217 protein-coding genes, 1 tRNA gene and 2 pseudogenes are annotated in these 226,917 nt (G+C 66.8%); 112 read left to right on the top strand and 108 right to left on the bottom strand.

Translation table 11 applies throughout. The features are described 5' to 3' along the window. From ACLJRL_RS28385 to ACLJRL_RS28395, 3 genes are all read right to left on the bottom strand, one after another. Positions 1-201, bottom strand: a 201-nt coding sequence (locus ACLJRL_RS28385; RefSeq protein WP_410659361.1) for a transposase, incomplete at its 3' end; no start/stop codon positions are given. A 62-nt stretch (positions 202-263) separates the two neighbouring features. Beyond that, positions 264-1,301, bottom strand: coding sequence for a DUF222 domain-containing protein (locus ACLJRL_RS28390; RefSeq protein ID WP_410659362.1), 1,038 nt, complete (start codon positions 1,299-1,301; stop codon positions 264-266). 376 nt (positions 1,302-1,677) lie between these two features. Then, positions 1,678-2,202 carry a GNAT family N-acetyltransferase gene (locus ACLJRL_RS28395; RefSeq protein ID WP_410659363.1) on the bottom strand — a complete coding sequence of 175 codons (525 nt, stop codon included), beginning with the start codon at positions 2,200-2,202 and terminating at the stop codon, positions 1,678-1,680. Positions 2,203-2,284: 82 nt separating this feature from the next. On the opposite strand from ACLJRL_RS28395, the gene ACLJRL_RS28400 reads away from it, so the two are divergent. The 3 genes from ACLJRL_RS28400 (at position 2,285) to ACLJRL_RS28410 (ending at position 4,143) form a co-directional block, all read left to right on the top strand. Beyond that, on the top strand, positions 2,285-2,650 hold the full coding sequence (locus ACLJRL_RS28400; RefSeq protein ID WP_410659364.1) for a winged helix-turn-helix transcriptional regulator: 366 nt from the start codon (positions 2,285-2,287) through the stop codon (positions 2,648-2,650). Between the two features lie 102 nt (positions 2,651-2,752). After that, positions 2,753-3,349 carry a TetR/AcrR family transcriptional regulator gene (locus ACLJRL_RS28405; RefSeq protein ID WP_410659365.1) on the top strand — a complete coding sequence of 199 codons (597 nt, stop codon included), beginning with the start codon at positions 2,753-2,755 and terminating at the stop codon, positions 3,347-3,349. 32 nt (positions 3,350-3,381) lie between these two features. Further along, the gene (locus tag ACLJRL_RS28410) at positions 3,382-4,143 is read left to right on the top strand and encodes a glucose 1-dehydrogenase (RefSeq protein ID WP_410659366.1); all 762 of its coding nucleotides are present in this window, start codon (positions 3,382-3,384) and stop codon (positions 4,141-4,143) included. Between the two features lie 33 nt (positions 4,144-4,176). On the opposite strand, the gene ACLJRL_RS28415 is transcribed toward ACLJRL_RS28410, so the two are convergent. Genes ACLJRL_RS28415 through ACLJRL_RS28435 form a run of 5 tightly spaced genes read right to left on the bottom strand, consistent with a single transcriptional unit; the run spans position 4,177 to position 8,291 of the window. After that, positions 4,177-5,967 (bottom strand): thiamine pyrophosphate-requiring protein, encoded by a 1,791-nt coding sequence (locus ACLJRL_RS28415; RefSeq protein WP_410659367.1) that lies wholly within the window; start codon positions 5,965-5,967, stop codon positions 4,177-4,179. A 36-nt stretch (positions 5,968-6,003) separates the two neighbouring features. Then, positions 6,004-7,299: an NAD(P)/FAD-dependent oxidoreductase gene (locus ACLJRL_RS28420; RefSeq protein WP_410659368.1), complete on the bottom strand. Its 1,296-nt coding sequence runs from the start codon at positions 7,297-7,299 to the stop codon at positions 6,004-6,006. Positions 7,300-7,315: 16 nt separating this feature from the next. Beyond that, positions 7,316-7,582: a DUF4235 domain-containing protein gene (locus ACLJRL_RS28425; RefSeq protein WP_410659369.1), complete on the bottom strand. Its 267-nt coding sequence runs from the start codon at positions 7,580-7,582 to the stop codon at positions 7,316-7,318. Then, positions 7,579-7,881, bottom strand: a complete 303-nt coding sequence (locus tag ACLJRL_RS28430; protein WP_410659370.1) for a DUF3618 domain-containing protein — start codon at positions 7,879-7,881, stop codon at positions 7,579-7,581. The genes ACLJRL_RS28425 and ACLJRL_RS28430 overlap by 4 nt, the downstream gene beginning before the upstream one ends. Then, on the bottom strand, positions 7,878-8,291 hold the full coding sequence (locus tag ACLJRL_RS28435; protein ID WP_410659371.1) for a phage holin family protein: 414 nt from the start codon (positions 8,289-8,291) through the stop codon (positions 7,878-7,880). Before ACLJRL_RS28435 ends, ACLJRL_RS28430 begins: the two co-directional genes overlap by 4 nt. A 138-nt stretch (positions 8,292-8,429) precedes the next feature. Between ACLJRL_RS28435 and ACLJRL_RS28440 the strand changes: the two genes are divergently transcribed. Continuing rightward, positions 8,430-8,891 (top strand): SRPBCC family protein, encoded by a 462-nt coding sequence (locus tag ACLJRL_RS28440; RefSeq protein ID WP_410659372.1) that lies wholly within the window; start codon positions 8,430-8,432, stop codon positions 8,889-8,891. Positions 8,892-8,988: 97 nt separating this feature from the next. Further along, a complete protein-coding gene (locus ACLJRL_RS28445) occupies positions 8,989-9,453 on the top strand; it encodes a hypothetical protein (protein WP_410659373.1) in 465 nt (154 codons plus the stop codon). A gap of 88 nt (positions 9,454-9,541) precedes the next feature. Here ACLJRL_RS28445 and ACLJRL_RS28450 read toward each other — a convergent pair whose 3' ends face one another. From ACLJRL_RS28450 to ACLJRL_RS28460, 3 genes are all read right to left on the bottom strand, one after another. Beyond that, on the bottom strand, positions 9,542-10,327 hold the full coding sequence (locus tag ACLJRL_RS28450) for a SigB/SigF/SigG family RNA polymerase sigma factor (protein WP_410659374.1): 786 nt from the start codon (positions 10,325-10,327) through the stop codon (positions 9,542-9,544). Beyond that, a complete protein-coding gene (locus ACLJRL_RS28455) occupies positions 10,324-10,776 on the bottom strand; it encodes an anti-sigma factor (RefSeq protein ID WP_410659375.1) in 453 nt (150 codons plus the stop codon). The genes ACLJRL_RS28450 and ACLJRL_RS28455 overlap by 4 nt, the downstream gene beginning before the upstream one ends. A gap of 64 nt (positions 10,777-10,840) precedes the next feature. Continuing rightward, on the bottom strand, positions 10,841-11,173 hold the full coding sequence (locus ACLJRL_RS28460) for a plasmid stabilization protein (protein WP_410659376.1): 333 nt from the start codon (positions 11,171-11,173) through the stop codon (positions 10,841-10,843). Between the two features lie 113 nt (positions 11,174-11,286). On the opposite strand from ACLJRL_RS28460, the gene ACLJRL_RS28465 reads away from it, so the two are divergent. Together ACLJRL_RS28465 and ACLJRL_RS28470 are read left to right on the top strand one after the other, a co-directional pair. After that, on the top strand, positions 11,287-12,249 hold the full coding sequence (locus ACLJRL_RS28465) for a TIGR03557 family F420-dependent LLM class oxidoreductase (RefSeq protein ID WP_410659377.1): 963 nt from the start codon (positions 11,287-11,289) through the stop codon (positions 12,247-12,249). 112 nt (positions 12,250-12,361) lie between these two features. After that, positions 12,362-12,562, top strand: coding sequence for a hypothetical protein (locus tag ACLJRL_RS28470; protein WP_410659378.1), 201 nt, complete (start codon positions 12,362-12,364; stop codon positions 12,560-12,562). 1 nt (position 12,563) lies between these two features. Here ACLJRL_RS28470 and ACLJRL_RS28475 read toward each other — a convergent pair whose 3' ends face one another. Next, positions 12,564-12,776, bottom strand: coding sequence for a helix-turn-helix domain-containing protein (locus ACLJRL_RS28475; protein WP_410659379.1), 213 nt, complete (start codon positions 12,774-12,776; stop codon positions 12,564-12,566). Then, positions 12,776-13,255 carry a DUF2975 domain-containing protein gene (locus ACLJRL_RS28480; RefSeq protein WP_410659380.1) on the bottom strand — a complete coding sequence of 160 codons (480 nt, stop codon included), beginning with the start codon at positions 13,253-13,255 and terminating at the stop codon, positions 12,776-12,778. Before ACLJRL_RS28480 ends, ACLJRL_RS28475 begins: the two co-directional genes overlap by 1 nt. A gap of 289 nt (positions 13,256-13,544) precedes the next feature. Between ACLJRL_RS28480 and ACLJRL_RS28485 the strand changes: the two genes are divergently transcribed. The 16 genes from ACLJRL_RS28485 to ACLJRL_RS28560 all read left to right on the top strand — a co-directional run bounded on the left by ACLJRL_RS28485 (position 13,545) and on the right by ACLJRL_RS28560 (position 29,207). After that, positions 13,545-13,952: a VOC family protein gene (locus ACLJRL_RS28485; RefSeq protein ID WP_410659381.1), complete on the top strand. Its 408-nt coding sequence runs from the start codon at positions 13,545-13,547 to the stop codon at positions 13,950-13,952. 147 nt (positions 13,953-14,099) lie between these two features. Continuing rightward, the gene (locus ACLJRL_RS28490) at positions 14,100-14,459 is read left to right on the top strand and encodes a hypothetical protein (RefSeq protein ID WP_410659382.1); all 360 of its coding nucleotides are present in this window, start codon (positions 14,100-14,102) and stop codon (positions 14,457-14,459) included. A gap of 58 nt (positions 14,460-14,517) precedes the next feature. Next, complete coding sequence (locus ACLJRL_RS28495) at positions 14,518-15,006, top strand: nuclear transport factor 2 family protein (RefSeq protein ID WP_410659383.1); 489 nt, start codon at positions 14,518-14,520, stop codon at positions 15,004-15,006. After that, the gene (locus tag ACLJRL_RS28500) at positions 15,003-15,749 is read left to right on the top strand and encodes a MerR family transcriptional regulator (RefSeq protein WP_410659384.1); all 747 of its coding nucleotides are present in this window, start codon (positions 15,003-15,005) and stop codon (positions 15,747-15,749) included. Before ACLJRL_RS28495 ends, ACLJRL_RS28500 begins: the two co-directional genes overlap by 4 nt. A gap of 137 nt (positions 15,750-15,886) precedes the next feature. Then, a complete protein-coding gene (locus ACLJRL_RS28505) occupies positions 15,887-17,143 on the top strand; it encodes an ATP-grasp domain-containing protein (protein ID WP_410659385.1) in 1,257 nt (418 codons plus the stop codon). Between the two features lie 59 nt (positions 17,144-17,202). After that, positions 17,203-18,522, top strand: a complete 1,320-nt coding sequence (locus ACLJRL_RS28510) for a lysine N(6)-hydroxylase/L-ornithine N(5)-oxygenase family protein (protein ID WP_410659386.1) — start codon at positions 17,203-17,205, stop codon at positions 18,520-18,522. Positions 18,523-18,543: 21 nt separating this feature from the next. Next, positions 18,544-18,915: a cupin domain-containing protein gene (locus ACLJRL_RS28515; RefSeq protein WP_410659387.1), complete on the top strand. Its 372-nt coding sequence runs from the start codon at positions 18,544-18,546 to the stop codon at positions 18,913-18,915. Continuing rightward, positions 18,912-20,534, top strand: a complete 1,623-nt coding sequence (locus ACLJRL_RS28520) for a class I tRNA ligase family protein (protein WP_410659388.1) — start codon at positions 18,912-18,914, stop codon at positions 20,532-20,534. The genes ACLJRL_RS28515 and ACLJRL_RS28520 overlap by 4 nt, the downstream gene beginning before the upstream one ends. Positions 20,535-20,540: 6 nt before the next feature. Then, on the top strand, positions 20,541-21,800 hold the full coding sequence (locus ACLJRL_RS28525) for an MFS transporter (protein ID WP_410659389.1): 1,260 nt from the start codon (positions 20,541-20,543) through the stop codon (positions 21,798-21,800). A 30-nt stretch (positions 21,801-21,830) separates the two neighbouring features. Further along, positions 21,831-23,594 (top strand): ABC transporter substrate-binding protein, encoded by a 1,764-nt coding sequence (locus tag ACLJRL_RS28530; protein WP_410659390.1) that lies wholly within the window; start codon positions 21,831-21,833, stop codon positions 23,592-23,594. Beyond that, positions 23,591-24,871: an ATP-grasp domain-containing protein gene (locus tag ACLJRL_RS28535; RefSeq protein WP_410659391.1), complete on the top strand. Its 1,281-nt coding sequence runs from the start codon at positions 23,591-23,593 to the stop codon at positions 24,869-24,871. The genes ACLJRL_RS28530 and ACLJRL_RS28535 overlap by 4 nt, the downstream gene beginning before the upstream one ends. Further along, positions 24,868-25,329 carry a cobalamin B12-binding domain-containing protein gene (locus ACLJRL_RS28540; protein WP_410659392.1) on the top strand — a complete coding sequence of 154 codons (462 nt, stop codon included), beginning with the start codon at positions 24,868-24,870 and terminating at the stop codon, positions 25,327-25,329. Before ACLJRL_RS28535 ends, ACLJRL_RS28540 begins: the two co-directional genes overlap by 4 nt. Continuing rightward, positions 25,326-26,648: a methylaspartate mutase gene (locus ACLJRL_RS28545; RefSeq protein ID WP_410659393.1), complete on the top strand. Its 1,323-nt coding sequence runs from the start codon at positions 25,326-25,328 to the stop codon at positions 26,646-26,648. The genes ACLJRL_RS28540 and ACLJRL_RS28545 overlap by 4 nt, the downstream gene beginning before the upstream one ends. After that, the gene (locus tag ACLJRL_RS28550) at positions 26,645-27,640 is read left to right on the top strand and encodes an asparagine synthetase A (protein WP_410659394.1); all 996 of its coding nucleotides are present in this window, start codon (positions 26,645-26,647) and stop codon (positions 27,638-27,640) included. The genes ACLJRL_RS28545 and ACLJRL_RS28550 overlap by 4 nt, the downstream gene beginning before the upstream one ends. Further along, positions 27,637-28,881: a glutamate synthase-related protein gene (locus ACLJRL_RS28555; protein ID WP_410659395.1), complete on the top strand. Its 1,245-nt coding sequence runs from the start codon at positions 27,637-27,639 to the stop codon at positions 28,879-28,881. The genes ACLJRL_RS28550 and ACLJRL_RS28555 overlap by 4 nt, the downstream gene beginning before the upstream one ends. Beyond that, a complete protein-coding gene (locus ACLJRL_RS28560; protein WP_410659396.1) occupies positions 28,878-29,207 on the top strand; it encodes a hypothetical protein in 330 nt (109 codons plus the stop codon). The genes ACLJRL_RS28555 and ACLJRL_RS28560 overlap by 4 nt, the downstream gene beginning before the upstream one ends. A gap of 154 nt (positions 29,208-29,361) precedes the next feature. Here the strand turns inward: ACLJRL_RS28560 and ACLJRL_RS28565 are convergent, their stop codons facing one another. Both ACLJRL_RS28565 and ACLJRL_RS28570 read right to left on the bottom strand, forming a co-directional pair. Then, positions 29,362-29,712: an MmcQ/YjbR family DNA-binding protein gene (locus ACLJRL_RS28565; protein ID WP_410659397.1), complete on the bottom strand. Its 351-nt coding sequence runs from the start codon at positions 29,710-29,712 to the stop codon at positions 29,362-29,364. Next, on the bottom strand, positions 29,696-30,403 hold the full coding sequence (locus ACLJRL_RS28570) for a hypothetical protein (protein WP_410659398.1): 708 nt from the start codon (positions 30,401-30,403) through the stop codon (positions 29,696-29,698). Before ACLJRL_RS28570 ends, ACLJRL_RS28565 begins: the two co-directional genes overlap by 17 nt. A 187-nt stretch (positions 30,404-30,590) precedes the next feature. Here ACLJRL_RS28570 and ACLJRL_RS28575 point away from each other — a divergent pair, with 187 nt between their 5' ends. From ACLJRL_RS28575 to ACLJRL_RS28625, 11 genes are all read left to right on the top strand, one after another. Then, complete coding sequence (locus tag ACLJRL_RS28575; protein ID WP_410659399.1) at positions 30,591-32,060, top strand: NB-ARC domain-containing protein; 1,470 nt, start codon at positions 30,591-30,593, stop codon at positions 32,058-32,060. Positions 32,061-32,147: 87 nt separating this feature from the next. Next, the gene (locus tag ACLJRL_RS28580) at positions 32,148-33,716 is read left to right on the top strand and encodes a carbamoyltransferase C-terminal domain-containing protein (protein WP_410659400.1); all 1,569 of its coding nucleotides are present in this window, start codon (positions 32,148-32,150) and stop codon (positions 33,714-33,716) included. 114 nt (positions 33,717-33,830) lie between these two features. Beyond that, positions 33,831-34,988 carry an NAD(P)/FAD-dependent oxidoreductase gene (locus ACLJRL_RS28585; RefSeq protein WP_410659401.1) on the top strand — a complete coding sequence of 386 codons (1,158 nt, stop codon included), beginning with the start codon at positions 33,831-33,833 and terminating at the stop codon, positions 34,986-34,988. Continuing rightward, entirely contained in the window at positions 34,985-36,238 is a 1,254-nt protein-coding gene (locus ACLJRL_RS28590) for an ATP-grasp domain-containing protein (protein ID WP_410659402.1), read from the top strand. Before ACLJRL_RS28585 ends, ACLJRL_RS28590 begins: the two co-directional genes overlap by 4 nt. 44 nt (positions 36,239-36,282) lie before the next feature. Continuing rightward, positions 36,283-37,131: a dimethylargininase gene (gene ddaH / locus ACLJRL_RS28595; protein WP_410659403.1), complete on the top strand. Its 849-nt coding sequence runs from the start codon at positions 36,283-36,285 to the stop codon at positions 37,129-37,131. Positions 37,132-37,140: 9 nt separating this feature from the next. Next, positions 37,141-38,562, top strand: a complete 1,422-nt coding sequence (locus tag ACLJRL_RS28600) for a cation:proton antiporter (RefSeq protein ID WP_410659404.1) — start codon at positions 37,141-37,143, stop codon at positions 38,560-38,562. 7 nt (positions 38,563-38,569) lie between these two features. Beyond that, entirely contained in the window at positions 38,570-39,583 is a 1,014-nt protein-coding gene (locus ACLJRL_RS28605) for a TauD/TfdA family dioxygenase (RefSeq protein ID WP_410659405.1), read from the top strand. Between the two features lie 164 nt (positions 39,584-39,747). Next, positions 39,748-40,602 (top strand): SDR family oxidoreductase, encoded by an 855-nt coding sequence (locus ACLJRL_RS28610; RefSeq protein WP_410659406.1) that lies wholly within the window; start codon positions 39,748-39,750, stop codon positions 40,600-40,602. A gap of 86 nt (positions 40,603-40,688) precedes the next feature. Then, a complete protein-coding gene (locus tag ACLJRL_RS28615; protein WP_410659407.1) occupies positions 40,689-41,171 on the top strand; it encodes a hypothetical protein in 483 nt (160 codons plus the stop codon). An 88-nt stretch (positions 41,172-41,259) separates the two neighbouring features. Next, the gene (locus ACLJRL_RS28620) at positions 41,260-42,309 is read left to right on the top strand and encodes an FUSC family protein (RefSeq protein ID WP_410659408.1); all 1,050 of its coding nucleotides are present in this window, start codon (positions 41,260-41,262) and stop codon (positions 42,307-42,309) included. Positions 42,310-42,355: 46 nt separating this feature from the next. Continuing rightward, entirely contained in the window at positions 42,356-43,027 is a 672-nt protein-coding gene (locus ACLJRL_RS28625; protein ID WP_410659409.1) for a phosphate signaling complex PhoU family protein, read from the top strand. On the opposite strand, the gene ACLJRL_RS28630 is transcribed toward ACLJRL_RS28625, so the two are convergent. Beyond that, positions 43,022-43,633: a flavodoxin family protein gene (locus tag ACLJRL_RS28630; RefSeq protein WP_410659410.1), complete on the bottom strand. Its 612-nt coding sequence runs from the start codon at positions 43,631-43,633 to the stop codon at positions 43,022-43,024. The genes ACLJRL_RS28625 and ACLJRL_RS28630 overlap by 6 nt on opposite strands. Before the next feature lie 147 nt (positions 43,634-43,780). On the opposite strand from ACLJRL_RS28630, the gene ACLJRL_RS28635 reads away from it, so the two are divergent. Further along, positions 43,781-44,668 (top strand): polysaccharide pyruvyl transferase family protein, encoded by an 888-nt coding sequence (locus ACLJRL_RS28635; RefSeq protein WP_410659411.1) that lies wholly within the window; start codon positions 43,781-43,783, stop codon positions 44,666-44,668. A 236-nt stretch (positions 44,669-44,904) separates the two neighbouring features. On the opposite strand, the gene ACLJRL_RS28640 is transcribed toward ACLJRL_RS28635, so the two are convergent. After that, a complete protein-coding gene (locus ACLJRL_RS28640) occupies positions 44,905-45,942 on the bottom strand; it encodes a DUF222 domain-containing protein (protein WP_410659632.1) in 1,038 nt (345 codons plus the stop codon). A 341-nt stretch (positions 45,943-46,283) separates the two neighbouring features. Here ACLJRL_RS28640 and ACLJRL_RS28645 point away from each other — a divergent pair, with 341 nt between their 5' ends. After that, positions 46,284-46,523, top strand: a complete 240-nt coding sequence (locus tag ACLJRL_RS28645) for a CDGSH iron-sulfur domain-containing protein (RefSeq protein ID WP_410659412.1) — start codon at positions 46,284-46,286, stop codon at positions 46,521-46,523. Here ACLJRL_RS28645 and ACLJRL_RS28650 read toward each other — a convergent pair. Next, complete coding sequence (locus ACLJRL_RS28650; RefSeq protein WP_410659413.1) at positions 46,491-47,501, bottom strand: iron-containing redox enzyme family protein; 1,011 nt, start codon at positions 47,499-47,501, stop codon at positions 46,491-46,493. The two genes, ACLJRL_RS28645 and ACLJRL_RS28650, sit on opposite strands and share 33 nt — an antisense overlap. A gap of 18 nt (positions 47,502-47,519) precedes the next feature. Continuing rightward, the gene (locus ACLJRL_RS28655) at positions 47,520-49,040 is read right to left on the bottom strand and encodes an FAD-dependent oxidoreductase (RefSeq protein ID WP_410659414.1); all 1,521 of its coding nucleotides are present in this window, start codon (positions 49,038-49,040) and stop codon (positions 47,520-47,522) included. 82 nt (positions 49,041-49,122) lie between these two features. Between ACLJRL_RS28655 and ACLJRL_RS28660 the strand changes: the two genes are divergently transcribed. Both ACLJRL_RS28660 and ACLJRL_RS28665 read left to right on the top strand, forming a co-directional pair. Further along, positions 49,123-50,421, top strand: a complete 1,299-nt coding sequence (locus ACLJRL_RS28660; RefSeq protein ID WP_410659415.1) for an acetyl-CoA carboxylase biotin carboxylase subunit family protein — start codon at positions 49,123-49,125, stop codon at positions 50,419-50,421. Between the two features lie 3 nt (positions 50,422-50,424). Continuing rightward, complete coding sequence (locus ACLJRL_RS28665) at positions 50,425-52,449, top strand: CocE/NonD family hydrolase (RefSeq protein WP_410659416.1); 2,025 nt, start codon at positions 50,425-50,427, stop codon at positions 52,447-52,449. Between the two features lie 176 nt (positions 52,450-52,625). Here ACLJRL_RS28665 and ACLJRL_RS28670 read toward each other — a convergent pair whose 3' ends face one another. Beyond that, on the bottom strand, positions 52,626-53,702 hold the full coding sequence (locus tag ACLJRL_RS28670; RefSeq protein WP_410659417.1) for a glutamate--cysteine ligase: 1,077 nt from the start codon (positions 53,700-53,702) through the stop codon (positions 52,626-52,628). Positions 53,703-53,773: 71 nt separating this feature from the next. On the opposite strand from ACLJRL_RS28670, the gene ACLJRL_RS28675 reads away from it, so the two are divergent. After that, positions 53,774-54,142: a hypothetical protein gene (locus ACLJRL_RS28675; protein ID WP_410659418.1), complete on the top strand. Its 369-nt coding sequence runs from the start codon at positions 53,774-53,776 to the stop codon at positions 54,140-54,142. A gap of 9 nt (positions 54,143-54,151) precedes the next feature. Here the strand turns inward: ACLJRL_RS28675 and ACLJRL_RS28680 are convergent, their stop codons facing one another. Next, entirely contained in the window at positions 54,152-55,081 is a 930-nt protein-coding gene (locus tag ACLJRL_RS28680; RefSeq protein WP_410659419.1) for a universal stress protein, read from the bottom strand. A 146-nt stretch (positions 55,082-55,227) separates the two neighbouring features. Here ACLJRL_RS28680 and ACLJRL_RS28685 point away from each other — a divergent pair, with 146 nt between their 5' ends. Together ACLJRL_RS28685 and ACLJRL_RS28690 are read left to right on the top strand one after the other, a co-directional pair. After that, entirely contained in the window at positions 55,228-55,575 is a 348-nt protein-coding gene (locus ACLJRL_RS28685) for an STAS domain-containing protein (protein WP_410659420.1), read from the top strand. A gap of 185 nt (positions 55,576-55,760) precedes the next feature. Beyond that, positions 55,761-56,606, top strand: a complete 846-nt coding sequence (locus tag ACLJRL_RS28690) for an SGNH/GDSL hydrolase family protein (protein WP_410659421.1) — start codon at positions 55,761-55,763, stop codon at positions 56,604-56,606. A gap of 3 nt (positions 56,607-56,609) precedes the next feature. On the opposite strand, the gene ACLJRL_RS28695 is transcribed toward ACLJRL_RS28690, so the two are convergent. Both ACLJRL_RS28695 and ACLJRL_RS28700 read right to left on the bottom strand, forming a co-directional pair. After that, a complete protein-coding gene (locus ACLJRL_RS28695) occupies positions 56,610-57,851 on the bottom strand; it encodes a PucR family transcriptional regulator (protein ID WP_410659422.1) in 1,242 nt (413 codons plus the stop codon). Positions 57,852-57,927: 76 nt separating this feature from the next. Further along, positions 57,928-58,593, bottom strand: coding sequence for a winged helix-turn-helix transcriptional regulator (locus ACLJRL_RS28700; protein WP_410659423.1), 666 nt, complete (start codon positions 58,591-58,593; stop codon positions 57,928-57,930). A 118-nt stretch (positions 58,594-58,711) separates the two neighbouring features. On the opposite strand from ACLJRL_RS28700, the gene ACLJRL_RS28705 reads away from it, so the two are divergent. Then, the gene (locus tag ACLJRL_RS28705; protein WP_410659424.1) at positions 58,712-59,911 is read left to right on the top strand and encodes an acyl-CoA dehydrogenase family protein; all 1,200 of its coding nucleotides are present in this window, start codon (positions 58,712-58,714) and stop codon (positions 59,909-59,911) included. Here the strand turns inward: ACLJRL_RS28705 and ACLJRL_RS28710 are convergent. The 4 genes from ACLJRL_RS28710 to ACLJRL_RS28725 form a co-directional block, all read right to left on the bottom strand. Next, positions 59,901-60,248, bottom strand: a complete 348-nt coding sequence (locus tag ACLJRL_RS28710; RefSeq protein WP_410659425.1) for an STAS domain-containing protein — start codon at positions 60,246-60,248, stop codon at positions 59,901-59,903. The two genes, ACLJRL_RS28705 and ACLJRL_RS28710, sit on opposite strands and share 11 nt — an antisense overlap. Before the next feature lie 272 nt (positions 60,249-60,520). Beyond that, complete coding sequence (locus ACLJRL_RS28715) at positions 60,521-61,519, bottom strand: SEFIR domain-containing protein (RefSeq protein ID WP_410659426.1); 999 nt, start codon at positions 61,517-61,519, stop codon at positions 60,521-60,523. 81 nt (positions 61,520-61,600) lie between these two features. Then, complete coding sequence (locus tag ACLJRL_RS28720) at positions 61,601-63,793, bottom strand: tetratricopeptide repeat protein (protein ID WP_410659427.1); 2,193 nt, start codon at positions 63,791-63,793, stop codon at positions 61,601-61,603. Between the two features lie 201 nt (positions 63,794-63,994). Further along, positions 63,995-64,153 carry a hypothetical protein gene (locus tag ACLJRL_RS28725; RefSeq protein ID WP_410659428.1) on the bottom strand — a complete coding sequence of 53 codons (159 nt, stop codon included), beginning with the start codon at positions 64,151-64,153 and terminating at the stop codon, positions 63,995-63,997. A gap of 263 nt (positions 64,154-64,416) precedes the next feature. Between ACLJRL_RS28725 and ACLJRL_RS28730 the strand changes: the two genes are divergently transcribed. Next, entirely contained in the window at positions 64,417-65,406 is a 990-nt protein-coding gene (locus ACLJRL_RS28730; RefSeq protein WP_410659429.1) for a hypothetical protein, read from the top strand. 22 nt (positions 65,407-65,428) lie between these two features. Here the strand turns inward: ACLJRL_RS28730 and ACLJRL_RS28735 are convergent, their stop codons facing one another. Genes ACLJRL_RS28735 through ACLJRL_RS28745 form a run of 3 tightly spaced genes read right to left on the bottom strand, consistent with a single transcriptional unit; the run spans position 65,429 to position 70,133 of the window. Then, complete coding sequence (locus tag ACLJRL_RS28735; RefSeq protein ID WP_410659430.1) at positions 65,429-67,018, bottom strand: protein kinase domain-containing protein; 1,590 nt, start codon at positions 67,016-67,018, stop codon at positions 65,429-65,431. Between the two features lie 3 nt (positions 67,019-67,021). Beyond that, positions 67,022-69,838, bottom strand: coding sequence for a TIR domain-containing protein (locus ACLJRL_RS28740; RefSeq protein ID WP_410659431.1), 2,817 nt, complete (start codon positions 69,836-69,838; stop codon positions 67,022-67,024). A gap of 28 nt (positions 69,839-69,866) precedes the next feature. Next, the gene (locus ACLJRL_RS28745) at positions 69,867-70,133 is read right to left on the bottom strand and encodes a hypothetical protein (RefSeq protein WP_410659432.1); all 267 of its coding nucleotides are present in this window, start codon (positions 70,131-70,133) and stop codon (positions 69,867-69,869) included. Here ACLJRL_RS28745 and ACLJRL_RS28750 point away from each other — a divergent pair. Together ACLJRL_RS28750 and shbA are read left to right on the top strand one after the other, a co-directional pair. Continuing rightward, positions 70,132-70,566, top strand: coding sequence for a hypothetical protein (locus ACLJRL_RS28750; RefSeq protein ID WP_410659433.1), 435 nt, complete (start codon positions 70,132-70,134; stop codon positions 70,564-70,566). The two genes, ACLJRL_RS28745 and ACLJRL_RS28750, sit on opposite strands and share 2 nt — an antisense overlap. A 4-nt stretch (positions 70,567-70,570) precedes the next feature. After that, positions 70,571-71,218, top strand: a complete 648-nt coding sequence (shbA, locus tag ACLJRL_RS28755) for an RNA polymerase sigma factor ShbA (protein ID WP_410659434.1) — start codon at positions 70,571-70,573, stop codon at positions 71,216-71,218. Positions 71,219-71,222: 4 nt separating this feature from the next. On the opposite strand, the gene ACLJRL_RS28760 is transcribed toward shbA, so the two are convergent. Next, a complete protein-coding gene (locus tag ACLJRL_RS28760) occupies positions 71,223-72,158 on the bottom strand; it encodes an SEFIR domain-containing protein (protein WP_410659435.1) in 936 nt (311 codons plus the stop codon). A 242-nt stretch (positions 72,159-72,400) separates the two neighbouring features. Here ACLJRL_RS28760 and ACLJRL_RS28765 point away from each other — a divergent pair, with 242 nt between their 5' ends. From ACLJRL_RS28765 to ACLJRL_RS28800, 8 genes are all read left to right on the top strand, one after another. Next, complete coding sequence (locus tag ACLJRL_RS28765; protein ID WP_410659436.1) at positions 72,401-72,994, top strand: TIR domain-containing protein; 594 nt, start codon at positions 72,401-72,403, stop codon at positions 72,992-72,994. A gap of 3 nt (positions 72,995-72,997) precedes the next feature. After that, a complete protein-coding gene (locus ACLJRL_RS28770; RefSeq protein WP_410659437.1) occupies positions 72,998-74,635 on the top strand; it encodes a KGGVGR-motif variant AAA ATPase in 1,638 nt (545 codons plus the stop codon). Between the two features lie 24 nt (positions 74,636-74,659). Continuing rightward, positions 74,660-75,286: a hypothetical protein gene (locus ACLJRL_RS28775; protein ID WP_410659438.1), complete on the top strand. Its 627-nt coding sequence runs from the start codon at positions 74,660-74,662 to the stop codon at positions 75,284-75,286. Further along, the gene (locus ACLJRL_RS28780; protein WP_410659439.1) at positions 75,286-78,381 is read left to right on the top strand and encodes an ATP-binding protein; all 3,096 of its coding nucleotides are present in this window, start codon (positions 75,286-75,288) and stop codon (positions 78,379-78,381) included. The genes ACLJRL_RS28775 and ACLJRL_RS28780 overlap by 1 nt, the downstream gene beginning before the upstream one ends. Before the next feature lie 49 nt (positions 78,382-78,430). Next, positions 78,431-81,856 carry a hypothetical protein gene (locus ACLJRL_RS28785; protein ID WP_410659440.1) on the top strand — a complete coding sequence of 1,142 codons (3,426 nt, stop codon included), beginning with the start codon at positions 78,431-78,433 and terminating at the stop codon, positions 81,854-81,856. Between the two features lie 250 nt (positions 81,857-82,106). Continuing rightward, positions 82,107-82,190 (top strand) — tRNA-Leu (locus tag ACLJRL_RS28790). A 143-nt stretch (positions 82,191-82,333) separates the two neighbouring features. Further along, the gene (locus ACLJRL_RS28795) at positions 82,334-82,801 is read left to right on the top strand and encodes a hypothetical protein (RefSeq protein WP_410659441.1); all 468 of its coding nucleotides are present in this window, start codon (positions 82,334-82,336) and stop codon (positions 82,799-82,801) included. Then, complete coding sequence (locus ACLJRL_RS28800; protein WP_410659442.1) at positions 82,798-83,877, top strand: tyrosine-type recombinase/integrase; 1,080 nt, start codon at positions 82,798-82,800, stop codon at positions 83,875-83,877. Before ACLJRL_RS28795 ends, ACLJRL_RS28800 begins: the two co-directional genes overlap by 4 nt. Before the next feature lie 148 nt (positions 83,878-84,025). Here the strand turns inward: ACLJRL_RS28800 and ACLJRL_RS28805 are convergent, their stop codons facing one another. The 7 genes from ACLJRL_RS28805 to ACLJRL_RS28835 all read right to left on the bottom strand — a co-directional run bounded on the left by ACLJRL_RS28805 (position 84,026) and on the right by ACLJRL_RS28835 (position 90,784). Further along, the gene (locus tag ACLJRL_RS28805) at positions 84,026-84,592 is read right to left on the bottom strand and encodes a hypothetical protein (RefSeq protein ID WP_410659443.1); all 567 of its coding nucleotides are present in this window, start codon (positions 84,590-84,592) and stop codon (positions 84,026-84,028) included. Between the two features lie 368 nt (positions 84,593-84,960). Beyond that, a complete protein-coding gene (locus tag ACLJRL_RS28810; protein WP_410659444.1) occupies positions 84,961-85,608 on the bottom strand; it encodes a pentapeptide repeat-containing protein in 648 nt (215 codons plus the stop codon). A 234-nt stretch (positions 85,609-85,842) separates the two neighbouring features. Further along, on the bottom strand, positions 85,843-86,127 hold the full coding sequence (locus ACLJRL_RS28815; RefSeq protein ID WP_410659445.1) for a hypothetical protein: 285 nt from the start codon (positions 86,125-86,127) through the stop codon (positions 85,843-85,845). Between the two features lie 1,677 nt (positions 86,128-87,804). Further along, positions 87,805-88,941, bottom strand: a complete 1,137-nt coding sequence (locus ACLJRL_RS28820; RefSeq protein ID WP_410659446.1) for a 3-oxoacyl-[acyl-carrier-protein] synthase III C-terminal domain-containing protein — start codon at positions 88,939-88,941, stop codon at positions 87,805-87,807. Further along, positions 88,928-89,149 carry a hypothetical protein gene (locus tag ACLJRL_RS28825; RefSeq protein WP_410659447.1) on the bottom strand — a complete coding sequence of 74 codons (222 nt, stop codon included), beginning with the start codon at positions 89,147-89,149 and terminating at the stop codon, positions 88,928-88,930. The genes ACLJRL_RS28820 and ACLJRL_RS28825 overlap by 14 nt, the downstream gene beginning before the upstream one ends. A gap of 32 nt (positions 89,150-89,181) precedes the next feature. After that, a complete protein-coding gene (locus ACLJRL_RS28830; protein ID WP_410659448.1) occupies positions 89,182-89,670 on the bottom strand; it encodes a hypothetical protein in 489 nt (162 codons plus the stop codon). A 22-nt stretch (positions 89,671-89,692) separates the two neighbouring features. After that, complete coding sequence (locus ACLJRL_RS28835; RefSeq protein ID WP_410659449.1) at positions 89,693-90,784, bottom strand: hypothetical protein; 1,092 nt, start codon at positions 90,782-90,784, stop codon at positions 89,693-89,695. A gap of 1,740 nt (positions 90,785-92,524) precedes the next feature. Between ACLJRL_RS28835 and ACLJRL_RS28840 the strand changes: the two genes are divergently transcribed. Further along, on the top strand, positions 92,525-93,013 hold the full coding sequence (locus ACLJRL_RS28840; RefSeq protein WP_410659450.1) for a hypothetical protein: 489 nt from the start codon (positions 92,525-92,527) through the stop codon (positions 93,011-93,013). Further along, positions 93,006-94,220: a hypothetical protein gene (locus ACLJRL_RS28845; protein WP_410659451.1), complete on the top strand. Its 1,215-nt coding sequence runs from the start codon at positions 93,006-93,008 to the stop codon at positions 94,218-94,220. The genes ACLJRL_RS28840 and ACLJRL_RS28845 overlap by 8 nt, the downstream gene beginning before the upstream one ends. A gap of 5 nt (positions 94,221-94,225) precedes the next feature. Here the strand turns inward: ACLJRL_RS28845 and ACLJRL_RS28850 are convergent, their stop codons facing one another. Next, on the bottom strand, positions 94,226-94,897 hold the full coding sequence (locus tag ACLJRL_RS28850; RefSeq protein WP_410659452.1) for a hypothetical protein: 672 nt from the start codon (positions 94,895-94,897) through the stop codon (positions 94,226-94,228). A 360-nt stretch (positions 94,898-95,257) separates the two neighbouring features. On the opposite strand from ACLJRL_RS28850, the gene ACLJRL_RS28855 reads away from it, so the two are divergent. From ACLJRL_RS28855 to ACLJRL_RS28915, 13 genes are all read left to right on the top strand, one after another. After that, entirely contained in the window at positions 95,258-96,124 is an 867-nt protein-coding gene (locus ACLJRL_RS28855) for a hypothetical protein (protein ID WP_410659453.1), read from the top strand. Next, positions 96,066-96,386, top strand: coding sequence for a hypothetical protein (locus ACLJRL_RS28860; protein WP_410659454.1), 321 nt, complete (start codon positions 96,066-96,068; stop codon positions 96,384-96,386). Before ACLJRL_RS28855 ends, ACLJRL_RS28860 begins: the two co-directional genes overlap by 59 nt. 5 nt (positions 96,387-96,391) lie before the next feature. Further along, complete coding sequence (locus ACLJRL_RS28865; protein ID WP_410659455.1) at positions 96,392-97,234, top strand: hypothetical protein; 843 nt, start codon at positions 96,392-96,394, stop codon at positions 97,232-97,234. Further along, a complete protein-coding gene (locus tag ACLJRL_RS28870; protein ID WP_410659456.1) occupies positions 97,231-98,589 on the top strand; it encodes a hypothetical protein in 1,359 nt (452 codons plus the stop codon). Before ACLJRL_RS28865 ends, ACLJRL_RS28870 begins: the two co-directional genes overlap by 4 nt. After that, the gene (locus ACLJRL_RS28875) at positions 98,586-100,088 is read left to right on the top strand and encodes an SCO6880 family protein (RefSeq protein ID WP_410659457.1); all 1,503 of its coding nucleotides are present in this window, start codon (positions 98,586-98,588) and stop codon (positions 100,086-100,088) included. The genes ACLJRL_RS28870 and ACLJRL_RS28875 overlap by 4 nt, the downstream gene beginning before the upstream one ends. Beyond that, positions 100,082-101,599, top strand: coding sequence for an ATP-binding protein (locus ACLJRL_RS28880; protein WP_410659458.1), 1,518 nt, complete (start codon positions 100,082-100,084; stop codon positions 101,597-101,599). The genes ACLJRL_RS28875 and ACLJRL_RS28880 overlap by 7 nt, the downstream gene beginning before the upstream one ends. A 6-nt stretch (positions 101,600-101,605) precedes the next feature. Next, positions 101,606-102,724 (top strand): C40 family peptidase, encoded by a 1,119-nt coding sequence (locus ACLJRL_RS28885; RefSeq protein WP_410659459.1) that lies wholly within the window; start codon positions 101,606-101,608, stop codon positions 102,722-102,724. A 51-nt stretch (positions 102,725-102,775) separates the two neighbouring features. Further along, on the top strand, positions 102,776-104,662 hold the full coding sequence (locus ACLJRL_RS28890; protein WP_410659460.1) for a type IV secretory system conjugative DNA transfer family protein: 1,887 nt from the start codon (positions 102,776-102,778) through the stop codon (positions 104,660-104,662). Further along, on the top strand, positions 104,659-105,348 hold the full coding sequence (locus tag ACLJRL_RS28895) for a hypothetical protein (protein ID WP_410659461.1): 690 nt from the start codon (positions 104,659-104,661) through the stop codon (positions 105,346-105,348). Before ACLJRL_RS28890 ends, ACLJRL_RS28895 begins: the two co-directional genes overlap by 4 nt. 640 nt (positions 105,349-105,988) lie before the next feature. Then, a complete protein-coding gene (locus ACLJRL_RS28900) occupies positions 105,989-106,723 on the top strand; it encodes a hypothetical protein (RefSeq protein ID WP_410659462.1) in 735 nt (244 codons plus the stop codon). A gap of 292 nt (positions 106,724-107,015) precedes the next feature. Then, positions 107,016-108,575: a caspase family protein gene (locus tag ACLJRL_RS28905; RefSeq protein WP_410659463.1), complete on the top strand. Its 1,560-nt coding sequence runs from the start codon at positions 107,016-107,018 to the stop codon at positions 108,573-108,575. Beyond that, on the top strand, positions 108,514-112,116 hold the full coding sequence (locus ACLJRL_RS28910; protein WP_410659464.1) for a hypothetical protein: 3,603 nt from the start codon (positions 108,514-108,516) through the stop codon (positions 112,114-112,116). The genes ACLJRL_RS28905 and ACLJRL_RS28910 overlap by 62 nt, the downstream gene beginning before the upstream one ends. 149 nt (positions 112,117-112,265) lie before the next feature. Next, on the top strand, positions 112,266-112,934 hold the full coding sequence (locus tag ACLJRL_RS28915; RefSeq protein WP_410659465.1) for a hypothetical protein: 669 nt from the start codon (positions 112,266-112,268) through the stop codon (positions 112,932-112,934). A 503-nt stretch (positions 112,935-113,437) separates the two neighbouring features. Here the strand turns inward: ACLJRL_RS28915 and mobF are convergent. From mobF to ACLJRL_RS28930, 3 genes are all read right to left on the bottom strand, one after another. Continuing rightward, positions 113,438-118,543 carry a MobF family relaxase gene (gene mobF, locus ACLJRL_RS28920; RefSeq protein WP_410659466.1) on the bottom strand — a complete coding sequence of 1,702 codons (5,106 nt, stop codon included), beginning with the start codon at positions 118,541-118,543 and terminating at the stop codon, positions 113,438-113,440. Positions 118,544-118,879: 336 nt separating this feature from the next. Then, the gene (locus ACLJRL_RS28925; protein ID WP_410659467.1) at positions 118,880-119,092 is read right to left on the bottom strand and encodes a hypothetical protein; all 213 of its coding nucleotides are present in this window, start codon (positions 119,090-119,092) and stop codon (positions 118,880-118,882) included. Positions 119,093-119,148: 56 nt separating this feature from the next. After that, positions 119,149-120,441, bottom strand: coding sequence for a hypothetical protein (locus ACLJRL_RS28930; protein ID WP_410659468.1), 1,293 nt, complete (start codon positions 120,439-120,441; stop codon positions 119,149-119,151). A gap of 813 nt (positions 120,442-121,254) precedes the next feature. Here ACLJRL_RS28930 and ACLJRL_RS28935 point away from each other — a divergent pair. Beyond that, positions 121,255-121,938 carry a hypothetical protein gene (locus tag ACLJRL_RS28935; protein WP_410659469.1) on the top strand — a complete coding sequence of 228 codons (684 nt, stop codon included), beginning with the start codon at positions 121,255-121,257 and terminating at the stop codon, positions 121,936-121,938. Between the two features lie 65 nt (positions 121,939-122,003). Here the strand turns inward: ACLJRL_RS28935 and ACLJRL_RS28940 are convergent, their stop codons facing one another. From ACLJRL_RS28940 to ACLJRL_RS28950, 3 genes are all read right to left on the bottom strand, one after another. Continuing rightward, positions 122,004-122,462: a hypothetical protein gene (locus ACLJRL_RS28940; RefSeq protein WP_410659470.1), complete on the bottom strand. Its 459-nt coding sequence runs from the start codon at positions 122,460-122,462 to the stop codon at positions 122,004-122,006. Between the two features lie 111 nt (positions 122,463-122,573). Further along, positions 122,574-122,939 (bottom strand): hypothetical protein, encoded by a 366-nt coding sequence (locus ACLJRL_RS28945; RefSeq protein ID WP_410659471.1) that lies wholly within the window; start codon positions 122,937-122,939, stop codon positions 122,574-122,576. A 230-nt stretch (positions 122,940-123,169) separates the two neighbouring features. Continuing rightward, a complete protein-coding gene (locus ACLJRL_RS28950) occupies positions 123,170-123,676 on the bottom strand; it encodes a single-stranded DNA-binding protein (RefSeq protein WP_410659472.1) in 507 nt (168 codons plus the stop codon). Positions 123,677-124,342: 666 nt separating this feature from the next. On the opposite strand from ACLJRL_RS28950, the gene ACLJRL_RS28955 reads away from it, so the two are divergent. Then, complete coding sequence (locus ACLJRL_RS28955) at positions 124,343-124,726, top strand: hypothetical protein (RefSeq protein ID WP_410659473.1); 384 nt, start codon at positions 124,343-124,345, stop codon at positions 124,724-124,726. Positions 124,727-125,286: 560 nt separating this feature from the next. Here ACLJRL_RS28955 and ACLJRL_RS28960 read toward each other — a convergent pair. The 7 genes from ACLJRL_RS28960 to ACLJRL_RS28990 all read right to left on the bottom strand — a co-directional run bounded on the left by ACLJRL_RS28960 (position 125,287) and on the right by ACLJRL_RS28990 (position 130,191). Next, positions 125,287-126,357: a DUF4192 domain-containing protein gene (locus ACLJRL_RS28960; protein ID WP_410659474.1), complete on the bottom strand. Its 1,071-nt coding sequence runs from the start codon at positions 126,355-126,357 to the stop codon at positions 125,287-125,289. Positions 126,358-126,919: 562 nt separating this feature from the next. Continuing rightward, entirely contained in the window at positions 126,920-127,507 is a 588-nt protein-coding gene (locus tag ACLJRL_RS28965) for a hypothetical protein (protein WP_410659475.1), read from the bottom strand. A 263-nt stretch (positions 127,508-127,770) separates the two neighbouring features. Further along, positions 127,771-128,175 (bottom strand): hypothetical protein, encoded by a 405-nt coding sequence (locus ACLJRL_RS28970; RefSeq protein WP_410659476.1) that lies wholly within the window; start codon positions 128,173-128,175, stop codon positions 127,771-127,773. Positions 128,176-128,265: 90 nt separating this feature from the next. Next, complete coding sequence (locus ACLJRL_RS28975; RefSeq protein ID WP_410659477.1) at positions 128,266-128,454, bottom strand: hypothetical protein; 189 nt, start codon at positions 128,452-128,454, stop codon at positions 128,266-128,268. Between the two features lie 31 nt (positions 128,455-128,485). Continuing rightward, on the bottom strand, positions 128,486-128,932 hold the full coding sequence (locus tag ACLJRL_RS28980) for a hypothetical protein (protein ID WP_410659478.1): 447 nt from the start codon (positions 128,930-128,932) through the stop codon (positions 128,486-128,488). Positions 128,933-129,265: 333 nt separating this feature from the next. Further along, positions 129,266-130,009, bottom strand: coding sequence for a hypothetical protein (locus ACLJRL_RS28985; protein ID WP_410659479.1), 744 nt, complete (start codon positions 130,007-130,009; stop codon positions 129,266-129,268). After that, complete coding sequence (locus tag ACLJRL_RS28990) at positions 130,009-130,191, bottom strand: hypothetical protein (RefSeq protein WP_410659480.1); 183 nt, start codon at positions 130,189-130,191, stop codon at positions 130,009-130,011. The genes ACLJRL_RS28985 and ACLJRL_RS28990 overlap by 1 nt, the downstream gene beginning before the upstream one ends. A gap of 498 nt (positions 130,192-130,689) precedes the next feature. Here ACLJRL_RS28990 and ACLJRL_RS28995 point away from each other — a divergent pair, with 498 nt between their 5' ends. The 4 genes from ACLJRL_RS28995 (at position 130,690) to ACLJRL_RS29010 (ending at position 134,313) form a co-directional block, all read left to right on the top strand. Then, positions 130,690-131,064 (top strand): hypothetical protein, encoded by a 375-nt coding sequence (locus tag ACLJRL_RS28995; protein WP_410659481.1) that lies wholly within the window; start codon positions 130,690-130,692, stop codon positions 131,062-131,064. A gap of 2 nt (positions 131,065-131,066) precedes the next feature. Continuing rightward, on the top strand, positions 131,067-131,702 hold the full coding sequence (locus tag ACLJRL_RS29000; protein ID WP_410659482.1) for a hypothetical protein: 636 nt from the start codon (positions 131,067-131,069) through the stop codon (positions 131,700-131,702). After that, positions 131,699-132,280, top strand: coding sequence for a hypothetical protein (locus tag ACLJRL_RS29005; RefSeq protein WP_410659483.1), 582 nt, complete (start codon positions 131,699-131,701; stop codon positions 132,278-132,280). The genes ACLJRL_RS29000 and ACLJRL_RS29005 overlap by 4 nt, the downstream gene beginning before the upstream one ends. A gap of 707 nt (positions 132,281-132,987) precedes the next feature. After that, complete coding sequence (locus ACLJRL_RS29010; protein ID WP_410659484.1) at positions 132,988-134,313, top strand: pentapeptide repeat-containing protein; 1,326 nt, start codon at positions 132,988-132,990, stop codon at positions 134,311-134,313. A gap of 300 nt (positions 134,314-134,613) precedes the next feature. Here the strand turns inward: ACLJRL_RS29010 and ACLJRL_RS29015 are convergent, their stop codons facing one another. The 7 genes from ACLJRL_RS29015 to ACLJRL_RS29045 all read right to left on the bottom strand — a co-directional run bounded on the left by ACLJRL_RS29015 (position 134,614) and on the right by ACLJRL_RS29045 (position 143,753). Continuing rightward, positions 134,614-135,552, bottom strand: coding sequence for a bifunctional DNA primase/polymerase (locus ACLJRL_RS29015; RefSeq protein ID WP_410659485.1), 939 nt, complete (start codon positions 135,550-135,552; stop codon positions 134,614-134,616). Between the two features lie 208 nt (positions 135,553-135,760). Then, entirely contained in the window at positions 135,761-136,939 is a 1,179-nt protein-coding gene (locus ACLJRL_RS29020; RefSeq protein WP_410659486.1) for a hypothetical protein, read from the bottom strand. Between the two features lie 227 nt (positions 136,940-137,166). Further along, a complete protein-coding gene (locus tag ACLJRL_RS29025; RefSeq protein WP_410659487.1) occupies positions 137,167-139,056 on the bottom strand; it encodes a hypothetical protein in 1,890 nt (629 codons plus the stop codon). A 465-nt stretch (positions 139,057-139,521) separates the two neighbouring features. After that, positions 139,522-140,529 (bottom strand): DUF932 domain-containing protein, encoded by a 1,008-nt coding sequence (locus ACLJRL_RS29030; RefSeq protein WP_410659488.1) that lies wholly within the window; start codon positions 140,527-140,529, stop codon positions 139,522-139,524. Between the two features lie 133 nt (positions 140,530-140,662). Further along, complete coding sequence (locus ACLJRL_RS29035) at positions 140,663-141,613, bottom strand: DNA-processing protein DprA (RefSeq protein ID WP_410659489.1); 951 nt, start codon at positions 141,611-141,613, stop codon at positions 140,663-140,665. A 636-nt stretch (positions 141,614-142,249) separates the two neighbouring features. Continuing rightward, positions 142,250-143,062: a GP88 family protein gene (locus ACLJRL_RS29040; RefSeq protein WP_410659490.1), complete on the bottom strand. Its 813-nt coding sequence runs from the start codon at positions 143,060-143,062 to the stop codon at positions 142,250-142,252. A 376-nt stretch (positions 143,063-143,438) separates the two neighbouring features. Further along, positions 143,439-143,753, bottom strand: a complete 315-nt coding sequence (locus tag ACLJRL_RS29045; RefSeq protein WP_410659491.1) for a response regulator transcription factor — start codon at positions 143,751-143,753, stop codon at positions 143,439-143,441. 2,184 nt (positions 143,754-145,937) lie between these two features. Between ACLJRL_RS29045 and ACLJRL_RS29050 the strand changes: the two genes are divergently transcribed. Together ACLJRL_RS29050 and ACLJRL_RS29055 are read left to right on the top strand one after the other, a co-directional pair. Continuing rightward, positions 145,938-146,114 (top strand): hypothetical protein, encoded by a 177-nt coding sequence (locus tag ACLJRL_RS29050; RefSeq protein WP_410659492.1) that lies wholly within the window; start codon positions 145,938-145,940, stop codon positions 146,112-146,114. Positions 146,115-146,485: 371 nt separating this feature from the next. Next, on the top strand, positions 146,486-146,689 hold the full coding sequence (locus ACLJRL_RS29055; protein ID WP_410659493.1) for a hypothetical protein: 204 nt from the start codon (positions 146,486-146,488) through the stop codon (positions 146,687-146,689). A 10-nt stretch (positions 146,690-146,699) separates the two neighbouring features. On the opposite strand, the gene ACLJRL_RS29060 is transcribed toward ACLJRL_RS29055, so the two are convergent. The 3 genes from ACLJRL_RS29060 to ACLJRL_RS29070 all read right to left on the bottom strand — a co-directional run bounded on the left by ACLJRL_RS29060 (position 146,700) and on the right by ACLJRL_RS29070 (position 147,941). Continuing rightward, positions 146,700-146,939 (bottom strand): hypothetical protein, encoded by a 240-nt coding sequence (locus ACLJRL_RS29060; RefSeq protein ID WP_410659494.1) that lies wholly within the window; start codon positions 146,937-146,939, stop codon positions 146,700-146,702. A 491-nt stretch (positions 146,940-147,430) separates the two neighbouring features. After that, positions 147,431-147,673, bottom strand: coding sequence for a hypothetical protein (locus tag ACLJRL_RS29065; protein ID WP_410659495.1), 243 nt, complete (start codon positions 147,671-147,673; stop codon positions 147,431-147,433). Beyond that, entirely contained in the window at positions 147,660-147,941 is a 282-nt protein-coding gene (locus tag ACLJRL_RS29070; protein ID WP_410659496.1) for a hypothetical protein, read from the bottom strand. The genes ACLJRL_RS29065 and ACLJRL_RS29070 overlap by 14 nt, the downstream gene beginning before the upstream one ends. Before the next feature lie 279 nt (positions 147,942-148,220). Between ACLJRL_RS29070 and ACLJRL_RS29075 the strand changes: the two genes are divergently transcribed. Continuing rightward, positions 148,221-149,282 carry a helix-turn-helix domain-containing protein gene (locus ACLJRL_RS29075; RefSeq protein WP_410659497.1) on the top strand — a complete coding sequence of 354 codons (1,062 nt, stop codon included), beginning with the start codon at positions 148,221-148,223 and terminating at the stop codon, positions 149,280-149,282. A 12-nt stretch (positions 149,283-149,294) separates the two neighbouring features. Further along, positions 149,295-149,858, top strand: coding sequence for an HD domain-containing protein (locus tag ACLJRL_RS29080; protein WP_410659498.1), 564 nt, complete (start codon positions 149,295-149,297; stop codon positions 149,856-149,858). Between the two features lie 21 nt (positions 149,859-149,879). On the opposite strand, the gene ACLJRL_RS29085 is transcribed toward ACLJRL_RS29080, so the two are convergent. Beyond that, positions 149,880-150,230, bottom strand: coding sequence for a hypothetical protein (locus ACLJRL_RS29085; protein ID WP_410659499.1), 351 nt, complete (start codon positions 150,228-150,230; stop codon positions 149,880-149,882). A gap of 325 nt (positions 150,231-150,555) precedes the next feature. Here ACLJRL_RS29085 and ACLJRL_RS29090 point away from each other — a divergent pair, with 325 nt between their 5' ends. Together ACLJRL_RS29090 and ACLJRL_RS29095 are read left to right on the top strand one after the other, a co-directional pair. Then, entirely contained in the window at positions 150,556-151,176 is a 621-nt protein-coding gene (locus ACLJRL_RS29090) for a hypothetical protein (protein WP_410659500.1), read from the top strand. 59 nt (positions 151,177-151,235) lie between these two features. Further along, positions 151,236-153,320 (top strand): tetratricopeptide repeat protein, encoded by a 2,085-nt coding sequence (locus ACLJRL_RS29095; protein ID WP_410659501.1) that lies wholly within the window; start codon positions 151,236-151,238, stop codon positions 153,318-153,320. 805 nt (positions 153,321-154,125) lie between these two features. Here the strand turns inward: ACLJRL_RS29095 and ACLJRL_RS29100 are convergent. Next, positions 154,126-154,617: a hypothetical protein gene (locus ACLJRL_RS29100; RefSeq protein WP_410659502.1), complete on the bottom strand. Its 492-nt coding sequence runs from the start codon at positions 154,615-154,617 to the stop codon at positions 154,126-154,128. Positions 154,618-154,741: 124 nt separating this feature from the next. Between ACLJRL_RS29100 and ACLJRL_RS29105 the strand changes: the two genes are divergently transcribed. Beyond that, positions 154,742-155,386, top strand: coding sequence for a class I SAM-dependent DNA methyltransferase (locus ACLJRL_RS29105; protein ID WP_410659503.1), 645 nt, complete (start codon positions 154,742-154,744; stop codon positions 155,384-155,386). Positions 155,387-156,057: 671 nt separating this feature from the next. Here the strand turns inward: ACLJRL_RS29105 and ACLJRL_RS29110 are convergent. The 7 genes from ACLJRL_RS29110 to ACLJRL_RS29140 form a co-directional block, all read right to left on the bottom strand. After that, the gene (locus ACLJRL_RS29110) at positions 156,058-156,405 is read right to left on the bottom strand and encodes a hypothetical protein (protein WP_410659504.1); all 348 of its coding nucleotides are present in this window, start codon (positions 156,403-156,405) and stop codon (positions 156,058-156,060) included. A gap of 225 nt (positions 156,406-156,630) precedes the next feature. Then, positions 156,631-157,353: a Crp/Fnr family transcriptional regulator gene (locus ACLJRL_RS29115; RefSeq protein WP_410659505.1), complete on the bottom strand. Its 723-nt coding sequence runs from the start codon at positions 157,351-157,353 to the stop codon at positions 156,631-156,633. A gap of 150 nt (positions 157,354-157,503) precedes the next feature. Continuing rightward, positions 157,504-157,758 (bottom strand): hypothetical protein, encoded by a 255-nt coding sequence (locus ACLJRL_RS29120; RefSeq protein ID WP_410659506.1) that lies wholly within the window; start codon positions 157,756-157,758, stop codon positions 157,504-157,506. 5 nt (positions 157,759-157,763) lie between these two features. Next, positions 157,764-158,066: a hypothetical protein gene (locus ACLJRL_RS29125; protein ID WP_410659507.1), complete on the bottom strand. Its 303-nt coding sequence runs from the start codon at positions 158,064-158,066 to the stop codon at positions 157,764-157,766. 424 nt (positions 158,067-158,490) lie between these two features. Then, positions 158,491-158,913, bottom strand: a complete 423-nt coding sequence (locus tag ACLJRL_RS29130) for a hypothetical protein (protein ID WP_410659508.1) — start codon at positions 158,911-158,913, stop codon at positions 158,491-158,493. Then, positions 158,892-159,242: a hypothetical protein gene (locus ACLJRL_RS29135; RefSeq protein ID WP_410659509.1), complete on the bottom strand. Its 351-nt coding sequence runs from the start codon at positions 159,240-159,242 to the stop codon at positions 158,892-158,894. The genes ACLJRL_RS29130 and ACLJRL_RS29135 overlap by 22 nt, the downstream gene beginning before the upstream one ends. Positions 159,243-159,655: 413 nt before the next feature. Next, the gene (locus ACLJRL_RS29140; protein ID WP_410659510.1) at positions 159,656-160,366 is read right to left on the bottom strand and encodes a Crp/Fnr family transcriptional regulator; all 711 of its coding nucleotides are present in this window, start codon (positions 160,364-160,366) and stop codon (positions 159,656-159,658) included. 652 nt (positions 160,367-161,018) lie between these two features. Here ACLJRL_RS29140 and ACLJRL_RS29145 point away from each other — a divergent pair. Next, positions 161,019-161,444: a hypothetical protein gene (locus tag ACLJRL_RS29145; protein ID WP_410659511.1), complete on the top strand. Its 426-nt coding sequence runs from the start codon at positions 161,019-161,021 to the stop codon at positions 161,442-161,444. A gap of 231 nt (positions 161,445-161,675) precedes the next feature. Here the strand turns inward: ACLJRL_RS29145 and ACLJRL_RS29150 are convergent, their stop codons facing one another. After that, entirely contained in the window at positions 161,676-162,599 is a 924-nt protein-coding gene (locus ACLJRL_RS29150; protein ID WP_410659512.1) for a hypothetical protein, read from the bottom strand. Between the two features lie 285 nt (positions 162,600-162,884). Between ACLJRL_RS29150 and ACLJRL_RS29155 the strand changes: the two genes are divergently transcribed. Both ACLJRL_RS29155 and ACLJRL_RS29160 read left to right on the top strand, forming a co-directional pair. Continuing rightward, positions 162,885-163,115, top strand: a complete 231-nt coding sequence (locus ACLJRL_RS29155) for a hypothetical protein (RefSeq protein WP_410659513.1) — start codon at positions 162,885-162,887, stop codon at positions 163,113-163,115. A 56-nt stretch (positions 163,116-163,171) separates the two neighbouring features. Further along, positions 163,172-163,507 carry a DUF4158 domain-containing protein gene (locus ACLJRL_RS29160; RefSeq protein ID WP_410659514.1) on the top strand — a complete coding sequence of 112 codons (336 nt, stop codon included), beginning with the start codon at positions 163,172-163,174 and terminating at the stop codon, positions 163,505-163,507. 235 nt (positions 163,508-163,742) lie between these two features. Here ACLJRL_RS29160 and ACLJRL_RS29165 read toward each other — a convergent pair whose 3' ends face one another. Next, positions 163,743-164,267: a MarR family winged helix-turn-helix transcriptional regulator gene (locus ACLJRL_RS29165; protein ID WP_410659515.1), complete on the bottom strand. Its 525-nt coding sequence runs from the start codon at positions 164,265-164,267 to the stop codon at positions 163,743-163,745. 91 nt (positions 164,268-164,358) lie between these two features. On the opposite strand from ACLJRL_RS29165, the gene ACLJRL_RS29170 reads away from it, so the two are divergent. Continuing rightward, positions 164,359-164,817: an SgcJ/EcaC family oxidoreductase gene (locus tag ACLJRL_RS29170; protein ID WP_410659516.1), complete on the top strand. Its 459-nt coding sequence runs from the start codon at positions 164,359-164,361 to the stop codon at positions 164,815-164,817. A gap of 20 nt (positions 164,818-164,837) precedes the next feature. Continuing rightward, entirely contained in the window at positions 164,838-165,599 is a 762-nt protein-coding gene (locus tag ACLJRL_RS29175) for an SDR family NAD(P)-dependent oxidoreductase (protein ID WP_410659517.1), read from the top strand. A 175-nt stretch (positions 165,600-165,774) separates the two neighbouring features. Here the strand turns inward: ACLJRL_RS29175 and ACLJRL_RS29180 are convergent, their stop codons facing one another. From ACLJRL_RS29180 to ACLJRL_RS29190, 3 genes are all read right to left on the bottom strand, one after another. Then, the gene (locus tag ACLJRL_RS29180) at positions 165,775-166,197 is read right to left on the bottom strand and encodes a hypothetical protein (RefSeq protein ID WP_410659518.1); all 423 of its coding nucleotides are present in this window, start codon (positions 166,195-166,197) and stop codon (positions 165,775-165,777) included. 239 nt (positions 166,198-166,436) lie between these two features. Next, positions 166,437-170,207 (bottom strand): hypothetical protein, encoded by a 3,771-nt coding sequence (locus ACLJRL_RS29185; protein ID WP_410659519.1) that lies wholly within the window; start codon positions 170,205-170,207, stop codon positions 166,437-166,439. Beyond that, positions 170,204-171,532 (bottom strand): lipase/acyltransferase domain-containing protein, encoded by a 1,329-nt coding sequence (locus ACLJRL_RS29190; protein WP_410659520.1) that lies wholly within the window; start codon positions 171,530-171,532, stop codon positions 170,204-170,206. The genes ACLJRL_RS29185 and ACLJRL_RS29190 overlap by 4 nt, the downstream gene beginning before the upstream one ends. Before the next feature lie 428 nt (positions 171,533-171,960). On the opposite strand from ACLJRL_RS29190, the gene ACLJRL_RS29195 reads away from it, so the two are divergent. Beyond that, positions 171,961-172,152 (top strand): hypothetical protein, encoded by a 192-nt coding sequence (locus ACLJRL_RS29195; RefSeq protein ID WP_410659521.1) that lies wholly within the window; start codon positions 171,961-171,963, stop codon positions 172,150-172,152. 132 nt (positions 172,153-172,284) lie between these two features. Here the strand turns inward: ACLJRL_RS29195 and ACLJRL_RS29200 are convergent, their stop codons facing one another. Together ACLJRL_RS29200 and ACLJRL_RS29205 are read right to left on the bottom strand one after the other, a co-directional pair. Then, positions 172,285-173,439 (bottom strand): hypothetical protein, encoded by a 1,155-nt coding sequence (locus tag ACLJRL_RS29200; protein ID WP_410659522.1) that lies wholly within the window; start codon positions 173,437-173,439, stop codon positions 172,285-172,287. Beyond that, complete coding sequence (locus ACLJRL_RS29205; protein ID WP_410659523.1) at positions 173,429-173,758, bottom strand: hypothetical protein; 330 nt, start codon at positions 173,756-173,758, stop codon at positions 173,429-173,431. Before ACLJRL_RS29205 ends, ACLJRL_RS29200 begins: the two co-directional genes overlap by 11 nt. Positions 173,759-173,834: 76 nt before the next feature. On the opposite strand from ACLJRL_RS29205, the gene ACLJRL_RS29210 reads away from it, so the two are divergent. Both ACLJRL_RS29210 and ACLJRL_RS29215 read left to right on the top strand, forming a co-directional pair. Then, the gene (locus ACLJRL_RS29210) at positions 173,835-174,104 is read left to right on the top strand and encodes a hypothetical protein (RefSeq protein WP_410659524.1); all 270 of its coding nucleotides are present in this window, start codon (positions 173,835-173,837) and stop codon (positions 174,102-174,104) included. 245 nt (positions 174,105-174,349) lie between these two features. Then, on the top strand, positions 174,350-174,646 hold the full coding sequence (locus ACLJRL_RS29215; protein WP_410659525.1) for a hypothetical protein: 297 nt from the start codon (positions 174,350-174,352) through the stop codon (positions 174,644-174,646). Between the two features lie 457 nt (positions 174,647-175,103). On the opposite strand, the gene ACLJRL_RS29220 is transcribed toward ACLJRL_RS29215, so the two are convergent. Next, entirely contained in the window at positions 175,104-175,946 is an 843-nt protein-coding gene (locus tag ACLJRL_RS29220) for a hypothetical protein (RefSeq protein WP_410659526.1), read from the bottom strand. Positions 175,947-176,134: 188 nt separating this feature from the next. On the opposite strand from ACLJRL_RS29220, the gene ACLJRL_RS29225 reads away from it, so the two are divergent. The 5 genes from ACLJRL_RS29225 to ACLJRL_RS29245 all read left to right on the top strand — a co-directional run bounded on the left by ACLJRL_RS29225 (position 176,135) and on the right by ACLJRL_RS29245 (position 179,252). Then, positions 176,135-176,278, top strand: coding sequence for a hypothetical protein (locus tag ACLJRL_RS29225; RefSeq protein WP_410659527.1), 144 nt, complete (start codon positions 176,135-176,137; stop codon positions 176,276-176,278). A gap of 5 nt (positions 176,279-176,283) precedes the next feature. After that, the gene (locus ACLJRL_RS29230; RefSeq protein ID WP_410659528.1) at positions 176,284-177,573 is read left to right on the top strand and encodes a helix-turn-helix domain-containing protein; all 1,290 of its coding nucleotides are present in this window, start codon (positions 176,284-176,286) and stop codon (positions 177,571-177,573) included. A gap of 241 nt (positions 177,574-177,814) precedes the next feature. Then, the gene (locus ACLJRL_RS29235; protein WP_410659529.1) at positions 177,815-178,255 is read left to right on the top strand and encodes a DUF6283 family protein; all 441 of its coding nucleotides are present in this window, start codon (positions 177,815-177,817) and stop codon (positions 178,253-178,255) included. Between the two features lie 212 nt (positions 178,256-178,467). Then, on the top strand, positions 178,468-178,947 hold the full coding sequence (locus ACLJRL_RS29240) for a hypothetical protein (RefSeq protein ID WP_410659530.1): 480 nt from the start codon (positions 178,468-178,470) through the stop codon (positions 178,945-178,947). 29 nt (positions 178,948-178,976) lie between these two features. Then, entirely contained in the window at positions 178,977-179,252 is a 276-nt protein-coding gene (locus ACLJRL_RS29245) for a hypothetical protein (RefSeq protein ID WP_410659531.1), read from the top strand. A gap of 1 nt (position 179,253) precedes the next feature. On the opposite strand, the gene ligD is transcribed toward ACLJRL_RS29245, so the two are convergent. Beyond that, positions 179,254-181,242 (bottom strand): DNA ligase D, encoded by a 1,989-nt coding sequence (gene ligD, locus ACLJRL_RS29250; protein WP_410659532.1) that lies wholly within the window; start codon positions 181,240-181,242, stop codon positions 179,254-179,256. Between the two features lie 335 nt (positions 181,243-181,577). On the opposite strand from ligD, the gene ACLJRL_RS29255 reads away from it, so the two are divergent. Then, complete coding sequence (locus tag ACLJRL_RS29255) at positions 181,578-182,147, top strand: MepB family protein (protein ID WP_410659533.1); 570 nt, start codon at positions 181,578-181,580, stop codon at positions 182,145-182,147. 296 nt (positions 182,148-182,443) lie between these two features. After that, on the top strand, positions 182,444-182,623 hold the full coding sequence (locus ACLJRL_RS29260) for a hypothetical protein (protein WP_410659534.1): 180 nt from the start codon (positions 182,444-182,446) through the stop codon (positions 182,621-182,623). A gap of 93 nt (positions 182,624-182,716) precedes the next feature. Here ACLJRL_RS29260 and ACLJRL_RS29265 read toward each other — a convergent pair whose 3' ends face one another. After that, positions 182,717-183,034 carry a hypothetical protein gene (locus ACLJRL_RS29265; RefSeq protein ID WP_410659535.1) on the bottom strand — a complete coding sequence of 106 codons (318 nt, stop codon included), beginning with the start codon at positions 183,032-183,034 and terminating at the stop codon, positions 182,717-182,719. Positions 183,035-184,127: 1,093 nt separating this feature from the next. On the opposite strand from ACLJRL_RS29265, the gene ACLJRL_RS29270 reads away from it, so the two are divergent. Then, positions 184,128-184,445 carry a hypothetical protein gene (locus tag ACLJRL_RS29270; protein ID WP_410659536.1) on the top strand — a complete coding sequence of 106 codons (318 nt, stop codon included), beginning with the start codon at positions 184,128-184,130 and terminating at the stop codon, positions 184,443-184,445. Positions 184,446-184,656: 211 nt separating this feature from the next. Next, entirely contained in the window at positions 184,657-184,914 is a 258-nt protein-coding gene (locus tag ACLJRL_RS29275; protein ID WP_410659537.1) for a hypothetical protein, read from the top strand. Positions 184,915-185,148: 234 nt separating this feature from the next. Here ACLJRL_RS29275 and ACLJRL_RS29280 read toward each other — a convergent pair whose 3' ends face one another. From ACLJRL_RS29280 to ACLJRL_RS29360, 17 genes and pseudogenes are all read right to left on the bottom strand, one after another. After that, a complete protein-coding gene (locus ACLJRL_RS29280) occupies positions 185,149-185,415 on the bottom strand; it encodes a hypothetical protein (RefSeq protein ID WP_410659538.1) in 267 nt (88 codons plus the stop codon). Continuing rightward, a complete protein-coding gene (locus tag ACLJRL_RS29285; RefSeq protein ID WP_410659539.1) occupies positions 185,388-185,894 on the bottom strand; it encodes a hypothetical protein in 507 nt (168 codons plus the stop codon). Before ACLJRL_RS29285 ends, ACLJRL_RS29280 begins: the two co-directional genes overlap by 28 nt. Positions 185,895-186,162: 268 nt before the next feature. Next, the gene (locus tag ACLJRL_RS29290) at positions 186,163-186,954 is read right to left on the bottom strand and encodes a hypothetical protein (RefSeq protein WP_410659540.1); all 792 of its coding nucleotides are present in this window, start codon (positions 186,952-186,954) and stop codon (positions 186,163-186,165) included. Between the two features lie 98 nt (positions 186,955-187,052). After that, positions 187,053-187,571 carry a hypothetical protein gene (locus ACLJRL_RS29295; RefSeq protein ID WP_410659541.1) on the bottom strand — a complete coding sequence of 173 codons (519 nt, stop codon included), beginning with the start codon at positions 187,569-187,571 and terminating at the stop codon, positions 187,053-187,055. A gap of 294 nt (positions 187,572-187,865) precedes the next feature. Next, positions 187,866-189,503 (bottom strand): SAM-dependent methyltransferase, encoded by a 1,638-nt coding sequence (locus ACLJRL_RS29300; RefSeq protein ID WP_410659542.1) that lies wholly within the window; start codon positions 189,501-189,503, stop codon positions 187,866-187,868. A 50-nt stretch (positions 189,504-189,553) separates the two neighbouring features. After that, positions 189,554-190,315 carry a DUF5753 domain-containing protein gene (locus tag ACLJRL_RS29305; RefSeq protein WP_410659543.1) on the bottom strand — a complete coding sequence of 254 codons (762 nt, stop codon included), beginning with the start codon at positions 190,313-190,315 and terminating at the stop codon, positions 189,554-189,556. Between the two features lie 307 nt (positions 190,316-190,622). Beyond that, positions 190,623-191,684 (bottom strand): S1 family peptidase, encoded by a 1,062-nt coding sequence (locus ACLJRL_RS29310; protein ID WP_410659544.1) that lies wholly within the window; start codon positions 191,682-191,684, stop codon positions 190,623-190,625. A 301-nt stretch (positions 191,685-191,985) separates the two neighbouring features. Next, positions 191,986-192,408: a hypothetical protein gene (locus tag ACLJRL_RS29315; protein ID WP_410659545.1), complete on the bottom strand. Its 423-nt coding sequence runs from the start codon at positions 192,406-192,408 to the stop codon at positions 191,986-191,988. After that, the gene (locus ACLJRL_RS29320; RefSeq protein ID WP_410659546.1) at positions 192,405-194,222 is read right to left on the bottom strand and encodes an SAM-dependent methyltransferase; all 1,818 of its coding nucleotides are present in this window, start codon (positions 194,220-194,222) and stop codon (positions 192,405-192,407) included. The genes ACLJRL_RS29315 and ACLJRL_RS29320 overlap by 4 nt, the downstream gene beginning before the upstream one ends. A gap of 87 nt (positions 194,223-194,309) precedes the next feature. Continuing rightward, entirely contained in the window at positions 194,310-195,311 is a 1,002-nt protein-coding gene (locus tag ACLJRL_RS29325; RefSeq protein WP_410659547.1) for an ABC transporter substrate-binding protein, read from the bottom strand. Positions 195,312-195,394: 83 nt separating this feature from the next. Next, complete coding sequence (locus ACLJRL_RS29330; protein ID WP_410659548.1) at positions 195,395-196,033, bottom strand: hypothetical protein; 639 nt, start codon at positions 196,031-196,033, stop codon at positions 195,395-195,397. Positions 196,034-196,092: 59 nt separating this feature from the next. Continuing rightward, complete coding sequence (locus tag ACLJRL_RS29335; RefSeq protein WP_410659549.1) at positions 196,093-197,010, bottom strand: SAM-dependent methyltransferase; 918 nt, start codon at positions 197,008-197,010, stop codon at positions 196,093-196,095. A 218-nt stretch (positions 197,011-197,228) separates the two neighbouring features. Beyond that, the gene (locus ACLJRL_RS29340; RefSeq protein ID WP_410659550.1) at positions 197,229-198,056 is read right to left on the bottom strand and encodes a phosphotransferase; all 828 of its coding nucleotides are present in this window, start codon (positions 198,054-198,056) and stop codon (positions 197,229-197,231) included. A gap of 72 nt (positions 198,057-198,128) precedes the next feature. Continuing rightward, the gene (locus ACLJRL_RS29345; RefSeq protein WP_410659551.1) at positions 198,129-199,358 is read right to left on the bottom strand and encodes a helix-turn-helix transcriptional regulator; all 1,230 of its coding nucleotides are present in this window, start codon (positions 199,356-199,358) and stop codon (positions 198,129-198,131) included. A 438-nt stretch (positions 199,359-199,796) separates the two neighbouring features. Continuing rightward, positions 199,797-200,300: an NUDIX domain-containing protein gene (locus ACLJRL_RS29350; protein WP_410659552.1), complete on the bottom strand. Its 504-nt coding sequence runs from the start codon at positions 200,298-200,300 to the stop codon at positions 199,797-199,799. Continuing rightward, positions 200,288-201,178 (bottom strand): hypothetical protein, encoded by an 891-nt coding sequence (locus tag ACLJRL_RS29355; RefSeq protein WP_410659637.1) that lies wholly within the window; start codon positions 201,176-201,178, stop codon positions 200,288-200,290. Before ACLJRL_RS29355 ends, ACLJRL_RS29350 begins: the two co-directional genes overlap by 13 nt. 237 nt (positions 201,179-201,415) lie before the next feature. Beyond that, a pseudogene (locus ACLJRL_RS29360) lies at positions 201,416-201,595 on the bottom strand (helix-turn-helix transcriptional regulator); the annotation flags it as partial. 1,375 nt (positions 201,596-202,970) lie between these two features. On the opposite strand from ACLJRL_RS29360, the gene ACLJRL_RS29365 reads away from it, so the two are divergent. The 4 genes from ACLJRL_RS29365 to ACLJRL_RS29380 all read left to right on the top strand — a co-directional run bounded on the left by ACLJRL_RS29365 (position 202,971) and on the right by ACLJRL_RS29380 (position 206,829). Further along, positions 202,971-203,891 carry a hypothetical protein gene (locus ACLJRL_RS29365; RefSeq protein WP_410659553.1) on the top strand — a complete coding sequence of 307 codons (921 nt, stop codon included), beginning with the start codon at positions 202,971-202,973 and terminating at the stop codon, positions 203,889-203,891. Then, positions 203,888-204,514 carry a DUF3558 family protein gene (locus ACLJRL_RS29370; protein WP_410659554.1) on the top strand — a complete coding sequence of 209 codons (627 nt, stop codon included), beginning with the start codon at positions 203,888-203,890 and terminating at the stop codon, positions 204,512-204,514. The genes ACLJRL_RS29365 and ACLJRL_RS29370 overlap by 4 nt, the downstream gene beginning before the upstream one ends. A 301-nt stretch (positions 204,515-204,815) precedes the next feature. Further along, positions 204,816-205,802, top strand: coding sequence for an endonuclease/exonuclease/phosphatase family protein (locus ACLJRL_RS29375; protein WP_410659555.1), 987 nt, complete (start codon positions 204,816-204,818; stop codon positions 205,800-205,802). A 352-nt stretch (positions 205,803-206,154) separates the two neighbouring features. Then, on the top strand, positions 206,155-206,829 hold the full coding sequence (locus tag ACLJRL_RS29380) for a Scr1 family TA system antitoxin-like transcriptional regulator (protein ID WP_410659556.1): 675 nt from the start codon (positions 206,155-206,157) through the stop codon (positions 206,827-206,829). On the opposite strand, the gene ACLJRL_RS29385 is transcribed toward ACLJRL_RS29380, so the two are convergent. The 6 genes from ACLJRL_RS29385 to ACLJRL_RS29410 form a co-directional block, all read right to left on the bottom strand. Further along, the gene (locus ACLJRL_RS29385) at positions 206,819-207,142 is read right to left on the bottom strand and encodes a hypothetical protein (protein ID WP_410659557.1); all 324 of its coding nucleotides are present in this window, start codon (positions 207,140-207,142) and stop codon (positions 206,819-206,821) included. The genes ACLJRL_RS29380 and ACLJRL_RS29385 overlap by 11 nt on opposite strands. Further along, positions 207,139-207,540, bottom strand: coding sequence for a hypothetical protein (locus tag ACLJRL_RS29390; RefSeq protein WP_410659558.1), 402 nt, complete (start codon positions 207,538-207,540; stop codon positions 207,139-207,141). Before ACLJRL_RS29390 ends, ACLJRL_RS29385 begins: the two co-directional genes overlap by 4 nt. Beyond that, entirely contained in the window at positions 207,537-208,040 is a 504-nt protein-coding gene (locus ACLJRL_RS29395; protein ID WP_410659559.1) for a hypothetical protein, read from the bottom strand. Before ACLJRL_RS29395 ends, ACLJRL_RS29390 begins: the two co-directional genes overlap by 4 nt. An 11-nt stretch (positions 208,041-208,051) precedes the next feature. Beyond that, a complete protein-coding gene (locus ACLJRL_RS29400) occupies positions 208,052-208,246 on the bottom strand; it encodes a hypothetical protein (RefSeq protein WP_410659560.1) in 195 nt (64 codons plus the stop codon). Next, on the bottom strand, positions 208,243-208,437 hold the full coding sequence (locus ACLJRL_RS29405; RefSeq protein ID WP_410659561.1) for a hypothetical protein: 195 nt from the start codon (positions 208,435-208,437) through the stop codon (positions 208,243-208,245). The genes ACLJRL_RS29400 and ACLJRL_RS29405 overlap by 4 nt, the downstream gene beginning before the upstream one ends. Before the next feature lie 210 nt (positions 208,438-208,647). Further along, positions 208,648-209,112, bottom strand: a complete 465-nt coding sequence (locus tag ACLJRL_RS29410; RefSeq protein ID WP_410659562.1) for a hypothetical protein — start codon at positions 209,110-209,112, stop codon at positions 208,648-208,650. A 245-nt stretch (positions 209,113-209,357) separates the two neighbouring features. On the opposite strand from ACLJRL_RS29410, the gene ACLJRL_RS29415 reads away from it, so the two are divergent. Together ACLJRL_RS29415 and ACLJRL_RS29420 are read left to right on the top strand one after the other, a co-directional pair. Next, complete coding sequence (locus tag ACLJRL_RS29415) at positions 209,358-210,656, top strand: hypothetical protein (protein WP_410659563.1); 1,299 nt, start codon at positions 209,358-209,360, stop codon at positions 210,654-210,656. Continuing rightward, positions 210,649-211,527: a phosphotransferase enzyme family protein gene (locus ACLJRL_RS29420; protein ID WP_410659564.1), complete on the top strand. Its 879-nt coding sequence runs from the start codon at positions 210,649-210,651 to the stop codon at positions 211,525-211,527. The genes ACLJRL_RS29415 and ACLJRL_RS29420 overlap by 8 nt, the downstream gene beginning before the upstream one ends. A gap of 294 nt (positions 211,528-211,821) precedes the next feature. On the opposite strand, the gene ACLJRL_RS29425 is transcribed toward ACLJRL_RS29420, so the two are convergent. Next, positions 211,822-213,351 carry a peptide deformylase gene (locus ACLJRL_RS29425; protein ID WP_410659565.1) on the bottom strand — a complete coding sequence of 510 codons (1,530 nt, stop codon included), beginning with the start codon at positions 213,349-213,351 and terminating at the stop codon, positions 211,822-211,824. Between the two features lie 535 nt (positions 213,352-213,886). Here ACLJRL_RS29425 and tgmA point away from each other — a divergent pair. From tgmA to ACLJRL_RS29440, 3 genes are read left to right on the top strand one after another with little or no spacing between them, the layout of a single operon-like run. Beyond that, positions 213,887-214,210: a putative ATP-grasp-modified RiPP gene (gene tgmA / locus ACLJRL_RS29430; RefSeq protein WP_410659566.1), complete on the top strand. Its 324-nt coding sequence runs from the start codon at positions 213,887-213,889 to the stop codon at positions 214,208-214,210. Beyond that, positions 214,210-215,166: an ATP-grasp ribosomal peptide maturase gene (tgmB, locus tag ACLJRL_RS29435; RefSeq protein WP_410659567.1), complete on the top strand. Its 957-nt coding sequence runs from the start codon at positions 214,210-214,212 to the stop codon at positions 215,164-215,166. The genes tgmA and tgmB overlap by 1 nt, the downstream gene beginning before the upstream one ends. Then, a complete protein-coding gene (locus tag ACLJRL_RS29440) occupies positions 215,163-216,326 on the top strand; it encodes a methyltransferase domain-containing protein (protein WP_410659568.1) in 1,164 nt (387 codons plus the stop codon). Before tgmB ends, ACLJRL_RS29440 begins: the two co-directional genes overlap by 4 nt. On the opposite strand, the gene ACLJRL_RS29445 is transcribed toward ACLJRL_RS29440, so the two are convergent. Together ACLJRL_RS29445 and ACLJRL_RS29450 are read right to left on the bottom strand one after the other, a co-directional pair. Then, positions 216,327-217,046: a hypothetical protein gene (locus ACLJRL_RS29445; RefSeq protein ID WP_410659569.1), complete on the bottom strand. Its 720-nt coding sequence runs from the start codon at positions 217,044-217,046 to the stop codon at positions 216,327-216,329. It lies immediately after the preceding gene. A gap of 378 nt (positions 217,047-217,424) precedes the next feature. Beyond that, a complete protein-coding gene (locus tag ACLJRL_RS29450) occupies positions 217,425-217,625 on the bottom strand; it encodes a hypothetical protein (RefSeq protein WP_410659570.1) in 201 nt (66 codons plus the stop codon). Between the two features lie 255 nt (positions 217,626-217,880). On the opposite strand from ACLJRL_RS29450, the gene ACLJRL_RS29455 reads away from it, so the two are divergent. The 4 genes and pseudogenes from ACLJRL_RS29455 (at position 217,881) to ACLJRL_RS29470 (ending at position 223,524) form a co-directional block, all read left to right on the top strand. Then, a complete protein-coding gene (locus tag ACLJRL_RS29455) occupies positions 217,881-220,382 on the top strand; it encodes a hypothetical protein (RefSeq protein ID WP_410659571.1) in 2,502 nt (833 codons plus the stop codon). 439 nt (positions 220,383-220,821) lie between these two features. Then, positions 220,822-222,363, top strand: a complete 1,542-nt coding sequence (locus ACLJRL_RS29460) for a hypothetical protein (protein WP_410659572.1) — start codon at positions 220,822-220,824, stop codon at positions 222,361-222,363. A 680-nt stretch (positions 222,364-223,043) separates the two neighbouring features. Next, positions 223,044-223,184: pseudogene (locus ACLJRL_RS29465) on the top strand (NUDIX domain-containing protein); the annotation flags it as partial. 70 nt (positions 223,185-223,254) lie between these two features. Further along, complete coding sequence (locus ACLJRL_RS29470; protein ID WP_410659638.1) at positions 223,255-223,524, top strand: hypothetical protein; 270 nt, start codon at positions 223,255-223,257, stop codon at positions 223,522-223,524. Positions 223,525-223,657: 133 nt separating this feature from the next. Here the strand turns inward: ACLJRL_RS29470 and ACLJRL_RS29475 are convergent, their stop codons facing one another. Continuing rightward, complete coding sequence (locus tag ACLJRL_RS29475) at positions 223,658-224,953, bottom strand: hypothetical protein (RefSeq protein ID WP_410659573.1); 1,296 nt, start codon at positions 224,951-224,953, stop codon at positions 223,658-223,660. Between the two features lie 858 nt (positions 224,954-225,811). Between ACLJRL_RS29475 and ACLJRL_RS29480 the strand changes: the two genes are divergently transcribed. Next, positions 225,812-226,066 carry a hypothetical protein gene (locus tag ACLJRL_RS29480; RefSeq protein WP_410659574.1) on the top strand — a complete coding sequence of 85 codons (255 nt, stop codon included), beginning with the start codon at positions 225,812-225,814 and terminating at the stop codon, positions 226,064-226,066. Positions 226,067-226,917: the final 851 nt, after the last annotated feature.

Here is a 226,917-nt window from a genome sequence, read left to right on the forward strand (position 1 = left end):
CAACCGCTCATGCGCGGTCTTCCACGGCCCATACCGTTCAGGCAGATCACGCCACGGCGCACCTGTGCGCTCATGCCACAGAATCGCGTTGATCACCTGCCGGTGACTACGCCACCGCCCACCCCGCCGGCCCGTCTCCGCAGGCAACAACGGCGCGATCACCGCCCACGCCTTATCCGTCAGCTCACCACGACCAACCACAACCCATCATCTGCACACGATCATGAGAAAGATTCGCAGGACACGCCCTAGAGCGGAACGCCTCAGAAGGGCGGTGGCTCTTCGTCGGGTTCGGGTCGTGGGTCGTGCAGCGGTTCGGGTGTTGCGTCGTAGGTGTGGCCGCTGGGAGTCGTGATCGTCATCCCGCCGTTCCCAGTGGGCTCTGCCGACCAACCGGGCTCATTGCGAAGCAGGTTGTGGATCTTGCAATAGCCGTGACAGTTGTGGTGATTGGTCTTGCCGTTCTGCGCCCACGTGACGATGTGGTCGATCTCGGAGAACTCCGCCGGACGATGACACCCAGGTTGCGTGCATTCCCGATCCCGAGCCTTGATCAACCGCGCCAGCGACGCCGGTGATCGATACTTGTCGGCACCGGCTTCCAAGAGCTGCCCGGTGGCCGGGTCGGTGATCAACCGCGACCACGTTGAGTCGGGATCCGAGGCGATCTCCCGAACCAGCCAGTCCGGGATGTGGCCATATCCGGCGAGGAACGCCGGGTCGTTACGGGCACCGGTCAGGGTCAGGAAGTCGACGTAGACGTGGATGTGGGCCTTCGGCTTGCCGTGTCCGTCTTCGGCCAGCAGGCGTTCGGCGAACAGATCAGCACGGTGCTGATCCAGCGTCTTGGATTTGTCGTTGTCCCGCCGAGTATGTGCCCCGCGGTCGAGTGAGGCGTAGACGGAGCTGGCGACTTCGGAGGGGAGATACCCGGAGAGGGTGGACATGGTCTCGCCCTCATGCTGCAGGGACACATGCCGCAATGCGCGTTTCTTCTTGGCTCGGTCGCGATAGCCGTCGGGGTCGTACTTCTGCACCGCCCAATCGACCGAACTACGAATCGCACCCGGATCCCGGCCGGCCAGGCGAGACGACATGTGCTCATCGACCAGCCCCGCGACCTCGTCGGAGACTTCGCGGGTGAGCTGGGTGACCTTCGACGCCTTGAACAAGTCGATGTCGCCGCAGTCCAGTGCCGCCAACGTCTTCGGCAACCGCGACACCAGAGCACAGGAGATTTCGAGCAACAGGAACGCTTGATTACGAGAGACCGAGAAGCGCAAAGCGACCTCCTCGGTCACCGATCTTCGCGACCCACCGATACCAGCGAACTCCGCTAACGCACGCACCTGACGACCCTGCGCCCGCCGAAGCACCAACTCCTCAGCGAACGAGGACTCAAGGAAACGCGTGGCTTGAGTTTGATAAACAAGCTTAAGGTTCATGACAATGATTATACTCGAACTAACGTTCGATCACTAGTCGCCGCGCTATCTCTAGCCTGGTAATACTTTAGTGAACGCTTCGACCGACTCAAGCCATTCCGGCGTCTGCCGTGGCCGTTCGGTGAGTTCGCTTGCGCCGGCATCGAGTTCGTCCTGCGAATACCCCGAGAGATCGGGAACACCACCGCATGATCCATAGTCGCTTCTCCCGAAGCGACTTGGAGTATCGCGGCTAAACGAGATCCGTGTTCCGGACCCGGTACACCTGCAGCCGGAGCCCGTAGTACTTCTCCGTTTCCCCGACCCAGACCATCCCGAGCCGTTTCGCGGTCGCGATGGCGCGCACGTTGTTCGGCCGCGCGACGGCGAAGAGTTCGTCGGTGTCCTGGGTGAACGCCCAGCCGAGCAGCGCGCGGGCGGCCTCGGAGGCGTAGCCCTCGCCCCAGGCGTCCGGATGCAACTGCCAGCTGATCTCAAGGTCCTCTTCGTACGGTGGCAGCAGATGGATGCCCAGCCCGCCGACCACCACGCCGTCCTCCTTGCGCTGCACCGCCCATCGCCCTCGCGGCGGCACGACGTTGGGCTGCGACTGTTGCCAGGCCTGGAGTACCGAGCGCATGGCGGCGGCGTCGGTCACCCGGTCCATCGCCGGGGTGAGCCAGCGGGTCACGTCCGCGGTGCCGTAGATCGCCAGCGCGGCCTCGGCGTCGTCCTCGGACCACTCGCGGACGACGAGTCTTTCGGTGGTCAAGTCCATAGCAGAACGTTACGCGCATCCGTGCCGTAAGGGGATGGCCTCGAAGCGGTAGCGTCGGTGGTTCGGAGAGCGAGGTCCCCGCATGCGCACCGAAGTCTCGACCCCCGAGCAGGCCTGCCCGATCGCCCCGGTGGTCGACATCGTCTTCAGCCGCTGGACCACGCCGATCCTGTGGGCACTCAACGAGTTCGGCAAACAGCGGTTCGTCGAACTCGAGCGGAGAATCGGCACGATCACGCCGAAGGTGCTGACCCAGCGGCTGCGGCAGCTGGAACGCGACGGCCTCATCACGCGGACCTACTACGCGGAGGTGCCGCCGCGGGTCGAGTACGAGATCAGCGACCTGGGGCGCAGCCTGGCGCCGCTGTTCGCGACGCTCGCGGACTGGTCGACGGCGAACCTTCCGAAGGTGGACGAGGCCCGGTCGGTCTACGACACCCGCAAGTAGTCCTCTAGTCGCGGTAGTTCGTGACCTGAACCATCGCAACCAGAGGACTACTTGCGGGGCGCTTATTTGACCGATCGTTCTAGATGTGGTTACCTTCCTCTTGTGTCCCGGGTGAAGGAATTCGACGTCGACGCGGCCTGCGAGGCCGCACTCGAGCTGTTCTGGCGGCAAGGGTACGAGGCGACCTCGGTCGCCGACCTCGTCGCCGAGCTCGGCATCGGCAAGGCCAGTCTCTACGCGACCTTCGGTACCAAGCACGAGCTGTACCTGACGGCGCTGAGCCGCTATGTGGCCAGGGGCAACGAGCGATTCCTCGACGAGCTCGCCGGGCCAGGGCCCGCGCTGGCGGGGGTGCGGCGGATCGTGGAGCGCTATCTGGCCGAAATCCTCGACGAATCCGGGCGGAACGGCTGTTTCGTGGTGAACGCCGCGATGGAGATGTTGCCGAGGGATCCCGAGGTTACGCGGGTGATCGAGCAGAGCTGGGACGCGCTCGAGCTGGCGTTGAGGATGACGCTGACCCGCGCGAGGGCTCAGGGTGAACTCTCCGCCGGAGCGGATCCGGCGGCACTCGCCGGCTTCCTGCTCACCGTCCTGCAGGGGATGCGGGTGCTGAGCAAGTCGCCCGATCCCGGGGCACGAGTCCGGGCTGCCGCGGGGCAGGCCATCGCGGTTCTCGAAGCCGCTCGCAACCACTGATACTAGAACGATCAGACCAGAAAGAGGACACTGTGGGGAAGCGATTCAACGGCAAGGTCGTCCTCGTCACCGGCGGAGGTTCCGGGATCGGTCGCGCCACGGCGGTGGCCTTCGCCCGTGAAGGGGCGCAGGTCGTCGTCTCCGGCCGGGACGAGGAGAAACTGCGTCAGACGGTGAAGGAGATCGAGGCCGAGGGCGGCGCCGCCGGCTCGGTGGTCGCCGACGTCGGAGTCGGCGCCGAGGTCGAGGGCCTCGTCGCTGAGACCGTGCGGCGCCACGGCAAGCTCGACATCGCGTTCAACAACGCCGGCGTGCTCGGCAGCCCGGCCCCGGCGGCGGACCTCGACGAAGACGATTTCGACACTGTCATGCGGACGAATCTCACCGGCACCTGGCTCTCCATGAAGCACGAGATCGCGCAGATGCGCTCGGGCGGCGGGGGCGTGATCGTCAACATGGCCTCCAACATCGGCGCGCACGGCCGGCTGCCGGGCATGGCCGCGTACGCCGCGTCGAAGGCCGCCGTCAGCGCGCTGACCCGCACCGCGGCCCGGGATCACATCGCCGAGGGCGTCCGCATCAACGCGGTCAGCCCCGGCGCCACCGACACCGAAATGTCGTTGTGGCCGGGGGAGACCGAGGCAGGCCGCGCCGACCGGCTCGGCGCGGCCATCCCGCTCGGCCGGGTCGGTGCGGTCGACGAGATCGCCGCGGCGGTGCTCTGGCTCGCCTCGGAGGAGGCCACCTTCGTCGTCGGGCACGACCTCGTCCTCGACGGCGGCGCGACCGCCTGACCATGGTCAGTACACCTAGCGCCTTTCTGACCTTCAGCCGCGCGAAGGCAGCAGTTCCTGCATCTTCGTCTTGAGGCCCTGGGCGACCAGGTGCCAGGCGTGGGGATCGCCCTTGAGCACGGCCTCGGTCATCGACTTCACCTGCTCGAAAGTGGCGTGCGGCGGGATCGGCGGTACCTCGGGGTCGCAGTGGACGTCGAGCACGGTCGGCACGTCGGCCGAAAGCGCGACGTCCCACGCTTCGCCGAGCCGGGCGGGATCATCGACGGTGATCCCGCCCAGGCCGATCTCGATCGCGAAGTCCGCATAGGACACTTCCGGCAGGCTCTGCGACGGCTCGAACTTCGGCGAGCCGCCCATCGCGCGCAGTTCCCAGGTGACCTGGTTGAGGTCGCCATTGTGGAACACGCAGATGACGCACCGCTGGTCCGTCCACAGTTCGCGGTACCGGGCGATGGTCAGCAGTTCGGCCATGCCGTTCATCTGCATCGCACCGTCGCCGACCAGGGCGATCACCGGACGGTCGGGGTGGGCGAACTTCGCACCGATCGCGTACGGCACGGCCGGCCCCATCGTGGCGAGCGTCCCGGACAGCGAACCTCGCATGCGGCCGCGCATCCGCAGGTTCCTGGCGTACCAGTTGGCCGCCGAACCCGCATCGGCGGTGACGATCGCGTCATCGGGGACGCGTGCGGACAGTTCGTGCACGATCCGCATCGGATTGACCGGATTCGCGTCCAGCATCGCCTGGTGGGTGACGGTTTCCTGCCACTCGCCGGTGTTCTTCTCGATCTGCTCCCGCCAGCCACGGTCGGTTTTACGTTCCAGCAACGGAATAAGCTGCTGCAGGGTGCTCTTCGCGTCGCCGAGCAGGTTCACCTCGGTCGGATACCGCAGCCCGAGGAACCGGGGATCGATGTCGATCTGAAGGGCGCGGGCCTGGCCGAATTCCGGCAGGAACTGCGCGTAGGGCATGTTGGAGCCGACGATGAGCAGGGTGTCGCAGTCCCGCATCAGTTCATAGCTCGGCCGTGTGCCGAGCAGGCCGATCGAGCCGGTCACGTACGGCAGGTCGTCGGACAGAACATCCTTGCCCAGGAGAGCCTTCGCGACTCCGGCACCGGTGAGGTCGGCCACCTCACGCAGTTCGGTGACGGCGTTGCGCGCGCCCTGCCCGATCAGCATCGCGACCTTTTCGCCCGCGTTCAGGACCTCCGCCGCTCGGGCGATCTCTTCCGACGGCGGGATGACGCTGGCACGCGGATGATCCGGCGGCGAGGACGGCACGTGCTTGAACTCATGCCGCGGCGCCCGGTAGATCTCTTCCTGCAGATCCGCCGGGATGATCAGCGCCGTGGGCGCCCGCTGGGCGATGGCCGTGCGCAGGGCGCGGTCGAGCGCGTTCGGCAGTTGTTCGGGGACGTTGACCTCGACGAGATACTCACTCGCGACGTCCTTGAACAACGCCTGCAGATCCACTTCCTGCTGATAGCTGCCGCCCATCGCGCTGCGCGCCGTCTGGCCGACGATCGCGACCACCGGCACGTGGTCGAGCTTGGCGTCGTACAGACCGTTGAGCAGGTGGATCGCCCCCGGGCCGGACGTCGCCATGCAGACACCGGGCCGCCCGCTGAACTTCGCGTAGCCGACGGCCGCGAACGCGGCCATCTCCTCGTGTCGCGCTTGGACGAAGCGAGGCTTGTTCCCCGCCTTCCCGAACGCGGTCACCAGCCCGTTGATCCCGTCCCCGGGATAGGCGAAGACCTGCTCGACGTCCCATTCGCGCAGCCTGGCCAGAATATGGTCCGCAACGGTTTCGCTCATGGGCGCCGGATACCGCCGCCGTTCGGCGGCTAAACGTCAGCGCCTCATCCGGGGTAGTTCCGGTGAATCGGTGTCGAGAGGGACCGCCGCCGACCGCACGAGTCCCAATTGGACGGTCTGCCGCTTGCTCACCGCTTCCAGCGCCCAATCCGTCGCGGTGCGCAGGCGGTTGCCCGGCATGGCGAGCAGGTGGTAGCCACGGGTGACCGCCTTCGCGGCCAGCCCGGAAAGCGGGATGTGCAACGGGTTCGCCGCGGCCTGATGCGCGCCGAGGTCGACGACGAAGCCGAGATCGTGGTGCCGGTAGGTGCCGTGCGAGCCGTGGCCGAGCGACGCGGCCACGTTCTTCCCGGCGAGTTTCCCTTGCCGCTCGGCGTGTTGTGCCGTCATCGGGGTGTACTCGCCGGGCCGGGTCAGATCGGGGACGGCCGCCGCGTCACCGCAGGCGTAGACATCGCGGCGCCCCGGGACGTTCAGTTGCGCGGTGACGACGAGCCTGCCCTTCGCGGTTTCCAGACCCAGGTCCGCGATCAGCGGGTCGGGGCGGACCCCGACGCACCAGACGAGGGTGCGGGTCGGCACGGAATCGCCGGAGGTCAGGGTCACGCCGTCGGCGTCGGCGTTGTCGACCGAGGTCTTCATCAGCACCTCGACGCCCCGTGAGCGCAGGACCTCGTCGGCGGTGGCGCCGAGGCGCCGGTCGAGTTCCGGGAGCACGCGTTCGGCGACGTCGAGCAGGAGCCAGCGGACCCGCTGACCGTCGAGTTCGGGGTGCCGGGCGGCGAGCGCGGCGGTGAACGCCGGTCCCTGCGCGGCGACCTCGGTCCCGGTGTACCCGGCGCCGACCACGCCGAACGTGCAGCGCGCGTCGCGTTCCGCCGGATCCGTCGCGGAGGCGGCGAGCTCGATCTGCCGGGTGACGTGATCCCGCAGGTAGAGGGCTTCCGGAAGGCCCCGGAACCCATGGGCGTACTCCGGGACCCCGGGGATCGGCAGCAGTTTGTTGACGCTGCCCGCGGCGAGCACCAGCCGGTCGTAGCCGAGGTGGTGCTCGCGGTCCTCGGGGTCGGTGTAGCTCACGCTGCGGGCCTCGAAGTCGACCGAAGTCGCGGTACCGAGCACCAGCCGCACGCCGCGCAGCGTGCCCGGAAGGGAGACGGAGATCCGCCGGGGTTCGAGGATCCCGGCGGCGACCTCGGGGAGTAACGGGAGGTAGAGGAAGTAGTCGGTCGGGTTGAGCACGACGACCTCGGCGTCGTCGCCGACCGTCTTCAGCAGGGTTTTCGCGGCGTTGTACCCCGCGAAACCGCCGCCGATGATCACTACGCGCATCTTCGCCCCTCCGGGGTCAGTCCTTGGTGGGCCAGTCTCCGGTCGCCTTGCGATAGCCGACGGCGCCCGCCCGTGAGGTGGCCGCCTTCACCGCGCCGAAGATCGCGCCCTGGGCCGCCGCGGCGACGATCACCTGGGTCCAGGTGAAGTCCCGGTCGGTGGCGTTCGGCGCGTCCTTGTTACCGGTGGCGCGTTTCCAGACCTGCTTGAACGCCGCGCCGGCGAGAAGCCCGCCGAGGGCGCTGACGACCATGTCCATGGGTTTGTAGAGAGCCTTGTTCACGACGACCTCCGACGCAGGATCAGGCGGATCGCGACCAGTGCCGCGAGCACGGCCGCGAAAATCGGCAGCGGGTTGGCGCGGACGACTTCGGTGCCCTGACGGAACTTGTCCGCCGCGGGCTCCGAAACCTTCTCGGAGATCTTGGCGCCAGCCTGGTCGACCTTGGCGTCGAGCTTGTCGTTGACCCGCGCCTTGACGTCGAGCTTCTGCCCGAGCGCGTCGAGGGTTTCGGTGAGTTCCTCGCGGGTCACGTCCCGGTCGGCGCGGGCTTCTTCGGCGTTCTTGGGGAAATCACTCATGAATGCACTCCCTGTTTGACGGTGTCCACATCTTCGCGGACGCCCTTGATGGCCTCTTCCGGCAGCGGCGGTGTGGCGCTCGCGACCTCCTTGCGGCCGACCATGGCCGAAAGACCCGCGATCAGCAGCAGTCCCACGCCGGTCACCACGGCGGCCAGCCAGGCGGGCATGACCAGGGCGAGCGCGAGGACCACGGCGGCGATCAGAGTTCCCGCCCCGAACAGGGCGAGGATGCCGGCCGCGCCGAACAGTCCGGCGCCGAGACCCATTCGCTTTCCCTTGCGCTGCAGTTCGAAGACCGCGAGCCGCATCTCGTCACGGACGAGATGTTTGACCTCGTCGCTCAGGTCGGACACCAGTTCGCCGACCGAGCGATCGTCGGCGGGCTTGCGGTGGGTTTGTTCGGTCATGGGCACCTCCTCGGTGGCTCTCTGTCCGCCGGGTACCCGGGTGTCCGCGCGATCAATCACGGCGCGTTTCGGCCCTCCTGGGGCCGGGTAGCCGAGCAGTGCCGGTTCGAAAAGCACCCCAACCACATAGGAGGATGCATGAGCACGATCACCGAAATGGTCGACGTCGACGTACCGGTCAAGACCGCGTACAACCAGTGGACCCAGTTCGAGTCCTTCCCGAAGTTCATGGAAGGCGTCGAAGAAATCCGCCAGGTCGACGCGACACACACCCACTGGGTGACCAAGTTCGGTGGTGTGAGCCGGGAATTCGACGCGACCATCACCGAACAGCATCCGGAAGAGCGCATCGCGTGGACGTCGGACTCCGGTCCCGACCACGCCGGCGTCATCACCTTCCATCGCCTGGACGACAACAAGACCCGTGTCACGGCGCAGATGGAGATCGACCCTGAAGGCTTGGCCGAGAACGTCGCGGACAAGCTCGGCGTGCTCGACCGCCGTGTGAAGGGCGATATGAAGCGGTTCAAGGAGTTCATCGAGAGCCGCGGCCACGAAACCGGCGCCTGGCGCGGCGACGTGGACCGCCCCGGCAGCTGACCGGCCACCCGCGACCTTCCCCTGGACAACGGCGTTTTCCAGGGGAAGGTCGCGGGTACTTCATGGGGGAGGTCCTCAACGAAGGGAGCGTCCAGGCATGACTACCAACGCATACGTGGCATTCCTCGTCATCGGGGTGGCGCTGGTCATGCTCGACGGCCTGATCATCTACCGCAGCGGTCGCCGTTATCTTCAAGGTTCCTACGGTGACCCGGCGGCCGGGGCGTCCATGACCTGGCTGGTCACCGTACTTTTCCACCTCGCGACGCTGGGTGTGCTGGCGCTTCTGTCGACCATCGACATCGGGGGCAGTGATCTGCCCGGTGTGGTGGGCCGTCTGGGCGTTCTGCTGCTCGTCCTGGCCATCGCGCACGCCATCACGCTCGGCGTGCTTTCGCGTATCCGCGGCGAGCAGGAGGCCGGAGCGGTGATCAATCGCAGTCACCAGCGCGTCGAGCCGGAACAGCAGGGCACCACGGTGACCCCGGTTCCCGGCCAGGAGGGCCGTTACCCCGACGTGAGCCCGTCGATCGAACACCGCGCGCCGTACACGACGCCGTAGAACCGCAGCTTCGGCCGCGTCACGCGAAGAGCGAAGACGTGAGGGCCACCTTCAGAGTCCCTGAAGGTGGCCCTCACGTCTTGCCGCGTTACTCGGAGAGCTTGCCCCGAAGCTGTTCGAGCGTCTGCGAAAGCAGCCGCGAAACGTGCATCTGCGAGATGCCGACGCGCTCCGCGATCTGTGTCTGCGTGTAGCCGCCGAAGAAGCGCATCACGAGGATCGCGCGTTCCCGTTTCGGCAGTTCTTTCAGCAGGGGTTGCAGCGCCTCATGGTTCTCCACCAGCGTCATGTCGTGGTCCACTTCGCCGATGGTGTCGGCGAGCGACAGAGCCTCGGTGGCGTCGTCGTGAACCGGCTTGTCGACCGACAGTGTCTGGTACGCCTGGCCGGCGAGCAGCCCTTCGCGTACCTCGTTGACCTCTAGCCCCAGGTACTCGGCGAGTTCGGACGGGGTCGGCGCGCGGCCGAGACGCTGAGCGAGCGCGGCCGTGCCCTGGCTGAGCGAGACGTGCAGCTCCTTGAGCCGCCTCGGTACCCGCACCGACCAGCCGGTGTCGCGGAAGTGGCGCCGGACCTCGCCCATCACCGTCGGCACGGCGAAGGAGAGGAAATCGTGGCCGCGGCCGGGATCGAAGCGGTCGACCGCGTTGATCAGGCCGATCCGCGCCACCTGCACGAGATCCTCGCGCGGCTCTCCTCGACCGGAGAACCGGGTGGCGATGTGCTCCGCGAGCGGAAGCAGCTCGGTGACCAGAAGGCCCCGCAGTTCCTGACGGCGGGGCGAATCCTCGGGCAGCGAGAACATCTCTTCGAACAACGGCTCGCAATGGGCGTAGTCGTCCGACTGCCTGGTAGCTGACCTGCGCCCGTTCACCCGTCGCTCGTTCCCGGGGTCAGCACGAGTTCGATCGTCGTCGTACCCCCCGCTTCGCCGGGCAGCGGCTGGCAGCGGGCCGTCACCGAACGGGTCAGGGTCGTCAGCACGTGCCACCCGAAGGTGGTCTCGCTGGGCAGGAACGGTGTCGCCGTCCTGGTCGAGATCGAGACGGCTATCCCCTCGGGGATCTCGTGAAAGACACACCACAGCGTCGCTCCGGGTTCGGCGGGCTGGACAAGCTGGGCACAGGCTTCGTCGACGGCCATCTTCGCGTCCGAGATGGCGTCCAAGCCGAAGTCCGCGCGCGCCACCACCCCGTGGGCGAGCATGCGCACGAGGGGAATCTGTTCTGCCTCGGCGGGCAGCCGCAACTCGACGCTGTCGAGCAGGCCGTCCGACTGAGGCCGGGTACCGGGGGTCAAGCTGCCCCGTCCATACAATTCCATTGTGAGACCTATCCGTCCGTGGCCGTGGGAAACCGCGACGGAAGAACCGCCGCGGGACGCGTGATCAACGGCCAAGGGCTCGCTGAAGCTCCTTTTTGGACATCTTCGACCGGCCTTTGATGTTGCGCTTCTTCGCGTCGTTGTACAGCTGCTCCTTTGTCGGGCCGCCCGGCCCCTGCCGGTTCCCCGAGCGCTTCCCACCTCGCCGCTGCGGCGACATGTCCTGAGTCGAGGTCCGGCTGGCCTGCCGCGCTTCGCCCGCCTGCGCGCGGTTCTTGTTCACTGTCCGCGCGGCGATCTCCTCGGCGCGATCGGTGCTCGCGCCCTGGTCCTTGGCGGAGTCCTTGATGTGCTTGTACTGGCGCTCTCGCTTCGAGCTCCAGGTCTGCTGCGGCATGTCGGCTCCTTACTCTCCTCACGTCGGATACCCCGTTCGGCTCGCCGGATAAACGTCCGGTTGACGCCGTGTTCGCGGGGGTACGCAGTGGATCAGATCGAAAGGGAGGCGCGATGCGCATCGGGTACACGCTCATGACCGAACAGGCCGGGCCGCGGGCCCTGGTCGGATACGCCGCCGAAGCGGAGAAGGCGGGCTTCGATTTCGAGGTGATGAGTGACCACTACTCGCCTTGGCTGGACGAGCAGGGCCATTCGCCGTACGCCTGGAGTGTGCTGGGCGCGGTCACGCAGCGTACCGAGCGGGTCGAACTGATGACCTTCGTGACCTGCCCGACCATGCGTTATCACCCCGCCGTGGTGGCGCAGAAGGCCGCGACCGTCCAGGCGCTGTCCGACGGCCGGTTCACCCTCGGCCTCGGCGCGGGCGAGAACCTCAACGAACACGTCGTCGGCCGCGGCTGGCCGCCGGCCAACGTCCGCCACGACATGCTCGCCGAAGCCATCCAGATCATCGGAGGCCTCTTCGACGGTGGCTACTTCAACTACGCGGGTGACCACTTCCGGGTCGACTCGGCGAAGCTCTGGGACCTGCCGGAGCAGCGGGTCCCGATCGCCGTCGCGGTGTCCGGGTCGCAATCGGTGACCCGGTTCGCGCCGATCGCCGACGCGATGATCGCCGTGGAGCCGAACGAGTCGCTGAGCCGGGAGTGGGACGCCACCAAAGTGGGGCCGTCGACCCGGAAGATCGCGCAGCTGCCGGTGTCCTGGGGAGAGGACCGCGATGCCGCCGTCCAGCGTGCCCACGAGCAGTTCCGCTGGTTCGCCGGCGGCTGGAAGGTCAACGCGGAACTGCCGGGCCCCGCGGGTTTCGCCGGGGCGACGCAGTTCGTCAAACCCGAGGACGTCGCCGCGGCCATCCCGTGCGGCCCGGACGTCGACCCGATCGTGAAGCAGGTGGCCGAGTTCGAGGCGGCCGGGTTCACCGACCTCGCCTTGATCCAGATCGGGGGAGACCAGCAGGAGGGCTTCCTCCGTTTCGCCGAAGACACGCTGCTCCCGGCGCTGCGGAGCTGATTCACGCGGACGGAGTAACTCTGCCCTGTCTCTGGCACTCGATCGCGGACACCTGTGTTCCGACCGGCGATCGTGGGTACCTGGGAGGACGTCGGTCAAGGAGGGGGAACTGATGAAGCGAGACTTGTCGACCGGGCTCCACCCGGTCGCCGACCTGATGCTGGAGGGCCAGGACACGGCGGCGCAGAAGGAAGTGCGCAGGAAGGCCGCGCTCGCCGTGGCCTCGCGGGCGACGGACGCCGCGGACTGTGCCGAACTCCTGGACATGCTGGGTCTCCACAACGGCGGCCGCTGCGGCTTCGAAGTCGCCTGAACTAGGACTCGTCTTCGACCCATTCGAGGAGGTCGCCGGGCTGACAGCCGAGGACCCGGCACATGGCTTCCAGGGTGCTGAACCGGACGGCCTTGGCGCGGCCGTTCTTCAGCACCGCCACGTTCGCCGGGGTGAGCCCGACGAGTTCGGCGAACTCGCCGACGCTCATCTTGCGTTTGGCCAGTTCGACGTCGATGCGGACGACGATCGGCATCAGATCACCTGTTCCATGTCGGACCGCAGCGTGGTGGCCTGCCGCAGCAAAGTGCGCAGCACGACCATGAGCAGGCCCAGCACGGCGACGCCGATCAACGCCAGGAACAGCAGGAGTGGCAGGCCCGGGTCGCCGGCGTTGAAGCCGACATAGAGGAACACGCCCGCGAGCACCATCCACCCGGCGGCGATCGCCCACACGATCGCGTCCACCCAGCGCAGGGACGCCTCGGTGAAGATCCGGTCCTTCTTGACCAGGGTGAGCAGTTGCCAGGTGGCCACCACCACGACCTGGACGCACAGCACCCAGAAGACGGAAACGGCCGTCGCCGGCCACCGCAGGTAGGCCATGTCCGGGTCCTGCCGGGCCATATGCGCGAACTGCCCGGGCAGGGACATGGTCTGGAACAGCACCAGGATCCCGAACAGCAGCACGAGGAACGCTCTCAGGGGCGCGACCGCCCGTTGTCCTGTGATCATGCATCGAGTGTCGCGCGCTATCTATCGAAAGTCAATCGGTAGCTATCGCGTAACGGGACACCGCCGGTGGGTGCGCGACGCCTGACCGGGCCGTACGACGACCGGCTCGCCGTACTCGGTCCGGACACCTCCGCGACCGCGCGGAGCGCGCTGGGGAAATTGCTCACCGCATTCGGGGAAGGGCTTGAATTTCCGTTGCTCAAAGGAATTCACCCGGCCGTTGTTCCGCCGTTGTCGCGTCAGGGGGATTCTGTCAGGATGCTCGGGACTCGACCCGAAGGAGTGTCCAGTGGCTTCCCGTCTCAATCCCTACATCAGCTTCGCCGGTGACGCCCGGCAGGCCATGGAGTTCTACAAGACGGTGTTCGGCGGCGAGCTCACGCTGAACACGTTCGGCGAATCCGGCATGGCGGGAACTCCGGTGGAGAACCAGATCATGCACGCCCAGCTCGAATCCCCGGGCGGCTACCACCTCATGGCGTCGGACACGCCTCCGGGAATGGAGCACAATCCGGGGACCAACATCTCCGTCAGCCTCAGCGGTGACGACGACGCGGAATTGCGCGGATACTGGGAGAAATTGTCCGCCGACGGCACCGTTTCGGTCCCGTTCGAAAAGCAGATGTGGGGCGACCTCTTCGGAGCCTGCACCGACAAGTTCGGTATTTCGTGGATGGTGAACGTCGTTCAGTCCTGACCAGGGTATTCCGGCCCTGCCCGGCGGGGGCCGAAGCGCCCGGCTCGCGGGGCCTTCGTGCTCCGATCCCGCGAAATCCGTTACGCCACCGGTGAAATCGCCGTCCTCTCTCGTGAGGGTTCAGCGGTTTCACCGGAAGGCGAGGGTATGAACAGGACAGTCGCGGCACTACTGGTTTCAGCGGGTGCCGCCGTTTCCGTTGCGGGTCTGGGTGGTTGCGGTACGCCGACGGCCGGCACGCCGGTCACGGTGGTGCGGGAGATCGTGCCGCAGACGACCACCGCCGTCGTCGCTCCGCCGCCCACCTCGGTCGTGTTCGTGGAGCCGCCGGTGACCGTCACGCGGGCACCCGTGGCGCCGAGTCTCACGCCCTGCCAGCGTTTGTTCGCCGACGGGTATTCGTTCACCTACGCGTTCACTTCCTGGGTCAACGCCGGGCGGCCGCTGAGCTGGGACGCGGACCGCGACGGATATCCGTGCGAGCAGTCCTACGGGAACCGCAACTAGTGTCGTGCGTCGGAGTAGGTCTTGACCTTCACCCGGCTCGAAGGCCCACGATGGCGACATGACCACGATATCGACCACGGCAGCGACCACGATCGCTCACCGCTTCGCCGAGGCCTTCAACACTCGCGACGTCGAGAAGGTGATCGGGATCTTCACGCCCGACGCCACTTATCACGATCTGTTCTACGGCGCCTTCAGTGAGCATGACGGTTTGCGGAAATTGTTCGGGCGCATGTACTCCGAGGGAGTCCACCACGAGTGGACGATGCGCGCCGCGGTCGCCGGTGAGAGCCGCACCGTCGGAGAGTGGGATTTCGCTTTCACGCTCAGCGACCGGGTCCGGCATGGCGCGGGCCGCACCCTGCGTTTCCGCGGCGTGTCGGTATTCGAGACCCGTGAAGGCCACTGCCACACCTATCGCGAATACTTCGACCGCACCGCGGCCCTGTTCGCGATCGGCATCACCCCCGGCGCGGTGAGCAGGATCGTCCGCCACCGGCCCTCGGTCCTGATGACCCTGCCGGAATCGGGAACACTGGCGCGGTGAGCGACGACGAGTGGCTGTTGATCGCGGAGTTCGCCCGCCGCTGCCGTCTGCCGGCCTCGACCCTGCGGTACTACGACAGGGTCGGGCTGCTGACCCCGGCGGCCGTCGACCCGGTCACCGGCTACCGCCGTTACCTCGGCAGCCAGCTGCCCACCGCGGTCACCATCGCCCGCCTGCGCGCGGCGGGCACCGCGCCCGAAGTCATCGCGCGTGTCCTGCGCGGCGGGCGATCGGCCGAGGCCGCGCTCGACGGCGAACGCCGCCGCCTCACCGGCGAGATCGCCGAACGCGCCCGTTCCCTGGCGGTCCTCGACGACCTGGCTCCGTTCGAGCCTGGCGTCCCGCGGTCCGTCATCCTGCCCGCGGCACGGGTCCCGGCCCTGGCCTTCGACACCGACTTCGGCGCGCTGACCGGCACGATCATCCGCACCATGGCCACGCTGAGGGCCGGACTCCGCAGACAACGGAGTCTCACTCCCGACGTCGAATGGGGTGCGCTGCTGCCCCTCGACCTCGGTGATCGCGTGACCGGCCACGTGTTCGCCCGCACCGACGCCGCCGGCCTTCCGGCTCTCGACCTGCCCTGCGGCCCCGCCCTCGAAATCACCCATCGAGGCGATCTCGACCGGCTCGCGCACACCTACGACCGCGTCCTGGCCGAAGCCCCGCGGCCCACCGGCTTCGTCATCGAGGACTACTTCGACGGACCGCGGGTCCGCGTCCGCGTGCCGGTCGCCGAGTAGGTACCTGCACCTTTCCCGTCACCGGTCAACCGACCAACAGCCTTCGTTGATTGTTCTGCCCGAATCAAGGGTTCCGGTCAACCAATCCCCGGGATGTAGTAGCCCGCGACGAAGCGACGGGCTGGTGGGGAGAGGGAATGAGCTCAGCGGAAGGTGTTGTCCTGGTCATCGGCTGCGGGATGCGGTCCTACCGGGAATACCTGTTGGCGTCGGCCGGGCACCGGCATCCCTTGTGGCTGTTCACCGGGGCCGAGCCGACCTGGCAGGAGCGCTACATCACCGGTGACACGGTGCTGGACACGAACGACCGCGACGCCGTCCTGGCCGCGGCCCGTGCCCTGAACGCGAGGACGCCGGTGCTGGGCGTGGTGTCCTGGGACGAGGCGTTGATCGTGACGGCGGCGCACGTCGCCGACGAACTCGGCGTGCCGGGGGCGGGGATCTCCGCCATCGAGGGCTGCCGTGACAAGTGGCTCAGCCGCCGGACGCTCACCGCGGCCGGCGTCGCCCAGCCGGATTTCGGTTTCGTGCACGACGAAGACCAGGCGGTCCGCGTGGCCGAGCGGATCGGGTACCCGGTCGTCGTCAAGCCGCGTGGGGGAGGGGCCAGCATCGGCGTCAGCCTCGCGGAAGACGGCGAGGCGGTGCGGACGGCGTTCCGGACCGCGGAGGACGCCAGCTTCGGCGGATCCCCGGCGTATCAGGGCGGGGCGCTGGTCGAGGAGTACCTGACCGGCCCGGAGATCAGTGTGGACGGTGCCGTCGTCGACGGCGAGTACACGCCGATGTTCGTGGCGCGCAAGACGGTCGGCATGCACCCGTACTTCGAGGAACTCGGCCACCTGGTGAGCTCTTCGGACGAACTGCTCGCCGACCCGGTGCTCCGCTCGACGCTGGCCCGCGCGCACAGCGCGATCGATTTCCGGTACGGCATCACGCACACCGAACTCAAGCTCACCGGGCGCGGGCCGGTGATCGTCGAGATCAACGGTCGGCTCGGCGGGGACCTGATCCCGCTGCTGGCCCGGTTCGCGACCGGGGTCGACCCGGGGGCGACCGCGGTCGACGTCGCACTCGGTATGCGGCCGCACCTTCCGCACGATCCGGAGCCCCGATGGGTCGGCGTGCGGTTCGGCTACCCGAAACAGGACTGCGTCGTCGAGTCCGTGTCCGTGCCGGAGTCCTTGCCGGGCAACGGGATCCTCGCTTCCGACGTGCTCGTCGAACCGGGGTCGCGGATGCGGCTGCCGCCCGCGGAATTCATTTCGCGCCACGCGTACGTGATCTGCGCCGGCAGCGACCCCGACGACTGTGACGTGATGCTGGACAAGGCGCTCGCCCAGGTCCGGCTGACGGCGCACCCCCTGCTGCCTTCGGTGGCCACCGGTGGCTGAAGCGGCACCGGGACCACAGGACACCTTCCAAGCACTCTCAACGATGGCGGAGCAAACAAATGGCTAACCGTGATGTCGAGCTTCTCGCAGTCGGAGCTGGACCGTCCAATCTGGCACTCGCCGTGGCACTGGAGGAGCTGGCACCCGGCCTCGCCCGCGATTCGGTCCTCCTCGAACGGGACGAGGAGATCTCCTGGCAGCGGGGAATGCTCCTGCCGGAGGCGCTGTCCCAGGTCTCCTTCCTCAAGGACCTGGTGACCCTGCGCAATCCGCGCAGCCGGTTCTCGTTCCTCAACTACCTGCACGACACCAACCGGCTCAACGAGTTCGTGAACATGGGCAGTTTCGTCCCGTATCGGGTCGAGCTGGCCGACTATCTCAAGTGGACGGCCAAATCGCTGTCCCTGGTCGATATCGAGCGCGGCCGGGAATGCCTCGACATCACTCCCGTGTGGACGGACGACGTGCTCACCGGCTGGGAGACCAGGATCGCCGACGGCGAGACCATCCGCAGCCGCTACCTCGTGGTCGGCGCCGGCCGTGACGCGCGGATCCCCGATCAGCTCCGCACGGTCGATCAGGATCGTGTCATCCACAGCACGCAGTACCTGCCGCGGATCGCGAAGCTGCGCAAGGACCTGCCGTACCGCGTCGCGGTGATCGGCGCCGGGCAGAGCGCGGCGGAACTGTTCTGCTCGGTGCAGAACGACCTGCCCGAATGCAGGCCGACGATGGTGATGCGTTCGATCGGCCTGAACTACTACGAGAGCAGCAAGTTCAACAACGAGCTGTTCTTCCCGTCCCATGTGGACAAGTTCTTCGACTCGCTGCCGGACGCCCGCGAACAGATGCTCGCCGAGATGCACCACACGAACTACTCCGGGCTGGCGCCGGGCACGATGGACTCGCTCTACCGCTCGGTGTACCTGGACCGCCTGTCCGGCCGCTCCCGGCTGCAGATGATCACGATGAGCGACATCACCGACGCCCGTGACGACGGCGACGAGGTCGTGCTGGAGCTCACCGACCGGCGCACCGGCGAGACGCGGGAACTGCGCACGGATCTCGTGCTGCTCGGCACCGGTTTCTCCCCGGAGATGCCGAGGATGGTCCAGGAGATCGCGAAGTCGATCGGTCTCTCGGAGATCAAGGTGACCCGTGACTACCGGCTGGAGATCGACCAGCCCGCCACCGCGGCCGTCTACCTGCAGGGCGTCAACGAGGCGACGCACGGGATCGCGGACTCGCTGCTGAGCGTCCTCGCCCCGCGCGCCAACGACATCCTCCAGGACATCCTCGCCCACCGCGGCGAGCACCCGGACACCTCGGTACCGCCGCAGGCCACCTCGGACGCCGCCCCCATCGTCGCCACCCGCTGAGCATCGGAAAGGAACGCAGTCATGGAGATCCGTCCGCTGGAGCGGGAAAAGATGGTCTTCGAGAACGGTGCCTACGGCCAGCGGCTCCTGCCGTGGACGGCACTGAACGCGCCGTTCGAAGGCGCCTGGGTCACGGTGCCCGCGCACGGCGCGACGGGCGCGCACGCTCACCACGAGTACGAGATCTTCATCGCCGTCAGCGGCGAGGCGGTCGTCGAGGCCGGGGGAGTGCGCCGCACGTTCCGGCCCGGCGACATCGAGTTCCACGCGCCCGGCACCGAACACCGCATCCTCAACGACGGCGCCGAAGACTTCGAGATGTACGCGATCTGGTGGGACTCGGACATGACCACGACGTTCCTTGGCCGGCATGACGAGCAGGTCCGGGCATGAGCGGCGACACCAGACCGGTGGTCATCATCGGCGGCCCCCCGACGTCCAACGGGGACCTGCACATCGGCCATATCGCCGGCCCGTACCTCGGTGCCGACGTCCACCGGCGCTACCTGCGCGCGGCCGGCCGCGCGGGGGTCTTCGCCTCCTGCACCGACGACAGCCAGACGTATCTCGTCACCAGCGCGGCGCGGGTCGGGCTCACCCCGCCCGCACTGGTGGAGCAGTCGACCGACGCCATCCAGCGCACGTTCGACGCGATGGGCATCGAGGTCGACGGTTTCTCGCCGACCGACGACGGCTACAAGGCACTCGTCCACGACTACGTCAAACGCCTGTACGACAAGGGAAAGCTTCGCCTGCGCAAGGTCCGGCTGCCCTATGACGAGAGCAAGGGCGAGTTCCTGGTCGAAGGTTTCGTCGGCGGTGGCTGCCCGACCTGCCTCGCCGACAGCCGCGGCGGGTTCTGCGAGGGCTGCGGGCATCCGATCGACTTCGACGCGCTCATCGAGCCGTACTCGGTGCTCCACCCGGCCGACGAGGTGACCTACCGCGAGACGGAGATCATGGTCTTCCCCGTCTCCGAGTACCGCGAACAACTCCTCGCCTACTACGAGAACCGCGGTCCGGCGTGGCGGCCGCACGTGCTCGGGCTGATGCGGGAACTGCTGGCCGGGCCGTTGCCCGACTTCGCGATCACGTATCCGGTGAGCTGGGGTATGCCGGCGCCGTTCCTCCAGACGCCGGGGCAGACGCTCAACGCGTGGGTCGAGGGTATGCCGGCCTCGATGTACTGCACCGAGTACGCCTTGCGGCGCAACGGAAAGCCGGTCCTCTCCGACGACGACGCGTGGCTCGCGGAGAACGACTCGCGGGTCGTGGTGTTCATGGGGTTCGACCCGCTGTTCACCTGGGGAGTCGTCCACGTGGCCGAACTGATCGCCCACGAGGGCCGCTATGTCCTGCCGGACACGTTGCTGGTCAACGAGTTCTACGAACTGGAGAACGAGAAGTTCTCCACCAGCAAGGGACATGTGGTCTGGGCCCGCGACCTGGCGGCCGAGGTGCCACGCGACATCGCGCGGTTCTACCTCACCCTCACCGCCCCCGAATTCGCGCGGACCAACTTCAGCCGCGCCGCGCTGGAGAAGGTCGCCGGCGAGCGCCTTGCCGCGCCCTGGAACGAACTCGCCGAGACGCTCGCCAAGCTGACCGCCGAAATCGGTGGTGAGGGCGGGCAGCTTCCGGTGTCGGTGGAGGCCACCGAACGCGCGGCGGTGATGGTGACCCGGTTCGGCCTGAACTACGAACTCGAAGACTTCAGTCTCAGCCGGGCCGCCGACCTGGTGGTGCAGCACGTCGAACGCCTGCGGGCCGAGACCGGACGCACGCTCGAGGGCAACCTCGACCAGGAGGTGCTCCGCGGCAGGCTGGGCGACCTCTTCCTCGAAGTACGCGCGCTGATCAGCTGCGCGTCGCCGATCCTCATCGACGTCTCCGGCCGCGCGGCACTGGCCGGTGGCTTCGACCTCCGGATCACCCCCGCCGCCTACGACGTCACGCACACCACGGCGTTCGCCGTGCCACCGCTGGAATTCTCCCCGACGAGCGAGGTCTGAGACCCCATGTCACTCGACAGCACCCTCTCCGCCGACGCGGCCCGGAGTTCCCGGCTCGCCGAACGCCTGCTGGTCCCGGCGGGGTTCGTCACGACGGCGGGTAACGCGTTCCAGATCACCGCCGCGGCGATCCTGGTGTTCCACGCCGAACAGACCACTCTCGCCGTCGGCTGGCTGTTCATCGCGGTGTCCATTCCGCAGGTCGCGCTCGCGCTGATGTTCGGCAAGCTGGTCGACAAGGTCGACCGGCGGATGCTGTGCGTGGCGGCGGACCTGGTCAGCGCGATGACGGCGTTCGCCCTCCCGCTCTGGCTGTGGCTCGGTGGCCCGGCGAACCTGGGGTCCTATATAGCGAACTTCCTGCTCGCCTGCACCGCGGCGCTGTTCATGCCCGCCAGCAACGGCTTGATCAAGGAACGAATCCGGGACGAGCGGCTCGGGAAGTTCAACTCGCACTTCGAGATGGCGAGCAACTCCGGCATGCTGCTGGCGTCGTCGCTGGCCGGCTTCCTGGTGATCTGGTTCGGCGCCACGCCGCTGTTCATCTTCAACTCGCTGACCTTCATCCTCTCGGCGATCCTCGTCTACGCGATCGGCCGCAAGCCCGTCAAGGCGCCGGTGGTCGCGGCGACGACGGCCGTCGACCCGTCGGTGCCGGTCGAGGCCCCCGTGCACCAGCCGGTCAAGCGTCTCGCGCTGTTGTACGCCAACGGGAACATCGGCCTGATGGTCGCCAACGTCATCCTGACGACGCTGATCCTGCAGACCTTCAACCAAGGTGCGTGGATGATCGGCGTGGTCGACGCACTGGCCGGGGTCGGCTTCATCGTCGGCGCCGCCCTGTACGGCAAGGTCAGCAAACGGTTCAAGGGCATCCATCTGGCGGTGCTCGGCACGCTCGGGAACCTGATCTGCCTCGCGATCCAGCCGCTGCACTACATCGCCTTGATGGCGGCGATCCCGTTCGCCGGGTTCTGCTTCGCGCAAGGCCGGATCGCCGCGCGGACCCTGTTGATGCGGGCGAGCCCGGAGGATCGGGTCGGCCGGATCTTCGGCGGGACGCAGGCCGTCGGTCTGGGACTGGGTGTCGGCGCGACGGTCGGCCTGTCGACGCTGGCGGACGCGTTCAGCGTGCCGTACGCGTTCTGGGGCTTGGCGATCCTGCAGGGCGCGATCGTGATCGGCACCTATCTGAGCCTGGCGAAACCGTTGTCGGCGCAGGAAAAGTCGCAGCCGGCCGAGATTCTCGAGGCGACCGCCGCCTGAGCGCGGCGACGAGCGGAGGAAGTAAAAGTCATGACGGACAAGCCGATCAAGGGCGGCGTGGCGACCTGGGCCTGCCTGCCCGGGTTCCCGCCCGCGGTGATCTTCCCCTTCACCCCGGGCGAGCGCTTCGGGGTGCGGAGCCTCTACGAGTTCCAGATGCTGATGTACCGGCCCCTCTACTGGCTGGGCCGCGACGGCGAACCGGCGATCGACTACGACCTCAGTATCGGCGAGGAGCCGGTGTGGGACGAGACCGGCCGCACCTGCACGGTCCGGATCAAGCCGTGGAAATGGTCCAACGGCGAGACGGTCTGCGCGGACAACGTCATCTTCTGGATGAACATGCTGAAGGTGAAGGGGCCGAGGTTCGGCGCCTACTCCGAGGGCTACTTCCCGGACAACCTGGTGTCGTTCGGGAAGGTCGCCGACGACAAGGTGAGTTTCACCTTCGACAAGGCGTACTCGGAGAACTGGGTCCTGCTGAACCAGCTCACCATGATCACGCCGATGCCGAAGGCGTGGGACCGCACCGCGGACGGGCCAGCCGACGCGACACACGACATCGGTCAGGCCGAGGCCGTGTACGAGTTCTTGATGGCGGAGAACGGCGACGTCGTCGAGGAGGACAACTCCCATCGCGCCCGCTGGGCCGACAGTCCTGTGTGGAGTGTCGTCAACGGGCCCTGGCGGCTGAAGAGCTACACCGAAGAGGGCGTCGTCACGTTCGTCCCGAACGAACACTACAGCGGACCGAACCCGCCGCATCTCGACGAGCTGCGCCAGGTCTCGACGACGTCGGACGAGCAGCAGTACGAACTGCTGCGGTCGGGCGACGTCCAGGTCGGGTTCCTGCCGCCGGGTATGGGCGTCCAGCCGGACGGCGACCCGACGACGGGCGGGCCGAACCCGCTGGGCGACGGGTTCCAGCTGGAGCCGCAGATCCTGTTCAACATCAACTTCATGGCGGTCAACTTCGGCAACCCGACGATCGCCGGGAACCTGATCCGGCAGCCTTATGTCCGGCAGGCGCTGCAGAGCTGTTTCGACCAGGAGTACGGCGCCCGCGAGGTCTATCAGGGCTACGGCTGGAGCCAGACCGGCTCGATCCCGGTGCTGCCCAAGAGTGACCTCGTGTCGCCCAAGATCGCCGAACGAGGCGGTTTCTGGCCGTTCGACCTGGAGAAGGCGCGGGAGTTGCTCGCCGGGAACGGCTGGGACGTCAGCGCTTCCCCCGCGGTGTGCGTGCGCCCGGGAACCGGCCTCGGTGAGGCGGGCGAAGGCATTCCGGCCGGCACCGAGCTGAGTTTCTCCCTGCGTTACTGGGAAGGACGTCCTTCGCTGGCCCGGCTCATGGCGCAGTTCCGCGATGACGCGGCCAAGGCCGGCATCGAGATCCGTCTCGAAGAGGTGATGGGTTCGGTCCTGGTGGCGCAGGACGGGCCGGGCGAGGCACGGATGTGGGAGCTGTCCTGCTGGGGCGGCGGCTGGGTCTACAACTACCCGACCGGGGAGAACCTCTTCCAGAGCGGGGCGGCCTGCAACTTCAGCAACTACCGGGACGCCAAGGCGGACGAGCTGATCGCGAAGACGGTCACCTCCGACGACCTCGAAGCCCTCTACGAGTACCAGGAGTACATCGCCGACCAGGCACCGGTGATCTTCATGCCGACCTTCCCGCGGCGGCTGTTCGAGGTCGCGGGCAACCTGCGCGGGTTCTCGCCGATCAACCCGTACGGGCTGATCAACCCGGAGAACTGGTACTACGTCGACGAAACAGCGGAGAACGAGTCATGACCCGGCCGGTGGTGCTGGTCGGGTTCGTGGCCGCCGCGCTGGGATCGTCCATAAAGGACTTCCAGCCGGACGGCTCGGTGATCTTCGTCGAGGAGCCCGACGTCGTCCGCAAGCGTGGCGCGCGGGAGACGGTGGCCGGTTCGGCGCTGGTGCGCGAGCTGATCGAGTGGGAGTTCCATCTGCCTGGGAAGGCGGACGAGTTCTTCCATCTCCACCGCGATCTCGACCCGGCCGCGGTGGTCCCGCTGACCGAGTACGCGACTCCGTTCGCGGCCCGGCTCGCGGAACGCTACGGCCTGCCCGGCGCCGGGTTCGGTGCGGCGCAGATCCTGCGGGACAAGGGAGTGCTGCGTCAGGTCAGCCGAGCGGCCGGTATCGCGAACCCGGAATCGGCGCGGGTCGAAAGCCCGGCCGACGTCCGCGCGTTCCTGGCGGAGCACCCGGGGAAGATTGTGCTGAAGCCCGCGAACCGGCAGGCGTCGGTGGGCACGCAGGTGATCGACGATCCGGCCGAGGTCGAGCAGGCGTGGGCGAACTGTGTCGTGCAGGACGAGGGCATCTTCGTCCCGGACCGCGCGATGGAACTGCGCATGCTGGCCGAGCGGTTCGTCGAAGGTGACGAGTACAGCGTGGAGATGCTGCTGCGGGACGGGGAACCGTTGTTCGCCAACGTCACCGGCAAGCGGTTGTTCCCCGGTCCGCGCCCGGTGGAGCTGGCGCATATCGTCCCCGCCGACATCTCCGCGGAGCTGACCGCCCTGCTGGGCGAGGAAACCCGGCGGCTGACCGACGCGGCGGGGTTCCGCACCGGGATCGTCCACTGTGAATGGATCGTCTCGGACGGGGTGCCGTACCTGGTCGAATGCGCCGGGCGGTTCGCCGGCGACGGGATCATCGAACTGATCCAGCGGGCCTACCCGGTGGAGCTGAACCGCGCCTACTTCTCGGTGATGAAGGACGAGCCGGTCGTGGATGTGTTGCCGCGCAAGGCCGAAGGCGGTGCCGCGGTGCGGTTCGTGTCCCTCGAGCCGGGCGTCATCCATGACGTGCGCGGAGTGGAGAAGGCGTCGCAGGCCGAGGGAGTCTTCCTGTGCGACGTCGAGGTTTCGGCCGGTGACCGGTTCGGCGGGCTGCGCAGCTCGTGGGACCGCGTCGGCGATCTGATGGTGACGGCGGACAGCCCGGCGAAAGCGTTGCGCCTGGCCGAAGAGGCCGTCGCGCTGATCGAGATCGACGTGCGGCCGGACGGAGACGAGAGGGAGAACGCCGCACCATGAGCATCGAAGCCGTCCCGCCCGCTCTTCCCGCCGCCGGTCTCGACGTGATCGTGACCGGTCTTTCCTCCGACGCGCACACCTGGAACCTGGTGTACCTGGAGCTGCTGCTGGAAGAACTGGGCTGCCGGGTGACCAATCTCGGCGCCTGCGTCCCGGACGCGACGATCGTGAACGAATGCGCCGAGCGGCGGCCGGATCTGGTGGTGATCAGCAGTCTCAACGGGCACGGCTGCCACGACGGGGTCCGGCTGATGGACACCTTCCGCACCCACCCGGTGCTGGTGACGATGCCGGTCGTCATCGGCGGGAAGCTCGACGTCGCGGGCGGGAGCAACGCCACCCGGCTGCTGGCCGCCGGATTCGACGCGGTGTTCGAGGACTCCGGCGGGCTGAGCCCGTTCCGGACGTTCATCCACACCCTGTCGGTCCGTACCGGCGTCCCGCTGGCCGCCGGATGAGCATGGTCGCCCCGCGACGGGGCCTTTCGTTCGGCGAGGTGGTCGCGCGCCACCATGCCCGGGGAGACCTGGTCGTCCAGCCCCGGATGGGGTTCGCCGATCCGGAGCGGATGGGCAAGGGCCTTCTCGCGACCCGCGCGGCGCGGGCCGCGACCGTCGGCACGGTCACGATCGACAGCTACACCCGCGTCGGCGACCATGAGGCGGCGCGCGAAGCCCTGGCCGCCGGCGCGGACCTCAACGGCTATCCGCTCGTCGACCACGATCCCGCGAGGACGACGGCGTTGCTGGACGCGGTGCTGACCAGGGATTTCCCGGTCCAGGTCCGGCACGGCTCGGCGGATCCCCGCCGGATCGTCCGGACGCTGCTGGACCACGGGCTGCACGCGACCGAGGGCGGGCCGGTCTCGTATTGCCTGCCCTACAGCCGGATGTCGCTGTCCGCGGCCGTCGACAACTGGCGCCGTTGCTGCGAAACCCTGGCGGCGGCCCGGAGCCCGGAGCTGGAACCGCATCTGGAGACCTTCGGTGGCTGCATGATGGGACAGCTGTGCCCGCCCGCGCTGCTGGTCGCGTTGAGTGTGCTGGAAGGGATGTTCTTCTGGCGGCACGGAGTCCGCTGCATCTCCTTCAGCTACGCGCAGCAGACCCACGCCGGCCAGGACGAGGAGGCTGTCGCCGCGCTGCACGCCCTCATCAGGGAATACGTGCCGCACGCGCGGACGCACGTCGTGATCTACGGCTACATGGGCGTCTACCCGAGGACCCCCGGTGGCGCTTTGGCGCTGCTGGCGGAATCCGCGCGGCTGGCCGCCCGCACCGGCGCGAGCAGGCTGATCGTCAAGACCACCGCCGAGGCGCACCGGGTGCCGACCGTGGCGGAGAACGTGACCGCCCTCGAACACGCCGCCGCGGCCGCTCGAGGAGTGTCACGGATAGGGCATCTCGGCGACACCGGGATCCACGCGCAGGCGAAAGCGTTGGTGGACAACGTGCTTTCGCTCGACGGCGATCTCGGCCGGGCGCTGGTCGCCGCGTTCGCGCGGGGCCAGCTCGACGTCCCGTTCTGCCTGCACCCGGACAACGCCGGCCAGGCACGCGGCAGGCTGGACGCGAACGGGCGCCTGGAATGGCAGCGGATCGGCGCCATGCCGCTGGGCGATCTCGTGGAGCTGCCCGCGGACCGGCGGATGGGCTCCGCCGACCTGCTGGAGGCACTCCGCTACGTCGAGCGAGCGTTCGACGACCGGTACGGGATGCCTGGAATCGAAACCGTGCAGAAGATGCGTCTTGAACTGAAACAGGGGAGTAGAACATGACCGGAACACCGGGCGCGGCACTGCCGCCGGGAACCCGCGAGCATCTGACGTCGCCGGTGACGCAGGCGGCGTTGCGCATCCAGAACAGCATCACCGCGGGCACCCGCGAATACCTCGGCATGAACGGGTTCGTCGAACTGCAGCCGCCGCTGATCGGCCCGGTGACCGACCCGGGATGCCGTGGCGCCAAACAGGTCGACGTCGACTACTACGGCCACAAGTACAAGATGATGACCAGCGTCATCTTGTACAAGCAGGCGTCGCTGCTCGCCTTCGACAAGATCTTCTACATCGCGCCGAACGTCCGGCTGGAGCCGCTGGAGACCTCGACCACCGGGCGGCATCTGGTCGAGTTCAGCCAGATCGACGTCGAGGTGGCGCGGGCGAGCCGCGAGGACGTCCTCGATCTGGCGCAGGGCCTGCTCCGGCATGTGGTAACCCACACGCTGCGAGAGTCCAAAGTGGACCTCGCCACGCTCGGCCGGGACCAGGACGCCTTCACGCCGTTGCTGGAGGAGGACTTCGAGCGGATGACCCACCGCGAGGCGGTGTCGCGGCTGCAGGGCCTGATGCACGGGCAGAGCGCGGACGCGGAGATCGACTGGCAGGGCGAGCGCCTGATCTCCGAGCAGACGAACCGGCCGTTCTTCATCGTCGACTACCCCAAGGGATCGCGCGGGTTCACCGACGGCGAGTCCGGCACCGAACCGGGGGTGCTGCGGAACTTCGACCTCATCGCCCCGGACGGGTTCGGCGAACTGTGCAGTGGCGGTGAGCGCACGCACGAGTACCGGCGGCTCATCGAGCGGATGCGGGAGACGGGGGAGAACCCGGCGAAGTACGCCTGGTACCTCGACCTCGCGCGCGAAGGACTGCCCCCGAGCGCCGGCTTCGGGCTGGGGCTGGAACGGGTCACGCGGTACATCGCCGGGCTGGACGCGATCTGGCAGGCCAGCGCGTACCCGAAGCTGCCCGGGATCGCGACGCCGTGATCACCGCACGGCAGCTTCCGGAAGACGCCATCCGGACCCGGGCGCGGGAAGGCAGCGCGGCGATCTTCCCCGACGTCGGGGGCTATGGCCGGACGTTGTTCGGCGCGGACGTCGAGAGTCCTCCCGACGAACTCGACCGCGCGCGGATCGTGCCGCCGGTGTTCGTCCCGCGCCGCCTGGAGAAGATGTTCGACCTCGCGCGCGAACCGGTCTACGGAGACGTCGAGCTGACGACCGTCCTCGGTGGCTTCACCTCGCCGTCGCCGGTGTTCCTGTGCGCCTTCGGATCCACGCAGGTGGCGGGCAGCGGCCTCGGGATCGCCGCGAGCGAGCAGGCCGGGCGCCTGGGGATGCCCATGGTGATCGGCGAGAACGTGGTGCCGATGCACGGGTACGGCCGGATGGGTGAGCGCGTCGAAGACGGTCTGCTCGGCCGGATCCGCGCGTATGCCGGCGCCGTGCCGGACGGACTGGGCGGCGTCGTGGTGCAGCAGAGCACCGAGGACGCCGACGCGGAGGTGTGGAACCTCGTCTACAGTGACCCGTCCGCGACGAAACTGCTGGAAACCGGGCGGCTGGCGTTCGAACTGAAGGTCGGCCAGGGCGCGAAACCCGGGCTCGGCGGGATGACCGTGCTCTCGCGCACGGCGGCCGGCGAGGTCGCCGAGCAGTACACAGTGGACGAAGCGTTCGGGACCGACACCGCCATGGTGCTGCGTTCGAGCAGCCCTGGCACGTTCACCGGGGAGATCCTGCGCCAGCAGATCCACCTGATGCGCAACAACTACCCCCGGGCGCGTGCCTGGGTGAAACTGCACCCGGGCCGGGACGTCGGCGAAGCCGCGCGGGTCGCGTGGGCGGCGGGAGCGGACGCCGTCACCGTGGACGGTGCGGAGGGCGGCACCGGCTGGGCGCCGTCGGTGTTCCTCGACCAGGTGGGCTTGCCGCTGGTCGAATGCCTGCGCCGGGTCGGGAAGCCGGACGCGTCCCTGCTGGTCTCCGGCCGGATCTGGGAGGGAAGCCGGGCACTGAAGTGTCTCGCCATGGGCGCCTCCGCCGTCGGGCTCGGCCGGGCCGCGCTGCTCGCTGTCGACGAGGACGGCGCCGAAGGGCTCGTGCGGCTGGTCCGCTGTCTCGAACTCGAACTGCGGCTGCTCACCAGCGCGCTCGGCAAGTACGACCTCGCGGATCTCACCGCGGACGACCTCTGGTTCCCGAATCGGACGGAGCAGGACGGATGATCAACTACGACGGGAAACGGTTCCGCAAGGTCAGCGCCGACCCGAACGCGCCGGTGACGCTGTACCGGCAGAAGGACGACCTCGTGTGGGCGGAGCTGACCGGCGGCGGAGTGCGGCTGGGTTCGCTGACAGGGAAGTGCGGCGAGGACGGGACCATCGACATGGCCTACACGATGGTGCTGGCCAGCGGCGCGGTGATCTCGGGGCACAGCACGAACACCCCGGAGTTCCTGCCGGACGGCCGGATCCGGCTGAACGAGGTGTGGGAGCGGTACGGCAGCCCCGGTTCGCGGGGGACTTCGGCGATCGAAGAGGTCGCCGACTAGTCGGCGCTGGTTTCCTCAAGTCCGTGAAGGCCCCCTTGAGGGACTCAGAGTCCCTCAAGGGGGCCTTCACGGACTTTTGTCGTCCGAAAGGGAATTCACGGGACCGAAAAGGGCAGTCGGCGGGGCTGAATGGCTCACGCCGAAAGGAGTAAGGTCAGCGCGGGTTCTTTTCGAGGTATTCCGCCCAGACCTTCTTCGGCACGCACATTCGCCACGAGTCGACGATCAGCTCGCGTAACTCTTCGTAATCGATCGCGGACAGCCGGACGCGAACCCACTGATAGCGCATATCGGACGTAATCGGCATCATGAACTTGTCCGGCTCGCCCGCCACCAGCGCTTCCCGCTCCTCTTTGGGATAGCCGAATCCCAGCACGGTTTCGTCGGGTGAGAGCGAAAGGAAGACGATTCGTCCTACGCGGAACTTCGCCCGGTCCCTGACCAGCGCCTCATAGGCGCGGGGCAGTCCCGAAGCGATCTCTCTGACGTCATCCCCGGTTACCATTTTTCCACCATTCACCCCTGTCTGTTCCCCAATCACCCGTGGCGCCCAGGGTGATGGCGACGTAAAGGTATTCGTCGAGGACCTTCGCCAGCGACACCGGCCTGCCCATCAGGGCGGGGATGGTGGCCCCTTCGTCTCCCGCCTCCGCGACCACCGCCGCGGCCCAGTCCCGGCCGAGCCGGAGGTGCCTGCCGAACGCGGCGCCGTCGCGATCGCCGTGCAGTGTGGTGGCGATCGCGGCGTCCCACGGCATGATCGTGTTGGGCCGCAACGCATACAGCGTCTTGGCGGCGGCGGTCGGGCCCAGCGTACGCCTGGCGCGTCCCGCTGCGACGACGACACCCGAGAGGTCTGAGTACGCCTTCGCGGCGGTGTCGATCCCGGCGTCCGTCAGGTCGACGAGGTCGACGTCCGGCAGCGCGGCTCCCCATACTTCCCACCACGCCGTGACCCCGTCGTCGAACGGAGCGGGCTCCCCTTCGCGCGGATACCGGATGCGGCACCCCCAGGAGTTCAGCCACCGAAGAATAATTGTGCGATGTGCGGCCTGTGACAGGTCGATCGCTGGCTGCCCTCTTTGATCGGACACAGCTTCGAGCAGCCGAAGCCACGAGGCGTCGACATTCGCGAAGCCGTTGAACACTTCGGCGGCACGCCGGAGTTCGGCGAGTGGCGGCAGGGGGTCAGACATGGACGAACCCTATCCGGTGCCACCAAGCAGGTGAATTTCCGCGTCCAACTATTGGACTTTGTACATTGAGTCACCTATTTGTATCTGCTGCATGGTTCATTGGTCCTTTAGGGTTGTGACCAGGAAGGCCACAAGGATGGCGGTTACGCAGCGCGATCGCGTTACCCCATCCAGGGGAGGAGAAGGCATGGGCAGACCCGAGCGACCGTTGGACGTCACCACTGGTCCGATCGCCGCATTCGCTCATGATCTGCGGGTGTTACGGAACCGGGTGGGAAACCCGAGCTACCGGGAACTCGCCCGGACGGCGCTGTTCGCGCCTTCCGTGCTGTCCAGCGCGGCCAGCGGCCACCGGCTGCCGACCCTCGCTGTGACACTGGCGTTCGTCTCCGCGTGCGGCGGTGACCGCGCGGCGTGGGAACGACGTTGGCGGAGTATCGCCGGGCAAACGGGTGGCGGCGTCGAAGCGCGCGAGGAACGCCCCCCACCCGCCCCGCCGCAGGCGGAGATACCGGCGGACGGCGCGCACGCGCTGGCGTCCGGGGTCATCCACCTCGCTCGTCCGGCCCAGCTGCCCATGGGCTCGAGAACTTTCGTCGGCAGGGAAAGGGATCTGTCCGACGCCGTCGAGATGATCGGGGCGACCGGGCCGGTCAAGGTGCCGCTGCTCATCAGCGGTCCGATCGGCGTCGGCAAAACCACGTTCGCCTTGCGGCTGGCCGAGGAGGTCGCCGCGGACTTCCCGGACGGGCAGCTCTACGCCGACCTGAGCAACAGCGGAACCGGCGGCCGGTCTGCGAACGGGATAGTGCGCGGGTTCCTGCGCGCGCTCGGGGTGCCGGCGCACCTCGTCCCCGACGACCCCATGCAGCGGATCGGGCTGTACCGGTCGTTGCTGGCCGAACGCAGGTTGTTCGTTCTGCTCGCGGGTGTCAGTGACGAGGGGCAGGTGCGGCCGTTGCTCGGCCGAACTCCGCACAGCCAGGTCGTGGTGACCAGCCGCGCCCGGTTGCTCGGGCTGGAGGACACGAACCGGATCGAGCTGGATACGTTCAGCCGCAGGGAATCGCTGGCCTTGATCGGCCGGATCGCCGGCACGAGCCGCGTACGCGCCGAAAACGATGCCACTGACGCGATCGCCGAACTGTGCGGCGATCTGCCGCTGGCGATCAACATCGTCGGCCGCAAGATCGCCGCGCGGCCGGAATGGGCGATCGCCTACACGGCGGGCCAGCTCGCCGACCGCGAACGGCTCATGGACAGTCTCTCCGTCGGTGACGTCAACGTGCGCGACCGGTTCACCTCGGCCTACGAACACCTTTCGCCCGCCGGGCGCGAGGCCATCCACCACTTCGGGCTGAGCGGCGCGGGCTGGACGACGTCGATCGGCATCGCCGCGGCGATGGGCATCATGATCGAGACCGCCGACGAACTCCTCGAATCCGTCGTGGACGCCGGACTGCTGCGGCGCGCCAACGTGGCGGGCCGCTACGCGGTTTCCAGGTTGGTCAGCGTGTTCGCCGCCGAGCGGCAACGGGATCCGAACGCGCTCGCGGCGGCCGTCCCGATGGCGGGCCGCAGGGCCCGGAAGACCGCGTTCGAGTCGTTGCGCCGCGAGGCCGTGCGGACTCTGCCGGGTGGATCGTCCGAAGGTTGATTGTTCGAGCCGCGCGGAGCTTCCGGTCAACGGGCCGCGCGGCTTGAATGAATCGACGAATGAAGGCGAGCGAAATTCGGTGACACAATGCTGATTCTGTCCATGAAAGAGGGTCACGATGGCGGGATCGTGGCGATCGAGGACGGCAAGCTGCTGTTCGCGCTGGAGTCGGAAAAGGACAACTACCCCCGCTACGACCGGATCACCGGCGAGCTGATGGCCCGGGCGGCGGGCATGCTCGACAAGCAGCCCGACGTGGTCGCGCTCGGCGGCTGGGTCAAGGGAGAGTTCTCGGTGGAACCCCCTTCCCGCACCGGATACTTCGGTGTCGGCGAGGGTGCGATCTCCGACGAGGCGGGGAAGTTCTTCGGCAAGGAAGTCCGTTACTTCTCCTCGACCCACGAGCGGTCGCATATCTACACCTCACTGGGGATGGCTCCCGCGGCACCCGGCCAGGCTTACTACTCGCTGGTGTGGGAAGGGAACATCGGGGACTTCTACCGGATCGACGAGCGCGGTGAGGCGACTCACCTGCAGCACGTGCTTTCCGACCCGGGCGCGAAGTACGCCTACCTGTTCGCGCTGGCGGATCCGGGTTTCCCGCTGGGCAAGGGAAAGTTCCGGTTCAACGACGCCGGCAAGCAGATGGCGCTGACCGGGTTCGCCGAGCCGGGCCCGCTCACCCCCGACGAGCAGAAGACCATCGACTTCATCCTCGATCGCGACGGCATCATCCTCGGTCTGTCCAAAGAGGAGATGTCCTGGTCCCACCTGTACAACGCCGGTGTGTGGTCGCAGGAATACCGCAACGCGGCGGCCAAGCACTCGCAGGCGATCTTCAACCGGTTCCACGACTACGCCGCGAAGAACATGACCGAGGGCCTGCCGCTGCTGATCTCCGGTGGGTGCGGGCTGAACTGCGACTGGAACCGGCTGTGGCGTGAAAGCGGCCTGTTCTCCTCGGTGTTCGTCCCGCCCTGCCCCAACGACAGTGGTTCCGCGCTGGGCACGGGGATCGACGCGCAGTGGTTCTACACCGGGCAGGCGACCATCGAATGGGACGTCTACGCGGGGGAGAACTTCGTCGAGGACGTCGTCCCGGATCCGGCCAAGTACGAGGTGCGGCCGCTCGTGGCGAGCGAGGTCGCGAAGTACATCAAGGACGGCAACATCATCGGCTGGGCCAGGGGCCGGTACGAGATGGGCCCGCGGGCGCTGGGCAACCGGTCCATCCTCGCCGCGCCGTTCACCGTGGACACCACGGTGCGGCTCAACAAGATCAAGCGCCGGGAGGAGTACCGCCCGATCGCGCCGATGGCGCTGGAATCCGATGCTCCGAAGTGGTTCGTCGGTTCGGTGCAGGACCCGTACATGTTGTACTTCAACCACGTCACTTCCGACGAGCTGAAGGCCATCACGCACGTCGACGGCACGGCGCGTACCCAGACGGTGACGCGGGAACGCAACGCCGGCATCACCGATCTGCTGGAGGCCTTCCGGGAGCAGACCGGGTTCAGCGTGCTGTGCAACACCTCGCTGAACAACAACGGGCGCGGCTTTCTGAACCGCACCAGCGATCTCATCGAATACGGGGAGACGTACGGCCTCGACGGCTACGTCATCAACGACACGTTCGTGACCCCGCGCAACTCCTGATTCCTTTCCGCACCCGGGGGTGGTCCCGGATGCCGCGCCTCCACCCGGCCGCGGCGTCCGGGCATCCCGTGGTGCCCGTGAACACCCAGATCTTTCGTCCGGAGGGGGAACGCCATGCGGATCGTGCTCGCGGGCGGCGGCGTCATCGCGCTGCTGACCGCCGTCGAGTGCGTGTCGGCCGGGCACGAGGTGGTCATCGCCGACCAGGCCGACATCCCGTTTTCCGGTGCGACGTCCTTCGACCGCCACCGGGTACTGCGCGCGCTGCACCGTGACGACCTCGCCACCACGGCGGCCGCGGTCAGCGCGCACCACGCGTGGATCGACCTCGAGCAGGTGCTGGCCACGTCGTTCTACGAGCAGGTCGGCGCGCTCACCGCGGTCGCGGCTCGGCAAGCGCCGGCGGCACAGGAACTCCTGATCGCGGCGGGGTCCAAAGCGGAAGTGTTCGGTGCGGACGACCTCGCCGCGGAATTCCCGCACGCCGGGTTCGCTCCCGGCACGGGCGCGGTCTTCGAGGCCCACGCCGGGGTCCTGCTCGCCGATCGCGTGCTGGCGGCCTGTGCCGGCTGGCTGCGCTGGCACGCGCACGCCGAACTCCACCCGCACCGCAAGGTGATCGGGGTCGACGCCGGCCGGGCCGAGGTGCGGCTGGCCGACGGCGAGGTCCTGAAAGGCGACGCGGTCCTGCTGGCGGCCGGGCCGTGGTCGCGCGACCTGCTGGCGCCCGAGCTGTCCAGGGAACTCGTGCTGCACCGGCAGACGATGCTCTACTGCGACGTCCCGCCCGCCGACGCGGCGGCGTGGGCGGCGACCCCGGCGATCACGTCACTGGGTACTCCCGGCGGCGCGTGGCTGGTGCCGCCGGTCGCCGGGACGCCGTTGAAGCTCAGCGCGGCGAGCGCCTGCCGGGTCGTCGACGAGGTCGGCGGCGGCGTCGCGCCGTCGTGGTGGCGTGAGCACCTGATCGACACGTTCGCCGCGCTCATCCCGGGTTTCCGCCGGGACTGGCTGGTCGACACCCGGGACTGCCACTATCTGGCCCGGCGTTCCACCCTCGGCCCGATGCTCGCCGTCCTCGGCGACCGGGTCTTGTCCTACGCGGCGTGCGGCGGCTCGTCCTTCAAGTTCGCCCCGCTGATCGCCCGGTCCCTGGCGGCCCGCCTGACCGGCGCCGCCCCGGTGACGACCGGGCTCGAACCACTCGACCGGCCGCTCGTTCGCGCGTCCGGTATCCACCCGACCCGTCCTGCCCTACGAGGTGTTTCGTGAAACTGCTCGCACTGGAAGCCAGCCAGAACTCCTACTACTACCTGCCCCGGTACCAGCAGATCGAGGATTTCGGCGGGGTGCTGTACGTGCTCAACGGGATCGGGACGGACGATCTCTGGGCGCCGGAGCGTTACCGGATCGCCGGCAGCAACCACATCGACGACCTGATCCGCCACGCGAAGGCTTGGCACGCCGAGGAATCCTTCGACGGCGTGCTCACCTTCTCCGAGTCCGGCGTGGTCCTGGTCGCCGCGGTGGCCGAGGCGCTCGGCCTGCCCGGCGTCGGTGTCGACGCGGCGAGGACGAGCCGGAACAAGCTCATCATGCGGCAGGCGCACGAAAAGGGCGGTGCCGCCCATCCGGACTTCCGGTTCGTCGAGGATCTCGACGCCGCGGTACAGGCGGCCGACGACTTCGGGTATCCGGTGATCCTTAAGCCGACTCTCGGCGCGGCCAGCAACTTCGTCTTCCGGGTCGACGACGAAGAGAAGCTGCGCGAACGCTATGAGCAGGCGCGGGCCGGGATCGACCAGATGAGCTGGTACAACATGGAGGCCGAGGGGCTCGACCTCGGCCCACACGGTCTGCTCATCGAGTCCTTCTTGGACGGTCACGAGCATCTCATCGAAGCGCTCGCCTGGGACGGCGAGGTCTACCTCGGCTCCATTGTGGACAGAGTCACTTCGGAAGGTGAGACCTTCGACGACGACGTCCACCACGCGCCGACGTCGCTCACCTCGGACCAGGTGGCCGAGGTGCACGCCGTGGTGACCGCCGGTGTCCAGGCGCAGGGGCTCACCCGGGGCGCACTCCACGCCGAGGTCCGGTTCCACCAGGGCAAGCCGTTCCTGCTGGAGATCGCCGTCCGTCCCGGCGGCGGTGGCCTCGACCATATGGCCAGGCTTTCAGCCGGATACGACCCGATCAAGGGGCTGATGAACGTCTCGCGCGGCGTGCGGCCGGACGTCGATCACTTCAGTCCGACCGGTGTGCACACCGCGGCGATGTGCCTGATCTGCCCCGGCGGCGTGATCGAGTCGATCGAGGTCCCGCCGGCGGTGAGCACCTCGGAATCCTTGTACTACCTCAAGATCTTCGCGAAGCCGGGTGACCTGATCAAACGCCCGCCGCTCGGCAACAACATCTTCGGCGGCATCGGCGCGCTCGGTTCGTCGTTCGACGACGCCATGGGCAACGCGAACGATCTGGCCGGGAAGATCGAGGTCAAGCTGAGCGAAACGCAGAAATAGCACCGGATTCCGTTCGACGAAACCGGACCCTTACCCAGGGGCCGGTGGTGGAAGACGCCCAAAACCGCGTGGAGGAAAGCGTGTCACGGACAGCCACTCAACGGCACTACCTGATGGTGAGACCGACGTACTTCGATGTCGAGTACTCGATCAACCCTTGGATGGACCCGAAGAAGCCCACTTACACCGAACTCGCCGTCGCGCAGTGGGAATGGCTGCACGACCTGTATGTCGACCTGGGACACCGTGTCGACCTGCTCGAACCGCTGCCCGGCCTGCCCGACATGGTGTTCGCGGCCAACGGCGCCACCGTGGTCGAAGGGCAGGTGCTCGTCGCGCGTTTCCAGCATATGCAGCGCTGCGGGGAGTCCGAGGCCTACCTGAAGTGGTTCCGCGCCAACGGGTACCGCTATGTGCGGCAGGCGCAGTGGATCAACGAGGGCGAGGGTGACTACCTCGTCGCCGGGAAGAAGATCCTCGCCGGGACCGGGTTCCGCACGAACCTCGAGGCGCACAACGAATCCCGTGAGTTCTTCGGGCGGCCGGTGGTCGGGCTGACCCTGATCGACCCGCGCTACTACCACCTCGACACCGCACTCGCCGTGCTCGACGACGACACGGTCATGTACTTCCCGGAGGCGTTCTCGGAGGACAGCCGTCTGGTGCTCAAGGAGATGTACCCGGACGCGATCCTGGCGTCCGAACGAGACGCCGCCGCGTTCGGGCTCAACGCCGTGTCCGATGGCAAGCACGTCGTGCTCCCGCAGGCCGCGACCGGGCTCACCGCCCAGCTGCGCGAACACGGTTTCGAACCGATCGGCGCCGACCTGTCCGAGTTGCTCAAGGCAGGCGGCAGCGTCAAATGCTGCACGCTGGAACTGCGTGCCGGGTAAGGAGAACAGATGGATTCCGCGCAGCCGGAAGCCGGCCGGACGCTCACCGTCCGGCGGGTTCTGACGGGCGCCGCGCTGATCGCGGTTCCGGTCGTGGTGGTGGTCGTGGTGCTCGGGCTCGGCTCGGCCTACGACCAGGGCCACACGGTGGCGGCGACCTCCACGCCGGGTAAGGCCGATCCGTACCCGCGACTGCTCATCGCACTTCCGGTGATCCTGGCCGCGTGCCACCTGGCCGGGCTGGCCGCGCGCCGGCTCGGCCAGCCCGCGGTCATCGGCGAGATCATCGCCGGTGTCCTGTTAGGACCGTCGCTGCTCGGTCTGCTCTGGCCTACGGGGTTCGCCTGGCTGTTCCCCGGCGACGTGGTCTCGATCGTGAACATCCTGGCGCAGCTGGGCCTGATCTTCTTCATGTACCTGGTCGGTTCGGAGATCGACCTCGACGCGGTACGGCGGCGCGGGTTCACCGCGGTGACGGTGAGCCAGGTGAGCATCGCGTTGCCGATGATCTCGGGCATCGTGCTGGCGCTGGGGCTGTACCCGGTCTTCGGCGGGGACGTCGGTTTCCTGAGCTTCGGCCTGTTCATCGCGGTGTCGATGAGCGTGACCGCTTTTCCGGTGCTGGCCAGGATCCTGACCGACCGCGGGATCGCGAAGACCACCTTGGGCGCACTGGCCTTGACGTGCGCCGCCGTCGACGACGTGGCGGCCTGGTGCCTGCTGGCGATCGTGATCGCGATCAGTCAGGGCGGCACGGGCAGCGAGGTCGTCCTGACCATCGCGCTGACCGTCGTCTTCGTGCTTCTGATGGCCTACGCGGTCCGCCCGGTGCTCGCGAAGTGGCTGCCGCGAGTTCCCGAGACGGCGGTGCTGGCGATCCTGCTCGCGGGGATCATGCTGTCGGCGCTGGCCACCGAGGAGATCGGCATCCACCCGATCTTCGGGGCGTTCCTGTTCGGCGTGATCGCGCCCCGCAAGGACCCGGTGGTGCGACGCGCAGCCGGCAAGCTGGGCAGTGTCACGGTGACCCTCCTGCTCCCGCTTTTCTTCGCCTACACGGGTTTGCACACGCAGTTCGGCCTGCTCGGCGAGGCGAGCCTGTGGGGGTGGTGCGCCCTGATCACGGCGGTGGCGGTATTCGGGAAATGGGTCGGCAGCACCACGGCCGCCCGGCTGACCGGCGTCGGCTGGCGCGATTCGCTGTCACTCGGGGCCTTGATGAACTGCCGAGGCCTGACCGAACTGGTCGTGCTCAACGTCGGCCTCCAGCTGAAGGTGATCAGCCCGACGGTGTTCGCGATGCTCGTGATCATGACGCTGGTCTCGACGATCGCCACCGCCCCCGCTCTCACCTTGATCGCCAAGCTCGGGAAGAAGTCCGCGAAGGATCTGGACAAGACCGCCGGTCCAGCGGCGGCGGAAAGTAGATAAGGACACCATGACCAGCAAGCAGGAAACCCTAGTCAGCACCTTCGCCGAGGTCGTGCTCGCCGACGAGGTCCGGGAGACCATCGGAAGCGAGTTGCGGTCCTTTCCGAACCCCGTCACCGATATCGACCGTTCGCTGGCCATGCTCCGGGTGGCCTTCTCGCGCCTGCCGATCGACCAGTTGCAGACGATCCTGGACTTCGGCAGGCACGTCGACACCCCCGGCGTCGCGCTGGTACGCAACCTGCCGGTGGACCCGGAACTGCCGGAGACGCCGATCGACGGTGGGCCCAGCAAGGAAAAAGAGACGTTCGTCGCCGAGAGCGTCCTTTTGGGACTGAGCCAGCTCCTCGGCGAGCCCGTCGGGTTCACCACCGAGAAGAGCGGCCGTCTCGTGCACGACGTCGTCCCGGTTTCGGCGGGCGCGCGCAGCCAGACCAACCAGAGCTCGCACGTGTTCTTGAACTTCCACAACGACATCGTGCACGACGAGGTCGGCCGGTACGACGTGTCCAATCCGGACTTCCTGGTGCTGAACTGCGTTCGCCAGGACGAGAACAAGGAAGCCGTCACCTACTACGCCGACGGCCGCGACATCTCGGCCGCCTTGAGTCCCGAGGTGCTCGACACCCTGCGCCGTCCGCTGTTCCGGCTGAACGCGCCGGGCAGTTACGTGCGTGACGTCGCCAAGGGGGAGGACGTGCTTTCCGACCTCGTACCGGTGATCTCCGGGCCGGCGGACTCGCCGGAGGTGGCGGTCTCGGCCAACGGCGTGGTGGGGGAGACCGTCGAGGCGGAGCAGGCGCTGGAGGAACTGCAGCGTATCTGCCGCGAGGTCGCGCACCAGGTCAAGCTGGAGCCGGGGACGGCGCTGCTGATCAACAATCGGAAGGGCCTGCACGCGCGGTCGCAGTTCTTCGCGCGGCACAACGGGCGGGACCGGTGGCTGCAGCGGACGTACATCCGGCGCAGCCTGTGGACGATCCGGTACCGGGGCACGGCGGAGGACCGGCGGGTGCACTGAGGTCAGGGCCGCCCCTTCGCGAGTGTCATGAAAGGGTCTTTCAGGACGAAATGTGTCCTGAAAGACCCTTTCATGACACCGCGTGCCCACCGCCATGTTCAAGAGCGGTGGAGGGCGGGTAACCGGTCGGCGAAGATCCAGAACCCTGACCGGGAGGAGTTCCGATGGCAGAGAAGTTACGGCCGCCGCAGCAGCAGGACCCGCCGGGCGTGACCTCGAAGATGGACCCGCTGCCCCGCGACTCCATGGAGGACTACGAGGGCCGTGACCTGCTGCGCGGCAAGCGCGCGCTGATCACCGGCGGCGACTCCGGGATCGGCCGCGCGGTGGCCATCGCCTTCGCTAAAGAGGGCGCCGACGTCGCGATCGCCTATCTCAACGAGCACGAGGACGCGAAGTACACCGAGGAACGCGTGCGAGCCGAAGGATGCGAGTGCCTTCTCTTGCCGGGCGATCTGGCCGAGGCGGCGCAGTGCCGGGAGATCGTCGCCCGCACCGTGAACGAACTCGGCGGGATCGACATCCTGGTCAACAACGTCGCCACGCAGTGGCCGGTCGACTCGCCGGAAGAACTCACCGACGAGCAGTGGACGCATACGTTCGACGTGAACATCCACAGCTTCTTCCGGGTGACGAACGCCGCGTTGCCGCATCTGGCGAAGGGTTCGGCGATCATCAACACCGGTTCGGTGAACGGCCTGCGGGGCAACAAGTCCCTCATCGACTACTCCGCGACCAAGGGCGCGGTGCACGCCTGGACCTACGCGATGGCGCAGGCCCTTGCCGAGCGTGGCGTACGGATCAACTGCGTTGCCCCTGGGCCGGTCTGGACACCGCTGATCCCGTCGACGTTCCCGCCCGAGAAGGTCGAGAAGTTCGGTCTGCAAGTCCCGTTCGAGCGGGCGGCCCATCCTGACGACCTCGCGCCGTCGTACGTCTTCCTGGCGTCCAACCGGCTTTCGTCGTACTACAGCGGTGAGGTGATCGCCGCGCTGGGCGGCGAGACGACCCCTGGTTGAGTAGTTCTACTTTTGCGGTGCGGCGGAAGACCCCGGCAAAATCGGTGAAGTCCGCTCACTGGGGCGGCGTTCACTGGGGAGAAACCATGAAACTCCGTCATGCCTTCACCACGCTTGCCGTCGCCGCGGGTCTGATCGGCGTGTTGGCGCCCGTCGCGGCAGCCGACGAACCGATCGCGAGCATCGACTTCTCCGCCGAACAAGGCGCTTCTCCGATCGACGGGAAGAGCGGGTATTGGGTCGACTCGCCCGAGCACGAGGTGGTGATCCGCGAGGTCGGTGACCTCTTGCGCGTCGACGCCGACGGCGACAACGGCTTCTCCTACTTCCGGCTCGACTTCAGCGCCCCGTCCGGCGCGCTTCAGGTCGGCACGTACGACCACGCCGGCGGCGCCCGTATCCTCGCCGTCGCCAACGGTCTGGGCTGCGCGGACGACCATTCGACGTTCACGATCAGCCGCGTCGAGCGTGGCGCCGAAGGGCTCACCGCCCTCGACGCCACGTTCGAACAGCGTTGTGGCGATCCCGCCGCGCCCGCTCTGCGCGGCGAGGTCCGCTACCGGCGCTGAGATCGAAGTGTGCCGGTAAACGATCGCCTTGAGAGGTGTCGAGACGTCCGGACCGGGTAACCGGCCGGAAAGACGTCAAGGAGGCACGATGGCGAGACGCGGAACGGCGGCCTTCGCCTGGTTCGGGCGGGCGTTCCGGGTTCGGGGCGAGGAACGACGGAGTCTGATCCAGACGACGAAAGCCGCCGCGGCGGCGGTGATCGCCTGGATCGTGGCGACGTCGGTACTGGGGCTGCCGCAGCCTTTTCTGGCGCCCTACGCGGCGGTGTTCCTTGTGCAGGCGACCGTCTACCGGTCCTTACGAGGCTGGGTCCAGCAGGTCGGCGCAGTCGCGGCCGGGGTGATGCTCGCCGCGGGAGCGGGCCAGTTCATCCCGTCGGTGACGGTGGCGCTCGGGGTGGTCATCTTCACCGGCCTGCTGATCGGGTCGTGGCGGGGGTTCGGCGATTCGGGGGTCTGGGTCGGGATCACCGGCATGCTGCTGGTCTCCTACGGCAACGCGACCGAACCCGTTCTGCTCGCGGACAGGCTGCTGGAGACCGCGCTGGGAGCGGCGATCGGAGCGGTGCTCAACGCCGTCGTCCTGCCCCCTCTGCACGGAGGGCACCTGGAGGGGGCGACGTGCCGGCTCGCTTCGGCGATCGGAGACGTCCTCAAGGACACCGCGGCGCTGGTCCGCGGCGGCGAACCGCCCGAAGCGGCCGAGCTCCTGAACGAGCGCATGCGCGATGTCCGGAGTCTGGTCATGGAGGCCGAGGACGCGATCGGGTGGACGCGGGAGAGCCGGTACCTGAATCTTCGTCGCCGCGGGAAGGCTCGGGAGGAACCGCTGGCCAACCTCGTCTCCCTGTGGCCACCGCTCGCCCAGTTGATCGACGCGGTGAGCGAAGCGGCCACGAGCGATCAGCCGTTCCGGCATCCCGGCGAGTACGCGCGCGGGGTGGTCGGCGATCTGCTCGAAGCCCTCGCCGAAGTGGCCCGTTCGGGTGATCCCGAGAAGCTTGATCGCTGCCGGAAGCTCGTCGAAGAGATCGACCACCTGCTCGTCACCCCCACGAACGAGGTCACGACGTCGATCGGGCTCGGGGCGATGGCGCTGCCCGCCCGCCGCCTCGTCCAGCGGCTCGACGCGGAGTGAGGCCGGCCTGGGATTGAGGGGAGGACGGCGGGGGTACACGGCGACCATGAGAGAACGATTCCATGGTCAGCTGCACGTTCTCGGCGAGCTGCTGGCGGATATGGGCGGCATGGCGTGCGAGGAACTTCGCCTGGCCAACCGCGTCTTCCTCGACCGCGACGTGGCCGCCGCCGCTGAACTGGCGACGGTCGAAGTCCGGTTGAACGCCGCGCGGACGGACTGCGAACTCACCGCGCAGCGCCTGCTGGCGCTGCAGGCGCCGGTCGCGGGCGATCTGCGGACGGTGCTCGCGGCGGTGTACTGCGCGGACCGGCTGGAGCGGATGGGCGATCTGGCCCAGCACATCGCCGAACAGGCCATGCGGACACCGGAATTCGCTGTCCCCGACGCCCTCACCGAACGGTTTCGCGAATTGGGCGGACTGGCTTGTTCGGTCGCGGACGACCTCGCCGCGACGATCGGTGACCCGACGGCCGAGGCCTTTCACTCGTTGGCCCGCGCGGACGAGCGCATCGATGCGATCTACGAGGACCTGATGGCGCTGGTGACAGGTCCTGAATGGACGGACGGCGTCGCCCCGGCGATTTCGGTGGCGCTGCTGGCGCGGTTCTATGAGCGCTTCGCCGACCAGGCCGTGTCGGTGGCCCGGCGGATGGATTTCGTGCTCACCGGGGAACTGCCCGAATCGGCCGTGCGGGACGCGCCCCGGGTGTCATGACGCGGGGTATTGACTCTCCCTCAGCAGGTTCGCGAGGTGGACGGCGTTGAGAGCCAAGGTCGAATTGGTCGATTCGACCGCGTCCGGCGTCTTGTCGAGGTCGTTGTAGTCGCCACCCTTCATGGCCTCGCCGTTCCAGTAGGTGCCGCCCTGCGCCGGCACACTGAACCCGGTGTCGTTGAGCGCCTGGAAGAGGTCGGCGGTGATCTTGTGCGCGCCGTCCTCGTTGCCGACGACGGCGGTGACCGCGACCTTGCCGAACATGGCGGGCCTGCCCTCGTCGTCGGTTTCGGACAGTGCGGAATCGAGCCGCTCCAGAACCCGTTGAGCCACGCTGGACATGTGGCCGACCCAGGTCGGCGTCGAGATCAGCAGGATGTCCGCGGCGGCGATCTTGCGCTGGATCTCCGGCCAAGCGTCGCCGTCGCCCATGTCGGCCTCCACGCCGGGTTTGACATCGTGGTCGACCACGCGCACCAGCTCACCGGTGGCGCCGTGTTCGGCCAGCTTGTCGAGAAGCTGTTGCGCGATCAGCCCGCTGCTGGTCGGGGCCGGGGACGGTTTGAGCGTGCACACCAGGGCGAGGGCCTTCAACGGCTTGGTCATCGTGCCTCCTGCTCAGGTCGGTGGCACGGATTCCCGCACGCCAGGGACATCAGGGCACGACGGAACCCGCTGTTCATGACGACCGGTTACCCGCTACGGGTTCGGAAAAACCTGTGTGAATCCGCCAGGTCCGGGTAAGCGTCGGGTATGCGTGCATTGGTGATCGGCTGGGCGAGTTTCCGTCACGGTGAGGCGACCGCGGGGGACGTGCTCGGCATGCGCCGGATCGCTGACGCGCTGGCCACCGGCGGGCTGCCGCACGACCTGGCGTGGAGCCCGGCCCATCGCCCGGAGGAGCTGAGCTATGAAAGCGTGGACCCGGCGCGCTACAGCCACGTCGTGTTCGTCGGCGGGAATCTGCACGGCTGGCAGATCCGTGAGGTGCACCGGCGGTTCGCCCACTGCTGGCGGGTCGCCGTCGGCGTCTCCGTGACCTCTCCGCAGGATGACGCGGTCACCGGATTCGACCAGGTGCTCGCGCGGGATCACGACGGGATCGGGGTGCCGGACCTCTCGATCGACGTCCCGACCGACCAGGTGCTGGTAACGGGCGTGATCCTGGCGCCGGAGCAGCGCGGTCACGGCCACTCGGCCCGGTATGCCGAGGTTCATGACTCGGTGACCGAGTGGATCGCCGGGGTGAACTGTGCCCGGGTGCCGCTCGACATGCGGCTGGCGGCTTCGAACTGGGAGCGTTGTGAGACACCGGATCAATTCACGTCAATACTGTCCCATTTGGACGTTGTGGTCACCACCCGCTTGCATGGCCTGGTGCTGAGTCTTCGCGCGGGGGTTCCAGCGCTGGTCGTCGACCCGATCGCCGGCGGCGGCAAGGTGACCGCGCAGGCCGACGCGCTCGGGTGGCCGGCACTCGTACCCGCCGAAGAGGCGACCGAGCCGGAGGCTCTCGATTCCTGGTGGCGCTGGTGTTCCTCGATTCAGGGCCGGGCCGTTGCCGCGCTTCGCGCGTTGCCGACGGACAACGGGCTGGTGCGGGATATGGTGAAGGCGCTCAAGACGGGGCCGGTGCTGTGACGGCGGGTTCGGTGGGCGACGGAGTTCGGGCTGGGGCAGGTTGAGGTCTCTTTGACGCTGTGGCCCGCCTGCCGCGCCGGGCTTCCGGACCGGTGCCGCTAGTGAGCTCGACGAACACGGTGCCTCTGGCGGGCGATTCAGGGCGCGTATAGACCGCAACGTCGTGCGCCGAGTTACGGGTGCGTGGTGAAGCCACAGGCACGCCTACGCCACGGCCCGGAGCGGGGGGTCGCGGTTCAGAACGGCGGCGGCTCTTCCTCGGGTTCAGGCCGTGGGTCGTGGAGTGGTTCGGGTGTCGCGTCGTAGGTGTGGCCGCTGGGAGTCGTGATCGTCATCCCGCCGTTCCCAGTGGGTTCTGCTGTCCAGCCGGGTTCGTCGCGGAGCAGGTTGTGGATTTTGCAATAGCCGTGGCAGTTATGGTGATCGGTCTTGCCATTCTGCGCCCACGTCACGATGTGATCGATCTCGGAGAACTCCGCCGGACGGTGACACCCCGGCTGGGTGCATTCCCGGTCCCGGGCTTTGATCAACCGTGCTAGCGACGCTGGTGATCGGTACTTGTCGACGCCGGCTTCCAAGAGCTGACCGGTGGCCGGGTCGGTGATCAACCGCGACCACGTTGAGTCGGGATCGGAGGCGATCTCGCGGACGAGCCAGTCTGGGATGTGCCCGTACCCGGCGAGGAACGCCGGATCGTTACGGGCGCTGGCCAGAGTCAGGAAATCGACGTAGACGTGGATGTGCGCCTTGGGCTTACCTTGGCCGTCTTCGGCCAACAGGCGTTCGGCGAACAGATCGGCCCGATGCTGATCCAACGTCTTGGACTTGTCGTTGTCCCGCCGAGTATGTGCCCCGCGGTCCAGTGAGGCATAAATAGAACCCGCGATTTCCGAGGGCAGATACCCGGAGAGGGTGGACATGGTCTCGCCCTCATGCCCCAGCGACACATGACGCATCGCACGTTTCTTCGCCGCCCGGTCGCGATAGCCGTCGGGGTCGTACTTCTGCACCGCCCAAGCGACCGAACTACGAATCGCCCCCGGGTCACGGCCGGCCAGACGGGACGACATGTGCTCGTCGACCAGCCCGGCGACCTCGTCGGACACTTCGCGGGTGAGCTGGGTGACCTTCGACGCCTTGAACAGATCGATGTCGCCACAGTCCAACGCCGCCAACGTCTTCGGCAGTCGCGACACCAGCGCGCAGGAGATTTCGAGGAGCAGGAACGCTTGATTACGAGAGACCGAGAAGCGTAGAGCGACCTCCTCGGTCACCGATCTTCGGGACCCACCGATTCCAGCGAACTGTGCTAACGCGCGCACCTGACGACCCTGCGCCCGCCGAAGCACCAACTCTTCAGCAAACGATGACTCGAGAAAGCGCGCGGCTTCCGGGTTGTAAGCAAGTGAAGTGATCATGCGTTGATAGTAGAAGAACGCCTATTCGGACGCACTTCTCAATCTGAGATTGTCCTGAGAAAATAGACTGCCCGGCGACCGGCATCAGCAAGTAAAGCTACCCACTCCACACCCGCTTTAACCATGCCAAGCACTCACAGGCCCACTCACAGACCACTGTGGACGTTTGGCACCGCACGACCGGGGTAGTCCGAAGCATGATCGGCGAGTCAGAGAGAAACACCCCCGCAGCGAAGGCGACCCGCGTGCGGATCGAGCGTGGCGGCCCCTTTCTGGTGGAGGGCCCGGTCGAGGTCGTCACGGACGACGGCGAGACGGTGACCTCGGACCGGTTCGTGGTCGCCCTCTGTGCCTGCCGACGCAGCAAGACCTATCCGTTCTGTGACACCAGCCACCGCCGCCGGTCACGGCAAAGGGTGCAGCGGCCGGAGCAGTGAGGTCTCACCGGCCGACCAGGCCTGCTTGAGGTGCTCGGTCAGCCGGTTCTCCAGCAGTTCGGTGGCCTGGATGCCCAAGGCGACGTCCGCCGCCAGTTCCGGCTCCCGGTCCAGCAGGTCCTCGACGACGTCGTGCCGCAGCACCTGTTCGTGCACGGCGTCGGCCTCGATGTGTTCGGTGTAGAACAGGCGGCATTCCGCCGCCCCGCCGAGCCGTTGCAGGGCCTCGTCCATCCGGCGGGCCGACGGTCCGGTGGTGATCTCGGTATGGGCGAAGTGCCCGACCAGCGCGCCGCGCAGGCTCCGGTGCAGGCCGAACAGCGACATCACGTTCACCGTCGCCAGCGTGCAGGCCGGAACCTGGTCGAGATAGGCGAGGTAGCCCGGCGACAGACCGGCCGCGGCCAGCAGATCGGCGAACAGCTGCGAATGCGCCCGATCCGCCCGGCCGCCACCGAATTCGTCGAACTCGACGGCGACCAGCGCCGCCTTGGCACGGCCCCGTAGCCGCGGGATCACCCACAGGTGCGGGTCGGCCTCTTTGAGGTGGTAGATCGACCGGTGCACGAAGAACTCCTCGACGTGCCACCATTCGCCCTTGTCGTGCAAGAAGTGCGAGACGCCCTCGCCGTCGACGGGCTCGACCAATAGTGCGTCGAGCAGGCCTTCGACGTCGTCCCCGCCGGGAACGGCGGCCCGGATCCCGTCGAGGAAGACGCGCTCCATGGCCGCCCGGAAACCGAGCAGGCGCGGGTCCCATTCCCAGCCGGCGTCCACTTCGGCGAAGCCCTGGTAGTGGAGTTCGTAGCAGATGTGCAGCGCCAGCTGGAGGTCTTCGCCGAACGGGTCCGCAGCCTCGGCCGCTTCGAGGTCGAAGTCGTCCCGGCTCCCGCCCGCCAGCGTGTCCACCACGGCGGCCGAGAGCGGGCCACGGATCTCGGGCAGCCTCGCGGCCACCTCATGGTCGATCATCGTCATGTCCCGGGAGTACCCGGTCTACGCGCGCGGAACCGTCTTCTTCGGCAGCGCGCGCACGGCCGGTCCTTGGATCACCGAACCGTCCAGGCCGAACCGCGAACCGTGGCAAGGGCAGTCCCAGGTCTTCTCCGCGTTGTTGAACGCGACCAGGCAACCGAGGTGGGTGCAGTGGGCACCGACGGCGTGCAGTTCGCCGCCGGGATCGCGGTAGGCGGCGATGAGTTCACTGCCGTCGCGGGTCACTTTGGCTTCGCCGGGCGCGAGTTCGTCCACTTTGGCGGGTTGACGCAGCGCGCTGAAGTGGTCACCGACCATGAACTTCGCCACCGTGGCGTTGTTCTCCACCGCCGTGATCGCGGAGCGGAGGTCGAAGCGGTTCGGGTCGTACAGATCCGCCGAAGGGTTTTCCCGCCCGAGCACCAGATCCGCCAGCAACAGCCCGGCCGCGGTGCCGCCGGTCATCCCCCATTGGCCGAAGCCCGTGGCGACCCAGAGATGGCGGGTGGCGGGGTGGTAGCGCCCGACGTACGGCACGGAATCCACAGTGGACAGATCATGTGCGGACCAGCGGTGGGTCACGCGGTGTACACCGGCGTGGCGGCTCGCCCAGCTCGCCAGCAGTTCGTAGCGGCTCTCGACGTCGACGGAGTCACCGACACGGTAGTGCTCGCCACCCGCGACAGCGTACGGAACGCCGTCGTTGAGGTAGCTCCGGACGGAATGGTGCGTGTCCGCGTCGAGGAACATTCCGCTGGGGGGCCGGTTCCCTTCGACCGGGCCGGCGACCACCAGGTCCCGCACCGGGTCGAGCCGGGCGAAGAACAGTCCACGGTCGAGCACGGGGAAATGGGTCGCCACCACGACTTCGCCTGCCCGTACTTCGCCGCTGCTGGTCAGCACCCGGGTGCCGCCGATTTCGTCGGCGCCTTCCGCGCGGACGCCCTCCACGATCGTGCCGCCCGCGCGCTCGATCTCGTCGGCCAGGCCGAGCAGCCACCGGCGAGGATGGAAATGAGCCTGGGCGGTGAATTTGACCGCGCCGAGCGCCGGGACGTCGAGGTCCACGTCGGTGACGTAGGACGCCGGCAGACCCGCTTCGGCGGCGGCTTCCGCTTCGCGCTCAAGGGTTTCCACGGTCTCTGCCCGGGTCGTGTAGACGAAGCTGTCGGCGCGGGTGAAGCCGCAGTCGATCCCGAGTTCGGCCGACGCGGCCGCGATCCAGTCCAAGGCCGCCGTTTGCGTGTAGGCGTACATCGCCGCCGCTTCCGCGCCCTTGTTCTTGGCCAGCGCGGCGTACTTCAGCCCGTGCTGCGTACTGATCTTCGCCGTGGTGTGCCCGGAAACACCCGCCGCGAGCCGGTTCGCCTCGAGGACCAGGACCGAGCGGCCGGCCCGTGCCAAGCGGTAGGCCGTCGTGAGACCCGCGATGCCGCCGCCGAGGACGGCGACGTCGATCTCCGCCGGCAGCGGCGTGCCGGTGCGATCGGGGGCGGGGGCGGTGTCGAGCCACAGTGAACGTGTTCCGGGCAACTCGGTCATGGCGCGGGGATTCCCGCACGACAACGCGGTCAAACCAGCGGCGAACGAGTTTCGGGTTCACTCGAACGGGTAGTTCTCGGCTATGAACACAGCCCCCAAGCCCCCTGAGGAAAAGAACATCTTCGTCATCGGTCTGGACGAGGGCAACGATGAGGTCCTGCGGCGGATCCCCGGCGCGGACGGATATCGCTTTCACCCCTTGCTTTCGGTCGAGGAACTCCAGCACGGTGAGATCCTGATCGTCGAACTCATGGAAAAGGCACAGGCGCATCTGGACGCCTTCGACGGCACGATCGACGCGATCGTCAGCTACTGGGACTTCCCGTCCTCGACGATGGTGGCGATGCTGTGCGAGAAGTACGGTCTGCCCGGCGTATCGCTGGAGGCTGTGCTCAAGTGCGAGAACAAGTATTGGAGCCGCATCGAACAGTCGAAGGTGATCGACGAGGTACCGCCCTTCGGAATCGTCGATCTGGACGAGGAAGACCCTCGGCCACCTGCCGCGGTGAGCTACCCCATGTGGCTCAAGCCGGTGAAGTCGTTCTCGTCGGAATTGGCCTTCCACGTCACCGATGAGGACACGTTCGAGAAAGCCGTCGCCGAGATCCGCGCCGGTGTCGGCCGGGTCGGCGATCCCTTCGATCTCGTCCTCGGCAAGATCCAGCTCCCCGCGGAGGTGGCCGACGTCGGGGGAGCGGCTTGTCTCGCGGAAGGCGAGCTCAGCGGCGTCCAGGCCGCGACCGAAGGGTACGTCTATAAAGGACAAGCCACGGTCTACGGCGTCCTGGATTCGATCAACTACCCCGAATCGCACTGCTTTCAGAGACATCAGTATCCGTCGCAGCTGCCCGACGACGCGGTCCGGCGGATGAAGGAGATCTCGGTCCGGGTGATGGAACACATCGGCTTCGACAACGCCACCTTCAGCATCGAGTTCTTCTGCCACCCCGATTCCGGGCAGGCCTGCCTGCTGGAGATCAACCCCAGGCATTCGCAGTCGCACGCTGAACTGTTCGAGTACGTCGACGGCCAGGCCAACCACCAGATCATGGTGGAACTGGGTCTCGGCCGGGATCCCGGCGAGCGGCGGCATCGCGGTGACTACCAGATCGCGGGCAAGTGGTACTACCGCCGTTTCGAGGACGCGCTCGTCACCCGGGTTCCGTCCCGGGCCGAGATCGCCACACTGCAGGAGGAGATCCCGGGGGTGAAGATCGAGGTGGTGGCCGAAAAGGGCGTTCGCCTCTCGGATCTGCCCGAACAGGACAGCTACAGCTACGAACTCGCGCATCTCTTCGTCGCGGCGCAGACCGAGCGGGAGATGGAGCAGAAATACCGCCGGTGCACCGAGGCGCTGCGGTTCGACTTCGAGGAGGGATAGCCCATGCGGACGGTGGCTTCGCTGCCGTATGAGATCACCGAATCCGAGCACGTCTGGATCACGGTGTCCGACGGAATCAGGCTTTCGGCGAGGATCTGGCGGCCGGTGGCTTCGGACAGTGAGCCGGTCCCGGCGATCCTCGAGTACATCCCGTACCGCCATCGGGATCTGACGTCGGTGCGGGACTCGATCCACCACCCCTACCTGGCGGGGCACGGGTATGCCTGTGTCCGCGTGGACATCCGTGGTTCGGGGGAGTCGGAGGGCGTGCTCGCCGACGAGTACCTGGAGCGGGAGCAACTCGACGCGGAGGACGTCCTCGACTGGATCGCGGACCAGCCTTGGTGCACCGGGCGGACCGGGATGATGGGCATCTCCTGGGGTGGTTTCGCCGCGCTGCAGACCGCCGCGCGCAAACCCCCGGGCCTGGCCGCGATCGCGATCTCGTCGTTCACCGACGACCGGTACGCCGACGACATGCACTACATGGGCGGCTGCCTGCTTTCGGACAACGTGGCCGAGGCGTCCACGATGTTCGCCTACAGCACGTTGCCGCCCGACCCGGCGCTGGCGGGGGACCGGTGGCGGGACCTGTGGCACGAACGGCTGGAGAACTGCAGCCTCTGGATCGGTGAGTGGCTGAGCCACCAACGGCGTGACGACTACTGGCGGCACGCGTCGGTCTGTGAGAACTACAGCGACATCCAGGTGCCGGTGCTCGCGTCCAGTGGCTGGGCGGACGGCTACTCGAATGCGGTCTCCCGTCTGCTGGCCAACCTCGATGTCCCCCGGCGCGGGCTGATCGGCCCGTGGTCGCACAAGTACCCGCATCTGGGGCAGCCCGGCCCGGCGATCGGCTACCTGCAGGAACTCGTGCGCTGGTGGGACCACTGGCTGAAGGACGTCGAGAACGGCGTCATGGACGGGCCGATGCTGCAGACCTGGATGCAGGACAGCGTGCCCCCTTCGACGTCGTACGAGGACCGGCCCGGCCGCTGGGTGGGGGAGCCGTCCTGGCCCTCGCCGCACGTGCACCCGTCGGAGCACCGCCTGGCCCGGCACCGGATCGCCCGTCCCGGCGAAGAGGTCCCGGTGGAGAATCTGCAGGTGGAGTCCCCGCTTTCGGTCGGCCAGTTCGCCGGCAAGTGGGCGTCCTACAGCGCTCCGCCCGACCTGCCCTACGACCAGCGGGAAGAGGACGGCGGGTCGCTCGTCTTCGACACCGACGAACTCACCGAGCCGTGCGAGATCCTCGGTTCGCCGGTGGTGGATCTGGAGGTCTCCGCGAACAAGCCGGTGGCGATGGTCGCCGTCCGGCTGTCCGACGTCGCTCCGGACGGTCGCGCCACTCGCGTGACCTACGGGCTGCTGAACCTGACCCACCGCGACGGGCACGACGATCCCGAACCGCTGGAGCCGGGCAAGCCCTACCGGGTGCGGATCGAACTCAACGCCGTCGCGCAGGCCTTCCCCGCCGGGCACCGGATCCGGCTGTCGCTCTCGTCGTCGTACTGGCCGCTGGCCTGGCCACCGCCGGAATCGGCGCGGGTGACCGTCCACACCGGACAGAGTTCGCTCACCCTTCCGGTCCGGCCGATGGCCGAGTCGGACGAGGTGTCGGCGCGGCCGTTCGACGAGCCCGAAGGCGCGGAACCGTTGCCTGCCACCCAGCTCGAACCAGGAGAACAGCGCTGGACCGTCTCCCGTGACCTGATCGAGTACCGGTCCGCGCTCGAGATCGTGAAGAACGCGGGCAAGGTCCGGTTCGAAGACATCGATCTCGACGTCACCAGGAACGTGCTCGAACGGTACTCGTGGGTGGCCGACGACTTCTGTTCCCCCGTCGCGGAAACCGCTTGGTCGATGACCTTCGCGCGCGACGGCTGGGAGGCCCGGACCGAGACCCGCACGCGGGTTTCCTGCACCCCGACCGAATTCGTCATCGACGCCCAGCTCGACGGCTATGAGGGAGACCGCAGGACCTACTCCCGCAACTGGCATCGAGCGGTTCCCCGGGATCAGGTCTAGGAAGTGTAGCGACGCGGTGAGCGGGGTAGCCCGGAAGTAGCGGCCGGTGCAGCGAGGTTGTACGTCCTCCGGCCGCGAGGTGACCCGGCGCGGGCAGCCCCGGCGAAGCAGGGAAGCCGGCGCGCCGGTCACCGAGACCAAGGTCATCCGTGACCCTGGCCTCGCTGACCGGGTCGTCAGCCCCGCACGACGAGCAGGTCCACGACGTCCTCGGGGCTTTCCAGTTCCGCGAACCGGGTCCGCTGCCGGTCTGCCCCACTCCCCTCGGCGAACAGCCGGGCGCAGCCGTCGCGCACGAAGTCCAGATCGCCGGTCGAGTCCAGCGCGGCCGCGGCGAAGTCCACGACGTCGCCGACGACTTCGGTCGTGGGCGCGAGATCGCCGGTGCGAGGATGGGGACACCGCCCGGACAGCCCGTCCCGCGAGGCACGCCAGAGATGGGCGCGCAGCACTTCGTTGGACAGACCCGATGCCGGCTTTTCGTCGTCGAGGATCGTCGTGACGAGCCCGCGGATCAGGACGCCGAGCAGCACCGCATCCTCCGGCGTCGCCGCGACATCGGAAAACCGGAACTCCACCGTCGGTTGCGCTTCGGAAAGCCTTACGTCCCAATAGACCATCTTGCGGTCGAGGATCGCGCCCGCCCGCAGCCAGGCGTCCACGATGCTCTCGTAGTGGTCCAGTGACGTGAACTCCGGCGGCGGCCCGGTCGACGGCCAGCGGGTCCATTGCTGGTACCGCCAGCTGCTGTAGCCGGTGTCGAAACCGTCCGAGATGGCGGAGTTCGCGGTGAGCGTCAGCAAGGCGGGCAACCAGGGCCGGATACGCGTGATCAGCCGCACGCCCGTCTCGCGATCGGGGATCGCGATGTGGACATGGCAGCCGCAAGTGTGCGAAGTCCGCGCCGTGGCACCGAAATGCTCGGCCATCCGCTCGTAACGGGGGTTAGGGGTGATATGCGGCAAGCCGAGCTCGGCCACCGGCGGGCTTCCGCAGGGGAGGAGACGGCAGCCGCGCTGGGCCGCGGCCTCGGCGAGCTCGGTTCGCAGGCCCCGCAACTGCTTCAACGCCTCGTCGTGCGTGCTGCAGATACCGGTCGCGGATTCCACTTGCGATCGGGTGAGCTCGTGCTGTAGTTCCCCTTCGCCTTCCGAGGCGGAGTCGACTACGGTGTCCCCGCTCTGGGAGAGATGTCCTTCGGAGTCCACGATGAAGAACTCTTCTTCGATACCGAAAGTGAGGTCGTCGGTCACGGAAGGGGGAATACCCTGGGCCGGAATCGGCAAACCTGTTTTCCCGGTGCGGGGAGGGGGTATTAGCTGTCATGGACCTCGTCTCGCCGGAGCCGCCGTACCTGCTGGCCGCACAGGCCTCGTCCGTAGTGCGCCAGTTGTACCGGCGCGTGCGGGACGGCGAGCTGGACTCCGCCGCCGATCTCAACCGGACGCTCGGAGCTTTGCGCCAGTTGGCCGACGACCTCACCCACGTCCTCCCGGCGCTGCAGGAGCAACTCGAGCAGAGCCTGATGGACGGCGGGCTCCCGCGAGTGGGCCCGGCGGCCGAGGCCTGGGACACCGTGGCGGCGGTGGGCCAGGGCCTCGACGACGCGCGGACGGCGGGAGAGCTGCTGGCGCAGGAACTGCGGACGTCGCAGGAGATGCTCAGCGGCCTGGCCGCCCCGCTCGACGGCTGACCGGCTCCTTCACGAACGCACCACCGCCACCGGGCAGTGCGCGTGGTGCAGGGCGTCGTCGCTGACCGAGCCCAGCAGCAGGCGCTTCAGGTCACCACGATCGCTCCGGCCGAGCACCAGTAACGCCGCGTCCGTGGACTGTCCGGTCAGCGCCTGCCCGGCCGGGCCGATACCGTGCACGATCCGCACGGAGACCTCCGGATAGCGCTCCTGCCAGGGTTTCAGCTGCCTGTCGACGAGTTCGTCGGCGATCTCCTGCGGGATGGCGGGCGCGGGATCCAGCACCGGGCCACCGAGCAGCGGCTCAGCTGCCGGGCCCCACACCGGAATCCTCGCGACGTGAACGGCGTGCACTGCGAGACCGTGCCGTGCCGCGAAGTCGAACGCGAACCCTGCCGCCTGAGTGCTCTGTTCGGAACCGTCGGTGCCGAGGACCACCGGTCCGCTCGGGGCGGGCTCTTCACCGCGCACGACCACGACCGGCCGTCCGGCGGTCCGGGTGACGCCGGATTCGGTGGAACCGAGGACAGCTCGGGTGAACACGCCGGTATGGGATTCGCCGAGCACGATCATCGCGGCGTCCGTCTCGTCGGCGACCGTGGTCAGCACGACGTCGGGAGTACCGCCGCGGACGACGGTGCGGACGTCGAGATCCGGGTCGGTGCGCTGGATCGCTTCCGCCATCGAAGCCAGCTGCCTCCGGGCAGATTCCACGGCGTCCGCCTCGTCGGCGGCCGCCGGGACGACGACCGCCGCCATCGGCGCCGCGACGAGGTCGGCACCGGGCGGTGGCAAGCGATCCCTAGTGCAGTAGGCGAGCACCAAGCCGCGATCCAGGGCCTTCGCCTCGGCCACCGCCCAGCGAACGGCCCGGCGGGCCTCCGGTGAACCGTCGAACCCGGTCACCACCGGGCCGGTCCGAGTCTGTGCAGGGGACATAGACCATCACCTCCGACCTGCGGGATGTACCCGTTCTGGGCGATCTTCAAGCAGACAACGGTTTCGCAGCGCGCCGCGCCGGGGTACTTCCCCGTATGACTTCCCTGTCGGAGGCCCCAGCTTTTCCTGCGAAGCGCGCCTTTTCAGTGCCCGCCCAGCCGCGGGTGCGTCAAGACGGCGAGGGCCGTCTCCGCCTGCATGTGAGCAGGCCGGCCAAGGGGACCGCTGTCGTCAAGGTGAGCGGCGAGGTCGACCTCGGCACCGCGCCGCGGTTGTGGCAGATGCTCAGTGAGCGGCTCCACGGCCACGGCGCGAAGCTGATCGTCAACCTGTCCGAGCTTGATTTCTTCGGTGTGGCCGGTTTTCGGGTGCTCGAGCGGGCGCAACTGCTCGCCGACGAGAGGGGAACTCTCTTGTTCATCCACCCCGGCGAGTGCCGGTCGGCGCGCCGGATGCTCGACCTCTACGACGGAGACGGCCTCCGAACTCTCTAGACACCGCGACATAAACCGCGACATAAGCGCCCTGGGCTTCTGTCCAGGGCCTTTGTCGCGTTCGTGATCCATCACAACGACTTCCGGCGAAGTCTGGAGAATTCCCCACCGTCGCACCGGCCCGTGGACCGCAGGATGTGAGGACGCATTACCGCGCGGTAACAACAACGGTGTTGGAGGCTGGAATGGCGCTGGGCAGGCGGTTCAAAGTGGGGCTGGTGGCACTCGCGGCCGTGGCGGCGGTGACCGTGGCGGCGGCTCCGGTGCAGGCCGGGCAACTGGAGTACGTCGCGCTAGGCGATTCGGCCGCCGCGGGACCGCTGATCCCGGATCAGGACCCCAACCTGCTTTGCCTGCGCTCCGACCACGACTATCCGGCGATCGCGGCGGCGTCACTCGGGGCGAAACTGGCCGACGTGACGTGTTCCGGTGCGGTGACGGCGGATTTCGCGAACCGCCGGTTCGGCATCCTGGCGCCCCAGTTCGACGCGCTCAAGCCGACGACCGGCCTGGTGTCCATCACGGTGGGCGCCAACGACTCCGGGCTCTTCCAGCAGGCACTGAGCTGTATCAACCTGCTGCCCGAACCGGCGGGCCTCTCCTGCGCCGACCGGCTCACCGCGGGAGGCAAGGACCCGCTCGCCGACTCGGTCCGGGCGTGGGGCCCGAAACTCGGTGAGGCGCTGGAGGAAATCCGCGCCAGGGCACCGCGCGCGAAGATCCTCGTGACCGGGTACGGCACCTACATCCGGCGCGACGGCTGCCATCCGGTCCAGCCCGTCTGGGCGCGGGACGCGAATTACCTGCAGAGTGTCATGAACCTGATCAGCTCCACCGCTCGTGAGCAGGCTCAGGCGCACGGCGCGACGTTCGTCGACTTCGCCTCGCTCACCGTCGGCCACGACATCTGCGCCGCACCGCGCGATCGCTACCTCGAAGGCCTGATCCCCGCGCACGCCGCGGCCCCGCTGCACCCGAACGCGCAGGGGATGGCGGTGTTCGGCGCCGCGATCGCGAAGGCGGCGCGCTGAGGTTCACTCCCGGCCGGCGGCAGACCGGGCGGACAGCGCCGCGTTCAGCAGCGCGATGTGCTCGAGCCGGGTGGGGTCGAGCCCGGTGAGGTCGGCGATCCGGCGCAGCCGGTAGTCGACGGTGTTCGGGTGGACGTGGAGGGCGGCGGCGGTCTGCCGTCGTCCGCCACAGCGCAGGAACGTCTCCAGGGTCTGGAGGAGTTCTTCGTTGCCGTCCAACGGTTCCAGCCGGGTCGCCAGCCGGTCGAGCGCGGGCCCGGGTCGGGACAGCTGGTATTCGAGCAGGACGTCGTCGAGCCGGTAGAGCCCCGGCGGTCTGCCGGATCCGGTGGCGACCGCGAGCACGTCCTGCGCCAGTTCCGCCGCGGCGGGAAGGCCGGCGGTCTCGGCCACCGCGGCCCCGGCGGTGACTTCCGCGCCCGCCGCGCGGGCGACGTCGGCGAGTACCCGCTCCAGCCGTGACCAGTCGCTTGTGGACAGTTGATCCGCCGCGGTTTCATACGGCAGCAAGGCGATCCCGCCTTCGGGGGTGAGTGAGGACAGCACCGTGCCGCGGATCTGGCGTTCCAGTTCCACCCGCAGCCGCCGCAGCTTCCGGCGTCCGGCGATCAGCGGATCGACCCCGCTCGCCTCCTCGTCGGGATGGATCCCGACCGACACCGCGAGGACGATGTAACCCGGCGGGAGGCGCAGACCGGCCTGCCCCGCGGCGACGTCGGCGGAATCGCCGTCGAGCAGAGCGGAAAGCACCGTGTGCCGCGCCGAGCGCTCGTCGTCGAACATCGTCTGGCGTTCGTCGAGATAGCCCGCGCCGACCGCCGGGGTGACCACTTCGAGGTAGCGCAGGGCCAGCGCGTTGACGGCCAGGACGTCGGCGACCTCCTCCGGCCGCACGTCCGGGGTCAACGAAGCCCAGACCACCTGGATGCCGATGTGGTACGCGGTGAGCACGATGTCGATCGGGATGCCCTCTTCCGCACGTCGCGCGGCGGATTCGCGCAGGAAATCGCGTTCCTCCTGCGAAGGTGTCGCCCCGGTGTGCAGGGTGTCGATGAACGAGCGGAGGTTCTGCTCGATCACGTGCGTGATGTCGCCGCTGAGCTCTTCGGCGGGGAGCAGGCCGTATTCCGGGACCCGGGAGACGATCTCGGCGAGCACCGTCCTCGTGAGCGACGGCAGGGCCGCGGTCAGCCGTTCGGGTAACGGGCGTCCGCCGATGAAGAACTCCGGCCTTTTGTCACCCATCACAAACACCGGGCGCTCGACCTGGTGATTTCTCCCATGATTCCTCCAGCTGTCCGTGACACATCATGACAGCTGGTCAGGGTTGGGGCCGGGTGGCGCGCACGGTGGCGGCGATCGGGCTGTAGCGGAGCCACGCGGGCAGTCCGCGCACGATCCAGCGAGCGCCGGTCAGGGCGATGTCGCCGGCGCGGACGGCGTCGAGGAGTTCGATCTCGCCGACCCACATCCGGTAGAGCGTCGGGAGGTCGGCGGTGAGCACGGCGTCGATCTCGAAACCGGGGTCGTTGTAGCAGACCGACGCGTCATCGGGTTCGAGCACGAGCCAGAACAGGCGGTGGCGGTCGGCGATGTCGACCTGGATGACCGCCCGTTCGGTGATCCCGGCGGTGTCGATCCGGCCGCGCATCCACCACATCAGGATCTCGGGATCGAGTTCGTCCGGCCGCGGGGCGCCGAACGCGTGCCGCGCGCCCCAGTCGGCGAGGCCGAACACGAGCGGGCGCAGATCCTCGCCGGCGCGGGTGAGGGCGTATCCGTCGTCGGCCCGCACGATCAGGCCGGCGTGCTGCAATTGGCGTAACCGCCGGGAAAGCAGCGCGCGGGACAACCCCGGCAGGCCGCGGGCGATCTCGTTGAACCGCCGGGCGCCCACCAGCATGTCGCGCACGATCAGCAGCGTCCAGCGGTCGCCGAGGACCTCGATGGCCCGGACGACGGGACAGTACTGGCCGTAAGTCCGCACACCTACGAGGTCGCGAGAGCGGCGCGGCCGTTACAACCGCGGTTCAGTCTCTGTACTACCTGCCCGCCCGGCCGGTTCCTACCGTCGTCGGCAAGGACTTCCGAGAGGGTGAAATTCCATGACCATTACCGAAACCGAACGGTCACAGACGGGTACTTTCCCGACGCCTGCGCGTCCGGGCGACGACCGGTTCACCGGGCTGGCGGCCAGAATCGGTGCTGTCGCGGAGAAGTACAGCGCCGAGCACGACCGCGACGCGACCTTCGTGACCGAGGCCTACGACGCGATGCGGGAACACGGCTACCTGGCGCTCGCCGTGCCGGAAGAACTCGGCGGGCTGGGCGCTTCGATGCGGCAAGTCTGTTACGCCCAAGCGGAACTCGCGCGGCACGACGGGGCGGCGGCGTTGTCTGCGGCGATGCACCAGTACCTGACGCTGATGCAGGGCTACCGGCGCCGGGCAGGCGCGCCGGACGCCGAAGGGGTATTACGCCGCATCGCGAACGAAGGCATCGTCATCGCCACGAGCGGCGGTTCCGACTGGCTCTGGCCCGCCACCACCGCGATCCTGGACGGCGACACGTTCCGCGTGAGCGGGCGCAAGATGTTCTGCAGTCAATCGCCGAGGGCGACCGTGGTGGCGACCAGCGCGGTGCTGGGCGAACCGGGGGAGAACGCCGAGGTGCTGCACTTCAGCGTGCCCCTCGACGCACCCGGCGTCCGCATCGAGGAAACGTGGAACACGCTGGGAATGCGGGGAACCGCGAGCCACGACGTCGTGCTCGAAGACGTCGTGGTGCCCGTGGCCAAGATCGCCGGCCGGCGGCCGTACGGGGAATTCGGGGTGCCGCTGCTGGCCGCGGCGATCCATTTCGCGCCGGTCGTGGGGGCGACGTATTTCGGGATCGCCTCCGGTGCCAGGGATATCGCCGTCGCCGCGGCGACGGCCGGATCCCGGGGTCCCGTGCCGCATTCGGCGGCGCCCCGCATCCAGCGCCAGATCGGGCTGATGGACGCGGGACTGCGCACCGCGTGGTGGTCGCTGCTGGGCGCCGTCGACGAACTCGGAGACGGCTACGTGGTGAGCCCGTCGGTCCTGGCGACCGTCATGCTGGCGAAACGCCAGGCGGTGACGGCCGCGATCGAGGTCGTCGACCTGGCGATGGACGTACTCGGCGGCCGGTCCTACTTCCGCCGTGCGCCACTCGAGCGCGCCTTCCGGGACGTCCGCGCGGGCACCTTCCACCCGCTGACCCCCGAGGCCACGCTCATCTACGCCGGCAAGCAGGCACTCGGGGACTCCGGCGTCAGCGAGTGAGCGCGTCCCGCGCCGAGTCGACGGTCGGGTGCACGTTGAAGACGGCGTCGAGGCCGAGAAGCGCCAGCGGGCGCAGCAGGGCGCGCTCCTGGGTGACCAGGATGAACGGGGTATTCGTCTCCTCGGCCTTGGCACGGGTCTGAACCAGGGCGGTGAAGCCGGAGGAATCGCAGAAGGAGACTTCGGACAGGTCCGCGATCAACGCCGCGGGCTTGAACCGGAGTTCTTCCTCCAGGCATTGCCGCAGGCGTTCGGAGACCGCGAGATCGATTTCACCCGCCACCGTGACGACCGTGTCGGCGTCGGTGGTGGTGACCGAGACATCCAGTGGGGACACGAATCTCCGAGTCGAACGGGAAAGATCGGAGGCGGGTGTGCGATAGTCGGTCAACATGACTCCTGGCCGGTAGGCGGGGTACCGGCAAGGCCCTGTTCAGGCAAGCCGGAACCCGGGAAAAGGGGATCCGGCGGCTGGTGACTGAACCGCGACGGGTCAACCGTAGCAGTCCGGCGGCCGAACTTGCCGGACGAGCGGGGGACTGTTGCCGTATCGGGCCGGTCACGTCCCCGCCCACATGCCCGTTGACCAGGGCCGGAGCCGTGGGTCACCTAGGTGGTGACGGTGGGGTCGCCCCAAGCCAGCTCGGGCAGGCCGTTGGACAACCCGCCCGCCATCCGCGCCCCGGCGAGCATGGGATGGGCGGTGGTGCCGGTCCGGTACGCGACCAGCTGAAGGCGCAGGACCTCCGCGACGTCGACGTCGAGCACGGCGGGGGAGCCGAGTTTCGCTGACTCGACCGGCTGCGCGACTCCGTCGAGGAAGACCTCGAAGTGCCCGACCTGCCGCGCGTCGTGTGCGTCGTCGAGTACACCGGCGGTGACCTTGAACCGCCGGTAGCGCCTACCCAGGTTGTACTCGACGACGCCTCGCGGCTCGGCGCAGAAGGTCGAACAGCGGTACGTGATGCTGTTCCCGTAGTGCACACCGTCCAGGAGCGCCGCGCCCATCCGGAGGTCGGAGCCTTTCGACACCGGAGTGAGCTCGCGAGTCAGCAGGAGGTTCCTGCGGGTGGCGGGACTGCGGTAGCCGCCGTCACCGAACGGGGGCTGTTCGCCGTCAGGCATCCCGTACAGGGGCTGCCGCCGGATGGCGCGGACCAGGGCGGCGACGCCGTCGTCGTCGGGTGTGAAGTGCCGGACGACGAAATGCGTGGCGCTGTACGGGCTGAGAAACTGCGGGATGTCGTCGATCGACCGGCCGGGCAGGATCACCGGCAGGATCCGTGCCGTGTACTCCTCGATGTCCCCGGTCAGCAGGTCGCGCAGGATCGCCCCTTCGAACTGCGAGCCGCGTCCGATGTGCGGGGATTCCTGGCCGTCGGTCCGCCGCTTGTACTGCGGCGACACGACGGCGAGCGTGTAGTCCGCGGCCTTCAGCTGCCTCACCGCCCACCGTGACCAGTCGATTCTCGCGCCGTCGGCCCACTGGTCGAGGTGTACCTCCAGCCCGAGCTTCATGGCCAGGAAATCGGCGAACCGGCGCACCAGGGTCTTGTGGTCTTCGCTGTCGTGCGAATAGGAAATGAAGACGCGCGGGCGGGATGTCATCGTCGGTCTCCAGGCCGCCGACGTCTGCACGGCGGCGAATCGGCGGTGTCTCCGCGGAAGTCGGTCCGCCGGACCGGGCCGTTACGCCCTCCGCGCCCGAGCCTCGCCGACCATGACCTGATCGAGATCCGGGTGGATTTCGTCGGCGCGGTCCCAGAATTCGGCCGCCAGGGCGGTGGAGCCTTCGGCCGCCGCCACATTGCCCAGACCGACGTACGCGCGAGCGGTCTCGTAGGGGCTTCCGCAGGACTCGGCGCGGTCCGCGGCGGCGCGGTAGGCCGACGCGGCGAGGTCGTGCCGCCGCGCGTGGAACCAGGCCCAGCCCACGCAGTTGAGGGCCATCGCGGCGTCGAGGTCCAGTCCGAGTTCGTCGAAGACGGACAGCGTCTCGGTGGCGACCGAGGCGGCCTCGTCGGCCTGGCCGAGTGCCGTCAGCGCCAAGGCGATCCCGCGGCCGGTGATCGCGGCGTTGCGGCGGTTGCCGTCACGGACGTAGAACGCTCGCGCCTGGCGGAGATCCCGGAGCGCCTCGGTGTGCTTGCCCCGGTAGTGATCGGCCCAGCCGCTGTGCGCCAGCGCCGTGCTTTCCCCATGGCCGTCACCGATTCGACGGTAGAGCGCGAGAGCTTCGCCGTAGCACGCCGACGCCTCGTCGAGATCGCCGCGATCGACGAGCGCGACACCCAGATTGGCCGTGGTGGTGGCGAGCGCCCAGGTGTCCCCGATCGCTTCGGCGGAGGCCCGCGCCCACCGATGCGTGTCCAGCCAGGCATCCCAGAGCTTGGCCACGAAGAAGAAGTCGCGCAGGAAGAAGGCCAGCTGCCAGCACCGTGCGTGCTCACCGCGTTCACCCGCCGCCCGGCAGAGCGCCACCAGCCCCGGCCATTCGGCGCGGAACCAGGCCATCGCCATCTCGCTGTCGTCCAGCCGGACCGGTTCGGGGGTCCCCGAGTCGAATTCGATCTCCGGCACGAAGCGGTGCGGGGTGAGTCGCTTGTCGGCCTCGGCGGTATTTCGCACGGCGTAAGCGGTGAGGCGCTGGAACGCCATTATTTCGTCCTCCGGGTCGGTGAGTACGAATTCAGTGGCAAATGCGCGTAGCAGGTCATGGAATCCGTACCGATCCGATTCTGGTTGGGTGAGCAGGTGGGCTTCGTGCAGACGTTCCAGTAAGTGATCGGTCTCCCTCAACGAGAGCGCACTCAGGGCGCTCGCAGCGTGGATGTCGACATCGGATCCCGGATGGACGGTGAGTAAGCCGAAAAGCCTCGACTCGGCACTGCTCAGCTGCCGTACGGACAGCTGGAACGCGGCGACGAGCGTGCGTTCGCCGTCGTCCAGTTCTGCCAGGCGAGCGCTTTCATCTTCGAGCCGGCGCTCGAGTTCCGAGACGTCCCAAGCCCGATGCGCGCGCAGCCTCGCCGCGGCGATCCGGATCGCGAGGGGGAGCCGGGCACATCGTTGGACCACCCGGGTGACGGCAATTCCGGCGGGAACGCCGGTGAGAGTGGTGAAAAGTTCCACCGCGGCGGGAAGGGGGAGCATGTCCAAGGAGACGTGCCCGGCGTCGTCGAGCGCGCTCAGCCTGGACCTGCTGGTGATCAGGACCCGGCACTTCGGCTCGGCCGGCAGCAGTGGACGCACCTGTGCCGCGCTGACGGCGTTGTCCAGCACCAAAAGAACACTGCGGCCGCGAAGACGGGATCGGTACAGCGCCGCGCGATCGTCAGGATCCCCAGGGATCCGCTCCGCCGGAACGCCGAGCACGCGCAACAATCTGTCGTGGACGGCCGCGGTTCCGGCGGTGGGGTCGCCGGGTCCGTACCCTCGCAGGTCGATGAACAAGCAGCCGTCGGCGAACCCGGATTCGAGCCGGTGCGCGCACCGGCTCGCGAGTTCCGTCTTGCCGACACCGCCCATCCCGGACACGACGCAGACACCGCCGTCTGCTTCCAGTGCGGCGCGGATCGCCTGTAATTCCTCGGTCCTGCCGGTGAAAGCGGCCGTCGCGGGTGGCAAGCCAGACGGCCGGACATCGGGCCGTGTCCTGCGCCGCACGGGCTCGTTGGGCAGCAGCGAGGTGAGGGCCCCTGCGACGTCGAGTTCGGCTTCACACAACGTGGCGAGTGCGGGGTTCGGTGTGGCGAGCCCGGTTTCGACTTTACTGAGGTAACCCTTGCTGTAGTGGGTGCGATCGGCCAGTTCGGTCAGCGAGAGGCCGGCCGCCCTGCGGCGGCGCCTCAGCTCGGCTCCGAACGTGGCTCGCTCGTTCATCAGCACCCATCCTCGTCGGAGGATCAGTATGGCCGTGTGGACACTTTTCCGGCATCGTCCAGTGGCCGCGGGAGCGCCGGCCAGGTCCGCGGACCCGACCGGCGGCTGCGCGCACAGCCCGTGGTCGTCGTTCATCGTCGTCTCAGCCGAACACGAAGCCGAGCAGGGCCAGGATCAGGCCGATGGCGTGGGTCTGCATGGTCAGCGCACCTCCTCTCCGTGCGTGGCGACCGCGGTCTTGACCGGGTTCGCGGGGGCGGATCCCGTCGCGCTGCCGAGCACTGCCCCGATGAAGATCGCGACCACTCCAAGCCAGAAAGCCAGCCTCAGGAGCAGCGAAAACGAGCACTCGACCTTCATTCCGACTCCTTCGATGGGCGTGCCAGGGCAGCACTCGAAAACGCGGGAGAACCGCTGGTGGGGGTGTTATTCGCGGCGAAATCGCGGCGACCAACCAAGAATGCGATGCCTGCCCGGAGGCGACAAGGAGTTTCCTGTTTCCCGTATGGGCGGGAAAGGAAAACCCAAAATAACGATCGTCGATATACGCCGTGACCGGCTGGACACGGACGTCCGTGCTGACGACTATTGACCACCGTGCTCGAACCATTAGGGGAGGACCGGTGAACGTCAGCGCTGTGGACCTGGCCGGCGAATTGAAGCTGCTCCGGCGGGGAAGGGGTATTTCGGCCCCTCAGCTGGCCGAACGCGCCGGGCCCGCCCTGCGCGCGGTCTGCTTGATCGCCGAGGATGACGGAAACGCGGAGATAAGAAGAAAAGTGACGGAATGCGTGACCAGGTGGACTCCGGCCTTGCCCGATGACCTGCGCACCGCTGTACTGGCCGCGTTCGCGCTGCACGACGAGGCCCGCGACGCCTTTTACCAAGAACGGGTCCGCTGGCTGGCGAGATCTCTCGTCCGTGATGATCGGACGGCACGCCGGCGGATCGACGAAGGCATCGAGCGGCTCGCGGAGATCGCGGTGGCGTCCACAAGCGAATCCGGGCCGGACTCGCACGGCTCGCCCAGCACACGCTGGCATACCGAAGAATTGCGGGTGGCCCTCGCCCTCGACCAGCCGGTCCCGGAGGGCTTCGAGTTCCGCCGGATCGTCGCGGATGCCGACGACATCGCCGAGCTGGACCTGGCCATGACCCTGACCAAATCGGCGAACCACGGCGAATCATTCGATGACAAGGATCTTCGGGTCGAGGTGTTCCACGGTGGAATGCTGGCTGAGCGCGTGATGGAGTCCAGCGACCGGGTCGGCCTCGCTCTGCGCTTACCCGTGCCGCTGCATCGGCAGGGCCGGCATGAAATCGCGTTGCGGTTCAGGGCCGACCTCAAAGAACCCCACTTCGTCTGCGTCCCCCGGCACCCGGTCGACTTCTTCGACCTGCACGTCCGGTTTCCGGTGCCGGTGCCGGTGGAAGTCGTGCAACTGGAGCGGGTATTCCAGGACGACGCGAGCGATGAGGCGACGCGGGGAGTTCTCTTGACACCGGACGCCTCGGGAGAGGTCCACGTCCAGTTCCGGGGGCTCGCGCCCGGTTTCGCCTATGGAGTGCGCTGGAAACCCGCGGATCAGGGCCTGTCCGGTTCGGCGAACTGACGGCCGGACAGGCCGGACCCGGTCAGCTCGTGGTCGTGGTCGGCGGAATCTCTTCGGGCAGTCCGAGCAGTTTGGCCTCGCCGAGGTCGAGGCGGTTGTCCGACGCTCCACAGTCGTCTCCGGACCTCACCGGCTGCCAGCCGATCTTGAGCCGGAGGACGCCGGTGAGGTCGAGATCGACCGGCACCATCTTGTTCAGTTCGAGCGTCGTCGAGAGCAGCTTGCGGCCGTCGCCGAAGACCTCCAGCTGCACTTTGAGCGCCGAGTCCGCCGAGTTGTCGTCGAGGCCGGCCGAAGCGACGAGCCGCCGGAAACCCTTGGAAAGGTTGTACTCGGCGGAATCCGCCTGGCTGCATTCTTGGACGCCGGTGGCGAGGGTGTGCAGGTAGGTCTTGCCGGCGACAGAACCCGTCTGGCGAGAGGAGTTGAACGACCCCGTCACCGGTTCGAGTTCGTTGAGGTAGCGCTCGGCGGGCAGGGAGGGCGTACTCGGCGGTGTGGACGCCGAGGAGCTTCCCGACGCCTGGCCGGCGCTGCTCGGCGGAGAGGTCGTGGTCACCGTCGCCTGCACCGTGGTCGTGGGTCCCGGCGCGGCCGCTTGCGGGCTCGGCGACGGCGAGTTGCCGGCCAGGGCGACGGTGGTGATCGCGCCGGCGGCGACCACGGTGGTCGCGAGGGCGATCGGCACCCACTTCTTCTTCCGCTTGGGCGGGGGACTGTACAACTTCTCGCCGTACATCTGGTCTCCGATCATGAACGAAGGAGGAAGGGAGTCCTTTCGGTCTGCCGCCGATTCGGGCCGCGGCGGCCGTTCGAGGCGCTGTCCGACAGGGATCCCGAGGAGGTCGGGTGCCATCGCACGGAGCACGGTGGCCGTCCGGTCCGCCGGTGGCCGGAACGACGGGTCGAAGGCCGTGAGGAGCCGGACCAAGTCCCACAAGGGTTGCGGGAGCTGTCCCGGCCGGCCTGGTCCTTCGTCGGCTGTCCGGACGAAGCCGGCCGCGAACGGCGTGACACCGCAATACAGCTCGTAGAGCAGCACTCCGAGCGAATACAGATCGGCGGCGGGCTCGTCGGTCTCAGGAGCGGTGTACGTCGAAGCGGCCAGCAAGGAGGCAGGTCTGGAAGCGCGGGGTGTCAGCAGCGAGGTGGCGGTGTCCGACAGCCTCGGTACCCGCACCGAGCCGCTGTCGTCCATGAGGACGTTCGCGGGCGTCACCGCACCGTGGACGATGCCGAGCGCGTGGACCTCGTGCAGTGCGGACGCGATGCCCGCGCCGATCCGGGCGATCTCCGCGGGCAACAGGGTGCCCGCCGTACCGAGCAGGAATTTCAGCGACCCACCGGGCACGCGATCCTGAATCAGCGCGATGGCGTCGTCCTCGATGACGACGTCGTGCAGGAGCACGAGGTTGTCGTGCCGCAGACCGACAAGCTGGGACTGGGCCCGGAGAAAGCGCTCGACGATCGCGGGTTCGTGCGCGCTTCCGAAGGGCAGAAGCTTGATCGCCAGGTCTTCGCCACCCGGCCCAGTGGCGGCGAAGACCTCTCCGGCCGAACCTCGGCCCAGCGGCTCGCCGAGCCGGTAGCGGCCCGCCAGTTCACGATCCATGTGTCATTCGCCTTTCTTCTTGCCCGGCGCGAACATCCGTTCGGCCGTGAACAGTGCGGAGACCAACGGCCGGGGGAGTCGGACGACCCGTTTCGCGGCGATCGCCTTCGCCGACAGCTCGGTCGCGATACCGAGCGCCGCGACGATGTCGTCCGCCGCGCCGTCGACGAGTTCGGTGGCGCGCCGGTACTGGCCGCGCCCGCTGAACGCGAGCGCGATTCCGAGGTCGAGCCTGCTTTCCAGGGTTTCCGGGTGGGTCAAGCCCAGCAGCCGGATCTGGGGCAGGAGGATGTCTTCGAGCAGATCCGCCTGACGGCCGAACTCGCGCAACTGGCCGTGCGCCTGCGCCATGCCGTGCCGGATCCGGTAGCGCAGCTGGTGCTCGCCCCCGAGGACGCGGAGCACGGTCTGCTCGGTCGCGCTCAGCACACGCAAGGCCTGTCGCGGTCGCCCCAGCGTCAAGAGCGCGCGATCGGCCAGGACCGCGACGGTCAAGGTCAGTGGATTCTCCGAGCCGTAGCGCTTTTCGTACTTACCTTCGAGTTCGCGCAGTTCCGTGGCGGATCTTTCCCCATCGGACCGGTCCGGCCGCAGGTCCCGCAAATCGAGAGTGACCGTCGCTTCCGCCCGCAGGAGATCAGCCTCGGTACTCCGGAAATGCCGTTCCCGGCCCGAGGCGTGGAAGCCCGCGACCACCTCCGCGGCGACCTGCCGCGCCCGTCGCGGATGGCCGTCGAGCAGCTGGGCGCGGGCGTATTCGAGCATGGCGGAGGGCAAGGTCTCGTCGCGGAGCGGTCCAGGGGGAGCGTCGTGCAGCTCCGGCAAGCTCGCGTCGAGCAACGTGATGGACTCCCGGGGGAGGCCGCGCAGGCGGAAGGCCTGCGCGGTCGCCACGACCGCGGTCAACCGGTCTTCGCGCCGGCTCGGGAACCGTCCGCTGTACTCGCGCCAGAACGTCCGGTCGCCGGCGTCGTAGTCGCCTTGGAAGTCGAGTGCCTGAGCGGCGATGAGCCGGGCCGCGTAGCGTTCGTCGTCGGTGCTCGCCAGCAGCAGCGCGCGCCGGGCGTGCCGCGCGGCCTCCACGTAGAGCCCGCAGGCGATCTCCACGCGCGCCGCCGCCACGAAGTCCGCGCTCGTCGCCCCCTCGGTGGTCAGGATCATCGCGTGGATTTCGCCCGCGGCCAGTGGATCGCCTTGCCGGTCATGAGCGGTCGCGATCGGGCGCAACAGCCGGATCCGGTGGTCCGCCGACGCGCGCTCGGCGAGGGTGCGGGCGTGTTGGAGGAGGAAATCCCGGTATTCGGCGTGCCCCCCGGAAAGAAGGCCCAGCAAGGCTTCCGTCGCGTGCTGGTGCAGGCCATCCGGTTCGTGCTCACTCCTGGCCACTTCCGCCACGAGCGGTTGTAACTGCAGTCCGCCGTCCACCCGCGAGACGGCGCACTGCGTCACCAGCTCGTCGACGGCGTCCGCGAAATCGCGTTCGCAATCGACACCGAGCACGTCGCGGGCGAAGCCGAGCGGGAACGGTACCGGGGCCAGCAGGCTGCCCAGCCGGACCAGCCGGGAGGCGAGCGGACCGAAGAGGGCGAGCAGGTCACGGATCGCCGGCGGCGCGGTGTCCGGGCGAGAGGCGAGCGAGGCGTCGGTGACTGGTCCGGGCCAGTGCCGCGCGGCCAAAGCGCTGGCGCGCACCGTGATCGGGTGTCCGCCGCACCGCTCGACCAGGCGCAGCACCGCTTCGCGTTCGGCGTTGTCGGCCGGCTCGCGGTATTCGGCGAAGAGCCGGATGCCTTCATCCGGGGACAACCCCTTCAGATCGACGGCAGCGGCATTCCACGGGGAATGCTCCACCCGGGTCGTGATCAGCGTGGCCACTTCGGACGAGGGAAGCAGCAGCCGTTCGAGTACGTTCAGAGGAAGCCCCGCCGGTACGTCGTCGATGAGCACGAGGACTTTTTCGCCCGCGGCACTGATCCGCTCGGCGACGTGTTCGCGCAGCCTGTCGAGGTCCATGCCCGAGACGTCGATGTCCAGCTGTTCCGAGGCCACTCGCGCCAACGTCAGGTGGAATTGGGAAAGGACCTCCTCCGGTGCGTGGTGCCCGAAGGGGCCGAGCCGGAGAACGCCGCCGCCGAAGGCGCCGTGAAAGAGGTAGGCATACTGCTCCGCCAGCGCGGTCTTGCCCACACCCGGCAGGCCGCGCAGCATCAGCACGGGCCGTGAATACGGCGTCATACCGGGGAATTCGGCGGCGTGCAGACCACTGTGGACGGACCAGAGCTCCCGGTACCGTCCGACGATCCGTGCCGGCGGGCGTCGCCCGGACGTCCGGTTCCAGGCGCCGAGAGGATGTCCGGCTTCGGTGACCTTGCGCCGGACGCGCTCGACCAGACCGGGCATCGTCCGCGACGTGACCGGCCCGGAGAAGAACTTCGCGTCGGCCAGTTCCACCGGTGCGATATGCCCGCTGCCGGGCTCCGGATTGATGGCCAGTACCCGGTCCGCCGGGGCGCCGTGCCGCTTCGCGGCGACGAACGCCGCGGTCAGTTCCCACTGGCAGGCATACCGGGTGGGCAGGACGTGAGAGTAGTAGACGAGCAGGACGCGTGAGCCGGCTATCGCATCGGCGAGCTCGCGGGTGATCGGTGCGAACTCGTCGATGACGGTGTCCCGGAAGACACGGAGCCCCGCGGTGCGCAGCGCGTCCTCGATCTCGGCGACGCGTGCCGCCCCGTCAGGATCGGCCCGGGTGAAACACAGGAAGACATCGAAACGATCCGTGCTGCGAGCATCGGACAGGCCAGGGTCGGGTTCCCTCATCTGCGCACTCTCTCCGGGGTCGTCGCGGTCACTGGTGATCTTCGGATCGGCGGCGCGAACCGAGCGGGTCGCCTGCGAAAGGATCGATCACCGAAGCGATTTCGCTACCGGTGATCGAGGTGATACGAAAACTGTCCTTGTTTTGGCCCGCCCGTCGGCAAAAGCCGCCGGGACGCCCGGATGGCAGGTATTTTGTCAACGGACAAAAGCTGGACAAGAAACCCCGGGCCGTTACGCCGTCGTCGATCTCGTCGATTAACGGGCATTCGAACCGCAACCGCCCGGGAGAGAGCATGGGAATCGCCACTGACGCCGCGAACGAGGGGAACAGCACGGTCGGCGCCCTGATCGTCGTCGTGATCATCGGCCTGTACCTGGGCTACAACGCCTTCAAGAGACACGGTTTCCGGTCCCGTCGGGTGGAAACGAAGCTGAGCGGGCAACAGCTGCGGAACGTCTTCAAGAAGAAGGTCGCGAGGAACGGCTGGTCCATTACGGACGACGGCAACCCGATGGTCGCGCAGTCCGGGTTGCTCGCCGGAATCCGGCAGCAGATCTCTCTCCGGATTTCGGAGGCGAACGGTCACACCGTCGGCGAGCTGGCCGTGATCCTCCATGCGAAGAAGGGCTTCGGCGGAACGGCCAAGGCGTACACCTTACGATGGCGGATGAACGCCTTCCTCTCTCAGGTCCGGCGGCTCGACACCAGTGCGAAAGTGACGGGCTGAGCCGATGACGACTCTCGATACCCGCCCCGTCGGCGAAGACGTCAAGGGTTACAGCACGCTGGAGAACGTGCCGCGCCCGGCCGGGCGTATGACGAAAGAGGTGCTCGACCCGCTCGTCGTGGCGGCCCAGACCGGTGATCCGGCCGCGGTCCACGCGTTGCTGGCCGTCGTCAAACCGGCGCTGGTGCGCTATTGCCGCGCACGCATGGGAGGACGCGACCTTTCCTACCTGTCGGCGGACGACGTCGCGCAGGAGGCGTGCCTCGCGGTCTTCAAGATGCTGCCGTCCTACGAAGATCGAGGCGGCTCGTTCATCTATCTCGTCCGGGCGATCGCGGCCAACAAGGTCGCCGACGCCTTCCGCGCGGTGTCCCGTGACCGGTCCGACCCGGTCCCCGAGCTTCCGGAGATCGGGCCGGACCACAACGAGCCGGAGGACCACATGCTCGGTGTCGATCTCGGCTCCCGGCTCGGCACTCTCGTGGCCACGCTGCCGAAGATCCAGCGGGAGGTGCTCGTCCTGCGGATCGTCGTCGGGCTGTCGGCCACGGAGACCGCGACCGCCTTGGGGCTCACGCCGGGAAACGTGCGGGTCAAGCAGCACCGGGCGTTGGTGAAGCTCCGCGAACTGGCGCAGGAGGGCGACTTCTGAGGCGCTACTCCAAGGTCGGGTCGCCCCAGGCCAGCTCGGGCAGCCACCTGGTGCTCGTGGTGCCGGGGCGGTACATCTCCAGCCGCAGCTTCAGCGCGCCGCTGACGTCGAGCTCGATCACGGCGGGTCTTCCCAGCGCCACTTTGGTTTCCGGTGACGGTCTCCCGTCGAGAAGGACGCGAAAGTGTCCCACCTGGAAGGTTTCGACGGCGTCGTCGAGGACGCCGGCCACCGCGGTGAAGCGACGGTATGCCATACCGAGGTCCACTTCGACGAAGCCGAGCCGCTCCGCCGCCCTCAAGACGATGCTGTCCGCGTAGTGCACATCGCCGATCCGAGCGCCTTCCGTGCGGATGAGCGAACTGCACGCCTGCCATTTCAGCCCGGTCGCCAACGGCGTCCGCCGAGATTCGGGAGCACTCAGCGCGCCACCGCGCCATTCCCCGCGCTCGGGCCGCTGCTGCCGGGCGCGGCCGGTGATCGCGGTCAGCAGGTCGGAGACGCCCTCCTCGGTGAACGTCTCGATCGGATACCTCGTGGTGGAGTACGGGTTGAGGAAGTTCGGGATGTCCTCGATGGACTGCTGGGGGAACACGACCGGGAGCACCCGCTTGAGCTCCAGGTTCAGGTTCTTCGTGAGCCGATCCCGGATCCGGGCCGCTTCGTACTGCGATCCCCGGCCCTCGTCCGGCGCCGCGGTCCCCTCGGCACGGCGTTTGTACTCCGGCGAAACGACAACGACCACGAAATTCGCCGTGTCGAGGTGTTTCGACGCCCATAATGACCAGTCACGGCGTTCGTTGTCATCCCATTGATCGAGGTGTACTTCCAGGCCGATCTCGGCGTGCAGGAATTCCGCGAACCGGCGGACGCGCTCCTTGTGTTCGGGCGAATCGTGTGCGTAAGTCACGAACACTTGCGGCGCCTCGTTGTCGGCCATCGACGCTCCTGTCGCAGGAAGAACTCGGTTAGTCGGGCGAGAGGCATTCTTGACGATGCTCGGGAGCCTCGCATCCTTTGTCGTCTGCTTGTCACCTTTCTGTCTTTTCGGGCCCCGTTCGTGTCCAGGACAGTCCCGTGGCGCGGCCGTGTCCAGTTTTTGTCGTGTTTTTGGACCTTTTTCGAGACTGTCGTGGACCCCTACTATCGGGTCTGTCCAGCAGGTCGGGGTGTGAAGGAGCAATGGCGCTCGTGTACGAGTACCACGTGTTCATCAGCTATCAGCGCAGTAGTCCGACGGTTCCGGCCTGGGTTCGCAACCACTTCTATCCGAGGTTGCGGGAACTCCTGGACGACCTTGTCGACTATGAGGTCAAGATATTTCTTGACGATCAAGTGCCGGTCGGCGGTGAATGGCCGAAGGTGGCTCGGGAAGCGCTGCGTCGCACGCGAATTCTGATCCCGGTTTGTTCGCCGAAGTACTTCATCGATGAATGGTGCATGGCCGAATGGCGTTCCATGGCGAAGCGAGAGGAACTCGCCGGCCTGACCACGGTGGAGATGCCGGGCCGGCTGATCTACCCCGTGATCTTCAGTGACTCCCAGAACTTCCCGGATTTCGCTCACGAGCGGAAGATGTGGAGTTTGAAGAGCTGGAATCTGCACTATCCGCAGTATCAGGACACACCCGAGTATCTCGACTTCCACCGTGAGATGGAGCGAGTGGTCGAGGACCTCGTGGAGGTCATCTCACTGGCGCCGCCGTGGCGTCCGGAGTGGCCGGTGGAAACCGCGGCTCCCGCTCAGCCGAAAACGTCGAAGCTGCCGAGGTTCTGACCCATGCCGGGAACCGTGCTCACCTTCTACTCCTACAAGGGCGGCGTCGGGCGGAGCTTCACGCTGGCCAACATCGCCGTCCTCCTGGCGCGCTGGGGACACCGGGTGCTGTGCCTGGACTGGGATCTCGAAGCCCCTGGTCTCGACGCCTACTTCCGGCCGATGATGAGCGCGGATCCCGCCGGTGGAGTGATCGATCTGGTGGACGACTTCCTCGGCGGCAGGCTCCGCCCGGGTGCGCACACGACCCGGCTGACCGGCGTTGAAAAGCTCGACGTCATCACCGCGGGCCGGAACGACGCCGCCTACGTCGGACGAGTCCAGGAGATCGACTGGGAAGCCCTGTACGAGCAGGGTTTCGGTGACTATCTCGAGCGCTGTCGTGAACAGTGGACGGCCGACTACGACTACGTCCTCCTCGACAGCAGGACCGGCATCTCCGACATCGGAGGAATCTGCACCGCTCACCTGCCGGACCGGCTCGTCGTGGTGTTCACGGCGAACGTGCAGAGCATGACGGGCGCGATCGAGATCGCCGAACGAGCGAACGTGGCTCGCGATCTCATGCCTTACGACCGGCCGCAGCTGACCGTCCTGCCGGTGCTGTCCAGATTCGACGCCCGCGAGGAGTACAAGCGCTCGGAGGAGTGGCGGCGAATCTGCCTCGAAAAGACCAAGGCGCTCTTCGGGAACTGGCTGGACCGGGAGGTCCCGCCCGAACTGATGTCGCGCCACCTGACGTTGCCTTACTTCTCCTACTGGACCTTCGGTGAGGAGCTCCCGGTTCGTACGGAGCTCGCGCCGACCGCGGATCAGATCAGCTTCGCCCTGGAAACGGTCGCCGCGGTGGTCGCGCATGACTTCGACCGGACGGCCCTGCTGGCCGAGAACCGGGATGCCTACGTCGCCGCGGTCCGAGCCGAGAAGCGCACGTTCGCTCACGATCTCCGGGTCAGCACACCGCGGCCCACGCGGCTCCTCGCCGGCGAACTGATGAAACGGTTGGGCGGGTTGGGTGTTCGGCCCGTGTTGTCCCTGTCCGGGGAACGGTCACAGCTCGAACGTGCGGAGGACGATGCCCGGCATCTCTGCCTGCTCATAGACGGAGAAGTGAGCCGGTGGCAGTCCGCCGAGGTCGAGCTGTTCCTGCACCGGACCCTCGGCCAGGACCGCAGGGTCATCCCCGTACTCACCGAGGACACCGATCCGAACACACTGCCGGGCTACGTCGGCAATCTGAGGTTTCTGCGCTTCGGCTCTTCCCGCGGTCCGAGGGAAATCGCCCGAGAGCTGGTGGACCAGATCAACGGGACCACCGCGCTGGTCGAGTCGGGAGAGCATGACGTCGCCGGCGCTCTCCGCCAAGCAGCGGGTGCTCAGCTGCGGCCGTTGATGTGGCGAGTGGTGGACGAGATCGTCGCCGAGCTCCAGATAGTGATCGGCGCGGGCGAGGCCGAACGCGCTCAGGAACTCGCCGAAGACCTCCTTGTGACAACGCGAGTGCGATCGACCGATGCCGACTCGAACCATCGTGTGGCCGCACCGCCGGAAACCCGCACCTCCATCGAGTGGGCGGTGCGGACCGCGGAAGCCCGGGCGACGCACCGTGGGTTCAGCGGATTTCTTGATCAGCAGACCTAGGCAGCGATTCAGGAAGGATCTCGGATGACGGATCGATTGGGACAGAAGCAGACCGCGGCGATGCTCGTGCTGATGGTGATCGCGCGCGAAGTGTCCAACCCGGAACTGCGGGAGATCGTGGGCTTCGCGCTCGACGGCAAGGAACGTCGTGAGCTCAACGACCTCGATCTGGTCGCCAGCGAGCAGCGCGGTCGTCCCTTCTTCCATGAACTGACCGAGCGAGGCTGGGCCTGGTGTGAGGACGAACTGGGCGTGGGGGAGGCGCCGGCGCCGCGCTCCAGTCTGGGAAGCGCGCTGTACGTCCTGCTCGGCGGGCTCGGCAGGCACCTGCGGCGGGACAAGCTACGGCTGGCCGACCTCTTCATGCCCGACGTAGAGCTGACGGCCGATGAGATCGAGAGCCGGATCCGGATCGCCTATCGCAAGCTCTCCCGTACACCTCGTGACTGGGTCGGCCTGGTGGATCTGCGGCCGATGCTCGGCGAAGCGTCCACTGTGGACGTCGATGCGGTCTTGAAGGAGCTCAGCCGTTCGGGGCAGGTGCACCTGGTTCCGGAATCGAACCGCAAGGCGCTCACTTCCGCCGATCACGCGGCGGCGATCCGCATCGGCGGTGAGGACAACCATCTGCTCTCGATCGAGGTGTCGTAATGGAGCAGCTCGCGGCGCTCGCCGCCCTGCGTTTCGACTGGGCCGACACGCCGGACCACGTGTGGCGGGATTCGCCGTACCACGTCGACGGCCTGCATGTCGATGTCCTCGCGGCGGCGAACTCGAGCATTCGCGAGGCTTCTTCCAGCGACGGCCCCAGCCCGATCGGGCTGGTCCTTCAGGGGCAGAAGGGCGTCGGCAAGACACATTTGCTCGGCCTCGTCCGGAAGCAGGCCCATCAGGCTCGCGGCTACTTCTTCCTCAACGACCTCACCGCGGGTGACGCGTTCTGGGAGAACACCGTGGAGGCGTTGCGCCGGGGTCTGTCCCGGCTGGACGAGGCCGGAGTGCCCCAGCTCACCAGCTTCCTCCGCAGGGTCTGTCTGCGTGCCCGTGTCGACGCCGACGTCACCACGAAGATCTTGAACGGACGCGGTGTCTCGAGAGACGATGTCGACGCCTTCGTCGAAGCACTGCGGACTCTCGATCGAGAGGTCGCCATGGAATGCGCCGATACGGCGCGCGCTCTGGTGCTCTACGCGAGCGAGGATTCGAACAAGAACTACGTCGGCGACGACTTCCTGGGCGGATTCCCGGAGTCGAAGGCTGGCGACCGGCGCAAATGGGGTATCCGAGCGGAACCCAAGTCTGCTTTGTCCCAGGTGAAGAACATCACGAAGCTGCTCGCGCTCACCGGCCCGATCGTGATCGCCGTCGACCAGCTCGACACCCTCGTGGCCCGTTCCGCCGTACTGGCTCAGCGGATCCGGGACGGCAACGAGGAGAACCTGCTCGTCGCCCAGATCGCGGACGGCCTGATGGGCCTGCGGGAGGTGACCAGAAGGACCGTGACGGTGCTGGCCTGCCTGCCCCATACGTGGGCGCTGATCAAGGAGAAGGCCGCCGACACCGTCCCGGACCGCTTCACCGAAGCCGTGATCCTGGGACGGGTCACCGACGCCGAGGTCGGCAGGGCGCTCGTTGCGAAACGCCTTGGAGTCGCCTACTCCGCAATGAAGTTCGTACCGCCGTACCCCACCTGGCCGATCGCGTCTTCGGCCTTCGAAGGCAGCTGGGAGGAGCTGACACCCCGGGAGGTCTTGAAGCGGATCGGCGCCCATATCAAAACCTGTCTGCGCACCGGCAAGATCACCGAGCTGACCACGTTCGACGATCACGTGGTGCGCCTGGCCGCGCCGCCACGTCCCGTGATGGCCGCCGATCGGTTCGCCGAACTCGACAAGCGATACGAGGAACTGCGATCGACGGCCGATCCGTCATCGTTCCTCGATCAGAAGATCGAGGACAAGGTGATGCCCGGCCTGCTGTCCGCCGCTCTGCGAGGGTGGATCACCGAGGTCGGCAACGACAACATGGAGTGGGTCTACGGGGCCGAAAGCGATCGGAACGAGCTGCACGCTTGGCTCACCCGAACCCTCGACGAGGCGTCCGATCTGGAAGAGCATTGGGCGTTCCGCGCGATCGCCGCGTCCCATCCCATCGCCGTGCTGCACAGGTTCCGCAAGGCGCGGTCGGCCGCCGGTGTGCGCAAGGGTGCGGAAAACCGTCACCTGGTCCTGATTCGCAACTCGACGTGGTCGAAGGGTGTGAAGACCCAGGCGGAGATCAAAGCGTTCGAAAAGGACGGCGGGAAGCGGCTTAAACTGTCCGATTCGGATATTCGCACCTTCTGGGCACTCGACAAGATGTTCGTCGAAGGGAGCCGGGAACTTCACGAGTGGCTCGTCGACCGGCGACCCGCCGGCCGGTCGGAACTCCTGTCCGCCGTCCTCCCCGAGTCCCTTCCGCAAGCCGCTGCCGACCACGGTCCCGGCGGGACACTCCCGCCACCGGCCGCCGACGGAGAGATCACCCTCGGCACGACAGTGGACGGTGGGAAGCCGGTCCGGATCGAACTGACGGCCCTGCGTAAGCACGCCGCGATCTTCGCCGGGTCCGGGTCCGGCAAAACGGTGCTGCTGCGGCGGATCGTGGAGGAGTGCGCGTTGCAGGGTGTCTCCGCGATCGTGCTGGACCCGAACAACGACCTCGCCCGGCTCGGTGACGCCTGGCCGGAAGCCCCCGCGGCGTGGGGGCCGGACGACGCTCAGCTGGCCAAGCGGTATCTGGCTGAGACGGACGTCGTCGTCTGGACTCCGGGCCGTGCCACCGGCAGGCCGCTGGCCTTCCAGCCACTGCCCGATTTCGCGGGCGTCCTCGACGACGAGGACGAGTTCAGCGCGGCGGTCGAAGTCGCCGTGGCCACGCTCGCCCCGCAGGTACGGCTGACCGGCAGTACGGCAAAGACCAATATCGGTCTGGCTGTTCTGCGTCAGGCGGTCGTCCACCACGCGCGCACCGGGTCGCGGAGCCTTCCGGAACTCATCGAGGTACTCGCAGACCTGCCTGACGGTGTGAGCACCTTGAACGACGGGAGAAAGGTGGCGGCCGATCTGGCCGAGTGGCTGAAGGCCGCCATGGTCAATGATCCACTGTTGGCCGGAGGCGGCGATCCGGTCGACCCGGGTGCCCTGCTCGCGCCGGGGGAGGGGAAGCGAGCGAGGGTTTCGGTCATCAGTTTCGTCGGCCTGCCCTCCGAAGAACAGCGGCAGAACTTCGTCAACCAGCTCCAGATGGAGCTTTTCGCCTGGGTCAAGAGAAATCCGGCGGGCGACAAGCCGCTCGGCGCGCTCTTCGTGATGGACGAAGCGCAGATGCTCGCGGCGTCGGGCACCCTCACCGCGAGTACCCGCAGCACCATCGTGCTCGCCTCGCAGGCGCGAAAGTACGGTCTGGGCCTGCTTTTCGCCACACAGGCACCGAAGGGTCTGCACAACCAGGTCGTCGGCAATGCCATGACGCAGTTCTTCGGCAGGCTCAACAGCCCCGCCCAGATCGCCGCGGCCAACGAACTCGCCAGGGCGAAGGGCAGCCCCGTCGACGACATCTCCCGGCTGGAACGCGCTCAGTTCTATGTGGCGGGGGAGGCGTTCGGGTTCCAGCAGGTGACCACGCCGCTGTGTCTGACCCACCACCCGGCCAGCCCGCTCCGTATCGAGGAGGTGCTCGCCCGGGCTCGCGACGAAGACGAGTGAAACCGCAGTACCTCTCATCAACTGTGCTCGCTGGGAAGGATTTCGCACCATGGCAGGAATCTTCATCAACGTCCGGGTCGATGACGGCCAGGACCGCACGTGGGGTCTCGACCGGAGTCTGAGTCATGTGTTCGGCAAGGACCGGGTGTTCCGATCGGGCGGTTCCGTCCGCGATGCCGCCGTGATGGTGGTGCTGATCGGGCCGGGCTGGCTCGATGACCTCGGCGACGGAGCCCGGCAGGAGATCGCCGAGGCGTTCCGGCTCGGGAAGAGGATCGTTCCGGTCCTGACCGGGGACGCCGACCTGCCGGACGACTTGCCGTCCGAGATCGCCGGACTCTCCCGCCTGCGGTACCGGCGGATCGGCCTCCGGACGGCGGAACAGGACATCGCGAGCCTGATCAGCGAACTGATCCGGCTCGCACCGGAGCTGGGTATCGGTGTCCTCAAAGGACTGGAAGACCTGTCGGAGTGGCTCGATTCCTGGCGGCACGCGACGGATCCCGTACTGCCCACGTCGCTGCCGGTCCTCGGCCGAGACCGCGAAGTGGACCGGTTGTGCTCTTGGCTGGACGCCGCGCCGTCGGTCCTGTCGGTGTACGCCGACGGTCGCACCGAGGCCGCCGCGTTCGTCGCGACCGCGCTGGCGGCGCATCGGCCAGGGCTGCGAGTCGTGCACGTGTCGAGCCAGGACGGCTGGCGTCAGTGCCGGAACCTGGCCGCTCCTTACGTCGCCGTCGTGGACGGCCCCGCGGTCGACGTGGGGCCCGCCGAGGGGCATGTCGTCGTGGTGCGGAGCACGCCGGACCGGACTGGCGGCGATCTCCTGGTACTGCCCAGGATTCCCCGCGGCAAGGCAGCCGAGATGTTCGCCGCGGCCGGTGTTCCGCCCGCTGACGCGAACATCTACGCGGACGTGGCCCGGCGGAGCGTCAGCAGCCTGCGCCGTCGCCTCAGCGTCGCGAGCGACCTCCCGAAGTGGGCGAACCCGCTCGAGCGCGACCTCGCCGCACCACTCCTGCTGATCGGCCGATGGTCGGCGGACTCGGCGGACGATCGGGACGAGATCGCCACGATCGCCGGACGGGAGACCGACGAGCTCGACCGCTTCTTCGATCGGTCCGAGGGCGGCGACGACCCCTTGCTGATCCGGTCCGGCGACCGCTGGCAGCTGGCGGATCCCCAGGACGCCTGGTCGCTCCTTAGTGGACGGCTGACCGCCCAAGATCTGCGGCGCTGGCACGAGGAAGCCGTCAAGATCCTGGCGGAGCCGGAAAAGGTCCGGACGTGGTCGCCGGAGCTGCGGCGCGGCCTGGCACAGAGCGCGGCACTGCTGGCGTCGATGGGGGAGACGACGCTCGCCGGCGGCGTCACCTGCGCCGACCATGCCGCACACCTGGTCAAGGACCTGCTCGGACGAGCCAACGACGACGCGAACGGCCCGCTCTGGCGGGCGCTCGCCGATGTGCTGCCCCTGCTGGCCGAAGCGGCCCCTCATGAGTTCCTCGGCGCCGTCGACCGTGCGCTGACCAGCGATCCGTCCCCACTGCGGAACACCTTCGACGATGGTGACCCGCGAGGCTTGCTGGTCGCGCTGGAATCGGTCAGCTGGCTGGACGATGCCTTGCCGATGGTCGTCTCCGTCCTGGCCGAACTGGCGCGCCTCGACACCGCCGGCCAGCCGATCGCGTCGCTGCTCACGCTTCTGCAGCCGTGGTATCCCCACCTGGATCTGCCGTCCGGGCAGCGGACCGCGTTCGTCAAGGCGATCGACCGTCGCACCCCGGAAGTCGGCTGGCGGCTGACCCTCGCATTGTTGAGCGGCTCGCAGGGACATCTCCTCGCCGGCCCTCAGCGTCCCCAAGCCCGTCTCGAATGGACAGTCCCGTCGCCCCCGGTCGCCGTCCCGGACATCCTTGCGTTTCAGGACGAACTGGTCACATCGGCGTTGACCGCACTCGAGAACCGCCCTCAACGATGGTGCGAGTTCTTCGAGCAGCGGCCCGAGCTGACTGTCGCGCAGTGGGATCGGGTCGTGGAGGACCTCACGAGGCTGGACACGGATCAGCTCTCGGCGGACGAGCTCTTCACCCTGTGGGACCGGCTCACCCGGTTGACCGCCGAACACCGCCACTACGCCGGAGCCGAGTGGGCGCTGCCCGAGGAACTGTTGCAGTGGCTGGAATCCTGCGCCGAAATGATCGAGCCCGCGGTGAACCCGCGACGGCACGCCCTGCTGTTCGGCCGGAATCCGTATCTGGAAGGCGGTGATTCGCTCGATCCCGTGACGCGCGAGGTGGAGGTCGATCGTCTCCGCCGCGAGGCCGTCGGCGGGGTTCTGCGCGAGCACGGCGTCGCAGGGCTCGGCGCCCTCGCTGCCGAGAGCGCTCTTCCCCGGCTGGTCGGAGCCACGGCGGCCGAGGTTGCAGGCGGAGACATCCAAGAAGACGCGCTGGCGGTACTCGGCGAGGACGAATGGGCGTCCGGCTGGGCAGGCGAGATGGCGCGGTCTCAAGGCGAAGACTGGTGGCAAGAGGTCGCGACGCAACTCAAGGGCCAAGACGGGCTCGTCGCTTACCTCCTGGCGATCCCCGCGGAGCACGCCTGGGCGCTCCTCGATTCCGCCGATGACGAGGTTCACGAGGCTTATTGGGCGCGCGTCGGCGCGTCGCCGCTCCCCGAGGGGCAGGAGCTGTCCTTCATAACGCAGCTCCTCGCACGCCGCCGGCCATGGTCGGCCGTCGAGGCCCTCGCGCTCGGTTTGCGCGCGCCGGAGCCGTTGTCTCCGCCGGCATCCCTGGTCGAAGACGTGCTGCTCCGGGCGTCAGAGGACGGGATCGAAACCACGGATCGCCGCGTGGTCTCGCAGGTGGGTCCGTTGCTGGACCACCTGGTGGAGGCCGGTGGATCGGACGTCGCCGTCGCGCGGCTGGAACTGCGGCACCACGCGTCGCTCAAGCACCACCGGAAACCCCGAAGCCTCCATCGGATCCTCGCCGAGAAACCGGTCGCGTTCGTCGACCTCTACACCCGGATCCACCCCACGGACGACGCCGCGCCTAGCGTTGAACTCGTCAACGCCTGGTTCGCGATCTTCGAGGTGGGCACCGTGCCGGGCCACGCCGACGCCACCGCACTCAAATCCTGGGTTTCGAGCGCCCGCACGGAATTCGCCGAGCGCGGCCGGTCCGAGTCCGGCGACCGGGCGATCGGCACCGTCCTGGCAGGCAGTCCCGTCCGCCCGGACGCCAGCTGGCCGCCCGAGCCGGTCCGCGACGTCCTCGACGTCGCCGATGGTGGGCATCTGCGAGAAGGGTTCGCCACCGGCATGACCGTCCAGGACGGTGACTTGCGAGATCTCGCTCAGCGCCATCGGGCTTGGGCACGGCAGAGCAACGTCGGCTGGCCGCGGGTCGCCGCGCTCCTGCGGGACCACGCCGACCACCTGGCGCGACGCGGCCAGGGCGTGCTGTAGTCGTCTGGAGGGGTCGGGCGCTTAGCGTCTCGGCCCCTCCTCCTGCCCTTGGTGTGACTCTTTGTAATCGATAGTTGCTTGTTGTGGTTTATAGTGTTTGACCTGCGGGTTTGAGGGCCTGTGTTCGCTCTTGGGACGGGCCGAGGGCAGCTGGGTGGTAACCGAATATCGTCTCAACGTGAGTCCTGGTGACGATATGTACCCCCCTGATTCGGGCCTCGCGGGCGACGTATACTCTCTTCATCAGCAAGTCCGAGTGGCGGAATGGCAGACGCGCTAGCTTGAGGTGCTAGTGTCCTTAACGGACGTGGGGGTTCAAGTCCCCCCTCGGACACACTTTCACGGGAAATCTCCCGCATCACAGAGTAAGTACCCGGTCGCGACGGGTTACCGTCGCCTACTGGATCAGTGCTGTTCAGCTAAGCTGAACTGGTTGACCTTCTCCTCCCCTGAAGCTCTGCGCAGGGGAGGATTGTCATGACCGACCGTATCGTGGGCCTGTCGTTGCCCACGGGCTATCGTCCACCTGATCAGCCCTCGTCACCCCCGGCGGCTCCGCCGCTGAGCGCGCTGGCTGTCCTGAACGTGGCACCGACGCAGCAGGCGCCGTACTTCGCCACGGCACGGATCGACGCCTCGGGCCGGGTGCAGAACCGGGACGCGGTGGACCTGCTCGGCTGGTTGCGCGGAGACGCCCTCCTCGTCACCGTGCTCGGCACCTCGGTGGTGTTCCAGCGCCGCCCCGAGGGGGCGCTGGCGATGACCGCGAAGCCCTACGTCGTGATCCCGGCACCGGTCCGGGCGCGCTGCTTCCTCCGCGCGGGGGTCCGGGTCCTCGTCGCCGCGGACCCGGCCCAGGACGTGCTGGTCGTACACTCGCCCGCTTCGGTCGGGCAGATGCTGCGCCACTTCCACACCCAGCTGGCCGGAGGTGACCAGCGATGAGCGCCGATCCGGCAGGCCCGGCCGAGGTCGAGGCCGCACGCCTGCTCCTGGCCAGGATGGGCGTCTCACCCGCCGATCTCCTCGCCGCCGCCCCCACTGCACCGGCACGTCCCATGCCGACTGTCGGCGCGTGGATCGACACGGTGACCGCGATGGTGTCGCAGGGCACCGCGCGGTCATACGGGTCCTACTGGAAGAAAGCCCGCGCGGCCTGGGGCGAGCGGCCACTGGATCAGGTGAGCGCCAGCGATATCCGCGCCGAAGCCGAACGGGCCAAGTCCACCGCCGTCGTGCGCCGCAACTCCCGCGGTGGCCGCAACGCCGCGGAGAACTTCATCGCGGCCATGCGGTGCCTCTACAAACACGCCCAGGAAGACGACCTGATCGACGAGCGGAACAACCCCGCGCGGCGCGTCACCAAACCACGCCGGCTTCCCTCCACCCGCCGCGCGCTGCCCGACGAGCGGCTCGACGAGGTCAACACGGTCGTCGCGACCACCGGCAACGACCCCGAGCTCGATTCACTCATCGTCCGCCTGCACGAGGAAACCGCCGGAAGACGCGGTGGCGCCATCGCCATGCGGCCACGCGACCTCGACGACGAGCAATGCCTGGTCTATCTCCGGGAAAAGGGCGAGACAGCACGCTGGCAGCCGGTCTCGCCGACCCTGATGCGCGCTCTGCTCCACCACGTCGAGACCCGGGGACCCGGTGATCCCGATGGGCAGCTTCTGCGCTACGCCAACGGGAACCCCATCACCGACCGCCGCTACGACAACATCTGGAAGCGGGTCGGGCAGAACCTGCCCTGGGCCTACGCGCAGCAGATCAGCGCACACTGGCTCCGCCACACCACACTGACCTGGGTCGAACGGGCCTTCGGCTTCGCCGTCGCCCGCGCCTACGCCGGGCACAGCGACTCCCGCGACAACATCACCGCCGGCTACGTCAAAGCCGACATCCACGACGTCGCCACAGCACTCGCCGCGCTCACCGGCGAACCACATCCCCTCGCGAGACGGCCAGGCACCCGGCCACCCGCGTCCGCTCCGGCCTCGATGGCCCCGACCGAATAGCCAGGATCGCCGGGGCGGGGAGGACGCGGAACACCTCCGGTGCACTCCCGCCCCGGCGAAACCCCTCGGACGCCGCCATGGCCGTCCGAGGTGAGCACGACGCTCCCTGTGCCGCGGCCCGGATCGCTGATCGCCGCAGCGTCGGTCGTCACGCCTGTTGAGCTGTCGCGGTTGGCGGTATCCGAGACGTGGCGCCTCGATCAACGTCGTCCGCGGTGCTGTGGAAGAGGCCGACCATCCGGTTGAGAGCCGACGGTGGATAGATCACCAGCGCCTCGTGCGAGGTCAGCGCGCCCAGCAGCAGCTGATGCGAGGCGACAACACCCAGCACATGGCGCAGCGGCGCCGGAATCACAACGCTGGGCTTCTTCGGCAACACATGCAGCCCATCCGCCGACGGATACACCACCAGCGCCCCCGACTCGATCCTGTAGCCGATGCGCTTGCCCGGCTTCCATGACAACGCCTCGAGAGCCGACGTCGCCGGAACCGTGCCCGACGCGTCGACCCGCGCCATGCTGTAGGAAATCGACCGATCATCCGCTCTGCTCATCAGAACCGCGATGGGAGGCGGCGAAACCGCCGCCTCGACAGCGCGACCCTGAGAAGGAAAGCTGAGCGACTTGATCACTCGATCAGCAACCGGCTCGGTATGTTCGTGAGCTGCTACGCCGGCTTCAGCTGAATACGCCGCAACATCAACATTAACTTCCATGACCAACTCCCTCACGACGCACAGGCACCTAATGCCTGGGGGAGGGCAAGGTCGGTACGCGGCGCCGGTCGCGCGTCGCGTACCTGACATCAATCATCTTGACGACGAGTGTCAGTGTCAAACTTGTGCACAGTCCGAGTCCTCTGTGGATCAGCCTTTGCGCACGCCAGTGTCGCGCGATCCCGCTACCGCGCGGCGCTGTGGATCCACGTGTTCCTGGGAGTGCAGAGAAAGCCGTGAGTACTCGGATGTACTTGGGCCGCAGCGGCGTAAGGCAAGTGGGGGCCACTAGTCTGCCTCGGCATTCTGCCCGCTGGCGGTTCGGGCCGAGAAGCTGGCACGGCCCCAGACCGACACTCTAGTGATATTCAGTTGCAGGATCTGGGATCGGCTGGTGGTGGTGGCGTGAACTCAGTTGGCCACCGGGTGAGGTCGTCGTAGCATGCACCTGCGAAGTCCGTACCGGACACGATGGCACCGCTCAGGTCGGCTGCGTAGAGCTTCGCTGCAAAGAAACGGGCTCCACGGAGGTTCGCCTCGACCAGATTGGCGTCACCCAGGTCTGCATAGCTTAGATTAACGTCGACAAGGTCAGACTTGGCGAGGTCAGCCGATACGAATCGGACTCCCATGGCGGATCCGTTGCATGCAACGAACTTGGGCTCATCGCGACAGCTTAGGTCGGCGCCGCGCAGGTTAGCGCCGGTGAAGGTCGTACCGGACAAACCCGCGTTGGTTAGGTTCGCGCCGGTCAGGACTGCGCTATCAAGCCTGGTCCCGACCAGATAGGCGCCCCGAAGGTCTGCGCTGGACATCTGCAGACCGGCAAGGTTCTGATGGCCGAGGTCCATTCCGGCGAACGGCCGTGGCGCTCGCTCGTCAGCGGACCGGTCACGGACGAATCGCACGTTCTCGCGACGCTCCGCTTGTTCAGACTGCCTCGAACTGATCTGGACCTCGCGGTCTGACCTGCGGTCGTCGATGACCCACTGGCCGGCTACCAGCAGCGCGCCCACGACAAACGCGAGTAGTCCATCTCGGACCCACCATGGAGGTTCCCGCCGAGGTGGCCGAACTAACTCGTCTGCTGCTGTCTCGCTGGCCATAGTGCTCGCATCGTCCTGTGGTCAGGTTTGGTTACATACACCGGCCGACCGCGAACTCATCTACACAACACACAACGTTGTCACAAGAAAACAGTGACTTACTCTCGTGTCGCGGTGTGGTCGCTTGAGCTCGACGCACGGGAGTCACCCGGTCGGCGGCCGACAGGACCGATCCGTTCCAGTGGAAGCGGGCTGGAACCCCGCGCCGTTGTCAGTCTGGATGGTCTCGACTGCGAAAGACTGCAGGGAGAGCAAGCAGTCGAGGAGCTGGATCGCGGTCTTCGGGCTTCTGCGCGGGTAGATCTTGAGCACGCGCAGCCGGGCGTAGCCGTCGATCGCGGTGTATCGGTAGAACTTCTGGCGCCAGCCGCCAGGCTTGATCGGCACGCCGATGGCTGCTGTCCTGAGCAGCGGTTCGACGAATTCCACGTCGACCTGTACGCCGTTTTCGAAAGATGTTTCGAGTTGAGGCGGCGGCATAGCGGTCGGCGTCTTGGCCTATCGCTGATGACACACGACTCCGTTCACCGTTCTCGGTTTGGCTGGGAGGTTGCAGCTGAATTCTGGTAACCCTGTGGAATTCGTTCTGTGGCTTGCGCGTCTGCCATATCCAAAGTGCTCGCCACAGCTGTTGTTCGTACCAGTGGGTTCGGCGAAGGCGTTCGTAGTTGGCTGCGCCGAAGCAGCGCGCATGGGGGGTGTACGGAATAGTGGGGGATTGCCCGGTGTGACGGGCGATGAGATCGGTCAGTTGCCCTGTGAGTTGCCAGCTGTCGCAGTCGTTGGGACCGCCGTGGTAGGCGTGTGTTCGGTAGATGAGGCCGAGGTGGTCGGCTGTGTCGCGGGCTCGTCGGATGGATTTGGGGTCGAGTAGGGCTTTCTCTGCCCAGGAGCGAATGGACAATGAGCCGGAGCGGGCGACGATGGCCATCGCGAGTGCGTCGAGCGCGGCATACAGGGTCGTTGGCTTCACTCTGCTCTGGGTGCTGTGTAGACGAAGTGATGCGGTGATCCGCAGTGTCCTGCGTACCACTGAGATCTGGTGATGTTGGCGGCACTGCTCGTGTGAGGACGCCGGCGCCCTTGGCGAGGTATGGACTCGCTGGCGGCGGGGCCGGTCGAGACGCGCCTCGTCAAGCGCCGGGAGCCAGCGTTCTGTGCGCCATCGCGCATGGCCGAGATGTTTACCTTGAGTTGGGGACGCTTGGGTGAATCGTCGCCAGGCCGAGTGTTCCGGGAGGCCTCGTTCGGCGTCGACGATCGTCTGGGCGGGTGCCCAGAACCAGCGTTGCCAGGCGTGGCGGCCGATGTCTGCTGCTTTGCTTCCGGATACGTTGGCTGCGTGCCAGGCTCGCTCGGTGGTCCAGTTCGCGCGTGCATGGGCGAGTGCGTCGCCGTATTCGCCTTCCGAGCGGCTTCGTTGGTGGGGTGAGCGCGGAGCGGGTCGTGGCCTGCGTGCGCGGGCAGGTGCTCGAGCCCTGTCCCGCTGAAGGGGGCGTCCTGGTAGGTCCCTGGTTTGCAGGGTGCCGTCGATGATGAGGCTGGGGAAGCCGAGTCGGTGAGGCGCGCTGGTGAGCCGCAGTGTGGTGCGAACGGTGGCCGAGACGGCGTGGTGCCGCGCGAGATGCGCGCTGAGGGTGCGAAGTTCTGGTCGCAGGGCTGGCGGGACTACTGCGATCAGGTGGACGTGGCCAGGCCTGCCGGACGATCGCCGGAGCCAGGGGAGTCCGAGGCGTTCGCACCACGACACGATCGCGTCACTGAACGCGTGTCCGGACTCCGGTGTGGCGCCGGTGTCGGTGGGGTCCACGTCGATTCCGCAGGCGGCGGGGTGCAGGGTCCCGACGGTGCTGACGGCGTCGTTGGGATGGCCGGAGATGCTGCAGGGATGTCGGCGGGTGACTGAGACTGGTGAGTTGTCGGCGGCGATGTGGATGTAGGGCGGCCCGAAGAGCGCTTTGTCGAGAAGGGCAGAGTGATTCTGAGCAGGGACCGCAGGTTGTGAGTTCTCGAGGTCGGTCATGGGTATCACCACTACTGCGGGTTGGGAGGTTCGGGACGGTGGGACTGCCGCACGTGCGTTGATACGGGCGGCGTGATCAGCGGCTAGCGCTCGGGGTTGGAGGTGTGTGCTGCGACTGCGGTGGCCGATGGATGTGCTTTCCAGGGCAGCAGCGTGGGGAGCTGAAAGTTGCGCATCGCGTCCGGAACGGCGGTGATGCGCAGGATGCTCGCTGTCCAGGTCATGCCGATCCCGATGCCGATGAGTGCGACGTGATCGCCGGGTGCGACGGCGTGGCGGGTCAGAAGGTGTGTGAGGCCGATGAGCTGATCGTTGGGGCCGACGTGGCCCCATTGGTCGCCGGCGTGGATGAGCGTGCGTTCCCGGGGGAGCCGGAGGGGTTGAAGGCACTGGGTGTGCAGGAGGTGGTGTCCGTAATGTGGGAGCAGGACCCAGGACAGGTCGGTTGAGTCAAGTCCGGCGTGGCAGAGGGCTTCGTTGGTGACGTAGGTGATGCCGGTGTCGTTGCGCTGCCGGACCGACTCGGCGCCGACGGTGTCGAGGTACTGGGCTTTACGTTCGTGGATGGCTTCGACGCCGACCTCGGTGGTCCCGGGTGGTTGGAAGCGTGTGGCGCCGCGGTGGAGTTGTTCGAGGCTGGGGTCGCTCCAGGAGCTGGTCGCGAGTACTTGGGCGAGGCCGGGTTTCCGGCCGATGATGAGTGCTGAGCCTCCGTCGCCGTAGGCGATGTCGCGGTCGGCGGTGAGGTGGTCGAAGGCAGGGGACCCGAAGGTTTCCCCGCCGGTGAGCATGACGGTGCCTGAGTCTTTGCTGCCGGCGAGGATCCGCGCGGAGAGGTCAAGCCCGCCGACGAGGGAGTTGCTCATGGCGTTGATCTCGGTCGCGATGCCCGGTCCGGCTGGGAGGCCGAGGCGTGAGCGGACGTAGGCGGCACGGGACCAGAAGTCGAGGCCGCGGGAACCGCGCCAGATGGCGGCGTGAAAGTGCAGATCGGGCGTCGCGAGTGGTCCGTCGGACGTCATCGCAAGGCTGGCCAGGGCGTTGCGTCCTGCTTGGACGGCGAGGTCCATTCCGGTTTTGCCGCGGGCGAGCGAGATAGCCCGCTGGCCTGATGGCCGGGTGACCTTGCGTCTGGTCGATCCTGACGTGAGGTCGTCGACGGGGATGATGTCGCCAAGGACAGCGCCCACGCCGCGGATGTGGATGTCAGTCCAGCGCATGGCTGCTCCTGGGGTTCGCGTGCTTGTCGGCGTCTCGGTTGTGCAGGTCGCGGCGGATGGACTCGGCGGAGGTGTAGTAGGCGCGCAGATGGTGCCGGGACAGTCCGGAACAGGCGGCGATCTCGTCTAGCGCCAGGTCGGTCGTCGGAGCGTCGCTGTCGTTCAGGGTGTGCAGGTCGCGTGCGGTGGCGAGGATGTGGGCTCGCATCGAAGATCTCCCGTCGGTGTGGTCGCGTTGGTTCACCGGCCGCGGCGGACGTGGCCGGTTCGGCGGCTCATGAGGCGGTGCAGGTGGTCGCTGCGGAGCTTGTCGACCTGGTGGACCACGCGGTGTGTCAGATCGGGGAGGTGTTCGATGTCGATGCTGAATCCGGGGTCGCCGCGGAAGGTGAGGATGAGCACCGAGGCATTGAGGCTGAGGTTGACCACGGAGTAGGGCACCGCCGCCGGGATGTAGATCATGTCGCCTGGCCGCGGCAGTGCTACCTGAAGCTGGTGGCCGGAAAGGATCGCGGCATAGCCGCTGATGATGGTGAGGACGGCCTCGGTGGTGCGGTGTCGTTGAGGTGTGGTGGTGCGGCCGCCGGGGATATGCAGCCGGCCGGCGGACACCGCTCGGGTCGGGACGGCCGGTGTGTAGACGATGGCGGTGTCGGCGCTGCCGTCGTCGTGGATGTGGGTGTCGGCTCCGGACGGAGGCCGGTGAATGGCCGTATCGCTGGTGATCATGGTCTGCTCCCGCGAGATGTGATCAGTGGCGAACAGGTGTTTGTGCCAGGGCTCGAGCGAGCCGCGCGTTCGCGACAGCCGCGTCCGGAGTGCGGCGGCCGAGACCGCAGGCGGCGGCGATCGTCCTGATAGGACGGTCGAGTTCCTCTTCGGCCAGGCGGAGCGCGATCGCGGATTCGCCGGGATGGCCTTCGTCGACGACGCCGGCGATGATGTCGACGCCGGTACGAAGGTGAGACAGGGCGCGGAAGAACATGCGGTCCGTGGATGGCGCACTGGTGCCGGTGCACATGGGGATGTGCGAGGTGGGCATCAGGTAGTCCACTTTGGTGAGTCGGCGTTCCAGCGCATTGAGGAATAACACCGCGGGCACGAGATTGGCGGGTTCGAACAGAGGGCGGTGGGCGAGGTCGCCGTGGCAGAGATGCAGGATCCAGCGGGCCCCTTGGGGTGCGGAGGTGATGAGGTCCGCGACCTGCCGGGCGAGACCTCCGGCGAGAAAACGCCAGAACTGCCTGGGTGTCCGCTCGAGCAACGCGAGCACGGCGGGAGTCTCGAGCTGGAAGACGACCTCGGAATCCCAGCGATTGTGGATTTCAAGGATGTCACCGAGGAGGGCTTCGCGGAAAATGGGCAAGGCGGCCAGCGCCGGCCGAGGCGCCCCAAAGGTGAAATAGCTGAGGTCCAGTGCGTTGGGAATGGACACCTGGTGCGGTGGCAGCTCGCCGGTGGTGTTCAGCCGCAGCCGGGTGGCCATGGCGACGGGGATGTCGCGTGCACGGCGCAACGAGACGTCTTCGGGGGCGAGAGACCGTCCTTGAGCGAGACGGTAGGTGGGCATGTCGTCATAGCCGGTGGAATTACCTGAACGACGGCTCTCCAGTGCGGGCACGTCGGTGAGACCGTTGAGCCAGTTGATGATCCAACGCGGATCCCGATCGCATGGGACAGTAGTGAGCTGGGTTCCGCGGGTGTTGTCGAGGAACCACTGCATGGTCGCATGGTCGTTGCCGAGCAGTTCGGGCGGAAGGGAGCCGACGAAGTGGACGGCTCTCGTAGCGATGGTCGGTTCGGAAATGTCCGGGTGAATGGTGCGGTTGCTGGTCGTGGACACGGTTCTCCCCTTGCGTTGGTGGAATCTGCGGAATTCGGTTCATGGCGGCGCGGGGAGGTACGCCGACCCGTCAGGCGTGGTGCATGAGGTTTCGGTGCTCGTGGCCCGCCCTCGTACGGTGGCGAGGACGGGCCACGGTTTCGCCGGATAGCTTCGGATTCGCGGAGGACGACTCGTTTATGTTCGGGTGCCTGACGCGGTGAGCGGTTTACGAATAAATGAGGCGCCGCGGTGCGACGAGGGCTGGTCGAATGTGCTTGGTCGCTGCAAGCGTCTCGGTACTGGTTCGGAAGATGCCTTCACCGGCTGCGATAGTCGGGGGTCGGGTGGACGGCGGAATACTCAAGGCGGCCGACGGGCGGCTGGCGGATCGGCCTAGTCGATCGCTGACTCTCGCGAAACTGCTGGCGGTCGGCTGGGTCGGTGCAGCAGTGGTCGCGGCTATCGCTGGTGCACCGCACGTCGTCACCGTTCCGAAGATCATCGCTCCGGTCGCGAGGCCGGCGAGAATGGTCCGGATACCGAACTTGGACACTTCTTTGTTTCCCATGACGATCTCCTGTGTCTGATGACTGCTAGGTGATGAGTGAAGGAGCCCTGGGGGTGGCACTGTTCTGCAGGTGTGCAATGTTTTAGGGGTGCAAGGTTGCTGCGAAATGGGCAGACGGGTGCCCGAGATGGTTTCAATAGGTTGTAGACGTTGATTTGCGTCTTCAAAAATATGGCAGTACAAATCTGTCGGTGCTCTGGTCGTAGCGACGAGTCTGCTCACCACATGTGGACGAGGGCCATGATCCGGCAACGGTGCCGCGAAGGACTGGAGGCCTGTCGTGTCTCAAGAGATTCGGCTGGATGGCCGGGCGTCGGCTATTCCATGGGTGCCGATCTGACAATTTCTCCCGGCGGGTCGCGGGCCGACACCGTGAGGTCGAGGCCGATTTTCGGCTCAGTGTGCTCTCTCGTCGATATCGTTCCGGCGCGGCCAAATCATCGCTGGGCGAGGTGGTGAGCCACGCGGGAACGGTTGCAGAAGTGACGCGGTCAGATTCCGCGGCGCCACTCGCGCTGGTACGGCGATTCGCACCTGCAGCCCACCTTCAGTGGGCAGCCAGGTCAATGTCGGAGGCTGTGAATACGTCATGGGAAGCACTCCCGGGACACGGGCTTGGAGCTGTTGGCGCACCCTCCCTGGCGCGGCCACTCCTGAAGCCTTGATGACACGTACGGTAGCGAATCACGCTAAAAAGTCAACTGAAGTGCTCGATTGTGCCAAGTTTGTCAGGCTGCGGCCGTTGGGGGCGTGCGCCGAACCCGGAGACCCCTCTGCCTTGGGTGGCGAGTCTGGCGGGCTTCGTCGGGCGTGGCGTAGGGCGCGATCTCGGCGTGGTCGCTGCCAGGTCTGATCGAGAGTGCGGATCAGTGCAGATGATTTGAGTAGCGGATTGGGTGGATCGCTTAGTTCGAGCCGCGGCAGATTAACCCGATCGGGTGCAATCCTTGGTAACTTAATGATCTTGAATGGTGACTCTGTGGTTCCATCGTGGGAGTGAGTCAGCCGCGTGGGCTTTAGGTCCACGCGGCTGAGGCCGCATCGCAGTAGGTGGGCATGCGGCGAACGACTGCCGTTGCTCAGTAGGGGAGGCGGCGCGGTCCACGGCTTTCGCGCAGTATGCGGCCGCCCAACGGCGCGTCCGTCAGCAGCGCGATGGCCGTGGTGGTCGTGCCGTGTGGAGGGGACAGATGACCAACACGCAGGACGGCGGCGAACTTCACCGCCGGTGTGAAGAGATCATCAGATCATTGCCGGTGCGCTATCCGTTTGAGCTCAACGCCTTTCTGTGTGCGGTAGGGATGCAGCAGGGAATACCCATCGAGTTGTGGCGGATGAACCACGTGCGGAGCACGCGCACCGGTCAGCTCTTGAGGACCTACCTGCGGAACTACGTCTTCGTGGTGCGCCGCACCACCGCGTGGCACGCTCGTCACATCGCCTTCCATGAAGTTGCGCATCTGCTCCTGGGGCATCCCAGCGAACGGATATGCGTGACCTCCCCCCGGAGCAGTGTGCGCGGCACGGAAGAGGAGCATGCGGAGTACTTCGCTTATCTTCTCTCGGACTACGTCCGTGCCGGAGAACGTGCGCATCGCCGCCGGGTGACTGGCGCGCGCAGGCAGCTTCTGTCGGCGTTCGGCTCCCGGCGTCACCTCAGCTTCGGCTGCTGTGCCTGACGCCATCAGTCTGCTGTGGTACGCCGCATCGGTACTGGGCCTGGCGGAAGCGACCCGCAAGATCGTTGTCAATCGGAGGCTGGGGCACGAGCGTAGCCGCGACTACCTCGCCCTAGGGCTGGCGTTCATCGCGTTGTCGATGGGTGCGGGCGCACCGTTCACGATGGAATGGGCCGACCGCCTCACCGGCATCCGGAACGTGGCGTTCGTAGTGCACTCGATCCTCGCTATGGCCGCCATGGTCTGTGTGGCGGGCTTTCTGCGGGCGCTGGAACGACTCCGGGTACGGGTACGGGTCGCGACCGCCGTGTTCCTGCTGTGCGCGGCCGCGCTTGTCGTGCTCTATCTCGCAGCGGGAACCATGGATCCGGACTTCGGGGCGAGTCGGAATCCGGCGCCGGCCTCTCTCGCGTACACGCTGATCTACCTGGCCTACATGTCAACATGGCTGATCTTGTGCATCTGTGGCCTCTGGTCGATCGGCCGCGCCGAGGAACGCGTTGTCCGAATCGGTGTCTTGCTTGCGGCCACTGGCATCGTGATCTCGTTGACCGGCTTGCTGTGGAAAGCCGTCGTCGCGACCTCGACCCTGATGGCGGCTGAGCAGCGCCTCGGCGGAACCGGCTTCGGTGTCATCGCCGACGCCATCGGGCTGGTGTTGTTCGCTGGCGGGTCCGTGTTCGCCGCAGCCGTTCGCCACGTCCAGGACCGCAGGGAACATGCGCGGGCCGTTCGGCGTGACGAGGCTGTCGACATGCTGTGGCGGCTACTGGCTCCGGTTCTCGCGGATCGCTTCCCGACTGCAGGAAGTCCTCAGCCGGGGTTGCGGGAGAAGATTGTCGCTATTTTCGACGCCCGCATGCTCCTGCGGGCTCTCGCTCGCCCGGGCCTGGAAGTCGACGTAGCGGATTTGGCCAGGCGGTTCGGCCACGGCGAGCACCACGTCGCGTTGCTCGCGGACGCACTCGAGATGCGTGCGGCGCTCGATGACTTCCGCGAAGACCGTCAGGGCGGCGGGCGTTCGGCTGAGCCGGCTGACGATGTCGGTGATGTGGATGCGCGCCCGCAGCCGTCGACTCTCTTTGTTGATGAGGACCAGGAGATCGATCGGCTCATCGAACTCAGCGATGCCGTCACATCGTCACTGGTCATCACCCTGGTCAAGGCGATGCTGTCCTGCGCGGACGCGGAGACGAGAAATTCCTAGGGACGTCAGGACTTGTCGTCTGCCGCATGCTGATGCTGGGCGATCCCTTCCAGCATTCCGAGCAGCAGCCGCTTGTCTGCCTCTGTGCTGCTCCCCAGGAGTGACTGCTGAATCTCGCGCGGGTTGACGCTGTGAAGCCCGATGTCGTTCATGAGCTCATACATCCGCCGGTCCAACGGGGTGAGCTCGTCAATGCCGGCTTCGGGGTCCTCGAAATGACTCGCTGGGATGGTCGTATCGAGCAATCTTGGGTCGATGCGCCAGAAGTCGGCCAGCCCGTTGATGAGCTGCCCGCGAGGGCGGAGACTCTTGCCGTCCCTGATGCGGTATAGGCCCTCTTTGGACACGCTCTCGCCGGTAGCGGACTCCAGCCAGATCGCGATCCCGGGAGCCCAAAACCGCTTAGGCTTGGGGCGTTTCGGGCCCCGCTTCGGCGCGTTCTCAAGGGCGGCAGGCTCGACGACGGGCACCTTGTCGACGAGGTAGGCGATCGATTCGTGCTCCAGCAGGTGTGTGACTCGTTCGGCGAGTGTCGGAAGCTCAAGCAGTTTCAGGGTGAGCTCGTACTGCTCCTTCTGTCCTCGCATCGGGATGGGTGACCCCACCCGATGCGACGGCGGCTCGCCGTCAACGACGGCCGGGGGAGGCTCGGGTTGGTCAGCTGGCTCCTGCGCCATGCGCTACCCCCACGCTTCGGTGTGCGTTCGGCTCGATCGTGTCACTTCCGCAGTTCGCGGACAACTTGAATCGAGCACTTCAGTTGACTTTTTCGACTCGTCGGCTAGTTTGGAGCCTGAGAAGTGAACTGTAGTGCTTGATTATTGGCTGTTGCTCGCCGGGGTGGCAATGCCCCGGCCATACGAATACCTCGTAAGGGCGAGCCCCATCGAGGGCCGGTACCTCTCCGCCGGAACCGCCGCGCGCAGCTCGGCCCAGCTGTGCAGCGCGGGACTACGGAGAGGAGTCCGAGAATGACGTCGAACACTGGCGGGACCGCGCCCGCAACGCCAGAGCTGGACATCCCGACGGACTCGCCTATGGACTGGTCGGGTTTCGGACGGGTCATTCCCGTGCTCGCGGCATCGCCGGGAGCGGGCGCCAGCGTGACCGCGGCGGTCCTCGCCGATGCTCTTCAGTTGGCGGGCCGGTCGGTGTTGATGATCGACACGGCCGACCCCAGCCGTTCAGGGCTCGCCAGGGCAACAGTGGCCGACGGGCCGCAGGTCCTCGGTCCACACCCGACGATCCGGATCCGTTTCTCCTGGCGCGCGCAAGCCTTGCTCGCGCGGGCGGATACGACGCTGCCGATCCTGGCGCCCGGGATGCTGCCGCCGCCGCAGTTCTGGCACCCCGGACCCCGCCAAGTCGACGTCACTGTCGTCGACATTGGTCACGACCCCTGGCGCGTCACGGCACACCCGCTCTCCGGAGCCGGGATGTGGCTGCGGCTCGGGTATCCGGAGCCGATCCCGATCATCGCGGTCCGGGCGAGCGTCCCGTCGCTGGCGCATGCCGAGCAGTTACTGGCCCGCTTTGAACCTTGGGCCCGGCTCGCTGCCGCCGCTCCGCCGGCTCAGCTTGTGGTGATCGGGGCGAGACGCTGGCCGTCCACGGTCGTCGCCACCGCTGGCCTGCGTGTGCAGAAGCTGATGGACAGCGCGATTTTCTTGCGGCCAGATCCCGAACTGGCCGTCCACGGCGTGACCGCGCAGGTCACTCCGTCCCGTGTTCGTTCCGCCGTAGTTCCGTTGCTGCGGCGGCTCGAACTGATCACTTCTGATGAGCCCTCCCAACCCCGTTCGTCCGGCCTTCGTGGCCGGGCCCGTGGAAAGGGAGGGCGCGGGGATGATCGCGCACACCGTCATGGAATGGCTGACCCAGCAACCGGTCCCGCCAGCACCTAGCCCGTCGCCGCTGCCCAACCCCATTCCGGAACCACCGCCAGGTGCCCCAGCGATCCTCGGGCTGCTCAACAACGCGAAGTGGGGGGCCGGTGTCGCGTTGATGCTGGGCTTCTTCATCGGCCTCACGGTGTGGGCTGGCGGCCGCTGGGTCGATCACCATCGTGCCGGGAAGGTCGGCCTGGTCATGATGTTGTGCTCGGTCGGCGGCGCGATCCTGTACGGGATCGGCTACTCGCTGATCAACGGATTCTCGGCGGGGTGAGCGGGATGTTCACGCCCTCCGTTGACCGTCGCGCCCGGCGGACCCGCCTGACGTTGCTGGCCTTGCTGCTCGTCACGCTGATCGCCGTTGGCCTCGCCGTAGCGCTCCTTATCGCGCATTCCCGGACAAGCCCGCCGCGCATCGCGGAACCGAGCCGGGCGACCGCGCCCGCGAAAGCCACCACGCTAGAGCCCGTTCCGGCTCCTGAACCAGGCTGGGACGTCCTGGCGCAGCAGAAGCTCGCGCTGCGCCCGATGATGCGGCTACCCGCTGAAGCGGCACAGCCCCGGCCGCTGAGCACGGAAGCAGGCCCGGAGCTGAGGATCCCGGAACCGTCGATCACCTCAGGCGTCTGGATCCCCGGCGGGCTGCCGGCCACCGCAGAAGGCGCTCTCGCACAGCTGAAGGCCGCCGATGAGACCGGGACGCGTGGCGGCGACCCCGTCGCCTATGACCGCGCCTACGCCGAGGTCGCCCTGCCCGGGGCTCCCGCGGTCGACCGTGCGGGTCTTCACACGCTGCTGACGACGTTCCGTACACGGGCCGGAATAGCGCCCGGTGAGACGAAACCCGGTCTGACCGTGACCTACGACGTCACGCACGGCCTGGTGAAAGGAACAACCGACCAGGGGCGATACGCGGTGGTCTGTGTGCTTGGCGTCCTTACCTTTGACTACAAAGGACAGTCGACCTCGATGGGCGTCGGTGACTGTCAGGCGATGCGCTGGACAGGATCGGCGTGGCGGATCAGCACAGGGAACCAGGCCGCGATGGCGTCCAGCGCCTGGCCCGGCAGTCTCGAATCCGTGCAGGCCGGCTACCGCAGCCTGGGCGGTGAACCCCGATGAACCCGGAGGACATTTTCGTGTGGCTGGGACAGTCGGCTGGAGACCTCATCGGCGGTCTGGCGTCCAGCGCCTTCGAAGGGGCCATGAAAGGAATCTGGATCGCGGCCTTGTGGCTCCTGCGCGAATCGTTCACCGTCGTCGACAGGTTCTCAACATTCACGTTGTCAACCGAGGAAGGGCCCGTCAGTGTCCTCTGGCCGATGATGCTCTGGCTGGGCGGCATCCTCGCTCTCGGGCTGTTCTTCTGGCAGATCACAGTCGCGGTCCTGCGTGGTGGACGCGGATTCGTCCGCGTCATGTCGGGTCCGTTCCAGTACGGCGTCGCGATCGCCGCCACAGTCGGTCTCGCTGCAGGATTTCTGGCCGCGGCGGACGGAGTTACTACGGGAATCCTCGACTACGGCCTGCACGTGAAAACCTTCAGCGACTCGCTGAATGTCATGGGACTGAACGACGCGGCCTCCGACTCGGTGAAGTCGGTCGTCGTCGGCCTGGCCGGAATCTTCGGTCTCCTGCCGGCCGCGCTGGGGTTCGCGATAGAGATGGTGTTCCGCGAAGCGGCCGTCTATCTGCTGGGCGCGACCATCCCGGTGATCGCGGCCGGGCTCCTGGCGAACGTGACCTCGTCGTGGTACTGGCGCGGTATTCGCTGGATTCTGGCGGCCATCATGCTGAAACCTGCGCTTGCGTTGGTCCTGGTGATCGGCATCGCGATAGTCGGTGAAGCGCAGGGCATCTCCGGCCTGCTGGCCGGTATCGCTGTCCTGTGGATGGCGGTGTGGATACCGCTGGTGCTCTACAAACTGTTCGCCTTCGTCGACCCGAACACGGGAGCGGGAGCTGCCGTGCGTGACGCGTTCTCCGATCAGGGAATCGACTCCTACGGTTCCGGCAGCCCCGCGGGAAAGGCGTATCAGGCCGCCAAGAACAAGCTCTTCGGCGGCTCCGACGACGACAGCAGCGGCGCGGACGATTCCGAGCAGGCCAACACAGACCGCTTCGACTCCTCAATGGACGACGATGCCGACCCCATCGCGGATGGCGACGCCGATGACGCGAGCGGGGGATCGGGCGGGGCCAAGGACAACCGAGGCGGGGCACCCGGAGAGGAGGCTGCCGGCGGCGATAGCGATTCGCCACCCATGCCTGATCCTGCTCACACGGCAGAGGAGGCAGCCGACCCCGCTGCGGGTGCGCAGGAGAGCTCAGAGGCGTCGGTGCCGGAGTCCGCCGAGGGGACGGCGGGCGTACTGCCGGAAGCCGCTGCCGCCTCAACCGTCGAAGCCGCAGCGGACGACGACAGCTGCGGGGATGACGAGGAAGGCGATCCCGAGGCCGGAAAGGTGGTCGAATGAGCAGCCGCATCTACCGTGGCCTGTCCCGGCGCGAACATGCTGGCTGGATCCTCGGGCTGACGCCCGTACAGGCTCTGACTTGTGTCGCTCTCGCCGTGCCTGTGGTGATCACCCTCGCTGCCGGCGAGATCACAAGAGCTCTTCTGATCGGATGCGTCAGTTGCCCGGTGGCCGCACTCGTGGCTGTGCCGGTACGGGGGCGGACCGCGGCGCGCTGGCTCGCTCACCTGATCCTGTTCCATCTCGGTGCCGCGCTCGGGTGGACGCGGTGGCAGACCCGCGCCGCCACAGCGCAAGTCAATCCCGACGAGCCTGATCTGCCCGGCGCTTTGTCTCGTGTGCGATTCCCGGACGGGCCACCTCTGCGAGATCAGGGCCGGGTCTGCCTGATCCACGACACCGGCGACGGTCGCTGGGGAGCCACCGCCCGCCTCACGCACACGGGTGTCGCGATGCTCTCCGACGCCGAGTGCGAGCTTCTCGCGACGCGTCTGGGCAATCTCCTACAGGCCCTCGGCCAGCGCCAGATCGTCGATCGGCTCTCGCTGCTGGTGCGGACCGTGCCCGACGACGGAGCCGAGTACCGGGCCTGGAGGGCCCGCAACGAAGTCACACCAGCACCGCCGCTCGCGCTCGAGACGACCGGTGAGTTGGACCGCACGATCGGGGCCGCTTCAGTACGTCACGAGGTGTTCGTGACGATCAGCGGGCGCGAAGACATACTCCGCCGGCCCGCGACCGCGGCCGGTGGCGGCGTCAACGGCCGAGCCGTCGTCCTCTACCGCGTGCTGGACAGCCTGGACGAACGCCTCCGGGCACTCGGCGCGCACAACGTGCGGTGGCTCTCGGGCGGCCACCTCGCGGAGGCGATCCGCACCGGCTTCAATCCAGCCACGGCGACCATTCTGAGCGCCGGGCACCATAGCCACGAACGGCGTCAGGAGTCCTTGCCGTGGGCGGCTGCCGGACCGACACACGCACCTGCTCCGTCGGCCCGCGCCTACCACCATGACGGCTTTTCGACAGTCTCCTTCTCGGTGCTGATGCCACACCGCGGCACGGTGTTCGGATCCCTCGGCTCGCTGCTGGCGGTGCGGACACCGGGAGAACGACGCAGCCTCGCCGTGCACTACGAGATCATGCCCGCCCACCGAGCCCGGAACGCCGTGCGCGGCAACCGCTTCCAGACCCGCGTCATGCGGGACTGGAAGGGCAGCAAGGGCTTCGCCTCGAGTGCCGAAGACAAGCAGGAGGCCCGCCGCGCGAGCGTGCAGGAAGACGCGATCGCCGCAGGCCACGGCATGGTCCGGTTCGCCGCCGCCGCCGCGGTGACCGTGCCCGCGACCTGGTCGATCGAGGACCACGCCGCCCGCATCGAAGGCGCGGTCGCCGGACGGTTCCGCCTGCTGCGGATGGAACTGGCCCAAGACACCGGTTTCGTCGCCGCGGTCCTGCCCCTCGGAATCGGGCTACCTCGGCTCCGTGGAGGTGGATGGTGACCCGGCACAACACCTTCCGTGAACGGTCCGCGACCGACCTGCTCACCACGTTCGGCACACCACCGGAGCCACGGAAACCCAGCGAACCGGCCACGCTGCGGCGCGAGCCGGTCAACCGAGCTGCCGCACCACGGCAAGGACACCGCCGGCCCGGACACGGCTGGTCACCCGTACCCGCTCAGCTCGCCGTGTATCAGGCCAGCACACACGAAGTCGGCGGCCTGTTCCCGCTCCTTGCCTCCAGTCCGATGCCCGCCATCGGCGCCCGGATCGGCTACGACGTATCCGACGGCGGCGCTTTCTACTGCCATCCCGTGGAAGCGGTGCTCCGCGGGGCGTGTACCAACCCGAATCTCGTCGTCTTTGGGGAACCAGGAAGAGGAAAGAGCTCCACGATCGTCGCGTTTCTGCTCAGGATGCTCCCGTTCGGAGTAAAGACCCTCATCAGCGGCGACGTCAAAGGCGAGTACACCCCGGTCCTGAAAGCGCTCGGTTTGACACCGATCGTGCTGGGCCCCGGTAGCCCGGCCCGGATGAACGCCCTTGATCTCGGCCCACTCACGTCCCGTTGGGACAGGTGGACCGCAGTACGCCAACGCGAAGAACTCGCCGGAGTCCTAGGCCGGTGGGTGCAGCTGCTGACCGCGCTCGCCGAAGCACAGGGCTACGCCGCGACCGTCACCGACGAGGCCATGCTTTCCGCCGTCCTGCGCCGCCTCATCGGTGTGACCGACGGCAATACGAGACTGCGCCCCATCACCGTCCCTCACGTGCACCACGAACTCGCCGACCCCGACGCTGACCTCTGGCGTGAGGGAAGGTTCGCCGACCGGCGGCAGTTCCTCGACGAGCTGCGCCCGATCACCGACGCGTTCGCCAACTTGATCTCCGGCCCGCTCGCGGGCCTCTTCGACGCGCCTACCAACGTCTCCGTCGATTGGGACGCACCCGCGCAGTCGATGGACCTGTCCCGGTTGGACGGCCGTGGCGACAAGGCGGTCGCCGTCGCGTTGACCTGTCTCGGTTCCTGGTCAGCGATGGCCACCGACCTCCAGGACGACGGCGAGATCCGCATCATCGTCCGCGACGAGGTCTGGCGCCAGATGCGCCTGGGGCTACGAGCCCTGATGACCTTCGACGGCGAGCTGAGGCTCTCGCGGAGGCAAAAGAAGATCCAGGTCGCGCTACTGCACAAGCCAAGCGACTTCCTCACCGTGGGCGACGCTCGCTCGCAGGAAGCCGCGATCGCCCGCGACATGCTTGCGCTCTTCTCCACACGAGTCCTGTTCGGACAGTCCACTCGGGTTGCGGACGAGATCGGTGACGCACTGTCCCTGGCAGGTAAAGAACAGCAGGCCATCTCCGGCTGGGCCAACCACCGCCGTGGTCGTGCCCTGTGGAAGACAGAGAACCAGATCGGTCGCAAAGTCCAGACCGTGCTCAGCAACGTCGAGCGCCGTCACTTCGACACCAACATCCAGCTGCGGGCCAGTTCCCGCGCGAACCGGTAGCCGGCAATGGACTTCTCGCGCACCAGCGTTCTCGCCACCGCGATATCCGCGGTCGTCCTGCAGGTCCTCGCCCCGATCACCGTAGTCGGGCTCGTTCTGGTAGCCGTGGCGACTCCACCCCGGATCTGCGAACCACCCGAGACCGGGATCGGCCGGATCGTGAAAGACCCGACTCCCGCACCGTCGGCCGAACAGCTGGAGATCGCCCGGACCATCGTCACCATCGTCCGGCAGCGCGGCTTGCCGCGCCGCGCCGCAGTCCTGGCCATCTCCACCGGTCTCGTCGAATCCAAGCTGGCCAATCTGACCTACGGCGACCGCGACTCCCTCGGCGTCTTCCAGCAACGACCGTCCCAGGGCTGGGGAACGCCCGCGCAAATCCTCAACCCCGTCTACGCCACAGGCGCGTTCCTCGACCGGCTGGTCTCGATCCCCCACTGGGCCACCTTGCCGCCGGGGCAAGCTCAGCAACTGGTGCAGCGATCTGGTTTCCCCGAGCGATACGCCCCGCGCGAACCCGAGGCAGCGAGGATCGCCGACGCCGTCTGGAACGACACCCCACCACCCGCGACGCCAGCAGACCAATCCGCTGAGACACCCACGGTGCCCGCCGGTTGCGGTGACGACGGTGGCTCGAACATCCCGATCAGCCCCAAAACCGTCGATCGCACCACACTCCCCGCGGAATTCCAGCTTCCGAGCGAGCCACGACAACGAGCTGCAGTGGCCTACGCGCTGGCCCAGCTCGGGAAGCCCTATATATGGGGCGGGAAAGGCCCCAACGGGTTCGACTGCTCCGGCCTCATGCTGGCCGCGTGGGCTGCCGCCGGAGTCGCGATCCCAGCCGGAACCGTCAGCCAAGTCCATGCCGGGCGCGCCGTCCCAGGAATCAGCCAAGTCCAACCCGGCGACCTGTTGTTCATCCCCGGATCCCTCGGCACCCCGGCCAACCCCCGCCACGTCGGCATGTACGCCGGGCACGGACTGATCGTGAACGCGTACGACTCCCGCACCGGCGTCATCCTCGAACCACTCTCTGCCTGGACCGGCAAGATCGTGATGATCCGCCGCGTCGCCGACCCCAGCATGCCCTCCCCGCCACCGGGAGGGAGTCCGTGGACGTGACTCAGACGCTGACGGTGCTACCTCCCCAACTGTGGGAGGGAGGGGCATGCCATGCCCCGCAAACGCACCGACACACTCACCCTGGACCGCGACGTCGCGCTGATGGCACTGCTCGCCGCCGCCATAGCGGCGCTCTGCGCGCTTACATCGGTCCTCACCGCCGGCGCCGTGATCACCACGGGAATCCATACCGGACGGTGGAGCTGGCCCGACCCTGGTGACTGGCCCGCGTTCGCGGTCCGGATTCTGCTGCACCCCGGCGCACCCGGAGAAAGCCTCACCGAACCCTGGCACACCGGCTTACTCGGCCAACCTCTGTTGTTCTGGCTCGTGGTCGCGCTCGGGATCGTGGGGACGACCGCGCTGGTCCTAGCAGCGGCTGTACCGGCATGGCGCCTGCTCGGGCCTACCGAGCCCGGCCACGCCTCCCGCCGAGATCTCCGCCGCACCCTGTCGATCCAGGCCGCGCGGAAAACCGCGGTCTGGACGCGGTCGGATCTCAGCAAATCCCAGCGGCGTTCCGCACCCGTCGAGCAAGTGGCGGTGCCGCTGCACCTCGGCCCCGCCAAACAGCGGCTGGTGACATCACTCGAGACCCCCACCGGCACCATCGCGCCGACACGATCAGGCAAGTCGCGCACGGACCTGGTGCACAAGGTGCTCGCAGCCCCCGGTGCCCTGCTCGCCTCGACGACCAAAGACGACCTGGCCGAATGGGGCCTGCTGGCACGTACTCGCCGCCCGGACGCCGGCCCGGTGTGGCTGATCGACGCCACCGGGACCGTGTCATGGCCGGCGAAAGCACGCTGGTCCCCAGTGACGGGCTGTGCCGACCCCGCGGTCGCGCTGCGCCGTGCGGAAACCTTGATCGAGGCGTCCGCGCTCGGTCTGGAGGAGGTCGGCGGCAACGACAAGGTGTTCCGCGGCCGCGCCACCATCGTGATGCAGGCCTATCTGCTCGCCGCCGCGTTGCACCACCGCACGGTCGCCGACCTCGTGGCCTGGTCGATCACCAAGCCGCCCGACCAGGAACCGGTCGACCTTCTGCGCGCGACTCACCCGGAGCTGGCGTTCAACCTACGCAGCGAGATCGGCATGGTCGCCGAAACCTCCGACGCGGTGTGGATGTCCGTGCGCAGGGCGATCGAGCCGTTCATGAACCCCGCGATCCGGCATTTCGCCACCCCCGGGCCGGGCGAGGAACTCGACATCGACGACTTCCTCGCCCGCCACGGCAGCCTGTTCGTCATCGCAGGCGAGCACCAGGCGCCCCAGGCCCGTCCGGTGCTGACCGCGCTGACCGAGCAGATCCTGACCACCGCGCAGGACACCGCACTGAGGCAACCGCGGCGACGCATGGAGCCGCCGGTCACCGCGATCCTCGACGAACTCTTCGCCGGAACCCCCGTACCCAGGCTCCCCGCACTGATCGCCGACTCCGCCGGGCGCGGCGTGTTGATTCACTGGTCCGCACAATCCCGGTCCCAGCTCGACGGACTCTACGGCGAGCCGGGCCGCCTCCAGCTCATCGACAACACCCTGACCTTGACGGTCTTCCCAGGGTTGAAAGACGACAAAACCCTGGAATGGCTCTCCACTCTGTCAGGACAGCACCGTCGGCGCACCTACCAGCACCACAGCGACGGCCTGCTCGGAACCGGACGGTCCGCGACCGGCACCGAAACCGTGCCAACCTACCGTGCCGGCGACATCCGCACCCTCGACCGCGGACGCGTGCTGATCCTGCACGGCAACCTGCTGCCGATCCTCGGCCGCACCACCGACGTCGAGCAACGCCCAGATTGGAGCCAGCTCCAAGCCGACGTGGCCGCGATCCGGGGCGGCAACACCCTGGCGATCACCAGCGACGGCTACAACCGATCTGCCCTGCCTGTAGACAGGGCACAGGCCAATACCAAATTCGTGACACCGCGATGAACGACGACGACGAGGACATCGCCACTCCGCGGCCAAACCGCGACGACCACGGCGCGCCGCGGTCGCGCGCCGAACTCGACGGCATGATCGAGACACTGTGGAGCCAGGTCCCGGCCCAGCAAGCGGTCATCGAGCTACTCCAGAAGAAGATCGCCGCGCTGGAAGACGACCAGGGAGACAAGGGAAAGCTGGCTTCCTGGCTGACGTTTCCGCCGCCCCCAGCGGCCGAGGACAAAGAACATCGCGGCGAGTCATCGCTGTTCACGATCGGCTACTTCGTCCACTACTACAACGCCGTCTACGTCGGTAAGCCCGGCACCCGTGCGATTCCCATTCCGGACTGCTGGCTTGAACACCCCGCCCTGATCGCCGAACTCGCGACCCTGACCTACACCTGGCGCGCCGCCCATATCGGCAAGAACGCCAACCCCCGCGACGCGCAGTACTGGCACGACCGCTGGCGGATCGGGTTCGCCGAACGCCTTGCCGCCGAATGGGTCCACCCGCACTGCCTCAACGACGGTCACAAAAGCGTGGGAGCGGCACCGCTGCTCGATCGCTTCGCCGTGAGCCAGGAGGAGAACTCAACCGCCGACAACTCCGCGCGAACTGGTGAAGGGGCTACAACACAGCGTGTCGGCAAGGACGGTACGAGCGCGGCCGAACACGCTCGCGCTGTCGACTGAGCAGCCCACGCTCCCACAGTGGACAACACCCCTCCGGAGCAATCGCCAGAGTGCGCAGACTTCAGGAAGACCCGGTTGACACTGTCTGGGATGAGCTTCCGGCCACGCGATAGCGAGCTAAACTAGCACGGTCATGCTTCGATGCTGTGGAGGTCCGCGATTGCGTGAATTCTTCTGGGGTTTTGAGCTTTCGTGTCGCAATGTTGTCGCTTGCCACCGTTGTTAGACCATCACGTTGCCAGTCATAGGACCGCGACAGCAGCACAGGCGTACAGCAGGTTGTTGCACTGTCGATTGTTGAAAGCCGCGTCCCCAAACGACCGATAAGCGGCATGAGCGTGAGTTGCTTCATCGCCATGGGTTGGTGCCCGATCTGTGGTGAGTGCAGTGACGCGGTCAGCGATTCCCTTATAGCGGTTTCAAGCTGCACGGCGCTTTCGCGCAGAAGGCCTGTCGCGACTGGACGAACCGTTGGCCCGCGTGAAGTATCCGCGTTTCACGCGGGACACCATTGCATACCCCTCAGGATCCGGTAAAGATCTGGCCCAGCAGCGTGAAGCGGCGGGCGTGGGTGATCGATGGGCTCTTGCCGCGCGGGTGCGAGGCTGGGCGACAACTTGACGACGCGAAGGAGCTCGCTGTGGCCTCTGATGCCCTTGAACGACCGGTGCCGACGTCGAGCGGGCCGGGGCAGCCGGTCCTTAAGCTGCTGGACAAGGCTATCGGCTTGCAGACACCGCTGGTGCGCAAGAACATCGCCCGGGCCCGTCAGCGCAACCCGGATGCGACACCGTCGGAGGTCGTGCGCACCCTGGAGCGGATGTACGTCAGTGCCCTGGCGGGCACAGGGGCCGCGGTCGGGGCCACCGCAGCCGCGCCTGCCGTCGGTACCGGGGTCGCCCTGGCGTTGTCGGCGGGCGAGGCCTTCTCTTCGCTCGAGCTGAGCACTCTGTTCGTGCTCTCGGTCGCTGAGGTCCACGGTGTTCAGCTGGACGAGATCGAACGCCGGCGGACGCTGGTGATGGGGATCCTGCTCGGCCAGTCAGGCTCCACGACCATTGTCGGTAAGGTCGCCGAGCGCACCGGTCAGCACTGGGCCCGCCAGCTCGTCAGCAAGGTGCCCACGGCGACGCTGCGCCAGATCAACAGTGTCCTGGGCAAGAACTTCATCACCAAGTACGGCACCAAACAGGGCATCATCGTGCTCGGCCGGGTGACTCCGTTCGGCATCGGCGCGGTGATCGGCGGTGGCGCCAACGCCACGGTCGCAGCCCTGGCAGTCCGAGCCGCCCGACGCGCGTTCGGCCCCGCGCCACAGTCGTGGCCCGAGACGCTGGATCCCGTGCCTCCCGACTCAGAGCTATCGGATCGTTGAGCGCGTTGTCAGCGGCTTGCGCTGCGGCATGAGAGTGTGTCAGTTCCTTTGCGCGAATCCATCCATCATGCAGATGTTGATGTTGGGCGACGGATGCTCCTGCTAGCGCCCACAGTCGGAACGTGTTCTCGCCCGATCACCTTGGCCAGATCCTCGACGGCGGCAAGCAGTCACACTGGATGCTTCGCCTCGAGCCGTGCTCTACTTGCCGTAGTCTTCGGTGCTTGTCTGCGCGAGAACGTCTAGGAGGTGGCGGGTGCGGCAGCGGTCGGCACGCCGATTTTTTGTGACCATGGCCGTCGACAAGTACCAGCATTTGCCCGCAGACGGTCAGCTGCGGCGAGCGTCGATGGATGCCATGCGAATTGCTGCTTTGCTGACGCCGTCCGGATACCTACAAGCACTGCCAGGGCTTGGTGAATATTCGGCAGTTGAGCATGTACGCACGAAACTAAGTGACTGGTCGAAGGACGTCGAACTCGGTGGCGACGACACCGTCGTCTTTTACTACGCTGGTCACGGCCTCGTTCAGGAGCGCGACCGGCACTACCTGATGTGTTGGTCGAGCCGCGAGGATGACCCGGACGCGACTGCGTTGCCGACCGAAGACCTGGTCCGAATTCTCACCCGCACCGGACTGCGGAACTTATTGGTGGTCCTCGACACCTGCTACGGCGGAGTTGGGGCGGCAGACGGCGTCCAGCTCGTGTTGCGCACGCTCGCCCGCCGGTTCGACCACACTGGCAGCTCAAGCGGTGTATGGGTGCTTTCTTCAGCGCGATCCCGGGACGAGGCCGAAGACGGTGCGTTTGTCGACTGCTTCGAGCAGGGGCTCGCGGATGCCCGGGCCCGCACCGGTCAGCGGCAACGTTACCTCGATCTCGGCTATCTCGTCGAGACGGTCAATCGCCGGTTCGAGCAGCGCCAGTTGCGACAGCGGGCCGAGCTTGCTGCTGGCGTGGTCACCGGCGTAGCACCGTTCTTGGACAACGAGGCCTACAACCCCGACCTACCCAGCGGAGATACTGACCTCACGCTACAGCGTCGGTTGGCCAGAGGTGAACTACACGACCATTTCGGCCCGCGTGCCCGTGGGGTCGAGTTCGACTCCGAGCCGGGACTCTATTTCAGCGGGCGTGAGCGCGTGATGAGCGAGCTGGTCGCCTGGCTCACTGGTGCCGACGACGACCGTGGCCGCGCAGTGACCGGTAAGCCCGGGTGCGGAAAGTCGGCCGTGCTGGGGCGAATCGTGGCAATGTCCGATCCGACATATCGGCAGGACTTACTGAAGGAAAAACATCCGGCCGCAGCGGAGGTGATGCCACGTCTAGTGGCCGTTTGGGTGCACGCCCGACACAAACTCCTCCCCGAAATCGTCGAGCGGATTGCCACGGACCTGAGCATGGCCGCAGACAGCCCAGGTCAACTGCTTCGGCAGATCAACCAACATGCGGCTGAGCACGGGTCCATAGTGATCGTCGTTGACGCACTCGACGAGGCCGGGGCGGGTGCAGAGAGCGGCGGCAAGCATGAGCCTCGCCGGATCGCCCGCGAGTTATTGCGTCCTTTGTCCGAGATCTCTGGCGTGCGGCTTCTGGTCGGTACCCGGCGTGAGCTCGTGAGCAGTCTCGGCGCCGACATGGTCGTGCTGGACCTCGACGAACCGCGTTATCTCGGCGACGAGGACATCGCCGGCTACGTCACCAAGGTGCTACTCGCCGAGAATGAGCCCGATGTACGAAGCCCGTATCGTGGGCGTCCCGAGCTCGCCCGACAGGTAGGCGAAGCAGTTGTCCGACCGTGCCTCCGGCGTCTTTCTCGTCGCCCGTATGACCGCGCGAGGGCTGCGTAAGGCTGATGCACCAGTCGACGTGACCGTGCTTGGCTGGCAGGACGCACTGCCCAGCGAAATCGACCAGGCCTTTGAGGCCTACCTCGATCGTTATGGATCGCATCGCAGCCGAGTCCGCTCGCTGCTCACGCCGCTCGCTTTCGCTGAAGGCCAAGGTCTACCAAGGGGTGTGCTTTGGCTGAACATCGCCGCTCGCCTGGCCAACCGGGACTTCCGTGAGGAGGACGTCGACTGGCTCCTTGACGAGGCGGGAGACTATGTCGCCGAGGTGACCGACAACGGCCACTCGGTCTACCGCCTCTACCACCAATCCCTCGCCGAACACCTGCGCGCCAACTATCACTCGGACATCGCCGAAGCCCAACGCCGCATCGTCGATGCCGTCCTCCCGACTATCCCCGCGAGATCGGGCGGTGCGCCAGACTGGTTCGCCGCACACCGTTACCTCCGTGCCCACCTGTCCACCCATGCTGCCGCCGCAGGACGCCTCGACGAACTTGTCGAGCAGCCCGGCTTCCTCCTTGTCGCGGAACAGTTGGCCTTGCTGAAGGCTTTCGCGAAGGCCGTTAGCGAGTCCGTTGTCGCAGTGCGCAGCGCATACGAGCAGGCGGCGCACCAGCTCGTAGAGTCGGTTCCGCTGGCTGAACGTGCCGCGTACCTTCAGCTGTCTGCTCGCCGATGTCGTGCCGATCACCTGGCCGATCGGATCGACGTGTCCATGCCCTGGCGAGCTGAGTGGGCTTGGTGGTCCCTAACCGGCGCGCATCGACAACTCGTCGGTCATGAGTCTGCGATCCGCGCGGTGTCGACTGGGTCCATGGACGGACGTGCGGTTGCGGTTACGGGCGGAGCTGACGGCACGGCGCGAATGTGGGACCTGATGACGCGCCGTCCGCTTGGCGAACCGCTCGAGCCAGGAAGTGATGCCGTCACAGCGTTGGCAATACGCGAAATAGCCGACTACGTCGTTTTGGTGACCGGTGGTGACGATGGACGATTGGCGGCGTGGGACCTGTCAACTGGGAAAATGCTCGGCCAACCTCTGGAGGGTCACACGAACTCAATCACCTCTGTCGCGGTCGGCGTCGTGGCGGGGAAGACGATCGCGGTCAGTGGGAGCCGAGACGGTACGGCGCGGGTGTGGGATCTTTCCGATCCGTCGGCTGGAGTACAACAAGGTATTCCTTTCGTGAAGCATCGTAGCGCTGTGAATGCGGTAGCTCTGGCTGAACTGGACGGGGCAATGGTTGTCCTGTCCGGCGGGGACGACAAGCGGGTCCACGTGTGGGATGTCGTAACCCAAGAACAGCTCGGCGAGCCCCTTATCGGACATACGGCAGCAGTCTCCGCACTGGCAAGCATCGGAAGAACTGTGGTCACCGGGAGCAAGGATCAGACCATTGGCCTCTGGGACCTGCGCACACGCCAGCAGATTGGGGAACCTATTGTCGCTCACCAACAGGGAGTGCAGGCACTGGCAGCTGGGGAGTTGAACGGGGTTCCGGTTGCGGTGAGTTGCGGACAGACCGACGCGAAAGTATGGAATCTGGACACGCGACGACTGATCGGCCAGCCGCTGGTGGGGCATATCGGAGTGATTCGAGCCGTCGCTTTCGGCACCGTGGATCGGACCCCGGTTGCAATAACGGGTGGAACCGACCGCACCGGCCGGATCTGGGATCTGAATGCGGACCAGCCATTGGCCGGCCATACCGATGAAATCGTAAGTGTAGCCATCAGCAGGGTCGACGGCCGATCACTTGCAGTGACCGGCAGTGAAGACACCACAGCCATTGTGTGGGACCTTGAGCGCGGAGTTCAGGACGGCTCTCCTCTGAGTGGACACCGCACCCCGGTAACCGCAGCGGCGCTTGGCACTAATGACGGTCGACCCGTTGTCGTTACGGGTGGCGAGGACGCCGTGGTGCACATCTGGGATCTTCTGACGAGACGACAGGTTGGGCCAGCGCTTCGCGATCACACTGGACCGATAACGGCATTGTTACTCGGCAACGTCGACGGTGCTGCCGTGCTGGTGACCGGCAGCAGAGATGGCACGGTCCGGCTGTGGAATCCGACAACAGGTGCCACGCTCGGTGAGCCTCTATTGGGTCATAATGCCGACGTCCAGCATATGATCTTATCTGAGGTAGACGGTAGACCGATCGTGGTAGTAGCGTCGTGGAGTCATATCACCGGCTGGGACTTTCGAACGCGAAAGAAGCTAGATCTCGATTCTTCGGTGTTCCACCGACAGCGCGTGCTTGCAATCGGATATGCGGATCGCAGAACGGTTGCCATTACTCAAGCGAATGACAACAGCCTGCTCAGGTGGGACCTCATTGCCGGTTCGACAATCGGGGACCCGCTTGTCGCTCATACCGGCCCCATCGAGGCGGCGGTCATCGGCGATCGAGCCGGAGTTCCGGTAGCCCTGACGTCAAGTTACGACGACCTGACCGTGCGGATCTGGGACCTGCAAAACGGCGCTGAACTGGGCGTGCCATTAACCAGGGACGAGTACATCAATCCTGCCATGGCCATCGGTGTGCTAACCGAGGGTGCTGTCGCGGTGACGCTGGGGAGCAACGAGGTCCGGCTATGGTCCCTAGAGACGTTCCAGCAGATTGGTGAGCCACTCTGTGGAGCCGACATCGGCGTGCGCTCGCTGTCCTTCGGCACCGTAAGCGGACAAAAGGTGATCGTTTGTGGGTGCAGTGACGGCCGTGTCCGGATTCGTGACCTCGTCTCTGGTCAGCAGGTCGGGCCGCTGCTTAACGGCCATTGGAACATGGTGTCGGGCTGTGTGGTGACAGACGTCGATGGGCTGGTTGCCATCACCGCCGACCGTTCCGTAGCTCGCATCTGGGACCTGACGACCTACCGTGAGCGGTCCCGCTGGACACACTCGGAAGGAGGCGCGGAGAGTCTGCTGGCGCTGTCACGGTGTGACGGTCGTCAGTTGGTGGTCACTACAACGAACGCCGAAGCCCACATTTGGGAGCTGGCGTCGAAGGTGCACCTAGCCGAACTCGCGGGCCACACCGGTGAAATCTGCGCGGTCGCCACCGCCGAGTGCGGCGACGTCCCCATGGTGCTCACTGGTAGCCGAGACACGACCGCAAGGCTCTGGAACGCACGGACTATGGAGCTTGCATGCGCACCTCTAATCGGTCACGGAGGCGACGTCAACGCGGTCACGTTCGGCAAACTCGACGGTCAGTCGATCGCGTTCACCGGAGATGACGACGGCGTCGTTCGCGGTTGGGATCCACGCACCGGAGATCACATGGACGTGCCGATACCCGAAATGTCGGACTGGGTAACCGCGCTGGCCTTCGGGACGGTGCAGAACAAGCCGATTCTCGCTATCAGTGCCGCCAATGGCACCATCCGTCTCTGGAATGGGTTCTCACGAGAGACCGTCGCCGAGATCCAACTGCATACCGCCCCGAACGATCTCGCGATCCATTCCGACGGCTACTTGTGCGTCGCCACGGCAATGGGGGTTGTTGCGTTGCGGTTCGGAGACGGGGTATGAGTAGGGTGGTCTTGGTGCACGGAGTTGCCCAGCAGTACAAAGGGTCACAATCGCTCAAAGCTGAATGCGCGCCAGCGTTGTGTGACGGGGTAGTGCTAGCAGGGGGGCAGCTGAGCGCGGCCGAGATATCAGTCGCGTACTACGGAGACATGTTCCGGCCAGCGGGGCGTTCAATCGCGACGCCGGACTATGACGCTTATGACGTCATTGACGAGTTCGAGCAGGCAATGTTAGCGCTCTGGTGGGAGGAGGTTGCCGAAGGCGAATTGGTGCACAGAGGGCGTACGCCATCGTGGGTTCAGCGGGCCCTCTATGCGCTCAGTCGGGTCGAGTTCTTCAGTGGGCTGTCGGAGCGAATTCTGATCGGGAGCTTGAAACAACTGAGGATATACTTCACCGAACCGCGCGTACGCGACCGGATACGGCAACGGGTGTTGGACTCAGTGACGGCCGAAACGCGGGTGCTGGTAGGCCACTCGCTTGGGTCGGTCGTTGCATACGAGGCACTATGCGCTGAGCCGGACCTGCCGGTAACCACCTTCGTCACCCTGGGCTCGCCATTGGGGATTCCGAACCTGGTCTTCGATCGGTTGGAACCTGAGCCGGGCCGCTGGCCAAACGTTGACACCTGGACGAACATCTCCGACCAGAACGACATCGTCGCACTGGTCAAGAAGCTTCAATCACCGTTCGGTGCGATGGTGGCGGACATTTCCATTCATAATGGCGCGAAAGCGCACGACGTGCGGCCCTACCTGACTGCTCGGGAGACCGGAGGCGCCATTCGACGCGGACTCGATCCTAGTAAAGTCTCCTAAGTCTAGAATCGTCGATAGAACGCGTTGCTTGCGCTGCCTTATATGATACCGTGCTTGACTCAAAATGACGCCTGGCCGTGAGCTCTATAGTTACTGGATCCGAAATGTCTATTGGAGACGAATTGCGTACTCTATTATCGGTGAAATTCGAGGAGTTGGCCTTGCTTTATGCGCGTTTGATATTAGTAATGGATGGCAGAGTAGGTTGATCTGACCGCGACGATGACGACGCTGCTCGCCATGGCCAAACATTCTCAATTCGGCAATAGTGGACGTTCGACAGCCGTTGCCATGATCGTTAAACAAGGTGGATTCGGAACGTTCTCTCGGTGAATCACCAACTGTCGGTGGCCCCAGGACTGGCGACGTGGTGGTTTTACAACTGAGGCACACGGCTGCGATGTCTCGCGCGTCTTTTTCCGGAGGGCCTGAGGCGCAGTAGATTTGGCCGCGCTCTATGTCTTGGATCTACGGGAACGACCGACCTGCAAAGCTGTTGTGGATCAGTAGCCTATCCCGTCGTGCAGGTCGTTGCTCCGACCGTTGTGCAGATCGTCGAGTTCCTCTTCGGCTTCGTCGCGTTGTGTCGCGTCTCGGGCGTCGTCGTCCTCGCGCAGTGTCGCGGTCTTTTCTGCGACATTGCTGCGGAATTCGTCGGTGAGTGCGTCGCGGGTATCACGACGGGATTCGAGGGTGAGCATGGCGTCGGATTCGATGTCTTCGGGTTCGGGGGTTGTCATGAGTTGCCTCCACTGGGTTGTGATTTGTTGCCATGCTTGGGCTTTGGGGCTGTTCCCGGCTGGTTGGGCACCGAGTGGGGGGGCGGAGTCGGTGGTGGTGATTCCGTAGGTTTCACGATACGCCGCGGCCAGGGTGGCGGTCTGATCCCAGCGTTCTCCTTGATCGGGTTCTTCGGGGCGTGTACGGAGAAGGGCGGCCCATCGGGGTGGTTCGCGGACGATTTGGTCGCGAAGTTGATCGGTCCGGGCGGCGATCTCGGCGTTCAGCGCGTCGAGGCGGTCGAGAGCGCCTCGGTAGTCGACTGTGTGCCCGAAATCTGGTTGGGCTTGCCAGGGCAGCGCTGGTTGTTGCCCGTCGCCGTCACGATGGCGGTGGGCGAGCGTGGCGACGAGTGCTTCGCCGATCCGGCGATAGTCGCCCTCGTTGTCGCCAGTGGTGTCCGCGGCGAGACGCGCGACGGTGTCGGCGAGTGCGGTGTCTGCGTCGAGCCCTGATGCCGCCCCGCCGGCTGCGTGCCGCCACACGATGCTCCACTGCTGATCGGTCACGGGCGCGTCGGGCAGGTGCTGGGTGACTATGCCGGACCAGCGTTCGATCTGAACGTTGGTGGGGATACCGATCCGGGCGGGTGGTTCCTGCTCGCTCGTATAGGTCGATACGCGTTTGGCGAGCACGGCTGCCGGATCGGCTGCCCAGCTGAAACCGGTCGGGTCGACTAGTTTGCGCACGAGCCGTTCGGCCTGCCAGCCCTGGTCCTGGGCACGGGAGAGCGCGCCAAGCGCGGCTGGTTCAGCGCCGGCGTTGATCGCATTGGGCACGTAGCGGGCGAGAATGTCGAGGTAGCGGTCTTCGTCACCGTCGCGAGCGTGCAGGTCGTACTTTCGGACGAGCACGTTCAGCGGCTCGGTGAGGTAGTGGGTTTCGACCGATTCGAACTCGGCGAACACGTCGTCCAGGTCGAGTTCTTCGGGCTCGGTGTCCGTATCCGCCGGGCCGGTCGTTGTGGGCGGCCGCCCTCGGCTGTCCCAGCGGGCGCTGAGGGTGTGCCACGCTTGTGCTCGCGCGCCGTGGCTTCCGGGGGCCTCGCCGAGCGGCAGTGCGGGGTCGTTGTCGGTGATGTGGAACGTTTCGCGGTAGGCGGCGGTGAGGCCGACGAGGTCGTCCCAGCCTTCGGCGTCGATCGGGTTGTCCGGTCGTGGGCCGAGCTGCGCGGTCCATTGTGGTGGTGTTCGTATGGTTGCGGCGCGGAGGTTCTCGACGCGGGAGGCGATCGCGGTGTTCAGGTCGTGCAGGTATTGGGCATGGCCGGGATGATGGCGGACGTGGGCGAAGTCAGGACGGGCAAGCCACGGGACTGCCCGTTCGTGAGCCTCACCGCGGTCGCTTCGGCGGTCGATCTCCGCGGCGAGTGCGGCGTCGGCGTAGCGGTCGTCGGGCATCGGGTCGGGAACGTCCGGTCGGGCCGCGAGCTGGTGCGCGACGACTGTCAGCGCGGCGTCGACGTCGAATCCGACGGCCAGTGCGCCGGCTGCGCGCTGCCACACCCGGCTCCATTGCGGATCCTCCACGGCGGTGTGCGGGGCGATCGCGTCGACGATGCCGCGCCATCGGGTGACGTCGGCTCTCTGTGGCGGCGCGGTCGGGGCGGGCGGCGCGTTGTTCTCGACGTAGGTGGCGATGCGCTTCTGCAGCACCGCGCCGGCGTCGTCCGCTTTGCCTAAACTGCTGCGTCCAAGCGTGGCGGCGACCAGGTGGTCGGGTTGCCAGCCGAGGTCGTGAGCATTGCGCAGGGTCTGGATCAAGGCTGGTTCGCTGTCCAAATCCACTGTGGAGGGTGCGCGGCGCGAGAGCACGGCACGGTAGCGGTCGTCGTCGCGGTAGCCGGCGGTGTAGTTGTAGCGCAGGACCAGCGTGCCCATCGAAACGGCTTCATTTTGCTCGTCGCGCAGAGTTTCGGTGGCTGAGATCTCGGCGCCGGAGTGCTTGAGCACGCCGGTGAGCACAGCCTCCGGGGATTGCGGTTCGGGGGTTTCCTGATGCTGATCGATGACATGGTGGTGGGTGATCACGTACAGGAAGTTCTTCAGCATCGCGCGGGTGACGCCTGGGTAGAACTGTTCCCGGGTCATAGAGGGCGGAACGAGCAGATGTGCGTTACCGGTCGAGGTCATGCCTTGCACGCGGTTGACTGTGCTGGCGTAGGCGAGCTCGACGTGGGCTTGGACGTAGCCGGCGGGGAGAGTGATCGTGCCCTTGTGCGCGCGGTGCTGCACGGTGATCCGGCCGTCGCGGTGAATGGACTTGACCGTCCAGACGTCACCGTTCTTGACGAAATCCTTTCCTCCGAACAGCGATAGCAGCCGTTGGTTGTGGCGGGTGACGACCCAGTCTCCGACACCGGCTGTTGTCGTGTCGTGCAACGACACTTCCCGGCCGCGGGTGAGGTCGCCCCGGCGGAGCCTCACGTCGCGTGCTTCGAGATTGAGTGCGACGGTGTCCTCGTTCGTTGGCACGATCAGCAGCGACTGCACTCCGCGGTCCAGATCATCTCGCCAGCTGGAGTGCGCGGCGTCCCGCATGGTCTCCAGCGACCCTTCGGCGACGCGACGGTTCTCGAAGTAGTACTTCAGGCCTCCTGGATCCGCGTTGCGGATCCGCAGCGATGCGGCGGCCTGATCGAGGCGGTCAGGGCCTTGGAAACGCACGATCTCGTGGAAGCGCAAGGCGCCGACGTCGTGGGCGATGAGCCGGATCGCGCCCCCGGCTTCGACCGCGGCGAGCTGCGCGTCGTCACCGATGAGCCGGACGTCGGCACCCCTGCGAAGCGCGTACGTGACGACCGCGTGCAGCGTGTGGGTACCGGCCATGGCGGCCTCATCGATGATGACCAGGTCCCCGGCCCTGATCGGGAACGCGCGATGGGCGAATCCGAGGCGCTGTGTCGTGGTCAGCTGGTGCAGCGTGTGCGGCCCAGCGCCGATCGCGGCACCCAGTTCCTGCGCCGCTCGCGCGGACGGCCCGAAGGCGTAGACACGGTGTCCGGTGCGCCGCCACGCGGTCGCCAGCACCTTCATCGCTGTGGTCTTGCCCGCCCCCGCGGGTGCGAGAGCGAGCTGCAGGCGCCGGCCTGAACGCGCGAACTGCTGCACCATCCGTGTCTGCCCGGCATTGAGTCCCTTGCCCGCCAACGCCTTGTCGACGGTGTCGGCCCGCAGCCGGTGCCCGCCGCCGCGGCGAGCCCACGCGACCAAATCACTTTCAGCGGCGAGCGTGGCGGTGGTCGTGTAACGGGTCGAGCGGTGTTCCACGAACACCGACTCTCCGTCACGGCGGCGCAGTGACGCCGGTTCAGCGACCGCGACCGGCCCGGCCAGCGCAAGTGTGTCCGGCTCGGCGAGAACCGCGTCGACCACGTCGTCGACGACCTGCTCGCGTTTGTCCGACGGCATAGCCAGGTGCGCGGACTGCCGGTGCGCTTCGGCAGCGAGGTTCCACCAGGAGAAGTGCGCGTAGTTGTCGGAGACCACCGCGCGGGTCTCGCGGGCCAGCGCAGCCACGTCAACCGGGTCGTGCTCCTTCAAGCCGGTCAGGAGCACCCGGCGGCCAAGCACCTCGAGCAGGAGGGAGGAGACGACGGTTTCGGCGTGTTCCCGCCACACCCGGATGTGCTCGGGCAGCGTCCTCGGTGGCTGCTTGCCCGGGCGGTTGTCGTACTGCGCTGCCCGGTCGATCGCGAAGATCTCCTTCGGTGTGGGCTCGCGACCGTGGGACTCGGTGAACTCGACGATCCGCTTCGCGCGGGCTGCTTCGAACTGACGGTGACGCTGGGAGAACGCTCTCACCAGATCGACCGGCACGCCGGCGAGTTGCCACACCGGTCGTTTTACGTCGACGCCTTCGGCGCCCCGCTGCGTCCACGACGCGCCCTGCTCGCGAAACAGATCACGCAAGCGGTTGTCGAAGTACTCGCTGGCAGTGACAGTCGCGGCCATGACGGTCCGCCCGTCCAACGCGGTCCATTCGCCGTCATCACCGCGTTGCACCTTGGACGAGATCAGCGCATGGATGTGCAGGTGTGGGTCGGCAGCGCGCGAATCCCAGTGTTCAAAGAGTGCGGCGGTGATCCCGTTGACCTCAACCTGTGCCTCGCCCATGGTGCCCCGGCGCGTGAAAGCGACGTTTCGCTCCACATAAGACAAGGTGTCCCTGGCGGCCTGGCGCACCATACCGGCGATCAAGTCACGCTCAAGCGGATTGGCCATGGCCCACGCGATAGACACGGACTTGTCCGGCGCGAACACCATCTCGAACCCGGACACAGCTGACTTCAGACCGCGCTTCTGCTCCGCCAACCACTTTTGGAGCTCCTTCTCATCGTCGGGGCCTCTGCCCTTGTTGGCCTCCTGGAAGGCCTCGACCTGAACACCGTGACGTAGCTCAGAGCGCTTCCCGGCTGGGATCGGTGCGCCGATCGGGCGGTTGTTCTCGCGGTTGTAGTCCTTGTACGCCTGGGAGACCTGGCTCCGCATGTGGTCCAGGCCGGAGTACTGCGGAAACCTGCGCCCAAGGCGTGTCGCTCGCAGAGCCTCCTCAGCCGTGGCGCCGTCGGCGATCTTCTCGGCCTCGATGGCGTCCGCGTGCGGGTGCCGGCCTTCACCGAAGAGCGCGTTCATGTGCGCAGCAGTGACCTCGCCGGAGAGTCCTAACGCGACTGCTCCGGCGCCGAACCATTGGCCTGCCGGGTAACCACGGGAGAGGTAGTAGTCACTCAACAGCTCGCCGGGTTCGAGCTCCCGGTCGCGATCAGCGCACGCGACCGAGTTCGTGAGGTACTCATGACCACCAGGGCTCAGCTTGCGTAAGCCCATCACTGACCTCCACCCTACGCCGAAAAACAGGCGCCGCCCACCCGGTTCAGATCATCTGCAAGACGTGCTGTGTGCGGGGGTGGGTCCGGGAACGGGTGAGGTGGGGGCGGTGGGGGTGTGGGTGGCGTGGGCGCGGTGGGGTGGCGGTGTGGGGCGGGTGTGGCGTGCGGGGCCGGGTGGGTTGGTAGGTGCGTGGTGGCGGGTGGGTGAGCCACGTGTGTCGCGCGATCGCGCGACACACTCGCGTGCATGGGGCGCCCATCGGGCGGCCCCATGCACGCGCAAAAAGCGGCCGTCGGTCGGGTGACCGGCGGCCGCTTTGGCTGGCGTGACGTGCTATTGCTGAGTGAGGTAGGCGATTTCGCGTCGGATGGTGTCGGCGGTGACCACGTCGGACACGGTGCCTTGCGCGCTGGTGGCCCATTGCCCGTGTCGTGTCAGCAGTTCGCGGAGGTAGGCGGCGACCGGCGCGGGCGCGTCGGTCGGGATCATGTCGGCTTCGGTGAGGCGCTGGTCAATCTCGCCGAGTAGGTCATCAAGCGTGCGCACGGTGGCGGCTCCTGGAAAGGGGCCGGGCACCCGTGCGGGTGCCCGGCCGTGCGGATTCAGGCGGCGGCGAGTGCTGGCACGGCGTGCGGGCTCGCTTGGAGGTTGCGCAAGACGTCCACCGCGTCAAGCCCATAGAGGGTGTCCACAATGGCGTGCGCGGGGTTCGGGCGCTGGGCGGCAAGCGCGATTTCTCGCCGGATGACGTCCAACGGGACCCGGTCGCGGTCGAGGCATTCCGCGCATCGGCCGTCGTCGTCGGGGTCGCGGTATTCGGCCGGTGTGCGTTCGATATTGCAGGCTGCACACAACGCGTCGGTGATGATGGCGCGGAGTGCCAGGCGCTCGTGATCCTGGTCGGACACCCAGAATCCGGTCAGGTCGCTGACGGCGTCGCGTGTGTCGTCGTGGTCAAGCTGGCGCATACGCTCGCGTTCGTAGGCGTCTACTGCGCGTTCGTCCTTGCGGACCACACCCGCGCTCGGGATCGCGCGCACGATCGCCCGGTAATGCTCGTCGAATTGCTGTTCGAGTTCGCCGACGGCGAACCTTTCCTGTGCGCGCTTGTCTGCGGTGGGACGCGCTGCTGTGGCGGTGCGCACCTGCGGGGCGGGTCGCTGTGCGGCCTCGGCTTCCCGGCGGCACGCGTCGGAGCAGTAGGGGAGATCGGGTGTGCTGGCAAGGTTCCCGTCACAACTCCCGCACCGGTGAGACTCGTCGGGAGTCTCGGCCTCGATGTGTTTCTGTCGCTTCTCGGTGCGGGCGCGGGCGATGCGTGCGCGTTCTTTGCTGGCGTACACGCACGCCATGAACAGCGCGCGGTTCTGGTCATTGAGGCTCGGCCAGAGTTTGTAGCCGGTCTGGATGGCTTCAACGATGGCAGGGTGGTCCGCGCTCGGGTTGCTGAGCAGGCTTTCGCACGCGATGTAGGCGTGGCGGTGCTCGTCTTGGGTGGCGGCGTTGAGCCATCGCAACGCGTTCGCCGCGTCCTTGATACGAGGCGGGGTCGCGTGAAGCATGACGGTGATGTCGTTCGGCTCGGTTGCCACGATGTCGTGGCGGGACTCGGTCGAGAACACGCACCGGTTGTACAGCTTGCGTTCGAGTTCGCCGTAGCTGTCCCATGCGGCGTGTGCGGTGCGTACGGCGCCGAGGATGTCGGGTGTGACGGGCCTGTCGGTCTTGAGGAGTGCGGCGCATGCCGTGAGGATCGCGGGCGGCTGCTCGGTGCCGTTGGTGAAGACGTGCCGGAGCTCGGTCAAAGCGGTGCGGATGCGCGGGGGTGTGGATTCCAGCGCTCCCACGATCTTCTCCATGCTCACGCGCTGATTGTGATGAATGATCGAAGTCATGATAAGAGTTCCTTACCTGTCTTTTCGAATTGCCCGGGTTTGTCGTCCCGGGCGCCTTGCAAGGTCAATATTAGTTAGTGTTTCAGCAGGTCACAAGCTGAAATGGGTGTGTTCAGACTTCTTTCTCCGCCAATTTAAGGGCGTATTTCTGATCGGGGAAACATTTATTTCCTTGGGTCCATTTTGTGTGACTGAGGCGTCGCTAGTCGTATGGCTGCGTGCTGCCTCGGCTGGGTGTAGAGGTGACCGGCTGCTGAGTGGGTGGTGGGTGGCCCCGGCGCAACCTGGGGCAGGCCCTCGGCCTGCCCCTTCATGCCTGTCCTAGGGAGCAAGGGGACCCGAATGCAAGGGTGGGGCCTCAAGATGTTTTTTCGGGCACGCTTTTCGGTCGAAAAAAGATCTTGGGGTGCCCTTGTATTTGGGGCAGCGACCGGCACAATGCCGGGGCCACCCACCACCCGCGGAGGGGAGGTCACGTGGACAAGGTGTCCACCGTCAGCGGACAAGACATTCACTCGTCGGCTAGCGGGAGTGTCCGGACGCGTGGCGTCTCATGCGGTCAGTATCCTGGAGGGAGCGCGCCGTAGGGCGACCTGTCCCATCGGCGGCGCGTTAGTGGGGTCGCCGCGATTTTTGTCGGCCGCCGCTTCGGCGGAGGTAGTCCTTCGGGACTGTCGCGGCGGCACCCGCGTCCCTTCACATCATCCTGAGCCGGAGCGTGGCCGTCGGCTGTGGTCGTCGCGCCCGGGTGGTGGAGTCGTTACGGTAGCCTCGATGGCATGACCGCAGCCCTCCCCAGCGGGGAGGATCGGCATGGACGAGAAGAAGACGACGGCGCGACGGCGGAGGCGGTCGACGGCGACGCTGGAGCGCTTGGAGACCGCGCGGCAGCGGCGAGTGGCGCAGCTGGAGCGGGCGCGGGAGAACGAACGCCGCGTGGACGAGGCACTAGGCCCGTTCGCGGAAGCGGAGACGGCGATCGAGACACTCAAGCGCAAGCGCGACGAGCGCGTCGCGGCGCTGCGGGAGCAGTTGGAGCGCAAGCTCGCCGAGCTTGACGGCGTGAAGGCGGCGAAAGCGGCGGAATGTGACCGGCATGCGGAAGAGGTCCGCGCCGACGTGGAGATGGAGATCGCGGACTGGCGGCGCGTGATGGCCGCGTCGGTGCTGCGGATCCGCGAGGCCGATGTCGGTGTCAGTGAGACGGCGACCTTGCTGGGGTTGTCGCCCAAGGACGTGACCGCACTGACGCGGGAGGGCCTCGACAGCGATGCGGTGGCGGCGTCGTCGGCCGAGACGCCGGCGGTCCCGCCGACTTGCGCGAGGGTGGGCGACGGGCTGGGCTCTCGTGCTCCGGAAACTCGTGCGCCGCAGGCACACGACGAGCCCGGCGAGCGAACGATGACCACCGACCCGCCGGACCTGAACGACGTGAGCGCAGAAGGCGGCCGGGGGACCAGCGACCAGGACGACCGAGGCACAAGCACGCTGGAGTGACTAGGCCGGGCAGGTGAAGGGTGGTGGGTGGCACCGGAGGGTGCCGCCCACCACCCTGTCGACGGTCAGGAGGTGGCGGACTGCTGGCGTGCCCGATACTCGGCGGCGCGGCGAGCGTGCGACTCGACGGAGAGTCGCTTGCGCCACCGGTAGTAGACGACCCCTCCGGTGATTCCACAGCCGAGGATGAAGCAGATCGCCCACTGTGCTGGCGCGTCGCTGGCAGCGAGGTTGTCGATCTGCCCGAGGAAGAAGTAGCCCGGCATGGCGATGAGCCCGGCGAGGACGAACCGCTTGTATCGCTGTGGCATCTTGGGGCGGAGCGTCTTGCGGGTCCCGTAGGCGACGACGACTCCGGCGAGCGCCCCGATGACGAGCGCGCCAGGCAGGGCCGCGAGCGGTGACGGGTCGGTGAACACGGTGGCGAGCATGGCGAGATAACCGACCGGCACCGAGCCGCAGAACACGCCGGCGCCGCTGGCCAGGATGAGGCCGGTGAAGGTGATGCCGTAGCGGGTGCTCATGATTCGAGCGTAGAGGACCGCGAGCACGCTAGAGGGTGATTTTCTGGCCGGTTTCCGCCGCGGTGACCGCAGTGTTCTGGGCGGCGGTTTACGCATCGCGGATCCACATGTCTAGGTCTCGCCCTCGGGTAGCCGTCCAGAGACGACGGGGTATTCGCCGCCACGAAGCCAGAGGGTGCCCCAGGCCGGCACGGGGCCTCGCCCGGCGTGACGCAGAAGGTAGGTGGCGAGGTAGCCGAGCGCCAGCCGCTCGGTGGGGATGGTGTGCTCGGGCTCCGGTTCGAGCTGGCGCCACAGCCGCTGTGGTTCGTCCGGGATCGCCCCTGTGGAGACGAACGAATACGACTCGCCGTCGGCGCCGAGGTAGCAGCGGGCGGCGACGATGCGGGCGAGGGGATCGGCGGCGCGGTGTTCCAGTCCGGTATGTGATCCGAGGTGGGTGCGTAGGGCTGCCTGGATGAGGTGTGCGTCGGACACGCCGGTCTCCGGGGAAGCGGAAGATGGACTGCACGAGAAGAGGCCGGTGGGCCGGCCGGAACGGCTGGCCCACCGGCCTCTCGGTGGGTTTCTGCCCGGCCGGTGGGGAAGTACCGGCCGAGGCAGTGACCCGGCTTTAGAAGGGCGGCTCGCCCGCTCCGGCACCGGCGCAGTGACCCGGCTTTAGAAGGGCGGCTCGCCCGCTCCGGCACCGGCGCAGTGACCCGGCTTTAGAAGGGCGGCTCGCCCGCTCCGGCACCGGCGCCGACGAGGTCCCGCTCGGGCGCCGGGCCCCACAGCTCCTCCGCGGACTGCGCCGCGGGGGCAGACGCCGCTCCCGCCGGAACGGAGGCCGGCTGACGCTGGTTCGTCTTCGAGGTCTTGGTGACCTTCGCGGTCGCGTACCGGAGGGACGGACCGATCTCGTCGACGTCGAGTTCCACGACGGTGCGCTTCTCGCCGTCCTGGGTATCGAACGTGCGCTGCTTCAGCTTGCCCTGCACCACGACACGGGCGCCTCGCGTGAGGGATTCGACGAGGTTCTCCGCAGCCTGCTGCCAGATGTTGCAGCGCAGGAACAAGGCCTCGCCGTCCTCCCATTCACCGGTGCTGCGGTTGAAGGTTCGCGGCGTGGACGCGACCGTGAAGTTCGCGACCGCTTTCCCGGAGTGCGTGAAGCGCAGCTCCGGATCGGAGGTGAGGTTGCCGATGACGGTGATGACGGTTTCTCCAGCCATGGTGTGCTCCTGGTTGTTGAGGTGGGTGGATCGCGCGCAGCTCTAGCGCTCCGTGGCTGGGGGTCGCCGTCAGGCGATGTCCCCGGATCGGCTCATTCGTCTGGTGTGTACCGGCCTGCACCCGACTGGCGTCGGGCGAGCGGATGGTGAGGGCCGGTTCATCCAGGCGAATCGGGCCGGAACCTCGGGGACAATTCCCCCGGCCGGGGTGCGCTTGACTTTGTGCGGACCACACATCCGCAACCAGGAGAACACCTGCCTGGCCGCGTGCGAGTGGTCTCTGGGTTCGGGGTATGCCCATCGGGCATACCCCGAACCCAGAGACCTCCCTGGAAACCCAGTCTTTCCCGTACGTACGTCTTAACCGGCTGAGCTCACGACCGCCTGTGCTTCAGGGCTGCCTGATCGCCCGGACGTTCCCGCCGATTGGGGATCACGCGAGTACCGCGGGTGGCGTGATCCAGCTGCACAATGACGTGGCACCGTCCGCGGCGGCTCGACAGGGTTGAAATGCCCTCGGCACTGGGCCGAAGTGCCCTCACCAAACGGTTAGATCGTCTGGAGATTTCCTTTGCAGCGTCAGGAAAAACTGGCATCCAGGTAGCGTCGAACGAGTAGTCGATCACTCAGCAGGGTTGATCGAGCGAGGGAGACAGGGGAACCCACATGTCACGTTTCACCACGACGGGTCTGGCGGTGGCCAGCACGGTCGTCGGACTGGCGTTGGCCACTGCACCGGCACAGGCCGCCACACCGGGCACCACCCAGACGCAGATCAACCAGTGCAGCTGGCTGGGAATCCCGGCCGGCTGGATCGACACCGCCCACTTCTACAGCGCGGCCTGCGGCAATTCGATCTTTCTTAACACCATGGTCCTCGTCGATGGGTCCAGCGTGCCGGTTGGCACGCAGCTCACCATGTGCGCGACGACCCAGTTCGCGCCGCCCTCTGGGTGGGCCATCGTCGCCGGTCCGTTCAGCCAGCCGAACTGTTCGACCTCGCAGCCCAACTTGAACAAGAACACCTACGCGGTGAAGCGTTTTTCCTGACCGTTGAAGGGTAGTTGCGCACACGCATGAACGTGGATCCCGTCTTGCCGGGGTCCACGTTCGTGCCGGGAACGCGCGGCGCTGTACACGAAACAAGGCAACGATTCTGCTGAACTCGTTGACTGTGACGTACGCGCACTGCGGGCGGTGCCACCCGACGGCCGTCGGGTGGCCTGGACCAGCGTGGGCGACCCGGCTGGGGCACCGGGAGACTCATGATCAGCGATCTGGACCGCGACAGCCGCGGCAACTGGCGACCGGCGCCGGCTTCGGCGGTCTGTGTACCGTGCCCGCGTGGTCGCTCCCAATAGCCGAGTTCATCCTGGCAAAGGAGATCGACGCGGCCGAAGCGGGCGATGGTCTGGACAGGTGTATATCGTCGGCGACTTCGACGAGTTCGTTGACCAGCGCGGCGGGAACGTATCGGATCTTGAAGCCCGGTCTCCGCGGCGCGGTGCCGACCCGATGAGCAGGCGGGACTTGCCGTTGCCGGAGTTCCCGATCAGGCAGACCGGCTGCCCGGTGCGCTTCTTGCCTTAACCGAAGGAACGTCGTCGGGGTCAGTCGCCTTGGTCGCTGGCCGGAACGGCTGGGGGAGTACTGCGAGGGCCGAGCGGCGCTGTCAGCTCGGCGCGGGTCATACGGGATTGCCGGCGCAGGATGTCACGGACCTTGTCTGGGTGGAGGGCGTTGGCGACGGCGGCCATGATCAGCTCTGTCAGGGTGTCGGGGTTCGGTGACGTCTCGGCGATGAGACCGGCGGCGACGCGATCGCCGCGCAGGTAGGCCATGGTCGCGATCGTCCCGGCGAGCACGATGCCGCAGTGCCGTGGTGCGTGCCGCCACAGGTGTAGGCACAGTTCCTCGGCTGCCCGGGCTCGTTGCTGGCTGTCGTGGACAAGGACGGAGTCGCGGATCCGCAGCGACGTGAACGCGGCGACCAGGTCAGCGATGGTCGCGTGGTCGTGGGGGAGGTCGCCGGCCTCGGCGGCGGTGATGGCGTTCTCGAGGCGGGCGAGTCGACGGCTCAGCGCTGTCCGGTCGTCGGTGAGGTCTTCGAGTTCGGCGGCGTGAACGTGGGGTGGCACCAGTCGTGCTACCGCGGCCAGGTCCTGCTCAGGTGCGGGTGTGAACTGTTCTGTGAACTCGGCGCGGCTGCTGTAGATCCTGTTGCCTGAAGCGACGACGACGGCTGTGACAGCGGATGCGGCGACATCGGGCAAGGTCCCGGTGTGGCCGCGGTCGAGGTAGCAGGACCAGGTGACGCCGGTGTCGAAGCTGGGGAGGAACAACAGTTCGACGTCGCGGACGCCGTGCTTGAGGAAGCTGTCGGCGACGAGCGCTAGTTCGTCGCGGTAGGGAAGATCGGTTCCCTGTCGCTTGTGGACGACGACACAGACCAGGGAAGCGAGCAGCTGATCACCGACCATCGGAGCCAGGCACGTGGCGAGGTGGTCGGGAGGTCCGTGCACAACGTCAGCCAGGTCCGCCCGGCCGGCGACGTGGAGACGGCGTGTCCCGTCAGGCTGATCAGTGAAGGCGAGAAATACGACGGAATCCGCGGGGCGGAAGCCGAGAATCGCCGGGATCGCGGCAAGCAGCTCACCGGTGGACAGGCGGGCATGAAGCATGGCAATCACCTTTCACGAAGGAAGAAAGCGGGTGAGGAGAACAGTGGGCGAATGTGCTCGGCGGACCTCTGCGGCGTAGCGCACCGGACCTGTCATGGTGATTCGGTCGTGACCACGGCAGAGCGGACAGGCCGTACGGGCGTAGCAGCATGCCCAGAGCGCGCTGGGTGGTAGTTGGATGTCACGAACTTCCACGGGACGTGAGTTCCGCTCCGGTCAGGAAGCGATGCCAGAACCCGTTGTCCGGAGTTCAGCCGAGGCGACTGGCGGCGGGGGTTGAGCCATCGTCCGGTTCTCTTCGTGGCATGCGGAATACGTTGTCCGGTCGCGGGGCCGTGGTGATGGGGACTCCGCGCAGTTCGCGACGGATGAGTGCGACGGCACGATCGAATGGGTCGGACTCTGTTTCCGATGATGTGGATTCGGTTCTGCTGGCGAGCATGGGAGTCCTCGCGTGAGAGTGGGCGGGCCGGGCTTGCCGACGCGCGCCATGCCCGGAGCGTGAGAAACCGTTGGAGGGTAACGCCGCGACCGCGCCGGGGGAGTTTGGCGCGGCTGTGTCTCAGAGTTCCGTCACGACGGTGATGGTGGTGGTCGGCGGGCCGGTCACGGACGCCGTACCGTCCGCGTGAACGGTCACGACAAGAGGTGTGTGGCCTTCGCGGTACGCCTTCGCGCAACCGGGGTGGAAGCCGTGCAGGACGTCGTCGTCTTTGTATCGTGCGATGACGGCGACTTGTCCGACGTTGAAGGCTTGTGAGCAGTCTCGGCAGGTGTAGACGTTGTGCTCGTCGGCGGCCGCTACTGTGACGACGATCAGGTCGCCGAGGCTGGAGCCGGGCTTCAAGGTCATCACGTCCGGTCCCGCAGGGGGTGTTGTCGCGCGGTACGTCGTTCGGACCGTGTCTCGGTTATCGTGTGTCGGGCTGCCGGGAGGGTGAACGAGTCCTTCGCACGCCCAGCCTTCGTTGAGGTGGTCGTGCCGGTTCTTCTCGTCCCAGAACTCCAGCGCGATGATCGTGCCGTCTTGCGCCGCGTAACGTTCGGCCGCCTTGTCGCGTGCGTTGCGACTCGCATAGGAAATGGCTGCTTTCGCGCCGTCAGCCGTGCGCAGGATCCTGAACGGCTTCCGTGGTTTGCCTTGATTCATAAGACTTCCTCTCGATTACGGCACCAGCCAGCGCGAAGGATGCTGCGCGCTGGGAATTCACGCGTAGGGCTCTGCCGAGGCACGACGACCAGCTGTTGGGTGGCAGGTATCGGGCCTGGCGAGACGCGTCTCACGACTGTCGACACGTGGGGTGGGCACAGTTCGCGCTTTCTGCCTAACCTGTGTGACCGGCGAATGCTGGTCGCAGGTGAGGAGCACGGGCCGGGCCCGGACATGAGGTCCGGGCCCGGCGTGGCCGTGGTTCAGAACGGGCTTTCGCTGTTCGGCCGCGCGGTCGCAGTGGTGTTTGTGGGGCGGTCGTCGTACCTGTCCTCATACACTGAGGCGTTGACACTGTGGACGGTCATCGTGATCCCGGCGTCGTTGTTGACCGCGTCCAGGGCCGCCTTGACACGGGCGTACGCCTCGTCGCGGCTGGTGGCGCCCTTCACCTGGCTGATCGAGACGGTGATCGTCGCCTCACCGGTGTAGTGCATCGCGACGGGCGACAGATCGAGGTCTACCAGTGCATCTTGAGTGCCGGGCAGGCACCAGGTGCCGTTGAAGTGCTGCTCGAGAATCTCATCGCGGACGCTGGTCCGGTAGGCGATGTGCCGTTCACGCTCGGCTGCGAGCGCGGTGCGGAGTTCCTGGATTTCGGTGTTCATCGTGAGAGTCCTCCGGGAGTGTGGTTGGTGCAGTCGTCGTGATGCCCGGCACGTGCGTGGTGCAGGTGCCGGGCATCGGGGAGCGGTGGGTCAGGTGCGCTGGGCGCGGAGGTGGTCGCGGAAGCTGGCCCGGGTTACGTGGGCCTGGCCGATCTGCTTGCTGTGGACGAATAGCTCCAGCCGCAGCGCTTGCTGGGTGAAGGTGCGGGCACAGTCCCGAAGTTCCTGAGCCCGTACCGGCCCGGCGGCGCGGGCCTTGGTGCGGCAACTGGCGGCCATGGCGCGGAATTCTGTGGCGGAGGTGGCCATCTCAGAGTTCCACCACGTGGCCGGTGTGAACGAACACCGACAGCGAGTCGCTGGAAACACTGACCGTGGGACTGCCGGTCACGTGCTGCTGAACGACGGTGACGATGGCCTCTTTGAGCGCGTCCCTCGCTTCCGGCCCGCCCAGCTGCCGCATGGCGGTCTCCCCGACGTAGGTGTTCTCGGTGTCGGCGTCGAGCTGAACGTTGATGGCGACGGTGGAGCGGGTCACGCGCTTCGGTTCGAACGGCTCCAGTTCGAGCTTCGTCAACACGGTGTTGAGGATGGGGAGAGTCCACATGTTGTCGCGGTAGCCTTCGATGGCGCGGTCTCGCACCTGTGTGCGGTAGGTCGTGTGTTCGTCGCGGACGGTCTTCAGCTGTTCCCGCAGTTCCGCGGCAGAGGGCTCAACCGCGGCGGCCGGGGCCGTGGTGTTGTTCTCGTCAGTCACGGTGGTCTCCTGGGCGTTGTCGGGGTGGGTGGGACGCTGTGCGGCGTCAGCACATGCCGGCGGGGGTCGCCGTGAGGCGATGTCCCCGGACCGGCTCATCCGGCCGGTGTGGACCGGCCTGTACGGCGCCGGCGCGTGCCGCGGGTGGCGGCGGCCGGTTCGCCTGGGCGGATCGGGCCGGAGCTTCGGGGACAGTTACCCCCGCCGGGGTGTGCTCGTCTTTGGGCGGTTCACACAGCCCGGCATGCCGGGAGACACGCGATAGACACCGGATTCCGTGACCGAAAGCCGTCTATCGGATCGACAGATCCGATAGACGGCTTCAGGGAACGGTCAGGTAGTGGTCCATGACCATCCGGGACGGCCAATGGCGTAGCGATGATCATCGTCAGGGGTGACGCGGTCGGGGCGGTAGCCTTCGGCGGCGGCGATGTTGCTATCGACGAAGATCATCGTGTCGTCTTCCCAGTACACGCGGCTGTAGGCGTCGTCGACGAACCAATGGGCGTGATTGAGCCAGGCGCTGAAGCTCCTCGCGACCCTCGGCCGGAAGCGAGGACGTTCATCGCCGTGCTCGCTCGGGGTGTCCAGAACGGCGGGAAACGCTGCACGGGTATGTCCCAGGGTGACGTACTTTTCGCCGGGCTCTAGGCGCAGGTAACGAGGCTTGACCAGTTTCCTCCTCGTGGACTTGATGATCGCTGGACTCGTGGGGGGTGCGGACACGTGCCAGAACCAAGGATCGTTGCCGTAGAGGGGATACAGGCCGTCGGTGTCGGGCCAGATGCGGCCATGCCATTCACTGTCGTCGCTGGACAGGTACGCGGTCACCGGTCCGTTGGGAAGTCCTGACGGATCTGTCCAGGCGGTGGCGAGGCGGATGCGGATGGCAGGGTTGTCGGACAGCCAGCGCTGGAGGTCGAGGATGACCGCGGGGCGCAGGCGAGGGCTGGCTCCGATGTTGGACAGTGTCATCGGCCCGACCTCGAGCCGGGCGGGGAAGCTGGTACGACGATCGGGCGGCACACCGGGGATGTCCAGTTCGACGTAGTACTCGCCGGGTAGTGCATGCGACATCAGCGTTTCTCCTCTGCAACATCGACGGCATGGGGATGGGTGCCGGAATCTGCATCTGCCGGGAACCCCGCCGTTCGGTTCCGGACCAATGGGCCGTCGAGTTTGGTGAGCTGGACTCGGGCTTCCCAGCTGGTGTCGTTCATGAGCCGGCGGATTTTCCGGTCGAGACAGGTGTCGACCATGCGGACGAGAGTGGTCGGATTCCTGGACTGATTGTGTTCGTGGATTGTGAACGCACATGTTGATCGCCTGTCGTGATCAACATCGCTAAGGTTCGACCGCGCCGGGGCGTTCCTCGCGATCAAGTCTGGTTGCCACTCGACGCGCCTCCGGGTCATTCGCTTCCGCTTCGGGCTTGGCGCCCCGCCTGTTGCTTGTCCTCGTTGCGTGATCACTACGTTGCCAGTGGGGGCGTCGACAGCAGTGCAGAAGTGGAGCAGGCTATGGCACCGGCGATTGGCGATTGGCTGCCATCCCGCATGACCGGTAAACGGCATGTGCGCGTGTTGTGTGGGTAACAAGCAGGTCGGTGTGAGCGCCGGCACCACGGAAGCTCGTCCCATCCACCTGGCGGGAGAGGCTGACCGCCGATGATCTGGTTGCGTTCCTGGCGCGCGTAACAGCGTGATCGTCCTGCGCGACTTCTCTTGACCTGGAGACGACGAGCAGGGGAGATGCTGATGGCGAACGCGACACGCCGTCCCGGCGAGACCAACGCCCAGTTCGCCGCCCGCCTCCGCGACGAGATCGCGCAGCTGCCGAGGGCCTGGGGTGCTGAGGACATGGCCGGGGAGCTTCGTGCGCTCGCGAGCTGGATCGGACACAGCGACTTTCGAGGAGACCTTGTACTGATCTCGCCTGAAGTGCAACTGGATCTCACCGAACTGGTTGACGTCGACGGTTGGCTCGTCAGGTTGAACGGCGAGATCAAGGGCGTGATCGACAACGAGGACCTCGAGGACGAATGTCCGTTGTGGAAGCAGCGTGAGACTGCGGACCCGGCAGCGCTCTACGCGCAGATCGAGCTACACCTCCACGAACGCCGGAACCTGTAACGGTGGACAAGATCACCAGTATCGCCAGGGCTGTGTGGCGTGCGCTCTCAGCGATTGTCTACACGCCATGGGGGCCGGCGCTCGGCGGCCTTGGCTGCTTGATCGTCATGATCGTTTCGTGGTACTGGCCCTTTGGTAAGGATCCGAACCTGTGGGCTGGCCTTGGCCAATGGGTCGGCGGCGCTGGTGCATTCATCGCCGCGTGGGCCGCACTCCGGATCGCACGGAAGGATGCCTGGCGCCAGGCCGCCCAGGAGACGGAACGACGACGGATCCAGGCCTACTACGTGAGCGCGCGCGTCGACGCGACGTCGGTCGGCGAGGGGATCCGAGTCTGCGTACGGAACCAGTCTCCGGAACCGATCGAAGACGTCGACATCGTGGCGATCCACATTAGTGGCCAGACGCAAAATTTTGTTCTCGAGTGCGCCTTGAAGAACGAACGCAAGCGGGACGTTTTCCTGCCGATTGACGACGACTGGCGTCCCTGGGTGGTGCCCACCGAGGGCACGCTGACGGCTGAGATGCTCGCGATGGCGACGTCGGAGAAGCATCTGCCTGAGGTTGTCTTCAGGGATCTTGGTGGAACGCGGTGGCGGAGGATCGGCAACCGGCCACCCACGAAGGAGCGAGCGTGAAGTTGGCTAGATTCGTGTTCAAGAAGATCAGCTCGCGTGTGTGGCTTCTTCTGGTCGGCGGTGTGGTCGGTGCCATCGCCATATTCGGGTTTCGTGTGTGGCTTGAACCTGGCGATTGGGCGGGACTTGGTCAATGGGTTGGTGGCCTCGGAGCGCTCGCCGCCGCTCTTGTGGCGCTCGACATCGCCAGGCGGGAGACGGTTCATAGAGAGCAGGCGGATGCCCATGAGGACTTCGTGCGTGCCACGTTCATTACGAGTCGCACTGAAGGGGGGCAGGTTCTCGTGATAAGCAACCGTGGCCCCGAACCGGTAGTCGATGTACTTGTACTGAACTGGTACGAGCAGGGAGAAGACCACGCGCGCCCTGCTCAAATGGTACCTATTCGAATCCTGATGCCCATGAAGCCGCAGTACAACACGGTCTTCGAAATCAAACCACACATGCGAAGTCTGGAGGACGAATTGCCAACGATGATTCAGCGGGGTGTGGTGTTCGAATACGCGTACACCGACATGCGAGGGAATCGGTGGTCGCGAAGGGGTGACGAGCTGCCGGTCTTGGTGAGGGGAGGCTAGCGCTGCGGCGTGTCTGGCAGCGCCCCCGCCGCGGCGCGCCACCACTTGGCGGTATGCCGACCCCGTGGCGTTATCGACGACCTTTACTGCAGTTGCTGGGCCTACAACGGAGATTTCGCGCAGGGCATCACCAGCAGCCCGGATGATCCGCAGGCGCCGCCGATGATTGGGATGCCCAGGCCGACGGGCCTGCCGCTCGGCGCTTCGGGCGCGACTCCGGGTGCCACCGCACTGGTCGGAGCGTCGCCGGCGACCCTGGTCGGGGCGGGCTACTTGATGGTGTTCGCGGGGGGCAGCGGCTGGCTGCTGCGGCGCCGGGATGTCCTCTGGCCTGGGAAAAGGCGCAGGGGATCTTTGCTACCGCTCTCTGTCGGTCAGGCTAGGGCGTCGAGGTGCGGACGGATGGGATGCCTTCGCCGAGACTGTCCCATCCGTCCCAAACGGCGGATCGGTCGCAACAGCTGCCACAACCTTCGTCGAAAGATCAGCAGTAGCGGGTCGTGGCTGCAGGGTTCGGATACTTCACGCCGTGTTGCGACGAACCTCGCTGAGACGACTGTTCAAGTATGCGCGAATCATCTGATGTTCCACCGCCCCGGACACCCGTCACTATCCCATCTACTCTGACCGGTGCTGACGCACTACGGACATCGCCGCCAAAAATACACCCAATTCCGCGATGGGTAATTGCAGCTGGAATACCGGCAATGGTGGTTGTTGCAGTTGCTTCGGTGTGGCTTTTGCTTGGGTTCAAAGTCGACCCAGGCGGCCTTGACGCCATTCGCACAGGTGGCACTCTCGGTGTCGGCCTCGGCGGCATTGTAGTGCTATGGCTCGCCGTTCGCAAACAACGGTCAACAGAGCTGGATCTGGTGCAGAAATATGAAGCCTACCTACTAGCTGAACGAGCCGCTGCGCACAGCGAGGCCGTCGCGGAACGAACAGCGCAACATGACGAGCAGGTAGCCGCAGACGACCGGGATCACCAACAACGTGTCCTAGACGCAAGCGAGCGAGATGCGATTGCGCGACGAATAACTGATCTATACAGCAAGGCTATCGATCAACTTGGATCAGAAAAGGCGTCGGTGAGACTGGGTGGCCTTTACGCTTTAGAGCGGCTCGCGCAAAATAATCCGGATTTCCAGCTTCGACGTACCGTCGTCAATATGATATGCGCCTACCTGCGTATGCCATACGCGGAGCCAAAATCTGCACTTGGGGTGTCGCGCCCATTGCGCAGTCATGTAGTCCCACTAAGCAGATCTGTGTTGTCGACGCACCGGTTGAACTCCGTGTCGCCTGACAGAAATGCGGGCGCCGACAGCGCGCGTCAGGAACTTGAGGTCCGGTTGACGGCACAGCGCATTATAAGTGCACATCTCAAGCCTGGAAGCGACCCTCGGGAGCCTCTCGGAACCTTCTGGTCTGGGATCGAGTTAGACTTCTCGGGGGCGACTCTAATTGATCTCGATCTAAGTGAATGCCACATAGATGCAGTCACCTTCGAAGCGACGATTTTCAAAGGTAAGACAAAATTCTCCAAGTCGACGTTCATTGGCAATGTCCAATTTGACGGCGCAACGTTTGTCGAATCTGTAACATTCGACGGAGTGCATTTTGGGCGACGTATCTGGTTTCGCGGTGGGAGGTTTGCTGACAGGGTGAGCTTCCGTAATACGTGTTTCGACGGTGGAGTCAACTTTTTGGAGTCATCTTTTGCGGGTGATGTTCACTTTAGTAAGATAGACTTCAGCGATGACGCGTCATTCTTGAATGCCAGGTTCGCTGAGGACGTCTTATTTAACGATGTAACTTTTCGCGGTGCATACTTCGATGGGGCATCCTTTAGTAAGTCGCTACTTCTAAATAATGTGAACATTGAGGCTTACGCATGGTTTAGTAAATGTCGGTTCAAGGGCTCCGTCTTGTTTAGAGATGTGACACTGCCGGATCAGGTGAAGGTCAAAGAGGCGGAATTTGCCATCGGGATCCCCAGGGAGTTGGCGTCGTTTGTCGCCAATCCTCTCTAGGGGGAGCTGCCCGTATCGGGCCGTTGCCTCGCAGATAAGTGCACAGCTCGCGAAGTTCCAGTCCTCCATAACTTGTGCCCAGTCTCGGGTGAGCCTTTTCAAAGATGGGCTCGCTGTCCAACCGGCAAACCCCGCCGTCATGCACAAGTAGCTACTGAGCGAGTGATACTAAATCGTCGGAGTCAGCGTGGAATGCACCCGTTTCGACTCGCGTGCGACTTCGCTGGCGGCTCCGGTTCGACGCTCAGGGTTTGTTGTCACAGCCAAGTCGTGGCTTCCGGCTCGGAGGGCGGGTTGGTGTCAGCGGTCATCGCAGGTTCCTTTGTGTCGTTCGGTGATGACACGGGGGTTGTGGCGCCCGGCTTCGATGCCGTCGCGAATGGTGGTGGTGAGTTCTCGCCAGTCGAACCCGGCGACGCCGAGATGGTGGCGTGCGGCTTCGATGAGGTGGTGAGTGATCGCGGAGTGAGTGATCCAGTCGTTGGCGAGTAGTTCGCCTAGTGCGGCTGCGGCCGCGTAGAGGGTGAGGTGACGGTGTCCTTCCTCGGCGGCGGCGACGTTGCGGCATTCGGCGGCGAGGGCGGCGTTGACGTAGGCAGCGACCCGTCTGCTGGTCGCCGGTAGGTCCTGAGCTGTGGTCGGCCGCGGAGGTGGCGGCGGCGGGGTGAGCGCGGTGACCAGCCAGTCGGGCAGGACAGCGATCGGGACATCCCGGACCACGGTGTAGGGCACCAGCGTGCCGTCGACGCCACCGACCGAGCCGGGAGCGGTGATCACCGAACCCGCGCCACGCGTGTCGACTCGCCATCCCAGCCCGCGACCTCGGTCGCCTGCGGTGCCGCGCAGCTCCGCACCGGGCGGGCGGAGGAAGTGGCGGTGTTCACCGAGACCGGGGGTCGCCACGGTGAAGGTATCCACCGGATCGGGTTGCCGTGCCCGCGCGGCGAGCAGCGCGACGACGTCTCTACCGTGCTCTACTCCCAGTGCCGCCCAGCGAGGCGGGACCGGGCCGTGGGCGGCGTCGAGGTCGAGCACCAGCAGCCCGGATGGTCCGCAGGCGACGCCGATATTGCTTCTGGACTTATCTGGCCACCACTTGCAGATCTTGTCCTCGTCACGTGTCGCGCGTGCCTCCCATCGTGTGATGGCAGGGATTTTGGAGTTCGGACGGAGCGGGAAGACGTGCCATCCGCGTGCGGCGGCGTCGAGTGCGGCGGCACGGAATTCATTGTGACTCAAGGAATCATTCCTTCCTGAGAGACACCGGAGGCTCGGGTTGTGTGCCTGGCGATGTGCGGAGCCGGGTGTCGGCGGCCGGGGTCGGTGAGGTATCCACGGCGCGGCATGGTGCCGCCGATCGAGTCCCTGCGGGTCGCAGGAGCGGTTGGCGGGCGTGGCGCGCCAACCGCCTGTCGACGTTTGGTTGGATCGGCGGTCGTGGTTGTGGCTAGTCCGCCTGGGGAAGTGGCAGGCCGCACACACTGCAGGGGTCGCCAGGGTCGCCGTCGTGGGAGGAGATGCCCTCGTCGAACGGCTCAACGGGGCATCCCCTTTCTAGGGCGACGGCGAGGGCGGTGTCTCGGTCTGGCGGAAGACAGTCCGTGCAGTGGCCGAACGTGTCGGCGATGTCGCCGGTGATGCGGCAGTCGCACTGTCGGCACAGAAGCCCGGCCTGCACGAGCGCGAGCTGGAAGTCGAGGCCTGTCCCGTCGCGTTGCAGCTGCTCGATCATCAGTCCGAAATTGTCGAGTTCCGCTGTCCGGCTGAAGCGGAGCCATTCCTGTTCGGTCAGCGGAGGTTCGCCGATGTGGGTGGCGAGGTACCAGTTCTCGGCGGTCCACAGATAAAGCGGTAACCCGTAGTGGATCGCGAGCCGCTTGATGACTGTCGCCGCGTCGAGATGGGTGATAGTTCCTGCCGGTAGTAGAAGCAGGTCGGTCAAGGACGTCGGCTCGTCGGGGTTGGCGAGGTTGAGTGCGGCGGTCAGTGTCCCGTCGCGGACGATGTTGTCTTCGGTGCCGAGAACGTCGCGCAGCGCGTGGAAGAACCAGTCCTCATTGGTGACGTCGTCCTCGGTCATCCTGTGGAGCCAGCCGCGGATGTTGTCGGTGGAGCGTGTACCGCCACGGTTGGCAAGGACTGCGTGGGCGGCGACAGCGTTTGCGTGATCCAGTTCAGCCGCGAGGGTCAGCAGGGCACGCGCCCAGCGAGTGGCCAACGCCGGGGTGAGTGTCCATTCGTCGATGTCGGATTCGAGGACAGCCTCGAAGGGTGTGCGGTAGGTCAAGACCAGTCCGGGCATCAGGTTCCATGTCGAGGTGGACACGGTCCGGGTGTCGGCTTCCAGCAAGGGAATCGAGATGCTCGCGGGCAGCGGCTTCCATGTGGAGAACTCGTGGGCGTAGCCGAGCAGGTGTGCTGCGGCGTCGCGTGCGGTGTCGCTGTCGTAGTTGACGGGCTGCCGGAGAGCGGCGGGGTCGGCCAGCGTGACGAGGGAGTGTCGGTTCAACGGTGGCAGGGTCTCGCACTGGGCGAGGTGTCCGGTGGGGGAGAGGATGTAGCGGGCGAGTGGCAGTGGCTTGGGTTGGAGCGCGATCTCGATGCGTTGGTGTTCGTGAGTGGACACGGTACTCCTTTCACAGGGGATCGGATTCGCCTGTGTGCGGCGGATCCGGCACTGGGGGTGACGAACTGGTTGGTGTGGTGCGGAAGTCCCGAACGTGTTCGGTGAGAGTCGCGTGGGCGCATCGCGAGGAATCGTTGCCATCTGGTGCGTCCGGCCAGTGGAGGTAGAGGTGCGCGACGGTGGGCGGGTGCGGTCCGCACCCGCCCACCGTCCACGGCCGACTGGAGTTAGACCGTGGCGCCGGTCAGCTCGGCGTCGACGTCACCGGAGGAGCCGGCAGGAGTGTCGGAAGGACCGAGCTCCGCTGAATCGTCATCGTCGTCGGTGTCATCGTCCGAGTTGTCCTCATCGGACCCGTCATCGCGCGCCTCGCCGTCGGCTTCTGCGCTGGCGTCGTCGGTCTTGTCGGGTTCGTGGTTGTCGAGCCGGGCGGAGATCACGTCCTCTTCGCGCTCCGGGTCGAGAACGTTGAGCTCGACGTCGGAGGCCGCGTAGCCCCAACCGGTGATCGCGGACATGTACTGCTGCTCGAACCCCCACGGCTTGCGCCACGCGTCGCGTGTCAGGTCCTGTTCCAGGGCGCACAGGGTGAGAAACACGTCGTAGAGCGTCGCCTTGGACGGGCTGGCCGTGGCGATCTTGTCGGGCAGCTGACTGGGCGCACCGTCGCGGGGCTGGGGCAGGCCGAGCAGCTCGTGGGCGAGCTTGTGGTTACGTTCCATCGCCCGGCGCAGCTCATGACTGCCCGTGGCTTTGAGAACGGCCAGGAAGACTTGGGAGCCTTGCGGTGCGGTCTTCCGTTTGGCGAAGCCGGCCAGCCATGCGCGCCTGGTGGGGATCGCGGCGTCCCAGAGCTTGTTGTTGTCGACGACCCAGCTGCGTTGGATCCGTGCCGCGCGTCGCGCGCGGTCCTTGGCGTCGGCCGCCGCGGCGATGCTGTCCTGCTCGCCCTCGCCGTGGTCATCACCGGGAACGTCGTCGGTGGTGCCGAGAGCTGCGGCCGTGCTGAAGTCCGTCTGTCCTTCTGGGGCGTGGTCGAGTGCGTGACCGTGCGTGCGGAAGTCGGCGCACCCGTACTGCGCGACGACGATCCGGTTCTCCTCGTCGTCGTAGTCCTGCTCGATCCACGCCCCGTGCCCGGGGCATGCGGTGTGCGCGTCGAGGGTGAGTCCGGTGTACGGCTTGGAGTCGGGGGACGGTCGCAGCCGGTCGAGTGTGCGGGCGTCGCCGGACCACTGCGGCACCGAGTTGTCGAGGATGGTGATTCCGGCGTCGGTCAGCTCCTGGGTGAGCGCCTCGGTGAGTTCCCGGACTCGTTGGTCCTCGGCGCGGTCCCGTCGCTTGCGTTCGGCCAGCACGGTGAAGTTGTTCGGGGACTCGATCGCGACCTGGATGAGTTCCTTGGCGGTGTCCATGTCGCCGTAGCTTTCGAATTCCGCGACGACGGCCATCTTCTCCAGGTCGAGGTCGTAGCGGTCGGCGGCCGCGGCCGCGAGTTCGCTGTCGCCGACCTTGAGCACGTTGTCGATCCGTGCGGGATGGCGGCTGAGTTTGCGTGCGATGCCCACCGGGGTGAGGTTGAACGCCCGCAACTGGTTGACGGCCTTGTACTCGTCGCCACGGGTGAGGGCGACCCGGAGGTCGTTCTCGTTGACCTGCGCGACGATGCGCTCGATCGTGGCCTTCCGCTCATCGGGAGGGGGAGGAGCCTGCATCCATACCGGCACCTGGCAGCCGGCCTCGCGGGCGTTGAGGACACGACGTTGCCCCATGGTGATCATTACCGTGCCGTCGTCGGCGCGGTAGCCCCGTACGGCCTGATTGACGCCGCGGTTGCGCATGTCACGAACCGTGTCCGGATCCGTGGTGGCGTTCTCCTGGCGCACGTTGTCGTCGATCTCGACCTCGTGCGGGTCGAGATGGAGAACTCGGTCGTACTCGTTCTCCCACGCTGCTTGCCGCTGCCGGTCGGCGTCGGGGTCGGCATCCGGACGGTCACCGGTCTCGGAGGTGTCGCTGGACTTCTCCGATACGGTCACGGTGTCAGGCGATTCTGCTGGCTCGTTGACTGTGGTTTCGTCGTCCCGCTGGGCGGGAAGATCGACTGTGCTGGTCACAGAGACGCTCCTTCACAAGGAACAGGGGCTCCGCGCGCGGAGCCCCACCTGAAACCCGCGCCCGTGCCTTTGCTGCGCTCATTGCTCGGCGCGGCGGAAGGAGAGCGCGGGTGTCCCGGTCGGGACGCACTCGAACCAGCGGGGCCGCCCGCGCCGCCGGCAAGCCCGCCCTGAAGGATCAACTGACGGGGCCACGCGAAATCGCGGGCTTCCGGCGACGCCAGGCACCGCTAGAGTGCGTCGTCCCGACCGGAACACCCGGGCTTCCTCCGGCATCGTCATGCACACCAAGACCACCATCTCAAGTGAACAAAGAGTCTTGGTCAACGGCGCGGGCGTTTCCGCCCGATGATGAATGATGAAACTGTTACATAGTAGGGTTTCTAACCCGGAATTCTGGCCCCGCGAGGGAACGCCGGCAGGGTCGGTGCGGTGGTGATGACGATCCGGTGTGAGGGTGGTGGCTCAGGTCGAGGCCAGCACCTTCGAGAGCGTCGAGGCTGTTGCGCGGTCGAGTTTGTCGACCTTGCCTTCGACGGTGCGTTCCATGTTGCGCTGAGCACGAGACGCGGACCGTACGATCGCTTCGTGGTGGGCGAAGGTGTTGACTGCTTGGATCACGCCCCACGCGGTGCCGCGCCAGGGGCTCACGCGGCCATCGCTGGTCCACAGGCGTGTCAACGTGGACTGTTGTTTCAATGCCGAGGTGCGGGAGCGCCCGGGCTCGTTCGGTATAGGGCTGTGAGCGTTCAGAAACGCCCGCCATGCCCGGTCGGTGACGGTGGTTTCGCACAGTGTCTTGACTTCTGCGGCGAAGTCGTCGGCGACTGTGTGCACCATCGCCAGGGCGTCGCGGGCTTGAAGGATCCGCAGGTCGCTGTTCGCGGTGTGTTTGACCGCGACCCGCTGTCCGTGTTCGCGCAGTCCGGCGGCCATCGTGTTGTCGCAGACGACATTGGTCACGACGCGTTTGTAGGTGGTTTTCAGGCTGCCGTCGTGGCTGGTGCACGCGAGCAGGTGGGGGCGGAATTCCACGCCTTCGGGTGTGGTGATGTTCTCCGGCATTTCCACGCTGACCCAGGCCTGCCGGCGTTCGCGCAGGAGTCCGGCTGTCCCGATCACGAGGCTGTCGTCGAGGAGTGTGGCGACTTTGCTCAGGAGCCAGTCCTGGTATTGGTGGATGTTGTAGTCGTCGGTGTGGATGCCGAGAACGGCGCCTGTGTCGGAGGCGGTGACGGCCATCCTGCCCGGGGCGCGGCGGATGCCGAATCGTGTTCCCTCGACAAGTACGTGTTCCGGTTCGGCGGTCCACGCGAACAGGCGGCGCCGCACATCGTCGAGGGGGATCTCGGCGGGGTAGTGGTTGGGTTCGGTTCCCTGGTCGGAGGCACGGTAGTGCCACGCGCGCCCTCGTTTGTCGGTGAATCCGATCAGGACGTTGGTGTTGAGCCACTCACTGGTTTCTTTGGACATGGCAAGCCTTCCTCGCGGGTGTGTTGGGATTTGCGGATGTGGTGCCGAACCCGGCGGCGGGTTCGGCACCTGGTTCGTGACGGATGCGCGCACCGTGCAACCCGCGGCGCCGGCCGTGGGCGGTCACGGCGTCTCAGTGCTCGTGCTGGGGACGGTCGGGTGAATCGTGGCTGCCGGCGGGGGCCAGTTCGGGGACAGCTGCGGTCACGTCGTCGGCGCAGGTGACGAGCCGGGCCCTGCCTGTGCGGATCAGCGTGTGCGGGCCCGTCGACAGGGAGGATGTGACAGGTCCGGGGATGGCGAGGACCGGGCGGCCGAGCGATGCAGCGTCGGCGGCGGTGTTGAGCGCTCCGCTGTATCGGCCGGCTTCGACGACGATGACAGCCGCGGTGAAGGCCGCGAGCACCCGGCTCCGTTGCAGGAACCGGTGCCGGGATGGTGGTGTGCCCGGGTTGTACTCGCTGACGACCAGTCCGGACTCGGTGATGGTCTCCAGCAAGGTGGCATGCGCGGCCGGATAGCCGATGTCGATTCCACCGGCGAGTACGGCGACTGTCGGCGTCGAGGTTGCCAGTGCGCCTCGGAGCGCCGCGCCGTCGATCCCGAGGGCCGCGCTGCTCCACACGGTGACGCCGCGGGTGGAGAGGTCGCGGGCGAGTTCGGTGGCGGTGTGTTCGCCGTAGGCGGTCGCGGCGCGGGCACCGACGATAGACACGGCCGGATCCGTCAGTGCTGCGAGCCGCCGGTGTCCACGGACCCAGAGCGCCAGCGGAGGAGCGACACGGGGCGCGGTGCCCGAGTGCCTTGGCGGGGTCGTGAGGCGGGCGGTGGGCCAGTCGTCATCCAGGGGTGTCACGAGCCGGGCGTGGATGAGCCTGGCGGTGGCGAGTACGCGATCAACCGTTGACCAGTGATCGCCAGGGCGATGCTCCTGAAGTACCGGGGCAGGTGCCTCGGCGGCGGCGATCCTGCGCACGGCTTCCACAGCACCCACGTCGGCGACGAACGCGACCGTCAAGGGCGCAGGTGGTTCGGCGGATGCGAGCAGGTAGGCGAAGGCGCGCTGAGCCTCATCGGTCGTCATGCGGAACGTCCCAACCAAGAAAAAGGGGGCACGACCCTGTTTGTGGGTTGCGGCTCGCCGCGGTGGCGGGCGACCGGCGGGACAGCTCACCCCCATGGCCCCACCGGTCAAAGTGAGGTCGGTACGCCGCGGGGGGCCATGGGGGGTGAGCTACGCTGCGCGCCTCGACACCGCGTGCCGCGGCCCGGCTTGCCCGGAGAAAGTCAGTGCTGCCGGATTCGGGTCTCCGCAACCACCCCTTCGGTTTTGTAGCCGCTGCCGCCAGCGAACAGATACGTGGTTTGTGACGGGATCACTCTGTTCCCGAGGAACACGGCGCACGGGTGAGACTGTGCCGCTTCCGGTGGCAGGCAGGCGTTGGGAGATGGTGCGGGTGCTGCCGCGTTGTGGTCGGACACGTCGATCACGTTCGTGGTGATGGCCAGGCACGAACCATGACGGTGTCGCCAGAGGATTCGACAACTGTCCCCACCGGCCAAGCGACAGCGACGCGCCGCATCTGGTCCGCTGCTCGGTGCGCGGCGTCGCGGATTCCGGGGTCGTGTGCGGGAAGTCCCGCTCGTACAACGCTGTCGTGGAACAGGTCCCGATACTGCTCGGCGCTGAGGTCGCGTTCGACGATCTCGGCTGTGGTCGTCACACGGCGCGAGTCCAGTCCCAGAAACCCGAGGCCGGCCTGGCGTGGATCTGCAGACGTTGTCGAGTCGTCGGGACGCGCCTACTGGTCCGTGTTGCGGCGTCTTCGGCGCGTTCGCGGCGACCTGCTCGGGCGGCTTCGGCACCGGCTTGCCAGTCACTCCACCGGCGACCGGCCTGTCTGGCTTTGAAATGAGCGATATTGTTCGCCGGGATACCGACCGGCGCGGGGCCGAGCACGGCGAGCAGATCCGACTCGGCCTGCGAGTGCCACCCTGCATCCTCGATGGAGGACTCGTCGGCGAAGACGTCGGCGACGCGGTCCGCAGCGGGATCCAGCGTGTGGTCTTGAGTGCCGCCGTAGGAGTAGACCCACCAGAAGTTCCGTGGCGGGCTGGGCTCGACCAGCGTGCGGAACATCGCCACTTCCTTGGTGTAGGCGTAGAAGCGAGTCCGTGGCCGCGCCCGTATCACCTCAAGCCAGGCTGCGAGGTAAGTGTTGGTGAAGAAGTCGCCGCTGTCGTGGATCCTGACCCACGCGTCGGTGAACTTCTTGTGTGACAGTTCGTCCAGCATCGCCTTTGTCCATCCGGGAAGATCGTCCAGGACGAGCATGAGATTCTGCTGGTGGCGTGCTTTCACGTTCGGGAACAGGTAGGTTCCGTTGCGGGCGTAGCATGCCTGCGCGCACACGCCCGCGGACGGGCAGGTGTTGTAGCTGCGTCCGTCGGGTAGTTTCCCGGCAAAGGCGGGTAGCGACCAGTTCCAGACTCCGAGCTTCTTCAGCTCGCGGTTCTGCCGCAGAAGTGTCATCGTGGCCTCCGTCCTCATGCGACTCGATGCATGGGGAGGCCACACCAAGATCTTTCAACTGCCACCGTACGCCGACGCTGAGGCTGATGCCGGGATTCGACGGTGAGGCCGGCACCCGGCGCAGATCTCGGCCGGACGATGGTTGACCCGGGCGGCGGTGGGTCGAGGGCATGACGGGCTTCTTGGTGCGGCGTGACGCGGCCGCCGGAGCGCGGGAGACCCCGGCGGGCTGCGAAAGTTGACGACGGATGGTACTGCGGGAAGTGTGTTGGGCGCGCGTCTCCCTGGTGCCCGTTTCGACCAGGGTCGGCTTGGTGCCGTGTGGTGCTGCTAGGAGCACGAATCTGGTGATATGGGTGGCATTGCGCCAGGGGCTTCATGTGCGGGCTTCGGAGTCTTTTGTGGTGGTCGTGATCCTGGCGTGGGGTGGCAGGAGGGGGTGCCGGGTGTGCGTGATGTGATCCGTGGCAGAGGCGGGGCGCCCGCGGAACATGCCAACGTGGAAGGCGATCGCGACAGCGTGTGTGCGGTTCCGTGCTTTGAGCTTGGAGAAGATGTTCTTCATGTGAGTTCGTATCGTTTCGATGGAGCGGTGTTGCGCGAGCGCGATCTGCTGATTTTCCAGGCCGCGGGCGACGGCCTCGAGGACATCAAGTTCGATGTCGGTGAGCGGGTTTCGTCGTTCGGTCATGGCTGCCTTCCGGAGGCTGCGGATGGGACCGTCGGGTGTGGATCGTCCTTCGGCGGCGTGGATTTCCTTGACGTTGCCGTGGGGAATGTGTGGGCGGCGGGTGTCCGCAGGAGTTTTCGCGAGAATGGCGTTTCTGGGCGGGGCGTGGACGTACGCGGCCTCATCGGGCTCGTCGAGAGGGGCAACCCGCCCGGCTCGTCGAGCGTCTCTCGCGCGGAAGCGGCGGGTGTGCCCCTCTCGACGAGTCCGGCACAATGGCCGCGTCCACGACCGTGGTCAGAAACGCGGAACGAAGCAAAGCACCACTACGCCAGATCGTTGGTAGTAAACGGGTTCGGGTGGAATTGGCAGACCGTGGCGCGTCGGTGCGGCTTGTGAGCCATTCGCCATCGCTGGCGGGTCACCGGCCTGAGCAGGAACCTGCTCCGGCAAGATGGGCGCTACCGCCGGCAACGGATCCCTTCGTGTGCCGAGACCCGGTGTCTGTCGAGTTCGGACACTGGCGAGGGCCAAGTCCGTGCGGTTGCTGGACGGTGATTGTGTGTGCGGCCTCCCGCGAGGCAGCGACACATCGGCGCCGGCGGGGGAGTAGCTGGCGCTGGTGCGTGGATGCGCGCCAGCGCGGCACACGACGAACCGCCGTGTCCATCCGGGACTCAGCGATCTCTGCAGGGGTATCGGCGCTGAACAGGTCGAGGCCCGAATCGTTCATCCATCGCCGCATGGTCCGCTGAACCCCTCGCGTTGCGCTCGGCCGGCGCGCGAGACGCGCTAGTTCGTCAACCACGGCGCTCGTAACTCGTGGCGATCGGCCAAGTGCGCAAGATGGAAAACGGCAAAATCGAGCACTTCAGTTGACTTTTGTGCGAGGTTTGGGCAGTGTTGAAAGCAGAAGGTCATCCGGGACGATCCGATCGGGAGGACGTACCGGGCCTTCGAACTGGCGAACCTGCATGTACCCCCGGTGGGTCCGCCGCTGGTTCGGGAGACGGTCGCAGGGGAGGGCACCGTCTCCCGAACCCTCATTCGGTATAGACAGTCTTGAGTCCTCAAGGCACGTACTGCCGAAGTTCCCTGTCCGAGTTAAGTCCTCCGTGGCTGAGGACATACAAAGTCCTTTGAAGAGCAAGGCTTTGTAGTCGACGCTCGGGCATCGGTTGGCGCACAAGCGGGCGCGGCCCGAGTGGTGTCCATCCGATGGCGGGCTTCCGAGGTTCGCCTTAATGCGGTTTCGCCGAATTTGGCGTCCGTATGGGCGCCAGAACATGTTCCGTGTCAACAAAGCCACGTCTCTCTAGTTGAGATTCCGAACTATCTAAGGAGTTCTTCATGCTCAAGTCCGCTATGACTCGTCGCCGGACGGCTGCAGCTGCGCTCGCGCTCGGGGCGTTCGTTGCCGGCGGCGTGGCCACCGCCGGAACTGCGTCGGCAGGCGCAATGCCGGGACATACCGTCTCTGCGGCCGGCGCTCACGCTGGACTCCCTGCCGGCACGAGTTCGGAGACCGGCCCGGTTCCCGGCGGCGTCGCTGGGCCCGGCGTCGCGGCTGTCGCGCCGGATGGCACCGCGATCAGCGGATTCCAAGTCACGCCATGGGAAAGCCTGGCGCGCCGCAGCACCAGCGACCGTGGGCTGCGCTCCGCAGATGGGGTCGGGGCGGCAGGCGCTGTCAGTGTCGACATCCTTGCGCATGGGGCCCGGCTCCGAGCCTCAGTACCCAGCGGCAAGGTCATCGCCTACGGCTACCCGAGTACGAACGCGTGGGCCGGTTGCAAGATTCGCGGCAGCGACGGTCATATCTGGGGGTGGTTGAGCATCAACACGTCCGCGGGCTGGCGCAGCGGATGGATGCGTGGCGACCTGTGGGAACCCACGCAGCACACCGCTCCGGGCGGCGGCGGCACCGGTGTCGTCCCGTGGTGCTGATCTCGTTCGACCCGATAGCGGCATGTTGTTGTGCAGGGTCGTAAGAGATCACCGGTCCGGGAACTCTGGGTTCCCGGACCGGTGATCGTCTCTTGCAGGGGGTGTGTGATGAGTGCGAGTCCTGCTCGGCTTGGCCGCGGTAGTTGTGTTGTACGGAGAATTGCCGCTTGTTGCTCCGCAAGACTACGTTGACTGATTCTCCGAACAGGCTTTGTGTGCAGCATGGGCTTGCGGTAGCCACTCAAGGAATGCCGGAAGGTGGCGATCGACCGTGAACGGATCACACTCGGTGGGAATATCGTCAAGCAGACCTGGCCACATCATTCTGGCCGCGTTGAAGTGTGCCTGCCCCTCGCGTTGCTCGGGATCACGTCGTTGCCGACCTGCGGTCTGACGCAGGTCACCAAGAAGGCCTCCGTGCTCCCCGGTACTTGATCCGGGTTGAGCACGGGGGCCTTCTTTGCGTCTCGGGGTGTAGCGCTGACGTGGTCCGGAACGACATCAGTGCATCCAGTCGGAGGAGGGCGAGTGCGTCAAGAAGTTCGGGAGTACCAATCGGGGAATAAGACGGTCTCGGAACAGATCAACCGCGACCTCAGGACGGCGAGAGGCGCGCTGACGGTTCATTCAGTGGCTCTGGCTTCAGAATCGCACGTATCAAGCAGCCAAGGTCCGCTCATGTACGGAAACATAAGCTCTACGAACGTGTACAGCACCGAAACCTTGCGCGCCTTGGTCGTGTTTCAAGTCGTCGACCCGCCCGTGGTTCCTTCGCCGCTGATCACCCGATGACGAGGAGGTAACAAGTGCAGCAGCATGTCGAAGGCTTCATCGCGAGTGACCTGCACGATATGGCGCAGAGCATCGAGAAAGTCACGAAGAAGCTGAGGGAGGACGAGGAAAAGCCGGTTCGGGTCTCGACGATGACGTTGACCAGCATCTTGGTCGCCCGAGGAGACGAGGATGCCGGGTTGACCTACTCGGCGCTCGTCTGCTTCGACATCGGTTAGTCCGTGTGACTTACTTGGCCAGCTCACGCCGACCAAGGTCGGTGAGTACGTAGAAGGGCAGGGTGCCGGGTGAGGGCTCGCCCCACCCGTGAGTGATCCAGCCACGGTCACGCAGAACTTCGAGCAGCGTGGCCAGCCGTTGGTTGGTGATGTTCGCCTCGCGTCGTAGATCCCCGCTGTAAAAGCGAGCCTCGGGGTCTCCCGCGAGGAGAACGTCCGTCAGCCTGCGCATTTCTCGGGCCCTTCGCATGAGCCGATTCTAAACCTCGTCGTCTTGTTCTGGCAGGTCCGGTGGCCAGCGAAACCGGGTCGAGGGGTAGCCGCCACCTGGTCGTGTCGGCCCGGTCGGCTGTTGTGGCGGGCGACTGCCCGCATCACCGAAGACCTTGTTCCCCTCCCGGCCTCCGGTGAGACAGCTACGCCGATCGCGCTGACGTGGCTTTCGGTTCTTGGGCACGGGCCTCTCCTAGCGTTGCGGGGGTGGTGGCGGGGGAGGCACGTTTGGCGGGCGGGAATTGGGATCCGTGGGGCTGGTGGGCCTGTCCTTGCCCGGTACCGTCCGTGTCGGACCTGGTCCTGCTGGGTTACGTGGCATCGAGCTGTCCTCTTCGTCACGCGGGCAGGTCGAACCCAGCTGCCGTGCTGGGGCAGGGCCTCAACGCGATAGCCGGGAGATCAAGGAATTGCGTGTGGGACTCGGCCGCCGCGCCGAGCGAGGGGCAAGGCGTGGCGGCCGAGAACCTAGGGAGTGCTCTCCGGTGGGGAGCCGCACAGAAGTTCGGCGGGCTGGTCCTTGCCGTCCAGTTCGCCCGCGCGCCGAGCAAGCGCGGCGCCGATCTTCACGAGGTCCCGGCCGAGCCTTCGCAGTCCGGCTGCGTAGTGCTCGTCCGACGGTTCCAGCGTGAGCAGTTGCAACGTCACTTCGCCGATCTCGGCATTGACCTTCGCTAAGCCCGCGAGGAGTTCCCGGTCAGCCTTGTCCACCGCGCACCCCCCGTTCGCCGCGTGCTACCGCGTTCGCGTCGAGCAGTAGGCCGCTGCACCGTGGGCAACGCACGGTCGCCGACGGGGCCGCGATCCGATCCGCGCTGATGGCGGTTCGCTCATGCCCGAGGGGTTCCTGCCGTTCCTCTTCGCACCAGGCGAGCAGCATCGGAGGCCAGTAGAGATCCGGGTCCAGCAGGGCACGGCGGTACAAGTGCGCCTCGGTCTCGGCGAACAGCCGCCACTCGTACCCCGCCGCCCGCGACAACGACTCACCCCGTGGTCGTGGCACGCATGGCGTAGGAACACGACCGCGATGCTGCGGTGTTCGCGGGACAGCTGTCCTCATGCTGGTCACTCCCGTCTGTTCTGGCTGGTTAGAGCCATCCCGAAACCCCGTGGAGTGACGCTACGATCACCGATGAGTAGGTAGAACGGACCGCCAGTACGGGTGCGGTCCGACCGGAATCGTCCAGATCTGGGGGCGCCAGTGAGCGGATCACCGGCAACACTGACTGGCAGTCAGGGTTCCCGTTCAACGGGCATCGTGACCGGCTTCGTCCTCAAGCTCGCACGGCAGTCCGGAGGCCTGACTCAAGAGCGTCTCGCGGAACATCTGGCGGTCGACGGCAGCACCGTTCAAGGGTGGGAGTCAGGACGGCGTCCCTTGTCCGCGATGCCCGCTGGGGACTTCGTCAGGTTGTGTTCGCGGCTTTCTCGGCTGGGGGCGCCTTCGTCGACTGGTCGGCACTTGCGCGCGGCTGTCGAGGCCGATCTTGTCCTCTCGACCGGGATCGCCTCCGCTGACCGATGGGTCGACCCCGAGGTACACCCTCTCGCCGCAAGCGTGCACCGCAAGACGCTGACGAACCTGATCACGTGGCCGTTCACCGGGTACCTGCCGCAAGAGCTGGAGATCTTCGAGCCGAAGGTGCCACGCCGAGGACCGGTCGCGTCTGGACCCACGATGGGCGCCACCGAACGGATCCGGTTCTTCGATCACTTGATGACCGTCGCGGAACAGGGCGTTCGTGCCGATGAAGCGCTACTGCGACGGCAGGCGGTCTACTTGCTCGGCTTCGACCAGCGCCACCACGTGGCGGAGTGGCTGCGCGGTGAGTGGTCAAGTGCTGGTCGACGGCCTATCGCTGACGGTGACGTAACCAGCCTGTTGGAGGCGCGCTCGGCCTCTGTGGCGCTCGCCTCGATCGGAGATGGCTCCCACCTGCACGACTTCGTCATTCGCGCCAACGGGACACGCGCCGATCTCGCAAACCTCAACTACTGGGCGCACTGGATCGGCGAACTCCCCGACGACCAGACCGATGACACCTTCATGGCCGAGGACGACTCCAGGGCGTGGTCTGGCGTGAGGTTGTTCCACCACCTGGTGAGCCGGCTGGATCCAGGGTCACCGCACTTGCCCCTCAACCTGCACACCGTTCACACACTCGTGGCCAGCCGTCCCGCTCTCCTCAGCACAAGCCCCGACGCCCGTAGCGCACTCGCAAGGGCTCTGGAGATGATCGCTTCTGCCAACGTGTTGACTCGCGACGGACGTGATCAGGTCGCTGGCCTTCACTACGCTCTGCGTCTCGCCGATCGATAGGAGAACAACCCCATGCCAGAAGACGAGTCCACCTCGCTCGCCGCGTTCACCTACGAACTCGGCCTGCTCAAGCGAATGAGCCGCACGGGGTGGTGGCATGTCGGTGTTCGCGTTCCTGAGTCGGTCGCAGAACACAGCCTTCGTACGGCACAGATCGCGGCTCTCCTCGCGGCGGAGGAAGGCGCGAATCCGGAACGCGCGTCCTTCCTGGCCCTCTGGCATGACACGCAGGAGACGCGGACCGGGGATATCCCGCACACGGCGGCCAAGTACATGACCAAGCCTGAGCCTCGCGAGATCACCGCCGACCAGACAGCCGCCTTGCCGTCTGCTTCGCGTGAGCTGGTCCGATCGGCAGTGGACGAATACGAGACCCGGCAGACCACCGAGGCGAAATGTGCCAAGGACGCGGACAAGCTCGAAATGCTGTTCCAAGCAGTCGAGTACCGGGAAACCGGAGTCGAGCGAGTGGCCGGATGGATCGACTCAGCTCGAAAGGGACTCGCGACCGAGACCGCTCGACGTATCGCAGAAGCTGCTGTGACTCTGTCTCCGCTGGCATGGCGAGACCGATGAGCACGGGTTCCCGCTATTAGGTCAGTCGAGATCGTCCAAAGCATCCTCGATCGCCTCCACGAGGGCTTCGACCTCGGGCTGGATCTGCTTCGAGAACGCGAATGCGTTTGCCGGAGCCTTCGAGGACATCGCGGGCATCAGAGGTGGGAGTTCCGGCGGTTCTCCTGCGAGGCGGAAGGTGACCATTCCGGTCGGATCCAGCCTGGCCGGACGCTTGATGTCGATGGCCTCGATCTTGCGCAGCCGGAACCGGTGGACCAGCTCAGCGCGGGACACCCAGTTCCCGGTCACGATGGTGATCGTCACGGCCTTGCCGTCGAACTTGATGGACCGGTACTTGCCCGTGATCTCGTGGATCGTTGCTTCCGTCACGTCGTTGCTCCTCGTCCTCAGACCTGGCCCTTCACTCGTTCGGACCCGGTCAGCCGTTACAGATCAGATCCCTGACCTGCGGTTTCAAGGCCGAATGGTCTGCTCCTAGGGCGCTTGACCCGGCTCGCGGGCGGGTCACGGGTTCACAACACGTGCCTGTCAGACGTTGTGCGCATGCAACGCGGCCATGTCCGTCTTGCATCATCTACGGCTGCTAGCGCTGGCATATCCACCGGATGCCATGACCGACGCCGGCCTCGATCCAGATGGGTGGCCCGGTCTGTCGCCTTTCCCCGCTGCCCGGTCGCTGCTAGAAGCAGCCGCGTTGACGAGCTGGTCGCTGGCGCCGGACAAGACCGAACGGCTTCTCCGCTGTGCTCAGTTCCAGATCTGGTCGGCGAACGAAGGCAGCGAGAGCGAACTCGGTCCCACCCTGGGCGGCCCCGGTTCGGTGGACGAGGTCCGCAAGATCATCGAAGCTGCGGGCTTCGAAGTTCGGGGATTCGGCCGCTACAACGACCTCGGCGTGGTCCTGGACGGCCAGGTAAAGACCTTCTACACCGCGAGCGCGATCTCCAAAAGCCTCGGCGATCCCGGTCGGCGGCTCTACCGGTGGTGGAGCGGGATCGCGCACCACGTCTCCTGGGCGGTCTCTTCGTGGAAGACGTTGCGCTTGCACGACGACACCGCCGGGGCGGACCTCTCGATCTCAAGATTTCGAGGAGAAACACCCTGGAGCTCGCCGCCGACGTGGCCGCTGTCGTCCTCGCCGCTGGGCAGTCGTTGGGCACCTTCTACGGCCGGGATCTGCACGGATTCGAAACCACCTGCCAGCAGGTGGAAAGCGAAATGCGCCAGGCGATTCCGATCGTCCGTCAGCTTCTCGGCCGGCCTGATGACGCTGACCCGACACAACGCTGACCCAGGTCACCCGGATGCGGGCTAGCCGCACGGCCGAGGTGGGCTCACGGTGATGGCACCGGGTGACCATCTCTAGGGGGGCGGATGACGCGGGCAGGGGTATGGCGCGGCTGGGTGTTGGTGGCCGGGGCGGTGGTGCTCGCCGGGAGCACCGGTGCGGTGATCTTGTGGCTGTCGGGGCCTGCGGCCGCTGCGGTCGGGTCGGTGCTCGCGGTGGCAATATTCGGCGTGGCGAGTGCACGCGGACGGGCGATGGTGGAGCGGCGCGCCGCCCAACGCGAGGCGCTGCCAGAGCAAGTTCTGTCCGGTCGACTGCGGCGAGTGCGCGGGTTGGATGACCCGATTCTGTTGCGCGTGCACCCCGCTGCCGCGCGCAATGGCCGAGCCGATGACCGGGTCCCGCCGTACGTTTTCCGGGACTGCCAACACGGGCTGCGGGAGGCGGTGGCTGACGGCGGCTTTGTGCTGCTGGTGGGTGACTCCACGGCAGGTAAGACCCGCGCCGCGTACGAGGCGGTGCGGGCGGTGTTACCGGACCATGTGCTGGTCGCACCCACCACCCGGGAGGCCTTGGACACCGTGCTTCCGGCGGTGCTGGGGCAGCGGCGGTGCGTGGTGTGGCTGGACGATTTGGAGCGGTTCCTGGGTGCGGACGGGCTGACCGCGGCGATGGCCGCCAGGATGCTCGGCGACGGCGACCGGGACGTCCTGCTCCTGGCCACCATGCGCACGGCGGAACACGATCGCTACAGCGCCCGCGAAGAGGACCCTGTCGATGCGCGTCGGGAAGCGTGGCGGGCGGGAAGGGAGGCCTTGGAGCTTGCACGGGTCATCGAAGTGCGCCGGGAGTGGAGCGACGCCGAACTACAGCGCGCCGCGGGCTACGTCGACGATCCCCGGATCCGGGCGGCGCTGCGTCATTGCCCACGGTTCGGGCTGGCCGAGGCCCTCGCCGCCGGCCCAGAATTAGCCCAGGACTGGCGCAATGCCTGGCGCGCCGGGGCCCACCCGCGCGGGGCGGCGCTGGTTGCCGCGGCCGTGGACTGCCGCCGCGCAGGCCTACACGAACCTGTCCCCATCGGCCTGCTCGCCGAACTCGCCGAGGCCTACCTGGCCCGACGGCAGGGCCCACTGCTGCGCCCGGAACCGTTGGCTGACGCTTTGGAATGGACCACCGCTGTCAGCCACGGCACCAGCAGTCTATTGCTGCCCACCAACCAACCGGGCTACTACCTGGCCTTCGACTACCTTGTCGACCTCCCCGGCCACGACGCGATCAACCACGCCACTTGGGACAGGCTCATTGAGTACGCCACCCCCTCCCAGGCCTTCGATATCGGCACCGCCGCGAACGAGCGCGTTCAGTTCCCAGCGGCGTCTGCAGCCTTCACCAAGGCTGCAGACGAAGGCGTCGTAGACGCCGACATCATGCTGGCCGCCGCTACAGGCAATATCGGCGACCTCCCCGGCGCTGAGCGGATGCTTAAGGAGGCCGTCGCCCGCCGCGTCGCGGCGATCGGACCGGACGACCCAGGCGCGCTCCGCGCGCGGCACTACCTCGCCGAGGTCGTCTCGCACACGGCAGGCAATACTGCGGCCGCGACAATGCTGGAATCCCTGATCTCTGACCAAACCCGGGTTCTGGGGCTCGACCACCCCGACACGCGTGACAGCCGAGAGTCGCACGTCAGGTTTTTGGGTATGGCTGACCCCGGCCGAGCAGTAGCATTGAGCACAAGTCTTCTGGCTGAGGTGCAGCAGGCGCTCGGGCAAGACCATGCGCGCGCACATAGTGTCCGCCACCAGATGTGCTTCTACCTGTGGCTGGCGGGCGACGCGCAGCGCGCCCTTGATCTGGCCGCCGATCTTGTCCCCGACATGGAGGAGATCCTGGGGCCCGACCACCCGAGCACGCTGAGGATGCGCGGCCTAACGGCGAGGTTTGCTGGCGAGGCAGGCGATCCGGCCCGTGCTGTCGAACTTCTCCAGCGAGCCTTGCACAAGCGCGCCCGCGTGCTCGGAACCGATCATCACCACGTCCTAGCCACTCGTATTCACCTTGCTCGTTGGATGGCCATGGCGGGGGACTGCGAGGCGGCTACGTCCACATTTACCCGAGCCTTGGCTGACTGGGAGCACACACTCGGCCCCGGCAATCCCGCAAGCTGATGGCGCACGACGGCGACCTTGCGGCAATAGGGATGTCCCCGCCGGACACAGCCTTCAGCCGGAAAGAGTTGACCGACTTCCTATGGACCTGTCAGCAGCTGCTGGGGCAGGAGCATCCTTTGACCGTCGACACCCGGCGGCTGGTGTCCCAGCTAGCACAGCCGGCCTGATCCGCCCCGCCACCGCAACATCTCCCGCCGGGGCGTCGGCCCGTCTTACAGGCCGTCAGCCGTCGACCTCCGCCGTTTTCGCCGCATGGGCCCGGACACTTTGTGCGGTGCAGGTCAACCACGTGGTGGCACGCACGGCCCGTAGGCCGCGGTTGAGTATCGCGGCGCGGGCCAACGCGCCGCGTATGGCGACGGCGGTGTGGAGCGGGGTCGGCCACAGTGCCATACCGGCGAGCTGTCCGCCCGATTCGACCAGACGGATTGGCCGGGGCCGGACCTTGCAAGTTGATGCCCGGCTGGAGAGCTGGCTCTATAGGTCAGGATCGATGAGCCGCTGGATCGCGGACCGGCCGATGAAGTCTTCGGGGACGGGGCGTAGGCGCGCAAGGCCGACGTTTTCAGCCCGAAGCCATGAAGCTTGTAGCCACGGCGGGCGAAGTGCTTAGCGATGGCACCGATCTCCCGGATCGAGCCCCGCAGGTTGTCGCGGCAGTGGCCGTGTCCCGTTGTAAGCGTGTCGCGTTGCGACCAGCCAGTTAAGCCCATCGGAGCCGTGTGCGTCCACGTTAGACGATCGGACTTGCGGTCGGTGGATGGGTGACGTGTCGCGGTGCTCCTTTGGAACAGATCTTCGTTCAGCCGCATGGTCCGGTGATCCTCGACTTCCTGGCGGTGGGGAGGGTGCGGACGTTGTTCGGAGAGTCGGTGCGTTGTCGAAGCCGGAGGATCTCTTCGTGCTGCGCGGCGAGTTGTGCCAACACGCGCTCCTTGAACTCGGTGAGCTCGGTGATCCGTGCATTGCGTTCCCGGACGAGTTCACGGAGCTTGGCGTTCTCGTCTTTCAGGCTGGTGATCTGGAGTTCGCGCGGGTCTGAGACCTTGCCCGCCTCGCGGAGATCGGCCAGCCGACGCTGAAACTCCTCGGCCAGGTGCTGATAGGGCCCTGGCCGCTGGTTGCCCTGCGGGTCGGTGCGTGCGTAGAAGCCAGTTCTGGCGACGCCGGCTTCTCGTGCGAGGGTCTTGAGGTCGCAACCGCCGCGGGCTGGAAGCTGCCCCAGCAGTAGGCGGTCTATCGCAGCACGGATGCTGGCCTCGTTGCGGCGGCGCTGTTCGGTGGTCAGCGGCATGATGTGCTCTCCTGCATTGCGGTCTGCGGAAACGTGGCGGAGTTCTGGGCCAGTTGGCGGCCGATGATCGGTCTCTCTGCGTCGGCCGTCCACGAGGTCGTGATCATGGAATATCGTGCCGGTCATGACCACGGATGACTGGTTGGCCGACACCCGAACCTCGTATGACACGGTCGCGGTCAGCTATGCCGACCAAGTGCGCGGCGCCCTCGCCGGACACCAGTACCTGCGCGCGGCTCTGGCGTTGTTCGCCGACAGCGTGCGGATCGCTGGCGGCGGGCCGGTCGCGGACGTCGGCTGCGGCCCCGGTGAAGTCACCGCCCACCTGCATGAGCTCGGTGTCGACGCCTTCGGTGTCGACCTCTCCCCTGGGATGATCGACGTGGCCCGGCGAGATCACCCCGGCCTGCGGTTCGAGGTGGGCTCGATGACGGACCTGGACCTCCCCGTCGCTTCGGTGGCCGGCCTGCTCGCCTGGCAGTCGTTGATCCACATCCCTGACGACGAGGTGCCGACTGTGTTCGGGCACTTCCACCGAGCATTGCGTCCCGGCGGACCGCTGCAGCTTCTGTTTCACGTCGGCGACGAGTCGCGTTTGATGACGGAGGGCTATGGCGGTCACCCGATGAAGGTCCATGTCCACCGCCGTCAGCCTGAACAGGTGGCATCCTGGCTGCGCGATGCCGGATTCGTGGTCGAGGCTCAGATGCTGCTCGACCCGGATGCGAAAGCTCAGCAAGCGATTCTTTTCGCACGTAGTAAGTCCTAACTTCTGCATATGTTGGGCTCGCCAGTCGGAACCGGAGGACATGCGGGTGTGCTCCCAGCGGTGCTGGTGGCCTCGTCGATGCTGTCGAGCACTCGTTGGACACGGTCGTGCTCGCGTCGAAGCCGGGTCTTCTCTCCCGTGGGGACTCTGGGGTTGCCGAGGAACGCTTGGAAGGTGGCCGCCTGCTCGGCCCAGATCGGTCGGTGGCAGGCGTGGTGGGTGGCCTGCGGGCAGCGGGCCGAGTCGCACAGTCCGATCAGCGGCCGTGTCGCTTCTGTGGTCCCGGCCAGTCGCAGGCAGAGCGCTTTGGACGGGTCGCGGAACCAGCAGTAGTTGGCCGGGCCGACGTGCAGGCTTGCGGCCTGCGCGCGGAGTAGGTTTTCGATTCGCCGGTCGGTGTCCAGCACCGTCGGCTCGGCCGGTGCGCTGTCCCGCAGCGCGTTGTCGATGTGGGTGAAGGTCGCGATGAGGCCGCGGGCGCCGAGTCCGGCGGGAAGCTGTCCGGCCTGGATCTGGCGGAATGCGTCGATGGTCAGGCGGAGGTGGTGTTCTTCCTCCAGTACCCTGAAGAACAGGCATCCACGGGGCGTGTGGGAATTCCCGGGTGAGGTACAGGTAGGACTCCAGGGTCCATTCCTGGTGTTCGAGCACGGACCCGCCGGAGCGGGCGATCACCAGCCGCTCGCAGGATAGTCAAGCGGGGCAACGAAAGTCGGGTATCCGCAGTCGGACATGAAGCGGTACACCATGCCGCCGTAGGTGTCCTCGTTCCAGCGCCATTCGCCGTGGTCGCGGATTTCGGTGTAGGCGCCGCTGTCGATGGCGTAGGGAACGCCGGCGATCGGCAGGCCGCGGCCGCCGGGACGGTAGGCGGCAAGCGTGTGCGCGGACACGCACAGCGGAACGGGGCTGTGGGCCAGCCACCAGGGTCGATGGGTACCGACGAGGAACAAGAGCCGCCGGGCAGGATCGCGAAAGCGCTGCGACTGTGTCCACGGGGTGATGGTGATGTCGTGCATCGGCGGCCACCGCGCACGGGCGGCCGGAGCGTGTACAGGCATGATGAGTACGTCCATGATCGAATCCGGAGGGGCACGCATCCGCGGCGCTTCGGCAGGGTGCGTTGCCAGGAGCCAAGATGCGGGCCGACCTTGGGAATTTCAGGGCGGGGCCTTGGTTCGTCGCGAGCGTCCTAAAGCCGGGTGCGCGGAGGGACCGATCGCCGGGGGCACCTCAGTACGCTGCTACCGGGAGGTCGGGCTGGAAGGCCGGTTCGGACGAAGATCGTCGATGCCCGGCGTGTAGCGTGACCGGCGTGCCAGGCGGTCGGCGTCGGTGATGAACACGGATTTGCGGTCGATCTGCAGCCAGCCCCGACGGGCGAAGTCGGCCAGGGCCCTGTTCACCGATTCACGGGTGGAACCCACCAGCTGCGCCAGTTCGATCTGGTTGAGGTCACAGACGACCCGGTACCCGCGGCTTTCCCTGGTCCCGAAGCGCAGCATGAACTGGAGGAGGACCGTGGCGAGTCGCGCGGGCACGTCGGTATATGCCGCGTCATGCACTGCGTCGTTGGCACGGCGCACGCGGCGCGCCTGGATACGCAGCAGTTCCTCGGCGAGCTCGGGGCTGGACCTGATGATCAGCTTCAGAGTGGCCCGGTCGACGACGGTCGCCAGCGTCTCGGTGAGCGTGGTCGCAGCGGCGGAGCGTGGGCCTGGGTCGAGCAGGGCAAGTTCGCCGAAGATCTCGTCTGGGCCGACGATCCTGAGCAGGACTTTCTTGCCGTCTCGTTGGCTGCCGATCTTGACCTTGCCGGACCTGACGACGTAAAGGTGATGCGCGGGCTCGCCTTCGGAGAAGATCAGCGCGCCACGCGGGAACTCCACCGGCGCCCCGACCTCCAAGATGGTCGCGTGGAGTGAGGCGTTCGCGGGGACTGTGTCGATGGTGCTGGTGGTGGACATGGCTGTACCTCCTGAGTCGGTCGGGTATGCGGTGCTTTCGCGAGGCCACCGGAGGCGCGCCGGCACTGGGAGCGACGGCGAGATCAGGCGTCGGCGACACCGTGACCGGGAACCTTTGGGCGTTCGCCCCTCTGCTCGGGGCGGCTGCGCCTAGTCGTCGTCGACGGCGAGGGATTCGGCGGTCTGCGCTGCCCAGGTGCGAATACGGTCGGCGGCGGCGGGTGACGCGGTGGCCGCGATGGCGTTCTGCCGATCCAGCCACGGGTCGGTTCCGATGTAGCGCAGCATCGGGTCGTCCGGGTCGATCTCGTAGCGAACGACCTGCGCTACCTCGACACCGTCGACGAACAGCACTTCACGCGGGCCACCGTCACCGTCGTAGGCGGTGACGCACTCAACCAACACGGCGATCACCCACCGTTCCGAGCTCGGCTTCGGGCCCGGTGACCAGGACGCAGGCGAGGGCGGGGGATGAGCGCTCGCCCCACGGTCGTCGGGTGGTCGTTCCAGATTGATTCGGCGATGGAGATCTGGCGGATATCGTGGTCGATGACGGTGGCGGCAGGGATGACCCGGTAGGCGCGGGTGCCGAGTTCGTCGATCAGGTTCCCGGCGAGATCGGCCGGGTCGCCGGCAGGTGCGGAAGTGGCTTGCGGTGGGATGTCGCCGGCGGAGGCGGGCTCGGTCTTGGCGAAGTCCCAGCCGTGGGACACCCGGAAGCTTCTGGGGCCGCGCCATCCTGCCTTGCCGACGGCGTAGGTCGCCGCAGGCGACGCGGCGTGGGTGCGGACGGACGCGCGTAGAAACGGTACGGGCTGCTGGACTCAACGATGGTGGAGGCAGGCATGGACGCTCGCTTTCACGGATTGGCGTGGTGGCTTTCGGAACGGCGAGACCACCCGTCCCCGGTTCTTTCCCACCTGAGCGGTAAGACTGCGGGCGGCACCTGCCGGGGCTGGTGATCTGCGTGCCGAACCTCGCTGCACCCCCAGGTGACGGCCTGATCGGCTTCGCGCGGATCACCCTGCCCGCCGGATACCACCCGGGCTTCCCATGATCAAACTCCGCCCGCAGGCACCCCGGCGCGGCCGGACATCCAGTAACCGCAAGGGAAGCCCCGTGATCGTTACCGGTATGTCAGCTGGTCTCAGCGTGCGGCGCCAGGTAGGCGCACACGTACAGGTAGCCGTCGGATGCCTTGGTGTTGGCTTTGACGGTGACGTCCCTGTCGGCGACGAGAACGAACTCCCCGGCCTCGTTCCTGGACATTTCCCCTGTGGCCAGCAGGGTGGTCGCGAGGTCGATCCACCGCGTGTTGACGCCGTGGTTGAGCCTCGCTAGCAGTTCGGCGACGTCGCGCGCCGGACCGAAAGTCGATTGCCGGTCGCCGAGGATGTCGATGACACTGGTGTCGGTGATAATGGCGCGGGCGCCCCAGGCCGCGCGGACCAGGCGTCGCTCTTCGGGCAGTCCGGCGTCATAGCCGTAGCGAAGGGATCGTTCGCCCAGTTCCTCGTTGATCATCCGGCGACCGACGTTCACCCGCGCGCCCACGTCCACGAGCTGTCGTCGACATACATCCGGGTCATGCTCTGCCGGAGCATGTCGACGGGCAGCCCGGGCATCAGGATCTCGACGTCGCGTGGCGCGACGTCGCCGCCTGCGGTGAGGGTCAGGACGTAGCCGAACCGGCCATGTTCGTCCAGGTTCGATGCGCGCCGCATCTGTGCTTGTTCCAGCGGGGCTTCGCCGACAACTTCCCTGTAGTACGTGCGCATCGCCTCGTCGGCGTGCTCCTTGAGGGCGGCGCGGATCGCCTCGCTGCCAGGATTGATGACCGGTGCGGGCGAGGATGTCACGCCCCTGGCCTGGTCTTCGTGGGTCGGCATGCCAGTCTCCTTCGTGCATGAGCCCTGTGCTGAGCGGATCGGGGCGGTCTTGGACGACGTGGGCGGGCATCGATCTGGCCGGGACGAACCGGAGAGGGTCGGCGCGTCGGCGGTGTGGGGTGTCAGCGCGAAGTCGCGGGCCGACGTTGCGCGGCGGGAAGCAAGTCGACGTCGTCACTGAGACTGGCCGTGAGGTCTACGCGGAATTCTCAGCCGGACTCGTCGGGCAGAATGATCGGCGCGCAGCGGCCGTTCCTGATCAGTTCCAGCAGGCTCGCGCGGCGTCGCGGGGGTTGCGGATGTCAGTGATCCGCCATCCGATCTGGATCTCGTAAGTGAGGGGCGCGGGTAACCGGGTCGCGCCGACGCTGGGACTGTGGCCAGGGGGCGATGGTGAGGTCGTGCATCGGCGGTCACCGCGCTCGCGGGGCCGGAGCGTGAACGGGCATCGAATCGGCGGGAAGGGGCCAGCGGGCCCGGCGTGCCAGCCGCTCGGGGTCGGTGACGAGCACGGACTTGCCTTCGACCCGGATCCAGCCCCGGTCGACGAAGTCGGCCAGGGTCTTGTTGACCGTTTCGCGGGAGGCACCCACGAGTTGCGCCAGTTCGATCTGGGTCAGGTCGTGCACGACCCGGTATCCGCTGCCTTCGGTGGCCCCGAAGCGCTTCACGAACTGCAGCAGAGCACGGGCGAGTCGCGCGGGGACGTCGTTGTAGGCCATGTCCTGCACTGCCGCGCAGGCCCGGCGCAGGCGCCGTGCCTGAATGCGCAGCAGTTCCTCGGCGAGGTCAGAGCGCAACACAATGATCCGCTTGAGCATGGTCCGGTCGATGGCGGTCGCCAGCGTCTCGGTGAGCGTCGTCGCGGTGGCCGAACGCGGCCCAGGGTCGAGCAGGGAAAAGTCGCCGAACATGTCCTCCGGGCCGACGATCCTGAGCAGGGCTTCCTTGCCGTCTCGGGCGGTGCCGATCTTGACCTTGCCGGACGTGACGACGTAGAGCCGGTCTCCGGGTTCGCCTTCGTGGAAGATCACGTGATCTCGCGGGAACTCGAACGGTTCGCCGATCTGCAAGATGATCGTGTGAAATGACGCGTTCTCGAGGATGTCGTCGGTGGTGGACATGCAGTACCTCCTGGTCGGCGCGGTGCGTGGACCAGGGCGAGGGAGCAGGCTGGTGTCGGCGGTGTCCGGCTCGGCGAAGCCGACCGCGGAGCGGGTGCCTGGACACCGCCGACGCCAGCCTGCTTCCATTGCCGGTCCACGACACGCCGCGACCAGGAGGCGCGAGAACCTGCTGAGGCTTGGCGGGTCGTGGATGGTGGTGCTGTTCCCGGTTTGCGGCCAACCCAGAGTTCCTGCCTACAGGGGGTCGGGCAGGGATTTGATCAGGCCAGGTACGGGCCCCGGGGCGAATCCTGGGATGTCCTGGCGTTCGGCGCAGCGGGCGTCGCCGGACGCGAGGTGCAAACCAGGCCTTGGCGTGCGGTCCGCGGGCCGGGTTGTCGACGATCGGTGTGCCGCACCGGCGACACAGCAGGACGACGTCCTCGTCTGCTCCGGCTCCGCACCAGGGGCAATCGATGCGCTGGTCGGGTACCCAGTGATGCTCGCGGCGGATCAGGGGTCGCGGGTTCCCGCAGCGACGACAGCGTCCTCGGACGCGGCCGAGTCCGGCCAGCGCGAGTGCTTCTTTCTGGGTGCAAGCGTGGAAAGTCACGGCCGCACACCCCGATGGGTCTCCGCCGGACGCCAGGACGGTATAGGGGAAGTCGGGGTGGTCTCGGAAGGCGACGCTGCGGTGGTGGTCGAGCAGGCGACCATCGTCGAGGGGGTACCGCGTCGTGGCGTATCCCATCGGGTAGCCCTGCCCCTCGAGACGGACCTGGTCACGTTCCAGGGATTCGGCGACCCGTGCGACATCGGCGGGACGAAGTGGATCGAGCGCGATCGTGCCGCGGCCGACCAGGACGTCGACTCTGCCGTGCGTGAGCTTCCAGGATCGCAGAAGTCCTTTGTGGGACAAGCGAGCGAGAACGGTTGCGGGATCGCGGGGTGCGGCGTTGTCGTTGGCAGCGGGATCAATGGACATCGGTTGTGCCCATGGGATTATCGCCTGTGGCCGGTTGGCCCGACGTGGAACGGCGGCGAGCATCATACCCGCGGTGCCGCACTGATCGAGCCATTCTTCCACTGTGGATAGGTGGCGGTAGATGTGGTTTTCCTTTCCTGCGGTGTCTTGGTTTTGGTAGTCGGTTTGCTCGTCGGGCAGCGTGTAGTCGACCACCGCGCGGATGGAGTCACGGACGGCTGGGGAGATCACATACATCAGGAGCCTGAGCCTTATTTCTCTGCGGTGCGGGAACTTCAGAGGCGGATGCGGGGTCGCGGGACGGGCATCCGGCGGCCGGTCCGGCGACGTCGCACTGGTGTTTCAGTCGTTGTAGGTGGGGAAGGGTCCCCCGGTGCGCTGGATCTCGGCGGCCTGCGTGGCGTCCTCGACGGTGTGCAGGCGGAAAGCGGCGGCGGCGCACCAGGCACCGTAGTAGTGCAGGGATGGTGTTGACGTGCCTGGATTTCCAGCCCGGTCATTGCTCTGCGAATCGCGTCGCGCACCAGGGCACTGGTTGCGGCGTCGAGTGTCCAGGTCACGGCCGACTCGGTCGTGGTGACCTGGACGTCGAGTGCCGTCGTTCCCGCTTTCATGGGTCTGCGGCGATCTGCGGGGGATTGTTGGGTGGGCCGCTGACGTGGACAGCACCCGTGGGAGGGGCTCTTCGGGGCTGGATTCGTCGGCTGGCGGGCCCGGGACTGCGGTTGTGGCGGGCCGTGAAGCGACGTCACGGAGTTCCTGTTCGACCTCGTCGGGACCGAGGTGTTGAAGCAGCGCCTCGATCTGGCTGTCGAGGCCGGCGTCGTTGCTGTTGGGGAACGCGGGCCCGGTTTTGGATCGGGCGGTGGCCGGGGCGAGCGTGAGGACCTGCTCGGCGGTCGCCATGCCGCCGTCGAGCCGCTGACGGTCGCGATGCCGCAGCCACAGACGGGGCTGGGTGTCGTCGGGGAAGGCGGGGTCGCCGACGGTCAGCGGCATGTCGGCGCAGCGGGCGCGCCGGGCGCGTGTCTCCTCGGGAGTACCGATGTCGAGGATGCGAACCGAGCGGGCGAAGTTGTTCTTGCCGTCGACGCGGGGCGAGAGCGTGCGGCGCACGTCGTAGACCGCCCACGGCACACCGGTGATCCGCCGCTCGAACTCGGCGAGGACCTCCTCGGTGCCGGTCGAGGCCTGCAGCAGAGCCAACAACCGCTGGCCCTTGATCAGGCCCTGCGTGGGGTTGAGCGCCGTGGCGACGAACTCCATCGCGAGCGCGAGTACGCCGGCCTCCGGTTCGGCGATGAACCGGGCGACAGCTTAATGCAAATGGGCACTTTCTCGCCGCAGTCGCCGTGTCTAGATGAGTTGGTGTCCTGGTAGGAACGTCAGCGATTGCAACGCCCTCAGGCCAAGGCTGCTGCGCACGTGTCCCGTTTCCCGACCTGTTACGTGGCGTAGATCAAACCGATCGGCCGGTATGGTCTTCGAGGCGAGCGTGCCCGAGATGGCGGAGGTGCTGCGTGGTCGACGAGGTGGTCAGCTCGACCGAGCGTGCCACACGCCGCACCCCTCGCTTTCGCGACCGGCGCGGCAGTGGGGTTGCTCGGCGGCATGATCGGGCTGGGCGGTGCGGAGTTCCGGCTGTCGCTGCTGATCGGGCTGTCCGGGTTTGCCGCGCTGTCGGCGGTGATCCTGAACAAGGCGATGAGCCTGTTCGTTGTGATCACCGTCCTGCCCGCCCGGCTGGCCGCAGTGTCGGCGGCCGAGCTCGGCGCGCACTGAGCGATCGTGCTCAACCGGCTCGCCGGGGGTCTGCTCGGCGCCTGGGCGGGAGCGGCGTGGGCCACCCGTATGCGGAGCGGCCCTCTACCGCGCCCTCGCGGTACTCATGGTCGGCATGGCCGCTGCCTTCCTACAGCTGGACAGGCCGGACGCACGACCGTCACCGCGCGGAGATCCGCGAGTTCTTCGGGTTCACCGAAAGTTCGGTCGCTGACCCAGCCGATGCCACTGACTGGCTGGTCGCCGAGGTGACCGAGGTCGAGCGCCGCGCGGAGCAGGTGGGCGCCGAGTTGCTGGGCTGGCTGAGTGGTCGGCGTTTGGAGCCGCCGACGGCGGGCCGGATAGAGCGGATCGTGCGCTCGGCGCTGGATCGGCCAGCGAGGCGCGGCTGATGGAACGGGTCATCGCGTTGCTGTCGGAGGAAGGTTCTTGAGGGCCCGTCAGGAGTCCGGATTTCGCACAACGTAAGTCGCGGAACCCCGCTCCTTTCGCTTTGAGCGCGAACCGGTTCTGAGAGCCGATCCGCTTCTCGGCGACCTCGGACCGACTGTATTTGGTCTTACTCCCGCAAAGGGTCGTTTGTGAGAGCAGCGCCAGGCTCTCGATGCGAAAGCGGGGAACGGGCGCTCACTCGCTCGTGGGAGGGGCGGGGCGAGAAGTGTTTTCCTTGGGTTTTGGGCCGGGGCGGCGGCTACGTGCGGCGCGGGCGCGGATCTCTTCGGTGGCTGCTCGGTAGGCGGGGGCCGCGTGGGCGAAATAGTCGAACAGGACCTCGCGCTGTTGGGGTGTGTAGCGGTCCAGGACCTCGGCGATCAGTCGGCGGGCAGGACCGACCACGTCCTCGATGTCGGGGAAGGTCTCGGCTGAGGCTTCGACGATGACCCGTCGGCGGTCGGCCGGGTCCGAGGTGCGGCGTAGGTAGCCGGCCTTCTCCAGCCGGTCGATGAGCCGGGTCGTGGCCCCGGTGGTCAGGCCGGCGCGGGCGGCCAGGTCACCCGAGGTGATGCGTCCGGCCAGAGTGATCAGGCTGACCGCGTACCACTCGGTGGGCTGGAGTCCGGCGGCTTCCGCACCGGCCATGCCGTGCAGGCCCACCGCGTCGAGGTACTGGCGGAAGATCACGTGCTGGTCTCCGGGCGTCGGGTTTGCCATCGCTGCGGATGCCCCCTAGGCTAATAGTTGCAATGATGCAGATATTAGGTGTAAGCAGATGTTGCTTCATCTTAACGAACTGGAGGACAGTATGACCACACAGGGCGACAAGGCGGCCATCACCGCGGTGATGGCCGAGATGTACCGCACGTGGGCCCGTAACGACGCCGACGCATACGGGGCACTTTTCACTCAGGACGCCACGTACGTCACGTTCGTCGGGACGTACTACAGCGGCAGGGCCGACATCGTGGAGTGCCACCGCGCGCTGTTCGCGAAGTTCCTCAAGAACACCAAGCTCGCCGGGGAGATCACCGACATCCGGTTCTACGGTCCGGATACCGCGGTCGTCAACGGTCGCGGCGATACCTACAAGGGCGCCGCCGCGCCCCGGTCCTCGAAGCTGTCGAAGGTGCAGACGTGCACGTTCGTGCGTGAGGCGGACGGGCAGTGGCGGGTGGCGGCCTTCCAGAACACCCAGCGCAAGGCGCTGATGGAGGCCATCTCCTTCAAGACCGCCCCCGGCACCATCCCGGCCGCACAGAAGTGATCGGGTCCACCACCCGGGGCATGGCTCTGGTCACGGGGGCAAGTGAGGGCATCGGCCGTGCGGTGGCCCGTGCACTGGCCGCGGACGGCTATACCGTCACCGGCATCGCGCGCGACGAGGCACGTCTGCGCGCGGTCATCGACGGCCTGGGCGAGGGCGGGCATTCGGCGCTCGTCGCGGACCTGGCGACCGAGGACGGCCTGGGACGCGTGGTCCACGGCGTGCAGCAGGGCCGGTTCGACGTCCTGGTCAACAATGCGGGCACCGCGAGTTCCGGGCCGTTCGTCGACGTCCCGCTGGAGCGCGCGACAGCCATGATGAACCTCAACTGCCACGCGCTGCTCACCCTCGCCCACGCCTTCCTGACCGGGGCCCAGCCCGGCGGGGCATTGGTCAACGTCTCGTCCACCCTCGCGTTCGCCCCCATGGCGAACCTGAGCGTCTACAGCGCCACCAAGGCATTCGTCACCTCGTTCTCGGAATCCCTGTGGCATGAGCACAAGGCCCGCGGCATCTATGTCATGGGCCTGTGCCCGGGAATGACCTCGACGCGATCGCAGCCGCACAGCGGCGCTGACGTACCCGCCGGCCTGGTGCAGAGCCCCGAACAGGTCGCTGCCACCGCTCTGGCGGCCCTGCACCGTCGCAAACAGCCCACCGTCATCTGCGGCACGAAGAACACCCTGTTCGCGGCCGTGGCCAGGGCCCTGCCCCGGCGGGCGGCCCTGCGCATCCTCACCCCCGAACGACAGTCTCCCGCCTACCACCGCACGCCCCTCTGAAACGGAGCAGTCCCATACCCATCGCACCCCTGGTCCTCGACGTGCCGCCGACCGACGGAGTCACCGTCGAGGCCTCTACGCGCACGCGAAGCGTCGCCGTCCATGGCAGCTGGTGGTATCGCAGCGAGACCACCGTCACCCCGACACCCGGCGGCAGCATGATCACACTGAAGATCTACAACGTGGTGCAGCGAAGCCGCTGGGCGGTCCCCTGGCCTCCCACCCCGCTCGGCGTGACACGCCGGGCATGGCCGGTCTCCGATCGACGTCCCACGACTCCCGACCCTGAACCTCGAACAAGATCATCTTCGCGTCGGGGAACATACAATCGAGACACGCTGGGCCGCAACACGGAACGGGTGTGGACCGGCGGAGACTCCGTCCAATCGGGACACGGCAGCAAAGCAGTCAGAAGATGGTAGGTGCATGCGCTCTTGACCCAGGTCTCGATCTCTAAGGTCTCGCGCAGGAAGGCCTGGGCGCGGGCGCGGTTCCAGCCGCCGTCCCAGTAGCGCAGCGGGTACTCACCGGTGCGCAGGGCCGTGTCGTACTTGGCATCGCGCTCGGCGCGCCGGGTTTCGCCGAGTTCGTAGCCCATGACGTGTCGGTAGGGCTGTCCCTGGGTGAGCTCTGCGATGACGGTGTCCAGCGGCCACGCTTTGAAGTGCTGGGTGCTTCTCTGCACCAAGCAAGCCGACACACCGGAATAGCCGTCAGCCTGCCGATGAGTACTCGTCCTACTCGACACGGACGTCAGCCGCGGCGAGCGACAAGCCAGTCGTGCAAGCGGATCCGAAGACGAAGCCGATTCAGCCACCCAGGCAGTCTTCGTCAGCTTCAGGCCAGGCCGAGAGACAACACAACGATTCCGTCTTCCATCGCGACAGCGATCGCGCCCTGGGGCAAGGAGACGACCGCGTGCACGGGTGCCTCTACATCTATCGCCTTGAGCTGTGCCTGGGTGATCGGATCCCAGAACCGCACCGTCGCATCCTCGCTGCCGGTGGCGAGCAGGATGCGGCCGTCGGACAGTGGCACCGCCGCCATCGCCCTCACCCGACTGGTGTGGCCGGTGAGCGGGTTACCGACCGACTGACCGATGACCGGATCCCACAATTGCACCGTCGCATCCCCGCCAGCAGTGGCGAGCAGGGTACGGCCATCGGGCAGCGGCACCGCCACCACCGCCCCCACCCAGCGAGTGGGGGTAGTGAGCAGGTCGCCGACCGGCTGGCCGGTGGCCACGTCCAACAGGCGCACCATCCGACCCCCACCGGCGATGGCGAGCAGGGTACGGCCATCGGGCAGCGGAACCGCCGCTATCGCCTCCACCGGCTCCACCGCCTCCATCCCACGGGTGTGGGCGGTGAGTGGGTCACCGACCGACTGACCGATGACCGGATCCCACAATTGCACCGTCGCATCCCAGCCCACGGTGGCGAGCACGGCACGGCCATCGGGCATCGGCACCGCCACCACCCAGCCGCTGGCTCCGATGAGCGGATCGCCGACCGGCTGGCCGGTGACCGGGTCCCACAGGCGCATCGTCGGACCTCCACCGGGGATGGCGAGCACGGCACGGCCATCGGGCATCGGCACCGCCGCCATGGCTGCCACCCACTCGGTGCCGGTGAGTGGGTCGCCGACCGGCTGGCCAGTGGCCGGGTCCAACAGTCGCACCATCCGACCCCCACCGGCGATGGCGAGCACGGCACGGCCATCGGGCATCGGCACCGCCGCCATCGCCCTCACCGCGTGGGGGTAGCGGCTGCGGGCCGTGAGCGGGTCGCCGACCGGGTGGCCGGTGGCCGGATCCCACAACCGCACCGTCGCATCCTCGCTGCCGGTGGCGAGCAGGGTGCGGCCGTCGGATAGCGGCACCGCCGCCACACTCAACACCGTCTTGGTGTGGCCGGCGAGCGGGTCGCCGACCGGGTGGCCGGTGGCCGGATCCCACAACCGCACCGTCGCATCCTCGCCGCCGGTGGCGAGCAGGGTGCGGCCGTCGGGCAGCGGCACCGCCGCCACACTCACCGTCTCGGTGTGGGCCGTGAGCGGGTCGCCGACCGGGTGGCCGGTGGCCGGATCCCACAACCGCACCGTCGCATCCTCGCTGCCGGTGGCGAGCAGGGTGCGGCCGCCGGGCAGCGGCACCGCCGCCATCGCCCTCACCCAGTAGGGGAAGGGGGTGTGGGCCTTGAGCGGGTCGCCGACCGGCTGGCCGGTGACCGGATCCCACAACCGCACCGTCGCATCCCGGCCAGCGGTGGCGAGCAGGATGCGACCGTCGGGCAGAGGTATCGCCGCCACAGCCTCCACTGAGTCGGTGTGGCCGGTGAGGGTGCGATGGGTAGGGGCGGGGGTGAGTGCTGCCCAGCGGACGTGCCAGGCGTGCTGGTCGTGTGGTGGTGGTTCGTGGCGGTAGATGTCGCTGGTCGTGGTGTGTCGGGCCATGGCGAGTTGGCGTAGGCCTGGGCGGTCAGCGGAGGCGGCGGTGACGAGGCGGTGGCTGGCGCTGATGACGCCCGTGATGGCAGGTAGCAGTGGGTGGCGGCCGAACGCGGTGCGCCATGCGTCGGCGGCCACCGACGCGGGGTCGAGTCGGTCGAGGACGCCGGGGTGACCGCCGAGCAGAATCCACGCCTGCTCGCCCGCGTGTCCGGCGTGGCCGCTGAGGTAATGGGCGAGGTAGGGGTTGGCGGCCCGCTCGGGGGCTTCGGCCAGGTGGTTGGTCAGTGTCGCGGCGATGGTCTGGTGGGCGTCGGCGGGGAAGTGTTCGACAAAGGTGCGGTGGGCGAGGCGCTGCACGGTCTGGCCGTGTTCGGTGTCGAGCAGCACGTAAGGCGCGGCGGCGTCGAGCACGGTGTGCACCTCGGCGTCGCTGATCTTGTGCGAGGAGAGCGCGGTCGCGATCAGCGCGCACACTCCGTCACGAACCGGTAGTCCACGGCCCTGCGCGTGGGCGAGAGCGCGGAGTATGGGGATGGCGGCCAGGTGGGCGTGGCTAAGCCGAGCGACGGCACGGCGGAACAGACCGCGATGGTCGGTAACCAGCAGCTCGTCGAGTGCGGTTCCGGTCGGTACGGCGCCTGCGGCGAGGATCTCGTGGACGGCTAGGCGGGCGAAGAGGAATTCGTGGCCGCTGACGCCAATGGCGACAGCAGTGTCGGTGACGGCGTCGGTGCGCTCGAATGCCTTGGTCAACCGGCTGGCAACGTAGCGGCCGATGGCCGTGGCGTCGCGGGTGAGGGCGACGATGTCAGTGGCGCGCAACGCGTCGAGCAGGTTGCGACGATCCGACGGTGGCTGGTCCGGGCCCTCGCTGGTGTCGCGGCGGGTACCGACGACGACACGGACGCCATCCAGCGCGCCCAGGCGGCCCAGCAGCGCATTGGCGACGGTGAGCGGGTCAACTGCCTCGTCGAGGGCGTCGGCCAGGATCGTGAGCGGGGCGCGCTGGGCGACGCCGGCGAGGAACCGGCGGAGGCGCTCGGTCAGCGGGGCGGCGGGGTTGAGGCAGTCCAGGGCGAGCTCGTTAGCGACGTGCGCGAGCGCATCCTGTGTGGACAGTCCTGTGAGGTGTATTACAACGGTGAAAGTGTTGTCGGGTGGGCGTTGCGCGGGTTCCAGCTCGGTGATCAGGCCGTGCCGGATGAGGACGGAACGCAGCTGGGGTCGGGTGTGCGTGAGCAGGTTGCCCAGCAGTGCGGACTTGCCCGATCCAGCGGCGCCGGTGACGGCGAGCAGGCCGTGGTCGTGGGTTGCGAGCCAGGTGTTGATGCTCTCCGACTCGGCGCGCCGGCCCTGGAAGTACCAGCTCAGCTCGCCGAGCTCGCCGCCCTGTGCCTTGGGGATGAAATGGCTGCGTTCGTCGGCCGACAGGTCAGCGAGGACGGCGTTGATCTCGTCGATGACGTCCAGCGGGGCGCCGGTGAGCGGGGTGGTGCGGTGCAGCGCGGCATCGTCGGTGATTTTCTTGGGGACCACTTCGGCGCGCGGCAACGTGCGGCGCAGCTCTCCGGCCAGGTCCCACAGGCTGATCCGGTCGCTGGCGCCGAAGTTGTGCCGCAGCACGGACCGCAGCGCGGCGGTGAACCGGCCGAGGGTGGTGGCACCGTCGCCGGAGGTGCCGATTAGCAGGAGCCGTCGGCCGCCCGGCATCGCGTCCACCGCCGCGCTGACCTTCTGGACGAACGCGGCCGACCAGCAGGTGTCGATCACTACGATGTGCCAGTGTGCGCCGGAGTCGCGGCTGCGGGGTGCGATGGCGTGGGCCATGCGGTCGACGCTTATGCCGGGACGGTTTTCGCGTTCGCGGCTGCGGGCGTGCTGCAGGCGTGGATCAGCTCGGTTGGCGCTGGCGTGCCCGACCCAGTAGAGCACTGAGAACGGGTGGTCCGATGAGCTCCAGTCGGCCAGCCGAGATTCCACCGCATCGCTACCCCGGTCTCCCATTGGGACCGGCCAGTCGGTCACCACACCGCCAAAGTCCGCCAACAGGCCAGCCAGTGTGGTCACCTCGGCCTCGACACTGTCCAACGACGGCAGGCCGGGGTCGGAGTACTGGCCGAGCGCAACGGGAAAGATCTCGATGTGCTGATCGGTCACGGCACCGCCAGCAGAAACTGCACGACCGGGGTGCTACCGCCGTCGACCCGCAGCCGGTAGAGACCTGGTCGATCCACCACACCTGAAATCAACAGCTGGCCGTCGCGGCGGTGGGGCATCGGATGATCCACGACCACGTCGGCGTCGGCGTCGGTCAAGGTGCAGGCGACGTGGAAGGGATCGTCGATGCCGCTCAGCGTCCCGGTCCATTCCTGGCCGGGTGCCACGACATCGGGCAACACGAGGCCGATGTCGCCGGCGCCGAGCCGGGGTTCTTTCGCGCCGCGGCCGTGCTGCACGATGTCGCGGGCGAAGGTGACGGCCTCGTCGGACTGTGCCAGCGTGGTGTGTTGCTGAGCCAGCACCGTGTGCCGGTCCTGGTGGTGGGGCAGCGCGGAGTTGCGGGGAACGGTGCCGTCACCGAAACCTTGACTGCGTCGCAGTCGGCCGTGTTCGTCACGGACCAGTTCGCCGTCGTTGTGGAGCTCGAAGGTGTCGTAGGTGCCGGTGGCCATTCCCGCGTTCAGTGTCAACGTCGACATCGTGGGCTGTTCCACACCGATCAGCGCCCAGTGCTGTGGCAACGCATTCGTCACCCGCTCAGTCCGCGCAGTGAAGGCCTCGGTGGCGAGGTCCTCGTCACCGCCTAGCGCCACGACGTCGGAGACAGTGAGGGGACGGACGTCATTAGCGATGTCGACGCATCGGTAGGCGGGCAGCAGGTCGTAGAGTCCCGGCATGGTCGCCGCAGCCGCCCGCAGCTGCTGACGCAGCCGCCCGGACGCCGGGGCGAGCATCAACGCGGCCTTGGCGGCGCCATCGAACGGGGTGCCAAGTGTGACTGTGGCACGAACGTTGTCGGTGGGTGCCATCGCCTGGCACAGCAGTCCGCCCATCGAGTGAGCTACGAGCACGATCCGCGCGTCCGTCCGATCACTGCGCGTCTGCCAGTATTCGAGGTGTGCGTCGATGGCGTCCGCGAGCAGCGCGGCGTTGTGCTTGACCGGCAGCCGCCAGTCGTATGCAAACTCGGCGACCGCGCTGGGATGGCGCACCACACCACGCAGCTCTCGCACCAGTCCGGTGTAGGGCTCAAGCCCGGTCAGTCCGGGCAGGTAGGCGGGAAATTTCAGCAGTCTTACCGGTTTGACCCGGCTCGTGTCGCCGGAGCGTTCCGCGTCGGTGAGCACGAGAGGCCCCATGCCCTGCAGCAAAGTCGACACCGCCAGCTTCGGCCTCAAACCCCAAATCGTCTTGCCCGTGGTGGTGTCCATGAGCTCGCTGCCCATGATGCCGGGCACCACCATCACCGCGTCCGGTGTCATCAGACCTCCTATCGTGACGAGGTGTCACGCAACGTTAACGTCATTGTTGGCGATAGCTGTGTTACATCGCCACGTCGAAAGGGCTTCAAGGGATGGCCACCCGCACGCTGTACTTTGTTCGCCATTCGCGACGGTCATATCACTGAGGCTGTCGACGACCAGCTTGTTCTCGCCATCAAGGTGTGGGCCGATCCCGAGCTCGCCGACCGCGCACTGACCGCGATCACCCTTGGACCACTCACCACTCACCACTCACCACGCGCCGTGACGTCGAGGTCATTGCGCACGAGCTACGGGAACTGTCACGCCGTCGGCCGGATCGCCATCCGCCGTGGGTTCAGTGGTGATCCAGCCCGACTGGGCCTATCGCGGTGCTGCGACGGTCGGCATGCCGAGGTTGACCTGGCGGGTGATGCGCGTCAGCCCGCTTGTCGCGCAGGCACTGGAGGGTCCGGTCGGACCCCAGCAGATACGCCGACGGCAAGATCCAGGGGTACGGCGGCCCGAGCGACGCCCACCTGCACAGCTTCAAACTCCTGCCGGACGGATTCGAGAAGCCCGCCTACCGCGCCGTGCTGACCGCGATCGGCGAAGCCCTTGAACAAGCCGACGCTGACTGAGGGGTTGAGTAGCGGCGATACCGCCATTGCTGCTGATCCCACCGGCGTTAGATACCGGCCAGTCTCTCTTGCCGAGGCGTCCCGCAGTAACCGGGACGGCGTCCCGGTGTGGTCACGCTCTTCTCGCCAGCGTCACACCACGACGCCCGCCTTCGTCGTAGTGTCGATTTCGGGGGGGTCGATGATCGTGTACAGGTTTGGACCAATCTCGGTGGACCGTGCACGAATGGAGTCTTCCCACGTCGTTGGCCACTGCGTGTCGGCCGACCACTTCACACCGGTGAGACGAAGACCAGACAGGTCGACTTCGGTGAGGTTCGCAGCGGTCATATCGGTGACTGCTGTAATCAGCACATCGGCCGCAGCGCACACGTCTCCGCTCAAGTCGAGCAGGTCCTCGGATTCGAGATCCTGGGTCAACGCCGCGATCATGGCCGTAGCTAGAGCCTGGTCAGACGCGAACTTGCCAACTCGGTTGCGAATTTCCGTCCGGGCCTCGTGGAGGGCTGCCTGTAAGGCTTTCTGTAAAAAGGGATTCCCGTCAAGGAGGGTACGAAGTTGGCCTGTGAGTGTGCGCGTTCTTTCGAGAACAAGGTCCTTCACATAGTTGTGAGGCTTGGACGGCAAGCGGGGCTCGAGAATCGCCATCACGCGTGTGAGCTCCTGACTGGCACGCTCAACCTGACGAGTGCCATGGTGGCTAAGCACACCGAATTCGTCACCCGTCAAAGCGGACGACGCGATCTGCACGCTGATGAGAGCCCCGTGGGTTTGCTGGATAGCAACGAAGATGTCATCCTCCCTTGAGGATGGCTTTCTCGATACTGCGCTGGCCAGAACAGCGGCGCGCTCGGCGGCGAGCAGTGCGAAACTTGCGAGCCGATCAGTCTGCTCATCGGACAGTTCGTGCCGCCGCACCGCGATAAATTGCGCGGCGTTGTGAATCTTGCTCAACTCTGCAACGGGATACCAAGTACGGGCCATAAGGCGGTCATAGGCGGGAAGGCAGGCGAATTCGGCGGCAAACGTGCGAAGCGCGCTCGCCTGTGGTTCCGCCACCGAAGGAAGCGCTGCTGGGGCCTCCGGTGCTCTCGCGTCTTTGTCGAAGGCTGAGGTCGAGTCGGCGAGCGCGGCCAGCAGCCTCTGCCACGTCTTACTGGCGGGCGGTGCAGGTGCGGGGGTGAAGGCGGGCGTGGAGTCTGCGAGCGCGGCGAGTAGCCGCCACGTCCTGCTGTTGGGAGTGGCGGGACGCATCCGCAGGGATCGCCCTTCGGGGTTACGTGGCATGGTCGTCACCTCCCTGGCCCTGCTCACTCGAGGGTACGAGCCCTTGGCCGTAGCGGGAAATCTTCTTGACCACGGTGGGCGCGGCCGCGCCCACACCGAAGGCGACGAGTCCGTTGGTCACGATGCCGGCCGTGGTCAATGCCGCCCCGACGGCGGCGGCGATGCCGAGGTGCAGAACGAGCGACACCGTGTAGACCCCGCCGCCTGGTCCGGACGGGCGTTTCCACGGCCACCCCTTCACGCGCTGGGCGGCTTCGAGGAAGACGACGCCCCGGTTCGCCGCGGCTCCGACGAGCCCCCACACCGCGTACAGCCACATGCACCGACCGTACTGGGTCTACGTCAGCCGTGATTGCGGAGCGTCGTTAAAGACTCCGTTCGCTGTCGGGTTCCGATTGCAAGACGGCGGGCATGGGTATCAGCGGGTACCACTTCCTGATGCCGCCCTTCGTGGCGGGCCGGACGAGGGTGACCGCGGCGACTCCGTCGACGTCGACGAGCTTTCTCCCGGGGTCGGCGAGCAGCTGCCCGGCAGTGAACAGCCCGGTCACTGCGCCGTGGCGGGCGGCTGGCCCGCTGCGTGCCAGCGGTCGTTCACCCGCTACGTCAGACCTGACCTGGCTGCTGTCCGCCAGGCCACCGAAACCCTGGCCGGCTTCCGCTGACGCGGTCGGCGTTCGGCGACGTGCCGCTTCGGCATCCATGGTCCGGAAAATGCGAGCGTTTGTCGGCATTCGAAGATTTTAGTGGCCTTTGTTTCGCTGATCGAGTGCACTTGCTCGCCTTCCATTGTCCGTGTGCGATGAAGGCGGGTACATGTTGGACGGGTTCGAATACGTTTCCGATGAGCGTCTCCCGACTGGAAGTCGTTCTCTTCTTCGCTATTTCGGATCAATTCGGAAGGACGGCCATGAAAAAGGCTCGGTATTCTTTGTCCGGTGTTCTCGCCGCGACTGTCCTGCTGGTGGGGATGATCGTGGGTGCGCCGTCGGCGGGTGCGACGGCGGGCGACTTGTGCTCGGCGAGGGCCGGTGGTGCTCCGTTCTGGAGCACGGTCGGCGGGTCGTGGGTCTACACGGTGCCCGCGGGCGGCGGCATCCGGGACGACGGCGGTGTGCAGATCCACAACGGCGTGACCTACCACTGGGGTCACGGCAACGGTCACAGCAGCGCGTGGTTCCGCCTCGACGACAGCACCTGCCACTGACCTCGACGCCGCAGGGTCGAACCAGCTCCTCGGCCAGGGCTGTGACCAGCGAGGAGGCCGGGTACGGGGTGTGGGAATCCCGGCCCGGCTAGAAGGGTCGGCCTTCGGGCCGGGCTCCTCCTCCTGTGGCGGGCACGGCCCCGTTCCCTCACCCGCAGGTTGTGCGTGATCGGTCTGGTCCGCGTCCGTGCGTTCCCGCATTCGGGTGCTGCACGGTCCGGTTTCACTGCCCGGTCTCCGCTGTCCGGGTAGTAACGGATGGTGGGCCACGCGGGCTTTCCGTGGGTCGTGTCAGCGGCCTGCGCGCCACTGATGCGCTCCGATATCGCGATTTGTGCGGTCCGGAGGCATTTCGGCGTACCGAAGGTAATAGGAGCCAGCAGCGGCCCGGTCGTCGGTTGAATCCGTTTACCGTGCTATATCTGTGATCAAATCAAGATTTTGGCGTCAGATGCCCCTATTTGTGCGCGGTAATCCATTGGTCATGGCGTTGAGTGCGAATCGAGTACGAGGTTCCGGGGGACGATCGGCGGCTGATCTTTCGTGCGGAATCGCCCCGGGGTGGTCGCGCTGACGATGACCGTTGCCGGTCGTCCCTCGGCGGACCATGTGGCACCCGAATCCGTGTCGGGGGCACCTCGATCGCACGCGGTGAGCGCCCCGCTGTGACTAACGCGGTTCCGGCCGGCCGGTCTGCCGCGGGGACGTCGATGGAGGAGTACTTCCATGGCACAACGCAGACCGCAGATGTTGGACTCGACGGAGAGGTCGTCGCCGAGCAGCTGATCCGCCCGGGAGTAGACCGGAGACTGGCCGTGCAGGTCGGTCTCGATGCCGGCTGGGGTGCCGAGCAGGATTCCACGCGGTCCAGGATGATTCCGGCCAGCCACGCGATCAGGGCCGCGGGCTGGGGGCGGTCGGCCAGCATCGCCGGGGCGACTCGGGCCGAGACCAGATCACCCAGCCCGGTTACGGCGGCGGGAGTCAGTGGCTCGTAGCGAGGAGCGGTGCGGCGAGCGATCTGGTCGGCGTAGTCGATGCCGTGTTTGCGCAGGTCGGCGTAGATGGTGTCGCGGGAGACGTCGGTGACGCGGGCGAGTTCGGCGACGTTGCGGACGCCGCTGTTCCAGGCCAGCGCGACCAGCTCGGCGCGCAGGTGGGGGAGCCGATCGTGGTGACGGGCCCACTGGAGACCCGGTCGTTGTCCTCCACCCTCGCCGAGGCGATCAGCCCGCGCCCAGTCACCGGCTGGGCGCGCGTCGACGCGGAGATCGCCGAGCTGCGGCGCCACTTCCAGCACGCCCGATCCGAGCAGGACTACCGCAACGTCGGCAACGACTGCGTCATCATCACCGAAGCGCTCAGCCGCCAGGTCTACGACCCGCAGGTTCATCTTCGGGACGGGAAACCGAACCGCCGGTCGGCAGGACTAAGATGCGCATCGAGCGCTTCATCGAGGACGCCCTTCCCGAGCCGAAGAACGCCTAGTTGCGCAAGCTGGCCCGGTCCGCGATCGAGTTCGCTCAGCTGGTCAAGCACCATGACACCACCACGCGGCGGGACGTCGGCGTCGCCGCCGACACTGTGATCCTGCTCGCGAACATCCTCCGCCGCCTGCAGGAGCCAGCCTGACCGACGTGGAGTCCCGGGTCGCGGGGCAGACTGTGCCGATGATGCCCTCGACGTCGTTCTACCTCGGGCCTAGCCGACCCCGCGTCCACCTCGGTACGTGGCGGGAGCTGTGTGCCGCGGCGGACGCCGGGCTGCTGCAGGAGGAGAATCAGTGGCTGGAGTGCAAGCGGGACATCCCCCGAGGTAGCGACAAATCTCGTGAGCTCGCGAAGGATCTCGCGTCCTTGAGCGTCGACGGAGGGGTCATCGTGGTCGGGGCCGTCGACAAGATCGGCGACGCGACTGGCCTGGTCGGTGTCGCCACTCCCGAGAAGTTGTCCGACCGGATCAGCCAGGTCGCCACCGCCGGGATCTCCCCGCCGCTGAACGTCGTGATCGACGTCGTCCGCGACGAACAGGATCCCGCGGGACCGGTGTGTCTGCTCGTGGTGGTCCCGGCGTCGGCAGGTGCCCCGCACATGGTCGACGAGAAGTACTGGGGACGCAGCGCCACGGACAAGCGCGTCCTGGCCGACCATGAGGTGCGCCGGTTGCTAGCCGAACGCACCAGCCGGGTCGCCGACTTCGAGCAACAGTTACGGGCGATGAAGCACGACTTCGAGCCTTTCGGCGAGCACGCCCGGAATTTCGGGCACATCTACCTGTTCGCCAAGCCCGTCATGGCCCCCTCTGTCCAGGTCACCCAGGTGCTCGCCCCGCAGCATCCCGCGAACTGGATCGGCGAGTTCCTGCCGGGCAAGCCCGAGTTCTATCCCGGGTTCACCATGCTCGGCCACGGCGTGCCCCATGCGGAAGGCCTCATGGTCACAGCATCACGCCCGGATGCTCCGTCCGGTGGAGAACCCGGCCTGCTGCAGCTCCTTCTGGACGATCAGGGCGGGATCAGGGTCACCAGTGGCTCCGGCACCCGCAAGAACGGAGGTGAGCGGTGCATCTCCCCGAACTACCACCTGGAGCTCGCCCACCAGTTGGTGAGTGTGTCCGCGGGGATCCTGAACCACTACGCCGCCTCCCGCGGTCTCTGGGACATCGGTGTCCACGCCACCGACTTGCGCGGCCTCAAGTCGACCTTCGCGATGAACGAGGAGCACTACCGATACTCGACCTGGCCGTTTCAGACGACGGACTACACGTGCACGATCAGCGCCAGCACCGACGAGATGCTGGACGCGACGGCGGCCGTCGTCGAGCGGCTTTACGGCCGCTTCGCCCGCGGGCTGGGACTCGACACCGTCCTGTTCCCCTACGACACCTTCGCCCAGATCGGCCAACGAGTACCGCAAGGACACCAGTAGCAGCCGGCGAGCCAGTGGTCTGCCCAGCGGTGGAGGGCGGAGTGGTTCTGGCGGATTACGCGGCTCGCGGCGTCGACCATATGCCGGGCGGGGTGTTCGTCGACTCGGCCGCTGAGGATGAGTGGCTGGCCGCCCAGTCCTGCCGCCACGCCGCGGCCGGTCGGTACGCTCGCCGCCCAGACGTCGTCGAAATGCCGCCCTCGTCATCACGATCACCGATTCTGGATTGGAGCCCGACGCGATGAGCACTCCTGACACCGTAGTGCCGCTCGCACCCGATGCTGATCTGTGCGACGCCGCCGCATCGTCGGGGCGACAGCCCATGCCGTATCGGGAGTTTCCTTGCGGCCCGTGCCCGGTCCGTGCCGACAACTGCGACAGCCCCGACACGAAATTCCCCGCCGAACGATGGCGCGCCCTGGCCAAGACGGTGCGGGACCCCGAAACCGGGCAGCATCCGACGCTCGGTGACCGCATACTCGGCTGTCACAAAGGAGAACCGCGCACTGAAGCCGACCTCGCCTGCGCCGGGTGGCTGGTCCGGTTCGGTGCCGACCATGTCGCGATCCGGCTCGCCGTCGCCACCGGCCGTCTCCCGGCATCCGCGCTGACGCCCGGCGCGAACTGGCCTCCGCTTCACGAGACCTGGGCCGAGATGGTCCGCGAGCACACGTCGACGTGAGCAGCGAGACCTGCGCTGAAGACGAGGAAGGACCACGGCGGTGCCGAACGACAAGCAGCACGAGGGCATGGAGCCCCGGCGGCCTGTGCCGGACGCGAGCCCGCGCGACGCGGCGGTCGATCGGGCTCAGGTCGCTGGCCTTCCGGCGGGTCAGCGACGGCGTCCGGTCATCGCGCGGTCCCGGGGTCCGAGGCTTTCTCGGTCAGGGATTCGTGCACGGTGTTCTTTCCTTTGGTGGCACAGGGTTTGTCACCGTCCACCACGACGACGGACGCCGGCACCACCTCTGGCAGCTCGCCGAAACCGTCACGATCACCACCACTCCGCGCGGCCGGCCCGAACACACCACCGTGCACTCCACCTGGCACACCCTGCACACCACCGCCGCAGCGGCCGAGCAGGCGTTCACCGACGCCGACACCGGTCTTCCGCCGCTGGAAACCGTCGAGGAGATCGCCGCGCAGGCGGGCACGACCCGGGAGGCGGTCGCTCAGGCCATCAGCCGGGGCCGGAAAGCACGTCTGGAGCGGACCACGAAGCACCCGCGCAGCCTCGACAGGACCCGGCCGGACCCCGGCCCGCCCGAATCCGAGACCGTCGGCCGTGCGAACTGGTACGACCCTCGCGCCTTCCTGGCATGGCTGGCCAGCCGTCCGGGACGCGGCCCGGGACGCGGGCACACCAAATCATGAACAGTCCGACGGGCTCCCCGGGCGGTCTCGTGATCTCTCAGAACCGCCGCGATCGCACTGACCTCGTCGTGCTGGTCGGCCACGACGGCCTCGTCGAGTGGTCCTCCCACCGTGACCGCACCGCGGTCGTGGCCATGCTGCGCGATATCGCCGACAACATCGAGGAGGGCACACTGGGCGTCGCACGTGATGCTCATGCGGAGGCGATCGTTGGGGATCGGCTGTTCGGAAGAGTGGTGTGGGCAGTGGCTCGCCGGAGGCTATTGCTGGCTCAGGCAGAGGTGTCTGCGATGTCGCGGCAGTGATTTATGGGGTTCGGCCTGGTGCGGGTAGGGCGGTACGGCTGCCGGCGACTACCGCGAAGAGGTCGCCGAGCGTTTCGACGCGTTCGAGGACGTCGTCTGCGGTGAAGGTCAGGTCGGGGGGTTTTCTGCAGGAGCGGACTTCGTTCCAGGTGATCGGGGTTGCGACGGTGGGCTGTTCGCGGCCTCGTAGTGAGTAGGGTGCGATGGTGGTTTTGGCCGGGTTGTTCTGTGACCAGTCGATGAAGACTCGTCCGTCCCGGGCGGCTTTTGTCATTTTCGCGGTCACCAGGTCGGGAGTTTCCGCGGCGAAGCGGTCGGCGACGGCTTTGGCGTAGGCGGAGGTGCGGTCGGCCTGCCGTACGCGGACGCCGGTGTAGACCTGCATGCCTTTGGAGCCGGACGTGGTGGCGACCGGGGTGAGTCCGTCGGCGGTGAGGAGGTCGTGGAGCCGTTCCGCGACGCGGGCGCAGTCGACGATCGTGGCGCGGGGTCCGGGATCGAGGTCGAACACCAGTCTGTCCGGCATCCGCCGCGACGGCCCGGGACCGACTGTCCACTGTGGCACGTGTAACTCGAGTGCGGCGAGGTTGGCCGTCCACACCAGGGATGCCAGCTCGTGCAGCAGTGGGTAGGTGATGCTCTCGCCGGTGACGCTGCTGCGGGGCAGCTGGACGGTGCGCAGCCAGCTCGGCGCGCCGCGCGGGGCGTTCTTCTCGAAGAATTGTTGCCCGTCGACACCGTCGGGGAACCGGATGGTGGTGACCGGCCTCCCCGCGATGTGGGGGAGGAGCACGGGTGCGATGAGGGAGTAGTAGCGGATCACCTCACCCTTGGTGAATTCGGGGCCGGGGTACAGGACTTTGTCCAGGTTGGACAGTGTGAGTTGCCGTTTTCCCGCCTGCACGGTTACTTTGCTGCCCGCCGATGTCGGTTTTGGTTCCGGACGCGCCACTTTCCCGGCCGGTGGTCTGGGTGAGGCCGGGCCGGGATCGGGGCTCGCGGGGGCGAGTACGTCGGCGGGTTCGCGGTCGTCGCGTAGTCCCCGCCAAGCTGTGTGCCGGAGGCGGCCGGCACTGCGGGTGAATTGCCGGAAGACGACCTCGCCCACCAGGTCGGGCTCGGCCCACAGGGCGGTGCGGGTGTCCTCCCGAGGTGGTTGCGCGGCGAACGGGTGTGTTCGGCGTGCACGTTCGGCAAGGAGCGACTTCAGCCGGGCCCTCTCCGGAGCCTTGAATCCTGTCCCGACGTCGCCGACGTAGACCAGGTCGCCGGTAGCCGGGTCGTGGGCGCCGAGGATGAGGCTGCCGAGTGTCCCTTCGAGACCCCGTTGGCCCTTTCGCCATCCGCAGAGGATCACTTCCTGGGTTTGGATCAAGGGGTGTTTCAGCCACGCATCCGGCCGTTTCCCGGGGATATAGGTGGAGGTCCGCAGTTTCGCGACCAGTCCTTCCGCGCCGTCCGCTGCCGCGCGGTCGAGCAGGTTCTGCGGGGTGAGCCGGTCGGCGGCGAGCTGCTCGAACGTCACCGACGGGACGACGGCGACCCGGTACGGGTCCGGCATCGGGATCTGTTCCAGCGCGGTACGGCGTTCGGCATACGACGCGGTCAGCAGGGACCGGTCGCCGAGCTGGAGCAGATCGAAAGCCAGGAAGCGGACCGGGATGTCGATGAAGGGCTCGGTGTGGCCGGCGAGCTTGCGATGGGACTGGTAGCGGCCGCGTCGCTCCTGCAATGCGCCGAACTCGACCTGGCCGCGGCCGTTGTAGACGACGATCTCGCCGTCGAGCACCGCCGCTGTCCCGTCGAGCGCAGGTCCCAGAACACCGGCCAGTTCGGCGAACTCGGCCGTGAAGTCGATGCCGTTGCGGCTGGTCAGCACCGTCGTACCGTCGGGCGCGACCGCCATGCAGCAGCGATAGCCGTCGAGTTTGTATTCATACGCCCAGCCTGCGGCGCTGCGGAGTCGTCCGCCGTCCGGTTTGGCCAGCATCGGCTCCACCCACGCCGGAACGCGAGATACCCCACCGCCCGGTCGCGTGCCCGCCATCTCGACCGCCTCTCGTCGATCGAGCGGCCAAGACAGCTAGCTGTGACCGCTCGCAGTCACTGCGACTGCGACGGTAACCCGGATGGAGCAGCAGTGCACGGTAACTGCAGGTCAGAGGAGTTTCGTCAGTTGCTTGTCTCGGTAGTACCAGGCGGCTGACGTGTGATCGCCGGCTCGGTGTCAATGTCCGAACCCGTCCGCCACGCGCACGTCCGTTGCGTTCCGTGTTTCTGTGAGCGGCGGAGGTCCAGGGTGGTGGCCGATGGCAGGATGGGGGAATGTCGACGAACCGCGAGGGCTTGTCGGAGTTCCCCGTCGTGGACTCCCAGTCCTGGTCTTCGGTGGGGTCGGTCCATGACGATCTCCTCGAGGCGAAGGCGCTGGTGTACGACCCGAGCGGGTTCACCTGTTCACGGCCGGTAGCCGAGGTGGAGAGTGCTGATTATGGGGCACATGAATTTGCTCTGGATGGCTACGCCATCAGGTTCCGTGCGGCCAAAGTAACCCCGATGAAGGTCGGCCAGTTCGCGACGGTGTGGACGAGGTCCGCTGACGGCCCGATCCAGCCCTTCGACTCGGAGGATCCTGTTGATCTCGTCGTCATCAGTACTCGTGATGGCGGGCACTTCGGGCAGTTCGTGTTCGGGCGAGAGGTGCTCTGCGAACGGGAGATCATGTCGCGAAACGGTATAGGTGGAAAACGGGCGTTCCGCGTCTACCCGCCGTGGGTGACCACGACGAATCCTCAGGCCCGCCGCACGCAGGCATGGCAACTGAACCATTTTCTGCCCATAGGTCACGACGGGCCGGTCGATTTCGCCCGTGCTCACGTGCTCTATCACCCATGAACGACGGCTGCAGTCCCTTCCGTTGCCGCAGCCGGCGCGTTTCGGCATTCATCAGCTCACGGCCGCTCGGCTGACGGTCCGGAGCTGCGGCTGCCGAACTGTGTACCCGCAACCACTGGCCAGCTAGCAACCCCGCGGCTCTGCGCCGCGATTGTCAATCGCTTGACGTTCGAGGCGTCCATCATTGAAACGGCACCGACTCTTCTCGGCTACGCACCACCAAAAGCCGCCGAACCAGCCGAGCCAGCTGACAACCGGCTCGCCGATCATCGTGCCTGGCTGGCATCATGACAGGCATGAACGTGGGCGACCAGGTCGTGTTCCTCGATGACGAACCCGAGCTCAACCTGCCCGAAGGCACCCCAGCCACAGTGACCGCCTTCTACGAACCCGACTACATCGAATTCCAGCTCGCCGACAGCCGCGTCTTCACCGCGCTCGAGTCCTCGCTCGGCGCCGCACCGACCCAGGCCTGACCGCACCGCTACCCTCCGGGCCAGCTGAACGCAGCCGTCAGAACGGCGCGCCCCGCCAGTCCATCTCCATTGACCCACCCGGCGGGACACGGATCAGTCGATCGCGGCGAGCAGGGCTCGGCGGTGGTCGGGCCAGAGCCTCGGCAGATCGCGATCCAGCAGCTCGTCGCCGTCGTGCCACGTCGCGCCAGGGACGTCCGGCGTCCACGGCGGCGGCGGGGAGACTGTAAGGGCGATGTGGACGGTGTAGGTACACGTCCAGGCGTGCAGGGTGTGCGGGGAGCTGATCGGGCGGATCGCGCGCACGATCCGGGTCGTGGCGTCACGGGGGATGTCGACACCGGTTTCGGCGGAGACCTTCCGCGCGGCGGTGGCGAGGATCCCGTCCAGGGTGAGCGGCCGGTCGCCCACGCGCCACTGCGCTGGGGTCCGCCCGACATCAGCGGGAACGCCATACCCGCCGGGCAAGCGGAAGTTTTGGCCACGGGAGATCAGCAGGACACGACACGGTCACGGCCAGCAGGTTGCATTATTCCGGGCACGCGGACTTCGAGAAGCGTTGTTGTCGGCGGCGGTGTCGAGCCACTCGAGTCGCTGGGCTGCTTCCGAGTGCTGAGAACGTTGAAACGCGAGACGGTTTCTCGGCGACACAACGATGTGGTCCTGGACGAAGAGGCCACCGCCGTCCGGGCCGCGGAGACCGGACAGTGGTGGCCGGTCACCCGATCGAGAAGAGAGCGCTGGCTGGACCTGATGTTCGTCGTCGACAGCGGTCCGTCGATGGCGTCGTGGCCCCGAGGCGTCCCGGTCCCACGGTGTCCACCGGAACCGTGCCCGGTACCTGTACTCGAACTGCGGCCATGGTCGCTGGCGCGGTGGGCTGGGCTGATGACCGGCGAGCATTCCGGCTCGACCGAAGGCACCGTCGTGCTCGCCTCAGAGCAGGCTCACCAGTCAGAATCCGGTGACACGCAGAAAACGACGCTTACTCCCGCCGAAAGAGTGCACAGGTTCCGCAGTGTTGCATCGCCGTCGGCGCTACGCTTGGCGCAACTACTCGCGGCGGTGCCGGTCCGTCTCGACGTGGCCAAGCTGGTGGGAAAGCGATTCGTGCCGGAGGCGGGCTGGAGCACCTCATGGAAATTCTGGTGTCGGGGATCATGTACGCTCTCGGACTCAGAGAAGGGAAGTCCACTTGGGACATAAGTCTTCTCTTTTCCCAAGGCAGTCCGGGAATTGCTGTTCGGCAGCGCGCGGTGTTCGAAAGCGGGGCTGGCTGGGCTGCGAAACCTGGTGCTGTGCCAAAATGTCGGCCTGGAAAGGACTTGATCTAGGGCAATAGTGAGAATCTATGTGTGTATCCGTGTGTGAACTTTTGCGCGAATATGAGTTAATGCAGGATTGAATAATTCAAGAAACATGAATATAAAGGTGCACCCAGGCTGTGAGGCAGCCTGGGTGCTGGAACAAACCTGTCGCGTGCAAGCAACTAAGGAGAAGTTCCGTGGCAAAGTCTAGCAGCTTCGGCGAAGAAGCACCGCCGGGGGAGACTCAAAATCGCTGGTCGCGGGTCTGCGCTGGTCTATTTTGGCGAGCCAGGGGGCGGATCGGCGCGTCGAGTCAAGACGTTGTCGAGGCATCCCAGGTGCCCTGGGACGGCCTTGTGGTGCTCTTCGGTGACAAGGAGGTAGCTGAGCGGTTTCACCGCTTCGTGCGCCTGCTTGTGGTCGGAGTGGTGCTCATCGTGGCACTCGTGGCGCTCGTGCTCATCGTTCGTCCTGAGCTGGTGATGATGTTCGCTGATCGCATTGGCCGAAGGTAGGACGCAGGCCCGGTGTGTCGAGGGGAGAGAACACGCCGGGCCTGCGAGCTCGAACCTGCCGGGCCTGCGCGCGAGCGGCTCATTCGCAGCAATCCCGCGATCGTCGGTACGCGCAGAAATCTGGTGACCTTCGCTCGGACTGCCGACGACAGGAGAGGTATCCCCGATACGGACTACGAAAGCCAGAGGATATGCGAACGCTGTCGTTGAGGTGCTGGCTCCGGAGTTCCGTGATCTGGCGGCGCCCGCGACCGTGGGCATCGTGCGTGGGGCCATCGAACGGCAGCTCGACGCGCCGGACGCGATCTTCGAGGTGATTCTCGATCTCCCGTCAGCGAACTGGCGTCTCCGTGCGCATGCCGCGCACCCCGCGCAGGTACGGCTGGCGTGCCACCGCTACCCCTCGACTGCGGCCGACCGTGTTCGGGAAAGCGGTCTCAGCGCAGAACTTGACCGCGTCCACAACTGACCTCGCCCTGGCTGGCATGCTCCGACCACCATACGACCGGTGTCTACAGTGGACGCCAGTGCGCCGGCTCAGCCGAGGACACGGGTGTGCTCCGCGGTTAGCTCGAACGCCACGATCACGATGGTCTCGTGGTGGTCTCGTGGTGGTCTCGGCCGGTAGATCGGCCTGAACGGTCGGCCGGGCCGTCCGGGTGTCGATCGGCGACAGCGGTGGTGCCGAGCGCTGGTGGCGGGGTCAGCAGGTAATCGCGATCCGGGTGCTGGGCCGGTCGATCATCGGTGTCCGCGGCCGGTGCCCGGACCGCCCGAGCCGGTAGGCCGTGATGTACGGGGGCCTTGTCCTTGCCGTGCTCCACTTGCGTATGTGGACTGCGAAGCGGTCGCCGAGCATGGCGGCGTAGGGGCCGAACGCGGCGACGCCCAGCTCGAACCGCGTCGTGGTGGAAGGTTCCTCGGAGGGCTGTTCGCGACGGATCAGATACGCGAGGTTGGACTCTTCCACGATCCCGGGGCTGCCGTCGGGGATCGCCAGGGGGCCAGCTGTTCGCCTGCGTTGCCGGCGAACCCGCAGGCGCCGAGTTCCCTGGCCGCGAGCCGCAGCCACAACGCGCCGAGATCGTCACCGCTTTTGACGGTGACGCCGGTCCACGTCCGGTTGCCAGCGTTGGGCACGAGGGACTGGCCGAGTTCGGTTGGATTGATCCGCTGGTCGGAGTCCCAGATGAGCACCGGGCGTCGCCCAGCGACGGTAAGGACGTCACAGCGTTCGCCGTGCTCACGTCGCTGGCCCAGCTGGTCGGTGACGTCCAGGGGGACAGCCCTGTAGAAGCGGCTGGCGACAGACCGCAGGCAGCCGTTGCCTGGCTTGAAGGCCACGACATGGGTGCCGCCGCGGATCCGGAGCGGCACGACCAGGCGCCCGCGGCCGTTGAGGAGCTGGCGCCAGGCGGGTGAGAGGTCCCATTGCTCCGCGGTGACCACGATGCGGTCATAGCGTGGAAGCCCGACGGTGCCTTTCCTTTTGTGGTGGTGGTGACGTTTCCGGTGAGTCCGGCGCGCTCGGTGAGCAGGTTTGTCAGGTAGCCCGGTCCGATTTGGAGGACTCGGTGACCGGGCTCGAGGTCGAGCTGGTCGGTGAGCATCGTGAGGAGTCGCGTATCGGGGCTTCTGGTCGCGGTGGGGGCTTCGACGGTCGGTGCGGGACAGCTAGGCAAGGACCGTCGTGTGTTCTGGGTTGTTCCCGTGTCGTTCATGCCTTTCTCTCCGCTGCACGACGACGTGGTGAGGCGGGCTGGAGCAGTGGCAGTGCCGGGCTGTGCTCGTCTCGCCCTGAGCGGGCTCGTCCGGCCGGTGATGTCCCGGTGTGCTCCGTCAGCTGGAAGCGCTTGACGACCTTCCACTGGTAACAGCATTCGGTGGGGCTCTGCCGGACCCAGGCGAGGACGAGCGTGCGGACCATCACGAATGCGTGGCTTGGTCGGACACGCCGCAGGACACTGCTGAAATCCTCGGTCTCCTGATCGCAGCTGGCGTAGACGAGGGCCATGTGGCAGGGGCGGGTGTCGTGCCCGATCGCGCCGGGACCGCACACTCGGGCGATGACGGTACGCACGTCGTCGACCAGGTCGCTGAACGGATCCTCGGGGGAGTCGTCGAATGGGCCATCGCTGAGGGGTTCGTGGTCGAGCACGATGCCGCGCTGGCCGATGACCGGGGATCCCATCCACAGCGGGAACGCGGGCCGATCACGGAGCAGGATGGTCAGGTCGTCGACGAGCTTCGTCACCGTCGTCCTGCCGATCGGCGGTGTGTCGTAGAGACCGTGATTGATCGGCTGAATCGTCACGTGCAATCCCGCATCCGGCACAGGCGTGCTGGTGCCGGGAAACGGGGACACGACTGTGCGGACGCCGTCGAGGAGCGTCGCCAACCGGGAACCCGTACCTGTTGCGGCATCGCGGTGGAGGTCGGGCACGGCGAGCAGGGTGAGTTCCTTGTGGCCGCCGGGCCACCGGCGCTCACCTTCGAAAGCACTTCTCATAACGGCGTGTGAGTCCCTTTCCGGTCGGGGTGGCTTCGAGCGTTTCGCGATCAGCGTCCGTGCGTCTGGCGAGCGAGATCCGCACCGCGGTGGCGCGGCTAGTCGCAACCGACGGTGGCCAGGGTGACCCGTGTGGCGCGGTCGCGTGGTGTGATGCTCAGGCCCCAGATCTCGGCGCGGGCCGGGGACTGCCAGCTCTGTCCGGTCCTGGTGAACCGCAACTGGCCGCCCCGGGATCCGGTGAGGGTCACGACGTCGGTGGTGATGCTGAGCGCGGCATCCGAGTCGGTGTATTCCGTTCCGGTCAGGCACCCGCCTCGGTAGTCCCGCACCCCGGCCCAGGTGTTCGGTGCGAACCCGGTGTCCGCGGGCTGTCCCGCGGCGACCAGTCCGAGCGCCACGAGGACGGGGACCAGGCTTGTCGATGCGCGCAGCAAGGAGTTGCGGAAGAACCTCGACGTCGCCAGCACCCATCCCAGGGCCGCGCCGGCGACGCCCGCCGCCGCGATTGTGCCGGGCCACCATGGCATCGACAGGTAAAGCCTGCCGCTCCACGTTGCCAGCCCGGCGCCGGCGGCGATGGTCGATCCCCAGCACACCGCGGCGACCTCCCGCATCGCAGCCTGTGTGTCGTCGCGGCGGTCCCAATGGGCGATGAGATGGCGGCGCGGGGCGAACGATCGCCGACCGCGTACGCGGTCGGCGCGACCAGGACGAATCACGGCGCGGCGGAGCAGCGGCCGGTCCCTGCCGGCGGCGGGCGGCCACAAGCGAGTCTTCCTGTGCTCCCGCCTGCCTGGTAGCAGTGGAGGCGGTGTGGCGTGTGGGTCGGGCTCGTTCATGCTGTGTCTCTTTCTCAGCCGCACGAGCGGCCGTTTCGTGAGGAGTGCGGGGTCCGAACGGGCGCGGGATCACTCGGGCGGGGAATCAGCGGCTCGACAGTTCAGGAGGCGTTCCGCTATCGCGGCGAGCTGGCTGCGTGACTGGCGCGCGAGGAGGTCGTCGGCGTCGATTCCGTAGCGCCGGCCGACGCTGTCGGCCAAGCCGGCCGTGATGGAGTGTTTGCCGTTCAGGATCTTGGAGATGTTCCTGGGGTCGTATCCGACCGTGACGGCGAACCGGCTCTGGCTTAACCCGGTGTCGGCGACGACCGCACGGAGCACCTCGATCGCCGAGGCGCTGTCGTCGAAGGCGTGGCCGACTGGATGTCGGTTCACTGCCGATGGTGATCCGGCTGCGGAGGTGATGTGATCCCGGTCGGCCGTGATGGTGGCCAGCGCGGTGCGGTTCTGGCGGATCAACAGGTCGAGCGGGTCGAGCTCGTAGTGCTGTGCGGCGGCGTGTGCGAGTTCCGGGGTGATGCGGCTACTGCCGTTCAGCACGCGACTGATCGTCGCGCAGGGGTACCCGACGGAGGCCGCGAAGTCCTCCCGGGTCGCGCCGCTGCGGGCGAAGACGTCGACCAGCACGTCACGAGCGGTGAGAAGAGGTGTGTTCGCCGTGCCGCGGGGTGTGCTGTGCGGGGTGACGGCCGTGGGCGGGTCATCAGGTTCGGTGTCGGCTCGGGACGTGGTCACGTGGGGGACGCGGCAGACAGCGGCGAGGGTGAAGGGTGGACGCGGGTACTGGGTGGTGTCCGGGCTCGGCCAGCAACTCTGGCTGGAGACCCCCGGTGCCAGAAGGTCCAGATCGGCCAGCCGCGTCGCGAACTGGGCGGGCGTGCAGGTCCTGGGGTGCGGAGGAACGCAGCGCTGGTAGGCACGGCACCAGCGGGCCGTATCGTCGCGCAGCGCCTTGCGCGTGGACGGTGTGATCCCAAGCAGCAGGGGCCGGTCGGTCAGGTGCGTGACCGCGACGATGCTGCCCGGCGGCAGGTGTTTGGTGAGGGAACGGATTATGGTGCGCGGGGCGCGGCCTTCGAAGAAGTGCAGGATATCGACCATCAGGACGCACACTGGCCGGTCGAGGTCGAGGAGCTTGGCCCGGCGGAGACGGCGGAGCATCCAGGGAATCGCGAAGCAGTTCCCGCGCACCGCGGTGGCCCGGAGGTCCCGGTGCGGGGATCGGCGTAGCCAGGCGCGATTGAAGTCGTGGACACGTTTGTCGTTGTCCACGAACACGATGCTCGGCGCGGTGCCCGCGCTGGAAGGAGTGTCGGTGAGAGCGGCGTAGGCGGCGTTGGTGCAGGCGAGTCCGGAGCCGAGGTCCAGGAACTGTGTGATGCCCTCGGCGACGGCGTGGTCGACGACACGTGCGGTGAACTGGTCGCGTTCGCGCACCGCGGCCGGTGCGGCCAGGGAGATGTGTGTGAGCTCGTCGGCCAGCCGCCGGTCGTTCGGCGTGGCCTGATCACCGTTGCGCAGCACGTTGTCGACCAGGGCAGGGTGCGGACGCTTACTACACGGAGTCGGCAGGGCAGTCCAGTACCTCTGGTAGTCGACGCGCTTGGCGGAAGTGTGGAAACTCAGGCAGCACCCGAACAACGCGGGGCACGGACCGCCCCAGAACGGCCCGCGTTCGTCCCGCCACGTCTCGACCGGACGGTTCACACCCGGGTCTCCGCCTGTCGCGAGGGTGCCGCCGGCGGCGGCGCGAGCGATCAGTATGTCGTCTCCCCGCCGAAGGTGCCCGGGGCGAGAAGCCTGGCCGCCGAGTCGGTCTCAGGCAGGGCGCCGGCCGCCAGCCGGGCGATGGTCTGCCGGTAGGGCGCGAGGTGATCCGGGGCGTCCAGGACCAGCATCGCCGTCGGCGTGTAGACGGTGACGACGTCGTGGCCGTGGTCGTCCTGGAACAGGGTGAAGCCCGGCATGGCGGTGACGTACGCATCTGCCGGGAGGATTCTGAGGTGGCAGCGTGGGTGCCGGACCAAGGTGTGGAAGTGGAGTCGCTGCTCGGCCGCGACCCGGCCCGGCAACGCCTGACTCAGAACCGTCTCGTTGATGTACGCCGTCGTGACCGGTCCTGTTGGCCGGCTGAGGATTGTCTGGCGTTCCTGGCGTGCGGCTGCCCCGTTGCGGACCGTCTTCTTCGCCAGAAGATTGTTGTCGCGCAACATGGTCGCGGTGTATCCGGCGGTCTGTATCAGGTGCGGCAGCCGATGTGGCTCGTATGCAATGATCGTGCTGGCGCTAGCACCGAGATAGCTGAGCGTCGGCAACATGTCGGGAAGACCCGGCGGGTGGAACTGGACGCTGTAGGCCCGCGGGGAAAGATCAGCCACAGCGGACACCCGGTCGATCTCCTCGGGAATCGCCTCGGCCGCAACCAGAAACCGGGCCACGTCCAGGCCCGCGGCGGTGATGTGCCCGCTGACCATGCGGCTCGTTTTCGCAGGGTTCCACCCGAGTTCGCCCGCGATCACTCCTCGAGTCCGCGGCGATCGCTGCAAGGCGCTCGACAACGCGGCACCGATCTCACGGCTCTGAACCGAGGATCTTTCGATAGACGCGGACGTTGTTCCTGCCGTACGGGGTGCGCTGGACACGGTCAATCACTTTCTGCAGTACTCAAGGACTATGGCTCCGGGCTCCGCGGATGACGCTGCCGCTGCTGCGGCGCGGGGCGTTGGGGACGTGGGCCGAGAGCGGCAGGCCACGGTCGTCAGGCGAACTGGCAGGGGAAGAACCGGTGATCCGGCGCCGTCCTGCGGCGCCGGATCACCGATTCCCCTAGCCGGCCAACGTCAGATCCGCCTGTGTGATCTGCGTATTCCGATCACGCTCCTGCGCGGTCTGGATGATCCACAGCAGGAATCGCGGTTCCGCCACCGTGGTGTAGATCGTGGAGCTGACGCAGGCCTGCGTGTGCGAGCGCGACCCGAGTCCGATCAGGACCCAGTCCCGCCCGTACCGCTGCAACGCCCCGCCGCCCGAGTCGCCGGCACATGCGGTGCCGCCGTTCGGGGCGGTGCCCAGACAGATCTCGCCACGTCCGATCCCCGCCTTGCACTCGCTGGGTGCGGTGATCGGGACGTCGAGCTGCCGCAGCCACGTCGGTGCCGGGGCACCCCAGTGAGCTGGGTCCGGGTCGGTCAGGCCCCACCCGATCACCCGCGTCTGCTTCCCGGCGCGCGGGTAGGCGATCTTCGCGGGCGTGACCATCCAGCCCGGGACCGGGTGGTCCAGCTGGATCAGCGCGAGATCCCAGACGTAGCCGTCCTCGTCCGGCATACCCCACTCCCAGTGCTTCGGGAGCGAGATCGACGTGACGCCGCGGACGGCGCCACCGGAGTGCCGGTTGGTCGACCCGATCCGCAGCGTGTACTGGGACGGATCCTGCGGATCCGCCTGCGTACCCACCCCGGCCCGCCGCGGGGGCGGTGTCTGCTGGAACGCCCGCCACGCCAGTTCGCCCGCCCTGTCCGCGCGTTGAGGCGCGGGAGGCATCACGGACAGGCAATGCGCCGCGGTGACGACGAACGAGGGATGGATGAGCGCACCGTTGCAGGTGTGCCAATCCTCCACGCCGTTCTTGCGCAGCTGGATCGACCCGGCGCCGGCGTAGGCCTCCGAGGCCCGTTCGCCACCGACGATCATCGGCGACACATCGTCGCCTCCGTTGTCGGTGGCGAACGGGCTGGTGCTGGCGGGTGCGGCCTGTGCCGCACCGTGGTTCCCGCCGTCGGCGGCAGCGACCGGTGCACCGCCGAGGCCAGTGGCGACGAATGCCGCCAGGGCGGCCACGGCGACGCGCAACCCGCCACGGCGGCGGGGTCTTGTCGTGTTCTTCACTGTTTCCCTTCTCTGATAGTGCTTCCTGACGCTCGCTGCGGGTGCGCGAGCGCGACTGTGAGCCCCCGAGCACACCGGTGACGACGAAAAGTCTGATGAAGTTGTCAGACCGGGTGGGCGTTGTGGGAATCCGTCGAGACGTGGTGTGCATCGGCGGGACGGTGGCCACGGCGCCGCTCGCACGGATCAGGCACCGGGCCGGGTTTCGATCTCAGACATGGCGCGTCGCGGGGTTCTGACGCCTGCGTTCGTGTTGCTGTCTGCGGCGCGAGCGCTCACGCGCATGCGTGACTGGTCCCCTTCAACGGCTGCGCTGCCCTGGCGTTCGCCGTGGTTGCGGGGTGTGGCTGTGGCTGGCGTCGACGAGGCGCTGGTAGAGGCGTGGTTCGGCACCGAGGGCGACGTATTCGGCCATGAACGCCGCCGGTGCGCCCTTGTCGTCGCGGTCTCCGCGGTCGAGAAGGATCCGCACCACGGATCCCGTTCTGACGTCGACGAAGATCTGTTCGCGGCCCGAGCTGCGTTGCTCGATCAGCCGCCCCAGCGCGGTGGTCAGCCGAGCTCCGGCGTCGTCGCGGTCCAGCTCGGCGAGGTAGGTGACCTTGGTCAGGCGGCGGGCCTGTAGCGCGGTGAGGGCATGGTCGATCACGTCGGCGGGCGGCCGATCGGCCTGTGCGGTGCTCCTTCTGGAGAGGTTCACGGACGCTGTCGTCGAGGGCATCATGAGTCGACCTTTTCCGCGACCACGCACCATATCGGAAGCCGTGATGCCGGTGTGGTGTCGTGTTCTGGCTCGAGCCAGCTGGACAGCGTGGTCACACCTGGAGGCAGGATCTTCCAGCCAGGGAACCAGGTTTCTATGTCGTCTCCGTCCCGCAGCGTGAGCTCAGGCTCCACGGTCTGCCTGAAGAGCTGTCGCAGAGCCTCCAGCTCGCCGGCCTCCGGAGTGTCTGCCGGGGCGGTGCCGAGGAAACTGAACGCGATCACGCTGCCGACCGCGACCTCGTCGTGGTAGGCGCGGATCATGTCCTTCGGCTTGCCCGGCCAATGCGAGAGGTCACCGATCGTGATGCACAGTGGTTCCGCGGGGTCCAGGGACCAGCGGTCGTCACCGTGCTCCGCCAGGAGTGGCGTGAGGACGTCGTGAATCGCCGCCGGGACCACGGCGGCATGCCCCGGTTCGTCGGTGTTGGCGTTCGCCTCGTCCACGGCGAATTTCAGGTGCGCCCCGACATAGACGTCGCGGGGGACCAGCACGGTTCGTGCCGCCGTCGCGTGGGCGCTCGCGATCGTGTGCGCGGTGATCCGCTCTCGCCCGGCGGGTAGCTGTGCGCCGGCGTCGGCGAACTGGGTAATGCCCTTCGTGCCCGCGGCGTCCGCGATGACCCGGTCCCGGAACCGCCGCTGCGCCAGCAGGACAGCGACGTAGCCAGGCGCCTGGCGGTCGATATGCCGGGCCAGTTCCTGGTCGATCCGGAGGTGACCGCCCATCCGTGAGATGTCCGCCTGGCCACGTTCGAGCAGTGCGGCGTTGACCCGCGTGGGCGTGGGGCGCCCCTCCTCGTCATCGAGACCTGGGACGAACCCGAGTGGTGCGAGGAAGTCGTGACTGTGTGCCGAACGCATGACGGTGGCCGGTTTCTGTCGCGGAAACGAGGAAAGGTCTGGGGATCGATGGGATCGCCCTGTGTTGTTGGTGGCTGGTCGTTGGACGAGCAGGGTGGTCACCATGAGCGCACCGTCCGCTGTGGACGATGTTGTGCCGGTTCCGCCGGGTCCCTGGGCCAGTCCGGTGGCTGGGTCGAGGAAGTCCCACGTGTTCGGGTGCTGGAAGCGCCAGGCCAGCTCGTCCGCGTGGCGGACGACCAGCGGGGTTCCGGTGTGCTGCCGGAATTCGACAGCGACCTGGGGAAGGCCGATCTCGCCGGGATCACTCTGGGCGCGCAGTGTGAGGTGGGTGACCGCGACCCAACTCCCCGGCGGAAGGACGTTCCAGAGCCCGGCGATCAGGTCTTTCGCCTGAGACATGTGCTGTAGCGCGTGCAACACGAGCGCACAGATCGGTTTGGTCAGGTCGATCTCACCGGCCACAGCTGCCGCGTGGAGGCACACCTCAACACGTGGATATGCGGGCACCCAGCCAACAGTGAGGATATCGCGGCAGGTGTTGGTGATCAGGGACCGGACGGCGGGCTCGGCGTCGTCGAGCAGATACAGAACCCGGCAGTCCGTGCCATCGGGGAGCATCTCGTGAGCCAAGGGCCAGGGCCGCAGGTCGGGCTGAAAGACGACAATCTGCCCCACACCGGCCTCGAGAGCACCAGCGATCACCCGGTTCCGGAACTCGTACTCGGCCGCGATCGAAGGTCCGAGGCTGGGGATGTGCTTGCGGACGTCCCACAACGCCGCGTCCGGGACGGCGTCGTCACGAGCCCCGGCCAGTGTGGCGCGGAGTCCTGCGAGCGACGTCGTCCCGTTGGGCCCGGAGTGGCCGGGCTCTGCGGCGGGAGGGATGCGGCTGGCGTGCTCTGGTGTCACGGCGTGGTGCTTTCGTCGTTGTAGGGCCCGGCGTACGTGGGCGCCCTCTTAGGAAGCGTTGCCGCTCCTCGGTTTTCGGAGATGCGGCTACTTGTTGGGAGGTGGGGGAGCGATGATCAGGTCAGACATCTGGATCGGCCGGCGGAAGACCTTGCCGTAGCGCTGCATCAGGTCGGGGACCCGCTGTAACTCGGTCACGACCGGGTCGCTGCGGTACACCGGGAGCGCCATCAGGGCGGCGGTGTCGGCGTCGATCCCTTTCAGGTGCTTGACCGCGGTGTCCTCCACCAGTTTCCGGTTCGCCGCCGCTGTCGCCGCGTCGCGCATGGCCCTCTGGAAGCCGGCGATCGCTCCCGGGTTGCCCGCCGCGAAGTTCTCGGTGGCGCCGTACAACCCGATCGGGAAGCCTTTCGCTGAGCCGGTCGCCGGATCCGCGATCGGGTGTAGCCCCTGTTTCTCCGCCGCGGTCGCGAAAGGCTCCGGGAACAACGCGGCCTCGATCCCGCCACGCAGCACAGCGGCCGCCATGACCCCGAATTCCAGGTTGGTCCAGGTCACCGACTTGGGGTCCGCGCCGTGGTCGGCCATCAGTGACTTGGTCAGCGTGTCACTCACGCCCCCTTCGGCGTTACGGCCGAGCCGCTTGCCCGCCAGATCCGGGACCGACAGCACCGGTCCGCCGTTGCGCGCGAGGACTCTCATGGTCCGCTCGCCGGCGACCGCGGCCTCGGCGACGATCTTCAGTGGGAGGCCGCCGTCGACGGCGTTGACGAAGGCGATGTCGCCCGCGTAGGCGATATTGGCGTCGCCGCTGGCGAGTTTGGTGATCGCGTCCTGGCCGCTCGACGCCGGGACCAGCGTGACCGCGATGCCCTGTTGGGCGAAGAGCCCGTGGTCGATCGCGATGTGCAGCGGTGCCACGTCCGCCAGCGCCAGCGCGGCGACCTTGACCGGGGTATTCGGGCCTGGCGGGGGAGCCTCCTCCGCGCCGAGGAGCCCACAACCGGCCGTGACGGTGAGGACAGCGGCACCGAGCAGAGCGCGGATGCCGGTGCAAGTACGCCTGTGGCGCACAGGAGACGGTCTCATCGGGAGTTCTCCGGGATCGGCAGATGAACGCCGGACCGGACACGGCCAGGCGGGGGAGGGGGAACGGCGAACGCGGTGGGGTGTCAGTGGTGCTGGTGCCGTCTGAACCGAGTTCGACGGTGGCGCTGGTGTCTGGGCAGGAGCAGAGCGTGCAACGCGTCAGGGCAGGCACTGAGCGGCTGCAAACCCGGTGTGCGCAGCTGATCGCGGTGTAAACCGGATTCGGCGAGAATCGTCCAGAGCGCCGCGGCCCGGTCGTTGATCGTGTCGGGATTCTGGTGCGCGGAGGCGAGCATGTGATGCCAGTAGAACGTGGCATCCGGGTCCAGGACCCATCCGCGGAGCAGGTACCTGTGTGCCGCGCGCTCCCGCTGCAACGCTGTCCAGGCCACCGTGCGCGCGGGTCCCTCGATCTCAGCGAGTGCTTCGTCGATCGTCAGATTCCTCGACAGCGTCGCGCGTACCGAGCGACCGCAAGGCGCCGCCAGCCGCTCGATCGCCGCTCCGTCCAAGACTTCGACATGATCGCCTCGGATTCTTAGCGCGCCGTCGAGGATGAACTCGGCGACCAAGCCGATCGCGAAAACCAACCTATCTTGACGTGACAGACGGGCGATCACATGATCGCGGCGTTCTTCTCCCACAGCGGACAGCAACAGTGCAGGCAGAGACCTGGGCCCGGCATACTGCAATGACATTCTGGGATACAACGGTTCGTGCATCTGTCCTCCCCTATGAACGAGAGGGCCGGTCGGGGCAGCCCTCTCTGAGATGCGGGTGGCTAGGCAAACGGCCAGGGTTTCCCTTTGTGTGCAACGGCTCCCACGTTGAAGTCGTCGACAGCGAAGCGCTCCAGAAGCGGACCGACCGGGTACCACTTCGAACATGCAACGGGTTTCAGCTGAGTTGTCAGCGGGCTGGGAACGACCATGGGGAGGCCCGCGAACAACGCGGCGATCCCCGCTTGTGACAGAAAATGCCGGGCGCCGAAACTGCGCTCTTTGAGGACGCTTGCCGCCTTGACGATCGCCGCGCTATCGGCGGCGGCGTCAGGGATGCAAAGGTGGCTCGCAGCGAAGAACGATCCCTCGGGGAGCGTGTCGATCTGTCCTGCTGTGATGTCCGCCGCGGTCGTGTGGGTGCTCGCCGGGAGAAAGGGCAGCGTGGCGCAGTGCAGCAATGCGACCGGTTCGGAGTCGTCGAGTGGAACACTGGCGTTGTCGAACAGACGGGTGAGCAAGGCGGGGTCGTAGATGTCATCGTGGATGGCACGAACGACAGACCCGCGGTCGTTGGTCGTCGTGTCGTAGTCGATCAGTGCGTGGCTCGCGCTGTCCAGCTCCGGCTCCACATACACCACGACCGCATCAGCGTCCGCCAGGTGAATGATTTCATGCAACGGGGCGGTACTCGTCTCACACTGATCAACGCCGAGCAGCACAAATTGAAACACCTTCGTGCGGCTGATCAGCATCCGGCATACCCGCGCCCGGAACCAGAAATCCTCGGTGAACAAACGTTTCGCACCGTCGAACCCGCCCGGCAGCACCTGCGCGATCGTACCGGCGATTTCCCGGTCCGCGGCGTAGTTGTCCTTGCCACCCACCAGCGCGTCAATCACCCGCACACGACTGTGCCGCTCCTGACGCGTCAGCAGTTCTGACGGCCTCAACCGCGGTGTGGCGACATCGGAAGCCACGTGCATCAACCCCTCGAAATGTGATGGGGTGATCTTGGTGACTACCTCGGTTTCGCGCCAGGAAATCTAGCCCGAAATCTACTGGAAATCACTGGAAAGCACATCGTTTGACCTGTGCAAATAGCGTTCCGTGATGACAAAGATGGTACAAACGGGTGATCGGTCTGCGTGTCTGCGAGCTGGATTGCTGATACTGGTCCAAGCGGCCTTTCAAGCGACTACAGCGCAGCCCATGTCCACGGCCGGGGAATGTCGCCACGAACGCACGACAGACGATGACGACATTCTCGTATGGCGGCCGGGTCGTCTGTGGCCTTGCTGAGCGCGAAGGCCAGCCAGCGAAGCACTTGAATGTCGGCGAAGGTGCGAAAGTTGTGGCTGGTGGTCAGGTCGTAACCGCCGTAGGAATCGACGAACCCTTGATACGCCTTTCGCGAGAGGCGTCGGAAGTCGGTGAAGTCGACGGCGATCTGGATGAGGTCCCATGCTCGATGGCCGTGGCTGACGGCCTCGAGGTCAAGGAGGACGGTGCGGCCGTCGTCTAGAAGGGCGACGTTGCCCTGCCAGGCGTCGCCATGGATGAGGCCTCGATCGATCGGAGGTGACAGTGAGTCGTAGGCCTTGCTGAGGGTGCGCTCGTGCTCGATAAGCCAGGTCTGGTCGTCGTCGGTAAGCCAGATTGCCTGCTGGACACGGTCGCGAATACCGGCGAAAGGGTTGTGTGCGGGTAGGTGGAGGTCCTGCGGTGCGTCGAGTCGATGAAGCTGGAGCAGGATGCGGCCGAGGTCGCTCGGTGTGGCGGGGCGATGCGAGGGAAGGAATTTCCACCAGGTTATCGGCCGATCATCCACCAGTACGTTCTGCGGCAGATCCGCGATCGCCTGAGTCGCGGGTATGCCTGCTGTCTCAAGCCAGCGCGACACTGCGACCTCCCGGAGGGCGGTGTCCCTGGTGCCTGGGGCACCGATGCGGGCGACGATACCGCTGCGCAGGGAATACATGATGTTGTTTCCGTCGCGGATCAGCTCGGCGTCATCAGCGTCCACGTGGGCGATCTCGGCGGCTCGGATAAGGATTCGGCGAACTCGGTCACGGTGAGCGGTCACGTCGCCATGGTCTCAGGCAAGTGTGGAAGACAGCGATGAGATGCTGGCGCGCAAGTCCGCGACTTCCGACAAGCCGACATGTTCGGATGCGGCTTGGTCGAGCTGTGTGAGCTCGTCGAGGATGCGTTTCGAACTGAGTTTCTGTGCGTCTGCCACGGCGACTGCGCCGATGGCGGCGGCTTCGACCGGATCGCCTGTCGCCATCCGGAGGCTCGCCAGCCGGATTCGCGAAAACGTCCGCGACCTAGGGTATGCGTCGCCGTGCAGGTGGATGGCCGCTTCCAGCCGTCCAGCGGCGATCTCAGGCCGGTTGGTCTGTAGCGCCTGAACCAACAGGGCTTTGCCAGTGGAACCGAGATGCTCGGCTTCGTCGTAGTAGCAGAGCCAGGGCGGATCCTCTTCGGGGGCGCGGGCGGCGAAACATTCGTCGGCACGGGCGACGTCGGCCGCGGTCTCCTCGCCACGTCCCACGAGGGCGAGCAATCTCGCGCGGACCGCCCACAGCATGGCGCGGCCGGTGTTCGAGAGCCGGTCTGATCGAACCTGTGCATGCTCGATCGAGGTCAATGCGCCGTCGTAGTCGCCCAGATAGATCTGTTTGCGAGCTACTTCTGCCATGATGTTCGCCCGCAATGGCCACGCCTTGCCCTCGTGGGCCGCCCACAAACCGAACCGGAAGAAGCGGTCGGCCGCCGAATGGTTGGCTGTGTCGAAGGCCGTGTGGGCGACCACGCTGCTGAGATTGGCTATTGCTTCATGCAGGCTGCTTTTGACCGCACTGGTTCCATGGGCATTCAGCAGCCGCTGCGCCCAGCGCAGCTGGGCCGCCGCGGCCTCGCAGGTCGGTCCGCCGCCGAACTTGTTCTCCGACATAGCGACAGTCCAGGTGATCGCACGAACCCGCTCCACATCGCTTGCCCCGACCTGACCGGGAACCGGAGTGGTCACTTCTGTTTGGGCCAGGAACTCGGCCGGCGACGCGTCCAAGGTCGGGAACATCGCGAGCACATCGAAACCATCGTCGACGACCGCCGGCGAAAGCTCGCCTGCGGTTGCCGCGTCCACAAGTGCGACGACTTCCTGGTGGGTCAGACCGAGAATACGGGCCAGGCGGAGCTGATTTCGGCGGGTCGGCCTGGAGTAGCCGCGTTCCCAGTTGCTGACCGTCTTCCCAGTAACCCCGAGTTCCTCCGCGAGACTATCTTGGCTGTGACCGATCGCGTCGCGGGCATCGGCCAGCACGTCACGCCGAGTCACTATTCTCCCTCAATTCGTCCGCAGTCTCGCATTGTCGCAGGTCAAGAATACATACTCAAACCCCGACATGATCGCTCAGCACGCAGACCTCGGCCTAGATCGAGTACGACGCAGTGCCCGCCCGGCCTGCGAAGGACGAACTGCCACATTTCCACTTCGACATCGGATTCGCCTTCACCACAACCACAGCGAGGATCGGAACACTGTGGGAATCCGAGGTGACTGGAGCCCAGGCACACCCTCGCTGACGCCGAACGGCGGGTCGAGTACCGCATCCGCGAGCAATCAGCGCTCCTGCCCGAATCGGCTGAATCCGCCAGCAGAATACCCGTCGATCCGTGAGGAGAGCCGCTAGCTTGGCGCGTGCGACCGCCCACGCCCTGCTCGTCCTCCGGCCGCGGGGCGACTCACCTGCAAACCCGCTTATGTCGAGTGCTCGCGGTAGTCGGTTTCACCGGTATCTCGCGCGTGGAGGGCGCGGGTGAGGAGCGCTGCAATGTCGGGGCGAAGCAGGCGGGCGCAGTCGGTAGGGTCCGCGAAACGGAAGTCGCTGATTTCCTCGTCGACGGCGCGGAGCGTGGCGATGGCGTCGGGTGTGAGGATGCCGGCGTCGAAGACGAAGACGAGTTGATCGTCCCAGGGTCCATGTGGTTCGACCCAGTCCAAGGTCAGGAGCCGTCCAGCGGTGATGGTCAACCCGAGTTCTTCCCGCAGCTCGCGCTCGGCGGCTTTCCGAGGTGGTTCGTTCTCTTCGGCCATGCCTCCTGGCAGGTCCCAGTCCTCTTTGTAGGTGGGATTCACGATCAGCACTCGTCCGGCTTGGTCCCTGATCACGACGTCGACGGCGACCCGCTTGCGCGCCTGCCTTCGGTTGCCTTCGGCCAGGTAAGCCCAGCGTTCGGGGTCATCATCGGCTAGACCGGCCATGCGGGCGCCTCCACACGATGGTTCCCGAGCGTGTCCAGGCGGTCGAGGAAGTCCTTGACATCAGGTGTGGCGGCGTGCGGCCGGAGTGCCGCGCCCAGGCTATTCAGCCGGGTCCGTACTCGCGTGGAGGCAAGGGATGGCGCAACCTTCGCCACGGAGTGTCCAAGGTGCACCGCCTCGTCGAGACGTCCGGTCTGAACCAGTACGGTCGCAAGGGTGAGCTGCCCGAAGGCGCGGGATCGCACCCGATCGCCATCGCGCAGAGCGATGACTCGGAGTGCTTGCCGCTCAGCCCCGGCGAGGTCGCCGAGTCGCCGCAGGCACAAGGCCGCTTCGCTGGCAAGGGCACCGTCGTCGAAGTGGGCTATCCACTCGGCTGGCCGTTCGCCTTCGGCCGTGCTGAGCACGTGTTCAGCGTCGCTCAATGCTGTCACACAGGTCAGGGCGTCACCGCGCATTGCCAGCCCTCGTGCCCGCATCGCGTGCAGGCGGGCGGTAAGCCGCCGAGCCCCCGAAGCCGCCCGTACCTGCGCGAGTCCTGCCTCAGCGATCCGGACAGCATCATGGGGTTGGTGCATCTGGCCAGCTAGATGCGACATGCTGGCGCACACGTTCGCGATCATCACGTCGTTGCCTGCGGCGGTTGCCAGCCGATACGCGTACTCGAAGTGGTCGCGTGCGGTCTCGTCGCGGCCGTCGTCATGGGCCATCCAGCCCGCGACTTCAGTGACTGACGCCGCGGCGGTGAACAACGCTGCGCCATCTCCGACGGGGTCGAGAAGCAGGGGCCCGATCTCGGTGCTCAGGTAATTTTGGACAAAGCGGTAGAGGTGTCCGCCACCCGTCTGCCGGTCCGCGGTCTGGACGACTCGGGACATGGCCCGGATACCAGCGATTGTCTGCGCCGAGCTATGCCGGACAGTTCGCGACACGACAGTCGGGGGCCACGGCGGTTGTTGCGGGGCCAGAGCAGGCATCTGTGGTCCAGGCTGATCGCTGGAGCAGAAACCCAGCTCGGCTTCGGTGGCACCCGCCTCGGCCCTCCGCAACGCCGCGGACTGGCTTGCCCCGGCAACGGCGGCCTCGTTCGTCCCGTCAACGAGTTCGGTGACTTGTTGGTGGGTGAGGTTGAGTATGCGGGCTAGCTGGAGTCGGTTGACTCGCGTGGGCCTGGAGTAGCCACGCTCCCAGTTGCTGACTGTCTTCTCAGTGACCTCTAAAAGGCGCGCGATGCTCTCCTGGGTATGACCGGCCTCATTACGTGCACCGGCCAGCCCGTCCCGTCGACTGGTCATTAGGCACTGGCCTCCTGCGCGTCCGTCGGACGCCACCCGCTGGTCGGCGCCGTCGATTTCTAGTCATTTCTAGTAGATTACCGCCTGAATTTCCTGGTGCGGTACGCGCCTTCGCGGGAAGATCACCTTCGAGCTTGGCGTGGACGGCAGTTGCCGAGCAGTACGTGATCAGCCGCCCTAGTGAGACAGCAAATTCTGCCAGTCGCTGGCCCTGTTTATCAGAAGGAATCGATGGTGTTGCGCGAGGTCGAGCGGTGCCCGTTGTGGAGGGTCTCATCGAGAACAGCAACATCTTGACGCGAGCACCGCCAGCGCAACTCGTTTCCACTGCTAGTAACCAGGGTGCCGCGGTACGCGAAGTGCGGTGCTCCCGTGGCGTTCACCTGCTGGACCTCCGAGTACGGGACAGGCACGGCATTCTGGTACCGCTGTGCTTGTCCGAGTCAGTGCGCGCTGAACACGTCTACATGGCAAGTCGTGATACGTCGAAGTTCTGTCTCGCCTCGCGCCCGGTCGACTGTCCGCTGTGCTTGGACAAGGTGGGGCAAGCCGATACAGCCTGGCTTCCGGTAGTTCCCGCAGAGACTTCTTCGTGTGCGGACCCTGGGATCTGGTGGTCGTCGATAGACGAACGTCCTTTGTGGACGTATCTGGCCGGCCAAACCAGAAGGTTCAAGCGGAGACGTTCTCGGCTAGTCGTTTCGAACTCGGCGTCAGTCGTGATTTCTGGGTCGACGACGGCGAGGGCGCTGGTCAGTCCGGCTGGTGATGTGGAGTCGCACAGCGGCGACTTGATGGAGTTCGTTGTCGAGCACGGAGATTCCTTGGCGATGAGTGCCCTGGTGTCGGCGATTGTGAGGAGAATTTAGTATGCGCGGCGATCGTCACAGGATCCAGTGAGTGTGCCGGTGGGTAGCGGTGTCGTGGACGTACGACGCGCCCGACGATCCGATCCCGCCCGTCCCCGGACCAGTTCCGAGGCGCTGGTACGCGGACCGCGATCGCGGCGGGACGGCATGCCGGTGCGGATGCCCTGGCAGCGCAGCAGCCTGAGTGCCCGGTCCGCGCTGTGGCTGACGATCGGGGAACAGTGCATGCAGTCACACGGCGACGATCCTCCGGATGCTGACTGGTCCGGGCCGGGGGAGGACAGCGGGGCCTTCGTACGCTGGATACCCCGCTTTGAGCGGTCACCGGATCGGTTGTGGGCGGTTCTGGAGTGGCGGGCGCACGGGATTCCGGTAGCCGATATCGCGGCGCTTATCGATGTCCCGGAGGCGAAAGTGTGGTCGTGGCTGCGCCGGATCACGTGTGAGGCAAAGAAAGAGCGTGTCAGAGTCGCGGCAACGCCGCGACCGGCGGGTGGGGAGGACGTATGACGGACACGGATCTACGGCTACGAGTCGCGACAGCGAACCTGAAGCGCGCGGGGTACAACCGCAGAACCCGGGGCCACGAACACGACAAGCTCGCGGCGATGCTCGCGCCGCTCCAGGAGTCGCCGCATGCGCTGTTCCTGTCGGAGTGCACGCACTACACCGGCATGCCTTTCGATCCGGATCCGGATCCGTTCGAGGAGGTCGTGCAGCTGCTCAGTTCGCTGTGGGTGCGCCGAGGTCCTGATGGCCGGAAGTTCGGTGAAGTCCCGTACCGGGGCTACATTTCGGAGGTTCCGGGATCGGTCAATCTGCCCGGGTTGTTCATCGACCCGCGCATCATCACACCGTGCCGCAGGTACGCGCTGGCCAACAGCAGGCGCCAGCTGGCCAACTCGGTCACCACCACCATCAACGGTCACAGGTTCCGGCTGAAGTGTGTGCACTGGAACGGATCTCGGGGTGAGACCGGATTCAACGAGCAGGCTGATCAGGATGGGCAGCTCGCGTCGGAGAACGCGATCCTGGCTGGTGATTTCAACGCGACCAGCTCCGCGGAGGGCGAGACGGTGTATGAGGACTGGGGTGGCCAGTGCGACAAGGTGGGCCGCCCGTGGCAGCGCAGTCAGAAAGGCACGCGCCGCCCGGACGGCACCTGGGGCACGAACACCGGGTCGATCGACCGGTTCCTCGAACATGGGTGGTGGGACGCGGGGCAGGTCGCCGGTGATTTCAGGGTCACCACAACCGAGCCTGAAACCGCGCTGCGCATTGACCGGATCATGCTCTCAAAACGCTCACCTGCCCAGATCGATCCCGGCGCCTACGAGGTGCATGAACATCCGCTTCGCAGCAAGGGCGCGCAGAAGAATGACCATCTGATGGTCAGCGGCGAGATCATCGTCCGGGCGGCGGCATGATCGCGCAGGGAAGCTCGGTGGTACGGCGGGGTGCGGCGCTGGGGGTCGCCGTGCTGGCCGTGGCCGGGTGTGGTCCTTATCCGCCGGGCCCGCTGCCATCGCCGACCACCACCCGGACGATCGGGCCGACGACCCAGGTGCTGCCGTACGCGGGAGCGCCCGCGGTCCGGGACCCTCTTCCGGTCACGGTGGTGTCCGGCGATCCGTGCACAACAGCCCTCACCCCTGAACAGGTAAGACACGTGCTGGGTGCCGAGGTCACCGGGAAGCGCGACCGCAACGAGTCGGCGGGGCCGGCGTGTCTGTGGGAGAACCCGGCGACCGCGCGAACGATCCTGGTCGCCTACGCGACGAGGCACCGCCAGGGGCTGAGCGCGGTGTATCCCTCTCGGCCTCCGGAGGAGGGGCGGGTGTGGCGGGCGCTGGAGGTCGAGGGGTTCCCGGCGGTGGCCGACACGCGAGATCCGCCCTGGTACTGCACGGTCACGGTCGGCCTGGCCGATGACATGGCGGTGGAGGTCTCCCTGGTCGGGCGTGCCGATGATGGCGGTGACGTGTGCGTGGTGACGGTGCGGACTGCGGAGCTGGTCGTCGGCACGCTGCGGAAGCAAGCCGGCCGCTGACAGCCCCGTCATCAGCAGCCGGCCACTGGTGGGAAGAGGAGAACCGGCGGTCGATGGTGATGGCCGACCACCCGGGGTGGGTGCAGGACGACGAGGGTCGCCTGCGGCGGCTCCTGCGCTCGTCGCCACTGACCGTCTGATGGTCAGCTGCGAGATCGACGTCGAGGCACCGGCGTGACCGGGGCGGTGTGGTGCTTCTCGTCGAAGGCCATCGACACCTGACTCGCGATCAGGGCTGCCCGTCACGTGCCTCTGCGGTGCGCGACCAGGTGCAGCGACGAGATACCGAGAGGAGTGCGCGTTGCGGTTCGGCACCTACAACTTGGCAACTCTGTTCGGTTCGGATTCCGCCTCCGAACGTGAACGACAGGACATGATCTGCGAGATCATCCGTGGACTTGACGTGGATGTGCTTGCGGTTCAGGAAGTACACGCGCCTCTGCCTGGGTTGGCGGCGGCGCGCTTGGACGAGCTGGGACGCAGGGTCGGCATGACCGCCTACCTTGGCGACTGGGATTCGGCACCCCGAGTCGAAATCGGCAAGATCGCGGTCGGGATCAGCCCGCACAACCTGCACGTCGGTCTGCTGTGGAATCCCGACACCGTTGCCTGCGTTCCGGGAACGTTTCGCAGTTACACGAACGAAAACATGCACCATGGCCTGATCAAGGCAGTGTTCCGAGTCCACGGTAGCGACGGCATGGTCTACGAGGTCCAGCATGGCTCGACTCATCTCACGCCCTTCGGCCCTAACGGCGGACGCGCTGATGAGGCGGTTCGCGTGGTGAGCGCGTTCACCCGACCGCTCCACCGGCCACCCGGTCTTGTCGGCGGCGACTGGAACACCGTCGGAGCTGACCGCGACGTTGACGGGAACTACTACGACCCCGATCCCTACGCCGGGGCTCCGTGGGCTCCGGAATTCATCTATCAATGCCGGCGCGAACGAGACGACCACGGTCGGGTCAGGCGATGGTGGGCCGACCGCACCACGGGTGAGGTCCTGCTCGACGGCGGTCTTATCGACGCCCGGGTCGCGCTACACAACGCCACACTGACCAGCGGCGGCGTGGCATGGCGGCCTAGTTCCGGTCACCGCAGCGACGACACCAGATTCGGCCGGCGGCGCATTGACGGCATCCGGTGCACGGCAGAGGTCGTGCCGGCGCTACGGGCGGTCGACATCGTCGGCGGAGACCTGGCAACCCGCGCGAGCGATCACCTGCCCGAAGTCGTCGAGTACGACCCGGCAGCCATCTGCAGCGAAGCTGCAGATGGCTGCCCCTGAGTGCCGGTGACCCCGGCCGCCGAGCTGCAGCTGACATGGCGGTGGAGATCTCCATGGCGTCCGACGGTGATGGCCGACCATCCCGGCGACTGCCCGCCTTGCCTCACGCGGACGGTGACGGTGACGGTCGATCGGAGCCGTAGACAGCATGAGCGTTACACCAGCGGCGTCCGTCGCGCGCTGGGTTGCGATAGACGAGCGGACGGAATCTGACCGTCGCCACCGTGGTCCGGCATGCCATGCGCGTTGTACCAGCGCTCCCTGCGGATGCTCGCGGTTGTGACGGACGTGTGTTGTGGCCTGTGTCTGGAAAGGGCTGGAGATGACGGGACCACTATGGACCCTCGAGAGGGTGCGTGCTGACGCGCTCGCTCGCTGTGAGGCCGAAGAATCAGCGGCGTCGATCCGTTGTTTCGGCGGGTTCGGCTTTCCCGATGTGTTGCGGGCCGACTCGTACGCCAGTCAGCGGTGGGTGTGGGCGAAGCAGCACAGTTGCTGGCAGCCGGCCGCCGACGCGGCGGCGGAGCTGCTCCCGCGACGCCGCGCTGCGCTGCGGCTTGGCCCGGTGGTGCGGATGTCCTTTGTGGTCAGCGAAGGCGCAATCATGGCGCTGGAACGCGGTATGGGCGACCCGGGCGTCGCGGTCGCGCAAATGCGGCATCTGCGTGACCTCATCGACGAACTGGCCCCCTGCGTGCGGATCCTTCATGTCGGTACGCGGTTGTTGTCGGCGCCAGGTCCCGCGTTCACGATCGTGACTGACCGTGCCGGGCGGGAGACGTTGTTCGTGGAGACGTTGACGCCCAACGACTTCATGCGTGTCCGTGACGATCGCAGAGTCAGCGACTTCGCACGGCATTTCGCCGAGTTGAGCGACGTCAGTGGTGATCAGTCCGGCAGCCGAGCCCGGATCGGCACCGCGATCCAGCACTGCGAGCAGATCCTGACTGGGTTGCCGGACGCTGTGTCTCCGGCCGCGACGGATGGGTCGCGTTACTCGTGGGGCCGGAGCACGGTCAGGCGGTGAGTCCGGGGCGGTGGAGCGTGTGTCGGCCGGTGGGGTGGTCGAGGGTCTCCAGGTCGGCGAGGAGGACGCTGAGATCACGTGGGAATCGGCAGCGGGTCCGGCGACGCCACGGTGGCCGGGGACACGCTGCGCAGTCGCCGTGACTGTCGACCTGGTGCTGGGCAAGCACTGTGCGCAGTGCACCGGTGAGGATCGGAACTCCGCGGGCCAGCTGCGCCAGGGACGCTGGATCGCCTCGGTGGGCGGCGTCGTCGTAGTCATCGAGCCGCTTCCCGACGTCGTCGGTGAAAACTTGTGCGAGCGCGTAGTTCATGGATGCTCCTTGGTCATGTGCGTGCGCAGTCGCCGGGGCGCCGGCGCCGGGAGGCGGTGCTCGGTGGGCGAGTCAGTGCGTTGGGCGGGAGCGAGGGGCTCGCGTTCTGGGAATGCTGCCGTTGTGGCGGTGGGCAGGGTGAGCGGCGAGGGCGTGCTGGCCGCGCACTCACCGATCCGGTCTGGTTCTCGCCGGCCTGGCGGCTGGTTGGGCAGTTCGGTGATGGTGGCGGTGGTCATCGTGCGCCACCGCGGCCCGAACGCCACGGGAAAGGTGACCTGGCTGTAGCGGGAGTGCTGGTAGGGCATGACTTCGCCGGTGATTCTGTGCCCGTCGATGTTCGCCGTGACCAGGGTGCCGATCCACGGCAGCGCTGGAGCGGTTCGTGTCGGAGTCACGACGGTGGTTCCAGGGTCGGCCCGGCCAGCGGCAGCTGTGTGCTCGTCGTGGGCAGTTGCCGGAGCTTGTTGAGAACACGTTCCATGACCGCACGGTCAGGGGCGTGCGGTGTGCGGGGCGGTCGCCGGGCTTCGGCGAAGGAGACCACCCGCCGCGCGAGCGGCAGGGGCGGAGTGCGATAGCGGGCGAGGTCGGCGGTGAGCAGGGCCACCGCGGGCAGCCGGTGCCTCGGCACCGTAGGGGTCAGCATCACGGCATGGGTTTCCTTGACGTCGAGCGCGCCGGCAGCTGCCAGGTAGGTGGTGGGCGGGTCGCCACGGTGAGGACGTGCGGTGAGGGTCAGCTCGCTGGACTTGCACGAGCAGCACGGGCAGGCGCAGCTTCGCCGGGTCAGGCACACCGTCCAGGCGGTGAGGTCGCGCGGGGGTTCGGTGACCGCGGCGCCCCAGGTGTGCTGTCCGTTCACGCAGGCGGCGCAGGGCGCAGGATCGGGGCGCACGGGGTGGTCGCCTAGGTCGATCGCGGGTTCGACAGGCGCGGCAGGTCGGGGTCTGCGAACCGTGACTTCTCCAGTGTCTCGACCGTGCAGCACGTGTCCGGTCCGGGCAGGTCACGCCTGCGCCTTACGACGACCAGGCGGGCCGGGTGCCGCCAGTCCAGCCGGCGCGGTGGCCGGGACAGGCCCGACGCGACGGCCCTCGTCATCGGGGATCGCCGTGGTGATCGGACCCCGCGCGGAAAGCCTCGCGGATCTGGGACTGCCACATGACGAAGCCGTGATCGCACTCGTAGGCGTCCACGGCCGAGTGCCAGGTGGTGCAGGAGTGGCCGCCAACGGCGAAACACACTCCGCGCTGGACGACGATCGCGGTGGCGACGGTGGTCGGCTGGGGCATGGTGGCTCAGCTCCTCGTGGCGGTGGTGAGGCAGGCAGGTGCTCCGCGCCGGGCGGGAAACGCGCCGGACGGTGGCGGCCGCTTGCGCTGCCCGGGGTCGGGGGCCTTCCGGTCAGCGTCGTGGTCACGGCGCGCTCGGCGCGGAGCACCAGGTTGGGGTGGCGCCAGAGGACGGGTCCGGTGGCGCCGCGCGGTAGCGGTGGGCGGAGGTCAGCGGGTCGTTCCAGGTGCCGGCTGGAGGTGATCCGTGGCGGCGGGAGTGCCCGGTCTGCCGGGGAGTGGCAGGGGGATGGCTGCGAGGACGTGGTCGACGGCGCTGGGGGAGCCGGGTGGGCTGTCGCGCAGGTGGCGCCAGCGCACTCCCCGCACCCCGGGGGCTCGCATCCGCAGGTCGCCGGGCGTGGCGACGGCCGCCATCACCAGCGTCCCGGACTGGACCACGCCGTCGTTCGTGACCTGGCTGGTGGCGCCGAGGCGACGCAGCCTTGTCCTGGCGAAACCCCAATCCGAGAGAAGCCAGGCGGCCGCGTTGTCGATCGAACCCGCGGGAACCTGCGTGACCGACGGCAATTCCCACATCGGAGGGCGGAACGGTTCGGTCGTTGTGCATTGGAGGACGTCGTTCTGATGAATGATGGCCACGATGAGGCGGGCGTCAGTGGTTTCGGGGGGCACGTCTTTCCTCGCGTCCTGCATATTCCTGTACCGGTGCGAAAGGGGCGCCGGAAACGGTTGTTGCTGTGTGCGGAGGCAGTGCGTGTATTCGTTGTCGCTGCCGTGGATGTGAGCGTGCCCTGGGAAGTACTTTCCGCGGAACCCTTCGGTGTTGCAGCCGATTGCATCGCGCTGCAACTGCCCTTGCAGCGCTGTTGCAGTTCACGGTGTGGGCACGGCACAGTGGAGCGGAACAGGGGAGGGCGATGACGATGACTGTTCGCTGGACGGCGCAATCTGCGATGGCGCTGAAATCCGCGTTGAACTTGAGCCTGGTTCCTTTCGCCGAGCACCTGGGGCTCTCTGCCAGCACCGTCAACCACTGGAGCGCGCCCGGATCGGCGGTCACCCCGGGCAGGGAGGCGCAGGAGTTGCTGACCGTGGCACTGGAAAAGGCCACCGGTGAGGTGAAGAACCAGTTTTGGGCCGCCATGGCGGCCGGAACCGGGAACCCGGCAGCCACGGTGGACCACCGTGACCTCGGCGGTCAGATCCGTGACGGCGCGGCGCAGTCGATGACCATGGCCGACGAGGCCTCACGGCTGGCCTCGAGCGACGAGCAGCTGACCTACCTGCGCGACGAGCTGTGCCGGATTGCTGTCGCCTACGTCCACACGCCACTGTCCGAAGTGGTCGACGATCTCCACGAAGCGCAGAAAGCGCTGGCGGCCATCACGCGGACACCGCACCGGCCGCGCAGCACGCACGAGGTCATGGTCTTGTCCAGTGTCCTGTGCCTGCTGTTCGCACACGCGTCCCAGAACGCGGGCGATCCGCGATCGGCGCTGCAACAGCTGCGGTCGGCGACCACGTTCGCGAACGTCGCCGACAGCGACGCGCTGCGCGCCTGGGCCCGCGGATCGGCTGCCCTGATGCTCGAATGGTCCTCGCGCCCGGGAGAGGCCGCCACCCGCGCCCGGGAGGGGCTCCAGTTCGCGGCGAGCACCGAGTCGCACCGGCGGCTCCTGGCCATTATCGCCCGGTCCGCCGCCCGCGCCGGCGACGCTCCGGCCGCCCGCGACGCGCTCGCCCGGCTCAGCGACCTGAATCCCGCGGACCCCGGCGGGGATGACGTGGTCCAGTTCGGTGGCCTGCTGGGGTTCCCGGAGACGAAGCAGACCTACTACCAGGGCGGCGCCCTGACCCTGCTCGGCGACCACCCAGAGGCCGAGATCCACTCCTTGCGGGCGATCGGGGACTACGAGGCCGGTCCGGCGGACGAGCGGTCCTACGGCGACGAGGCACTCGCCCGGCTGGACGTCACCCGCGCCCGACTCGGCCAGGGCAACATCACCGGAGCACTCGCGGCCGCCGAACCCGTCCTCGGCCTCCACCCGCAGCTGCGGATCCAGCAGATCGACAACACCATCAGCCTGGTGCGCGCGGACGCGCGGACACTCGCGCGCCGCCGCCATCGCGACGCGGCCCAGCTCGACGACCGCCTGACGAGCTACCTGGTCTCGGCCGGACCGGTGCCACGCGCACTACCCTCAGCGGGTGCCTGAGCTCCCGGACACCGCAGCCCTGGTCCTCGCCTGCCGCGAAGCGGGCCTCGACCCCGGCCCCGCGGTACCGCTGCGGCGACATGCGACCACGGTCTACCGCCTCCCGGCCACGGGCCAGGACCTTGTCGCGAAGGTCGCCCCGCTCGCCACCCGTGCCCGTGCGGACCGAGCCATCCACCTGACGCGGTGGCTGCGCGACCACGAATTCCCGTGCATCGAACCAGCCGAGGTCGACCAGCCGATCGAGGCAGACGGTTTCGTCGTCACCTTCTGGAAGCACTACGAGCAACACCAGCGGGCAGCACCCAGCGCCCGGCACCTAGGGCACCTTCTCCGGCAGCTGCACGCCTTACCCGCCCCACCCGTCGACCTGCCGGCGGCCGCACCGCTGCAGCACTTCACGGAGCTCGCCGACTCAGCGGCAACGCTGTCCAGGGAGGACAGGACGTGGCTGGTCGAGGAACGCCACCGCCTCCTCACCGACTACGCCCTGCTCACGTTTCCGCTCGGAACCGGAATGCTGCACGGCGACGCCTACCCAGGAAACACCCTCTGGGACGGTGACACCGCCGTACTCGGCGACTGGGACGAACCCGCGTTCGGCCCCCGCGAACTCGACCTCGCACCGACGCTGCAAGGCGGCATCCGGTTCGGACGCAGCAACGCCGAACTCGACGCCTTCACCACCGCCTACGGCTATGACCCCCGAGACTGGCAAGGCCTCGCCACACTCACCAGCATGCGCGACCTGCACACCCTGGGATCCTTCATCCGACGAACCCAGCAAGGCGACACCGCTGCTGCGAAGGAACTCGACATCCGGATTGCCTCGTTACGACGGCGAGACAACTCGAGCTGGCGCGCTGCATAGCGCGACTGGGTCGCTGGTCAGCCGAACCGCGATGGAGGTCTTGCCCTTCGGCGGCGCCAGCGTGGAGAACGTCATTCCAGTGCACGCTTCCTGCGTCCGGGAGACTCTGCAGTCCTCGTCGTCGGAGACGGCGTCCAGTCGACATAGAGCGCGTGGACGTCGCTCTTGGGAATGGAGCTGATCTCTGCCTAGTAGGTCTTCGAGGCGGCGGTGCCCCACGGCGGCGACCTTCATCCCGCCGAAGCAGACGGGCACACTTCGCCTGTGGCACACGATGACGAATTCCTTGCGGTGTCAGTACTTCCAGGCGGAGCCGGTGCCGCTGTACTGCTCGACCGGGATCGGTTCTACTCCGTCGCGCATGCGGTCGGTGTAGAGGTGTGCGTGGAGGTGGTCAACCTCGTGGGCGACGAGGCGGCCGATGCCGCGCTCGAACACGGTGATCTTCGTTTGTCCCTCGATGGTGGTGTGCTCGACGTGAATGGCGTGCGAGCGCGGTACGAGGCCGCGGACGTCGAAGAAGCTCAGGCAGCCTTCGTACTGCTCATCGATCTCGCCGTTGGATTCGATGATTGTGGGGTTGAACAGTGTGATGATCTCGCCGTCCGGTGTGCGCACGATCGCGGCGGCTCGGTCGATCCCGATCTGAGGCGCGGCGATGCCCATGCCCTTGCCGAAGGTGTGGGCTTGGGAGACGCGTTCGCAGGCGGAGTTGAGGGCGGTGACGACCCGGCGGGCGTCCTCGGCTTCGGCAGGGAGGTCGAACCGGCGGGCGACGCGGCGTAGCGCGGGGTCGGAGTCCTGGATGACGCCGAGGGAGGCCATGACCTCGCTCGGCGAGGGCGGCGGCCCGGCTGTTGCTGTGCTGCGGCTGCGGAAGTCCCACTCGAGCCGGTAGCGGGCGTGCAGCGGTGGATCCTCACACGACCAGGAGAAGGTGTGCCGGTCGCCTGTGTCGTCGCGGCCGATGGCGGTCGCGAAGGGCATGGGCTGTGCGGTCATGGAGGTGTGCAGGCCCCAGACGGCGGGGGAGAGGTCTGCGGGGAAGTCCAGACACACCGAGAGGGTGCGGGTGGGGAGACGGACGGCGCGCTGGAACCAGTTGCCCCAGTGGGCTTCGCTGACGGTGTATTCGTATTCGATCCAGCAGGATTCCCCGGGATATAGGGGAAAGTGGCCGTGGTCGCCGGCGAAGAGCAGCCACACCTCTTTGAACGCGTCGCGATCGTGGTGGGCGGTCCAGGTCATCGATGTCGTGCGGGAGCGGCCGTGCCAGGCGTGCAGGTCGATTTCGTCCCAGGTCAGCGGATTTTCGCTGTAGAGCTGGTTGGAGCGTTCCGGGTCACCAGGGAAACGGTCGACGGAGATGCGGATGAGGTAGCGGGTGATCGGCTGGGCGCCTTGGTTGACCAGGTGGCGTCGCTGGGTGAGCCGGTAGACGCCGTTGTCGTAGCGCAGGGTGGCGTCGTCGTGATCGACCACCAGGCCGCCGGTCCCCGCGGGCGCATCGGCCACTGGTAAGGCGGTGGAGCGGACGCGGGCTGGGCGCTGGGCTTCGTAGTCGCGGAAGGCGGTGCGCAGCGCGCCGCCGGCGCGCAGGGCGGCCTCGGCCTGGATAGCGAAGGACTCGGAGGGACGTTCGGCACCGGAAAGAACCTTCGACACGTACGACCGGTCGTACTCCATCGCCTTGGCGAGCGCGGCGCGGGAGTATCCGCGTACGTCGCGCCACCGTTCCAGTTCTGCGGCGAACATGTTCGCCGCAGAACCCGGCTCGCCGGTGTCGGTGCTTCCAGCCGTGTCCGTCATCGTCGCCTCTGCCATCGAGTGAACCGTGAGTGTGCGTGAACCCACCGTGAGTCGCCGCTCAGCCTAGAGGCACACCCCGGGTTCGCGGTCTCCTTCCTTTCAGTGTCACGACGACGACACGTGAGGAGGCGGCATGGTGAACGGTCGCGATCCCGGGCGGGCTCGGGTGGTGATCAGGTTCTACGGCGGTGACGGCCGCCGCCACGTCTATCTGGCCGAGGTTCTCGCGGACAAGAATTGCCTCCAGCTGCACCCGGTTTGTCATCGGTCGCTGGGCTACCAGCTGGCGCACCCGGTCGACATGCTCAGCCCCTGCAGTTTCGCGATCTCGGTGGTCTTTTCGACGAGTGCGGGCTCTGCGCTCAATGGTTGCGACTCACGCCGCACGAGGTACTCGCGGACAACGAGATCGCCGCTGTGCGCGGCCAGCTGCCAATCCCGCGAGCGGGATACCCCGTTTGGGGGCGGCTGGCCGCTGCATCGGCTTGACGTCGGCCGGGTCCGTCAGACTCGCCCCGAAGGCTCTGCAGAAAGGAAATAGCGAATGTCTATGACAACTACTGAGGTTGCTGCGGCAGATCCGTTCGCGCCGTTCAGCGCCCAGTTCGCACTCGACGGCTCGAGTTTCACCGCCCAGCGGGACGATGTGCCGTCACCGGACGGGATGCGGCCGTGGGGCTTGCGCCGGGCGCGCCCGGCCGGGCCGGGCCGCGTACTGCCTCCGTGGAGCTACGACCCGGGGCAGCAGAAGGCGGTCGACGCCACCGGCTGCCCGGTGATCGAGTCTCCGGTCATGGGTGATCCGTCGGCGGACACGACCTCGACCGTCGATGGTGAGGACGGGCCCAGCTCCGAGGACTGGGACAACGACTGATGACAGTCCTCGTCCTCGCCCCGGAACGGGACTTCACCGCCGACCGCATGGTCGCAGCGCTGGAGCGGCGCGGTACGCCGGTCGCGCGCGTCGATACCGCCTGGTTCCCGCGGCACTGCAGCATCGACGCGCGACTCCGCAACGGGCGATGGGTGGGGACCTTGTCCGCCCATGGGCGGACGATCGCGCTGGAGGGGCTGCGGTCGGTGTGGTATCGCAGCCCCTCGGCGTTCAGCTTCCCCGCAGAGATGTCGGCGACCGAGCGGAACTGGGCCATGAGCGAGACCAAACTCGGCCTCGGCGGCGTGCTTGCCTCGCTCCCGGTCAAGTGGATCAACCACCCCTCCCGCAACGCCGACGCCGCCTACAAACCCGTCCAGCTCACCACCGCGGCCCGGTGCGGACTGACTGTCACCGACACCCTCGTCACCACCGTCCCCGAATCGGTCGCCGAGTTCGTCAGCGGCGGCGACACGATCACCAAAGCATTCGGCGCGGCCGCGATCATCGAGGAAGGCGGCCGCAAGACCACCTTCACCGCCCCGGTCACCGCCAACGACATCGCGGACCTGCGCGGCCTGGAGGTCGCTACACACCAGTTCCAGCGCTGGATCCCGAAAGCTCACGAAGCCCGGGTCATCGTGGTCGGCGAGCACGTCTTCACCGCCGGCATCTACGCCCAGACCACCGAAACCCATCTGGACTACCGCAACGACTACCAGAACCTGCGTTACCAGCGGCTGGAACCACCAGACGACATTGTCGCCGGTGTCCTGCGCTACTGCCGGGCATTCGGGCTCGTGTATGGGGCGTTCGACTTCGTCATCCGCCCGGACGGGGAATGGGTCTTCCTCGAATGCAACGCCGGAGGCCAGTATGGGTGGATCGAAGACGCCATCACCGCACCGATCACCGACACGATCGCCGACCTGCTGACCCGAGGAGAAACGCCATGACGGCGACCGCCACGCCATGGCGCCCCCACGCCCACCGGCTGGCCGACGACATCGCCACCGACGGCGTGCTGCGGTCACCGCAGTGGCGCGCCGCGCTCGAAACCATCCCCCGGCACGTCTTCGTGCCCCGCTTCTACACCCAGCAGCCCGACGGCCACTGGAGCGAGACCGGCCACGACTCACCCGACTGGCTCGACCAGGTCTACCGCAACCAGCCGCTGATCACCGCGCTCGCCACCACCGCACGCGGTAACCAGGTCACTGTGTCCTCCTCGACCAAACCGGGCCTCATGATCCGCATGCTCGAAGCACTCGACATCCAGGACTCCCACCGGGTGCTCGAGATCGGCACCGGAACCGGATACAACGCAGGGCTCCTCGCTCACCGGCTCGGCGGCGACCAGGTCTGCTCGGTCGACATCGGCGCCGACCTGGTCGCCGCAGCCCGGACACGCCTGCACAGCCTCGGCCTCTACCCGGCACTCGACATCGCCCACGGCGGTGCAGGTCTGCCCGGTCACGCTCCCTTCGATCGCATCATCGCGACCTGCTCCGTGCCGGCCATCCCCTGGGCCTGGGCCGAACAAACCCGGGAAGGCGGCCTCATCCTGGCCGACCTCAAACGCAGCGTGCACGCCGGGAACCTCGTCCTGCTCGCCCGCCACGCCGATCGCCTTCAAGGACGGTTCCTCCCTCGCTGGGCAGGCTTCATGGCGATCAGGGACACCGATGGCGCACCACCGGATTTGCGCATTGACCTCACCCCGGAGGACGGCGACCGCTCCACCACTGCGCTGCCTCTGCACCCTTGGGAATCGTTGATCCCCTGGATGCTCACCCACGCCCGGCTGCCATCGCCCCTGACATTCGGCTACCGCGGGGCCGCTGGCGCTGGCGGGCATCAGTGGGCAGTGTTCACCGCGACAGACGGCTCTTGGTGTGCGGTCGCGAAGGACTCCCGAGACGGTCGGCGCGAAGTTCGGCAGCAGGGCGCGAGTCGGATCTGGGACGAATTCGAGAACGCCCACAAACAGTGGCTGGATCTCGGCCAGCCCCAATGGGACCGATTCGGCCTCACCGTGACGCCGGACGCAGCCCACCAGCTCTGGCTCGACGATCCAGACAGCGAACACCACTGGACCTTGGCTACGACCCTCTAGCTACGGGTCCCGTTTCACCCACCGCAAACGAGAAAGCCGGGTACCCCGCGCGCCCGCGGGCATCGGGGTCTGCCACGTGGCCTTCGACCTGCTCGCCGAGAAACACCGCGACCGAGGGCCAAGCCGCATCAGGAGCGCCGCGAGCGACTGGCCGCCCTGCTCGCCGGCGTCACGCCACCGCTGCAGATCACCCTGAGCTCCATCGACCGCGACGTCACGATCGAGTGGATGGACCCCGACCCTGCTGGTCGGCACTCCGCCCACGTCAACGGGCACCTGATCAGGATCCGCCGGCATCCGGCTCGGCATCGATATCACGACACATTCCGCGTTGTCGCGTCGCAGTAGCCGTCGGACTGTCTGGGACTCGACCGCGTCGGCGGAGCTGGTCAGGCCTTGATGCTGCAGCTGATTCCGGAACCGCTCCAGCGCGCCGGCGGCGATCTTCGGGCCGTTGGTGAGCGTGATGCCGTCGAGGTCCTGCAGCCGCTTGAGGGCCTTGCCGATGCCGATGCTGCGGAACCGGCCGCTCTCGTAGTCCTTCTCGGTCACCTCGGGCGCGCCGTCGTCGGTGTCCTCGATGGGGCGCCAGTCCTGGCAGATCAGCCGGTACTTGAGCAGGACCTCAACCCCGGCATGCAGGTGCAGCACCGCGTACTTCAGGTCTGGGGCTCGAGGTCTCGCCGAGTCGGCGCACAGCGTCCTGGAGGTCGTCGACACCGTTGCGCAGCGGTGGAAAGTCGATCGTCCGGTTCACGGAGCTTCCAGCAGGTTCGTCGACCGGACGATCTCCGCTGGTACCCGGCGATTGGGGCCGGGCGGCGCGGGTCCTGGTCAGGTAGCCACTGACGGGCCGGTCGGTGTCGTCGGCGACGTCGTCCTCGAGATGAGATGCTGCAGGTACCTTGCGTCAAGGTATTCGGCCAGCTTCCGGCTCGTGGCTGCTTTCCGGCTGCGCAGGGCATCCGCGCCGATCCCGTCGGCCAGCGCATCCACGGTCGCGGCCGTGGATGCCCAGCGGCGCTGCGCCGACTGCTTGGTGATGCCACCGGCCCCGGCGCCGATCTTTCAGATCGCGCTGTGTGAGCTGTGTCGGCGTCACAGCAGTTCGGCCTGGTGCAGGCGGATCGCCGCAGCGATCAGACCGCTGCTGCCGAGGATGGCTCCGAGCAGGATTTTCAGCAAAGTCACGGCGCGGTGGGCGCGTCGATGGTCGTTGGTTGTGAGTGTCACGGCCGCGGCGGCGCCGGCGGCGGTGAGAAGTACCAGGGCGATGAGGGTGATCAGCGGCGTCCACATGCTTTAGGTCCTGTTCTTGAGAGGGTCGGGAGTCCGGCCTGTCCGTGCTTGCCAGCGACACCGATCAGCCTCGGAGCCTGGGATGGGGTCCGGCACGGGGTCCGGACGGACCCGGACGGCGTTGCGTGGGCCGTCAGGGGACCGGCCGGGTCATCAGTAACGACGTGGCGTCGTCGAGAGACTGAGTACGGTGTCCGGCGGTGTCCGGTGGCCGTCGCCGGACGGCACAGCCGCGGAGAATGGAGTGTGGTCAGCATGAATCTGGGGGAGATCACCACACTGCGCCAGCTGGCTGACGAACTCGATCAGCTGCGCAGCACCCGGGGGATGTCGCTGCGCGATCTGGGGAAGGCCGCAGCGAAGCTGCCGAAGCAGAATGGGCGGCAACCGACTCTCCCGCATTCCACTGCCAGCGACCTGCGCAACGTCAAATCCGTGCCACAGCAGGAGACAGTGGTGACGTGGCTAGCCGTGTGCGGTGTCACAGAGGAGGCAGTGCAGCGGCCGTGGCTGCAGGCGCTGGAGCGAGTCGCGAACTTCCACCAGCAGCGCCCGCCAGGGGCAGTGCGGGTCCGGGATGCGCGACCGCGCGTGCTGGGCGTGCACGCCTCGATCCAGGTCGACCAACTCGCCCGGTGCGGCCCCGCCACGTCCGGCAGGAATGAGTTGCCGCTGTACGTGCCGCGGGACTTCGATGCCGACCTGCGCACGAGGATCACACTCGCCGGGCAGCAGGGTGGGTTCGTCCTAGTGACCGGGGATTCGTCGGTGGGGAAGACCCGCGCGCTGTTCGAGGCGGTGCGGGCGGTGCTTCCGGACTGGTGGCTACTGCACCCCGGTGAGGCCGACGTGCTGCGGGAATTCGCCGGACAACCGGCGGGCCGGACGGTGGTGTGGCTGGACGAGCTGCAGGACTACCTCGACTTCCATGGGGGCGTGCCGGCGGGAGTGGTCCGCAGGCTGATCGAGGCGGGTGTGGTGCTGGTTGCAACTTGCTGGCCCGACAAACGCACCAAGCGCGTCGCGCTACCCGCAGACGGTGAACCGGACCCCGACGCCAACGACCGGCGGCTGCTCAGTCTCGCCGACGTGCTGACCGTGCCTGGCACGCTCAGCATTCACGAACGCCGCCGCGCCGAGGACCTCGCCCAGACTGATCGCCGGATCCGGGTCGCACTCGACACTCCCGACGCCGGCTTTACCCAGGTGATCGCCGCAGGCCCGGAACTGATCCGCCACTGGGACCAAGCACCCGCCTACGCCAAAGCGGTCATCACTGCCGCGCTCGACGCCCGCCGCGTCGGCGCCCACGCACCCCTCACCCGCGACTACCTCGAAGCGGCCGTACCCGGATACCTCACCAACCGGCAGCAGGCCACCCCACCACCACACTGGCTCGACAACGCTCTGGACTACGCCACCGAACTACTCCACGGCGCCACCGCCACCCTCTGCCCCGTCGCCGCCGGCATGGGAACCATCGCCGGCTACCAGGTCGCCGACTACCTCCACCAGCACGCCCTCCGCGTCCGCCGTACCGAACACCTGCCCGATACCGCCTGGCACGCCCTGATCTGCCACCACCATCCCGACGACGCCCACAGCATTGCCAACAACGCCGACCTCCGCGGCCGCGACCACGAAGCCCTCACCCTGTACCAACGACTCATCGACAACGGTTACGCGTTCGCCGCCGTGCAGTTAGTTGACCTGCTGGGCAGGCAGGAGGCGGTGGAGCGGTTGCGCGAGCTCGCCGACAACGGCGACGAGTTCGCCGCCGACACTTTGGCCGCCTTACTGGCCAAGCAGGGAAAGGTAGACCACCTGTGCGAGCGTGCCGACAGCGGCGACGCGTTCGCCGCAGCGCGGTTAGCTGAACTGCTGGCTGAGCAGGGGGATGTGGAACAGCTGCGCGAGCGCGCAGACAAGGGCGATTGGCCCGCCGCAGCGCTGTTGGCTGCCCTGCTGGCTGAGCAGGGGGATGTGGAGCGGTTGCGCGAGCGCTCCGACAACGGCGGCTGGCCCGCCGAAACGCTGTTGGCAGAACTGCTGGCTGAGCAGGGGGACGTGGAACAGCTGCGCGAACGCGCAGACAACGGCAACGGTGACGGGTTCGCGGCAATGCGACTGGCTGATCTGCTGGCTGAGCAGGGGGATGTGGAACAGCTGCGCGAACGCGCCGACAGCGGCGACGGATCCGCCGCAGCGCGGTTAGCTGAACTGCTGGCTAAGCAGGGGGATGTGGAGCGGTTGCGCGAGCGCGCCGACAACGGGGACAGGCCCGCCGCAATGCGACTGGCTGATCTGCTGGCTAAGCAGGGGGATGTGGAGCGGTTGCGCGAGCGCGCCGACAACGACGACTGGCCCGCCGCAGAGCTGTTGGCTGATCTGCTGGCTAAGCAGGGGGATATGGAACAGCTGCGCGAGCGCGCAGACAATGGGGACAGGCCCGCCGCAGCGCTGTTGGCTGATCTGCGGGCTAAGCAGGGGGACGTGGAACAGCTGCGCGAGTGCGCCGACAACGGCGACGGCTTCGCCGCAAGCCGACTGGCTGATCTGCTGGCCGCGCAGGGGGACGTGGAACAGCTGCGCGAGCGCGCAGACAACGGCGACGGCCTCGCCGCAATACGGCTGGCTGAACTGCTAGCCAAGCAGGGAATGGTAGAGCAGCTAAAACAGGAAGTCGCTGCGGGAACGGCAGGCGCGGCCGACGCTCTGCGTCACGCACAATCACGCGTGCCGACCCGTGACGGTTGACAACTCACACCGTAGAACTATCCCAAGCGTAGAAGATTCGCTGCGCCGAGCGAGTCGCGATCGGCGCAGCGAAAGGAGCTGATCAAGAACACTTCGCCGCTATGTCTCAGTGTGCGTGGCGGGCAGCCATGCGATCCGCCGCGTAAACTGAGATCCGCCACTTTGACTGAGACAGGACAGGGTCGGTGATTCATCTGATGCAATACGCGGTACTTTACTGGTAACGACCCGTTTTCCTCTGAACGGTATTCGAGGCGCCGCAACAGAGCCCGACCTACGCCTCGACCACCTCCATGTACCAGCATGTCGCGAGCCAAGTTGACGCACTGCGGTGTATAAATCGTCAATGATACTGTTAACAGCCGGGCAGGCAGAGGCTCTTGTGCAACTCCGGGCGTTACTTGATCAGGCGCGAAGCTCGGCTCGTACGACAACGGCAGTGGGGCGTTTGACCGCACTTGTACTACTCGACGCTGTCAACGAGCGGGCTGTACACCTCGCCGTGCAGACGTTGCCAGACGTCGAGGTCAAGCCGCGAGACACTTTCGAAGACATGCATAATAAGGTTAAGAACTCGCTTGGTGTCAAGTGGGACGTTACACGAAGTGGCTGGGCGGACGTACGCACCTTGCATCGGTCGCGCAATAGTGCGCAGCATGAGGGTGTGGGGGCGGACCCAACGCTGCTTCCCGGCTGGAGCATCGCAACAGAGAGTTACACTAATTCAGTCGTAGCTGCGGTTTTTGATATTGAGCTTGGCACTGTTCACCTTTCCTCCGCAATTCAGACTTCGGAACTGCGCAGCTACCTTCAGTCTGCCGAAGAGTTGCTCGATCAAGGCAAGGCAGGCGAGGCCCTTGGCAAGGTTGACGCGGCATTTTCTCCCGCCTTTCAAGAGTGGCTGCAAGTTCATGAACGCGCTGAAGGTGGACGATCGCGGATTTCATATGAGATGAAGAAGGCAGGACTCGACAAAATCGTTACGATTGCCCGCGATCTGACGGCCGCGCAGGCTTTTGCAACCGACCCTGGCGAATACGTATGGTTTTCCGAGTTGCGGCAAGCGGGCAGTGCGATGGTGACCGTAGAGGAAGTCAACCGTGCACTGGTCTTCGTATTCTGGTGGATTGTGCGCTGGGAAGCGGTTAATGCAACTCTCGTATCGAATTTCGATCGAGCAGTTCGCCTCGACGAACAGCGAATCCGCGCGATATCCCGTGAAGTACCGTGGCAGTCAGCGCGAATCAATGCCCTCCATGCTGTCCCCATGCAGAATTACGGGGGCTCTCGGGTCTCGTTTGATATTGGTAATCTACCTGCCGAAGAAGACCGCCGCGCGGATTGGTCAATCGCTATCAGGGAGAAACTAAAGACGGTCGATGTCGTCGGCGTCTCACAGTGGCAATTTACATGGCCGTCTGAGATTTCCGCTGTCGCACTGCATGACGCAAACACGGATGTACTGATCGCATCAGTGCTTGAGCTGCTACGCGACGCAGAGTCTGACGTTATCGCCGCCGCCGAACGACGTGCCGAAGAGACTGCCCGCGAGCAAGCTGAACGAGACGCATATGAACTTGAATTCGCGCGACACCGAGGCGAGTTCCCCGATTGGGTCGAATCGGCCTTTCTTTCCGCCGAGAAACTTATTCTAAATGGAGAGGTTCAATCTCGTCTTAGACTGGAAGTAGATGAGTCGATTACTCGCGTATACAGTGAAGCAAGCGCGCTCTTGCGCGAACGCGACGTGACCATTCGCTACTCTTATAACACGCCGACGATATTTGAAGTGTCGCCGGAACTTGCGATCAGCGACCTAATTGCCGTATTGCGAGGCATAGACTCGGAAATTTGCGCCAAGGCAACAGAAGCGCAGCTTCTGTTTAACGAGCAAGCTGCGGCTGCTGCTGCCGCAGAGGCGGCTCATGAAGCGCTTCAAGCGAACCTGATAGAGTCGATCAAACGATCGGCCTCCTCTTAGTAGCTGCACTCGCGACGAATGCGCCACACTGCTCAGCCCGCGCCTGGCGCGGCGCGTCGCCGTATGCCTCGACGTCCTCCGCGCCGGCCGGACGGCCGATCTCGTGAACGGGTTCGACCCACGCGGGCACAGCGAGACCTCCTAGCCAAGCTCACCACCAGCGTCACCCTGCCCGCAGCCCAGCTCCACAGTGGAGCGCGGGGTGGCCGAGCAGTTCGATCCCGGGACCATGGGCGGGATACTGCGTCCACCCGAAGGCCTGTGCGGGTACGTCGCCGGTTTCGGCGTTGGCTGCGCGTGGCGTAGCGGTTTCAATAAGCGGTGGTCAACGGCCGGCGTCGTTGAACTCTGCGAGACCAGCAGTGAACTGATCGATGCGGGTCCAGCGGATCAGCTACTAGGGAAGGGGGAGCGGGTTCCTCACAGGCCAGAGCGGGACGCTGAGTGGGGGCGGCTGGTTTGTTCGCGGTGTGGGCGGTCACGGTCGCCGCGGTAGCCACGCCCTCTGACGGTTTCTGGAGCCTACGATCCCGGCGTCACCTGATCAGGTAGCTCCTTCCGGAGAGCACGCCGTTCTTGTCGGTGGGCCCAGCGACACTGGGCCGGTTGCCGACAGTCGTGGCGACAAGACTGCAGAGCCAGGGGCACCGAGTGATCAAAGAGTCCACCGCGACCGTCTCATGTTCGCCCAGATCGATGACACCTGGAACCTCGGACTGATCGCGTCTGAAGCAGTGGATGAACCCGGAGGGCACGTCGAGAACGAGAATGCGGCTGATGCTGCACTGCGCGAGGTACTGGAGGAAGCTGGCCGTCACGCCGAACTTCTCAGGCGCCGGGCTGCCACTGCCGGCGCGTTACCCCGTGCCAGAAGTAGTCCGACCATGGTGGATGAACGAACTGGCCGTGCCCGCCGACAGTCACACCCCCGAGCCGCATATTCACGTCGATCACCAGTACCTCGCCATCGCGCCACGGCCGGTGACGCTGCTGGTCACGCCGGAACACTCGTACCACTGGCGCCGTGAGGTCGACCTCGACAACCTCGACATCGTCGCCGACACCAAGATGCTCGCCGCGATGCTGCTACCTCAGATGACGCAGATCGCCGCGGCCTCACGGCCGCATTCTCTGGACGGGAGCCGTGAAACCGCGAGCTGATCCCGGACCTCGGGGGACCTTCGATGTCTGGACCCGGTGCCGTGGCTGCCACGCCGACGCTTCCGCTGGAACACGACTCTCTACGATGCCGAGACGTGGAGAGGTCCGGCGGTGACCGCGTGGGAGCCGGTCGTCAAGTTTTGTCGTGGTCGGTGACGGCACGATGCGACGCAGGGTCCGGCCCGGCGGCCAGATGCCAGTCGTCTTTGCCGGGTGGCCGGCCATCGTGGAGGAAATTCAGCGCCGCAACCGGGTCCCGCAGTAGTTCGCTGTGCTTCTCCATGACGGCTGCCTGCATCTCGCTGACGGTGAACACGACAAGATCACCCGCTTTCTTGATCATGACGATCGATCCCAGGCGGACGACGGCGTTCTCCTGCTCCTTCACGACTGCGTGCAGCGCGGCGACGGCTTCGGCCTTCGCCTTGTCGATCTCGGCCTGGCGCTTGCCGAGCGCTTCCAGTTCCAGCGCGCGCTCCAGCTTCGCCAGCCGGTCCCGCACCGGTTCGGAGTCGGCGACCTCGCGACTGCGGGCCCAGAAACGCTGCCACCAGGAACCGCGGACTGGGGGCTCCTCGACCGCGACCTCCAGCCCGAACTCCCGCAGCACGCGCACGACCGCGTCTTTCAACGCCGTGCCTTCGTCGGCGGCGGTGTAGACCGACACCGGCGCCCATAGCCCGGCAGCGGTCATCGACTGCGTGAAGGTGCTGAAGTCGGTGGCCACCCAGGTCGGCCGGACACCCTCGCCGGCAAGGGCCCCGCGCACCTCGTTGGTGAGGTTCTCGCGCCACAGCATGAGTTCCGAGCCCAACTGGCCAAACATTGCGGTGAACTCGACGCGCATTAGATCGGAGACAGTTCCGGTGACCTCGCCGGCTACCTCGGCCGCCACCGACGGGTTCATGTCCCGCTGCGCGACAGCGTCCCGGACCACATCCTGGAGCATGTCCTGGAATTCGAGCAGGGGGACGCGCAGCAACGGGTCGGACCCCCGCGACAATTCCAGTCCCATCTTCACGGACCTGAAGGTCGTATCCAGGCGCGTTACCTCTCTCTGCAGGCCCCTCATTCCCTGCTGCTCCGCCTCTACGCCCCTCAACTGGCGTGCTACCTCGCCATGGACCGTCTCCAGCCGCAGCAACGCAAAGACCGCGAGGCAGACGGCTCCGGAGAGCACAGTGAGCCAGCTGAGCCGGCCTGTCGTCACAGCGAGCAGCACCGCGCCGCCCAGCAACAGCAGCGGGCCCACCACCACGGGAGACCACATCGCGATCTCCCTGATAAGCAGCAGAACCGGGTGACTTGGGCGAGGCGGGCGATAGGGGCCGGGGGAGCGGACCGGGAACGAGGCCCTGAAGGTCGCCCCCGCCGCGCTCAGCACTCCGAGACAGAAGAAGATCCAATTCGCCGTGTCGGTCGTTGTCACAGCGAGCGACTGTACGCGCACGCACGATCAGTGTCTGCAGAATCGATCGGCAACAGTCCACTGCTGGTACCTCCGACGCCACCCGACCTTTGTTTCACTGATTCGCTGTCCACTACCACGTAGCCCACAAGGTCAAACTGATCCCGCACCTCAGCGGTCGCCGGCGGCACGGCCAGCTGACAAACGAATCTTGGCAGCAGGACGCCATCGTCAAGGACGCGTTCGATCGAACACGCCACGAGCCCGTCTACCCAGCGCCGCCTTCTGTCGTGAAAGGAACAGCTTCAACCGCGTTCTCCGAGACATCGGCGGGCGGACATACGGCTTGTACCGCTCAAGCCGAATACCGTCTTTAACGGCATGACGGAGCTCGCCAAGCGAAGCCCTCACAGAGCGATACTTGGACTTGTCGACATCGCTTAGGTCGTGCCACAGCGATATGATCGCTTGGCAGCTGCTCTCAAGGTCGTTCGCACGTGATATCACCAGGTCGGTGCCGATAATCTCCAGCCGCTCAACCTCTCGCCTGATGCGGGCGAGAGCTGCCACCCCTTCCTCGTCGCGGGCCTCATCGGGCGCGTCGATGTATCGGTACCGATACTTGACGATCAGAGCAACCTGGTCCGATATTTCTATGTAAGAGTCACGAATTTCTCGGTCCCATTGTCGTCGATCTTCTCTCGCGAGTTTTCTTTCGGTCACTGACTGATGTGGAGATGAAGGCGATGAGCGCACCCGTCAACAAGAACGCCCCGGCGATTAACGGCACACCCCACCACGGCGCCGCGTCTGCAGGCGGCTGAAGCGGCGTGTTCGAGACCGCCCAAGCGAACATGCTGTCCTCCTCTCCCCCAGCTGTTGGTCGCGAGAGACCGCGACCAACAGCAAGTCGCTGCCTCGCCTCTGGCGTTACGCCGTCCGCTGGTCACGCGCTATGTCGGCGAATTGATCAAGCGCTGGCCGGGCCTCAATCCCGACGCTGATGACGACGAAGACGATATTCCATGGACCAACAGTCCCTTGATCAACAATGCCAGCGGTCCGCTGTTCCACTTCGGCATTCACCTGCTTGACGCCGTGGTCGCAGGCGGCGGCGCCAGTCGACGGGGGTAGACCATGTGGTCGTGCGAGGCCCACCCCGCAGATCGCGAACGCAGTGGGCCAAACCGGCGGTTGCGGCCCTACGGTGGAGTCATATTCAGGGACGCCTCCCAGTAGTGGCCCACACCTGCCCTCCGGCCCCGTTTGCCTCTCTGACCGGCGGCGACGTGAGCCGGGCTGATCGCGGAATCCGTCGATGCGCGATTATGTGATAGTGCGAAATTGGACACTTCTGCGACGTGATTCGGCAACGCTGCGGCGGATCGTCGGCATCGCATAAGCGGTGACTTTGCTGAATGGGACAGTCTGCCGGAAGGATGGAATCGCCATGTTGCCGCATTGAATTGCGCGGACGCTGCGCGACTTTCGCGAAAAGGGCGAAGTCGGTATGATTGCGTCTGTGCAACTGAACGGCCGCCGAGTGCTGGTAACACTCGTGCGGCCGCTCAGTCGCACCAGCGAGGGGCTACCGGCTACCTGCGCGCCCACCTGGCGACTATCCGGAGTCCGATTGCCGCGAGCCTGGCAGCCTTGGCTGCCAGGCTCGCGCCGTCGTGCAGGAGCTCCACCGAAGTGGCTCCTACCTCCAGAAACGTCGCCAGAGCCTCACAGCTCCGCGCATACCGCTTCTGAACTCGACGGTCCTCGTTGTCGGCACCTCGACTGCCCATCCATCACTCCCGGTTCCCGACCGGGCAGGGCCGCCCCGCCGGATGCGGAGCTGGTCACCCCGCACCGGCGCCGCGCACGGGAGTCGCCCGGAGCGGGTCGGCAGAGATGGTCAAGCAGATGGTGCCTGCGCGAAGAATACCGCAGAACCCGACGAGTGGACCATTCTGCCGATAAGCGTGCGGCACCAGTCC

Origin of the sequence: Amycolatopsis sp. lyj-112, assembly GCF_046549055.1 — a bacterium.
GTDB lineage: Bacteria > Actinomycetota > Actinomycetes > Mycobacteriales > Pseudonocardiaceae > Amycolatopsis.

Coding starts and splice junctions, on each gene's coding strand:
- ACLJRL_RS28395 (WP_410659363.1), bottom strand. CDS start 2,202: ATGGACTTGACCACCGAAAGACTCGTCGTCCGCGAGTGGTCCGAGGAC.
- ACLJRL_RS28400 (WP_410659364.1), top strand. CDS start 2,285: ATGCGCACCGAAGTCTCGACCCCCGAGCAGGCCTGCCCGATCGCCCCG.
- ACLJRL_RS28415 (WP_410659367.1), bottom strand. CDS start 5,967: ATGAGCGAAACCGTTGCGGACCATATTCTGGCCAGGCTGCGCGAATGG.
- ACLJRL_RS28420 (WP_410659368.1), bottom strand. CDS start 7,299: ATGCGCGTAGTGATCATCGGCGGCGGTTTCGCGGGGTACAACGCCGCG.
- ACLJRL_RS28430 (WP_410659370.1), bottom strand. CDS start 7,881: ATGAGTGATTTCCCCAAGAACGCCGAAGAAGCCCGCGCCGACCGGGAC.
- ACLJRL_RS28435 (WP_410659371.1), bottom strand. CDS start 8,291: ATGACCGAACAAACCCACCGCAAGCCCGCCGACGATCGCTCGGTCGGC.
- ACLJRL_RS28440 (WP_410659372.1), top strand. CDS start 8,430: ATGAGCACGATCACCGAAATGGTCGACGTCGACGTACCGGTCAAGACC.
- ACLJRL_RS28445 (WP_410659373.1), top strand. CDS start 8,989: ATGACTACCAACGCATACGTGGCATTCCTCGTCATCGGGGTGGCGCTG.
- ACLJRL_RS28455 (WP_410659375.1), bottom strand. CDS start 10,776: ATGGAATTGTATGGACGGGGCAGCTTGACCCCCGGTACCCGGCCTCAG.
- ACLJRL_RS28460 (WP_410659376.1), bottom strand. CDS start 11,173: ATGCCGCAGCAGACCTGGAGCTCGAAGCGAGAGCGCCAGTACAAGCAC.
- ACLJRL_RS28465 (WP_410659377.1), top strand. CDS start 11,287: ATGCGCATCGGGTACACGCTCATGACCGAACAGGCCGGGCCGCGGGCC.
- ACLJRL_RS28470 (WP_410659378.1), top strand. CDS start 12,362: ATGAAGCGAGACTTGTCGACCGGGCTCCACCCGGTCGCCGACCTGATG.
- ACLJRL_RS28475 (WP_410659379.1), bottom strand. CDS start 12,776: ATGCCGATCGTCGTCCGCATCGACGTCGAACTGGCCAAACGCAAGATG.
- ACLJRL_RS28480 (WP_410659380.1), bottom strand. CDS start 13,255: ATGATCACAGGACAACGGGCGGTCGCGCCCCTGAGAGCGTTCCTCGTG.
- ACLJRL_RS28490 (WP_410659382.1), top strand. CDS start 14,100: ATGAACAGGACAGTCGCGGCACTACTGGTTTCAGCGGGTGCCGCCGTT.
- ACLJRL_RS28495 (WP_410659383.1), top strand. CDS start 14,518: ATGACCACGATATCGACCACGGCAGCGACCACGATCGCTCACCGCTTC.
- ACLJRL_RS28505 (WP_410659385.1), top strand. CDS start 15,887: ATGAGCTCAGCGGAAGGTGTTGTCCTGGTCATCGGCTGCGGGATGCGG.
- ACLJRL_RS28510 (WP_410659386.1), top strand. CDS start 17,203: ATGGCTAACCGTGATGTCGAGCTTCTCGCAGTCGGAGCTGGACCGTCC.
- ACLJRL_RS28515 (WP_410659387.1), top strand. CDS start 18,544: ATGGAGATCCGTCCGCTGGAGCGGGAAAAGATGGTCTTCGAGAACGGT.
- ACLJRL_RS28520 (WP_410659388.1), top strand. CDS start 18,912: ATGAGCGGCGACACCAGACCGGTGGTCATCATCGGCGGCCCCCCGACG.
- ACLJRL_RS28525 (WP_410659389.1), top strand. CDS start 20,541: ATGTCACTCGACAGCACCCTCTCCGCCGACGCGGCCCGGAGTTCCCGG.
- ACLJRL_RS28530 (WP_410659390.1), top strand. CDS start 21,831: ATGACGGACAAGCCGATCAAGGGCGGCGTGGCGACCTGGGCCTGCCTG.
- ACLJRL_RS28535 (WP_410659391.1), top strand. CDS start 23,591: ATGACCCGGCCGGTGGTGCTGGTCGGGTTCGTGGCCGCCGCGCTGGGA.
- ACLJRL_RS28540 (WP_410659392.1), top strand. CDS start 24,868: ATGAGCATCGAAGCCGTCCCGCCCGCTCTTCCCGCCGCCGGTCTCGAC.
- ACLJRL_RS28545 (WP_410659393.1), top strand. CDS start 25,326: ATGAGCATGGTCGCCCCGCGACGGGGCCTTTCGTTCGGCGAGGTGGTC.
- ACLJRL_RS28550 (WP_410659394.1), top strand. CDS start 26,645: ATGACCGGAACACCGGGCGCGGCACTGCCGCCGGGAACCCGCGAGCAT.
- ACLJRL_RS28560 (WP_410659396.1), top strand. CDS start 28,878: ATGATCAACTACGACGGGAAACGGTTCCGCAAGGTCAGCGCCGACCCG.
- ACLJRL_RS28565 (WP_410659397.1), bottom strand. CDS start 29,712: ATGGTAACCGGGGATGACGTCAGAGAGATCGCTTCGGGACTGCCCCGC.
- ACLJRL_RS28570 (WP_410659398.1), bottom strand. CDS start 30,403: ATGTCTGACCCCCTGCCGCCACTCGCCGAACTCCGGCGTGCCGCCGAA.
- ACLJRL_RS28575 (WP_410659399.1), top strand. CDS start 30,591: ATGGGCAGACCCGAGCGACCGTTGGACGTCACCACTGGTCCGATCGCC.
- ACLJRL_RS28580 (WP_410659400.1), top strand. CDS start 32,148: ATGCTGATTCTGTCCATGAAAGAGGGTCACGATGGCGGGATCGTGGCG.
- ACLJRL_RS28585 (WP_410659401.1), top strand. CDS start 33,831: ATGCGGATCGTGCTCGCGGGCGGCGGCGTCATCGCGCTGCTGACCGCC.
- ACLJRL_RS28600 (WP_410659404.1), top strand. CDS start 37,141: ATGGATTCCGCGCAGCCGGAAGCCGGCCGGACGCTCACCGTCCGGCGG.
- ACLJRL_RS28605 (WP_410659405.1), top strand. CDS start 38,570: ATGACCAGCAAGCAGGAAACCCTAGTCAGCACCTTCGCCGAGGTCGTG.
- ACLJRL_RS28610 (WP_410659406.1), top strand. CDS start 39,748: ATGGCAGAGAAGTTACGGCCGCCGCAGCAGCAGGACCCGCCGGGCGTG.
- ACLJRL_RS28615 (WP_410659407.1), top strand. CDS start 40,689: ATGAAACTCCGTCATGCCTTCACCACGCTTGCCGTCGCCGCGGGTCTG.
- ACLJRL_RS28620 (WP_410659408.1), top strand. CDS start 41,260: ATGGCGAGACGCGGAACGGCGGCCTTCGCCTGGTTCGGGCGGGCGTTC.
- ACLJRL_RS28625 (WP_410659409.1), top strand. CDS start 42,356: ATGAGAGAACGATTCCATGGTCAGCTGCACGTTCTCGGCGAGCTGCTG.
- ACLJRL_RS28630 (WP_410659410.1), bottom strand. CDS start 43,633: ATGACCAAGCCGTTGAAGGCCCTCGCCCTGGTGTGCACGCTCAAACCG.
- ACLJRL_RS28635 (WP_410659411.1), top strand. CDS start 43,781: ATGCGTGCATTGGTGATCGGCTGGGCGAGTTTCCGTCACGGTGAGGCG.
- ACLJRL_RS28645 (WP_410659412.1), top strand. CDS start 46,284: ATGATCGGCGAGTCAGAGAGAAACACCCCCGCAGCGAAGGCGACCCGC.
- ACLJRL_RS28650 (WP_410659413.1), bottom strand. CDS start 47,501: ATGACGATGATCGACCATGAGGTGGCCGCGAGGCTGCCCGAGATCCGT.
- ACLJRL_RS28655 (WP_410659414.1), bottom strand. CDS start 49,040: ATGACCGAGTTGCCCGGAACACGTTCACTGTGGCTCGACACCGCCCCC.
- ACLJRL_RS28660 (WP_410659415.1), top strand. CDS start 49,123: ATGAACACAGCCCCCAAGCCCCCTGAGGAAAAGAACATCTTCGTCATC.
- ACLJRL_RS28665 (WP_410659416.1), top strand. CDS start 50,425: ATGCGGACGGTGGCTTCGCTGCCGTATGAGATCACCGAATCCGAGCAC.
- ACLJRL_RS28675 (WP_410659418.1), top strand. CDS start 53,774: ATGGACCTCGTCTCGCCGGAGCCGCCGTACCTGCTGGCCGCACAGGCC.
- ACLJRL_RS28680 (WP_410659419.1), bottom strand. CDS start 55,081: ATGTCCCCTGCACAGACTCGGACCGGCCCGGTGGTGACCGGGTTCGAC.
- ACLJRL_RS28690 (WP_410659421.1), top strand. CDS start 55,761: ATGGCGCTGGGCAGGCGGTTCAAAGTGGGGCTGGTGGCACTCGCGGCC.
- ACLJRL_RS28695 (WP_410659422.1), bottom strand. CDS start 57,851: ATGGGTGACAAAAGGCCGGAGTTCTTCATCGGCGGACGCCCGTTACCC.
- ACLJRL_RS28705 (WP_410659424.1), top strand. CDS start 58,712: ATGACCATTACCGAAACCGAACGGTCACAGACGGGTACTTTCCCGACG.
- ACLJRL_RS28715 (WP_410659426.1), bottom strand. CDS start 61,519: ATGACATCCCGCCCGCGCGTCTTCATTTCCTATTCGCACGACAGCGAA.
- ACLJRL_RS28720 (WP_410659427.1), bottom strand. CDS start 63,793: ATGAACGAGCGAGCCACGTTCGGAGCCGAGCTGAGGCGCCGCCGCAGG.
- ACLJRL_RS28725 (WP_410659428.1), bottom strand. CDS start 64,153: ATGAAGGTCGAGTGCTCGTTTTCGCTGCTCCTGAGGCTGGCTTTCTGG.
- ACLJRL_RS28735 (WP_410659430.1), bottom strand. CDS start 67,018: ATGGATCGTGAACTGGCGGGCCGCTACCGGCTCGGCGAGCCGCTGGGC.
- ACLJRL_RS28740 (WP_410659431.1), bottom strand. CDS start 69,838: ATGAGGGAACCCGACCCTGGCCTGTCCGATGCTCGCAGCACGGATCGT.
- ACLJRL_RS28750 (WP_410659433.1), top strand. CDS start 70,132: ATGGGAATCGCCACTGACGCCGCGAACGAGGGGAACAGCACGGTCGGC.
- ACLJRL_RS28745 (WP_410659432.1), bottom strand. CDS start 70,133: ATGCTCTCTCCCGGGCGGTTGCGGTTCGAATGCCCGTTAATCGACGAG.
- shbA (WP_410659434.1), top strand. CDS start 70,571: ATGACGACTCTCGATACCCGCCCCGTCGGCGAAGACGTCAAGGGTTAC.
- ACLJRL_RS28760 (WP_410659435.1), bottom strand. CDS start 72,158: ATGGCCGACAACGAGGCGCCGCAAGTGTTCGTGACTTACGCACACGAT.
- ACLJRL_RS28765 (WP_410659436.1), top strand. CDS start 72,401: ATGGCGCTCGTGTACGAGTACCACGTGTTCATCAGCTATCAGCGCAGT.
- ACLJRL_RS28770 (WP_410659437.1), top strand. CDS start 72,998: ATGCCGGGAACCGTGCTCACCTTCTACTCCTACAAGGGCGGCGTCGGG.
- ACLJRL_RS28775 (WP_410659438.1), top strand. CDS start 74,660: ATGACGGATCGATTGGGACAGAAGCAGACCGCGGCGATGCTCGTGCTG.
- ACLJRL_RS28780 (WP_410659439.1), top strand. CDS start 75,286: ATGGAGCAGCTCGCGGCGCTCGCCGCCCTGCGTTTCGACTGGGCCGAC.
- ACLJRL_RS28785 (WP_410659440.1), top strand. CDS start 78,431: ATGGCAGGAATCTTCATCAACGTCCGGGTCGATGACGGCCAGGACCGC.
- ACLJRL_RS28795 (WP_410659441.1), top strand. CDS start 82,334: ATGACCGACCGTATCGTGGGCCTGTCGTTGCCCACGGGCTATCGTCCA.
- ACLJRL_RS28800 (WP_410659442.1), top strand. CDS start 82,798: ATGAGCGCCGATCCGGCAGGCCCGGCCGAGGTCGAGGCCGCACGCCTG.
- ACLJRL_RS28805 (WP_410659443.1), bottom strand. CDS start 84,592: ATGGAAGTTAATGTTGATGTTGCGGCGTATTCAGCTGAAGCCGGCGTA.
- ACLJRL_RS28820 (WP_410659446.1), bottom strand. CDS start 88,941: ATGCGCTGGACTGACATCCACATCCGCGGCGTGGGCGCTGTCCTTGGC.
- ACLJRL_RS28825 (WP_410659447.1), bottom strand. CDS start 89,149: ATGCGAGCCCACATCCTCGCCACCGCACGCGACCTGCACACCCTGAAC.
- ACLJRL_RS28830 (WP_410659448.1), bottom strand. CDS start 89,670: ATGATCACCAGCGATACGGCCATTCACCGGCCTCCGTCCGGAGCCGAC.
- ACLJRL_RS28840 (WP_410659450.1), top strand. CDS start 92,525: ATGACCAACACGCAGGACGGCGGCGAACTTCACCGCCGGTGTGAAGAG.
- ACLJRL_RS28850 (WP_410659452.1), bottom strand. CDS start 94,897: ATGGCGCAGGAGCCAGCTGACCAACCCGAGCCTCCCCCGGCCGTCGTT.
- ACLJRL_RS28855 (WP_410659453.1), top strand. CDS start 95,258: ATGGACTGGTCGGGTTTCGGACGGGTCATTCCCGTGCTCGCGGCATCG.
- ACLJRL_RS28860 (WP_410659454.1), top strand. CDS start 96,066: ATGATCGCGCACACCGTCATGGAATGGCTGACCCAGCAACCGGTCCCG.
- ACLJRL_RS28865 (WP_410659455.1), top strand. CDS start 96,392: ATGTTCACGCCCTCCGTTGACCGTCGCGCCCGGCGGACCCGCCTGACG.
- ACLJRL_RS28870 (WP_410659456.1), top strand. CDS start 97,231: ATGAACCCGGAGGACATTTTCGTGTGGCTGGGACAGTCGGCTGGAGAC.
- ACLJRL_RS28875 (WP_410659457.1), top strand. CDS start 98,586: ATGAGCAGCCGCATCTACCGTGGCCTGTCCCGGCGCGAACATGCTGGC.
- ACLJRL_RS28880 (WP_410659458.1), top strand. CDS start 100,082: ATGGTGACCCGGCACAACACCTTCCGTGAACGGTCCGCGACCGACCTG.
- ACLJRL_RS28885 (WP_410659459.1), top strand. CDS start 101,606: ATGGACTTCTCGCGCACCAGCGTTCTCGCCACCGCGATATCCGCGGTC.
- ACLJRL_RS28890 (WP_410659460.1), top strand. CDS start 102,776: ATGCCCCGCAAACGCACCGACACACTCACCCTGGACCGCGACGTCGCG.
- ACLJRL_RS28895 (WP_410659461.1), top strand. CDS start 104,659: ATGAACGACGACGACGAGGACATCGCCACTCCGCGGCCAAACCGCGAC.
- ACLJRL_RS28905 (WP_410659463.1), top strand. CDS start 107,016: ATGGCCGTCGACAAGTACCAGCATTTGCCCGCAGACGGTCAGCTGCGG.
- ACLJRL_RS28915 (WP_410659465.1), top strand. CDS start 112,266: ATGTTCCGGCCAGCGGGGCGTTCAATCGCGACGCCGGACTATGACGCT.
- mobF (WP_410659466.1), bottom strand. CDS start 118,543: ATGGGCTTACGCAAGCTGAGCCCTGGTGGTCATGAGTACCTCACGAAC.
- ACLJRL_RS28930 (WP_410659468.1), bottom strand. CDS start 120,441: ATGACTTCGATCATTCATCACAATCAGCGCGTGAGCATGGAGAAGATC.
- ACLJRL_RS28935 (WP_410659469.1), top strand. CDS start 121,255: ATGGACGAGAAGAAGACGACGGCGCGACGGCGGAGGCGGTCGACGGCG.
- ACLJRL_RS28940 (WP_410659470.1), bottom strand. CDS start 122,462: ATGAGCACCCGCTACGGCATCACCTTCACCGGCCTCATCCTGGCCAGC.
- ACLJRL_RS28950 (WP_410659472.1), bottom strand. CDS start 123,676: ATGGCTGGAGAAACCGTCATCACCGTCATCGGCAACCTCACCTCCGAT.
- ACLJRL_RS28955 (WP_410659473.1), top strand. CDS start 124,343: ATGTCACGTTTCACCACGACGGGTCTGGCGGTGGCCAGCACGGTCGTC.
- ACLJRL_RS28960 (WP_410659474.1), bottom strand. CDS start 126,357: ATGCTTCATGCCCGCCTGTCCACCGGTGAGCTGCTTGCCGCGATCCCG.
- ACLJRL_RS28965 (WP_410659475.1), bottom strand. CDS start 127,507: ATGAATCAAGGCAAACCACGGAAGCCGTTCAGGATCCTGCGCACGGCT.
- ACLJRL_RS28970 (WP_410659476.1), bottom strand. CDS start 128,175: ATGAACACCGAAATCCAGGAACTCCGCACCGCGCTCGCAGCCGAGCGT.
- ACLJRL_RS28975 (WP_410659477.1), bottom strand. CDS start 128,454: ATGGCCGCCAGTTGCCGCACCAAGGCCCGCGCCGCCGGGCCGGTACGG.
- ACLJRL_RS28985 (WP_410659479.1), bottom strand. CDS start 130,009: ATGTCGCATGCACTACCCGGCGAGTACTACGTCGAACTGGACATCCCC.
- ACLJRL_RS28990 (WP_410659480.1), bottom strand. CDS start 130,191: ATGGTCGACACCTGTCTCGACCGGAAAATCCGCCGGCTCATGAACGAC.
- ACLJRL_RS28995 (WP_410659481.1), top strand. CDS start 130,690: ATGGCGAACGCGACACGCCGTCCCGGCGAGACCAACGCCCAGTTCGCC.
- ACLJRL_RS29010 (WP_410659484.1), top strand. CDS start 132,988: ATGGTGGTTGTTGCAGTTGCTTCGGTGTGGCTTTTGCTTGGGTTCAAA.
- ACLJRL_RS29030 (WP_410659488.1), bottom strand. CDS start 140,529: ATGTCCAAAGAAACCAGTGAGTGGCTCAACACCAACGTCCTGATCGGA.
- ACLJRL_RS29035 (WP_410659489.1), bottom strand. CDS start 141,613: ATGACGACCGATGAGGCTCAGCGCGCCTTCGCCTACCTGCTCGCATCC.
- ACLJRL_RS29040 (WP_410659490.1), bottom strand. CDS start 143,062: ATGACACTTCTGCGGCAGAACCGCGAGCTGAAGAAGCTCGGAGTCTGG.
- ACLJRL_RS29045 (WP_410659491.1), bottom strand. CDS start 143,753: ATGACCGAACGACGAAACCCGCTCACCGACATCGAACTTGATGTCCTC.
- ACLJRL_RS29060 (WP_410659494.1), bottom strand. CDS start 146,939: ATGCGAAGGGCCCGAGAAATGCGCAGGCTGACGGACGTTCTCCTCGCG.
- ACLJRL_RS29080 (WP_410659498.1), top strand. CDS start 149,295: ATGCCAGAAGACGAGTCCACCTCGCTCGCCGCGTTCACCTACGAACTC.
- ACLJRL_RS29095 (WP_410659501.1), top strand. CDS start 151,236: ATGACGCGGGCAGGGGTATGGCGCGGCTGGGTGTTGGTGGCCGGGGCG.
- ACLJRL_RS29100 (WP_410659502.1), bottom strand. CDS start 154,617: ATGCCGCTGACCACCGAACAGCGCCGCCGCAACGAGGCCAGCATCCGT.
- ACLJRL_RS29105 (WP_410659503.1), top strand. CDS start 154,742: ATGACCACGGATGACTGGTTGGCCGACACCCGAACCTCGTATGACACG.
- ACLJRL_RS29110 (WP_410659504.1), bottom strand. CDS start 156,405: ATGCACGACATCACCATCACCCCGTGGACACAGTCGCAGCGCTTTCGC.
- ACLJRL_RS29115 (WP_410659505.1), bottom strand. CDS start 157,353: ATGTCCACCACCAGCACCATCGACACAGTCCCCGCGAACGCCTCACTC.
- ACLJRL_RS29135 (WP_410659509.1), bottom strand. CDS start 159,242: ATGCCGACCCACGAAGACCAGGCCAGGGGCGTGACATCCTCGCCCGCA.
- ACLJRL_RS29140 (WP_410659510.1), bottom strand. CDS start 160,366: ATGTCCACCACCGACGACATCCTCGAGAACGCGTCATTTCACACGATC.
- ACLJRL_RS29150 (WP_410659512.1), bottom strand. CDS start 162,599: ATGGAGTTCGTCGCCACGGCGCTCAACCCCACGCAGGGCCTGATCAAG.
- ACLJRL_RS29165 (WP_410659515.1), bottom strand. CDS start 164,267: ATGGCAAACCCGACGCCCGGAGACCAGCACGTGATCTTCCGCCAGTAC.
- ACLJRL_RS29170 (WP_410659516.1), top strand. CDS start 164,359: ATGACCACACAGGGCGACAAGGCGGCCATCACCGCGGTGATGGCCGAG.
- ACLJRL_RS29175 (WP_410659517.1), top strand. CDS start 164,838: ATGGCTCTGGTCACGGGGGCAAGTGAGGGCATCGGCCGTGCGGTGGCC.
- ACLJRL_RS29180 (WP_410659518.1), bottom strand. CDS start 166,197: ATGGGCTACGAACTCGGCGAAACCCGGCGCGCCGAGCGCGATGCCAAG.
- ACLJRL_RS29190 (WP_410659520.1), bottom strand. CDS start 171,532: ATGACACCGGACGCGGTGATGGTGGTGCCCGGCATCATGGGCAGCGAG.
- ACLJRL_RS29200 (WP_410659522.1), bottom strand. CDS start 173,439: ATGCCACGTAACCCCGAAGGGCGATCCCTGCGGATGCGTCCCGCCACT.
- ACLJRL_RS29205 (WP_410659523.1), bottom strand. CDS start 173,758: ATGTGGCTGTACGCGGTGTGGGGGCTCGTCGGAGCCGCGGCGAACCGG.
- ACLJRL_RS29215 (WP_410659525.1), top strand. CDS start 174,350: ATGAAAAAGGCTCGGTATTCTTTGTCCGGTGTTCTCGCCGCGACTGTC.
- ACLJRL_RS29235 (WP_410659529.1), top strand. CDS start 177,815: ATGAGCACTCCTGACACCGTAGTGCCGCTCGCACCCGATGCTGATCTG.
- ligD (WP_410659532.1), bottom strand. CDS start 181,242: ATGCTGGCCAAACCGGACGGCGGACGACTCCGCAGCGCCGCAGGCTGG.
- ACLJRL_RS29255 (WP_410659533.1), top strand. CDS start 181,578: ATGTCGACGAACCGCGAGGGCTTGTCGGAGTTCCCCGTCGTGGACTCC.
- ACLJRL_RS29260 (WP_410659534.1), top strand. CDS start 182,444: ATGAACGTGGGCGACCAGGTCGTGTTCCTCGATGACGAACCCGAGCTC.
- ACLJRL_RS29290 (WP_410659540.1), bottom strand. CDS start 186,954: ATGAGAAGTGCTTTCGAAGGTGAGCGCCGGTGGCCCGGCGGCCACAAG.
- ACLJRL_RS29295 (WP_410659541.1), bottom strand. CDS start 187,571: ATGCGGGAGGTCGCCGCGGTGTGCTGGGGATCGACCATCGCCGCCGGC.
- ACLJRL_RS29315 (WP_410659545.1), bottom strand. CDS start 192,408: ATGATGCCCTCGACGACAGCGTCCGTGAACCTCTCCAGAAGGAGCACC.
- ACLJRL_RS29325 (WP_410659547.1), bottom strand. CDS start 195,311: ATGAGACCGTCTCCTGTGCGCCACAGGCGTACTTGCACCGGCATCCGC.
- ACLJRL_RS29330 (WP_410659548.1), bottom strand. CDS start 196,033: ATGCACGAACCGTTGTATCCCAGAATGTCATTGCAGTATGCCGGGCCC.
- ACLJRL_RS29350 (WP_410659552.1), bottom strand. CDS start 200,300: ATGGCCGGTCTAGCCGATGATGACCCCGAACGCTGGGCTTACCTGGCC.
- ACLJRL_RS29355 (WP_410659637.1), bottom strand. CDS start 201,178: ATGTCCCGAGTCGTCCAGACCGCGGACCGGCAGACGGGTGGCGGACAC.
- ACLJRL_RS29365 (WP_410659553.1), top strand. CDS start 202,971: ATGACGGACACGGATCTACGGCTACGAGTCGCGACAGCGAACCTGAAG.
- ACLJRL_RS29370 (WP_410659554.1), top strand. CDS start 203,888: ATGATCGCGCAGGGAAGCTCGGTGGTACGGCGGGGTGCGGCGCTGGGG.
- ACLJRL_RS29385 (WP_410659557.1), bottom strand. CDS start 207,142: ATGAACTACGCGCTCGCACAAGTTTTCACCGACGACGTCGGGAAGCGG.
- ACLJRL_RS29400 (WP_410659560.1), bottom strand. CDS start 208,246: ATGACGAGGGCCGTCGCGTCGGGCCTGTCCCGGCCACCGCGCCGGCTG.
- ACLJRL_RS29405 (WP_410659561.1), bottom strand. CDS start 208,437: ATGCCCCAGCCGACCACCGTCGCCACCGCGATCGTCGTCCAGCGCGGA.
- ACLJRL_RS29415 (WP_410659563.1), top strand. CDS start 209,358: ATGACGATGACTGTTCGCTGGACGGCGCAATCTGCGATGGCGCTGAAA.
- ACLJRL_RS29425 (WP_410659565.1), bottom strand. CDS start 213,351: ATGGCAGAGGCGACGATGACGGACACGGCTGGAAGCACCGACACCGGC.
- tgmA (WP_410659566.1), top strand. CDS start 213,887: ATGACAACTACTGAGGTTGCTGCGGCAGATCCGTTCGCGCCGTTCAGC.
- tgmB (WP_410659567.1), top strand. CDS start 214,210: ATGACAGTCCTCGTCCTCGCCCCGGAACGGGACTTCACCGCCGACCGC.
- ACLJRL_RS29440 (WP_410659568.1), top strand. CDS start 215,163: ATGACGGCGACCGCCACGCCATGGCGCCCCCACGCCCACCGGCTGGCC.
- ACLJRL_RS29450 (WP_410659570.1), bottom strand. CDS start 217,625: ATGTGGACGCCGCTGATCACCCTCATCGCCCTGGTACTTCTCACCGCC.
- ACLJRL_RS29455 (WP_410659571.1), top strand. CDS start 217,881: ATGAATCTGGGGGAGATCACCACACTGCGCCAGCTGGCTGACGAACTC.
- ACLJRL_RS29470 (WP_410659638.1), top strand. CDS start 223,255: ATGAACGAACTGGCCGTGCCCGCCGACAGTCACACCCCCGAGCCGCAT.